Here is a 228000-nt window from a genome sequence, read left to right on the forward strand (position 1 = left end):
CGCTTTTCGATCAACGACCTCGCCAGCGTCGAGAGCGCGCCGAGAGTCTTGTCGGCAGGCGAGCGGCCGGCACGCATCGCATCGACATCTTCAGGATCGAGGCCGGCCTGCAGGCCGAGCGCGGAATGCAGTGCGACCGCCCAGGTGCAACCATTGGTCACCGCATCGGTGAGCAGCACGGTCTGGATCTGCTGCTCGGTGAAGCTGCCGCCGTGAACCTTGTCGAAGATGCCGATGAAGCTCTGGATCAGCACCGGCGACGTCGCCATCGTCGCCGCAAGGTTCGGGATCATGCCAAACCGCGCCTCGACGTCACGCAGGGCCGCCTTCGAAGGTTCGGGGGCGGAGTCGAGCGTATGGACAGGAAAACGTGCCATTGAACTGCCTTTCACTGTGGTGATTGAACCCGAGGCCGCCGGACGCAACTGAGCTGTTGCGATCGACGCGCCGGCATCGGAGTTCGATGGGAGCTATCTAGCCGCGCCCTGACGCGAATGTTCGCCAAACTCCCCACATTCCACGCCATCCGCGGGGTCTGCGTTGACGCGCGGCTACGTCGCGCGACACTGCCTCAAACGGCGGCACGGTCCTTCACCCGCCGCGTCACGATTCCGAGCAGGCGGCCGAGCGTGCCGCCGGCGGGGCCCTTCTTGCGCGCCAGCGCGAGCGGCGCGACCAGGCCCGTGGCGCGGTCGAGACGGAGATAGGACACGCCTGCGGTCTCGAGCCGCGCCATCGATTCCGGCACGATCGAAATCCCAAGCCCGGCCGCGACGAGGCTCAGCGTCGACACCATCCGCGTCGCCTCCTGCGCCACTTTCGGGCTGAAGCCCGCCGCGCGGCAGGCGGCGATGATGCTGTCGTAGAGGCCGGGCCCGGTCGGACGGCGGTAGAGGATCAGCGGCTCGTCGGCCAGCGCGGCCAATGAAATCCGCCGGCGCGGGTCCTTGCGGGCGCGCGGATGATGGTCGGGCAACGCGACCAGCATCTCCTCGTCGAGCAGATGCGTGATCGTGAGATTCTCCAGCCGCTCGCTCGGCGAGCGCACGAATGCGGCATCGAGCCGGTCGGCTTCGACGGCTTCGATCAGCTCGCCAGTCGAGGCCTCTTCCAGAGACAACGTGATCGCCGGCGCGCGCTCGCGCATTTCGCGCATCACGCCGGTGACGAAGGGATGGAAGGCGGCCGACGAGGTGAAGCCGATCGCAAGCTGGCCTTCCTGGCCGCGGCTCGCGCGGCGCGCGGCTTCCACCGCGAGCTCGGTATCGCGCAGGATCGCGCGCGCCTTGCCGACGAAGGCGCGGCCGGCGGCGGTCAGCTCCACCCCGCGCGGCTGCCGGCGAAACAGCGGCGCGCCGATCGCAGTTTCCAGCGCGCGGATCTGCTGGCTCAGCGGCGGCTGCTGGATGCCGAGCCGCGCGGCGGCTCGGGTGATGTGGCCCTCGTCGGCGACCGCAACGGCATAGCGGAGATGGCGCAGCTCGATCATCGGGCGATCCATATGCAATGGATATGCAAATTCCCGTATCCATATATTGGATATTTGGCACGCGGCCAACTAAAGTCAGTTCAACAACGAACGAACCGGAGCCGCCCCGCCGATGGACGCCATACCCGCCGCGCAAACCACCAAGCGTCACACACCTGATGTCGGCGAGTTGTTCACGGGCTTCTTCATTCTCGGACTGACCGGTTTCGGCGGCGTGCTGCCGCTGGCGCGCCACATGATGGTGGAGAAGCGCGGCTGGCTCTCCAGCGCCGAGTTCACCGACCTGCTCGGGCTCTGCCAGTTCCTGCCCGGCGGCAACATCATCAACATGTCGGTGGCGGTCGGGCTGAAGTTTCGCGGCATCCCCGGTGCGTTCGCGTCGATCCTCGGCCTGATCGCGGTGCCGACCGCGGTCGTGATCGGCCTTGGTGTGATCTATGGGCGCTTCGCCGACGACCCGGTGGTGCGTCATCTGTTCGGTGGCCTCGCCGCCGCGGCAGCCGGGCTGTTGATCTCGACCGCGATCAAGATCGCTTGGCCGTTACGCCGCGATGTGCTCGGCCTCGTGATCGGCGCGCTCTGCGTGCTCGCGATCGCGGTGTTCCGATTGCCGCTGCTGCCAACGCTATTGACGCTCGCGCCGCTCAGCATTGTCCTCAGGTCGAGGCAGGCGTCATGACCGCAACCCTGGTCACGCTCGCCCTGATCTTCGCCGAGCTGTCGCTGCTCGCGTTCGGTGGCGGCAACACCATCCTGCCGGAGATGCAGCGCCAGGTGGTCGACATCCATCACTGGATGACCGCGCAGGAATTCGGCGCGCTGTTCGCGCTGGCGCAGGCCGCGCCTGGGCCGAACATGATGGTGGTCCCGCTGGTCGGCTGGCATGTCGCCGGCTTCTCGGGGGTGCTGGTGACCTCGCTCGCCAAGTTCGGGCCGTCGTCGCTCGTCACCGGCTTCGCGCTTCGGCTCTGGGAACGCTTCAAGGACCGGCCGTGGCGCCGCACGGTGCAGGCCGGGCTGGTTCCGGTCACCGCCGGCCTCGTCACCGCCAGCGCCATCGTCATCACCCATTCGTCGACCTCGAGCTGGGGCACCATCCTGATCGCGGCCATGGTCGCGATCGCCACCACCACGACCCGGATCCATCCGCTGCTCGCGCTCGCTGCCGGCGCGGTGCTCGGCCTCACCGGCATCGGCCAGCCCTGACGCTATGACAGGGCGGTAAGATTCATCAAGTACACGCGACTGAAGAGCGCACTCGGCCTTCGGCATTGTAGCGCACTCTGCGGCCCACCGGTTTCCGTCCCATCGTTAGGCCCTTCTAATTGCTTCCTTCATTTTGAGGTTCTGGTTATTGCGGATTATTCAAGCTCGTGGTTATCTGCAACCAGAGCTTGTAGTGACCATCCAATTTGGGAGAAACGCTATTGCCCAGTATTGTTATTCCCGCCGCCCGAGTTCGGCAGGGCGGCTTAACGCTCTTTGCGACGGCCCTTAAAGTCAAAGATCTTATAGCAAAGGATTTTTACAGCGTCGAAACACTTGATCCGAATTCAGATGACACTGGCTACCAGCGTCTACTGAACGTGGCTCGCGCTAAAAAGCTCGCCGACTATATCCTGAAGGGCCAAGACAGTCAGGATGCGTTTTTGCCGACTTCGATTTTTCTCGCGACGGATAAGCTCATCGATTTCGACGAGCAGAACAACACCATTGCGATCGACACCAACACAGTCGGGCCGTTCAGCGTTGTAGACGGTCAACACCGCCTTGAAGGTCTAAAGATGGCCGCGCAAAAGGATGCGCGTGTCCTTGAGTTCGAGACACCGGTTAACATTGCCGTCAACCTGAGCAAGATTGCTCAGATGTGCCATTTTCTTATTGTCAACACCACTCAGAAGAGCGTCGACAAATCCGTTGAGCAGAGAATCATTGCGCGTCTTAGCGATGCTCTCGAACTAGAAGACATGCCTAGTCTTCCAAAGTGGATACTCAAGACCGTGGAGCGAGGCGAGGTCGAGAAGGCCATTCGTTTGGTTGATTACCTACATGAAGCAGAAGGATCGCCGTGGAGGGGTAAGATACTCATGGCAAACGCCGATGGCGAGGGTGCGACCATCAATCAAAGGTCTTTTGTAAAGGCGATAGTGAAATACGTTCTCACGGCAAACAATCCGATCGCCAGCCTTAACGATTTTGAACGAGAGAAGAAGGTCTTCCTCAATTATTGGAAAGCCATCGCCTCCCAGCTGGACGATGGAAATGCAAGCGTCCTTTACAAGTACAATGGAGTTGAGCTGTTCTGTAAGTTCTCGATCCCCTTCTTCACTAAACTTCTTGATCGCAAGAGCTTCACCGTTTCGACGATGGAGGAATTATTGTCATCCTGTTTCGAAAATGTGGAAGGAGATTACGCCGGGGTTGGCCACCCAGATTGGTGGTCAAAAGGCAATAAGGCTAGCTTTCTAAATGCAGGGGCGATCAACGTCGTCTCGCAAGAAATGGCGAAGGCACTCCACAAGGCGTCACTTACGAACGCGATTGAGCTATGAACATTTCAAGGCTTATTCCCCCTCCGAGCCATTTTCAAATGTTCAAGAGATCACGAGAGCGCTTCGTTCCGACCATGGCTGGTTGCTACGTTCTAACCACGTTCGAGAACGTAGTCCTCTATATTGGATTGACCAACAATCTCAGGCGTCGCATCGGTGAGCACCTGGACAATCCCGCGAAGGTGGACACTACGACCCTTGGAATTGCATTCTTCTTTCATTGGTTGGAGACGGAAGAACTCAACAAAGTTGAAAGAACGTGGATGAACATACATCTACTAGAGGAAGCCAGTCTGCCAGTGTTGAACGGAGCTTATTCGCCGACCTCCACCTAGCATTCCCAAGGGACACCCCTCTCAGCGGACCTATTTGTCAACACACGACCGGCAGCTTCTATTGCCATCCATCCGCTGCTCGCGCTCGCCGCCGGCGCGGTGCTCGGCCTCACCGGCATCGGCCAGCCCTGATACGGCGCATGCGCGCTTTCGCCGCAATGGATGCGACGTCGCCAGCGGCTATGTTGATGGTGCCATGATCGACACCTTGAGCATCGACACCCGCATTGCGCGCCTCGGTTTGCGCGCTGGACGTCTGCACGCAGGCACTTAGCCGGCCGGCGATCGCACGCCGTCCGGATTCTCGTCGTCGTCAATTCATAACACCATCAAATCATTCGGCCCGACGCATCGCGCGAGACATCCGCGCGCCGGCGTCGCCGCGCCCGCGATCAACTGCAGAGATCATCCGACATGACCCGAACCATTCAGAACGACTTTACCGCTCCCGCATTGCCGCCGATCGTGATCACCGCGAGCGAGGCGCATCGCCTCAGCGCGCTGGCCGATTCCAGCATGGCGGTGTTTCCGCGCGTGGCCCAGTTCCTCGCGCGCGAGACCGACCGGGCCCGGGTCGTCGCCGACGATTCCGAACTGCCCGACGTGGTCCGCATGGGCGCGCGCGTGCGCTACCGCGACGACGAGACCGGCGACGTCAGGGAAGTCGTGCTGGTGTACCCGCACGAAGCCGACATCGCGCTGCGGCGCATCTCGGTGCTGACGCCGGTCGGCGCCGCGCTGATCGGGCTTTCAGTCGGTCAGACGATCGATTTCCAGACGCCGAGCCACCAGACGCGCTCGGTGACGATTTTGGCCGTGAAGCAGCAGAGCTAGCGGCGCGACCTCGCCAAGTGTAACGCCCGTCCTAGGTGAGGGAGCCACCGGCGGAAGGGCTCCCTCCCCCCTTGCGGGGGAGGGTTGGGGAGAGGGGTGCCACACGGCGGACTCTCTCGGCAGAGTCTTGAACCAGACACGTCATAGGTGTTGCGACAGCGATGCGCATTCGATCATCTCGCCCGGGGCCACCCCTCTCCCCACCCTCTCCCGCAAGGGGAGAGGGGGCCTGACCGGCGTGCTCACCTTACGTGCCGGCGATATCAGAATGCTCAGCGCGTAGCTTAAGCCGCCAGATGACACTGCCCCATCTCGATCCCGTGCCGGCGCCCACGCGCGATGCCCTCGGCGATCGCCTTCACGACGATCTCGGCGTCGTCGGGGGAAAGATGGTCGAGCGGCTGCCAGGCGCGCATGATGTCGCGCGCACGGTCCAGATCGCCGTAGATTGCAAGAACAGGAAGCGTTTTGATCGGCATGTCCGTGGCTCCCAACCGCAACTGCGCGAGCCTACCTCACCTGGGTCGGCGGAGCCATGCGTTCGGCAGTCGCGGTTCCGCACTTTGCCGGCCGCCGATGCATGGCGAGAAGCCAGCAACTGGCTGCCATTGTGACTGGAGGCGCGGCTGGCGCAGCTACAACACCAGCAACAGCCCGGAAACCAGCAAGATGCTGAGAATAATTCGCCGGAACAGCGCGTCATCGACGCAGCGAAAAACGAAAAGCCCGAGCGCCGTTCCTGCGAGAAGTGCCGGGATGCTGACGGCGAAGTCAACCAGGACCCTTGTCGACAGATCTCCTCGGATCAGCATGAGACCAAGTGCGAATATCTGCATGGCGGCGATGAAGGGTTGAACCATTCCACGCTGCTCGGTTTTCGGCACGCCGTGGATGTCACACCATATGGTCGGTATTGCTCCCGGCATTGCCGTCAGCCCGCCGACAAAGCCTTCGCCGAAACCGATCAATGCATTGCGGCCCGCATTCATCTGCAGGCGATGAGAAAGCACCGGCCGGAATAACGTGTAGGCCGCATAGCAGGCGACGGCGAGACCAAAGCTCTCTCTGAAGATCCGCGCGTCCGCGGCTTGCAGCAACCAGACGGCGATCGGAACGCCAAGCAATCCGCCGACGACCAGTGCGGAGCTCTGTTTCCAGCGGATGCTCTTTCTCAGGGCCCAGAGACCCGTGGCCTGCACGGTGATGCTGCAGACCATCATCAGCGGGACCGCCTCCAGTGGTGGGAGAACGTGCAGCAGAATCGCGCCGGCCACCGCCGAAAAGGCAAAACCCGCGAGGCCCGAGACGAAGGCGCCGCAAAACACAGCGATACTGAGCAGGCAAAACGACGCAATGTCGCCCATGAGCTAACCCTTTTCGGTTCGCAAAATCCGGGAATAACGACGTGGCGATCAGTCCGTGGACGACAGTCCGGTTGGCTCGGGCGCTGTCCCGGCATCGCTCTGGCGGGTCGAAGTCAGCATCGTCGCTGCAAGGATGTGCACAATGACGAAGCAGATGGCGATCGTTGCCAGCAGCGCATTCTCGCTCGGTGCCGAAACCCGAAGCTTGCGTTCGGACGACTTTTCACTGACCGACATTGTCATGTCCTCCGATATCGGATCGCGAGGCAAACTGGTGCCACCTGTCGTCGATCAGGTGACGATACTGTCGACGGGTGCGCTCTGCCTGCAGCCGTCGCGAATGGTGGAGCGCCTGAAGGAGGCGCCCAAACCAGCCCTCTTTTCGGGGAAAACTCGTGGAGGCGACGGAAAACAACGGATCGCTTCGGGTTGAAGCCCTGCCGTCGAACAATGGTACGGCCGCTGCCGCGATCGACTGAAACATCTTGCGAAACAACAACCCATAGAACACGCGGGTGAGACGCCGCGCCTTTTCTTCCAAGCGCATGACACGAGCACCTTGTGTGAGTGGCTGGATACGGCTGGAAGTATCGAACGGGACGCCACGCCGCGCTTTAACGCGAGCTTAATTTGTTCTTATCGTTTCCTTGATTTTGCAGGGTGTGCTTGCTTTCGGGCCGCCGTACCGGTTGAATGTCCGCCTCGCGTGCACCCCCGAAGGCATTGTTTTGCAGTATCTATTTGACGAGTTTGTTCTCGACACCGAGCAGCGGGAATTGCGCCGTGACGGACGTCCGATCCCGTTGCAGCCTCAGGTTTTTGACCTCCTCGAATATCTTGTCCGCCACCGCGCCCGGGTGGTGACCAAGGACGATCTGATCAGTGCAATCTGGGGCGGGCGCATCGTCTCGGAGTCAGCGCTCACCACCCGGATCAACGCAGCCCGTACCGGAATAGGCGATTCCGGCGAGGCGCAACGGCTGATCAAGACCTTGCCGCGCAAAGGCGTCCGCTTTGTCGGCACGGTGCGGGAAGCCCCCCGGGAGGTCGCGAACGCGGTCGTACCTCTGAAGGTCGAGATCTCCACCCTGGTGGTCGGCCGGACAGCCTCCTTCGCGACGATCGACCAGATGACGCGGCATGTGTTGTCCGGCAAGCGGCAGATGGCTTTTGTCACCGGAGAAGCCGGGATCGGCAAGACGGCCTTCATCGCCAAGGCGATCGAGCAGCTGACGGAACAGGGCTTCGATCAGCTCTATGGGCGCTGCACTGAACGATTCGGAACGGACGAAGTCTTTCTTCCACTCATCGATGCACTGCTGAACCGTTATCGCGCAAACGGTCCGGAATTGATGTCGGCCGTTCGCGCGCACGCCCCCACCTGGATACTGCAATTGCCGGGCGCAATCGACGCATCGGAACGCGCGGCTTTCCAGGATGAAGTGTTCGGCGCGACGCGCGAGCGGATGCTGCGCGAATTTTGCGATCTTCTGGAAGCACTAAGCACCGGCCGCCCCTGGGTCCTTGTGCTCGAAGATCTGCATTGGAGCGACTTCGCGACACTCGACGTGCTGTCTCGCTTCGCGCGCGGAAACGGCAAGGCGCGCGTGCTGGTGCTCTGCTCCTATCGTCCGGCCGAGAGTTCTGCCGGCGGGCATCCCATCCGTCGCCTGCACCGGGATCTCGAGATCCATGGATACTGCAGCGAATTGCGGCTCGATCGATTGTCGCGTTCCGAGGTCGAGCGTTACCTGGCCTTGCGCTTCGACGACGAGGACCTTGCCTCCAGCCTGTCAAAGCCCGTGTTCGAGCGAACGCTAGGACATCCCTTGTTCGTTGCCTCGCTGCTCAAACATTTGATCGACCAGGAGTCGATCGTCGAAATCGACGGCAGATGGCGCCTGGCCTCGCAGGCGGCATTCACGCAAGATCGCATTCCAGACAGCCTCCTGAACATGATCGGCCACGAGCTCGATCGCCTCACCGATCACGAGCGGCGCCTGCTCGATGTCGCCAGCGTTGCCGGCGAAGAATTTTCTGCGGCCCTCGTTGCGGCTGGCTTGTCCGACGATCCGATCGACGTTGAAAGGGACATCGAAGCGTCGATCCGGAAGGATCAAATCCTCGTCCGTTCGGGGGTTTCCGAGTGGCCCGATGGCACATACTCGGGCTCCTACGCCTTTCGTCACATTCTCTATCAGAATATCATTTACCAGAATCTGCCGCCGGGGCACCGCGCGCAGACGCACAAGCGCTTGGGCAAGAGGCTGGAGGAGGCCTATGCCGGCCGCACCCCTGAAATTGCGCCCGCGCTCGCACTTCACTTTGAGCAGGGGCGCGACTTTCCGAGCGCGTTGCGCTACCTCCGGGAAGCGGCAAGGAGCTCGACGAAGCGCCTCGGCCATGCGGAAGCCGCAAGCTATCTCACCCGCGCGCTCGGCATACTTGATCGTTTCGATGCGGCCGACAAATTCTCAACCCGCGTCGCTCTCTTGCGGGAGCGGAGCTGGGCGCTTCGCTCGTGCGGCGACCTCGCCGGCTCGATCCGTGATTTGCGCGACATGATCGCCTGCGCCGAACGGGCCGGCGAGATCAAGCAGCAGCTCAACGGCCTCACGGCTGTGAGCAGTCTCTGCTTGCGTGTGGACCGCCACGCCTGCCTTGAGGCCGCTGACGATGTGCTGTCGCGAAGCCATACGCTTGCGGACGACACATTCAAGGCTCTGGTCCAGGGTAGCAGCGCGAGCGTCAACCTGTTCCTCAACGGCTGGCGCAAACAGGACGCCACGCTCTGCGACAGGGCGATCGAGCTGAGTGCGAATGCCACGAACTATGGCGTGTTGATCAGACGCAATGGAATATCCGGTATCGTTGATTGCTGGCGGTCGCGGTACCAGGAGTGCCGCCGCGCCGGCACCGAAGGAAAGCGGTTGGCGCGTCTAGCCGGCGACGTTTACACTTTTGTCCTGTTCAACGTTCTTGAATCCATCGCGCTCATTCATCTCGGCGAATGGCGCGAATTGCGGCGTGAAATCACGGCCGGCCTGGAACTTGCCGTCAGGAACGCGAACGGCCCCAGCAGCGCATTATGCAGGCTGACGCTTGCATGGTTGCATGTCGAAGCGATGGACTTTGATGGAGCCCGGGAGCTCTGCGAAAGCGTCGACGACAGCCTGCTGGTCGGCGATCAGTCGACCTACTTCCACAAGCGGGCCGTCCTTGCGAAGGCCTATGTCGGCCTGAACGATCCGTCGGGAGCGCGCAGGCAATTCGACGATATCGAGCGCCGCAGGCATGAGGAAGGCATCGACATCGAATTTACCGCCGCGACGCAGGTGTATCATTGCCTCGGCGAATATTACCTGCAGGTTGACGACCTTATGCAGGCTCAGAGCTGTGCACGCCGGCTCCACGACTATGTGGCCACGGCTCCGGATCTCAATCACCTGGCCCAGGCCCACGGACTGCTCGCGCGGACTGCGCTTGCCTTGGGCGATTCAGCGGAGGCTCGGTTGCAGCTGTCCCGCGCGCTGGAAATCGTCGACGGTGCCGACTTCCCGATTGCTTCCTGGCGGGTGTACCGCACGGCCGCCGAGATCTTCGCGAAGTACGGAGACGTCGACAGGGCGGCGAGGTATCGCATGCGATTTGCCGAGACCATCCGAACGCTCGCGCAAAATTTCGAACCCGAGGATCGGCTGCACAAGAGCTTGCTCGCGGTGCTGGCGACGCGAACAGCGCAACTCGAAGCGATGACCTCGCTGCCTTCGCGGCCCGCTTAGCCGACCGAGACCTCAGCAAGATCATCGAATCTGATCGTTATCCCGCCGCTCATGACGGTCGGGTTGCAGGTTCGAGCCCTGCCCCCGCCGCCAACGCGCGATCTGTTACTCGGCGCCCGAGCCGCCCTGCACGATCTTCTCGTTCAGCTTCTGATCGACGGTCTCGACGGTGCGGTCGATCTCGGCGCTGGGCGTGCCGAGCTGGTGCGAGATCAGCTTCACCAGCAGATCGACGCGCTCGATGAACGGTGCGCCGGCGGCGACCGCGCGGGCCGCCGAGGACGGCTTGAGCAGGCTTTCCGCCGCCTTGGCGTATTTCGCGAACGGCACCTGATCCGCAGGATCGGCACCGAGCTTCCGCGCGATGGTATCGACGTGGTCATAGATCGCCTGCGAGCGCGTCAGGTCGCCGTGGACGGCGTCGCGGATCGATTGCGGCTCAGTTGGCGTGATGCAGCGGTAGTTGCCGGTCAGCAGCATCGACCATTTCGCGAGCGGCACGAACAGCGACGAGAACACTTTCAGCTTCACCGGAACGTCCTGGCCGTCGAGCGTCACCGCGTCGATGTCGGCTTCGAGCTCGCGCAGCACCTTGTTGTGCTTGTCGTCGGCGAAGACGGAAGCCTTGAAGTTGGTCGGCAGGCCGACATGCAGCACGTTGGCCTTCTCCTCCGGCGGACGGAACGCCTGCGGATCCGGCGAGCACAGCGTGACGAGGCCCGGCTCGAAGCGCTCCCAGACCTGGGCGTTGGTGTAGGCCTCCTCGAGGTCCATGCCGGCGAGCGCGGGGATCCGCTTCAGATACGGCAGGGGCGGCATGTTCATGATCGACAGGCAGGGCAGCTTCGCCGCCGCGATCTTGATCATCAGCACGCGAACCGTGTGGTTGGTGTATTGCGGCTCCTGCATCGCCAGGCCGACCATGTCGTAGCGCGACACGTCGACGTCGGCGGGCGTGACGGCGTCGAGCTTGCCCGGCAGGTCGCGCGAGAAGATCGAGCGGTGCTGCTTCTCGTCCCGCAGCTTGATGCGCACCTCGGTGCCGTCGCGGTTGATCAGATCGGCGGTGTTCTTCCGGCACACCAGGGACACGTTGTGCCCCGCCATCAGAAGCTTGGTCCCCAGCAGGGAGCCGTAGGAAGCCCCAAGGATCAGAATGTTGCGCGCCATGCTCTCTCCAAAAGCCGCTGGTGTATGGTATACCAACGTCTATCGCAGATCGACAAGCCGCTGCCAAGGGGATTATCTCGCGTGCGGATTTTCCGCGATCAGGAAGGGCATTCGAGCTTGCAAGTCGCCGCCGACCCGACGGATCGGGCTGAAGAAATCCTCGTCTCAGCTTCCCGGCTGTTTGCCCGCCACTCCTACGCGAACGTGACGATGGAGCAGGTCGCGGCGTCCGTACGGGCGGTGCCGGGCGCGCTGTACCACTATTTCCGCGACAAGGAAGATCTGATCTTCCACTGCTATCTGCGCGGCCTTGCGATCTATCGGCATGAGATTGAAACGGCGGCCGAACCCGGTATCGACGGGCTCGAGATCATCAGGCGCTTTGTGCGCGGCAGGCTGCGGCCTGAAAGCCAGCGCATGATCCTGTTCACCGATATCGATGCGCTGGCTGCTCCCTACAGCAGCGAAGTCCATGCCAAGCGCTGGCAGAATGCCGCGCGGCTTGCGGAGATTCTGGATCGGGGCGTGGCCGACGGCTCGATCGCCTGCGACGAACCACAGCTCACGGCCGTGGCGCTCATCTCCATCCTGGACTGGGTGCCGTTCTGGCTGTCCGAACGCGACTACTACACGCGCCAGCAGGCGATCGATGCCATCGATGACATCATCACGCACGGCGTGTACCGGCGCGAGATCGCGGTTCCGGAAATGCCCGAACCGCTCAGCCTTGCCCCATTCCTGGAGTCTCGCGCGGCGTTGAACAAGCGGGCTGCGAAGTTCGACAGGATGCTTTCGATTGCCTCCGACAGCTTCAACCGCAGGGGCGCGTCAGGCACGTCGCTCGAGAGCATCGCCGTCGATGCGGGCATGACCCGCGCCGGCATCTACTATCACTTCAGCGAAAAGGAGAGCCTGCTGCTGGCTTGCCTGCGACGCGGGCTCGCCGGCGAGATCAGCATTCGCGAGCACCTGCAGGACCAGCGCCTCGGCGCATTCGATCACATCGTGCAGAGAATCCGCTTGCTGTTGATGCTGCACGACACGCCCTGCGGCCCGAAGGCGACCTATCACAACATCAACTATCTCAACGAAATCGACCGGAAGGCCTATGTCGGCGAGGTGCTGGCGACGATCCGGCGGGACCAGGACAGCTATCAGCGCTGGATCGATGAGGGCCGCTTCCGCCGCATCGACACCTACTTCGCAGAGCGTATTCTGACCGGAATGGGCCATTGGTATCCGATCTGGTTCAAGACCAGGCGCGACTGGTCTCCAGCCGAGATCGCAGATCATTTCGCGCGGTTGTTTCTCGCAGGTCTCAAGCCGCGCCGGCATCCGGCCTGAGCCGCCGCGGTAGCGATCGCTGTTTTCTCCTTCCCCCTGAAAGGGGGAAGGTCGGGATGGGGGGCGGCCACCGGCAACGCTGTATGCGGAGAGAGCCGATCCCCACCCGCTTCGCTCTCTCGAGCGAAGCGACCTCCCCTTTTCAAGGGGAGGTTAGAGTCGGGCCGCGGGCGACATCGGTTCCAAACAGTGAGCCAGCGCGCGAGCGCTGGCCTCATCCAAAAGTTTACCTGCAATTCAAAACAGCGACCGATTCCGGCGACATATAGCCTATAACATCATACTACCTTCCGCTAAAACTTGACGCTGTATTCAAAGCGAAAGTTGCGAAGGCGCGGCAATTGGGGTTATGAGACGGCCTCGATCGCTAAAGATCAAGAAACACGAGCAAGGGAGAACGCGCGATGCATAAGCTGATCGTTGCCGCCGCGGCAGCGCTGACGGTGTTGGGAGGCGCGGCGTCCGCGCAGGAAACCATCAAGATCGGCTATATCGATCCGCTCTCCGGCGGCGGCGCCAGCGTTGGCGAAGGCGGCCTGAAGACGTTTCAGTATCTCGCCGATGAACTGAACGCCAAGGGCGGCATCCTCGGCCACAAGGTCGAGATCGTCCCGCTCGACAACAAGACCAATCCGCAGGAAAGCCTGGTGCAGGCGCAGAAGGCGGTCGACGCCGGCATCCACTACATCACCCAGGGCAACGGCTCGTCGGTCGGTGCCGCGCTGGAAGATTTCGTCACCAAGAACAATTCGCGCAACCCCGGCAAGGAAGTGCTCTACTTCAACTACGCCGCGGTCGATCCGAGCATGACCAACGAGAAGTGCAGCTACTGGCATTTCCGCTGGGATGCGAACTCGGACATCAAGATGGCCGCGCTGACCAACTACATGAAGGGCCAGCCGTCGATCAAGAAAGTCTATCTGATCAACATGGACTATTCGTTCGGCCAGTCGGTGCGCTCAGAAGCGCGCAAGATGCTGGGCGAAAAGCGACCGGATATCCAGATCGTCGGCGACGAACTGCATCCGATGCTCAAGGTCACCGATTTCTCGCCCTACATCGCCAAGATCAAGGCGTCCGGCGCCGACACGGTCGTGACCGGCAATTGGGGACAGGACTTCGCGCTGCTGTTGAAGGCCGCGGCTGACGCCGGCCTCAAGGTCAACTGGTACACCTATTATGCCGGTGGCGCCGGTGGACCGACCGCAATCAAGCAGACCGGCCTCGACCACCAGGTGTTCCAGATAAGCGAGGGCATCCCGAACTCCGGCAACAAGGCGGCGATGGATTTCGAGAAGGACTTCCGCGCCAAGACCGGCATTTCCGTGTGGTATCCGCGCGCCGTCAACGAGATGCGGATGTTCAAGGCCGCTGCCGAGAAGGCCAATTCGATCGATCCGGTGAAAGTCGCGGCCGCACTCGAGGGCATGAAGTTCGAAGTGTTCGACGGCGGCGACGGCTTCATGCGCAAGGACGACCACCAGTTCTTCCAGCCGATCATCATCTCCTCGTTCGGAACGTTGGCCGACAAGGCCAAGGAGCCGTTCGACGAAGAGAATACCGGCTGGGGTTGGCACCCCGTCTCCAAGATCGACACCGATCAGACGATGCTTCCGACCACCTGCAACATGAAGCGGCCCTGAACGGCCCTTCGGTCATTCCGGGATGGTGCGCAAGCACCAGAACCCGGAATGACGGGTAGGTTCCTTTCGTTCGACAGGTTATTGATCACGTGAACCGTTCCAGTCTCAAGCGGGTGCGCCGTGGCTGAGCTCATCGTCATCTCGACACTCAACGGCGTGCTGTTCGGCATGCTGTTGTTTCTGCTGTCCAGCGGGCTCACCGTCATCTTCAGCATGATGGGCGTGCTCAATTTCGCGCATGCGAGCTTCTACATGCTGGGCGCGTTCTTCGGCTTTCAGCTCACCCGCTGGATCGGCTTCTGGCCGGCGCTGGTGATCGCACCGCTCCTGGTCGGCGTGGTCGGCATGGGCGTCGAGCGCTACGGCCTGCGCAACACCCACAAGCACGGCCATGTCGCCGAGCTGTTGCTGACCTTCGGTCTCGCCTTCGCCATCGAGGAAATCGTCTCGATGATCTGGGGCAAGAGCCCGGTCGACTATCGGGTCCCGGCGGCGCTCGACTTTCCGGCCTTCACTGTGTTCTCCACCAACTACCCCGCCTACAAGATCTTCATGCTGGTGGTCTCGGTCGTGATCTTCATCGCGCTCCTCGTCACGCTGAAGCGGACGCGGGTCGGCCTGATCGTGCAGGCCGCGCTGACCCATCCGAGCATGGTCGGCCATCTTGGCCACAATGTCGGCCGCGTGTTCATGCTGGTGTTCGGCGTCGGCAGCGCGCTGGCGGGTCTTGCCGGCGTCATCGCCGGGCCCTCGCTGGTGACGCAGTCCGACATGGCCGCGCTGCTCGGCCCGATCCTGTTCGTCGTCATCGTGTTCGGCGGTCTCGGCTCGCTGCCCGGCGCCTTCATCGCTTCGCTCCTGATCGGGCTGATCCAGACCTTTGCGGTCGCGCTCAACGGTTCGCTCGCCAGCGTGTTCGGCCCGCTCGATCCGAGCCTCGGCGCCTCGCCACTCACCGACATCTGGAACGTCACGATCGCGCAGATCGCGCCGATCCTGCCCTATCTGCTGCTGGTGCTGGTGCTGATCTTCCGCCCCATGGGCCTGTTGGGGACGCGCGAGTCATGACGAACGCTGTGACCCCCGCTCCCGCAGTGGCCAAAGAAGAGGCCGCCGGTGCCCTGAGCTTCTATGGCGTCTGGCTGCTCGCAGCCGCCGCGCTCGTCGTGCTGCCGCTGATCTTCTCCTCCGGCGGCTCGCTGACCTCGTTCAGCCTGATCGGCATCGCGATCATCTTCGCGCTGTCCTACAACATCCTGCTCGGCCAGACCGGGCTCTTGTCGTTCGGCCACGCCGTGCAGTACGGCCTCGGCGGCTTCCTCGCCGTGCACGCCATGAACGCCGTCGCGAGCCACAACTGGCCGATCCCGCTGCCGGTGATCCCGCTGGTCGGCGGCATCGGCGGCATGGCGTTCGCGCTGGTGGTCGGCTGGGTCATGACCAAGCGCGCCGGCACCGTGTTCGCGATGATCTCGCTCGGCATCGGCGAGTTAGTCGCCTCGTCGTCGCTGATCCTGCGCAGCGTGTTCGGCGGCGAATCCGGCATCACCACCGACCGCACCGCGCTGATGCCACTATTCGGCTGGACCTTCGGGCCGCAGATCCAGGTCTACTACCTGATCGCGTTCTGGGTAATGGTCTCGGCAATCGCGATGTACGCGCTGACCCGCACGCCGCTCGGGCGCATCTGCAACGCGGTGCGCGACAATCCGGAACGGGTCGAGTTCATCGGCTACGATCCGCATGTGGTGCGCTATCTCGCCTACATGTTCGCCGGCTTCTTCGCCGGCATCGCCGGCGGCCTCGCCGCGATCAATTTCGAGATCGCCAACTCGGCCTATCTCGGCGCGACGCAGTCGGGCCTGGTGCTGTTCGCAGCCTTCATCGGCGGCACCGCCTACTTCTTCGGTCCGATCCTCGGCGCCATCCTGGTGACGTACCTGCAGCTCGGGCTGACCAACGTCACCTCGGTCTGGCAGCTCTATTTCGGCATCATCTTCATCGCCATCGTGATGTTCGCACCGGGCGGCATCGCCGGCATTTTGATGAAGCACCGTCCGCTGATCCGCGCCGGTACGCTCGGCACCGTCATCCCGTCTTACCTGGTCGCGGCGATCCCGACGCTGGCGCTGGCGCTCGGCATCATCCTGACCATCGAGACGGTCGCGCGCTTCTCCGGCGGCGATGCCATCAATCTGCTCGGCATTCCCTTCGTCGCGACCGCGCCGGCGACCTGGGCGACTGCCGCGATTCTCGTCGTCGGCGGCTTCCTGGTCGCGCGCATCACCTGGCGGCGCGTTGCGGAAGCCTGGGATCGCGCCGCGACGGTGGCCCGTGATCGGGGGTATCTCGCATGACCGCAGCCATCCAAGTCAACGCCGTCGAGAAGAGCTTCGGCAATGTCGCCATCATCCGCGATCTCAATCTGAGCGTCGCCAAGGGCGAGCGTCACGCCATCATCGGCCCGAACGGCGCCGGCAAGTCGACGACGTTCAACCTGATCAGTGGCTACATCAAGCCAACCTCGGGCGAGATCCGGCTCAACGGCGAGGTCACCTCGGGGCTGCGGCCGTTCGAGATCAACCGGCGCGGGCTGTCGCGCTCGTTCCAGGTCACCAACGTGTTCGCCCGCATGACGGTGTGGGAGAACGTCCGCTGCGCCGTGCTGTGGGCGACCGGCCACCGCTACGCGTTCTGGAAGAATGTCGACAACCTGCCCGAGGTGAAGCAGCGCACCGCGCAGATCCTCGACGACATCCATCTCACCCATCGCCGCGACGTGCCGGCAGGCTTGCTCACCTATGCCGAGCAGCGCGAGCTGGAGATCGGCATCACGATCGCCGGCGGCGCCAGTGTCATCATGCTGGACGAGCCGACCGCGGGCATGAGCCATGCCGAGACCGAGCGCGCCGTCGCGCTGATCCGCCGCCTCACCGAAGGACGCACGCTCGTGATCGTCGAGCACGACATGAGCGTGGTGTTCGGCCTCGCCGACCGCATCTCGGTCTTGGTCTACGGCCACATCATCGCCTCCGGCACTCCGGAGGAAATCCGCGGCAATCCGAAGGTCAAGGAAGCCTATCTCGGCGAGGAGGTCGACTGATGCTCGAGGTCAGGAATCTCCACGCCTATTACGGCAAGAGCCACATCCTGCAGGGTGTCGATCTCGACATCGCCGCCGGCGAAGTGGTCAGCCTGCTCGGCCGCAACGGCGTCGGCCGCTCGACCACCGTCAAGGCGATCATGGGCGAAGTGCCGCCGCAAGGCACCATCCGCTTCAAGGGCCAGGACATCGCGGGTTTGCCGAGCCACAAGATCGCCCGCCTCGGCCTCGGCTATGTGCCGGAGCATCGCGACGTCTTCCCGAGCCTGACGGTTCGCCAGAACCTGATCCTCGGCATCAAGGACCCGCGTCGCCCCGGCAAGTGGCGGCTGCAGGAGATGCTCGACATGTTCCCCAACCTCGCCCGCCGCGCCGATACGCCGGCCGGCGTGCTGTCGGGCGGCGAGAAGCAGATGCTGACCACCTGCCGCACGCTGCTCGGCGACCCCGACCTGATGATGATCGACGAGCCGACCGAGGGCCTGGCGCCGCTGATCGTGCAGCAGGTCGGCGAACTGATCGCGCGGATCGCGAAAGCCGGCGTCGCCATCCTGCTGGTCGAGCAGAAGCTCTCGATCGCGATGAAGATCTCGAACCGGGTCTACATCATGGGCCACGGCCGCGTGGTGTTCGAAGGCACCCCCGACCAGCTCAAGGCGAACGCCGCCATTCGCGAGGAATGGCTCGAGGTGTGAGGGGGGTTCCCCGCTCGTGACCGACGGCGGCGGATCACGGGACAACGCCATATCCGGGCAAAGCGGCACGGATCGGGTCAGGCCGGAGCGCGCGCGGGCTTCCTGTATTCCGCGGTCTCGGCGCGAAGCAGGTCGCAGAATTCGAGCGCGAGACGGCTGCGCGGCCGTTGCGACGGAAACAGCAGCACGGTGGTGATCTCCAGCCGCGGCGTGAACGGCTTCAGCACGATCCGGGCGCTGGCAAAATCCCGCGCCACGACGGGATCGACGATCGAGAAGCCCAGCCCCTGCGCAACCAGGGCGCAGCGCTGCATGCTGTACTGAATCTCCGCCACCGTTCTGACCTCGGCCCCGGCGTCTTCGAAGGCGCGTTCGAGGCGCGTTCGATGCGGCGCGCCCGGGGCCGGCGCAATCATCGCCTCGCCGTGCAGGTCTTTTGGCATGATCAATCGCTTGGACCGCAGCCGGTGCTGACGCGGCAGCACGCAGATGGCGTCGGTCGTCATCAGCAGTTCGTCGTCGACCGCTGTAAAACCTGACTGGGGTCGCGCCAGCCCGACATCGCACTGGCCCGCAGCAACCAGGCTCCAGACCCGTTCGGGGCTATGCACGGCGACCGACAGCATGATGCCGGGGTTCTTCCTGGAGAACTTGCTGACGATCCGCGGCATCAACGAATAGGTGAATGCCGGAAGGCAGGCGATCCTCAGCGTCCCGCTGCCCCGCGCGCGAATGCCGCGCGCCGCACGCGCCAGATACTCCAGCCCGGCCTGGTTGCGCTCCACCTCATGCAGGAATATCTCGCCTTCCGGCGTCAAGGTGACGCCGCCGCGCCCGCGTTCGAACAGCGCGAAGCCGATCTCGCGCTCCAGCCGCGCGATGGCGCGACTGACGAAGGGCTGCCCGATCCGCAGGCTCAGGGCCGCCTTGGTAATTCCGTTGTGACGGACGACCTCGCGAAACAGGTCAACGTGTCTCGGATTCAGGGACATGACCAATCTGCATATGAACTGCCATTCCGGTCATTTGACGGCATGTTGGTTCGATGCGTCAATAGGGCATGCAATTCGCAGACAGACATGCCGCCTTGGCCACCGACCGCATCCTGCTGACCAGGATCCACCGTTCCGAGATCTCGCGGGTCAAGCCGCTCGGGGACGCCGGCATGCTTCGGCAGCTCGATCGCAGCGGACCCGGCCAGGCGGCGGCCGCGCGCATGGCAGCCACGCTGAGCTGCGCGAACGTCACGGCCGCGTTCGCGATCGAGGACGCCGGGTCGGGCGGCATCGTCGGCCTTACCGCTTTCGCGGCGCTCGAGCCGGAGGAGAAGCGGGCGAGGTTTGCGCCGATCTGGAGCAGCGGACGATTGGACGAGGTCCTGCTCATCAGCCATGTCGCGCATCTCATGACGCGGTATGCTTTCGAGGTGCTCGCCGTCGAGCGGGCCGAGGTGCATCTGGATTGGCGCCTGCGGCGTACGCTCGAGCTCTACACCGGCCTCGGCTTCCGCTGCGAGGGACGGCTTCGTGCCTATTTTGCCTGCGATGAAGGTCCATCCGCCGACGCTGCGGTCCTCAGCGTGGTACGCTCCGGATGGCCTGCCGTCGCCGACCGACAGCGCCGGCTCCTTGCCAACGAGGCGTGGCGCAGTCGGCTTCCGTCCGATCGTCCCCCATAGCGCCATGACGGGACAGGACCGCAGCAGATCGCCGCGGCCGAATCTACTCCGGCCGGATCAACGCCACCACATCGCCCGCGCGCAGCGTCTGGCCGGGCTTGACCGGCACCGACGCAATGCGGCCCGCGCTCGGCGAATGCACTGATATCTCCATCTTCATGGACTCGATGATGGCGAGTGTGTCGCCGGGTGCGACCACGGCGCCCTCCTCGACCAGTATCTTCCAGATGTTGCCCGGCACCTCCGAGAACGCGCCGACCTGGCCGTCGGGAATGCCGGTTGCCGCAGCCCCTGCATCGATCGATTCCACCGGCGTCTCGTCGAGCTTCATCTCGCGCCAGCGCTGGCGCTCGGCATCGAACGCCGCCTGCTGCGTTGCCTTGAACGCGGCGATCGACGGCCGCGCTTCGGCCAACGACTTCGCATAGTCGGCGTAGGAGAACTCGCCCTGCTCGATCCTGATGTCGTATTGCCCGTGCGGGAACGCGGCGCGGGCGTCGAGCAGTTCGTCGGCATCGACCGGGAAGAAGCGGATCTTGTCGAAGAACCGCAACAGCCAGGGATGACCCGGCTCGAACACCCGCGTGGTACGCCAGCTGTTCCAGACCTGGATGGTGCGGCCGAACAGCTGGTAGCCGCCCGGCCCTTCCATGCCGTAGATGCACATATAGGCGCCGCCGATGCCGACCGCGTTCTCTGGCGTCCAGGTCCGCGCCGGATTGTACTTGGTGGTCACCAGCCGGTGCCGTGGATCGAGCGGCGTCGCCACCGGCGCGCCGAGATAGACGTCGCCAAGGCCGAGCACGAAATAGTCCGCATCGAACACGATGCGGCGGACATCGTCCTCGCTGCCGAGCCCGTTGATGCGCCGGATGAACTCGACATTCGACGGACACCACGGCGCATCCGCGCGGACCAGCTCCTGATACTTGCGCATCGCAAGCTCGGCCTGCGGATCCCGCCACGACAGCGGCAGATGCACGGTGCGGCTCGGTACCCGCATCGCATCGACATCAGGCAGTTCGCGCTCGATCTTTCGCAGCAAGTCGAGCAGCTTCGTTCGCGACAGCGCGGTGCCGTCATAATGGATCTGCAGCGAGCGGATGCCGGGCGTGAGATCGATCAGGCCGCCGAGTCTTGCTTCCTCCAGCGCCTGCGCCAGCACATGGACGCGCAGCCGCAGCGCGATGTCGAGCTCCATCGGACCATATTCGACCAGCAGGTTGTCGTCGCCGGCACGGCGGTAGACCACCGGGATCGGACCGTCATCGTTGCGGCCAACGATGGCCGCGCCGAGCTCGGGCGCTTGCAGCACCGTGGGGCCGGCGACGGGATCGTCGCGTTTCACCGGAACGAAGCGGACGGTGTCGCCGGGCCTGAGCTGGCCGACCTTCCACAGCTCGTCGCGCGCGACGACCGCCGGACACACGAAACCGCCGAGACTCGGTCCATCTGGACCGAGAATGATCGGCATGTCGCCGGTGAAATCGATCGAGCCGACCGCATAGGCGTTGTCATGAATGTTCGACGGATGCAGCCCGGCCTCGCCGCCATCGGAACGCGCCCAGCGCGGCTTCGGCCCGATCAGCCGCACACCGGTGCGGGCACTGTTGAAGTGCACCTCATAGCTCGCCGCGAACAGCGTCTCGATGTCCTCGTCGAGGAAGAAGTCCGGCGCGCCATGCGGGCCATAGACCACGCCGATCTGCCACGCTGAAGTCAGCTCTGGCCGGTCGTCCTCCGTTGCGCGCCGCGGCGCCGCAAGGCTCGATGTCTCGGCACCGATATGTAGCACGTCGCCGGCCTTCAGCGAGCCCGTCGCATGGCCACCGAAGGCACCGAGCGCGAACACCGCCCGCGACCCAAGAATTTCTGGCACGTCGATGCCGCCACGCACGGCGAGATAGCTGCGCTGGCCGGGGCCCTTGATGCTGCCGATCACGAGCGTCTGACCCGCGCGCACCGCGACCGGCTCGTCATGGGCGACCTCGGCACCGTCGAGCGATGCCTTCATGCGTGCACCCGAGAGCGCGACGATCGCATCGGTGTTGAAGCGCAAGGTCGGCCCGTTGACCGTTAGTTCCAGCGCGGTTGTGGTCTCCGGATTGCCGACCACGCGGTTGGCAAGACGAAACGACCGCTCGTCCATCGGCCCGCTGGGCGGCACGCCGACATGCCAGAGATGCAGCCGGCCGGGCAATTCCTGCACGCCGCTTTGGGCACCGGGTGCGACGACATCGATGGTGCGGGGGCGATAGACGAATGCGCCGAGCACGCTGGTCGCCACCTGCCCGCTGCGGAACACATCGGACGCCGCGATGGCGCGCAGATAATCCAGATTGGTCTCGATGCCGGCGACGACCGTGTCATCCAACGCCTGCGTCAGCTTTGCGATCGCGGCCTCGCGCGTCTCGGCCGACACGATGATCTTGGCCAGCATCGGATCGTAGAACGGCGACACCTCGGTGCCGGTCTCGATCCATCCGTCGATCCGCGCATCCGGCGAAAACGCGACCTGGGTCAGGCGGCCCGCGCTGGGGCGAAAGCCTGCGCCCGGGTTCTCGGCATAGAGCCGCACCTCGATCGCCGCGCCCTTCGGTGCGAGCGCGCCGGCTTGGCCCAGCACATCCTCGCCGGCCGCCTGCCGGATCATCCATTCCACGAGGTCGACGCCAGTGACCTGCTCGGTGACGGGATGCTCGACCTGGAGACGGGTGTTCACCTCGAGGAAATAGAAGTCCTCGCGCGCGACATCGTAGATGAACTCCACCGTGCCCGCGGATTCGTAAGCCACCGCCTTGCCGAGCGACACCGCAGCCGCATGCAGCCGTTGCCTGATCTCCGTGGAGAGGCCGGGCGCGGGGGTCTCCTCAAAAACCTTCTGGTTGCGCCGCTGCAGCGAGCAATCGCGCTCGCCGAGCGCGACCACATCGCCCTTGCCGTTGCCGAAGATCTGCACCTCGATGTGGCGCGCTTGGGCGACGAACCGCTCGAGATAGACCCGGGCGTCGCCGAAGCTTGCGCGCGCCGTGCGCTGCACGGATTCAAACCGCTCGCGCAGGGTCGCCATGTCGTGGCAGAGCTGCATGCCGATGCCGCCGCCGCCCGCCGTGCTCTTCAGCATCACGGGAAAGCCGATCGCTTCCGCCTGTCGCACCGCCTCGTCGATGGTCTCGAGCAGGCCGGAGCCGGGCAGCAGCGGCACGCCGCTGCGCTCGGCGATCTCGCGCGCACGGTGCTTGAGGCCGAAGGCGTCGAGATGCTCAGGCCGCGGCCCGATGAACTTGATGCCGTGTTCGGCGAGCCGCTCGGCAAAGCGGCGGTTCTCCGACAGGAAGCCGTAACCGGGATGCACCGCCTGTGCGCCGGTCGCAAGGCACGCCGCCATGATCGCATCGACGTTGAGATAGCTCTCGGCCGCCGGTGCAGGACCAATGCGCACCGCCTCGTCGGCCTCGAGCACCGGCCGCGTGAAGCGGTCGGCGTCGGAATAGACCGCGACCGAAGAGATGCCCATGCGGTGCAATGTTCTGCCGATCCGCCCGGCGATCTCGCCGCGGTTGGCAATCAGGACCTTGCTGAACATGCCTCACGCCTCCGGCTCGAAGATCGTGACCTGTACCGCCGTCGGGAAGAAGCCGTTGCAGGGATTGTTGATCTGCGGGCAGTTCGAGATCAGGCACAGCACGTCCATCTCCGCCACCAGCTCGATGACGTCGCCGGGTTTGGAGACGCCGTCGACCACGGTGAAATTTCCGGCGGGATCGATCGGCACGTTCATGAAGAAGTTCAAATTCGGCACGATGTCGCGCTTCGACATGCCGTACTTCGCGGCTTCGATCACGAAATTCTCGCGGCAGGCGTGCTGGTAGCGGGTCTGGTGCCCGAACCGCACCGTGTTGCTTTCGCAGGAGCAGGCGCCCGCCGAAGTGTCGTGCAGGCCGCAACTGTCGGCCACCACGCGCAGCATCACGCGGCCCTCGTTGGACATGATCCGGGTGCCGAGCCCAACATAGGCCGAACCCTGCGCGCGCAGCGTATCCTGGCCGCTGTAGCGCTCCTGATAGTCGTCGGCACGATAGAACAGCGTATCGACCGCCTGCTGGCCATGGGTATCCGTGATCCGCAGCGTCTGGCCTTTGCGGATGATGGCGGACCACGGCTTGCGCGCGGGAATTTCCGCGTCGAGAACGATGCGGCCGCGGGTCTGAGCGAATTGCGTGGTCATCGCACGGCTCCTTCGCTCATCTCGCCGAGATACAGCGCATTGTTCTGATAGGCGCGGATCGCCTCGGCGGTCGCGGTACGGCACAGATCATCGGCGGCGGGCTGGGCCGAGCGGTAGCGCACGATCTCCACGCTCGCCTGCGGATAGCTTTCCGCGGGATCGAGCGGATGCGGACAGTTCGACAGCGCGATCAGCAAGTCCATCTCCGCACGCAGATCGACGAAATCGCCCTTTTGCCGGCGCGCGCCGGACCACACAAACCTGCCGTCCGCGTCGATGGCAACCGGCGCAAAGAAGCTGACGCAGGAATGGACGTCGCGGCGATCGAGCCCGAGCTTGGCCGCGGCGAGGATGAAATTGTCGCGCGTGTTGCGGAAACTGCCTTCGCCGTATTTCGCCAGGTTGGTCGCCGCCGTCGAGCCGCCGACCACCGCATCATGCGCGGCGCTGCTGTCCTCGGTGATGCCGAGCAGCGCGCGCCCCATGTCCGAGAGCAGCACGCGCCCCTTCTGCATCCGCGCCGCCCACTGCACCTTGATGGTGTCGGCGTGGTTGAGCCGCTCGGTGGTGTCAGCGCTGTTCCAGGCGAGCAGGCTGACGGTCGATGTCCCCGACGTGTTGACGATGCGCAACGTATCGCCGCGGTTCAGCCGTGTGGTCCAGTACCAGCCGGCCGGAATCACCTCGCGACGGATGATCGCGTCAGTGGCGATCGGCGCAGCGTCGCGCGCGGTCGGCGCCGGCAGCGCCCGCGGTGCGTGCTCCTGCCCTGCCGCCTTCAGCTCGTTGTAACGTCGGGTATGCGCCGCGATCTCGGCCTTCTGTTCCTCTGTGAGGATCATGGTTGCTCCTTCAAGACGAGAGCGCCGGGCCGTCCCGGCTGATGCTCCTGGTCTGACCGGGTCGTCCCGATCGGAGCTGGTTGAACGGATGACCGCGGCTCCGCGCTGCGGCGTGGGAAGACCTCGAGGTCGCGTGACACGGTGGCGCCGTAGCGCTCGCGCTCCTCCGGCCGGTTGCGCTGCCGCTCCAGCGCGATCACGCGCGTCGCGAGCCCGAACGCCTCGCTGAGGTCATGCGTCACCATCACGACCGTCAGATGGGTCTCGTTCCAGAGCCGCTTCATCAACAGGTGGATGTCGGCGCGAATCCCCGGATCGAGCGCGCCGAACGGCTCGTCAAGCAGCAGGATTTTCGGACCGCGCATGATCGCTTGCGCCAGCGCGAGGCGTTGCTGCATGCCGCCCGACAGCGCCGACGGATATTTGCTCTCCTGACCGGCGAGCCCGACCTCGGCGAGCAACGCCATGGCCTCCTCGCTGGCGGCGCGCCGTGCGGCGCCGAACAGCCACGCCGTGAATTTGGCGTCACGCAGTTCGCGGCCCAGCATGACGTTTTGCAGCACGGTCAGATGCGGAAACACCGAGTAGCGCTGGAACACCACGCCGCGGTCGGCATCCGGCTCGGCGCGCAACGGCTTGCCGTCGACCATGATCTGGCCGCGGCTCGGCTGCTCCTCGCCGAGCAGCATCCGCAGCAGCGTGGTCTTGCCGCAACCGGACGGACCGACCAGCGCAATGAAGGCGCGCGGCTCGACCTCCATCGTGATGCGCTCGAGCACGATGTGATCGCCGTATTCCTTCCAGACGTCGTCGAACCGGATCGCGCTCATTCCGCCCTCACCGACGCGAACCAGGGAAACAGCCTGCGCTGCGTGACGCGCAGGCCGACATCGATCAGGAACGCCAGCAGCGTGATCCAGGCGACGTAGGGAATGATGACGTCCATCGCGAGATAGCGCCGCACCAGGAATATCCGGTAGCCGAGCCCGGAGTCGGAGGCGATCGCCTCGGCCGCGATCAGGAACAGCCACGCCGGGCCGAGCTGCAACCGCAGCACGTCGATCAGCCGCGGCAGGGTTTGCGGCATCGCGACGCGCAGCGCGATCTGCCAGGTCGAGGCGCCGAGCGTCTGCGCCTTGACGATCTGCTCGCGCGGCAGCTCCTGCACCTTCATGGCGAGGTCGCGGATCATGCAGGGCAGCGTCCCGATCACGATCAGCGCAATCTTGGAATTCTCGCCGAGCCCCATCACGATGAACAAGATCGGCAACAATGCCAGTGGCGGCACCATCGAAGTCACCGACACGAACGGCCCGAGCAGGGCATTGGCGCCCGGCAGCAGCCCGATCACGATGCCGAGGACGAGCGCCGCCACCGTCGAGATCGCCAGCGCCGACCCCAGCCGCCCCAGGCTGGCGACGGTGTCGGAGGCCATCAGATAGCCGCCGGTGCGCGGGTCAACCTCGAACGCCATCTGCTTGACGGCCTGCACCATGCTGGGCAGCGCCGGCAGCAGCTTGTCGTTCGGGTTTTGCGTGAGCCGCGCGCTGGAGCCGGCGAAGTAGGCGATTGCGACCAATACGAACGGCAGCGCGAGCAGATAGAATCGCGTCTGCCGTCCCGGCCGTATGTTCACAAGTCGCATGTTCGCTCCTGCTTGAGGCAACGCGAGGCGCGTCAGGGCTTGGCGTCAGAGCTTGACGTCAAAGCTTGCCTTTGGCGGCTTCGTCCATGTAGGTCGGGTCGAAGCGCAGCTTGACGTTCGACTTGTCGCCCAGCACCGACTTGTCGGCGAGTTCGATCCCGACGGCGTCGGCGGATTTCGCGCCCTTGCCAAGCAGGTCCTTCTCGAACAGGAACTTGCGGACGCGGTCCATGGTGACGCCGATGGTCTGGCTGCGCGTGAACGCTTCGGCGTCCGTTGCCTTGTCGAACAGTTTTGTGGTCGAGAGCTGGCTGTCGAAACCTGCGAGGTCGGTGCCGGAGGCCTTGGCCATCGCTTCCTTGGCGGCCTTCGCGGCGGGATCGTTCGCCGTCATCTTGGACAGGGTCTCGTACCAGATGCCGACCAGCGCCTTGGCGAAATCCGGATTGTCCTTGGCGACCGCAGTGTTGACCACCATCAGGTCCATGATCTCGCCGGGGATCTGCGAGGAGTCGAACACCTTCTTGGCATCGGGCGAGCCGAGGATTTCCGTCACGATCGGATTCCAGGTCACGACCGCGTTGACGTCTGATGTCTTGTAGGCGGCGGCGATATCGGCATCGGAGGTGTTGACGACCTTGACGTCCTTCTCGCTCAGCTTGCTGGTCTCGAGCGCGCGTGCCAGCAGATAATGCGACACCGAGAACTCGACCAGATTGACCGTCTGCCCCTTGATCGCGGCCAGATCCGACTTGTTCTTGAGGATCACGGCGTCGTTGCCATTGGAGAAATCGCCCATCACGACGGCGGTGGTGTCGACACCGCCTGCTGCCGGAATCGACAGCGCGTCCATGTTGGTGATGGTGACGGCATCATAGCCGCCGGCGGTGTACTGGTTGATCGATTCGACGTAGTCGTTGAACTGCTTGACCTCGATCGTGATGCCGTATTTGTCGGCCCACTTCTTGACGATGCCGGTGTCTGCCGCATAGCCCCACGGCATCCACCCGACATAGATCGACCAGCCGACCTTGAAGCTTTTCTTCGGTGCGGCGTCAGCGACGGATGCGGCCGCGAGCACGATCGCGCAGCCGGTGACAACAGAGCGGAGGAAGAAAGAGAACTTGTTCATTGCCGATCCCTCTTGCGAAACTTCACAAAAAGGGACTGGCGAAAAGACCATCGCTCCGCCAATCCCTTGGCTAACGAGGTCTCCCGGGCTTTTATCCCGCCGTGCACCTGCGGGGATGTCTCCCCCGCAAGCGGCTGCTCTCGGACCAGCACCTTGCTTCGCAAGATCGGAACCCTAGCGGCCAACTCGATGCCCATGATGCACGAGGCGTGCCACACCGCCGGTATTTGAATCTCATCAGATTTTTTGGCGCGGCTCGCTGCGCCGCGATGGCCGTTTGCTCAAAAACTGCGCAGACCTGCCCAGAAATGGCTCTGTCATTTCGTCGGCGACGTCAGCAGGATGCCGCTATCGCTGATGTCGAGAGGGGCGTTCGATGCGCAAGCTTTTGAGTGCCCTCTGGCGCGGACTGCATGGCCGCTACGGCTTGACGCCGCGATGCGACGTCGGCGGTCCGAACAGGACCGGGACGCGGGCTCACCGATACGCAGCCATACCCTGATCGATGCGAGTTGGACGAGCGTAGGGTAGATGGCAGCAAGCCTGTCCTATCGCGTCGCGCCCCGACGACGTTGCTTGAATCTATTGACCTGGGGCTCGCAGATCGAACGACGGAGACTCTGTTCTTGCGCTCAGCCGGTCAGAGATGAGGCTCGCCGGGCATTGGGGCTACCCCTTCTGAGCCGACCAGCCTGCTGGCAGAAACGTTCTTGATTGGTTGGTTGCAAGATTCGCTTCGGGAATTGGCGGCCAGTCCGCCCTGCCGGAGGACTGCCCCGTAATCCGGGACTTGTAGGACTCTCGATCCGCTGTCATGTTGGAACATGCGGAACTCGCATGGCTGTTGCCCAAAACGGGCCGGCATCACCATAAGCAGGGGCGAACCAACGCGCCGGTTTTTGGGATCGAGACCGATATGGCCGCTGGCGGATCGTTTGACACGTTCCCCAAATTGCTGCTGCGGAATGCAGCGCAGTTAGGCACCCGTCCGGCGTTTCGGCACAAGGATCTTGGCATCTGGCAGAGCTGGACCTGGGCTCAAGTTGCCGAGATCGTGCGCGCCTACGCCGCGGGCTTGCATCGTCTCGGTTTGCAGCCGGGCGACACGATTGCCGTGGTCGGCTCCAATCGGCCGAAGCTTTACTGGACCATGATGGCAGCGCAGGTGCTGTGCGCTATTCCCGTTCCGGTATACTCCGATGCGGTGGCCGACGAGCTTGCGTTTGTGCTCGCTCACGCCGAGGCGAAGTTTGTCGCAGCGCAAGACCAGGAGCAGGTCGACAAGATCCTGTCGGTGTCCGACCGACTGCCGCAACTCAGCAAGATTGTCTATGACGAGCGGCGCGGCCTTGAGGGCTACGACCACAGTCGGATCATCGCAATCGGCGATGTCATCGAGGACGGCCGCGCAGCGCTTGCAGCCGACGCCGCGCTTGGTGCACGGATTGACGAATTCGTTAGAGCAGCTAAAGGCTCGGACATCGCGATCATTCTCTACACCTCGGGAACGACCGGCGCGCCGAAGGGAGTCATGCTGTCGGCGCGAGGCTGCATCGATGCTGCGACCGACACCACGCGGTTCGACAGACTGACTGACAGGGACGTGGTGCTCGCCTATCTGCCGCTGGCCTGGGCCGGCGATCATTACGTCAGCTATGTGCAAGGCCTTGTGGCCGGCTTCTGCATGGCGTGTCCCGAGAGCGGCGACACGATTGAGCAGGATCGGCGGGAGATCGGACCAACCTTCTACCTGGCCCCACCACGCGGTTTCGAGGCCATGCTGACACGGCTGATGGTCCGGATGGAGGACGCGGCGCCGATCAAGCGGCGATTGTTCAGCTACTTTCTGGACGTCGCGCGGCGATATGGCGAGCAAGTCTTGACGGGACGTCCGGTGCCGCTGTCAGGCCGATTGCTCTATGGGCTCGGGCGCTGGCTGGTCTACGAGCCTCTCAAGAACGTTCTTGGCCTGTCTCTGGTGCGCGTTGCATACACTGGAGGCGAAGCGATCGGTCCGGAACTGTTCGCGTTCTACCGTTCGATCGGACTGAATCTGAAACAGCTCTACGGCCAGACCGAAGCGTTCCTTTATGTAACGTGCCAGCCTGATGGCGAGATCTACTCGGATACGGTTGGTCCGCGAGCGCCCAATGTTGACATTCGCATTGCGGAATCGGGCGAAGTGCAGTTTCGATCGCCCGGCATGTTCCTCGGATATTTCAAGGATCAGGCAAAGACCGCGGAAGCCATGACGTCCGACGGATACGTCAGGACTGGTGACGCGGGCTTTTTCGACGAGAAGACCGGGCATCTGAAGATCATCGACCGCGCGAAGGACGTCGGTCGGCTGGCGGACGGCACGATGTTTGCCCCGAAATATCTCGAGAACAGACTGAAGTTCTATCCCAATATCAAGGAAGCGGTCACTTTCGGTGACTCCCGGGATTTTGTTTGCGCGATGCTCAACATCGACCCGGTCGCCGTCGCAAATTGGGCGGAACGCAACAACGTTGCCTACGGTTCGTATCAGGAACTGGCCGGGCATCCGCTGGTCTACGACATGGTCGCGAAAGACGTTGCCGAGGTGAACCGCTCGCTTGCCAAGGAAACGGTGCTGGCCGGCGCGCAGGTTCGCCGCTTCCTCATCCTGCCCAAGGAGCTCGACGCGGATGACGGCGAGTTGACCCGCACGCAGAAGGTGCGCCGCCGGTTCATTGCCGAGCGCTATGCGCCGCTGGTCACGGCGCTCTACAACGGCTCGCAGGAAGCCGACATTTCCACCGAGGTCACGTTGGAGGATGGTCGCAAAGGTACGATCGCGGCACGGGTCAAGGTTCGCGACATGCGAGTCATCGGTCCGGCAGAATCGCTGGGAAAAGCAGCATGAGAGCGCCGGACACCAACGAAATCCTGCTGCAGGTCGAGGGCGTGGCACTTGCCTTCGGCGGCGTCAAGGCGCTGCGGGACGTTTCGTTCAACGTCAGAAGAGGCGAAATTCGGGCCATCATCGGCCCCAACGGCGCCGGCAAGACCTCGATGCTGAACGTCGTCAACGGCTTCTATCATCCCAACCGTGGCGTCATCACCTTCAAGGGGCGCACCCGGGCCAAAATGCAGCCTTTCGAGGCGGCGCGCGGCGGCATCGCGCGCACCTTTCAGAATGTCGCTCTGTTCAAGGGCATGAGCGCGCTCGACAACATCATGGCGGGCCGCACCTTGAAGGTGCGCCGAGGGCTGTTATGGCAGGTGCTGCGTTATGGCCCCGCCCTCGCGGAGGAGGCCGAGCATCGGCGCAAGGTCGAGGAGATCATCGACTTTCTGGAGATCGAGACAATCCGCAAGGTACCGGTTGGGCGTTTGCCATACGGTTTGCAGAAGCGTGTCGAACTCGGTCGCGCTCTGGCGATGGAGCCCGACCTTCTCCTCCTCGACGAGCCGATGGCAGGCATGAACCTCGAGGAGAAGGAGGACATGTCGCGCTTCATCACTGATGTGAACAACCATTACGGCACGACCATCGCCCTGATCGAGCACGACATGGCCGTGGTCATGGATCTGTCGGATCGCGTAGCGGTGCTTGATCACGGTGTAAAGATCGCCGACGGCACGCCCGATGAAGTGAAGAAAAGTCAAGCCGTCATCGACGCATATCTTGGCGTCGCGCATTGAGGTGCGTCTATGATCGCACTGGGTCAGTTTCTCGAGGTCCTGATCGGCGGATTGATGTCCGGCGTGCTCTATTCGCTGGTCGCGCTCGGCTTCGTGCTGATCTTCAAGGCATCCGGCGTATTCAATTATGCTCAGGGAGCAATGGTATTGCTCGCGGGGTTGGCGCTGGTTCGCGCCCTCGACCTCCTGGTCGCCAACGGCCTTCCGCTTTGGGTCGCGGTCGTCCTCGCGATCGGCTTTGCCGCCGTGATCATGGCGGCAACGGCCTGGCTCATCGAGCGGTTCGTGATCGGACCTCTTCTCAACCAGGACGGCCTGACGCTGTTCATGTCGACGATCGGCGTGACATTCGTCATCGAGGGCGCCGCGGAGATGATCTTCGGATCGGATGTCTATCCGTTGCGGCTGTTCCCGACCGACGCCTGGTTCTTGTTTGAAAGCCTGTTCCCGGGTGGGATTCTGGTCAACAAGCTGGATGTCTGGGGCGCGTTGATCGCAGGCGTCCTGGTCGCCGGCCTCGCCGTCTTCTTTCAGCGCACCAAGACCGGTCGCGCTCTCAGAGCCGTGGCCGATGACCATTTGGCCGCGCATTCAGTCGGTATCCCGATCAGTTGGATCTGGTTTGTCGTCTGGCTTGCCGCCGGTCTCGTTGCGCTGGTCGCGGCGACCGTGTGGGGGACCAAGCTCGGCGTGCAGTTCTCCATCACTTTTCTCGCACTAAAGGCGCTGCCGGTTCTGATCATCGGGGGCCTCACCTCGATTCCGGGAGCCATAGTCGGCGGGCTCATCGTGGGGGCGGGCGAGAAGCTTGCCGAGGCGTATCTAGGGCCGTCCATCGGCGGCGGTATCGAATATTGGTTTGCGTTTGTGCTGGCGTTGGCGGTGCTCCTCGTGCGGCCGCAGGGGCTGTTCGGCGAGCGGATCATCGAACGTATCTGAAGCAAGGAGTTCGTCGTGCTTTATCGCGAGGCCGGCCAGTTCAAGACGAGCTACGCGGAGGACATGGCGATCTTTCCGATCCGTCAGGACCGTATTGCGCTTGCCGTCTTGCTCGCGATCGCTTTCGTTGGCGTGCCGCTGTTGGCCACCTTCCATATCTGGCCGTTCCGCACCGACTATCTGTTGTGGGCGATCCTGCTGCCCTTCCTTATCCTGGCGCTCGCCGCCATCGGCACGAACATACTTGTCGGCTATTGCGGCCAGATTTCGCTAGGCAGCGGCGCGTTCATGGCCATCGGCGCCTATTCCGCCTACAAGCTGGCGACTGGCGTTCATATCCCGCTTGCCTGGCTTGGCTTCGCGATCTCGATCCCGCCGTTGCCCGTGCTGACATCCATTCTGCTTGGCGGGTTTATGGCGGCGGGTGCCGGAATCCTGTTCGGTATTCCCAGTTTGCGGATCAAGGGTCTCTACCTGGCGGTCGCAACGCTCGCCGCGCAGTTCTTCTTCGATTGGGCGTTCCTGCGAATTCCGTGGTTCACCAACTACGCCCCGTCGGGATCGGTCAATGCGCCGGCGCTGGATTTCTTCGGCATGGTCGTTCGCACGCCGGTCGAGCGCTACCTGCTGTGCCTGCTCTTCGCGACCGTGATGGCGGTGTTGGCGAAGAATCTCGTTCGCGGCAATCTTGGCAGGCAGTGGATGGCGATCCGCGACATGGATATCGCCGCCGAACTGATTGGTATCCGGCCGCTCTACGCCAAGCTCACGGCGTTCGCGGTCTCTTCCTTCATCATCGGGGTGGCGGGTGCGCTCTGGGCGTTCGTCTACCTCGGTTCATGGGAGCCGCTTGCGTTCTCGATCGACCGCTCGCTCGAGCTTCTGTTCATGGTCATCATCGGCGGGCTCGGATCGATCATGGGTTCGTTCATCGGGGCGGCTTTCATCCTCATCGTGCCGATCATGCTGAATGTGATTCCAACCGAGCTCGGCCTGCCACTGTCGACGCAAACGATCACGCACCTCCAGTTCATCATCTTCGGATCCTTGATCTGTTATCTGCTGATCAAGGAACCCCATGGCTTCGCCCGGCTGATATCGATCGGCAAGGAGAAGCTCAGACTTTGGCCGTTTCCCTATTGAAGGAACGATCGCGCCTCGGTCGCAACGCGGATGGCGGCCGTTGACAGCGGAGAGGAAGCAAGCATCGCGAACGGGAATGAGGGACTTTAAGGAGGAGGATATCAATATGGCAAGCATTGCACGCAGTGTATTGATACTAGCGACCGCCTTGGCCGGCGCCGCGTTTAGCGCACCGGCCGCAGCGCAAAACGAGCAGTTCATCCCGATTCTGTCCTACCGGACCGGACCGTACGCCGTGAACGGCGCGCCGTATGCGAACGGCGTGGCCGACTACTACAACCTGATCAACGAGCGCGACGGCGGCATCAACGGCGTCAAGCTTCTGGTCGAGGAGTGCGAGACCGCCTACGCGACCGACAAAGGCGTCGAGTGCTATGAGCGTCTCAAGAGCAAGGGTCCAACCGGCGCGGCCTTCGTCAATCCGCTGTCGACCGGCATCACCTTCGCGCTCACCGAAAAGACCGCGACCGACAAGATCCCGATCATCACGATGGGGTACGGCCGCGCCGATTCCAAGAACGGCGCGGTGTTCCCGTACAACTTCCCGCTGCTCGGCACCTACTGGTCCGCGGCAGATATCGCGATCCAGCACGCCGCCAAGGAGCTCGGCGGGTTCGACAAGCTGAAGGGCAAGAAGATTTCGCTGCTGTATCACGACAGCCCGTATGGCAAGGAGCCGATCCCGATGCTGCAGGTGTTGGCGCAGAAGTACGGCTTTGAGTTCACGCCGATCCCGGTCACCCACCCCGGTGTCGAGCAGAAGTCGCAATGGCTGGCGATCCGCCAGAATCGGCCGGACTATGTGCTGGTCTGGGGCTGGGGCGTCATGAACAGCACGGCAATCAAGGAAGCGGCCGCCGTCGCCTATCCGCGCGACAAGATGATCGGTGTCTGGTGGTCGGGCGCAGAGCCGGATGTGACGCCGGCAGGTGATCAGGCCGCCGGCTACAAGTCGCTGATGCTTCAGCATGGTGCAGGAAAATATCCCGCTCACACTGACATAGAGAAGTACGTCTACGCCAAGGGCAAGGGTTCGACAGAACCTGGCAAGATCGGCGAAGTTCTCTACAACCGCGGCATGACGAACGCCATGCTCGGCGTGGAGGCGATCCGCAAGGCGCAGGAAAAGTTCGGCAAGAAACCGCTAACGGGCGAGCAGGTCCGTTGGGGGCTTGAGAACCTCATCCTCACCGCTGATCGTATCAAGGAACTCGGCTTTGAGGGGATGTTGAAGCCGGTGAGCATTTCCTGCTCCGACCACGAGGGCGCGCGCTACGGGCGCGTCCAGCAATGGGACGGCAAGGGTTGGAAAGTGATCTCCGACTGGTACACGGCCGACGAATCGCTCATCGAGCCGCTCGTGGCCGACGTGTCCGCGAAGTATGCCGCGGAGAAGAAGATCGCGCCGCGCGACTGCGCAAAAGAAACCTGAGCCGGTGCGAGTGATCCGGGAGGCAGGTTTGCCTGCTCCCGGATCCAGGACCCTGTTCCAGTTTGGAGGTCTGCGCGTGGCAATCGCCAAGGTCGTCACCGCTGCGACGGAAACGGCAGCTCTGATTCTATCGGTCAACAATATCGAGGTTGTCTACGATCACGTCATCCTCGTGTTGAAGGGAGTCTCGCTGGAGGTCCCGCGAGGCGGCATTGTCGCGCTTCTCGGCGCCAACGGCGCCGGCAAGACGACGACGCTGAAGGCGATCTCCAATCTGCTGCACGCAGAGCGCGGCGAGGTCACCAAGGGCTCGATCCTGTTCAACGGCGTCGAGGTGAAGTCCCTGTCGCCAAACGACGTGGTGCGACGCGGCTGCATTCAGGTGATGGAGGGCCGGCGCGCCTTCTCTCATCTTACGGTCGAGGAGAACATCCTGACCGGCGCCTTTACGCGGACGGATGGCAAGTTCGCGATCGCGCAGGATCTGGAACGGGTCTATGCCTATTTTCCCCGTCTCAAGGAACGGCGCGGCTCTACCGCCGGCTATACATCCGGCGGTGAGCAACAGATGTGTGTGATCGGGCGCGCGCTGATGTCGCGCCCGAAGATGATCCTGCTCGACGAACCTTCGATGGGCCTCGCGCCGCAGATCGTCGAGGAGATATTTGACATCGTGAAGGATCTCAACGTCAAAGAAGGTGTATCGTTTCTTCTCGCCGAACAGAACACCAATATGGCGCTTAGATATACGAGCCACGGCTACATCCTCGAGAACGGCCGCGTGGTGATGGATGGCGAAGCGCGCGCCCTCGCCGCCAACGAGGACGTCAAGGAGTTCTATCTTGGCATCGCCGGCGACAAGCGAAAATCATATCGCGATGTAAAGCACTACAAGCGGCGCAAGCGTTGGCTCGCTTAGCCGATGGCAACGTTTGCCTTTGAGCGGCCAGGGAGGCCCTGACACGTGTCACCGCTCAGATCTTCACTGTGTTGACCACGACACTTTCCTTGTAGGCCGGCCTTGCTGTAACCCGGTCGAGATACGGCGTCGCGACGTCGCAGACCCCGACGCCGTAATCGATCGCCCATACCAGGCAGGTCGCGAGCAGGATATCCGCGCTGGTAAACTGATCGCCCATCAGATATTGGCGGCCGTCCGACAGGGCGACTTCGACGTGCCGCAGCTGCTGGCGGAAATACTCGGCCGCTTTCACGACGACATCCGGAGCATGGCCGTAGATGTGGGCGAGGCCTTGGACGTCATGGCGGCGCATCACATAGAGGCTGGTCGAGTCGAGCTCAGCCACGATGAAGAAGCACCATTCCAGCCATCGCGCGAAGTCGCGCTCTGCGACCGGCACGAGCGAAATGTTCGGGCTCGAGTAATGGCGTGCCAGATAGGCGACGATGGCGGCACTCTCCCCGATCGTGAAGTCGCCGTCCTGCAACAGGGGAATCTTCTGCCGCGGATTGAGCAGCGTGTATTCCGGCGTCTTGGTCTCGCCCGAACGCGGCAGGATCGGCTTGCAGTGATAGTCCAGCCCCAGTTCGTGCAATGCCCAATGGGCCCGAATCGTCCGCGATGTCCCCACCCCCCACAGCGTCAGCGTCTCCGGCATGACGTCACCATTTCTCGACGGAGGGACGCAGATCGAGTTCATGGCTCCATCCGTCGCGGCTTTGCTGGTGCACGAACCAGTAAGCCTCGGCGATGGAAGATGTCCGCGTCAAGGAATCCGGCGGGATCGCCGATGCGTCGACGCCCGTGGCAGCCTTCATCCGCTGATGGATGGCCGGGCTGTCGACGCCGGCATCGATCAAGAGATGGGCAACATGAATATTCTTCGGCCCGAGCTCGCGCGCCATCGCCTGGGCGACCGCCCGTAGGCCGAACTTGGCGGATGCGAATGCCGCAAAGCCGCTGCTGCCGCGCACGCTCGCGGTCGCGCCGGTGAACAGCATGGTGCCGCGGCCATGCCGCAGCATGTGCCGGGTCGCTTCGCGTCCGACCAGGAAGCCGGCGAAGCAGGCGAGCTCCCAGGCCTTGAAGAACAGCTTTTCGCTGGTCTCGTGCAGCTCCTTCTTGACGTTCGAGCCGGCATTGAACAGGCAGACCTCGATCGGCCCGATCTCGCGTTCGACCCGCTCGCACAGCTCCTGCACCTCGGTCTCGCGCCGCGCGTCGACACTGAGCGCATGCACCCGGCTTCCGGCGCCGGTCAGTTCCTCCACCAGGGCACTCGATTTCGCCGCATCGCGCCGTGCGATGCAGACGGAGTAGCCGCCGGCGGCGAAGCGCCGCGCCACGGCGGCGCCGATCGCATCACCCGCGCCAACCAGCAAGGCGGTCTTGTTCGTCTCGGCCATAGGACATCTCCCACCGACGGCAGTTGTTCAGTTCAGCAATGGTGACGTCGCGCGGCGCGGCAGCTCAGACCGCGCGCACGGCCTTCTGCTCGATCATCGCTTCAATCGCAGCATTGCCGTAGCCGAGGTCGGACAGCACCTGCTTCGTATGCTGCCCGATGCGCGGCGCAGGACCGCCAATCGCGGCGGCATCGACGTCGAAACGCGCCGCAGGCTTCGGCTGCCGCACGGTGCCGACGCCTGGCTGCTCCAGCTCGGCGATCAGCCCGCGGGCGACCACCTGCTCGTTGGCGATGATCTCGCCGCGCCGCAGGATCGGCGCGCACGGCACGTCAGCCGCATCGAGCCGCGCCAGCCATTCGGCGGTGGTGTGCTTGCCGATATAGTCCTGCATCTTGTTGATACGCGCCGTTGCATTGACCGAGCGCGACGCCGGCGTGGCGAAGCGCGCATCGTTGGCGAGCTCCGGATCGCCAGTGGCCTTGCAGAAGCCCTGCCATTCGGAGTCGGAGATCGTCCCACAGGTGAGATAACCGTCCGAGGTCTGAAACACGAGATCGGGCCGGTCGTTCGGATCGGCCGTCGCCTGCTCGCGGCCGACCACGGTGTATTGCATCATGCCTTCCGGCCAGAGATAGGCGATCATCGCGTCGAGCATCGCCACCTGGATATGCTGGCCGCTGCCGGATTTTTCCCGCGCGTAGAGCGCCGCCGTGATCGCCTGCGCGGCATAGACCGCCGTCGTCTTGTCGGCCACGATGGTCCGGATCATCTGCGGACGGTTGGTCACCGGCTGCGCCTGTATATCGCAGAAACCCGACAGGGCCTGCACGATGGGGTCATAGACGCGCTTCTTGGCGTAAGGCCCGTCTTCGCCGACCCCGCTGATCGAGACGTAGATCAGCCGCGGGTTCTTCTTGCGCACCTCGTCCGGACCGAGCCCGAGACGTTCCATCGTGCCGGGCCGGAAATTCTGCACCAGCACGTCGGACTGCAGGACCAGCTTGCCCAGCACGTCCCGGCCGGCGTCGGTTTTCATGTCGATCGAGAGCGAGCGCTTGCCGCGGTTCGACGAAATGAACAGCGCCGAGAACTCGCCGGTCTTGTCGACATTGGCCCGGCTGCGGCGGGTGATGTCGCCGCCGATCGGTTCGACCTTCAGAACATCCGCGCCCTGATCGGCCAGAAACATCGTCGCGAACGGGCCCGAGACGACACCGGTCAGATCAAGTACGCGAACTCCCGCCAATGGCCCAGGCATGCTTTGCTTCCTTCTCCAATGCGCGGACGCGACCAAACCCCGAGCATACCCTCGGCATACGATGGACCGTGCGCCGGCGCTTGCTGGAAAGCGCCTCGACTTGCAAAAAAGCGCCGAAACTCACGCCCGGCCCTGCTGCCGGAACGCTGACGGACTGACACCCGTGGCATGCCTGAACGTCGACGAAAAATGCTGGGCGTGGCTGAACCCCGATGCCAGCGCGATGCTGGTCAGGCTCTCATCGGTGTCGCTGAGGCGACGCTTGGCCACCTCGATGCGCAGGCCTAGCACATAGCGATGCGGGCTGGTGCCCATGCTCTCCTGGAACGCGCGCAGGAAATGCCGCTTGCTCAGGCCGGCGACATCTGACAGTGCCGACAACGAGATCGTCTCGCCAAGATTGGCCCGGACGAACGCCTCGATCCTCCGCAGCTTGAGCGTCGGCAGTCCGCCACGGCTCGGCGCCTTCGCCGGTTCCGCGCCGCGCGACAGCCGCGCCATATGGGCCAGCGCCTGGCTGGCCCAGCCTTCGGCGAACAGATCGAACAGATTGTCCGGCGTGGTCGCTTCCTGGCAAAGTTCGGAGAGACCACGACAGAGCTGGTCATGGCCGAACGCAATCGCGGGCGTCTCGATCAGGCCATTGAGACGGCTCTGCACGAATTTTGGGTCGAGGAAGACGACCACATAGTCGAACGCCGGCCCGACCGACCACTCCCCCTCGATCTCGGTGCCGGCCGGAAACAGCGCGAGATTGGCCGCCCTGGAGAACTCATATTCGACCGGACGGCCGTCGATCGTGGCCTGCAACCGCGAGCAGCCGTTGCGGAACCAGAACAACGTCAGCTCGGGCTGGCGGAAATGCCAGTTCATGCGGGGCCGCGAGGTCCGGCTGAGCAGCTCGACCCTGATCGGCTCTGACCGCGCGATGACGGACGACACCAGCTCACCGCCGACCTTGCGGACAAACCGCTCCGGACGCGCTTCCTCCATGGGACATCTCCTCCGCGTATGCACGGATGGTAAGTTCCAAATCAGAATTGACGATCCGGAGCCGGAAATCCAGCCCTTTGATGGCTGATCGCCAAGATGTTAGCGGGCAGCTGCGGACGGCAGCGCACGCGAGAGACCGCGTGTCCCCTCATGTTCGGTGGCTCGCGGGAGATCGGCGCCGCGATTGCCAGGCGCTTTGCAGTGGAGAGGTGGATGCGGGGAGGCAGGGGCCCGGAGCCGCGCGCCGAGCGGCCGCACTATCCGGCGACCCGCAGCGCGGTCACCGCGACGCAGGCATTGCCGAACGGAATCAGCACCACCTGCGCGCCGTTCGGCAGCGCGATCGTCGCCAGATCACCGAGCGTGCCGTTCTGCCCGTTGAGCTTGGCGAGCTCCGCGGCAACCGTCGGGCAGCTTTCCGCGCTTGGCGTCACCCGCACCAGATTGCCTTCGCAGGACGACCCGACCGGCGCGGCAAACACGATGCCGGCGGCGCGCTGGGCAGCGCTGCCTTGGGGCGCCTGGTTTGGCGCGAGCGCAACCAGCGACTGCACCGAATGCGAATTGCCGGCCTTGGCGTCCCACTGCGACTGGGCGGTGTAGTTGGAGTTGGTCGCCAGACCGCGGCCGAGCGTTCCGAACAGATTGGCGCAGGTCACGACGTTGCCCTGCCGCGCATGCTCGTCGAACACGGTCGGCTGCTGCCCCGCCTGCTGCGGCGGAACGGATGCCGCGGCCGCCGACGGCGTCTGCGCCTCCTGCGGACGCTGTTTGTGCGGCTGCGGCTTCGCGGCGGCGGCAGGCTTCTTGGCCGGCGCGGGTACGGCCGGCTGCAAGGGTACAGGTTGCGTTTGCTGGGCGTAGACCACGACGCCGGCAGCACCGAGCGCGGCCACGACGACCGCAACAAAGATCAATCCAAGGGTGCGCCGCATCGACATTCCGTCCTTTTCACTTCGCACTTCAGTTTCGAGCCGGACGTCGGAATCCCGCATCCGCATGTCCGACCTCGCTTCATTTCAGCTTCGCCAGCACACCGGACAGTCCGTCGAGCGGCGCCTCCAGCACGACCGGCCCGCCTTGCGGCAGCGGATACGACACCAGGCACGGCGTCGCCGCGCGGATGTGCCGCCTCAGCACATTGCCGATCGCGATCGTGGCGAAGCAGAAACTGGCGTCGCAGCGATCGGTCTGCGCGACGATGCGGTCGGGACTATCGCCCATTGCGAGCTCGATCTGCGCGCCGACGCCGGCGGCCGCAGGAATCCGCATCGCCATCAGCGGCTTGCCGTCGGCGGTCGCAATCAGCGACCAGTTGAAGGCGACTGCGCCCTGCGCGCTGACGATCGATTGCGTGACGTTGCAGACGCGGCGCTTCGATTTGAGGCTCTCGTCGCAGATCAAGGTCCAGTTCTTGAACGGCTGGATCATCCGCCTGAACTCGCCGAGCGTCTCGCCTTCCGGCACCACGACGTCCGATGGCTTCACGGCATAGGCGAGTGGCGGCGCGCCCTGCGCGCTTGCGCCCGCCGCCGCGCCGAGCCAGATCGCCAAAGCCAGACACGCCAGCCGCCTCGTCGACGTCAGGGTCAATTGAGCGTCAGGCTCACGCCGGCGCTGACGCCCCACTCGCTGCCGGCGGTGGTCGCCGCCGCGTTGGTGCGCAGCCGGCCGTTCTCGCTGGTGTAGCCGATGCCGAAGGCGAGCGCGCCCTGGCTGCGCCAGACGCCGCCGCCAGCCGATGCGCTCACCTTGCCGGGCCGGTCGTCATAGCGCAGCGATGCGGCGGCCATGCCGATCGCGGCCGCACGCCAGGCGTCCTGCCGCACCTCGCCGATCTGGCCGTTCAGCTGCTGGAATGCGCTGTTGAGCTGGTTGACGTTGACCGCATCGGTGCCAGCGACGCCCGCCGCCACATTGCTGATGGTGACCGGCCCGCTGCTGCCGCTGTTCAGCGTCACCTTGTTGGTGGTGTTGCCGGAGGCATCGGTGTCGTAGCGGATCGAGCCGCTGGAAACCGCCTGGAGCTGGCTGACATTGACCGCATCGGTCGCGGCCGAGCCCGCGGCGACATTGGTAACGCGGCGCTCGGCCCCGGACGAGCCGACCGACACCTCGCCGGTCGCAACCCCCGCGACGCTCTTGCCGACGACGGGCGTATAGGCCGCATCGCTCAGATTGGCCGTGGTGGCCGAGTTCGCGCCGAGCGCCAGCGAATTGGCCGAAGTCGCCTTGGCGCCGGCGCCGATCGCGACCGAGTTGGCGCCCGACGCGGCCGAGCCGTTGCCCATCGATACTGCGTTCGCGCCGCTTGCGACCGATTGCGGTCCGATCGCGACGCTCTCCGCGCCGGTGGCAGACGAGTCCGCCGCGGTGGAGTTGGCGTGGAAATACTTGATGCCGCCGCTGCCGGTCGAGATGTTGTTGACCGTCGTATAGAGAGCGTCGAGCGAGGTGTTGGTGGCCCAGAGCTGCGAGCCGTTGATCGCGTCCGTCGAGGTCGAGCTGATCTGTCCCGCGGCGACGTTGGTGACGGTGCGTTCCGCCCCGGCGCTGCCGACGCTGACGGTCGAGGTCGGCGCCGTGCCGGCGAAGGCGTAGGTAGTGCCGCCGATCGTGGTGTTCTTGGTCGCGACCACCGTCTGTGTGGTTGAATTGGCACCGAGCGCGACGTCGCCGGCCTGCGCCGTCGCCTTGGCATTCGGGCCGAGCGCAACGCTGGTCGGGTTGGTGGTCTGGGATCCGGCGCCGATCGACACCGACTGGATGCCGCTGGCCTGCGCATTGGTTCCGAACGCGATCGAGTCGGCGAAGTTGGATACCGAATTCTGGCCGATCGCGATGCCGCCGGGTGCGGTCTGCTGCACGGTTGCGCCAAACCCCATGCCGATGCCGTTGTCGCCATTGACCACGGTCTGGGGCCCGACCGCGACGGAATTGTTGCCGACCGCGAGCGAGTCGGCGAGCGTCGAATTGGCGTGGAAGTATTTCGTGGTCGTGGTCGCGAACGACGACAGTGCACCGGTCAGCTGCCGCACGGTGACGGCGTCGCTCGACTGGGTGCCGTCGGCCACATTGGTGATCTGGCGATAGCTCGTCGCATTGCCGACCGACACCGCGCCGAGCAGCGCGAGATCGGTGGTGTTGTAGGGGATGATGGTGCCGCCGATCGTGCCGGAAGCCGGCGCGATCGCGCGGTTGGAGATCGATCCCGAACCGATCGCAACGCCATCGGCGACCGTGGCCTGGGTGTTGAAGCCGAGTGCGGTCGAATTGGCGGCGGTTGCCGACGCGGCGATGCCGGCGGCCATCGAATTCGCACCGGTCGCACCGTTGTTGGTGTAGTTCGCCAGCTGGGTGCCACCATCGTTGACGCTGTAATAATGCGTCAGGCCGTTGCTGACGATGGTCGACAGGCTGTCGATCGCTGAGGTGGCGGCAAACAGCTGCGAACCGTTGATCGCATCGGTCGAACCGTTGCTGATCCGTCCCGCGGCGACGTTGGTGATGGTGCGTTCGGCACCAACGGCGCCGACGCTGACGGTCGAGAGCGGCGTCGTGCCGGCGAAGCTGTAGGCGGTGTTGCCGATGGTGATGCCCGACGTGCCGACCGCCGTGGTGGTCTGGCTGCCGGAGCCGAGCGCGATATCGTTGGCATTCGCAGCGGTCGCGCCGTTGCCGATCGACACCGAGCCGCTGCCGGTCGCGGTCGACACCGGCCCGATCGCGACCGAATTCGTTCCGGCGGCCGACGAGTCGGCCAGCGTCGAATTGGCGTGGAAGTACTTGATGCCGCCGCCATTGTTGATGTTGTTGACGGTGGTCGCGAGACCGTCGACGGCCTGGTTGGTGGACCAGAGCTGGGAGCCGTTGACCGCATCCGTCGAGCCGTTGTTGAGCCGTCCTGCCGCCACGTTGGTGATGGTGCGCTCGGCACCGACCGCACCGACGCTCACCGTCGAGGCCGGCGTGGTGCCGGCAAAGCTGTAGGTGGTGCCGCCGATCACCGCGTTCGGCGTGCCGACCGCCGTGGCGGTCTGGCTTCCCGCGCCGAGCGCAACGTCATTGGCATTGGCGGCGTTCGCGCCGTTGCCGATCGACACCGAGCCGCTGCCGGTCGCGGTCGACACCGGGCCGATCGCGACCGAGTTCGTCCCGACCGGAGACGAATCGGCCAATGTCGAATTGGCATGGAAATACTTGATGCCGCCGCCGGTGTTGATGTTGTTGACGGTGCTGGCGAGGCCGTCGACCGCCTGGTTGGTGGCAAACAGCTGCGAGCCGTTGACCGCGTCGGTCGAGCCGTTGTTGAGCCGTCCCGCCGCGACATTGGTGATGGTGCGCTCGGCGCCGACCGCGCCGACGCTGACCGTCGAGCCCGGCGTCGTACCGGCGAAACTGTAGGTCGTGCCGTTGATCACGGTGTTCGGGGTACCGACCGCGACTGACGTGACGCTGCCGGAGCCGAGTGCGACCGCATTTGCGTTCGAGGCGTTGGCGTTGGCGCCGAGCGCAAGCGAATTGGCCTGGCTGGCCGTCGCGGAAGTACCGCCGGCAAAGGAGCTGACGCCTGATGCCGTCGCATTGGCGCCAACGGCGGTGGATGCGGAGCCTGACGCGGTGGTCTGAGTGCCGAGAGCAATCGAATCGCGACCGGATGCCTTCGGACCGCCGCCAAAGGCGTCGCCGATCGCGATGGCACCATCATTCGTGGCCTGCCCCGCACCGATGGCAACGGCTCCGGTCAGCGGCTGATTGCTGAGCGACGCGGCAAGCGCGCCCGAACCGAGCGCCGTGTCCGACGATGCCCGTGCCGCGGCGCCAGTGCCGACCGCAACACTGCTCGCACCGGCGGCACTCGCGCTGACACCGGCCGCGAGCGCGTTGGCGCCGGTGGCTCCGGCGTTGTTGTAGTTGGTGTCGGTTCCCGGCGTCGTGCTGTTGACGCTGTAGTCGTGGATCGCGCCGGCGGCGATCTGGCTCGTCAGTGTGTTGGCGACACTGTAGAGCTGCGAGCCGTTGATGGCATCGGTCGAGGTCTGCGTGACTCGGCCTGCCGCCACGTTGGTGATGGTCCGCTCCGCGCCGACCGCGCCGACACTGATCGTGGACCCCGGCGTGGTGCCGGCGAAGTTCCCGAACGTGACGCCATTGATGACAGCATTTGGCGTGCCGACTGCGGCAACAGTGACGCTGCCGGAGCCGAGTGCGACATCGCCGGATTTTGCCGCCGCCGTGGCGCCGTCGCCCAGTGCGACATTGCCCGCAAGACCGGCGGCGCCCGCGGTGGAGCCATTGCCGAGCGCCACGGAGCCCTGCCCGATCGCCTTGTTGTTGTTGCCAATCGCGACGGCACCGTTGGCCTGGTTGGCGGCGGTAGCGCTGGCCGTGCCGTCACTGTTGGCGATGTTGTTCGCGCCACCGGTGAAGGCGCCGGTGCCGCTGGCATAGCTGGGATCGCCGATCGCCACCGCGCCGTTGCCAAAGGCGGTGTTGTTCGCGCCGATCGAGACCGCCTGGCCGCCGGTCGCCACCGCGTTGGTGCCCAAGGCCACCGCGTTGGCGGAACTGGCCGCGGCATTGTTACCGACAGCGATGGCGCTTGTAGCCGACGCCTTGGCGCCGATGCCGAGCGCGGTACTGGCGGTTCCGCTGGCGCTGGCGCTGACGCCGGCCGCGAGAGAGTTGTCTCCTGTCGCGTTCGCTGCAGATCCGAACGCGGAGGCGTTTTGGCCGCTGGCAACGGCTGTGTTGCCAACAGCTGTGCTGGCGGCTGCACTCGCATTTGACGCAGTGCCGATCGCCAACGAGCTCGTGCCGGCGGCACTGGCCCCAACGCCGGTCGCGATCGAACTGATGCCGGCGGATGCCGCATTGTTGCCGAGCGCGATGCCGCCCGTCGCTGCACTGTTGACGATCGCGCCCGATCCAATTGCGACGGAGCCCCCGGTGCTCAGCGCCTGTGCCTGATTGCCCACAGCCACGGCAAAATCTGCGGCTGCGTTGCTGGAGCTGCCTCCGGCGAATGAGTTGATCCCCGACGCGGTCGCCTGCTTGCCAAGAGCAGTCGCGCTGTCCGCCGAGGCAACGGACGACCAGCCTCCGGCCCATGCAAAGTTCCCGCTCGCCAAGGAGCTGACGCCGACCGCGGTGGCATTGCCTCCGGTGGCATTGGCGAACGTGCCCAAGGCGCTCGTGCCGGCGCCGGTGGCGACGGCTTGAACGCCGAGCGCGACCGAGTTGACGCCGCTCGAGACCGTGCCCTGGCCCAGGGCCATCGCGCCGCCAGTGCCCGTCGCCTTCGCGTTCAGGCCGAGCGCCACCGAATACTGTGCCGATGCGACGGACGTACGTCCAACCGCGATGGCGTCGGCCTGGGATGCTGTCACATCCGTGCCAATGCCGATGGCGCTTGCAGCGGTCGCACCCGATCCCACAACAGTGCGCGAGCCAAGGTAGACGGAGTTCAACTGGGACGCGATCGCCTGGAAGCCGATCGCGACGGCATTCTGAGCGCCTGCGCTCGTGCTCGTGCCTTGGGCGATGGAATCGAGTCCCGAAGCCGCCGCTCCGCTTCCAAGCGCGAGGCCACGCAGCCCGCTGGCCGTCGAGCCAGGTCCGACCGCCACGGCATTGCCGCCTGTCGCGGAACCTCCGCCTGCCTGGTAGGCCTGCGCGCTCGCGGTTTGAGGGATGGCAGCAAAACTCGCTGCTACCAGCACGAACGACGCCCAACCGGCGAACCGGCCGCTGAACAACCGTGGTGCTACGGCTCCCGAGACGCCCAGCGAACCGAGCCCCAGCCTATCGCGCTTCACGCCGAGCCTGCGGTGCGCCTGCCGCAGCACCGCGATCAGCCGGCGCCGCAGCGAAGAGCTGCCCGCATCGCCCGATGCGACCCAGCTCCGAACGAAGCCGGTGCGGCCTTGACGCTTCAGCGATTCGGATGAGTTGCCTGCGACAACCATGGTGCGCCCCTTTTGTGACATCTGGTCCAGACGTCGGGGGTGCCATGCCGCGGACTGTGCCGACACGCGTGTCCCTTGGGACCACATGCGGAGATATGAAGGCCGCGCAACCTGCGCCGGCCTTCCGGTCCTGGCCAACGATGTGTCGAACTCAACGAGCGCATCTTGTCACCCAGCGCTCGCTCGACTGCCCCATCAATGTGCCCCGAGTCGTCATATCAAAAATGATAGACACATATTTGACAACGTCACTCAGCAGGCCGTCCAAATAGCGCGCAGATCGTCTCACAAGTTGAATGATTTGCTCGATGCACCGTGGGGTAATCTGCCAATCTTCAACCGGCAGTTGATCTGCGGCGCACGCGTTCACGCATTTCGCGCGGACTGACGCCGAATTCGCGGCGAAACGCGCGCGTGAAATCCGACGCCAGCTTGAAGCCGTGACGATAGGCGATCTCCTGCACCTGCCTGTCGGTGGATGCGACGAGTTCTGCATGTGCTGCGCGCAGCCGTTTGCGCAGGATATATCCGGCGACGCCGCCGACGCTCTCGAATGCACGGTAGAGGGCAGAGCGCGAGATCCGCAATTGCTGCGCAATGCGATCCGGCGTCAGATCGAAGTCGCCGAGATGCGTCTCTATATAAAGACGTGCACGCTCGAACAGCACCGATTCGATTGCGCCGCGTGCCTGCTCCAGCCGGTCCGAGGACAGCTGAATGCATGCCGCGATCATCTGCGCGGTCGCTCGCCCCGCCTGCCGCAGTTCGTCCGGCGACATCAGGACCAGACGCGTTTCGAGTCTGTCGAGATAGTCGGACAGCAGTTCGATCAGATTGCCCGAGAGGAGAATGTTGCAGGCGTCGTTGAGCTGATCGGCCACATCCGCGAATGACCGGCGCGGCAAAGCCAGCACCAGGCCTTCATAGTCGGTGATGCTGCCGCGGAAATCGTCGTCGAGCGAGATCAGGAACATCGCGCCTGGCCCGGCGTGAACGCGCCGCTCTGCGGTTTCGAAGCGGGCCTCGCCGGAGCGCACCCGGAACAGCCACCAGATATCGACCGGCGCGCCCTGCGAGGGGTCGCCGGCACGCGCGAATGTTTGAGCGGCAACGCGTCCTGATGTGAAGATGACGTCGGCCATGTTGCAGGTCAGATACTCCACCTCGAATCCCTGCGCAGGACTATGGCCTTCCGACGGCGCCACATCGACCAGCGAGGCCATGCGCGTCTTCCAGACCTCGAACTGCTCCGACGGCGGATAGAACCGTGTCGTGAAGAACCGCGGTACCGACGGGATTATGTCCCTGATGTCCCGGGGCTCGCGTGGCAGGGGAACTTGTTCGAGGAGATTGGCGGCATTCGCCGGCGCATTGTCGTCTTCTGGCATGTCATTCCGTCCCCCGTCGTCGCAAACGACGAACGTCGTCTCAACGGGGGCGCATTCCCAAGGTTGCGTCGCCGGCCGCTGACGGGCAGGCGAATTTCTGGCGGACAAGGAAGCAGCATTTTCGGATGCGGACATCACCCGCTTACGCCGGCCGCTCCTGATAGGGCCGATGGGTCCTGCGGCAGTCGGGCTCACACATGGCATTCATCATTGTCGCGTCATTTCCGGACCCGGCCCGGAAGGCCCGTCGCCGAGTCGGCCTGACTGATCTAGGGAACAATCTGAGCGAGAACCAGAGCGGCGGCAACGCGCTCGTTGAAGAAATCCAAAATTGCATTCGCGCGATGCGATCGGGCAACGCATCATCGCAGGGACTTCAGAAAATTTTCTCGATCTTCGCGCTGAGACGAAATGAATGTCGGGAGAGCGCAGCAACTTAAGCACGGTACATGACACATCGCGAATCCCGCGCACGGGATTCGCGTCGACCGCGCCCGAAGACGCTTGCCTAATCATGCGGCATTCCACCACGTGCGACGTGAATGCGATCGATGGGAACGGAACACGCGCGCCGCACGGGGCGCACATGTTGTGGCACGCTGCGGCATCTTCATATGAACGTCGAGATGACGAAAGTAACAATGGCTCATCATATTCGTCGGCGAACACGCCCGCTATGCCGGCGGGGCGAACCTGATCGCCGGCACCTGCAACACCAGCGACGGAGCAGGCGGTCCTCGATCGGGCGCCGCCCGGCTATGCCTTGGCTTGCCCGATATGGTCGAGCCATGCCGCAAAGCGCGGATGCTTCGCGAACCTGCCTTGCACGACCGCCAACTCCTGCTGGAACACCGGCAGCGAGAGCACCCGTTCGATGTCGGGCTCCCTGATCTTCCAGATTCCCGGCGGAACGAAGCCGTGCACCTTGAGCTCGTAGAGCTCAAAGATCGAGAAGATGAATTCATGCACAATTCGGCGCTCGTCCGGCGTCATCTCGATGACGTCGCCGGCGCCCTCGTCATGGAACGCCGACGTTGGCAGGCGACGCCGCAAATCGGATATGCGCTCGGAATATCTCAGGAAGATGTCGGCTCCCAGACGCCGGTTGTTGGTATGCAGCGCCGTGTAGATCGCGGTGATGCCGACGACGATGGTCCCGAGCGTCATGAACTTCAGGATATGATCGAGCACTGCGATGCCTCCTTCGACCTTCCGTGATCGCGCCAGGAGCCCTGTGCAACCTGTGTTCCGCGCCCTTTATTGCCCGGGGCGCCGTGATCGTCGAGATGTGGATCACCGATTTGCCCAACCGCACAAGTCTATCGTCCAAGCCGCCTTCGATGGCTCCCGGCAGCACAGGGGTTCTCACCGGGGAGGTCTGCCGCGCCCCGGCGCCCGTTCCGAATGGCCATGCGTCGGCACGGCGGCAATTTGGCCCTCGACGAAAGTCGCAACAAATGGGCGGCGCGCCCGTCGTAGATTTGTAACCATCTTGCAAATCGTTATCGCGCAAAAGTCGCGGGCAGCCTTCACGCTACCTTTTGCAAACTCCAAACTGCCTACCGTCGCCGGATATTATAGTGGATTGGGGATCGGCAGATGGTTGGACTGCGGCCGAATATTTCAATACGGCTCGGGGCCGCGATCAGGGAACAGCATTCGGGCGTTGAGCGCGATCTCGCCGTTCCATCGGTCGGAACAAACCCGGAGGTCGAGCGCCTGCGCGGCGTCGTTGCACGCCTGATGCACACGGCCGCGCATGACCAGCTGACCGGACTTCCGACGCGCAGCCTGCTGCTCGAGCGGCTGGATCGTGAACTGGCGCGCGAAGCCGATGACGGCGCGCGGATCGCGGTTCTGTTCGTCGATCTCGACAACTTCAAGCTCGTCAACGATTCACTCGGCCATAGCAGCGGCGACGAGGTGCTGTCCGAAATGGCCCGGCGCATCCTTGGCTGTCTCGGGCCGGAAGATACTGCGAGCCGGTTCGGCGGCGACGAGATGGTCGTTCTCCATCCGCGCGCCTCGGACTCCTCCGGAGCGGAACTCGGCAAGCGGATCCTTGCAGCGCTGGCGGAGCCGATCCTGCTCTCCGGCAAGGAAGTCGTGGTATCGGCAAGCGTGGGGCTCGCGCACTGCAAGCCCGGCACGAAGTGCGCCGAACAATTGCTGCGCGAGGCGGACACTGCCCTCTACGCGGCAAAGGTCCGCGGCCGTGCCCGATTGGCCGAGTTCAACGACGAGCTGCATGCCCGCGCCGAGAAGCGTGTTCAAATCGAATCCGATTTGCGGGCGGCGCTACGGGAATCGCAGCTGTTCGTGGAGTATCAGCCGCAAGTCCGCCTGAAAGATGGACGCGTGGTCGGCGTCGAGGCGCTGGTGCGCTGGCGACATCCCGAGCGTGGCATCATCTCGCCCGCCGACTTCATCCCTGTCGCCGAGGAATGCGGGCTCATCGTCAAGATCGGACGGCAGGTGTTGCAGGAATCCTGTCGCCAGCTCGCCGAGTGGACGAGGCTGATGCCGGGCTGCCCGCTGGCCATGACCGTGAACGTGTCGCCGCGCGAGATCGCGGAGCCGACCTTCATCCAGGAGCTCCGCCAGACTCTCGCCAGCACCAATGTCGATCCGACCGCCCTGTGTCTCGAAATCACCGAAAGCGTCATGATGAGCGCCCCGGAGGAGGTCGTCCAGGTGCTCGATCAGATCCGGCAGCTCGGCGTGTTCGTCGCGATCGACGATTTCGGCACCGAGCACTCATCGCTGTCGCGCCTGCGCGACATGCCGGCCGAGGTTCTGAAGATCGACCGCAGCTTCATCGACGGTCTCAGCAGCGAGCCCGGCGATACGGCGATCGTATCGTCGATCCTGAGCCTCGCCTACGCGATGGGCAAGCACACCATCGCCGAGGGCGTCGAACGAAGTGAGCAGGCGGCAATGCTGCTCCGCATGGGTTGCGACGTTGCCCAGGGCTATTTCTTTTCGCGGCCGGTTGCCGCCGAACAGATCGCGCCGATGCTGACCAGGGCACTCTGGCATCCGAGTTCGGGACGCGCGCTGCACGCCGCGCAGCCGGTGGAAGGACCGGTGCGGCGCGGCCATCATTATTTCATCGACGAATTCCTTGATCACATCGGGGCTCCCATGGGCACCAAGGCGACGGTCTCGCGATGATGTATCTCGTCATCGGTCTCAGCAATCTGGCGATCGGCCTGGCTTACGCCGGCCTCGGCGTATTGTCGGCCTGGGAAACGGTCAGCCTGCACCGTTACCGCGGCTGGTCCCGCTTCGGTATCGGATTTTCGATGATGGCGGCAAGCTGCGGGCCGCATCATCTGGTGCACGGCTTCCAGGTGCTGCAGGGCGAAAGCGTGTCCTGGTCGATGCTCGCCGTCACCTTGCTCGGGCTGCCGGCAGGTTTGACATTTGTGTTCCTGCGGTTCGAGACGATATTGGGTGGCCAGGGCGAGCGATTAATCGCCCTCTCGCCGCATCGCGCGATGTTGCTGGTCGGCGGCTTCGCCATCACGGCAGGCTGGCTGGCAGCCTGGGCGATGGCCCAACCCGGCGCAAACATCCCGTTCCTTTGCACGTCGGCCGAGCTTGCCGCGCGCGCGACGATGCCGAGCACCTGGATCGACGTCGCCTCCGCGACGTTCTACGCTAATGTGTTCGTCACCGTGACCTACGGCTTGGTCGGCTGGTATCTGGCTGACCATCAGGTGCGCCGCTATCTGGCGACCGGTGTGTGGTCGCTATCGGGGGCCGCATTGGCGGGCGTCTTCTTCAGCTGCGGCTTGATCCATCTCATTGACGCGACGACTCACGGCAGCGGATCGATGCTCGTGTTCGACCTGATCGGCATTCCCGCCTCGGTTTATTTCCTCTGGGTCGTCGAGCAGTTGCACTGCGACTCCGTGCTGGACTGGAATCGACGTCCGCTGGTCGGCGCCGCGGCCGCGCCGGCGCGGCCCTCACCCTGGAGCGGCAGGAACCTGCAGCACTGACCGGCCTTGTGGGTGCGATCGGCACCCGGCTTTGCCTGCGCCCTCTTCAAGAGCGAGGGCGAGACGAAAGGCAAGACTCGGACAGATCATGCCGCGAGAATGCGGAAGTTTGACTCACCGCCGCGCCAACAATCTCGATGTCGTCCCTGCGGAAGCAGGGACCCATAACCACGAATGGTTGGTGTTGGGCGATCATGGCGACGCTTGGCGCGCCGAGCGTAGCTCGCGGCCACAGTCCGTCTACGCTTTCACTTCGTTCAAGCTACGCCGGACACGCTTCGACCTGAAGGTCTCCGCGTGGCTGCGCCACGCGAAGCCCTTCAGGGCGAAGCGTGGTGGGTGCGACAGGGATCGAACCTGTGACCCCTACCATGTCAAGGTAGTGCTCTCCCGCTGAGCTACGCACCCAAAGCCGTGTTTGGATCGGGTCCCTATAACGGACGGCGGCGGGGCAGGCAAGGATACAAAGTGAAGGTTTTTTGGCGAATCAGGCCGCCAGCAACTTATTCACTTCGCTAACCAATTCCCGGAGGTGCACGGGCTTGGATAGCACCTTGGCGTTTTTCGGCGCCTCCGAATCGGAATTGAGGGCCACCGCGGCAAAGCCGGTGATGAACATGATCTTGATATCGGGATCGAGTTCCGAGGCACGGCGCGCCAGCTCGATGCCGTCCATCTCGGGCATCACGATGTCGGTGAGCAGCATTTCGAACGGCTCCTCACGCAGCCGCTGATAGGCCGACATGCCGTTGTCGTGCGGCGAGACCTTGAAACCCGCATTTTCCAGTGCCTTGACCAGAAAGCGGCGCATATCGGTGTCGTCTTCGGCGAGAAGAATTTTCGGCATGGCAGGGATCGTCGAATCCGGCTTGAGGAGCAGTCCGAACAGTAAGCCCGACAGACGGTAAATTTCGGGTGAAATTTGCGTCAAGCCATCGGCGAATGCGCGCCAGCCACTTGTGGACCGAACCACGCATCGAATCAACCTTGTGCGGCATTTCCCGCCTTTAAGACGCGTTCCAGCCCGCGCCACACTCTTTTCACTTGGCAGAATGATCGCGATTACCGACAATGCCCGCCCATAAATCTCCGCTTTTCCGGCAGAATCAGTTCTTGCGGGGCGAGGCGGACGCAAGGGACGGCGCCAAGGGAATGACCGAATTTGCTGGCGAGTTGTCGCCCCCGTTCGAGATCGTTGAGCCGCAGGCCTGGCGCGCGCCGATCATCTTCAATTCCCCGCATTCGGGCTCGATCTACCCGGCCGAGTTCCTCGAGGCGTCGCGAATCGACGTGGCGTCGCTGCGCCGCTCCGAAGACTCCTTCATGGACGAGTTGATCGCCGGATTGAGCGATCGCGGCTTTCCGATCATCCGGGTCAACTTCCCGCGTTCCTATGTCGACGTGAACCGCGAGCCCTATGAGCTCGACCCGCGCATGTTCACCGGGCGGCTGCCGAGCTTTGCCAACACGCGCTCGATGCGGGTGGCCGGCGGCCTCGGCACCATCCCGCGCGTGGTCGGCGACGGCCAGGAGATCTACCGCGAGCGGCTCGATGTCGACGAGGCGCTGCGGCGGATCGAGGTGCTCTACAAGCCCTATCACCGCGCACTGCGCCGGCTGATCAACAAGGCGCACCAAGCGTTCGGTGCCGTGATTTTGGTCGATTGCCATTCGATGCCGTCGGTCGGGGTATCGCGCGACGAGCCGCGCCGGCCCGACATCGTGATCGGCGACCGCTACGGCACGAGCTGCGCGCCGCTGCTGCCCGACCTGGTCGAGGAGATGATGAGTTCGCTCGGCTATTCGGTCGGCCGCAACAAGCCCTATGCCGGCGGCTTCATCACCGAGCATTACGGCAACCCGGCGAGCGGCCTGCACACCGTGCAGATCGAGCTCAACCGCGCGGTCTATATGGATGAGCGCCAACGCGAGCGCGGACCGCGCTTCGCCCAGGTGGCGGCCGACTTTGCGTCGCTCGCGGATGCGCTCGCGAAAATTCCGTTCGGGGATCTCGGCCCGTTCCAGGCGGCAGCGGAGTAAATCCTTCGTCGGCCACCCGTGGTGCCGATGAAGTCATGAACCAAGAATTCAAATTGGCGACGCGATAAGCGCCGAAGTGGATTCTCAGTTCACTCGCGGAAATGACGGCCCAAAGAAAAAAGGGCCGCTTGAATGAACAAGCGGCCCAAGTCTAGGGAGGAAACGCCCAAGGAGGGCAGCGATAGCGCGAGGCGCTACCGCACCGCAACAATATGCGACCGCGCTGCACAAAACGCAAGAACTTTCGAAACATTTCTTCTGTAATGTTGGTAAGTCTGGCGAAACTGCAACACGACCAGATGACTGAATTAAGATGTTGAATATCAACATCTTACACAAGAAATCGCGATCGGACAGCGTTCAGCGCATAGCTTGTATACCAGAACTCGCAACTTCGTGATCCGCCCCGAAGCCAGGGAGACTTTCGAATCGAAGCCAAATCGAAAGTCCGGAACCGAGTCATCAGGCTGGGATAACACTCCGTTAATCGTGCGCGCCGCCTGGGATTGAGCTAGGCAAGAGCACATCCTATCGCGTCGTTTGCGCACTTCAGGGACATGCCGTGACGGTCATCGACTTTACCGCCTTCATCGGCCGCCTCGCGACCGCATCCGGCGAAACCATCCTGCCCTTCTTCCGCACCTCGCTCTCGGTCGACAACAAGAGCTCGAGCGATTTCGATCCGGTCACCGAGGCGGACCGGGCCGCGGAAGCCGTGATGCGGCGGCTGATCAAGGCGAACTTCCCCCAGCACGGCATCGTCGGCGAGGAATTCGGCAATGAGCGCCAGGACGCCGACTATGTCTGGGTGCTCGATCCGATCGACGGCACGAAGTCCTTCATCGCCGGCTTTCCGATCTGGGGCACGCTGATCGCGCTGCTGCATAAAGGTACGCCGGTATTCGGCATGATGCACCAGCCCTATATCGGCGAGCGCTTCTCCGGCGACAACGGTTCGGCGAATTACGCGGGGCCGTCGGGCGCGCGACGGCTCTCGGTGCGGCGCTGCGCCTCGCTGAAGGAGGCGACCGTCTTCACCACCAGCCCGCTGCTGATGAATCCGGATGACCGCGCCCGCTTCGGCAGCGTCGAGCATGCGGCGCGCCTGTCGCGCTACGGCGGCGACTGCTACTCCTATTGCATGCTCGCGGCCGGCCATCTCGACCTCGTGGTCGAAACCGAGCTGAAACCCTACGACATTGCCGGCCTGATCCCGATCGTCACCGGCGCCGGCGGCGTCGTCACCACCTGGGACGGCAAGCCGGCGCAAGGCGGCGGCCGCATCATCGCAGCCGGTGACCCACGCGTGCACGAAGCCGCGATGAAGCTGCTCAACGCCTGATCCTTGCTCCGTCTGATTTCTTGAATTGCCGGGCGATTGATCTGCGCCCATCCTGACGGCAACGAGAAAAGTCAGGGATGGGCGCACATGACGATTTGCGGCAGGCTACTGGCAGCCATTCTCCTGCTTCTCGCGCCCGTCACCGCCAGCGCCCAGCAGTTCCCGGCCAAGGCGTTCCCGACGAAGCCGATCCGGCTGATTGTGCCGTTCCCGCCCGGCGGGCCGAACGACATCATCGCACGGGTGATCGGGCAGAAGATCTCGGAACTGGTGAAGCAGCCGATCATCGTCGACAACCGCGCCGGCCAGGGCGGCGTGCTCGGCACCGATGCGGTCGCGAAGGCCGCTCCCGACGGCTACACGGTTGCGATCGCGAGCGCCGGCGCGCTGGCGATCAGCCCGAGCATGGAGAAGGTCGCCTACGACACGCTGAAAGATCTTGCGCCGGTGACGCTGGTCGCGACCGTGCCGGAGATGCTGGTTGTCGCCACCGACGTACCGGCAAAGAACATGAGCGAGCTGGTCGCGCTCGCCAAGGCGCAGCCGGGCAAGCTCAACTTCGCCTCCTCCGGCCCCGGCAGCCTGCCGCATCTGGCCTGCGAATTGTTCAAGCTGACGGCGAAGATCGACATCGTGCATGTGCCCTATCGCGGCGCTGCGTCGGCGGTGAACGACCTGTTGGGTCAGCAGGTGCAGATGACCTTCCTTGACCTGCCGGTGATCCTGCCGCAGATCAAGGCGGGCACGCTGCGGCCGATCGCGCTCGGCGGCCGCGAGCGCGCCCCGACCGCGCCCGACGTGCCGACCACGACCGAGGCCGGCATGCCTGACCTGATCATCGAGAACTGGTACGGCATGATCGCGCCCGCCGGAACGCCGCCGGCGATCGTCACCAGGCTGAACCAGATCGCCACCGAAGCGATGGCTGATCCGGCGGTCAAGGCAAAACTCGCCGAGCAAGGCCTGACACTGGTCGGCGACACGCCGGAGCATTTCCGCGACTTCGTCGCCGCCGACATCAAGCGATGGGCGAAGGTGATCCAGGACGCCGGCGTGGTGACGGCGAAGTAGAGCAAGCCGTCAGCGCTGCGCTTCGGCCCGCAGATACTCCACCAGCTGCTTGGCCGCGCGCGGCAGCGCCTTGAAGCTGCGCGCGCAGATGGTCAGCCGGCGGTTGGCCCAGGCATCGCGGATCCGGATCGTTGTGATCGGCATCGCCGCCGCGCAGCGCCGCGCCGCGGTTTCCGGGATCACCGCGATGCCGACATCGGCAGCAACCATCTGGCAGATGGCGTCGAAGCCGCGCAGGCGGGCGCGGAAGCGCAGCCGCGCACCAAGTTTTGCCGCGTGCCGCGAAATATGGACCTGCAGCGCGGACGTCGCCGTGAGGCCGACGAAATCGCGGCCGACCACCTCCTGGAAGTCGATCTGGCGGCGGCCGCCGAGATCACTGCGGCGCGACGCCACCAGCATCAGGCGGTCCTCGCTGAACAGGAAACGCTCGACGCTGTCGGGCAGCGCGTGTTCGGCGGCAAAGCCGAGATCGGCGGCGCCGCTGGCGATCGCGGTCGCGATATCGGTGCTCTCGCGCTCCTCGACGTCGACGCTGATATCGGGATGCTCATGAAGGAACGCCGCCAGCGCCCGCGGCAGATGCTCCGACAGGCCCGAGGTGTTGGCGAGCAACAGCACGTTGGCGCGGACGCCGCTGGCATAGGCGGCGAGATCACTCTGCAGGGCCTCGACATTATGCATCACGATCCGCGCGTGACCGAGCAGGCTCTCGCCCGCCGCCGTCAATTCGACGCCGCGACGGCCGCGCTTGAGCAGCGCGACACCGAGCGCCTCCTCAAGGCCCTTGATCCGCTCGCTGGCCGAGGCTAGCGCAAGGTTTGCGCGCGCCGCGCCCTGGGTGATGCTGCGCGCATCCGAAACCGCGATGAACAATTGCAAGTCGATCAGGTCGAACCGCATGACGTTTCCCGCCCCGCCCTTCGGACTGTCCGAAGGCTAACTCCGTAACCTCCAGATTGTGCCGATCGGCGCGATCGGTCAATGTGCAGTCATGGTCGACCATCTCCTGATCTTCATCGCTTTCGCCTTCCTGCTCGCCGGCTTCGTCAAGGGTACGCTCGGCCTCGGTCTGCCGACGGTCGCGATGGGACTGCTGGCAACCACGATGGCACCGGGTCAGGCGATTGCGATCGTGATCGTGCCGGCGATCGTCACCAATATCTGGCAGACCTTCGTCGGCCTCTATCTGCGCGACATCCTCAAGCGGCTGTGGCCGCTGATGCTCGGCACCGTCGTTGGAATCTGGATCAATGCCGGACTATTGACCGGGCCTTACGCGGCTTACGGCACTGTTGTGCTCGGCGCGCTGCTGGTGATCTACGCGATCGTCGGCCTGAGCAGATTCAACTTCAAGGTCGCGCGGCGCCACGAGAAATGGGTCGGCGGCATCGTCGGCGTCGTCACCGGGCTGATCTCGGCGGCAACCGGCGTCCAGGTCATTCCCTCGATGCCGTTCATGCAGGCGATCGGCATGGACAAGGACGAACTGGTGCAGGCGCTCGGCGTCTTCTTCACCACCGCGACCATCGCACTCGCCTTCAATCTCACCGCCTCGGGCCTGCTGACCGCGGCCACCGCGCTGCCAGGAGCGGTCGCGATGGTGGCGTCGTTCACCGGCATGTTCATCGGCCAGGCGGTCCGCACACGGATGCAGCCGGACGTCTTCCGCCGCTGGTTCCTGATCTCGATGATCCTGCTCGGCATCTATCTGGCCGGCAGTGCGCTGCTCAAGATCCACGGCTAGAGATTCTTGTTTGACGCGTTTTCTTCACGCGAACCGGTAGCCACTTCGCTCGAAAACGCTCTAGCGGCTAGCGCGCCTCCAGCATCGCGACGCGGACGCCGAGATAGATGAAGAGCGCCCCGAGCGAACGGTTGATCCAGGCGATCACGCCGGTCGATTGCCGGATGCGGCCGGCTGCCCGCGCCGCAAAGGCCGCGAGGCCAAGACACCACAGCGTGCCGCCGGTGATGAAGATCAGCCCGAGCACCAGGAAGGCGAGCGTCTTGTGGGCTGAGTCCGCCGCCACGAATTGCGGCAGGAATGCCAGGAAAAACAGCGCCACCTTGGGGTTGAGGATGTTGGTCAGCGCGCCCTGCCAGAACACGCGCGAGATCGAGGTCTCGCCACCCTGCCCGGCGATGTCCGCGATCGGCTTGGCGCGCGACAGCAGCATCTGCAGCCCGGTCAGCACCAGATAGGCCGCGCCGATCAGCTTGACGGCCAGGAACGCGGTCGACGACGTCATCAGCAGCGCCGACAGCCCGATCGCCGCGCCCAGCACGTGGACCAGGCAGCCGCAGCTGATACCGATCGCCGCAGCGGCGCCGCCGCGCCATCCGTGCTGAATCGTGCGCCCTATGATATAAGCGGTATCCGGCCCCGGTGTGACGTTGAGCAGCAGCCCGGACAGGACAAACAGCCAAAGCTCGTGAATTCCCAGCATCTCGGCCACATTATCCTATGTAAGTAACGAACCCGAAAGGACGGTCAGCCAACCTGCGCCATCGCAGCGACACACGAATTCAGTAGAGAAACGGACTGTACGATCCGTTGGTCGCATGCCAATTCCTGCTACTATGCATTATAGGTGCCCGTAAACCGAGCTTCCGCCGGACCCGGCCTGTCTTGTAAGTATCGGATTCGGTCACCTCGGCTAAGTGGCCAATTCCAGGGCACAGGAGACATGGAAAGACGGCTCGCTGCCATTCTTTGCGCTGATATCGCCGGCTATTCCCGCATGATGGGTGTCGACGAGGCGGGGACGCATGCCTCGTTCAAGGCGCACCGCAGCGCGATTTACCCGATCATCCTCAACCATGGCGGCCGAATCGTCAAAAACACCGGCGACGGCTTCCTGCTGGAATTTCCGAGCATCATCGGCGCGATCGAGGCTGCCGTCGCGATGCAGACCCTGATGGCCGAGCGCAACGAACATCTGCCGGCCGACCGCGCCATGCACTTCCGGATGGGCGTCCACATGGGCGACGTCATGGCCGACGAGGACGAGGTGTTCGGCGACGACGTCAACATCGCCGTCCGTCTCGAGACCGTCGCCGTGCCCGGTGGCGTCGCGGTGTCGGACAAGGCCCGCACCGAGTCAGGGCGGCGGCTTGCCGTCACCTTGGTCGATGCCGGCCCGCACCGCTTCAAGAACATCACCGAGCCGGTCCATGTCTGGACCTGGGCGCCGGCCGGATCCGATCTGCAGGAGAAGACGCCGGATGACGGCCCGCATCTGCCGGGCCAATACCGGACCGCGATCGTCGGTGTGCTGCCGTTCGACAATCTGAGCGGCGGCGCCGACGAATATTTCTCCGACGGCCTGACCGAGGATCTGATCCACGCGCTGTCGCTGCAATCCTTCTACCGCGTGCTGAGCCGCAACTCGACCTTCGCCTACAAGGGCAAGAACGTCTCGACCCGCCTGATCGCGCGCGAAATCGACGCGAGCTATCTGATCCAGGGCTCGGTGCGCCGCGCCGGCAACAAGATCCGCGTCTCCGCCGAGTTGATCGCGCCCGAGAAGGGCGAGCAGCTGTGGACCGGCCGCTACGACCGCGACATGGGCGACCTGTTCGCGATGCAGGACGAGATCACCGCCAACCTCTCCGCTGCGGTTGCCCAGGAGATCTACCGCGCCGAGGCCTCGGCACCGGCGCGCTCGCCGAACGCCGAACTGACCGCGTGGGATCGCTTCCTGAAGGGCCTGTCGCACTACTATCACCAGACCAAGGACGATTGCGAAACCGCGATCGCGCTGTTCAAGGAGGCGATCGAGCTCGACCCCGCGCTGTCGATCGCGCGCGCCTATCTCGCGCTGATCCAGATCCAGAGTATCCAGTTCGGCTGGATTCCGAGCACGCGCGAATTGTGGGCCTCGTCGGTTAGCCTGGCCGAGAGCAGCGTCCGGCTCGACCCGCGCTCCTCGTTCGCATTTTCGCTGCTGGCCTATCTGCATGCGATGCAGGGCCACTACGAAGCCGCGATGGACGCCATCAAGCGGGCGATCGAGCTCAACCCCTACGACATGGGCGCCCGCGGCGTGCTTGGAATCTGCCATATGGTGATCGGCGATCATCGCAAGGCGGTCGATCTGTTCTCGACGGCGGTTCAGCGCGGCAACAGCGACCCACGCTACCAATGGGCCGCACTGAACGCGTTCAGTCATTATCTGCTCGGTCAATATGACGCATCGCTGTCATGGTCGCGCGAGGGGCTGTATCTCAACCCGAACCATCTGCAGTGCCTGGCGGTGCGCAGCGCCGCGCTCGCCCAGCTCGGCCGCGCCGACGAAGCCGCGCAGGCGGCCGAAGCGCTGCTCGCCAATCATCCCGGTCTCACCGTCGAACGTCATTTGCGCAATTTCCACTGGAAGAACCCGGCCGACATCGCGCTCTATCGCGATGGCCTCTTGAAAGCCGGCCTTCCCTTCGGCAAACTCGCTCTGGTTGCATCCAATTCGAAATTCGCCGCTGATTCCTGAGCGAATTCATCCACCGGTAATGGATGCTTTTTAAGCTGAAGCTTTTCAGGATGTGGTTTGATGTCCGATACGGCTGCAAGCGCGGCACCCGCCCCGCAGGTTTCCCCTGACAATCCCTGCCCGTTCCTGCGTGCGCTGGTCGCCGGCGACTATGTCGGCGGCCATATCGTGCCGCTGCCGAAGCTGACCGAAACCATCGACCGCGCCACCGGCAAGACCGGCCTTCCGGCGCTCAGCGCCGGCGCCAAGATCTTCATGGTCGCGCAGATGGCCAACGGCATCGGCCCCTTCAGCCAGGTTCGCAGCCTGTTGCAGGGCGCGATCCTCGACGAATTGCGCAATGGCCCGCTCGACAAGCACGGCGCCGGCTCGCGCATCCTCGACCAGCATGCCGTCGTGCATGAGGACGAGATCGCGCGGCTCGCCACCTTCGGCACGGACCACAAGGCCCCCGACGGCAGCGTCGAACGCGGGCTGTCGGCCTCCGAGATCAAGACCTTCATGGCGGCAAACTTCCAGCGCGCCAAGGACGAGCATCCGGCGTCCTCGTCCTACGCGATCCTGCACTGCTACTATCCGCTCCTGATGCTCGGCGAGTGGCCGGTGCTGCTCGACATCATGGGCAAGGGCGAAGGCAAGGAGCGCTATCTCAGCGTCGCCGAGGTCAGGACCTTGTTCGTGGAAAAGCGCTTTCCCGACCGGATCGTCGCGCTGCTGCAGGGCTAGATTTCTTTTTGACGCGTTTTCTTCACGCGAACCGGCATCCACTTCGCTCGAAAACGCTATGGTTCACTTGAACAGCGGCGTGCCCGGCACGAAGGCGTCGAACGCCGCCCAGAATTGCGCGCGGTAGCGATCCTGCTCCTGCAGGATCTCGTGCTTGGAGCCGGCGATCACGAGATGCGAGCCGGCGCGCAAATGGTAGGCGAACTCCTCGATCGCCGCCGTCGACACCACCTCGTCATTGCTCGCCGCCAGCATCAGGATCGGCTGGCGGATTTCGGTCGGATACGACATGCCGCGGAAGGTGCGCATCGCGGTGAACGCGGTGTCGGCCCAGGCGATCGTCGGCGCCGCGATGCCGAGCGTCGGGTCTTCTTCCAGGATCGCCGCGTTGCGGGCGTGGCGCACCGGGTCGCTGGTCACGGGATTGCCAATGAAGGGCGCGAGGCCGACCAGCTCATCGCCGCCGCCCGGAACGTAGCGGCCGCCCTGCCCGGCCAGCCGCATGATCCGCAGCAGCGCGCTCGGAAACAACGACACGCGCCGGCGCGGCAGGTCGATCATCGGCGCCGACAGCACCATGCGGTCGAACCAGCGCTTGCCGGCATGCGCGACCCGCAGCAGGACGGCGCCGCCCATCGAATGCGCCAGCGCGAAATAGGGCGGCGGGCAATCCGGCAGCACCACCTGCTGCACGAAGGTCTCGACATCGACCTCGTAGTCGGCGAAGTCGCGCACGTAACCCTTGCGCGGATCGCGCAGCCGCCGCGACGAGTGGCCCTGCCCGCGCCAGTCGATCATCGCCACCGCAAAGCCGCGGTCGCGCAGGTCGCGCACGGTCTCGAAGTATTTCTCGATCATCTCGCCGCGGCCGCCGAACACGCAGACCGTGCCCTTGCGGCCTGGCGGCGGCGCCCAGCGCGCGAAGCGCAGCTCGGCCCCGTCGGGTGTCTTGATGGTGCCACTGACAACGTCGTCCGGAACCGGGTTGGCGGGGATCGAGACGAGCGTCATGCAGGAGACCGGAGTGGAGGGACAGGGTGGAGATCAAGGACGCCGGCGCCGAGAAAAGCGACGCGGTTTCCGCCTCTTGAACGCGACGTGACCCCTCCCATATCACTTCAGTGCAGGCCGCTACCAGTGTTTCGGAACCGGAACATCAGGCTGCACACATCTAAGCCCGGCCCGATGGCGGGCGGGTAACTGAAACAGTCGCTCATTGGAGGACTACCCTATGCGTAGCTACGACCTCACTCCGTTCTATCGTTCCACCGTCGGCTTCGACCGCCTCTTCAGCCTGCTCGATCAGGTGACCTCGGACGGCAGCCCCGGCTATCCCCCCTACAACATCGAGCGCACCGGCGAGAATGCTTACCGGATCAGCGTTGCGGTCTCCGGCTTCTCGCAAGCCGAGCTTTCGATCGTCGCGAAAGAGAACACGCTGACGATCAAGGGCGAGAAGACCGCCAACGAGAACTCCGGCAACAGCGCCGCAGTGCTCTATCGCGGCATCGCCTCCCGCGCCTTCGAGCGCGTCTTCCAGCTTGCCGACTTCGTGCAGGTGAAGAACGCTTCGCTCGAGAACGGCCTGCTCCACGTCGATCTCGTCCGCGAGATTCCCGAGGCCAAGAAGCCCCGCAGCATTCCGATCGGCGGCGGCGAGAAGGCCCCGCAGGTGGTTGACGGCTCGGCCAGCAAGGTCGCGGCCTAAGCGACACATCCCGCGTCGGCAGATATTGGCTGAACGCGAAAACGGCCCGGGGAAACCGGGGCGTTTTTTGTTGCGAAGGGCCGTAGCCCGGATGGAGCGGAGCGCAATCCGGGGGGACGTTCTCCGCGACGGGACCGCCCCGGATTGCGCTACGCTCCATCCGGGCTACGCAGCGACCTCTGTCACTCCAGCCCCTGCACCTTCGGCATCGCCTGGGTCGGCAGGATTGCGGGCGCAGGCGGCGGCGGAGCGGCCTGACCGACGGTCGGAGCCTCGGCTTGCTGAACGGCCTGCGGCGCGGCCGCCTGGGCTTCGGCCGGCTTCGGCGTCGCCGTGGCCTGCTCGGCCGGCGCGGGTGCGGTGGCCTGGGCCGGCGCAGGCTGCTGCGCAGTGGTCGGGGCGACGGCGGCCTGAGCCGCCGGCGCGGGAGCCTGGGCCGCCGCCGGCGCCGGACCTGGCGCTGACTTGGCCGCAAGCGGGCTCCGCTTCGGCACCGGCACGCGGCTGGCGACATGCGGGATCGGAAGCGGTGGCCGCGGCACCCTTGCCTGGATCGCCCGCGGCATCGGGCCGACCGGGCCGTAGGTCGCGCTCATCTCCTCCTCGAAGTTGTCGCCGAGCCGGTAGGCCGGGGTGAAGCGGACGATGTGCCCGTCGCGCGCATCGATCACCAGCCGGCCGTCGTCGCCGCCCTGGTCGATCACCGAGATCGTGTAGACGAAGCCGCGCTGCTGGGGCGCGCCGAGCGGCAGATAGCCGTTCTCGCGCAGCACGGTGTAGACCTCGACCGGCGGCAGCAGGCTCGGGACGCGGCCGAAGCGCGGCGGCGGCGGAACCTCGGGCATGGCGGCGTAGGGTCCGCCCATGTCGGATACCCTGACGAAAGACGGGCTGCCAATCCGGACGGACGTCACCGGCTGCGCCTGGGCCGAGGCTGCGCTGAACGCGAGCGCGGCGGCTGCAACCGAACCTGTGAACAACTTCATCGCCGTAACTCCTGTCTGGCCCGCCTCTCGGAGCTTCCCGCTCTCTTGCCGGCTTGCCGGGCAAAATTTCGGTTTGAATTCCGGCGGTCCTTGGTCCCTCCTTGGGCCAGATCACGGCGTGTTTGCTTCGAATCAGGGGCGCGGCAGGCCCGCCGAGCTGTCCGATCCAAGCATGCGGGCGAGGACTTCCTCGCGCTTGTGTGATAGACAAAAATTTGGCAAGGTCGAGGTTAGGACAGCAGAGCTGTCTCAATTTCGAGGCCATTCCGGCATAGGGATTGCAACGAAACCTCGGCGCCCCGGGCTCCGAGAATGCTGCAGGCAGGGCCGTCCCCTAGGGGACGTTGAAACGCCCGTCGCCTGAATTTAGGAAAATGCGGCTCGCGGCGGACGAGCGGTGGCCCGGTGGGTGCCGCAACGTCCAAGGTGCGCCAAATACGGTGAGGCCCCTTACGAAAGGGAGAGGACACATGAGCGGATCGGAATTCGAGCGCGAAACCATCGTGACAGGCATGCTGTCGGCGACCGCGGACTCGAAAGCCGCCGATGTCGCGCATGATGCGTCCTATGGGCCGCACACCCCCGAGCTTCACACCTGGCGCCCGCAGGCCGAAGGCCTGTACGACCTGAGCCTGGAAAAGGATTCCTGCGGCGTCGGCTTCATCGCCAACATCAAGGGCCAGAAGTCGCATCAGATCGTCTCCGACGCGCTGAGCATCCTGTGCAACCTCGAGCATCGTGGCGCTGTCGGCGCCGATCCGCGCGCCGGTGACGGCGCCGGCATCCTGGTGCAGATCCCGCACGCCTTCTTCGCGCGCAAGGCCTCCGAGCTCGGCTTCAAGCTGCCGAAGCCCGGCGAATACGCCATCGGCGCGCTGTTCATGCCGCGCGATGCCGCGTGGCGGAACGTGATCAAGAGCATCATCGCCGACGAGATCAAGAACGAGGGCTTCAAGCTGCTCGGCTGGCGCGACGTGCCGTCGGACAACTCGTCGCTCGGCGTCACGGTGAAGCCGACCGAGCCCTATCACATGCAGGTCTTCATCGGCCGTAACAATGCGGTCAAGACCGAGGACGATTTCGAGCGCCGGCTCTATATCCTGCGCAAGTCGATCTCGCAGGCGATCTATCAGCGCCGCGACCGCGGCATGGCGGGCTACTATCCGTGCTCGCTGTCGTGCCGCACCGTGATCTACAAGGGCATGTTCCTCGCCGACCAGCTCGGCAAGTACTATCCCGACCTGCACGAAGCGGATTTCGACAGCGCGCTGGCGCTGGTGCATCAGCGCTTCTCGACCAACACCTTCCCGACCTGGTCGCTGGCGCATCCCTACCGGATGATCGCCCATAACGGCGAGATCAACACGCTGCGCGGCAACGTCAACTGGATGGCGGCGCGGCAGGCCTCCGTGCATTCGGAGCTCTACGGCAAGGACATCAGCCGTCTGTGGCCGATCTCCTATGAAGGCCAGAGCGACACCGCCTGCTTCGACAACGCGCTCGAATTCCTGGTGCAGGGTGGTTACTCGCTGCCGCATGCCGTGATGATGATGATTCCGGAAGCGTGGGCCGGCAATCCCCTGATGGATGAGCAGCGCCGCGCCTTCTACGAATATCATGCCGCGCTGATGGAGCCGTGGGACGGCCCCGCCGCGATCGCCTTCACCGACGGCCGCAAGATCGGCGCGACGCTCGACCGCAACGGCCTGCGCCCCGCGCGCTACCTCGTCACCAAGGACGACCGCATCGTGATGGCGTCCGAAATGGGCGTGCTGAAGATTCCGGAGGACCAGATCGTCACCAAGTGGCGGCTGCAGCCCGGCAAGATGCTGCTCGTCGACCTCGAGCAGGGCCGCCTGATTCCCGACGACGAGATCAAGGCCGACCTCGCCAAGAGCCATCCCTACAATGACTGGCTGCACCGCACCCAGATCCAGCTTGAGGAGCTGCCGGATGCGCCGACCAAGGGCGTGCGCTCGAACCTGCCGCTGCTCGATCGCCAGCAGGCGTTCGGCTACAGCCAGGAAGACATCACGATCCTGATGACGCCGATGGCGGCCACCGGTGAGGAGGCAGCCGGCTCGATGGGCAACGACACGCCGATCTCGGCGCTGTCGGACAAGCCGAAGCAGCTGTTCACCTACTTCAAGCAGAACTTCGCGCAGGTCACGAACCCGCCGATCGACCCGATCCGCGAAGAGATCGTGATGAGCCTCGTCTCGATCATCGGGCCGCGGCCGAACCTGTTCGACCTGCAGGGCGTCGCCTCGACCCAGCGCCTCGAAGTGCGGCAGCCGATCCTGACCGATGCCGACCTTGAGAAGATCCGCTCGATCTCCGACGTTCCCGAGACCCACTTCAAGTCGCGCACGCTCGACACCACCTTCCACGCCGGCTTCGGCGCGGCGGGCATGGAGCAGGTGCTCGACGAGCTCTGCGCCCGCGCCGAGGGCGCGGTGCGCGAGGGCATCAACATCATCATCCTGTCGGACCGCATGACCGGCACCGACCGGATTCCGATCCCGTCGCTCTTGGCCTGCGCCGCCGTGCATCATCATCTGATCCGCACCGGCCTGCGCACCTCGGTCGGCCTCGTCGTGGAATCCGGTGAGCCGCGCGAAGTGCATCACTTCGCCTGCCTCGCCGGCTACGGCGCCGAAGCGATCAACCCCTATCTCGCGTTCGAAACCATCCTCGCGATGAAGGACCGGCTGCCCGGCGCGCTCGACGACTACGAGATCGTCAAGCGCTACATCAAGTCGATCGGCAAGGGCCTGCTCAAGGTGATGTCCAAGATGGGCATCTCGACCTACCAGTCCTATTGCGGCGCGCAGATCTTCGACGCGGTCGGCCTCAAGGCTGATTTCGTCGCCAAGTATTTCGCCGGCACCCACACCAGGATCGAGGGCGTCGGCCTCGGCGAGATCGCCGAGGAGACCGTGCGGCGCCACACCGACGCGTTCGGTGACGGCCAGATCTACAAGAGCGCGCTCGATGTCGGCGGCGAATATGCCTACCGCACCCGCGGCGAGGACCATGCCTGGACCGCGGAATCGGTCTCGACGCTGCAGCATGCCGTGCGCGGCAACTCGCTGGAGCGCTACCGGGCGTTCGCCAAGATCCTCAACGAGCAGTCCGAGCGTCTGTTGACGCTGCGCGGCCTGTTCCGGATCAAGAGCGCCGAGGACGACAAGCGCAAGCCGATCAAGCTCGAGGACGTCGAGCCGGCCAAGGACATCGTCAAGCGCTTCTCGACCGGCGCGATGTCGTTCGGCTCGATCTCGCGCGAGGCGCACACCACGCTCGCGATCGCGATGAACCGGATCGGCGGCAAGTCGAACACCGGCGAAGGCGGCGAGGAATCCGACCGCTTCAAGCCGCTGCCCAATGGCGACAGCATGCGCTCGGCGATCAAGCAGGTCGCCTCGGGCCGGTTCGGCGTGACGACGGAATATCTCGTCAACTCCGACATGATGCAGATCAAGATGGCGCAGGGTGCCAAGCCCGGCGAAGGCGGCCAGTTGCCCGGCCACAAGGTCGACGCGACGATCGCCCGCGTCCGGCATTCGACGCCGGGCGTCGGCCTGATCTCGCCGCCGCCGCACCACGACATCTACTCGATCGAAGATCTCGCCCAGCTGATCTACGACCTCAAGAACGTCAATCCGGACGGCCAGGTCTCGGTCAAGCTGGTGTCCGAGGTCGGCGTCGGTACGGTTGCCGCCGGCGTCGCCAAGGCACGCGCCGACCATGTCACCATCGCGGGCTTCGAGGGCGGCACCGGTGCCTCGCCGCTCACCTCGATCAAGCATGCCGGCTCGCCGTGGGAGATCGGCCTTGCCGAAACCCATCAGACGCTGGTGCGCCAGCGGCTGCGCAGCCGCATCGCGGTTCAGGTCGACGGCGGTTTCCGCACCGGCCGTGACGTCGTGATCGGGGCGCTGCTCGGGGCCGACGAGTTCGGCTTCGCCACCGCGCCGTTGATCGCGGCGGGCTGCATCATGATGCGCAAGTGCCACCTCAACACCTGCCCGGTCGGGGTCGCGACCCAGGATCCGGTGCTGCGCAAGCGCTTCACCGGCCAGCCCGAGCACGTCATCAACTACTTCTTCTTCGTCGCCGAGGAAGTGCGCGAGATCATGGCGCAGCTCGGCTACAAGACGTTCGACGAGATGGTCGGTCAGGTCCAGATGCTGGACCAGACCGCGCTGGTCTCGCACTGGAAGGCCAAGGGTCTCGATTTCTCCAAGCTGTTCGTGCGGCAGAAGGAGGAGAAGGGCCAGACGATCTATCACTCGGAAAGCCAGAACCACCATCTGGACGCCGTGCTCGACCGCCGGCTGATCGAGCAGGCGCAGGCCGCGCTCGATCGCGGTGCGCCGGTCAAGATCGAGGAAGAGATCAACAACACCGACCGTTCCGCCGGCGCGATGCTGTCGGGCGCAGTGGCCAAGATCTACGGTCATGCCGGCCTTCCGCTCGACACCATCCATGTCGGCCTGAAGGGCACGGCGGGACAGGCGTTCGGCGCCTGGCTCGCCAAGGGCGTCACCTTCGAGCTCGAGGGTGAAGGCAACGACTATGTCGGCAAGGGCCTCTCGGGCGGCTGCATCATCGTCAAGCCGCCGAAGAACTCCGGCATCGTGCCGGAGGAGTCGATCATCGTCGGCAACACCGTGATGTACGGCGCGATCGCGGGCGAGTGCTATTTCCGCGGCATCGCCGGCGAGCGCTTCGCGGTGCGTAACTCCGGCGCGGTCGCGGTCGTCGAAGGCGCCGGCGATCATTGCTGCGAATACATGACCGGCGGCATCGTGGTGGTGCTCGGCAAGACCGGGCGCAACTTCGCGGCCGGCATGTCAGGCGGCATCGCCTATGTGCTGGACGAGAGCGGCGACTTCAACAAGCTCTGCAATCTTTCGATGGTCGAGCTGGAGCCGGTGCTGTCGGAGGAGATGATCAACGCCGACACCTACCACCACTCCGGCGATCTCGAGGCGCATGGCCGGGTCGACGTGTTCCAGAATCTGCTCGACTCCGACGTGGAGCGGCTGCATGTCCTGATCACGCGTCACGCCAAGCTGACGGGCTCAAAGAAGGCGGCCGAGATCCTCGCCGACTGGAAGAGCTGGCTGCCGAAATTCCGCAAGGTGATGCCGGTGGAGTATCGCCGCGCGCTGAAGGAAATGAAGGCCAACGCCGACGCCGAGCCGAAGATCGCGATCGGCGCGTAGTATCACCGGGCGTCATTCCGGGGCGCGCCATTGGCGCGAGCCCGGAATCTCGCCAGACCACTTCGAGACCTCCGGGTCTGCGCCTCGCGGCGCAGCCCGGAATGACGGACAACTGAGATGCAGGGGCATCGGGTTTCAATGGGTAAGATCACAGGTTTTCTCGAGATCGAGCGGCATGACCGCAAGTACGAGCCGGTCGCCGATCGGCTCAAGAACTTCAACGAGTTCGTCATTCCGCTGAGCGAGAAGGACACGCGCGACCAGGCCGCGCGCTGCATGAATTGCGGCATCCCCTATTGCCACGGCACCGGCTCGACCGCGCCGGGCACGCCGGGCTGCCCGGTCAACAACCAGATCCCCGATTTCAACGATCTCGTCTATCAGGGCAACTGGGAAGAGGCCTCGCGCAACCTGCACTCGACCAACAATTTCCCCGAGTTCACCGGCCGGATCTGCCCGGCGCCGTGCGAGGCGTCCTGCACGCTCAACATCGACGACAACCCGGTCACCATCAAGACCATCGAATGCGCGATCGTCGACCGCGCCTGGGACAATGGCTGGCTGAAGCCGGAGATCGCTGCGCAGAAGACCGGCAAGAAGGTCGCCGTGATCGGCTCGGGCCCCGCCGGCATGGCCGCCGCGCAGCAGCTCGCGCGCGCCGGCCACGAGGTGCATGTCTACGAGAAGTTCGCCAAGGCCGGCGGCCTGCTGCGCTACGGCATTCCCGACTTCAAGATGGAGAAGGACATCATCGACCGCCGCGTGGCGCAGATGGAAGCCGAGGGCGTCACCTTCCACTACGGCAAGGCGGTGGGCGGCTCGACGCTAGGTGCGATCGACCCGCAGGAGCTCGCCAAGCAGTATGACGCCGTGGCGCTGACCGGCGGCGCGGAAGCCCCGCGCGACCTGCCGATCCCGGGCCGCGACCTCGACGGCATCCACTTCGCGATGGACTTCCTGCCGCAGCAGAACCGCCGCGTTTCCGGCGAGCCGCTGAACGACGGCCCCGACATCCTGGCCGACGGCAAGCATGTCGTCGTGATCGGTGGCGGCGATACCGGATCGGACTGCATCGGCACCTCGTTCCGGCAAGGCGCGAAGTCCGTGACCCAGCTCGAGATCATGCCGGCGCCGCCCGAGCATGAGAACAAGGGCGTGACCTGGCCGAACTGGCCGCTGAAGATGCGGACGTCGTCGAGCCAGGCCGAAGGCGCGGTGCGCGAATACGCCGTGCTGACCACGAAGTTCGAGGGCAAGGACGGCAAGGTCACCAAGCTGCATTGCGTCAAGGTCGACGACAAGTTCAAGCCGCTGCCCGGCACCGAGTTCACGCTCGACGCCGAGCTGGTGCTGCTGGCGATGGGCTTCGTCCATCCGGTGCACGAGGGCCTGCTCAAGACGCTGGGCATCGAGCTCGACCAGCGCGGCAATGTCCGCGCCTCCCTGCAGGACTACCACACCTCGCGCGCGAAGATCTTCTCCGCCGGCGACATGCGCCGCGGCCAGTCGCTCGTGGTCTGGGCGATCCGCGAAGGCCGCCAGTGCGCACGCTCGATCGATAGCTTCCTGATGGGGAAGACGGACCTGCCGGGGTAAGCACTTCGGCCGTCACGCCGGACACAGCCACACACTGAACTGTCATCGCCCGCGAAAGCGGGCGATCCAGTATTCCAGAGACGTCTGCTGGATATGCCATTTGCATTCTTAATCGAGATCATTGGTTGAATTAATTTCACCATGCCCGTCCCACCTGTCAGGATCGCCATGCATGGCGAGGAATTGGGACGATGCTGGCAGGACCGCGACCGGAATGGCTGACCTTCGATTGCTACGGGACGCTGATCCAATGGGACGAAGGCCTGGCTGCTGCGGTTCGCAGCATCCTTTCCAGCAGCGGAGGATCGGTCGATCCGAATGAGCTCATCGCGATCCACGACCGCCATGAGCATCGGCTGGAGTAGCAGCGCCCGCATATGTCTTTCAAGGACGTCAGTGCCGAAGCGTTGCGCCTGACGATGGCGGAGCTGGCGCTGCCCTTCGAAGCGAGTCACGCGGAGATTTTGACATCGTCGATCAGTGCGATGCCTCCTTTCCCAGAGGTAGTCGGGACGCTGGGCCGCCTCAAGGCAGCGGGCTTGAAGCTTGCGATCATCTCCAACACCGATGATGCGATCATCGCCGGCAACGTCGCGCAACTCGGCGGCCATATCGATCGCGTCATCACCGCCGAGCAGGCCGAAGCCTACAAGCCGTCCGCGCGGATCTTCCAACACGCCTGGAACGCCATCGGTGTCGGCAAGGACAGGCTCCTGCATGTCTGCGCCAGCCCGCATCTCGACCTCGCGGCTGCTCGCGAACTCGGCTTTCGGAGCATCTGGATCGATCGTGGCACGGGGCGGCAGCCCTTGCCGGACTATGTGCCGAACGCAACGGCCAGCGCGCTCGATAAGGTGCCCGAGCTGCTGCGCGCTGCCGGCTGGATGTGACACTGCACCGGAAGCGAAATCAGCTAGTTCTGCACCCGCACGCCGAGCATCACGACCGTCGATGCCGAGCTCTGTCCGGCCAGGTTCGAATCCAGCCAGTCGCGGCGCAGCGTGCCCTTGATCCAGAGGCTGCGGGTCATCTTGTAGATCAGGTCGGCGGAGACCGAGTAGATCGTGTCGTTGCGGTTGTCGCCCTGGTAGTCGAGCGTGCCGTAGGTGAATTTGCCGATGCCGGTCAGCCAGCGGCGGAAGTCGTGGTCGACCTCGACGGTGTAGGTGCGCGACAGCACGCCGGAGGTGCCGGGCAGCGTGGTCTCGCCGAGCTGGGTGTCGGAATAGAATTTCGCCGTGGTCAGCGGCGTCGCGGTCCAGGTCAGCGACGCCGTCGTGAGCAGGCCCTCGAGCCGGTTGAGCCGTGGGTCGACGTAATCGCGCGCCGCGTAGCCGATCGAGATTTCGCCGAACAGAATCCGCGTGAATTCGAACGAGGTGCCGACCTTGGCGTAACCACCCGACGAATTGCGAGCGTAGCCGGAACGGTCGAAATAGAGATCGTGGAAGCGACTGTCGCCCTCCACTTCGATGAAGGGCTTTACCGCCGGGTTGAGCTCATAGCTGACGCGGCCGATGCCGCCATATTGCGTGAAGTTGCGGTCGTCGTTCGACGACGAGGTGCCGTCGGTCAGCTTCGACCATTGGTAGTCGGTGCGGTCGACGGTGCCGCCGAGCGAGACCTGCATGCGGTTGAAGTGCTGGTCGATGCCGAAGGTGCCGCCGACCGTGGAGTAGAGCGGATATTTGGCGAGGCCGGCCTGCACGTTCGGGCTGCCGGGATTGTCGGTCGAAACCAGCAAGCGGGCCTGCGCCGTCAGATGCGTATCCCTCGACACATCGAGACGGCCGTCGATATGGCCGGTGAAGCTCGGACGGTCGACGTCGAGCGGCGCCGACAGCGGCGTGCCGTCAATCGGCGTGAGCTGGGAGCCGTAGCCGGTGAACGAGCCGCGCAGATCGGCGACGACGGCGTGGCGCTCCCAGTCCGACATCGCGACGAATTCCGGCGCGACCATGTAGAACGCCTTGCCCTGCGGCGAATTCAGACGGCCCGGATTGGTGTCGTAGCCGGCCATCACCTCGACCGCCGTCTTGACCATGAACGAGCCGGCGTAGTCGCCGACCGCGCCGAACGGATCGTCGTCGAGCTTGAGCCGCCTGCGCGGCGGCTGGCCGACGATGGTGCCGGCCATCGCCGGCGGCAGCGGCGGCTTGCTCGCGGTCTCCGACGGCGGGATCGACAGCCGCAACTGCCCGGCCGCGGTCAACGGCTGTGGCGTGGGCACCGGCGAGCCGGGTCCCGGCGGCGGCTTCGGCTTGGCCTGGCCCGGATAATATTTCGGCTTCAGGCGCTTCCGATTGAGCGAGTCATAGCCTGATGTCGCGGCGCCATTCGCGGCGGGGAGACCGTAGGTCGGGACCTGTCCGACGCGCTCCGACGTTGATGCCGACGACGAGGCACGCCGGCCGGGATCGGCGTCGGGCAGCCTCAAGCCGTTGAGCGGATCCATGGCATCGGCCGTGGTCCGGCGCAGCGGCGAATCCTGTGTGATCACCTGGCTCTGGCGGCTCGGGCTGAACAAATCGGGCGTCACGGTCTGGGCGTTGGCGAGCCCGATCGTCGCGGTCAGCGCAAGAGCAGTCAGCAAAAGGCATGGCACAGCCACGCGAATGAAGCACTCGCGCCGATTTGGGCCGCTTGCTGGCCGCCGCAACACGATGGAAATACTCCAACGAATCCATGTACTTGACGTACGCATCCCGCCGGGCGGCGAAAAACGTCGTTAATGGAGTTAAAACAATTATGGTTAATGAGCCGTTGAGGATCCGCCGCCGCGCGTCGCATCGCGGAATCGAACGTGCTAAGGGAGACGCCCGGGTGCAAAACCCCTCCCCTGGAATCCGAAATGGCCAAATCGAAACCGCTGATGACCAAATCATCCGGCCCCGATGACGGCGCCGTTCAATCGGCGCTCCGCACCCTCGATGCCGAAGCAAGCGGCGTCGCTGCGCTCTCTGCGGCGCTCAAGTCCGACCTCGGCGCGGCGTTCACGGCGGCGGCCGGACTGATCCGCAAGGCCAAGGGGCGGCTGATCGTCACCGGGCTCGGCAAGTCTGGCCATATCGGCCGCAAGATCGCCGCGACCTTCGCCTCCACCGGCACGCCGGCGTTCTTCGTGCACGCCGCCGAAGCCAGCCACGGCGATCTCGGCATGATCACGGCCGACGACGCGATCCTGGCGCTGTCATGGTCCGGCGAGCAGCCGGAGATGCGCAATCTGATCGCCTATGCGGCGCGCTTCGGCATCCCGCTGATCGCGATGACCGCCGACAAGGACTCGACGCTGAGCAAGGCGGCCGACGTGCAGCTGACGCTGCCGAAGGCGCGCGAGGCCTGCCCGCATAATCTGGCGCCGACCACGTCCTCGCTGATGATGCTGGCGCTTGGCGATGCGTTGGCGATCGCGCTGCTCGAAGGCCGCGGCTTCACCTCGACCGATTTCAGCGTGCTGCATCCGGGCGGCAAGCTCGGCGCGCTCCTGAAATTTGCCCGCGACCTGATGCACAGCGGCGAGGCGCTGCCGCTGAAGCCGCTCGGTACCAAGATGTCTGACGCGCTGGTCGAGATGACCTCGAAGGGCTTCGGCTGCGTCGGCATCGTCGACCACCACGGCCATCTCGTCGGCATCGTCACCGACGGCGATCTGCGCCGGCAGCTGACGCGCCCCGACCTTTTGACGCTGTCGGTCGACGAGGTCATGACCAAGACGCCGAAGACGATCGGCCGCGACACGCTGGCCGGCGAAGCGCTGGAACTGCTCAACGCCTCGAAGATCACAACGCTGATCGTGACCGATGCGAAGAAGCCGGTCGGCATCGTCCATCTGCACGATCTGCTGCGCGCCGGCGTGGCGTAATTTCGCTTTGTCATTCCGGGGCGCGCCTCTTGGCGCGAGCCCGGAATCCATACTCACGATGATGGTTATGGATTCCGGGCTCGCCGCTTCGCGCCGCCCCGGAATGACGATTACCTCGGAAACCGCGCCGCGGTCGCCTCAAGCGGCAGCGCCAGCGCGTTGGCGAGGTAGGAGACGGTGCGGTAGAAGCCGCACAGCAGGATGATCTCCAGCACCTGGTCGTCATCATAATGCGCCGACAGCGCCGCGTACTCCGCGTCATCCAGCGTCGCCCGCGCATGCAGCGCGTCAACCGCCGCGATCATCGCCTGTTCGGCCGGCGACCAGCAGTCGGCATCGGCCGCACCACGCACGGTGGCGTGGACCTGCTGCTCCGACAACCCGGCGGCGGCGCCGAACGCGGTGACATGCACGCCCCATTCATATTCGCATGCATTGAGCGCGCAGGTGCGGTCGATCACGATCTCGCGCTCCCGCAAGGGCAGCGGCCCACGGTCCAGCAGGCTGCCGCCGCGGAATTTCTCCCAGGCGCGCGGATGGCCCGCCATCATGCGGAACAGCACCAGCGGCGGCTTGCCGCGCATGATGCGATCGAAATGCTGTTGAACGTCCGCGGCGTAAGGCGGATCGAGCGGTGCGATGCGTGACATGGGCAGATCTCGCTGCTACATTTACTGTAGCGTTACGCTACAATATCTGTAGCGATTGACGCAAGCGAGATTCATGGGGGATTCGCGATATGGCGAAGCAGGTTCCGACCGCAAAATCCGGCGTCCGCGGCTCACGGACCGGCCGCCCGATCATGGCGCTGCTCGATCTGCTCGGACGGCGCTGGACCTTGCGCATCGTCTGGGAGCTGCGCGAGGGCGCGCTGACCTCGCGCGCGCTACGCACCGCCTGCGACGAGGCGTCACCGACGATCCTGCAGACGCGGTTGACCGAGCTGCGCGAGGCCGGCTTCGTCGAGCTGACAGATGACGGTTACAGCCTCACCGCGCTCGGCCGGGAGCTGTTTGCGACCTTCACCCCGCTCAATCGCTTCGCCGAGCGCTGGAGCAAGCGCTAATTCTCTCCCTCTCCCCGTTCTTACGGGGAGAGGGTTGGGGTGAGGGGCTCCCTCCGCGAGCGAGCCGATAGTTGAGACCTGTACCCCCTCACCCGGATCGCATCTAACGATGCGATCCGACCTCTCCCCGCAAGCGGGGCGAGGTAAGCAAGAGCCTAGCTTAGCGAGCCTAAGCGATCGCCACCGTCAGGCTCGCGCCGTCGGCGCGGACCACTTTCACGCGGCTGCCGGCCGGCGCATCGGGGCCGGCGACGCGCCAGACCGTGTCGTCGATCCGCACCGTGCCCGAGCCATCGACGATCGGCTTCTCCAGCGTGAATTCGCGGCCGACCAGGGCTTCGTTGCGGCGGTTGAGGAACGGATTGGTCTTGCTTGCCTCGGTCGCGCCCCTGGCAAAATGCCGCCACGCCGGCACCGCGAGCGCGGCGAACACCGCGAACATCAGGAGCTGCGTCTGCCAGGACGGCGTGAAGACGAACGATAGCAGGCCGACCAGCAGCGCCGCTAGCCCGAGCCAGAACAGGAACACCCCGGGTGCCGCAAGCTCCAGCGCCATCAGGATGAAGCCGAAGATCAGCCAGTTCCAGGTACCCAATGACGAAAACATCTCGGCCATGACGTGACCTCTACAATGCCTCCACAGCGGAGGTGAGCTCCCTCTCCCCTTGTGGGAGAGGGTTGGGATGAGGGGTGACAGTCTCTCCGCGGAAAGAGACCCCTCACCCGGATTGCATCTAGCGATGCAATCCGACCTCTCCCACAAGGGGAGAGGTGAAGTAAGTACGCCGTCACGCCCTCTACCGCTGCGGCGGCACCGGCGGTGGCGGCGTTGGACCGGCCGACGGCACCGATCCGCCGCGCCGTGCGGCGGCCGCCGCGGATGCGGCACTCTCGCCGAAGGTGGCCTTGGCGATCTCGCCAATGCCGGCGAGCGAGCCGAGGATGCTGGTCGCCTCGATCGGCAGCATCAGCACTTTCTGGTTCGGCGAATCGGCCAATTGCCCGAACGCCTTGATGTATTTGTCGGCGATGAAATAGTTCAGCGCGGCGACATCGCCCTTGGCGATGGCATCGCTGACCATCTGGGTGGCTCTCGCCTCGGCTTCGGCGGAGCGCTCGCGCGCCTCGGCGTCGCGGAACGCAGCCTCCTTGCGGCCTTCAGCCTGCAGGATCTGGCCCTGCTTGGCGCCCTCGGCGCGCAGGATCTCGGACTGCCGCTGGCCCTCGGCCTGCAGGATGTCGGCGCGCTTGACGCGCTCGGCCTTCATCTGCCGGCCCATCGCCTCGACGAGGTCGGCCGGCGGCACGATGTCCTTGATCTCGATTCGGTTGACCTTGAGGCCCCAGGGCGAGACCGCTGCGTCGACCACGCGCAGCAGCCGCTCGTTGATCTCGTCGCGATGCGACAGCACCTGGTCGAGATCCATCGAGCCCATCACCGAGCGGATGTTGGTCATGGTCAGGACGATAATCGCCTGGTTGAGATTGGCGACCTCGTAGCTCGCCTTCGCCGCATCGAACACCTGGAAGAACGCAACGCCGTCCACCGTCACGGTGGCGTTGTCCTTGGTGATCACCTCCTGCTCGGGGATGTTGATCACCTGCTCCATCATGTTCATCTTGCGCCCGATGCGATCGAAGTAGGGCACGATCAGATTGAGGCCGGGCGACAGCGTGCGGGTGTATTTGCCGAACCGCTCGATGGTCCAGTCATAGCCCTGCGGCACGGTCTTGATGCCGGCGAACAGCGTGACGATGACGAGAAGAACAAGCGCGATCGCGAAAATATCGAAGCCAGTCATGAAGTCCTCCAAGGCGCCGCGAGACCCGCGACACCGTCGCCAGGCACGGTCGTGCATTGGTCGGCAGGACCGCTCCGCCGGTTCAGCCGGCTGTTGTTCTCTCTAGCACATAGGAAGGGGTTGTCGGACTGCCAGATGCACGCAAGCTGAACACGAGATGCAGCGAAGCTGAACGAAGCGCGGTGTCCGGTGTCACGGATCGTTAACAATCAGATCCAGCCCCCTTGGATCAAGCGGTGCTAGATCCAGCCCTGAAGCTCGCGCAGCACGAGCTGGCGGATCACGTCCATGCCGCCGTCGCTGTCGTTGAGGCAGGGGATGGCCGCGAACTGCTCGCCGCCATTGTGCCGAAAGATCTCGGCATTCTCCTGCGCGATCTCCTCCAGCGTCTCCAGGCAATCGGCGGAGAAGCCGGGCGTGACCACGGCAATCCGCCGCACGCCGTCCTTGGCGAGCTTCTCGACCGTCTTGTCGGTATAGGGCTGCAGCCACTCGGCATTGCCGAAGCGCGACTGGAAGGTGAGGATCAATCTATTGGCATCGAGCCCGAGCCGCTTGCGCAGCGCATCGGTCGTGGCGATGCACTGCGCCTGATAGGGATCGCCCTTGTCGACATATTCCTTCGGCATGCCGTGGAACGATGCGAGGATGATCTCGGGCTGGAACGGCAACGTCGCGAGATGGTCATTGATCGAGACCGCGAGCGCCTCGATGTAGTCAGGATCATCGTAATAGGGCGGCGTCACCCGCAGGATCGGCTGCGCGCGCATGCCGGCCAGCACGCGAAACGCCTCGTCGCAGACCGTCGCCGACGTCGCCGCCGAATATTGCGGATAGAGCGGCACCAGCAGCAGCCGGCCGCAGCCCTGCGCCGCCAGCGCCTCGATGCGCTCCTTGATCGACGGATTGCCATAGCGCATCGCCCAGTCGACTACGACGTGATCGTGATCGGCAATCGCCTCCGCCAGCTTTTCGGCCTGTGAGCGCGTGATGGTCTTCAGCGGCGACTCGTTCTTCGCGGTGTTCCAGATCTTCAGATAGTCGCGCGCCTTGCGGGCCGGGCGGACGCGCAGAATGATGCCGTTGAGGATCAGCTTCCAGAGCAGGCCCTGGTTCTCGATCACCCGCGGATCGGACAGGAATTCCCTCAGATAGACCCGCACGCCCGCGGCATCGGCCGTATCCGGCGTGCCGAGATTGACCAGCAGCACGCCGACGCGTTCCGGCTTCGGCGCCGCGGCAGGCTTCGCGCTCTCGAAGGGGATCACCGTGCTCATGATGGCGTTGCGCCTAAGGTCCTTCGCTTGGGGGCTTTGGGCTTCGCGCGTTGCTCCAACCTTGTCAAGCCGAGTGCCGGTTGGCTACGTTCCGGTCCGTGAATCGGGAGGAACCATGACGATCGCCGAATGGTGCGTCTTCGGGACGCTGCTGCTCTCGCTGCTGACGATCGTATCGGTGAAGTGGCCCGGCATCCACGGTTTTGACAATTCGAAACCACGCGATCCCGACTTCTACGACGACCCGATCCGCTCGCGCGCGCTCGGCGCCCACCAGAACGGCATCGAGGCCTTGCCGTTCTTCGCCTTCGCCGTGCTGCTCGCCGAATTCCGCGTCGGGCCGCTGCGGCTGATCGACGAGCTCGCGGTACTGTTCCTGATCGTGCGGATCGCCTACGTCCTCACCTATATCGGCAACCGCCCGACACTGCGCTCGATCCTCTGGAGCATCGGCTTTGCGATCAACATCGCGATCTTCTTCCTGCCGGCGATCAGGGGATATCTGACGAGTTGAGCGAGGCAGCCCTGTTATCCGTCATCCTGAGGTGCGAGCAGAGCGAGCCTCGAAGGATGCACGGCCCCGCTGGTGGCCGTCGATCCTTCGAGACGGCGCTGACGCGCCTCCTCAGAGTCTGACTCCAAATGAGCTGAGTATTTTCAGGGCGTAGCGAGGCGTCGGGTCAAGAGTCTGAGATGGGCTACGAGGAGCCAGGCGACCTCAGTTGAGGCGGAGCCCTCGAAATCTCTGGAGAGGCGGCGACACCTGCCGAACCACGCGAAGGTGCGCTCGACGACCCAGCGTCGTGGTAAGAGCTGGAAGCCTTTGACCCCAGGCGGCCGCTGAACGATCTCAATGGTCCATGGCCCGCAATGGGAGAGCGCGCCAACAAGCTGCTTTCCGCGATAAACCCGGTCAGCAAAGACATGACGCAGTTTCGGAAAGCGCTCTCGCACGCGCTCCAGTAAGGGGACTGCACCATGCACGTCCTGAACATTGGCTGGGTGAACGTGGACGGCCAGCAAGAGACCGTTGGTATCGGTGACGATGTGCCGCTTACGTCCGTTAACACGTTTGCCCGGATCGAAGCCGCGCGGGCCGCCGGCTTGTGTCGTCGAAGCGCTCTGACTGTCGATGACGGCCGCCGTCGGTGTCGGCTTGCGGCCGAGTTTGCGCCGTGCCTGTCGGACCAGAGCCTTCACGATCCTGTGCCATCGGCGAGTATCGCGCCAAGTATAGAAATAACCTTGCACCGTCGAGTACGGCGGGAACTCCCGCGGCAGAGCGCGCCATTGGCAGCCGGTGGACAGAATGAACAAAATGGCCTCGACTACCTTGCGCAGATCAACCTTCCGCGGGCGGCCCAATCGACGCCGACCCGGCAACTTCCTGGCTATCAGACGCCACTCCGCGTCGGTCATGTCGCTTGCATAGCGCAGTCCGTTCCGCAGATACTGAGCACGAGTGATTTTGGTCCATGGCATGGTGCACTCCCTCGAATCTTTGCAAATCCGAAGGAATCACAGCCGACTGAAATCACTCACTGCTTTTTCGGTCAGGCTCTCAGGATGACGGATTACTTGGAGTTAGGACCCTACAGGCACGTCGCTCGTTCGGCCGCAACGTAGCCGAACAACAGTCCGAGCCCGAACAGCAGCACCAGCGCAGCGGCGGCAAACTCCAGGCCGCGCATGATCACCATGCCGCCGCCGTCGCGCGCCGCGCTCAATCGCTCGGCCACGCCGCGCGCCGACACTGCGACGAGCGCGATCGCGGCCACCGTGATGGCGGTGCCGAGCCCCATCACGAAGGTCGCGGCAATGCCGGCCCAGAACAGCCCCTGCGCCAGCGCGAACACCAGCACCAGGATCGCGCCCGAGCACGGCCGGATCCCGACGGTGAAGATTGCGCCAAGGCCGCGCCGCCAGCCGCCGGGACCGGCGAGCTCGGCCGGCGTCGGCCCGTGCGAATGGCCGCAATGCTCGTCATGGACGTGCTGCGCGTCATGCCCGTGATCGTGGCCGTGATCATGGTGATGGCCATGCTTGTCATGCACGTGGTCGTGGTGATCGTGATCATGGTGGTCGTGATCATGCTGATGCGCGCCGGCCATCGCCAGCGCCGGCCGCGGCACCTGGAGCGCGCGGAGGAAGCCGCCGCCCTTGACCCAGACCAGCCGGGCGCCGAACGCCGCGATCAGCGCGTAGCTCGCGATCTCGATCGCCTTCTCCGCCCCGCACATGGTCTTCGCCGTCGCGTTGAGCAGCCAGGCACAGACCCCGACGATCAGAACGGCGACCAGCGACTGCATCAGCGCCGAGGCGAACGACAGCACGATGCCGCGCCGCGCGGTCTCGCGATTGGCGACCATGTAGGACGAGATCACCGCCTTGCCGTGGCCGGGGCCGGCGGCATGGAAGATCCCGTAGGCAAAGGAGATCGCAAGCAGCGTCCAGACCGCAGAGCCGTCGGATTTCGCGGCGCGGATGGTCGCCGACATCTCACGGTAAAACTCCGACTGCTTTGCCAAGAGCCAGCCGACGATCCCGCCTTGCGGCTCCGCAGCGCGCGGTGCGCCGAACGGATTTTGCGCCAGCAGCGCATGCACCGCACCATCCAGCACCGCGAATGCCGCCAGCACAGCAGCGGACACGGCGAGGCCGCGCATCACGCGGGAAGCGATCGGCGTCATGGGCAATCCACCGTGATCTTGTTGGCGAACATCATCGCGAAATTGCCGGCACTTCCGTCGAGGAAGTTCTGCTCGCCGAGCTTCTGCGCGGCGGCGGTGCCGTCATTCGGCCGCTCGAATGCCAACTTGCAGTCGGCCGCGGCGCCGACCAGCTTGACCGGCTCCTTCTCCGCGAACTGGAAGTCGATGAAGTAGGTCGGGTCGAACACTTCGAGCGAGAGCTGCCTAGCCTTGAACGGCGTCTTCACCGGCAAGGTGAAGTGCAGCGTCAGCGCCGAGTCCTTGTATTCGAGGAAGTAGTCGACCGGCTCGGTGAACTTCTGCTTCTTGCCGTCGCCCTTGGCGAAGGTGAAGTAGGCGTATTCCTTCAGCGACTCGACATTGGTCTGCGCCAGCGGCGCCAGCTCCTCGCGGCTGTAGGCGCCCTTCACCTTGGTCTCGATGCCCTGCAACGCATAGGTCGAGAACATGTCGTCGAAGGTCCAGGCGTGGCGGACCCCCGTGACGGTGCCGTCGGGCGCGTAGATCAGCTCGCTTTTGGCCACGATCCAGACATGCGGGTGGGCCTTGGCGGCCGCCGTGTCGAGCACGACGGACACCGCGAGCACGAGCCCGGCGATCAGGCGGTTCAGAGAGGGCACCTTCAGGCCGCCTCGGGCGTCTCGAGCAGGCCGCGACGGCGCAAGAGCGCGTCCGGCTCGGGCTCTCGGCCGCGGAAGGCGACATAGGCCTCCTCCGGATCGCGCGAGCCGCCCGACGAATAGATGTCGTCATGCAGCCGCTTGGCGGTCGCGGGATCGAAGATGTCGCCAGCCTCCTCGAAGGCGCCAAACGCGTCGGCGTCCATCACCTCCGACCACATGTAGCTGTAATAGCCGGACGCATAGTGGTCGCCGGAGAAGATGTGGCCGAACTGGGTCGGCCGGTGCCGCAGCGAGATCTCGGCGGGCATGCCGATCTTCTCCAGCTCCTTCTGCTCGAAGGCGCGGACGTCGCGACTCGCCGCCGCCGGCTGGGTGTGGAATTCGAGGTCGACCAGCGCCGAGGAGACGAACTCCACGGTGGCAAAGCCCTGGTTGAACTTGCGCGCGGCGAGGAAGCGCTTGAGCAGATCGTCCGGCAGCGCCTCCCCGGTCTGGTAGTGGCGGGCGAAGCGCTGCAGCACCTCGGGCCGCTCCTGCCAGTGCTCGTAGAGCTGCGAGGGCAGCTCGACGAAGTCGGTGAAAACCGATGTCCCCGACAGCGACGGATAGGTCACGTCCGAGAGCATGCCGTGCAGGCCATGGCCGAACTCGTGGAACAGGGTCCGCGCGTCGTCCGGCGACAGCAGCGACGGCGCGCCGTCGGCGCCCTTGGCGAAGTTGCAGACATTGATGACCAGCGGCGCGACGTCGCCGTCGAGCTTCTGCTGGTCGCGCAGCGAGGTCATCCAGGCGCCGGAGCGCTTGGAGGGCCGCGCGAAGTAGTCGCCGTAGAACAGCGCCTTGTGCTGGCCGTCGCGGCCCGTGACCTCCCACACCCGCACATCCGGGTGCCAGACCGGCACGTCCTTGCGCTCGGCGAAGGTGACGCCGAACAGGCGGGTGGCGCAGTCGAAGGCGGCCTCGATCATGTGGTCGAGCACCAGATAGGGCTTGATCGCGGAATCGTCGAAATTGGCTTTGGCCTGGCGCAGCTTCTCGGCGTAGTAACGCCAGTCCCAGGCCGCCAGGGTGAAATTGCCGCCCTCTTCAGCGATCAGCGCCTGCAGCGCATCGCGGTCGGCGAGCGCCCGCGCCCGCGCCGGCTTCCAGACCCGCTCCAAGAGGCCGCGCACCGCCTCCGGCGTCTTGGCCATGGAATCCTCGAGGCGGTAGGCGGCGTAGGTCGGGAAGCCCAGGATCTTCGCGGTCTCCTCGCGGAGCGAGAGGATCTCCACGATGGTCGCATTGTTGTCGTTGGTGTTGCCGTTGTCGCCGCGGGCCGTGAAGGCCTTGTAGACCTTCTCGCGCAGGTCGCGGCGCGACGAGCTCTGCAGGAACGGCTCGACCGAGGAGCGTGACAGCGTCACGATCGCCTTGCCACCCTTGCCGCGCTCTTCCGCCGCAGCCTTGGCGGCCGCCACATATGTGTCGGAGAGGCCGGCGCGGTCGCCCTCGCCGAGCTCCATGGACCACTCCTGCTCGTCGCCGAGCAGATGGTGGCTGAACGAGGTGCCGAGCTGGGCGAGGCGTTCGTTGATCGCGGCCATGCGGGCCTTGGCCGCGTCGTCGAGCCCGGCGCCGGAGCGGTGGAAGCGGGTGTAGGTGCGCTCCAGCAGCCGCATCTGCTCGCCGGTCAGGCCGAGCGAGGCGCGCTTCTCGTGCAGCATCGCGATGCGGCCAAACAGCACAGCGTTCATCATGATCGGATTCCAGTGCCGCGCCATCCGGGGCGACACCTCCTTGTCGATCTCGAGGATCGCAGGGCTCGAATGGGCCGAGACCAAGTCGTAGAACACCGCCGAGACCTTCGACAGCAGCTTGCCGGAGCGCTCCAGCGCCGTGATGGTGTTGTCGAAGTCGGGCAGCGCCGGATCATGGGTAATCGCAGCCACTTCAGCCGAATGGTCGGCGAAGGCCTGCTCGAAGGCAGGGAGGAAATGCTCCGGCTTGATCTCGGCGAAGGGCGGCGTCTCGAGCGGCGTCTGCCATGCCTTCAGGAGGGGGTTGGCGTGAGCGTCTGCGCTGGTTTCTGACATCGAATATCCCGTTTTTCGCCTTGAAAATGCGGCCCAATCTATATCACGCGATACGGCATTTTTGGGCCTTTTGCGCTTGATAGATGGGCTCTTTTCGGAGAGATTGCGCCCCCTGAACAGGACCTATTCCATGACCATGCAGCCCACCACCGCAGGCACCAGCCGGATCCTCTGGCCGAGCGTCATCACCGTGATTTCGGCGGCGATCCTGATCGGCGCGGAAGTGTTCGGCGCGGCCTTCGCCGGCGGCTGGGCGCTCGCGATCGTGCTCGGGCTCGGTGATTTCGGCGCACACATCCTGCAGGCCGTGCTGTTCGGCATCGGCGTCCTGATCATGATCGCCTTCATCCGCGCGGCGCAGCGCGTCGAGCCGTTCACGCGTCGCGCGTGAGCTGAAGCGATTCAAGAAAGCGCTGCGGCACAGGGCTTAAACGCACACGCTTCGTTAGTCATTCTTAACAGCCGTTCATCTTCAACACCTGCTGCGCGCGCCATCGCAAGCGCGTGTTAGGGAAATTTGTCGCTATCGCAAAAAAAATCTTGCGAAGCGAATTCAAAAGACTTATTTCCTGCCTTGCCCAATTTCGCACGTGCCTGTGGTCGTGTGTCAGTCGGTAGGTATCCGGACAAGAGGCCGGACAGCCGCCAAGGGGTGGAAGAACCGAGGGTCGCTTACGTCCGTCAGGACACGAGGCGGCCAGCCTCCCTCTCCAGGGATGCCGTTGAAGGTCTCACCACTCTTTGCAACCGTGACTGGCAGCCGGAGGCGAACCGGCGCACCCCGCTCTCAACGGGGGACGCGACTTAAAGCAACGACGGATCGGGCTTTTTTGGTCTCTACCGGCAGTCCAACGCCGGCGCGGGCTACTGAAAAGGCTTGTCCTTCATTGCCAGGTGTGCGGGCGGGAAACTCTCCCAACCAATCCACGGCAGCACAGTCTGGTTTGAGTCTTTTGGCTTCCGTTGCGCCTCCATCGCGCAATGCGGCCAGAGCACTCTTATCCGACGTCACGTTGATGCGGATCCCGTCGCTGGGGCCGTTGGAGAGTGCCATGACCGAACGTATCCAGGAATTCCTGCGTCACCGCCGCAGCGAAGGTCTCGACACCGAGCCGTGCCTCGTCGTCGACCTCGAGGTCGTGCGCGACAATTACCAGACCTTCGCGAAGGTGCTGCCGGACAGCCGCGTGTTCTACGCGGTGAAGGCCAACCCGGCGCCCGAGGTGCTGGCGCTGCTCGCCTCGCTCGGCTCCTGCTTCGACACCGCGACCGTTGCGGAAATCGAGATGGCGCTGGCCGCCGGTGCGACGCCGGACCGCATCTCCTATGGCAACACGATCAAGAAGGAGCGCGACATCGCGCGTGCCTTCGCGCTCGGCATTCGCCTGTTCGCCGTCGACTGCGCCGCCGAGGTCGAGAAGATCTCCCGCGCCGCTCCCGGCGCGAAGGTGTTTTGCCGCATCCTCTATGACTGCGCCGGCGCCGAGTGGCCGCTGTCGCGCAAGTTCGGCTGCGACCCGGAGATGGCGGTCGACGTGCTCGACCTCGCCAAGCGCCTCGGGCTGGAGCCGTGCGGCATCTCGTTCCATGTCGGCTCGCAGCAGCGCAAGGTGAAGGCGTGGGACCGCGCGCTCGCGATGGCCTCGACCGTGTTCCGTGACTGCGCCGAGCGCGGCATCAACCTCACCATGGTCAACATGGGCGGTGGCTTCCCGACCAAGTACCTCAAGGACGTTCCGCCGGTCCTGCAGTATGGCCGGTCGATCTTCCGCGCGCTGCGCAAGCATTTCGGCAACCAGATCCCGGAGACGATCATCGAGCCGGGCCGCGGCATGGTCGGCAATGCAGGCATCATCGAGACCGAAGTCGTTCTGATCTCGAAGAAGAGCGACGAGGACGAGGTGCGCTGGGTCTATCTCGACATCGGCAAGTTCGGCGGTCTCGCCGAGACGATGGACGAGTCGATCCGCTACGCCATCCGCACCCCGCATGACGGCGCGGACATGACGCCGTGCGTGCTCGCGGGCCCGACCTGCGATAGTGCCGACGTGCTGTACGAGAAGCTGCCGTATCCGCTCCCGGTGACGCTCGAGATCGGCGACAAGCTGCTGATCGAAGGCACCGGCGCCTATACGTCGACCTACTCGTCGGTGGCGTTCAACGGCATTCCGCCGCTGAAGACCTACCACATCTAAGCCGCCTCCTTTTCGAGGCCTGATAAACCGGGAGCCGGCCCCGCCGGCTCCTTCCCGATCATTTTTGATTTTTCTGAACGACGCTTGCGCGGCGTGCGACATGCCGTTGCAAGCGGGGACTGACGTGCCATGACTGCGAAACGGAACACCCCCGTTGCCCTCATCCGAAAAGCCGCCCCGTTCGCGATCCGCGCGGAGCGTGCCTCGGACGTCGTCGCGCGCGAAGCGCTGCTGGATGCCTGCTTTGGCGAGAACCGCCATGCCCGCACTTGCCAGCGCCTGCGCGACGGACGTGCGCCCGCCCAAGGCCTGAGCCTTGCGGCCGTGCGCCAGGACGGCCGGCTGGTTGGAACCGTGCGGCTGTGGCACGTCAGCGCGGGGGGCCGCAGCGCGCTGATGCTGGGGCCGCTGGCTGTCGACGACGACTGCCGCGGCCTCGGCGTCGGCGCCGCGCTGATGCAGCGCGCGCTGGCCGTGGCGAAGGCCCGTGGCCACGGCGCGGTGATCCTGCTTGGCGATGCGCCCTATTACGCCCGCTATGGCTTCACCGCCGCGAGGACCGGCGAATTGTCGCTGCCGGGCGCATTCGAGCGCGAGCGGCTGCTCGGCCTCGAGCTTGTCGAGGGCGCGCTGGACGGCGCCTGGGGCATGATCACGCCGACCGGCGCACCGCTGCCCAAGAGCAAGGCAACCCGCAACCGGAAGGCACCGCTCGCCGTGCCGCACGCGGCGTAAGGCGGGCGCCATGGCAGAGAACCTTCCCGCAATCGATGGCGCGCGCCCGCGTTGGCGCGGCCTCGTCCCCACGGTCATGCTGGTCCTGATCTCGGTCATGATCGTCCGGGACATCCTGATCCGGCGCTGGACCGGCACGCCGCCGTCGCCGCCGGACACCACGCAGCAGTCCCACTAACGCCGGGCCGCAAGGCCCGGAATCCCAGGTCAGAATCTGGGGGTTGCGCGGGCGCCGAAAATGCCCGTAAACCCCGAGCAAAGCCATTTTCAGCCGAGATCCGACATGTCCCGCCGCCTGATTTCCACCGGCTCGCCGTTCGAGAAGACCGCTGGCTACAGCCGTGCCGTGATCGACGGCGACCTCGCCTTCGTTGCCGGAACCACCGGCTACGACTACACCACCATGACCATGCCTGATGATGTCACGAGCCAGTCACGGAACTGCTTCAAGACCATCGAGGCTGCCCTGAAAGAGGGCGGCTTCGCGATGGCCGACATCGTCCGCGCGACCTACTACCTCACTGACATCAGTGACGTGGATGCCCATTTCGCGGTCTGCGGCGAGGTTCTCGGCGACATCCGCCCGGCCGCAACGATGCTGATCGTCGCGGGGCTCTACAAGCCCGAGATGAAGGTCGAGATCGAAGTTACCGCAAAGCGACGCAACCCCTGATCCACTCTACCCGCCGCTCGGCGCTCTCCTGGAGAAAATGATGAGCCCCTCCTCGCAGATCTACGCGAAAATCACCGGCCCCATTGTCATGATCGGCTTCGGCTCGATCGGCAAAGGCACGTTGCCGATGATCGAGCGGCATCTCGATTACGACAAGTCGCGCGTCACCGTGATCGATCCCAAGGACGAGGGCCGCAAGGCGCATTGCGAGAAGCAGAATGTAAAGTTCATCCAGCAGGCCGTGACCAAGGACAATTATCGCGACCTGCTGACCCCGCTGCTCACTGAAGGCGGCGGCCAGGGCTTTTGCGTCAATCTGTCGGTCGATACCGGCTCGACCGACATCATGGAGCTCTGCAACGAGCTTGGCGCGCTTTATATCGACACCGTCAACGAGCCTTGGCTCGGCTTCTACTTCGATTCGTCGAAGGGCCCGGAAGCGCGCTCCAACTACGCCCTGCGCGAAGTGACGCTGGCCGCCAAGAAGGCGCGTCCGGCGGGCTCGACCACGGCCGTCTCCTGCTGTGGCGCCAATCCCGGCATGGTCTCGTTTTTCGTCAAGCAGGCGCTGCTCAACGTCGCCGCCGATCTAAAGCTCAATGCCCCCAAGCCGAAGACCAAGGCCGAATGGGCGGACTTGATGCGGCAGGCCGGCATCAAGGGCATCCACATCGCCGAACGCGACACCCAGCGCTCCAAGTCGCCGAAGGAGCCTGACGTCTTCGTCAACACCTGGTCGGTGGAAGGTTTCCTGTCGGAAGGCGTGCAGCCGTCCGAACTCGGTTGGGGCACTCATGAAAAATGGATGCCCGAGAATGCGCACACCCATGAAGCCGGCTGCGGCGCAGCGATCTATCTGATGCAGCCCGGCGCCAACACACGCGTGCGGACCTGGTGCCCGACCCGCGGCGCGCAGTACGGCTTCCTCGTCACCCACAACGAGTCGATCTCGATCGCCGATTACTTCACGGTGCATGACGCATCGGGCAAGGCGATCTATCGGCCGACGTGCCACTATGCCTATCATCCGGCTGACGATGCCGTGTTGTCGCTGCATGAAATGTTCGGCCGCGCAGCGAAGATGCAGGAGAAGCACCACATCCTCGATGAGAACGAAATCGTCGACGGCATCGACGAACTCGGCGTGCTGCTGTTCGGCCACGACAACAACGCCTACTGGTACGGCTCGCAGCTCTCCATCGAGGAGACCCGCAAACTCGCGCCCTATCAGAACGCGACCGGCCTGCAGGTGACCTCCGCCGTGCTCGGCGGCATGGTGTGGGCGCTGGAGAATCCGAACGAAGGCATCGTCGAAGCCGACGAGATGGATTTCGACCGTCTGCTGGAAATCCAGCTGCCGTATCTCGGCCCGGTGAAAGGTTTCTACACCGACTGGACCCCGCTGACGGATCGTCCGGGACTGTTCCCGGAAGATATCGACACCAGCGATCCCTGGCAGTTCAAGAACGTCCTGGTGCGCTGACCGCACAGCGTACCTTGAGAACGAAAATGCCCGGCTTTGCGCCGGGCATTTTGCTGTCTGGCGCCGCTCACTTCGCCATGTAGTCGAACGCGACCGAGCCGAGCCCCAGCGTCAGGTCCGCCTTGTAATGCAGCGCCGAGACCACTTCGCGCACCGGCAGGCGGGCGACGTCGCACAGCGCGTGCGGAAACAGGCCGAGCGCGGAGGGCCCTGTCCAGGCCTCCTTCAAGGTAATGTCGTCGAGATGGAAGCGCACCAGCTCGCAGATCCGCGGCGTGCCGTCGACATGCGGAATGATCTTCAGGATGAAGTTCGGCGCCTTCATCGCGTTCAAGACCGTGTCGTGATCGACCTTGTGGTACTTGTAACCCATCGTGGCGGAGGCGCAGAGCACCGAGCCGTAATGCAGCGAGCCGACCAGCACGTCGCTCTCGACCGCAATCTTCGGCCGCGCCAGCTTTTTCGGAAATCCCCAGAGCTCGCGGCCGCCGGCGATCGGGGCCTCGTCGTCGAGATACATCGCGTGGGTATAGGCCCCGAGCTCGCCCTTGAAGCGGACCGGGATCACCTGCCCGGTCTCCGTGTAGTCGCCGAAGCCGGTCGAGTCCGGCATGCGGATGAATTCGTACTTCACGACAGGCTCGGCGACCTCGAGCGGCTCCGGCACCACGGCCGCCAGCGCCTCGGGGTCGGTCTTGTAGGTGATGATGAAATATTCGCGGTCGAAGAACCGGTACGGTCCCGGCGGAAACGACGGGTTGGTGAGCGGCATCGAATAGGCGGTGCGCCGGACGTCCTCGATCTTCATGAAGTGCCCCATCTGTCGTTAGTGTGCCGGTAGATTATGGCGGGCGCGGAGGGCGGAGGCGAGACCGTATAATCGGCAGCATCAGTCAAATGCGCGTCACAATGCGCCGGCCGAACGCGGCTATTTCTTCTCGATCGGCGGGGCGATCTTCTCGGCGGGCGCCGGCGGCAGCGCCGGCCTGGCGCCGGCCTTCTGCGCGTCAGCGTCGGGACGCGCCGGCTCCGGCGCCGGCGTGGTCGGCCGCTCGCCGCCGGGTTTTGACTCGGCGGGCGGCGTTGTCTGCAGCGGCTGGGTCGCCTGCGCCATCTCCTGCGGGGCAGCGTTGATCGCGTGCAGCGACAGCGCCGCGATCGCAACGCCCGCCACCACCAGCGTGGAGGCGATCAGCACGTCGTTCCGCAGCCTGGTCCGATCCGCAACCATCTCGTTCACCCGCGATTGTCAGCGAGATCAACGATCCGGCCACGGCATGGTTCCTGAGCAGAGCTTGCGGGAACCCGGCCTCAATCCGTGGTGCTGATTTCCCAGGTCACGTGCCGCACGCCGGGCTGATGCTGCAGGTCGACCACCACGGCATTCAGCTCGTTGGGGTCGACCGCGGTCGAGACCAGCTCCGCCACGATCTCCAGGAAATCGTCGCCGGCCTCGACCACGTTGACATCGGCGACCGGATAGTTCGCGGCCTCGAGCTTCTCGACCAGGCGGTCGCGCATGTCGGGCAGCGCCTCGGGAGTCACCACGAGCTTGAAGTAGTAGGTCGCCTCCGAGGCCTTTTCGTTCAGCGGGATGCGGTTGATGGCGTTGACCAGCGGACGCAGCAGCGTGTTGCCGGCGATCACGAACACGGTCAGCGCCGCCGCCTGCGCCACCAGGTCGGCGCCGGCGCAGGAGCCGACCGCGGCCGAGGCCCACAGCGTCGCCGCGGTGTTGAGGCCGCGCACGTCCATGCCCTGCTTCATGATGACGCCGGCGCCGAGGAAGCCGATCCCCGACACCACATAGGCGATCACCCGCACCGCGCCGTCGGCGCCGGCCAGATGCATCGCGAGGTCGACGAAGGCGGCCGCGCCGACCGCGACCAGCACATTGGTGCGCAACCCAGCGGTGCGCTGCCGGTACTGCCGCTCGGCTCCGATCAGGGTGCCGAGCACAAAAGCTGTCGTCAGGCTGACCAGCGTGTCGATGAAGTCGGCGAGCTGGAATGTGGTGAGAAATCGCATCACGCTGCCGATTCTTCCTCGCTCGAAACCGATGCAGCGATCTCTTACATTTCCAGGATGCCCGCGTCACCATCTTCCGTGCCGAAGGCGAGCAGCGTGCCCTTGGCATTCCACCCCAGCGCGGACACCGCGGTACCGGCATTCCGACGCACCAGGATCTCGGCGCCGTCCTCGAGCCGGACCATCAGCACAGTGCCGTCGGCATAGCCGACCGCCATGATGTCGTTCTTCGGATGGCAGGCGACCACCGCGACCCGCGCCGGCATCGGCGCCAGCATCGCCGGCTCCTTGCCCATCGGCCCATCCTTGCTGGTGAACGGCCAGACGATCACGGTATCAGCGCCCGAGGTCGCGAGCCCCTTGCCACCGGCGCTCCATGACATCGAGCGCACGCGGCCGGGATAGCCGCTCATCCGCATGTGCCGGTTATCGGCGAGCCGCCAGCCATGCATCGCGGCCTCGTGCATCGCCGTGACAAGAAACTTGTTGTCCGGGCTGAAAGAGACCGCGAGGTGCGAGCCGGCCCATTCCAGGAATTCCGGATTGGCGGCCATGTTGGGAAACCACAAGGTCACGCCGTTGTAGTGCGCGATCGCAAGCCGCAGGCCCTTCGGCGCGAACGCCAGCCCGCCGACGGTCGACGGCACCTCGAAGGTTTTCTCTTCGCCCTTGGGATTGCGCACGAACGCGGTCTTGCCCGCCGACCACGCCACGGTGCCGTCGCTGTGCAGCGCGACATTGTCGATCCAGCGCCGCTTGGCGTCGGTCGCAATCGTCGAGATCTCGCCCTTGGCGTCGATCGCGACCAGCTTGCCGTCGTCACCGCCGGTGACGAGCCGCTTGCCGTCGGAGGCCGCGCACAGGATGGCGCCGAAATGCGTCTCTGTCCGCGTGATCTCGCCGTCGGCGGTCGCGATCACGACGCTCTCCTCGGCGCCGACGAAGAACGCGCGGTCGCCGAGAAAATGTACTGAGCCGATCGCCGCGCCGAGCGGAAGCTGCTTGACGCGGTCGGTGATCGAAACGATGGAAGAAGGGGCCTCGCCCGGGTCGAACTCTTTCATCACGTGGTGATGCACTGCTCGAAGCCGTCGCGGATCGCCTGCTCCGGCAATTCGCGACCGATGAACACGACGCGGCTTTCGCGCTTCTCGCCGTCCTTCCACTTCCGCTGGTGGTCGCCCTCCAGCATCATGTGGACGCCCTGGAACACGTAGCGGTCGTCATCGCCGGTGAAGGCGAGGATACCCTTCGAACGCAGGATCTTCTGGCCCTCGGTGGCGACGAGGTTCTGCAGCCAGGGCATGAACTTGGTTGGGTCGAGCGGCTTCTCCGAACGCAGCGACAGCGATTGCATGTCCTCGTCGTGATAGTGCTTCAGCCCACCATGGCCGTGATCGTGGTGGTGGTGATCATGGTCATGACCGTGGTCGTGATGATCGTGGTCGTGACCGTCGCCGGCCTCGAGGAAATCAGGCTCGATCTCCAGGATGCGGTCGAGATCGAACGCGCCGCGTTCCAGCACGTCTGATAGCCCGACCTGGCAGCGCTCCGTGCGGTGTAGCTTGGCATAGGGGTTGATGCCGCGGATGCGGGCTTCGACCTCGGCGAGCTCAGCCTTCGAGACCAGGTCAGTCTTGTTCAGCACGATGACGTCGGCGAACGCGATCTGGTTCTTGGCTTCCGGCGCGTCCTTGAGGCGATCGCTCAGCCATTTGGCGTCGGCGACGGTTACGACGGCGTCGAGCCGGGCGTTCTTCTGCACGTCCTCGTCGACGAAGAAGGTCTGCGCGACCGGCGCCGGATCGGCAAGGCCGGTGGTCTCGACGATGATGGCGTCGAACTTGCCCTTGCGCTTCATCAACCCGTCCATGATGCGGACGAGGTCGCCGCGCACCGTGCAGCAGACGCAGCCATTGTTCATCTCGAATACTTCCTCATCGGCGCCGATGATGAGGTCGTTGTCGATGCCGATCTCGCCGAATTCGTTGACGATGACGGCGTATTTCTTGCCGTGGTTTTCCGACAGGATGCGGTTCAACAGCGTGGTCTTGCCGGCGCCGAGATAGCCCGTCAGCACGGTCACTGGAATTTTTTGCGAAGCTTCAGCCATAACAACTCCGAATTGGGGCCGCGCTCAATCCCGGCAGGGAGGCCCCTGCCCCTAGTTGGCGAGCGCGCTGGTCAGGGCCTTTATATTGTGCCTGACCATATCAATGTAAGTGGGTGCTTGGCCCTTTTCGGCCGTCAAACTGTCCGAATACAGGGTCCCGCCGACCCTGGCGCCGGTCTCGGCCGCGATCCGCTCGATCAGGCGCGGATCGCTGATATTTTCGAGAAAAACTGCCGGAATTTTCGCGAGCTTGATCTGGGCGATGATGGCGGCGATATCGCGCGCGCTGGGCTCGGAATCGGTCGAGACGCTGAGCGGCGAGAAGAACGTAATTCCATAGGAATCGGCGAAATAACCGAAGGCGCCGTGGGTCGAGATCACCTTGCGCCGCGCCTCCGGTATTTTCGCCACCGCCTCGTGCACCTCGCGGTCGAGCGCCTCGAGCTTCGCCAGATAGGCGTCGGCATTGGCCTTGAAGACGCCGGCTTGGTCAGGGGCCGCGGCGATCAGCCCGTCGCGGATATTGACGACATAGATCTTCGCATTGGCCACGGATTGCCAGGCATGCGGATCGTCATGGCCGCCCATCTTGCGTGGCATGATCCCCTTGGTTGCCACCGCGACCGGCGCCTTGCTGCCGGAGGCCTGCAGCAGCCGCGGCAACCAGCCCTCGAAGCCGAGGCCGTTGATGACCAGCAGCCTGGCGTCGGCGACCTTCTTGGCGTCTGCCGGCGTCGGCGCATAAACATGCGCGTCGCCGTCGGGCCCGACCAGCGCCACCACGTCGACGCTGTTGCCGCCGACATTGCGCACCATGTCGGCGAGGATCGAGAAGCTCGCAACGACGTTGATGCGCTCCTCGGCGCGCGCCGCGCCGCTCGCCAGCAGCAGCACCAGACCGATCAACCCGAACAATCGCCGCATCGTCCTCACGCCTCGAGATGGCGGCCGGGAAACAGCTGCCGGACCAGGCCGCTGACATTGCCGAACAGCAGCGACACAATATAGAGCCCGGCCGCGACCAGGATGATCGCGGGTCCGGAGGGAATCCGGGTCTGGTACGACAGCACCAGCCCGGCATAGCCCGACACAATCGCGCTCGCGACCGCGATGCAGATCATGGTGGTGATGTCGCGCGACCAGAACCGCGCGATGCCGGCGGGCAGGATCATCAACCCGACGCCGAGCAGCGTGCCGAGCGCGTGGAAGCCGTTGACGAGATTGACCACGACCAGCGCGAGGAAGGCGAGATGCGCCGGCGCGCCGGCCCGGCTCACGGTGCGCAGGAACACCGGATCGACGCATTCGATCACGAGCGGGCGATAGATCACTGCGAGCACCAGCAGCGTGATGGTGGCGTTGAACGCGATCACCAGCAGGGTCTGGTCGTCCATCGCGAGGATATTGCCGAACAGCACGTGCAGCAGGTCGATATTGGTACCCTTGATGGAGACAATGGTGACGCCGAGCGCGAGCGAGACCAGGTAGAAGGTCGCAAGCGAAGCGTCCTCCTTCAGCTCGGTGGTGCGGGCGACGAGGCCGGCGAGCAGCGCCACTGCAAAGCCCGCGATCAGGCCGCCGGTCGTCATCGCGAACAGGTTGAGCCCGGACAGCAGGAAGCCGATCGCAGCGCCCGGCAGGATCGCATGCGCCATGGCGTCGCCGACCAGGCTCATCCGCCGCAACATCAGGAACACGCCGATCGGCGCGCCGCCGAGCGACAGCGCGATCACGGCCGCGAGCGCGCGGCGCATGAACTCGAATTCGGTGAAGGGCGTGATCAGCGCGTCAGTCAGCATCGGCGTCAGGCGGCCCGTGAGCGCGGATCGGCTGCGCAGGCCGCGGCACTGTCGTCGAACGCCTCGCACATCCGCATCGCGACCGTCAGATTGTCCGCCGTCAGCGTCTCCGCGGTCGGGCCCCATTCCACCGGGCCGCGCGCCAGGAGCAGTGTTTCCGGGAAATTGTTGCGCACCATGTCGAGGTCGTGCAGCGCGGCCAGCACCGTGCGTCCCTCGCCGTTCCAGCGCTTCACCAGCGCCAGGAGATCGCCGGTGGTCTTGGCATCGATGGCGTTGAACGGCTCGTCGAGCACGATCAGGCGGGCATCCTGCAACAGCACGCGCGCGAACAGCATGCGCTGCATCTGGCCGCCGGACAGCGTGCCGATCGGGCGGTTCTCGAAGCCGTTGAGGCCGACGGCCGCGAGCGCCGCCCGGATCTTGTCGCGCGCGGCCCGGCCGATGCCGCCGAAGAAGCCGGTCGAGCGCCACAGCCCGGTGCCGACGAAATCGAACACCGAGATCGGAAACGTGCGGTCGATGTCGGCGGATTGCGGCAGATAGGCGATGTCGCGGTGGTCGAGCCCGTCGAGATCGATCACGCCCGACAGCGGCTTGAGCACGCCGGCGATGCCGCGCAGCAGCGTCGACTTGCCGGCGCCGTTCGGGCCGATCACGGCGAGCAGCGCGCCCGCCTCAACCGCACCGTTGAGATGGTGCACCGCCGGGTGGCGGTCATAGCCGAGCGTGACGTCGCGGAAGGTGACAAGCGCGCCCATTGGTTTACCTCATCGCCAGCCAGACGACCGCCCACAGGCAGGCAGAGACCGCGAGCGCCGCGGCCAGCCGGGCCGGCACCGGCATGCGCAGGATCGACCAGGGCGCGGCCTGGGCCGGATGCGCGTGCGGGCCGTGGCTGTGCACGTGGGGATGGCCGTGGTCGTGATGGTGGTGGTCGTGGGTGTGCGTATGCGCCATGGGGAAGCTGTTATATTATAACATAACGCGAGTCTACAAACGAGGAACTCATGGCCGCTCCGCAAAACCGGGAGAGATTCGAGTTGCGCCGGCAGAGTGACGCCCTCGCCGACAGCTTTGCCAGGGAAACCCGCCCCGATGGAACCGCCGGCTACCAGCGCCAGGATCGGGATTTCTGGTAGCCAGCCCGGCACCGGTCGCGCCTGGAACGGGCTGCCGGCCGCCCAGGGCGACCGTCCGCCAGAAGGGCGACTGCGTGAGCCGCAGGGGGTCTCTCCGTTCGTCGTCCTGGCGAAAGCCAGGACCCATAACCACCGCATTCGGTGATGAACGGGATCGCGGCCCCAACGTCGCGCAACAATTGCGATTTGGGGTAATGGGTCCTGGCTTTCGCCAGGACGACGATGAGTGTGTGGCGCATCTGCTTGCCTCAAATTCCGCCGTCGTCCCGGCGCAGGCCGGGATCCATAACCACCGCATTCGGTGATGAACGCGCTCGCGGCCCCAGCCTCGCGTAACAATTGCGATTTGGGGTAATGGGTCCTGGCCTTCGCCAGGACGACACCGAGTGCGTGGCGCAAGTTGCGAGGCACGTCTGCACGTCTCGAATTCCGCTGTCGTCCCGGCCTAGTGCGCAATTGCGCACTAGGCCGGGATGACGACGATGAGGATGGCTTCTCGATTCAAGAGAGAGACACGAGCCAGTCTACTGGCACACCGGCGTGGTCAGTTTTGGGTCAGCTGGTCTTGCTGACCAATACGCCCGCTGACTGAGCTCCGCTTCGTTTATCGCGGGAGCACATACGTAGCTCGTCTTGCCAATGCACATCGGCGAGCCAATCGAGAAGATGAGGTTTTCGTAGATGCAATAGTTGCCGATCCCGGATGGCAGATCGGTCGGCGGCGCTGTGGAGCCCCCAAAATAGGGCTGCGATGAACCGCCCGGCGCCCTGTCTTGCGCCTCGGCCGCGTGAAGGGAAATCAATAGCGTCAGACACGTGACGATGCGGAGCATGATCCCTCCGGTCAAGGAATGCCGGCGAAGCGTCGGGCGGCTTGCGGCGCGGGAAGCGCACCGGCAGCCGCGACGGAATCGCTAGCAGGCTAGTATGACACTTGCTTTGCAAGTTGGTGCGCCCCGATCGCAAACAGGTTCAGGCAGCCGGCCCTGCTGACACCATGCTGTCAGCAGGACGGGCGTAAGCAGACCTCGTGCGGGTGCAACCCCGGACGGGGATTGGGAGGCAGCGCGGCATGCACGATCGCTCATCTGACGTCGCCCAAGAGCGCTCGACCCTGATCACGTTCGTTCTTGGCCTTGGCGCATTCCTGATCCTGTTCGATGTGACCGCGGTCGTGGTCGCCATGCCGGCCATTGCCGGGGATCTCGGGTTCGCCGTCGCCGGTTCCGCCTGGGTCATCGACGCCTACAGCCTCGCCCTCACCGGCGCGCTATTGGCATCAGGCGCGCTTGCGGACCGCTTCGGCCGGCGGCGCGCGATGCTGGCCGGCAACATCGTGTTTCTGCTGGCGTCGATTGCCTGCGGCGCGGCGACCAGCGGTCCGTTGCTGCTCGCTGCACGCGTGCTGCAAGGTGTCGGTGCGGCCTTTCTGAGCACAGGCGCGATTGCGCTGATCGCGGGGGCGTTTCCGCATCAGGGTCAGCGGGCACGGGCCTTCGGCACCATCGGGGTGATCTCGGGCGTCGCCATGGCGCTGGGTCCGACGCTGGGTGGCCTGCTCGCCGCGTGGTTCGGCTGGCGCTGGATATTCTATGCCAACATCCCCTTTTGCCTGACGCTGGCCTTCGCCGTGCCGCGCGTCGTTGCCGAGGCGCATCAGCCCGGCGGGCGCCCGCTCGATCCCAAGGGTATCGTGCTGCTGACATTGTCGCTGGGTCTCGCAATCGACGCGCTGCTAAGGCACGACGCCGCGCCGATCGTGAGAGCGGCCGGCCTGATCGCAAGCGCGACGGCAGCATTCACATTCGTCCGGCAGCAGTGGCGCAGTCCGCATCCGGTGCTCGACCCGCGCGTATTCGCAACGGCGCCGATGATCGGGGTCGGCACATCGCTGACCTCCATCCAGTTTGGCTACTGGGCCGTCCTGGTCTATCTGCCGCTGTTCTTGAGCACCGGCCTGCATGTGAGCATGGAAGTGGCGGGGGTGGCGCTGCTGGCGGCGACGCTGCCGATGCTGCTGGTGCCCTTGCTGGGCGGCCGCTTCGTCACCCAATGGGGCTGGCGGCTGTTCTTCATGGTGGCGCTTGGCATCATCGCATCAGGAGATGTGTTGCTCGTGGTGGCGGCGCTGACCGCCGATGCTGCAATGCGCGGCGTCGCAACGGTCGCCGGCATGCTGACGATCGGCATTGGCGCTGCGCTGGCCAACCCGCAATTGGGCAGCGTCGCCCTGGCGTTGGCTCCGCCCGCGCAGGCCGGTATGACCTCAGCGATGACCATGATCGTCCGTCAGGCCGGCTTTGCCATCAGCATTGCCGGGCTGGGGGCGACGCTCGGGACAACGGATACGGCGCCGGCGTTCGCGGCCCCGTTCGTCCTCGCGGCGCTCGGGGCGATTGCCGGCGTGGTCGCAGCGGCGGTCCTGTTTCCTGCAGCGGAGAGCGGAGCGTCCGTAAGCCGGACGGAGCAGCGGTAGGGTACCCTCTTTCGTCATTCCGGGGCAGCCCGAAGGGCTGAGCCCGGAATTCATTTCGCCACAAATGATACGGCCCGATGGATTCCGGGCTCGTGCTTCGCACGCCCCGGAATGACGAGGAGAGAGACACTCACGCCTCCCGCGCGTAGCTCTTCAATCTCGCTTCCAGCACCGCGATCACCTGGTCGCGGACCGGATCGCGGGAGCCTTTCAGCCAGGCGGCGGCGAGCGGCAGGCGGCCGGTGCTGCTGCCGCGCTTGAGCTTGAGGGGAACGAAACGCACGCCCGGGATCGCCATCCGCGCGGTCCAGCGCGGCACGATGGCAACGCCGAGCCGTGCTGCGACCATGTTGACGATGGTCTGCTTCTCGTCGGCGATCTCCTGGATGCGCGGCGTCAGCCCGGCCTCGTCGAACAGTTTTGTCGTGAGATCGTGGCTGTGCGGCCGCGAGCGGCGCTCCGGCACGATCAAGGGCTGATCGGCGATGTCAGCCAGCACGATCTGCTTGCGCCGCGCCAGCCTATGCTTGTGCGACAGCGCCACCACAGCGGTCTCCTGCAGCAGCGGAAAAAACTCGATGCGCCGGTCGGGCCGCTCCGGTGGGCGCACGAAAGCGAGATCGAGCGCGCCCGACAACAGCTTCGGCAGCAGCCGGATGGTCTTCTCCTCGAGCAGCTGCACGGCAACCTCCGGATGGGCGGCGCGGAGGTCACGCAGCAGCGGCGGCAGCAGCCCGGCGGCCGCGCTGTCGATCGCGCCGATCCGGAAGCGCCGCGCCAGCGGCTTGCGCAGCCGGCGACGAAAGCCGTCCTCGATCGCCTCGGCGCGGCCGAGCAGCGCCCGTCCCTCGCGCAGCAGCACAGAGCCGTCCTCGGTCAACGACACCGCGCGCGTGGTGCGCGCGAACAGCCGCACCCCGAGATCCTCCTCCAGCAGCTTGATGTGGCGGCCCAGCGCCGACGGCATCATCTGCAGGCGCTGCGCGGCGCGGCCGAAATGCAGTTCCTCGGCGGCCGCCACGAAGCAGCGAAGCTGGTGCAGTTCCAAGAGGCACTCCAGTGCTAGCCGGCGTCATTGCGAGCGCAAGCGAAGCAATCCATTGGGACCGCATATGCGGAGCGATGGATTGCTTCGTCGCTTCGCTCCTCGCAATGACGGGCGACGGCGGCGATTATATCATTTTTTTGTATAAACCGGCGCGGATTGAATCGGAAGGGCGCGCGCCTCTAGGCTTCTCAATGGCGCGGCAAAATGCGCCGTCCCAACAAACAAGACGAACCCGGGGAAGCCCATGGAAAGCGAGCTTGGCACGCGCGTGTTGCGCAAGATCTCACTGCGCATCGTGCCGTTCATCATGCTGCTGTACTTCGTGGCCTTCATCGACCGCGTCAATATCGGCTTCGCCTCGCTGACCATGAACAAGGACATCGGCCTGTCGCCGGCGGTCTATGGCTTCGGCGCCGGTATCTTTTTCTGGGGCTACTTCCTGTTCGAGGTGCCCTCCAACATCATCCTGCACAAGATCGGCGCGCGGATCTGGATCGCGCGGGTGATGATCACCTGGGGCCTGGTCTCGGCGGCGATGGCGCTGGTGCAGGGCGCGACCAGCTTCTACGTGCTGCGCTTCCTGCTCGGCGCCGCGGAGGCCGGCTTCTTCCCGGGCATCATCCTCTACCTCTCCTACTGGTTCCCGGCGCGGCAGCGCGCCGCCGTCACCGCGCTGTTCATGGCCGCCGCGCCGCTCTCGACCGTGCTCGGCTCGCCGGTCTCCGGCGCGCTGCTGGAGATGGACGGCCTGTTCGGCTTCAAGGGCTGGCAATGGCTATTCGCGCTGGAGGCGGTGCCCGCCGTGCTGCTCGGCTTCGTCGTACTCGGCTTCCTGACCGACCGGCCGGAGCAGGCCCGATGGCTCGCCGACGACGAGCGCGCCTGGCTGGTCAAGACCATGAAGACGGAGACCGACGGCAAGGCTGCGACCGCGAGCCATAGCGTCTGGCGCGGCCTTGCGGATCCTCGCGTGCTGGCGCTGTCGCTGGTCTATTTCGGCACCTCGGCCGGGCTCTATACGCTCGGCGTGTGGGCGCCGCAGATCATCAAGGCGTTCGGCCTGTCGTCGCTGCAAGTCGGCTTCCTCAACGCGGTGCCGGCGACCATCGCCGTGATCGCGATGATCCTGTGGGCGCGGCATTCCGACCGCACCGGCGAACGCACCTGGCACGTCGTGATCGCCTGCCTGATCGCGGCCGCAGGACTTGCGCTTGCCGGACTGTGGACCGGCCTTGCTGCCGTGATCGCGGCGCTGACCTTGGTCAATATCGGCATCTCCTCATCGAAGCCGCCGCTGTGGAGCATGCCGACCATGTTCCTGTCAGGCTCAGCCGCAGCGGCCGGGATCGCCACCATCAACTCGATCGGCAATCTCGGCGGCTTCGTCGGCCCCGCGATGATCGGCTGGATCAAGGAACGCACCGGCAGTTTCGAGGGCGGCCTCTATTTCGTCGCTGGCCTCCTGGTGCTGTCAGCCGTGCTCACGCTGCTGCTGTCGCGCGCGCAAGGCGCGCCGGCACCAGCCGAACCGCAACCCAATCCCGTGCGAACCCGCTAACCATTGATCCGGAGACAACCCATGCGTACCCATTCCATCGCCGCCATTCCCGCCGACGGCATCGGCCCCGAAGTGATCTCCGCGGGTGTCCGCGTGCTTCAGGCGCTGGCCAAGCGCTCGGGCGACATCAGCTTCAACGTCAAGACCTTCGACTGGGGCTCGGACTATTACAAGAAGCACGGCGTGATGATGCCGGCCGACGGGCTGGCCGATCTGAAAAACTTCGACGCGATCTATTTCGGCGCGGTCGGCGCGCCCGACGTGCCCGACCACATCACGCTGTGGGGCCTTCGCTTACCGATCTGCCAGGGCTTCGACCAATACGCCAATGTGCGGCCGACAAAAATCCTGCCCGGCGTCGCCTCGCCGCTGCGCAATGTCGGCGTCGGCGATCTCGACTGGGTGATCGTGCGCGAGAATTCCGAAGGCGAGTATGCCGGGATGGGCGGCCGCGCCCACAGGGGCCTGCCGGAAGAGGTCGGCACTGAAGTGGCTGTCTTTACTCGTGTCGGCGTGACGCGGATCATGCGCTACGCGTTCCAGCTCGCGCAGTCGCGGCCGCGTAAATTCCTCACCGCGGTGACGAAGTCGAACGCGCAGCGCCACGGCATGGTGATGTGGGACGAGATCGCGGCCGAGGTGGCCAAGGAATTCCCCGACGTCACCTGGGACAAGATGCTGGTCGACGCCATGACGGTGCGGATGACGCTCCATCCGAAGAGCCTCGACACCATCGTTGCGACCAATCTGCATGCCGACATCCTGTCGGATCTCGCAGGCGCGCTGGCCGGCAGCCTCGGCGTCGCGCCGACCGGCAATATCGACCCGCAGCGCCGCTTCCCCTCGATGTTCGAGCCGATCCACGGCTCGGCCTTCGACATCACCGGCAAGGGCATCGCCAACCCGGTCGCGACCTTCTGGACCGGCGCGCAGATGCTGGAGCATCTCGGCGAAAAGGACGCCGCCGCGCGCCTGATGGCCGCGGTCGAGAAGGTGTGCGCGGCCGGCGTGCTGACGCCCGACGTCGGCGGCACGGCGACGACCAGGGAAGTGACCGACGCCGTGATCGACGCGATCCATGGATCGAATGTGTGAGGGGGCGGTAGCCAGCCGCGAACTCCGTCCGCCTCTCCCGCTTGCGGGGGAGGCCGGGTCGCATCGCAGATGCGATCCGGGTGGGGGTTCTCTCCACCATACGACTCGCGGTGAGAGCCCCCACCCCACCCTCCCCCGCAAGCGGGAGAGGGAGCCGGCCAGCGTGCTCACCTGACAAGGGCGCTGGCACGCCCCTTCCGATACCGCAACTGGGGAACAAACCGTGCTACCCGATCTGACCAGACGACACTTCATGACTGCTGGAGGACTATCGATCATGGCCGCGATGACGGGGATACAGCCGGCGGACGCCGCGACATGGCGCGACGAGATCCGCGCCATCGCGTTCGACGTCCAGGGGACGTGCGTCGATTTCTATCAGCCGATCCTGCGCGCGGGGCAGGCCGTCAACGCCGCGAAGGGGCTTGCGATCGACTGGGCCAGGCTCTCGAGCGAATGGCGCGATCTTTATCGTGCCGCGCTCGACGACGTGATCGCCGGCAAGCGCCCGTGGATTCGGGTCGACCGCATCTATCGCGAGGCGCTGGACGTTCTGCTCGATCGCCACGGCCTCTCGGAGGCCTTCTCGAGCGACGAGCGCGACGAACTGAACATGGTGTGGAGCAAGCTCGACGCATGGCCCGACAGCGTCGAAGGCCTCGCGCGCCTGCGCAGCCGGTTCGTGACCTCGACCTTGTCGAATGCCGGCATGGCCGCGGTGGTGGCGGTGGTCAAGCACGCCAAGCTGCCATTCGACGCCGTGCTGACCGCGGAGCTTGCTCACAACTACAAGCCGTCACCGGCGGTGTATCAGCTCGCCGTCGACTACCTCGGTTATCCCGCCGACAAGATCCTGATGGTCGCCTGCCACAAATACGACCTGAAGGCGGCCCGCGCCTTCGGCATGCGCACCGCATTCGTCGCCCGTCCGCTGGAATTCGGGCCGGCGGCGAAGGTCGACGTCGCGCCGGAATCCTGGATCGACCTTCACGCGGACAGTTTTACGCAACTCGCCGACTTGCTCGCCCCGGCGTGACGACGAGCGGGGCCACTTTTCCGGATTATGCTCCAGGCGCACCCGCCTCGGCGCAATTGGTCAGCCGTGCCGGCACGCCGACGGCGGTGCAGCCGGCCGGCACATCCGATGTCACCAGCGCGCCGGCGCCGACCTTGGCGAAATCGCCGATAGAAAGGTTTCCGATCAGCGTTGCGCCGGCGCTGAGCAGCACGCCGCGGCCGATCGTCGGGGCGTGGCGCGGGTCATCCTGATGCCGCGCGATGGTGACGTTCTGCAGGATCGTGACCTCGTCGCCGACGGAAGCCAACGCGCCGATGATAATGCCGGTGCCGTGATCGAGGAAAACCGCCGTTCCGATCCGGGCCGATGGGTGAATGCTGATCTGCAACTGGTCCGCCGCCGCACTGTGCATCAACAGCGCGAGGTCGGGGCGATCGTGGCGCCACAGCCAGTTCGACACCCGCCAGGCTTGCAGCGCGACGTAGCCCTTGAAGTTGAGCAGCGGCGGCAGCAAGCCCGTGATCGCCGGGTCGCGGCGCACGATGGCAACCAGATCGGTGGCCGCGGCATCGACCAACGCAGGCTCGGCCGCGAACGCTTCGCGGGCGGTCCGCATGAACTGCGCGCGATCGGCTTCGGCGCGGCAGATAGCCCGGCCGATCAGGAAGGCGAGCGCGCCGACGAGGTCGCCCTGATCGAGGATGAAAGCAGCCGAGGCCTCGAGAAAGCGATCGGCGACAACAGCAGCTTCCGCTTCGCGCCGGATCGCAAGCCAGAGATCGTCAGAACTCGCCGTCGCAGATGCCGCCATCACTTCACCTCATCGCCCGGATTCCGACGATAGAGTGGGCATGGCTGCCGCACAACGCAAACCGCCCGCTTGCTTGTCGCAAACGGGCGGCTCAGGCCATCAGGTGTTATGGGGGCACATCGCCTGAGGGCTCAGTGCTTGCCTCGCGGGATCAGCTCTGCGGCGGCTGATCGGTCGGCGGGGTCGGACGGGTCTTGTGCTGCGCCATGAAGGCGTCGAACTCTTCCTTGTCCTTGGCGTGGCGCAGGCGATCGAGGAAGTTCTTGAACTCGACCTGCTCTTCCTCGAGCCGGCGCAGCGTGTCCTGGCGGTACTCGTCGAAGGCGCGGTTGCCGCTGGTGGGCGGGCCGAAGCCGCCGAACGGGAAGCCGCGGCGCTCCATGCGGCTCTTCATCCGCTCCATCTTGTCCTGCATGCGCTCCATCTTGTTCGCCCAGCGATCCTGATCGTAGTGACTCCAACAGGCCATTTTTCTGCTCCCGAGTGTGAAAAAGAGAAGGGCGAGGCCGATCGGCCACCAGATCATGAAGCCGAGGATGATCCCGGCAATCTTCAGGGGATGCCACGGCGTCGCGTAGAAGTAGGGGCGGTAGGGCTCTTCGACGGGGCCGCGCCAGCGATTGACATCAGCGGTGTAGGCCATTTCCTTCTCCATGACGGCATCACGCCGTTGTGAATGTAAATAACATTTACATAGATAGCCGAGCCCTTGGGAAAGTCAAGCAGAGCAGATGACGCACCCCTCGGATTATTTTTAGGCCTGTCGTTGAACCTTATTTCGGCTTGCCCCACGGGCCGGATCTGTCGCCGGCCGGCTCTTCGTCGGCTGCCGCGGTTCCCGGCCTGCGATCGGTGAGGAAGCCAAGGCCGCGCAGATAGATCAGCACTTCGGCCTCGAGCAGATCCTCCGGCGACATCGGCAGCTTGCGCCGCGCGGCATCGCCGCGGCCGAACAGCGAGGCGACGCCGTGCGACATCGACCAGATATGCAGCGCCATCATCATCGCCGGCGGGCGCGGTGTGCCGGGCGGCGCCAGCGCCGCGAGCCGCTCGGCGGCGGCGCGAATGATCGCAAACGCGCGCTCGCTTGCCGCCATCAAGGTCGGATTGGAATCGACCGGCAGGCCGGATTCGAACATCGCGGAGTAGAACGCGGGCTCCTCGCGCGCGAAGGCGAGATAGGCCTTGCCGACCCGCTCGAACGCCGAGACGGTGTCGGGACGGCCGTCGTCCCAGGCCTGCGTGAGCAGGGATTCGAATTGCTCGAAGCCGCGTTGCGCGATGCTGGCGATCAGCTCGTCACGGTCGCGGAAGTGGCGGTAGGGTGCGGCGGGGCTGACGCCGGCCATTCGCGCGGCATCGGCGAAGGTGAAGCCGGCCGGCCCCTTCTTCGAGATCAGGTCGAGGGCTGCCTGCAACAACGCCTCTTTGAGATTGCCGTGATGATAGCCGCGCTCGGCGCGGCCTTGGTCCTTGCGCCAGCTCATGTGAACGGCTTTTACATGAGCCGGCGGTAAAGGTCACTAGCGGCCAGGCCGGCGGTTCATCAAGATTAACGGATCGGTGGCGCAGGCTTGCTGCTCTCGCTTGACCAGAGTCGCCCGGCTCAAGCCAATGGCTCCATCTTCCCCTTCCCCCTGCAAGGGGGAAGGTCGGGATGGGGGGACAGACGCAGGCGGCGCTGCAAGTGGAGAGAGTAGATCCCCACCCGCTTTGCTCTGGCGAGCAAAGCGACCTCCCCTTTTCAAGGGGAGGTCAATGCCCCCCGCCCTGTCGTCCCGGGGACTACCGTCCCGGGATCGGCAGCACCGGCATGATCTCCACGGCCTCGCCCGGGAAGATCGAAAAGTGTGGGTGGTTCTCGAACAGCTTTGCCGCCGCCTCATGCGAGGGCGCGCGCACCACGGTGAAGCCGGTCATCAGATTGGCGATGTCGGCGGTGCCGCCGGCTCCGACATGCTTGGTCTTGCCGAGCGGCCCGCCCATCTCGACGATCACGTCGTGGTGCTTCTCGACCCAGGCGCCCCACGCGGCCATGCCCTGCTGCTCCTTGGCACGCCGTTCGGCCTCCGGCAGCGCATTCCAGGCTGCCATGCGCGAACCGGATTTGCCGCCGCCGAGATAGACGGCAAGGAAGGTGTTGCTGCTCATCGTGCTTCTCCGTTGTGGTGGTTTGACGATCGGTTGGTGCTACGATGACGCTTTGGAGCGGCATCGCTTCTCGTTTGAGATCTAGCGCAGCGCCTTGCCCCAGCCGCCCTGTGGATGTTCGAAGGTCGCGGCCGCCTGCTGCACTTCCTCGGAGAAATCCGCCATCTCCTGCACCTGGCGAATTTCGATCATCTCGTTCGCGGAGGCCGGGCACTGCTTCGCCCATGCGATCGCTTCGGCGCGCGAGGCGACCTCGATCATCCAGAAGCCGCCGATCACTTCCTTGGCCTCGGTGAACGGACCGTCGATCACCACCGGCAGGCCGGTGTCGAACTTGACGCGCGCGCCTGAGGCCGGCGGATGCAGGCCTTCCAGCGTGATCAGCACGCCGGCGTCCTTCAGCGCCTGATTGTATCGCATCATCGCGGCGACCCGTTCCGGGTCGAGCTCGAGCTTGGCCGGCGCGGACTCGTAGCCGAGTGGGATCATCAGCATCATGAAACGCATTTGAATGACATCCTTTGGTTTGATGTCATTCCGGGCGTGCCAAGCACGAACCCGGAATGACGGTCGAATATTACTTCCTTCCAGCCTGCGCACGCAGGCGCTCTCCCTGCTCGCGCAGCTCGGGCGTTAGCGCCTCGCCGAAATCCTCCGCGGCAAACACCTGGCGGATCTCGATCTCGGAGCCGCCGCCGAACGGCGCGCGCTTCATCCAGTCGATCGCTTCATCGAGCGAGGAGGTCTCGATCAGCCAGAAGCCGCAGACCAGATCGCCGGTCGGGCTGAACGGCCCGTGGCTCACGGTGCTCTGCCCGCCGGCATATTTGACGCGCGCGCCCTTGTTGGTCGGATGCAGGCCCTCGCCGGCCTGCATCACGCCGGCCTTGACCATCTCCTCGTTGAACTTGCCCATCGCGGCAAGCAGCTCGGTGCTCGGCATCACGCCGGCCTCGGTATCCTTGTTCGCCTTCACGATCACCATGAACTTCATCGTCCTGCTCCGTTGTCTCTGAGCCGATCTCAGCACCGGCGCTCGATTGAACGACGATGCAGAGTTTGCGATTCCGACACGGGGTTTGAAATTATTCTCGAGGTCATTGACGCACGCTCCGGGCTAGTCATCGATCGCCTGATAGGCGAGCGTCCAGAAATCGGCGAACACCGCGGGCGGCTGCGGCGAATCCATCATGCGCTGGGTCAGCAGGATTCCCGTCATCGTTTCGCGCGGGTCGGAATACCAGGAGGTGCCATAACCGCCGTCCCAGCCGTAGCGACCCGGCACGTGACAGAGATCGTCGCGCACAGTGAACACCGACAGCCCGAGACCCCAGCCGCGCGAACCGAGCAAGAACTCGGAGCCAAGTTTCTGCTCCGGCGTGATCTGGTTCGACGTCATCAGCTCCACCGAGGGACGCGACAGGATGCGCTCGGTGCCGAGCCGCCCGCCATTGAGCAGCATCTGCGCGAAGGCGTTGAAATCATCCGCGGTCGACACCAGCCCGGCACCGCCGTTCTGGAACGCCGGCGGCGCCGCGTATCTGCCGGTCGCAGGTTCGTCGAACACTTTCAGCGTGCCGGTCGCAGGATCGCCGCCATAGCACGTCGCAAGCCGCGGCAGCTTGTGCTGCGGCACGTGGAACGCCGTGTCGCTCATGCCGAGAGGTCCAAAGATCCGCTCCTGCAGAAAGTCCGCGAACGAGATTCCGGCAACACGCGCGATCAGGACGCCGAGGATCAGGCTCCCGGTGTTATAGAGCCAGCGTTCGCCGGGCTGATAGGCCAGCGGCAGCGTGCCGTAGCGGCGCAGCAATTCGTCCGGCGGAAACGACGGAAACACCGGCCCGGGCGCAAAGCCGGCATCCGCGATCGCCATCTGGATCGGATAGCGCGCCGGAAACACCGGGATCATGCCAAGCCCGAGACGGAAGGTCAGAAGGTCGCGCAGCGTGATCGCGCGCCTGGCCGGCACCGTGTCGTGGATCTCGGATTCGATGGTGCGCAACACACGGCGATCGGCGAGCTCGGGCAGCCAGCGATCGATGGGATCGTCGAGCTTGAGCCGGCATTCCTCGACCAAAATCATCGCGGCGACCGCCGTCACCGGCTTGGTCATCGAGGCGATGCGGAAGATGGTGTCGCGCTGCATCGGCGGCCCGTCCACCGCCATGCGGCCAAGCACATCGGCATGGATTTCGCCGCGACGGCTGACCAGCGCCACGAGACCCGGAACGTCGCCACCATCGACATGGCGTGCCAGCACCTCGCGCATGCGTCCGAGCCGTGCCTGCGACAGGCCGCTGCTTTCACTTGCAATGGACATTTTCCAGGTTTCCTTCGCAGAATTCGTGCTCGCCTGCGACGATCGCGCGAGCGATATCACCGAGGCCGCCTCATCGATCCTGCCTGACCAGTTCGCCGTCCTGATGCGACGGACCGAAATAGACGTCAATGCGCGACACCTTGTCGCCGTCGAACACGAAGAACTCGGTGTTGCGGAAGCTCTTGCCGTCCCGAGCAACGCAGCGATAGGTGACGAAAGCCTCAACGCCGTCGACCATGATGCGCTCGATCTCGTGACGGCCGATCCAGCCAGAGTCGCGCCAGCACTCGGCGAAATAGCGCGGCTTGTCGATGTTCTCGCCATAGGGCGTCGAGAAGCGGAAATCCTCCGCGAACGCGGCCTCGACGCTCGCGCGGTCATTGGCGAGATAGGCGGCGAAGATCCCGCGGATGATCTCGGCCCTGTTGCCAGCTGCAGCCATGTCGTCTCCACACAGATGTCGCCCGGGCCCCTCGGCGCGACCGGCGCTCCAGAACCCGGGCTTCAGGGAGATGACGAACGGGGCGGCGCGAAAACGACATCGCGCCGCATTTATTTTCGGGGTCCTGATCGGACCTCAGGTTCCTTTTTCAGGTTTCCTTTTCAGTCCTCCTTGGGGAACATGCCGAAATAGGGCTCGGCTTCCTTGAGGACGCGCGCGAAGGACGGCCGCGCCTTCAGCCGCTCGAGATAGGCCGCCAGATGCGGATGGCCCTCCCCGATCGGCTCGACCTTATTGCCATAGAACAGCGCCGGCGCGGCGGCGCAGTCGGCCAGCGAGACCTGCTCACCCATCATCCAGCCGCCATGCGCGAGCTGCTGGTCGAGGATCGAATAGGAGGTGCGGAGCTGCGCCCGCGCCTCGGCGACGCCACGCGGATCCCTGCTGTCCGCTGGACGCAGCCGGTCGCCGACGATCCTCTGCAACGGCAGATGGACGTAGAGATCGAGGAAGCGGTCGCGCAGCCGGGTCTGCAACGCAAGCTCCGGGTCGTCAGGAATCAACTTGACGGTGCCGGGATAGTGCCGGTCGAGATATTCGATAACGATGCTCGATTCAGGCACCGCCTCGCCGCGCGTCTCGTCGTGAAGGACAGGAAAGCGGCCGATCGGCGACAGCGCGAGCAGCGCCGCGCGTTCGGCGGGATCGCCAAGATTGACCATGTTCGGCGTGAACGGCGCGCCGTTCTCGTAAAGCGCGACCAGCGCCTTCCAGCAGAACGAGGACAGCGGGTGGTAATGCAGGGTCAGTGACATCAGAACTCCATCATGGAACCAGTATCCGGAGGACGAACCTGAGACCGCCCTGCCGACATCTCGTGTGGCAATTATTTTGGCCGGCGCCGGGAACGGGCATCGACGCGACGCGGATTCGTCAAGCACGCGAATCGAGGTGCTAGACCAATCCGTGAAACGCTCAGCAATATCAGCCTTCGTAATAGATCTATCAGCGTTGCTGAAGGACACGCGTTGCGATCATCTGCATCAGACCAAAGTTGCCATCGATTTTCGTCCGTAAGAGTGAACATCGCATCGCGACTATGGATGTCAACTTGCCCATCAGAAAACTGCTTCGCAAACTGATCCTCGAAGGATGGACAGCCCTGGCTGGTGGCCGTGTATCCTTCGAGACGCCCGCTGTGCGGGCTCCTCAGGATGACGGGGAGAGAATCACCCGCGCGCGGCGCCGCCACGTCGGCGCGACAACTGGCTGATGGTCGTCCAGTCCGATCGCAGCAAAGCTTCCTTCTTCCCGCGGCCCCAACGTGATCAAGAGCAGAATGGAGTAGCAGTTCTCTCATGATCCACTCAAACTTGTCCCCGTCATCCTGAGGTGCGAGCTCAGCGGCGCACTTACGGCGCTGGGCGAGCCTCGAAGGATGTGCGGCCCGGCTGGTGGCCGTGCACCCTTCGAGGCTCGCTGCGCTCGCACCTCAGGGTGACGGGAAACAGGTCCGGTTGACACCGCGAGACAAAGGTCGCAGACGGTCGGGACTTGCTGCCCGAACCGATGGACCATCCGATGAATTCCACTTCCCCCAAAGTCGCACTCGTGACCGGCGCCGCGCGCGGCATCGGGCTCGCCGCAGCGAAGCGCTTTCTCGCTGACGGCTGGCGCGTCGCGCTGCTCGACATCGAGGGCGAATTGCTGCGCGCCGCGGTCGCGGCATTGAAGCAGCCTGACGCGACGCTGGCGCTGACCTGCGACGTATCGGATGCCGCCGGTGTAACCGAAGCGATCGCGGCGATCACGGACCGCTTCGGCCGGCTCGACGCGCTGGTCAACAACGCCGGCATTGCCGTGTTCACGCCGGTGCTGGAGACTTCGGACGCCGACTGGAACCGGATCATGGCGGTCAACCTCACCGGCCCGTTCCTGTGCACCAAGGCGGCCGCGCCTGTGATGCGCGAGCATGGCGGCGGCGCGATCGTCAACATCACCTCGATCTCGGCGGTGCGCGCCTCGACGCTGCGCTCGGCCTACGGCACCAGCAAGGCCGGCCTTGCGCATCTCACCAAGCAGCTCGCGGTCGAGCTCGCCTCGCTCGGCATCCGCGTCAACGGCGTCGCACCCGGGCCGGTCGAGACCGCGATGGCCAAGGCCGTGCACACGCCGGAGATCCGCGCCGACTATCACGACGCCATCCCGCTCAACCGCTACGGTCTGGAAGAGGAACTGGCGGAAGCGATCTTCTTCCTGTGCTCAGATCGCGCCAGCTACATCACCGGCCAGATCCTCGCCGTCGACGGCGGCTTCGACGCCGCCGGCATCGGCCTGCCGACCCTGCGCGGCCAGCGGCGGAATGGGTAGCGCCTTTCTGTAGCAGCACTCCTCCTCGTTGCCCGTCACCCTGAGGAGCGCGCTCTTGCGCGCGTCTCGAAGGGTCGACGGCCCGGCCGGTGGCCGATCCATCCTTCGAGGCTCGCTGCGCTCGCACCTCAGAGTCTGACTCCAAATGAGCTGAGTATTTTCAGGGCGTAGCGAGGCGTCGGGTCAAGAGTCTGAGATGGGCTACGAGGAGCCAGGCGACCTCAGTTGAGGCGGAGCCCTCGAAATCTCTGGAGAGGCGGCGACACCTGCCGAACCACGCGAAGGTGCGCTCGACGACCCAGCGTCGTGGTAAGAGCTGGAAGCCTTTGACCCCAGGCGGCCGCTGAACGATCTCAATGGTCCATGGCCCGCAATGGGAGAGCGCGCCAACAAGCTGCTTTCCGCGATAAACCCGGTCAGCAAAGACATGACGCAGCTTCGGAAAGCGCTCTCGCACGCGCTCCAGTAGGGGGACTGCACCATGCACGTCCTGAACATTGGCTGGGTGAACGTGGACGGCCAGCAAGAGACCGTTGGTATCGGTGACGATGTGCCGCTTACGTCCGTTAACACGTTTGCCCGGATCGAAGCCGCGCGGGCCGCCGGCTTGTGTCGTCGAAGCGCTCTGACTGTCGATGACGGCCGCCGTCGGTGTCGGCTTGCGGCCGAGTTTGCGCCGTGCCTGTCGGACCAGAGCCTTCACGATCCTGTGCCATCGGCGAGTATCGCGCCAAGTATAGAAATAACCTTGCACCGTCGAGTACGGCGGGAACTCCCGCGGCAGAGCGCGCCATTGGCAGCCGGTGGACAGAATGAACAAAATGGCCTCGACCACCTTGCGCAGATCAACCTTCCGCGGGCGGCCCAATCGACGCCGACCCGGCAACTTCCTGGCTATCAGACGCCACTCCGCGTCGGTCATGTCGCTTGCATAGCGCAGTCCGTTCCGCAGATACTGAGCACGAGTGATTTTGGTCCATGGCATGGTGCACTCCCTCGAATCTTCGCAAATCCGAAGGAATCACAGCCGACTGAAATCACTCACTGCTTTTTCGGTCAGGCTCTCAGGATGACGGGACAAGGAGCGGCGCAGTTGGCCTACCGCCCATTCACTGCAACAACGCGCCAGGCGCCCGGCAGCCGATCGATCCGCGTCAGCGACAGCGGATCGATAACGAAGCGCAGCGCGAGCTCCGGCGCGAGCTCGAGCGCGATTGCGAGAATCGCGCGGATGGTGCCGGAATGCACGACCAGCACGACATCACCGGCCGGCAGGCGCGCCAACCCTGCCCGAGCCCGCGCGATCTGATCGGCAAAACTTTCGCCGCCGGGCGGCCGGTTGGTCCCCGGTGAATTCCAGAACGCGCGATAGGCCGCCGCGCCGAGCTCGGCCTCGATCTCGCTGTGGCGACGGCCGGTCCAGTCGCCAAAATCCTGCTCGCGAAAGGCATCATCCGCCGTTGCCGTGAGGCCGAGCCGCACGGCGGTCTCACTTGTGCGCCGCGCCGGACTGCAGACCGCGACAGCGTCAACCGGCAGCATGGCCTGCAGCGCTGCAAAGGCCGCGGCATCGCCGAGATCCGCGGGCGCATCCGGCGCATGGATCACGCCGCGCGGACCGTCGACCGGCGCGTGGCGGATCAACCAGAGATGCGTTTCGCGGTCCATCGCTGCAGGAGCCCTTCCATTCTGACCAGGGCGTGTACTCATGGACAGTCGATACCTGATTTATCGGGCAAGGCGGAAATGCGTTAACGTGCTCGGCACGAGCTGGTCCCCCTCCACTATCACGAGACCTCAAGCCCGCTATCATCCGGCCATTTTTTGGACAAGACTGACGGGAGTGCTGGGGGCTAATCGACCCTAACGGATAACCGAGTCGGCACGCTTGGGTGACATTGGATGGAAAGGGAAGCGCCAGTGAACTCCACCCCCACCCCGAACCCAGTCGAATCGAACGATGGCCTGGCCACGCGCGCCGACGAAAGACTCGCAGAAACCCACAAGCAGATCACGCGCGCCAATGAAGACCTCGCGCGTTTGAGTGAACAGCTTGCAAGAATGGAGCGCGATGCCGCGTCCCCAGCTCCGGCGCAACCTGCCCCGCCTTCGGTCGGACCCAACCCTGCCGCTTCCGAGCCTGGCCCTACCTCTTCCGGACCTCGCTCGCGATCGCCGCGCCGAATGCCGGGATTCCGCGCTCTCGCCGGCTTGTCGCTGGCAGCATGTATCGTTGTCGCTGCGCTGGCTTTGCAGTCGTCGTATGGTCGAGGAGCCAAGCAGATTGTCGCCCGTTGGGTGCCTCAGCTCGTTTCAACTCCGTCATTGCCCTCGGATAATCCGCCGCTTGCGGCGCAGCCCGCTCCACCCACCGTTCAGGTCGCAGCGGCAAACGCAGCTCCGCCCCAAGCGACGCCCCCAATTCAGACCGCACCGCCGCAGGACGCCGCGCCGGCAGCCAATACAGCTCTTCCCGACCAGGCGCAGCTGCTGCAAACGATCGCCCGCAACCTCGAAAATGTGGAGCGAAGTATCGAGCAGCTCAAGGCGGATCAGCAACAGATGGCCCGCGCGAACTCCAAAGCCATTGAGGAACTCAAGGCGAGCCAGGAAGAAATGAAACGGACCCTAGCGAAGGTCTCCGAGCCGAAGCCGTTACCGCTTCCGACGCCGCCGACCCCAAGCGTGCGCAAGCCCGAGCGGACGTCCCAGCCCCCGTATACAAGAGCGCGGCCTCCAATCTCCAGGGAGTGGCTCTACGACGATTGGTGACGGTCGATGCAATGCTCATCGATGTCTTGTCCCGCAACAGCGCCTCGATCGGCGCGGCTTCCAGTTCTGGCCCATAGCTGAATTTCGCGCCGGCTGTTGCATGGGATCGCATCATCTTCACGCGAACCAGTATCCGCTTCGCTCGAAACGCTCTAACCGAGCCGCGCCGCGAGCAACACCAGGATCGCGGTCTCCGCAACCTGCTCGGTACCGCCAAGCACGTCGCCGGTCTGGCCGCCGATCTGCCGCTTTGCCAGCAGCGCCATGATCAATGCGCTGGAGCCTGCCGCGATCGCCGCCAGCAGCGCGCTGCCGAAGGGCAGAGCGAGGAGTGCGATCGCCAGCGCGATGCCGGCTGCGATCACCGCAATCGTGCCATCGGGCCGGCCGGCATTGGCCGCGAGCCCATCCCTGCGCGCGTAGGGCAGGCTGATCGCGATCCACGGCAGCACGCCGCGGCCGAGCGCATGCGCCGCGATCAGGCTCTGCACCACCATGCCGTCCGGAAGCGCCGCCAGCGCCGCAAGCCTGGTGGCAAAGCTCACCACCAGCGCCAGCGCGCCATAGGTGCCGAGCCGGCTGTCGCGCATGATCTCGAGCTTGGCCGCTACATCGCGGCCGCCGCCGAATCCGTCGGCGACATCGGCGAGCCCGTCCTCGTGCAGCGCGCCGGTCAACAGCGCGCCGCCGCCGAGCGCCAGCGCCGCCGCGGCGAGGTCCGGCACGCCGATCGTCCGCAGCAGCAGACAGATCAGGCCGATCGCCGCCCCGATGCCGGCGCCGACCAGGGGAAACAGCCGCTGCGCCCGGGCAAAGCCCTCCTGCCGCGTGCCGTCCGGATGCGGCATCGGCAGCCGGGTCAGGAAGGCGATGGCGGTCCTGAGATCGTCGAGCCATTGATTCATGGTGAAGGCCTGAAAATTGAACTAAAGCGCGATGAGATCGGGCTGAATCTCATCGCGCTTTAGCTTCTTGTTAGGGCATGATCTCCGCGCAAATGCTACGCATTTGTCGCGAGGGAAAACCGCTTCACACTTTTCCGGATCATGCTTTAGTTTGCGGCCCGCTCGACGAGGGAATCGCATGCAGTTCAGTACTCTAGACGACATCCGCAGCTTTTGTCGCGAGCTGCCCGACGGCGACGCGGCGAGCGCCGCGGCCGCCACGCTGCGCCAGCAGAACCTGACCAAGCCGCCGGGCAGCCTCGGCCGGCTGGAAGAGGTCGCGATCTGGCTCGCGCGCTGGCAGCGGCGCGAGATCCCCCGCCTCGACCAGGTCACGATCGCCGTGTTCGCCGGCAATCACGGCATCGCCGAGCGCGGCGTCTCCGCCTTTCCCTCCGAGGTCACCGCGCAGATGGTGGCGAATTTCGCCGCGGGGGGTGCCGCGATCAACCAGATCGCCAAGCTTGCCGGGGCCGAGCTGCGCGTCGAGCCGCTCGAGCTCGCACGTCCGACCCGCGATTTCACGATGGCGACCGCGATGGACGGCGCCGATTTCCTCGTCGCCTTCGACACCGGCTGGCGCACGGTGCCGGAGCGATGCGATTTGCTCGTGGTCGGCGAGATGGGCATCGCCAACACCACGGTCGCCGCCACGCTGTGCGCGGCGCTGATGGGCGGGCGTGGTGCGCGCTGGGCCGGCCGCGGCACCGGCGTCGACGATGCCGGCCTGCTGCGCAAGCGCACCGTGATCGATACCGCGCTGAAGCTGCATCGCAGCCTGCTTGACGATCCGCTCGCCGTCGCCGTCGCGCTCGGCGGCCGCGAGCTCGCGGCGATCGCGGGCGCCGTGCTGGCAGCGCGGGCAAGATCGATCCCGGTGCTGCTCGACGGCTTCGTCGCGACATCGGCGGTGCTGCCGCTGGCGCGGCTTGCGCCCAACGGTCTCGCACATTGCCGCGCCGGGCATGTCTCGGCCGAGCTCGGCCATCGCCAGTTGCTGCGCGAATTGCAGCTCGCGCCCCTGCTCGATCTCGAGATGCGGCTCGGCGAAGCCTCCGGCGCAGGGGTTGCGATCCTGCTGCTACGCGCAGCGCTCGCCTGTCATGGCGGCATGGCGACCTTTGCCGAGGCCGGCGTCTCCGGCGCGGGCTGAGGCCTCGGAATGGCCGAACAACGCCCAAGAAGGCGGTGCATATCGTCCATCCAGGTCGACAATCTTCGCGTGCGCAGCATGACCTCTACGCGTTGGAGGCCTAACCTTTGCCCCCGGTGAGGCGCCGTCGGCGCCTCAGCCGGCTGAACCAGAGACCGGGGAGAAATCGCGTCATGTCGGGAGTCCTCATCAATCTGATCATTCAAGTCATCAGCGGAGCCGTCGGCGGCAATGTCGCCGCCGGAGCGGCCAAGAACATCGATCTCGGCACGCTCGGAAACACCATCGCAGGCGCCATCGGCGGCGGCGCGGGCGGACAGCTTCTGGGCATGCTGATTCCGCTGCTCGCCAATTCCGCCGCGACGCCGGACATCGGCAGCATCATCGGACAGGTCGCCGGCGGCGGCGTTGCCGGTGCAGTGCTGACGGCGATCGTGGGCGCGCTCAAGAACCGGGCAGCCTGAGCCCCGCCTGTCACTGCGAAAGGGGCATCGGTCTTAACGATGCCCCATTCCGGCGCGAGCCTTGCGGCTTCGGATGCGGCGGGACCTCGACCGCATCGTCGGCAGGGATTGCGCTGATGAAAATGTTTGTCGCGGCGGCGGCCCTCTGCGCAACGATTGGCTGTGCACAAGCCGACGTCCGCATCCTCGCCAGCCCCGGCGGCCAGGTCGGTCCGTTCATCGACCTGTTCGACAAGGTGCGCGAGTCAGGCGAGCGCGTGGTGATCGACGGGCCGTGCCTGTCGGCCTGCACGCTGGTGCTCTCGATGGTGCCGGGCGATCGCATCTGCGTGACGCGGCGCGCCGTGCTCGGCTTCCACGCCGCGCGCTCGATCGACCGGCGCGGCCGAACCTATGCGGAGCCGGAAGCATCCGAGGCGGTGCTGGAGGCCTATCCGGCGCCGGTGCGCGGCTGGATCGTGCGCCGCGGCGGCCTGACCTCACGCCTGCTGCTGCTGCGCGGCCGCGAGCTCGCCGCGATTTATCCGCGGTGCAGGTAGCGGCGCGAATTGCGTCTTTCTTCGCGCGGCGAAGCTACCGGACCGTCATCCTGAGGTGCGAGCCCTTGCGAGCCTCGAAGGATGAACGGCCACGAGCCCGGCCGTCGATCCTTCGAGGGCCGCTGAAGAAGCGGCCACCTCAGGATGACGGTCCAATCGGTTGTCGCGTGTTACATCTGCTGCGGGCAGTTCACCATCCAGGGGATGCCGAACTGATCGACGCACATGCCGAAGCCGTTGGAGAAGAAGGTCTTGCCGAACGGCATGGTGACCGTGCCGCCTTCGGACAGCGCCTTGAAGCGGCTCGCGGCCTCTGTGGGATCCTCGACCTGCAGCGAGACGTGAAACCCCTGCGGCTTCTGGAAGTGGCCGGGCGGGGCGTCGGAGGCCATGATGATCTCGCCGTCGATCGAGACCCTGGCGTGCATGATCTTGTCCTTCCATCCCGGCGGCGTCTGCATCTCCGGATTGCCCTCGCCGTAGGGATAGCTTTCCTCGATCCGCGCACCGAGAACCTTCTGGTAGAAGTTCAGCGCGGCGCCGCAATTGCCGTCGTAGGAGAGATAGGGGTTGACCTGCATCACATGCTCCCTGGGCTAGATTTTCGCTTTGACGCGATTTCTTCACGCGAACCGGTAACCACTTCGCCCGAAAACGCTCGCTATTTTTCAGTCAGCTTCTTCAGATTGGCGAGACCGACCTCGAAATCCTTGCCGATCATGTGATCCAGGTTCATGAACACCTGCATCACCTTCGACATGAAGACGGCCGGACCATACATGGTCCATGTGACGCTGGTCGCATCTCCCTGCGGCAGCATTGTGAACTCGGCGGTGTTGTGGCCCTCGAACGGCTTGAGGAAGTCGAGCTTGATGACGATCTTCGACGGCGCGGACGATTGCAGGATCTCCATGCGGCCGGTGCCGACATTCTTGTTGCCGTCCCAGGCATAGACCGCCCCCTGCCCGCGCCCGGCGCCGTCATAGCTACGCTTCATAGCCGGATCCCGGTTCTCGTAGGGCGACCAGACCGTCCACTGCCGGAAATCGTCGATCAATGGAAAGATCCGTTCGGCCGGCGCATTGATGCTGGTCGCACGCGTGACGCGGAACGTGCTCGGCTTGGTCGCCGCGAGGACGAGGATGACGGCAATCGCGACCGCGAGGATGACAGCGATGATGGCAATGGTCTCGAACATGATGGTCTCCAGGTAGATGAATTGAGAGGATAGCTCAGCGGCGGAACGGAAGCAGCGCGCGCAGATTGCCGTCGCGCAGATAGAGCCCGCCCCACACCATCAGGCCGAGATAGAGCCCGAACAGCGTGTGGCTGAACAGCGGGCTGCCGATCCGCACATGGGACGCGATCGCGCCGCCGAGATAGCCGGTGAGCAGGATGGCGCCGAGGATCGAGGTCGGCGGCACCGAGTACAGCAGCGTGCAGACGATGGTGATGATGCCGAGGCTGCGCGCCAGCGTGTCGCTCGCACCAAAGCCCATCTTGTCCATGGTCTCGGTGACGACAGGCAATGGCAACAGCTTGATCGCGCCATCGAACAGCAGGAAAAGGATAACCACGCCGCTCATGACGCGGCCGGTGATGCGGGCGGGCTTTGAGACTTCGGTGTCGACGGTCGTCGGCATGGCGGGCTCCGTAAGGCTTGGTGATGCTCTGCCTCCATGACGAACGACGGGGTACAGAGCCGACAAGGACGGTGAAGATTTTTCGCAGCCGACCAGAGTTGCGAGAGCGACGCACACGTTGATCAGCTCGCCCGGGGCTTACCCCTCTCCCCTACCCTCCCCCGCAAGGTAGGGGAATCGCATATGGCTGTGGAGTGGTGTTGCCAAGCGGTTGGAACTGGATTCTTTGGGTGTCTCTCGATTCCCGAGGGAGACCGGAATGCGCAAGCTCAAGCGCCTGTTTCGTCCGCTCAAAGACCCGCGCGCCAGCAACACCCGACACGATCTGGTTGAGATTCTCGTCATCGCCTTGGCGGCGACGCTGGCTGGCGCCAAGACCTGCACCGAGTTCGAGTTCTTCGGCAAAGGCCGAGAGGAGTTGCTGCGGCAATTCCTGGAACTCAGATGCGGTATCCCCAGCCACGACACCTTCAGCAACGTCTTCCGGGTGCTGGACCCGAAGGGGCTGGAAGCGGTTTTGCGCAAGTTCAGCAAGGGCTTCGGCATCAAGGGAGTAGTCAGCATCGACGGCAAGGCTCTGCGCGGGGCCTACGCGCGTGGACGGCAGGCCACGCCGTTGCATATGGTCAACGTCTGGGCCGCAGGCACGCGCATGGCGTTGGCTCAGCGGAAGGCTCCCAACCGCAACGAGGTTGCCGGCGTTCTCGAAGTCCTTGCCCTTCTCGATCTGGACGGTGCTCTTGTCACCGCAGACGCCTTGCATTGCCGACCCGACACGGCACAACGCATCCGTGACCGGAAGGGTCACTACGTGTTGGCCATCAAGAGCAATCGCGGTCGGCTGTTCAAAGCCGTCAAGACACTGCTCGACACCGTTCAAAAGCCGATGCGGGCGAGCCAGCGACCGACATCCGCTCACGGCCGCATTGAGCGCCGGCAGGCCACCGTCGCGCCAGCGCCGAACCTGGCAAAACAATACGACTTCCCTGCTATCGCCGCCGTCGGCCGGATCGACAGTTGGCGCGCCAGCGCCGGCAAGGCCGCTAAGCACACGGCCCGATATTTCTTGGCCTCGCGCCTGCTGTCGGCCAAGAAATTGCTCGACGTCGTGCGCGCCCACTGGGGGATCGAGAACAATCTGCACTGGGTTCTCGACGTTCTGTTCGATGAGGATGCCTGCCGCAGCCGCAAGGGTCATGCCGCGGAAAATCTCGCGGTCATGCGCAAGCTGGCCATCAATGCCCTGCAGGCAACCCCAGGTCCGTCTCGCATCAGTCACAAAATGCTCCAGGCCAGATGGAACAACGAATTCTTTCTCTCCGTACTTGGCCATATGCGATAGCCCTACCCCGCAAGGGGGGAGGGAGCCTGACCATCGTGCTCGCCTCACACAATCGGCTGGCGACGTTCGTGCTCTTACGTGAGGGAAGCCACCGGCAGAGGGGTTCCCTCTCCCCTTGGGGGAGAGGGTTAGGGAGAGGGGTGCCACACGGGAAGTTTCTCAACGTGCACTCGAACGAGGCACGACCAGCGACCGCTACTTCGCCTTCACATTGCGCGGCTGGCTGTCACGCATCAGGCGGTCGATATGCATGCGGATATGGGCGGCTTCGGCAGTGGTGTTGGCGAGCGCGATGGCACGGTCGAAGGTGACGCGGGCCTCCTCGTTGCGGCCGAGCTGCATCAGGAAGGCGCCGCGCACGCCGAAATAATGGAAATAATTGGAGAGTCGCGGGGCTAAGGGCTCGATCATCTCGAGCGCGGCTTGCGGCCCCTTCACCTTGGAGACCGCAACAGCGCGGTTGAGCGTGATCACCGGCGACGGCTGCATGATCTCGAGCGCGCCATAAAGCAGGTCGATCTGGGTCCAGTCGGTATCCTCGGGCTTTTCCGCGCGGGCGTGGAGTGCGGCGATCGCGGCCTGCACCTGATAGGGCCCGCTGCGGCGATGGCGCATCGCCTTGTCGATCAGCGCGAGGCCTTCGGCGATCAGCTTCTGGTTCCACAGGCTGCGGTCCTGGTCGTCGAGCAGGATCACCGCGCCATCCGTGTCGAACCGCGCGGCGGCGCGGGCGTGCTGCAACAGCAGCAGCGCCGTCAGCCCCATGATCTCCGGCTCGCTCTGGAATAGCCGCAGCAGTAGACGGGCCAGCCGGATCGCCTCCTCGCACAGCGGCGAGCGGATCTGCGCGGTGTCGCCGCTCGCCGAATAGCCCTCGTTGAAGATCAGATAGATCATCGCTGCGACCGAGACGAGCCGCTCGCTGCGCTCGACCGCGCCCGGGGTCTCGAACGGCACATTGGCGTCGGCGACGCGCGTCTTGGCCCGCGTGATGCGCTGCTCCATCGCGGCTTCCGAGACCAGGAAGGCGCGCGCGATCTGCTTCACTGACAGCCCGGAGACGATGCGCAGCGCGAGCGCGATCTGCTGGGTCGCCGGCAGATCCTTGTGGCAGCAGATGAACAACAGCCGCAGGATGTCGTCGCGGTAGTGCGAACCGTCGAGCCGCTCGGCGAGCTCTTCCTCGGCGTCGCCGAGATCGGAGATCGCCTGGTCGTCGTCGGGCAACGCCTCCTGCTTCTTGCTGCGCCTGATGTCGTCGATCGCGACATTGCGGCCGACCATGATCAGCCACGCCGCGGGATCGCGCGGCGGGCCGTTCTGTGGCCAGCTCTTCAGCGCCCGCAGGCAGGCGTTCTGGAAAGCTTCCTCGGCGGTATCGAGATTGCGGAAGTAGCGCAGCAGGGCGCCAACCGCCTGGGGACGCGCCGACGTCAGCGCGGCATCGATCCAGGCGGTGTCGGTCATGCTCACGCCTTCGTACCCCCCTGATTGAAGTAGCCGACCGGGCGGATCTCATAGGTGCCGCCGGGATTGGCCTCGCCGAGGTCGCGCGCGATGTCGAGCACCTCGTCGAGGTTCTTGCCCTCGACCAGATAGAAGCCGAGCAGCTGCTCCTTGGTTTCGGCGAACGGGCCATCGAGCACCAGCGGCGGGTTTTCCTTGCGCAGCGTGGTCGCCGCGGTGGTCGGCAGCAGCCGCGCCACCGGGCCGAGCCGGCCCTGCTTGGCGAGCTTGTCCTGCACGACCGACAATTTCTGCATGACCGAGGTGTCGTGCTCCTTGCTCCAGGAACCGACCATGTCTTCGTCATGATAGCAGAGGATGGCGTACAGCATCGAAAAGGCACCTCCGTTCATTGCAAGAACGAACGATTATGCCCGCTGCCGACAGGTGGAGCGAAAGAAATTTAAGTTCCGGATGTCGGCGATGGATTTGGCCGACGCTTCATGGCGGGCCGCGACAGACTGAAGGCTGAGGCCACAGCGATGGCGTGTCAGGTCATCGCCGTGACGACGATGCTGCGATCACCAATAGACACCGTAACGGGCGGCGATCCGGCGCGCCTTGGCCTCGTCGCTCTCGCGTCGGCTGGTCTGGCTCCGCTTCGCCGGACGCGACGCCTGCGGTCGGGAGGCCTCGGCCGGCTGCGCCTGCGACGGCGCCGGCTGGACTTCGGCCGCAGCGGGCGCAACGGCCGGTTGCGCCTGGGCGGGCGTGTCGGCATTTGCGAGCACGAGGCCGCGGCTCTGGCCGGCGTGCGCGGTGGTGGCAGCGGCTGCGATGAAAGCCGCGGTCAAGATCAGCTTGCGCATGGAAGTTCTCCCCGGTTGATGGCAGGAGACTAGGGAGCGGGCCATACCCGCTCTGTGATGCATATCACATTGATATTGGAGGTATCCAGATGGGTAAGGGCGCACTGGCGCTGCTGATCAATGGCGGCTCGGAAAACTGGTCGTCGGCGCGCTGGAAGGCGCGGTTCGACACGGTCTGCCCGGACCGCCGCGTGGTGCTGCTGCCGGACGGCACGCTCGATCCCGCCGAGGTGCACTATGCCGCGGTGTGGAAGCCGAAGCCGGGCGAGCTCGCGGCGTTCAAGAACCTGCGCGTGATCTTCAATCTCGGCGCCGGCGTCGACGCGCTGATGGCCGACCGCTCGCTGCCCGACGTGCCGCTGGTACGGGTCGCGGTCGGCGACCTCACCGATCGCATGACCGAATATGTCGTGCTGCATGTGCTGATGCATCACCGCCAGGAACTCTATCTGCGGGAGTCGCAGCGATTGAGGCGCTGGGCGCCGGACTATCAATGGGCGGCAAGCGCGATCACCGTCGGCGTGATGGGGCTCGGCACGCTTGGCGCGGCCTCGGCGCACGCGCTGCGCGCGCTCGGCTTCCGCGTCGTCGGCTGGAGCCGCAGCGAGAAGCGGATCGACGGCATCGCCTGCCACCATGGCACTGAGGGGCTGGACGCGTTCCTGCGCGAGACCAACATCCTGGTCTGCCTGCTGCCGCTGACGCCGGATACGCGCCACGTGCTGAACCGCGACGTGTTCGCAAAGCTCAACCGCGAGAGCCCGCTCGGCGCACCCGTGATCATCAATGCCGGCCGCGGCGGCTTGCAGAACGAATCGGACATTTTGCGCGCGCTCGACGACGGCACGCTGGGCGCCGCCTCGCTCGACGTCTACGAGACCGAGCCGCTGCCGCAAGACAGCCCGTTCTGGAGCCACCCGAAGGTGGTGCTGACGCCGCACAACGCCGCCGATACCGACGCCGACGAGATCTCGAAATACGTCGCGCAGCAGATCGCGCGCTTCGAGCAAGGCGGCGCGCTGGAGAATCTCGTCGATCGCAAGCGGGGGTATTGAGGCAGTGTCGTCCCTGCGAAAGCAGGGACCCATAACCACCGATGCTTATTGATGCGCGATAGTGGAACGACGAGTCTGTTTCACTACACGGGCCGCGGGGTATGGGTCCCTGCTTTCGCAGGGACGACCACGTTGATGGAGCAGCGCTTCGCTGGCGAAGCGCAACTTGCGGCCACGGCCTCACCCCATCTCGGCCACGACGTCCGCGAGCCGGTCGTAGGCGGGCTCGACGCCCTTGTCGATGCCGGAATTGAGATGGCCGTCACGCGCCTCCTTGGTGGGATGGCGAATGGTGGTCGTCAGCGTGGTCGTTCCGCCCTCCTCGACGAAGGTCGAGGTGACCAGATATTCGTCGCTGGTGAAGCCCGGCATCGCAAAGGTCTCGCCGAATGCCAACCGCTCCGGGCGCACCACTTCGCGATAGGTGCCGGTGAGGATGTGCTCGACGCCGTCGGACGACCGGAACACGAACCGATAGGCGCCGCCGACGCGCAGGTCGATCTCGCACACCGGCATTGTGAGCTGCTCGCAGCCGAGCCAACGCACGACGTATTCGGGCTTCGTCATGGCGTCGAACACGAAGCGCCGCGGCGCGGCGAACTGGCGCGTCATGGCGAACTCGAATTCCGACGGGGTGGTGATCCTCAGCGTCTTATCCACGCGTGCGTCCACGTTGCTTCTCCTTCTTTACTCTGACTTTACGGTTGGTGCGCGGCGGGGCCTTCGCGGCCTCCTCCGCCTTCATCTCCTCGAGCAGGCCGTCGAGGCGGTTGAAGCTCTCGTCCCAGAAGCGGCGGAAATTCCCGAGCCAGCCGTCGACCTGCTTGAACGAGGCAGGCGCGATGCGGCACGGCCGCCACTGCGCCTCGCGCCCGCGCGAGATCAACCCGGCATGCTCCAGCACCTTCAGGTGCTTTGAAATCGCCGGCAGGCTCATATCGAACGGCTTTGCCAGCTCCATCACCGAGGTCTCCCCTAACGCGAGCCGCGCCAGGATCGCGCGCCGGGTCGGATCGGCCAGCGCCGCGAAGGTCGAACTGAGGGGGTCGATCGGCATGTACTTAGCTCATCGGTTAAATAACCTTTGGGTTAAGTACGCCCGAACGGCGCCCGCGTCAACGGCCAATTTTTGGCCGCTGACGCAGGCGACGCCGCTACACCCCCTCTCCCCGCTCTTGCGGGGAGAGGGTTGGGGTGAGGGGCCGTCTCCGCGTATGCGGAGATAGCTGCATTTGCGGAGACTCCCCCTCACCCGGAACGCATCTGACGATGCGTTCCGACCTCTCCCCGCACGCGGGGCGAGGTGAAGCGAGTCCATCGCTCAATTTGAACTGACGTTCTTGTCTTTAAGTCTTGCGCGCGAAGGTGACGTGCGTGGCGTTCGGGCTCGCGACATGCGAGACGACGGCATAGCCGAACGCAGGCAGATCGAGGCCCGCGAACAGATTCTCGCCCGAGCCGAGCAGCACCGGCGACAGCGCTAGTTGCACCTCGTCGAGCAGGCGCGCTTGCAGGAACTGACGCACCAGCGAAACGCCGCCGCCGACCCGGATGTCCTTGTCCCCCGCAACAGCGCGCGCGCGCTCGAGCGCGGCATGAATGCCATCGGTCACGAAATGGAAGGTCGTGCCGCCTTCCATCTCGATGTCGGGCCGCGCGTGATGGGTCAGCACGAACACCGGCGTGTGATACGGCGGATTGTCGCCCCACCAGCCTTTCCAGGCATGATCCGGCCACGGCCCGCGGATCGGGCCGAACATGTTACGGCCCAAAATCCAGGCGCCGATATTTTCCATCGATTTGCGCGCGATCTCGTCATCGAGACCCGTGCTGCCGCCATCCTGGCCGAAAGTCTGGCGAAACGTTCGCGTCTGGAGGAACCAGCCTGGCAGCGCCATGCCACCTTCGCCGAACGGATTTTCGAGGCTCTGCCGCGACGCGGCGCCAAATCCGTCGATAGAGACCGAGAATGCCGAAGTCCTGACTTTTCCCATGATATTCCACTTCCGTAGGTTGAGGGACCTTACGGAAGACGGGCGGGAAAAACAGCACCCGACATTTGCTGCAGAAGAAACTTCGCCGCTTCTATTTGGCCGCGCACAGCACGTCGAGGGCGCCCTTCACGATCGCCTCGAGTTCCCCGCGCGGCACGCGGGCGCGGGCACGGATCGCGATGGTGTGGATGGTCGCGGAGGCAAGATGCGCCAGCGACGCGGGATCGGCACCCTCAGGCAGTTCGCCACGCTCCTTGGCATGGCGAAAGCAGATGCCGAACGCCTTGTCGAGCTCGGTCAGGCCCTCCACCACCATGGTGCGGATACCTGGATCCGACACCGCCTCGGACGCGGCCGTCATCACCGTGAAACAGCCGCGCGGGCCGGACTCGCCGGAGAGATAGATGTCGAGCGCGATGCGGTAGATGCGCTCCAGCCGCTCGCGCAGCGGCGCATCGGCGCGGAAAATATCGACCATCGCCGCGCGCGCGTCGTCGCGGTAGCGCTGGTAGCTCTTGATGTAGAGCTCGCGCTTGTCGCCGAACGCGCCATAGAGGCTCGGCCGGTTCATGCCGGTCGCAGCGCTGAGATCATCGAGCGAGGTCGCGGCAAAGCCGTCGCGGCGGAACAGATCGAGCGCCTTGCCGAGCGCGACCTCGGGCTCATAGGCGCGCGGCCGCCCGCGCCGCTTCGGCGCGACCGGCGCTCCGATTTTGGCAGCAGATGGCGGCTTCTTACTTTTTTGTACCATTTCGCATATAATTCCTTGACGCCTTCAATATTATCCATGACAGTACAAAAATCAACAACGGCCGGGACATCCGCGCCAGACCGCCCCAAGGAGGCACCAATGGACCTTTATTTCTCGCCGCTCGCCTGCTCGATGGCGACCCGCGTCGCGCTCTATGAAGCGGGCCAGCCGGCCAACTATCTCGAGGTCGATCCGAAGACCAAGCAGGTCCGCAACGACGGCTCCGACTTCAACAAGGTCAACCCGCTCGGCCTGGTGCCGACGCTGCGTACCGATGATGGCGTGGTGCTGACCGAGAACGCGGCGATCCTGCAATATGTCGCCGACCAGTTCCCGCGGGCCGGCCTCGGCACCGCGTCGAACGCCGAGCGTTCAAAGTTGCATCAGTGGCTGTGCTTCATCGGCACCGAGCTGCACAAGGGCCTGTTCCTGCCGCTGCTCGACAAGAAGGCGCCGCCGGACGCCAAGTCCTACGCGCTGGAGAAATACGTGTCGCGGCTCGACTATGTCGAGGATCACCTGAAAGGCCGCGAGTATTTGCTCGATCATTTCAGCGTCGCCGATGCCTATCTCGTCACGGTGATCAACTGGACCATGGCGACGCCGCCGATCGAGCTGGCGAAATGGCCGGCGCTGAAGGCCTATTACGAACGGCTGAGGACGCGGCCGTCGGTCGCGAAAGCGGTCGCGGAGGAATTTGAGCTCTACAAGGCCGAGATCGCGCGCCACAAGGCGGCGGCGTAAGGATTCGCAGATAGCATTTGAGGCGTGACGGCCCTGCAAGCGGGGCCGTCCATCCTTCGAGGCTCGCTCCGCTCGCACCTCAGGATGACGGGGATAGGTTGCGCGCACGGCAACTCGAGCCAAGCGGAACGATCCTTCACCGTCATGCTGAGGTGCGAGCGCAGCGAGCCTCGAAGCACGACGGCCCGGCTCGCACCTCACCTTTCGTAGCCCGGATGGAGCGCAGCGCAATCCGGGAACGATCTCGCCGCATCAGAGACCGTCCCGGATTTCGCTTCGCTCCATCCGGGCTACGAAGAGCGCATCAGAACGGCTCTTGCCCCAACCCGGGCACGTCTGCCGGACGCGGGCCCGGCGCGGGCCAGTGGAAGCGGCGGTCCTTCTCCGCAATCGCGATGTCGTTGATCGAGGCCTCGCGGCGGCGCATCAGGCCGTGCTCGTCGAACTCCCACTGCTCATTGCCGTAGGAGCGAAACCAGTTGTCGCCGGCGTCGTGCCATTCGTACTGGAAGCGCACCGCGATGCGGTTGCCGTCGAACGCCCAGAGATCCTTGATCAGGCGATACTCCCGCTCCTTTTCCCATTTGCGGGTCAGGAAGGCCACGATCGCCTCGCGCCCGGCAAACACCTCGGAGCGATTGCGCCAGCGGCTGTCCTCGGTATAGGCGCCGGCGACCCGAACCGGGTCGCGCGAATTCCAGGCATCCTCCGCCATGCGCGCTTTCTGCGCGGCGGTCTCGCGGGTGAAAGGTGGCAGCGGCGGGCGTGACATCGGCGATCCCTCGCGGTTGAAGCATGATCCGGAAAAGTGTGAAGCGGTTTTCCGAAAAGATCATGCTCGAAATGGAAAACAAACGCGATCAATCTGATCGCGCTTGGTCGCACGCAAATCTATCGTCGCGCCGCGCAGAGTCGATGGGGCGTTTCCTATCGCCCGATAGCTAGGCCAGATCGGCCTTCATCAGTGCGCGGATGGACTTCGGAATCGGCTGTGCCCGGCCCTGACTGACGAAGGCGACGCGCACCTGCGCCTTCACAAGCACGTCATCGCCACGCCTGACCTCCTGCGCGAGCATGATGGAGGCGCCCTTCACCGCGATCGGCCAGGTCACGACGTCGAGCATGTCGTCCATCCGCGCGGGCTTGAGGAAGTCCAGCGTCATCGAGCGCACCACAAAGGCGAAGCCGCCGGTCTCCTCCTGCGCCTCCTCGAACAGCGCGTTCTGCTCGGCGCCCATCAACCGGAGATGGTTGGTGCGCCCGCGCTCCATGAAGCGCAGGTAATTGGCGTGGTAAACGATGCCGGAAAAATCGGTGTCTTCGTAATAGACACGGACCTGCATATGATGTCGGCCATCGCGGATCGCGCCGTCGATATGGGGTAAGGTCAATTGCGGCCCCTCGATTGCCTTCGGATAAGCAATCGTTTTGCGCAAATTGCGCGATCACGCAAGCGCGATCAGGACACCACCGGCCCCTTTGCGCCGAGCGTGACCTGCACGATCTCGGGCGGCACGCCGAGGCGGAACGGCATGATGCTGCAGCCGAGGCCGCCGGAAACGACGACGTCGCATTTCAACTTGATGTGGCCATAGGCGAGCCGCATGCCGTGCTTCACCGGCACCGCCGGCGACCAGCCGAGCAGCCGGATCTGGCCGCCATGGGTGTGGCCGGACAGCTGCAGCGCGACGCGCGAGGGCACGCGGAGCGCGACGTCGGGCTCATGCGCGAGCAGGATCACCGGTGCGTCGTCGGTGACTTTCGCAAGTGTCGCGTTGAGATCGTCGACGCCGATACGCCGGACCTCGCGATAGCGCCGCGCCGGCAGATAGGCGAGCTGGTCGCCGAGACCGGCGAGCCAGAACGGGCGGTTATCCTTGACGAGCCGCACCGCGTCGTTCTCGTAGACCGGAATGCCGACGCGCTCCAGCGCACGGCGCGCGACGGGTGTGCCCTGCCCTAGGCGCTGCACCGTCTTGTCTTCCCAGTAATCGTGATTGCCGAGCACGGCATGCACGCCGAGGGGCGCCTTCAGGTCCTTCAGCACCGCAGCCCATTCGGAGGCCGGAATGAAGCGGGTGACGTGGCGCAGCCCGGCGACATAATCGCCGAGCAGCACGATGATGTCGGGGTTCAGCGCGTTGGTGCGCTCGACGATCTCGGCGATGCGATCGAGCGACATCCAGGGATCGCAGGCGTGAATGTCGGCGAGCGCGGCGATCTTGAGCGGAAAGTCCGCAGGCCATTGCCGCGGCGACAGATCGTAGCGCGTCAGCGTGAGGCGGACGACCGGCTCGCTCAGGCCATAGGCCGCGGTCGAGGCGGTGGCGGCGGTCAATCCGCCGGCGGTGCGCAGAAAATGTCGACGTGAGATCATGGATGTTTGATCGGTGATGCCTGATCCATGATACGCCCTTGGATTGGAGCGAAATTGGGCCGCGTTTGTGCAGACGGCCTGCAGAGACGTCGCAATGGTTAGCGGGCAAGGTTACCGCGTAGCGCGATGCGCTGCGTCAACACGTCTGTTCACGTCTTCGAGAGCGAGGAGGCTCAGTCTTCATCGCCATTGCCGCCGAACAGGCCGAATTGCGAGGGATCGCGGTTCGGCTCGGCGAGACCGAGATGGCGGAAGGCATGCGAGGTCAGGAGCCGGCCGCGCGGGGTGCGCTGCAGATAGCCGCACTGGATCAGATAGGGCTCGATGATGTCCTCGATCGCATCGCGCGGCTCCGACAGCGCCGCCGCCATGGTCTCGACGCCGACCGGTCCGCCGCCGTAGTTCAAGGCGATGGTGGTGAGATAGCGGCGGTCCATCGCGTCTAACCCGGCGCTGTCGACCTCGAGCGCGCTCAGCGCACGGTCGGCGATGCCGCGATCGATGGCATCGGCATCCGCGGCGGAAGCAAAGTCGCGCACGCGGCGCAAGAGGCGGCCGGCGATGCGCGGCGTGCCGCGGGCGCGGCGCGCGATCTCGTTGGCGCCGTCGGGGCTCATGCCGATGTTGAGCACGCGGGCGCCGCGGGTGACGATCTTCTCCAACTCTTCCTCGGTATAGAAATTGAGCCGGATCGGAATGCCGAAGCGGTCGCGCAGCGGATTGGTGAGCAGGCCTGCGCGCGTCGTCGCGCCGACCAGAGTAAATTTCGACAGCTCGATCTTCACCGAGCGCGCTGCGGGGCCTTCGCCGATGATCAAATCGAGCTGGAAATCCTCCATCGCGGGATAGAGCACTTCCTCGACCGCGGGGCTCAGGCGATGGATCTCGTCGATGAACAGCACATCGCGCTCTTCCAGGTTGGTGAGCAGCGCCGCGAGGTCGCCGGCCTTCGCGATCACGGGACCGGAGGTGGCACGGAAGCCGACACCGAGCTCGCGCGCGACGATCTGCGCCAGCGTGGTCTTGCCGAGGCCGGGGGGACCGACGAACAGCACGTGATCGAGCGCCTCGCCGCGCTTCTTCGCCGCCTCGATGAAGATCGAGAGATTCTTGCGCGCCTGGGCCTGGCCGACGAACTCCGACAGCGACTGCGGACGCAGCGCGGTGTCGCCGACATCGTCGGAGCGGCGTTCGGGCGTGACGATGCGCGAGGGCGTGTTCACTTCGACAATTCCTTCAGGCCCAGCCGGATCAGCTGCGCGGTCTCGGCCTTCTCACCGGCGCTGCGCGAGGCGGCGGCGATGGCGGCGGCGGCCTGCGGCTGGCCGTAGCCGAGATTGACCAGCGCGGAGATCGCGTCCGTCACCGGGCGCGGCGCGCGGTTGTTGTCGATCGCGCCGGACAACTGCACCACCGCGGGATCGACATCGGCAAAGCCCGGCGCCTTGTCCTTCAATTCACTGACGATGCGCTCGGCCACTTTGGGTCCGACGCCCGGCGTGCGCGCCACCGCCGCCTTGTCGCGCAGCGCGATGGCATTGGCGAGATCGGTCGGCGGCAACGTGCCGAGCACCGCCAGCGCGACCTTGGCGCCGACGCCCTGCACGGTCTGCAACAGACGAAACCACTCGCGCTCGAGATCCGAGCGGAAGCCGAACAGCTTGATCTGGTCCTCGCGGACATAGGTCTCGATCGAGAGCACGGCGGCGCCGCCCGGCTGTGGCAGCGCCTGCAACGTGCGGCTGGCGCAATGTACCTGATAGCCGACGCCGCCGACATCGAGGATCACGTAATCCTCGCCGTAGGAATCGATCAGGCCCTTGAGCTTGCCGATCATCGTATGCCCCCGCACTCGGTGCTCGTGCCCCGCACAATCGCTTTGGCCTCAGTGAGGGACGCACCAGCAGAAGGGTTCCCTCCCCCCTTGCGGGGGAAGGTTAGGGAGAGGGGTGCCGCTTGCTCGATTGCCAGACGCAGAGTGTGAACAACGCTCGCACCGCGCTCAATTGTCTCGCGCGCTTTGTTGATGCCTCGTCGCGGCATCTCATGAGCCATCGCCCGGGGCTTACCCCTCTCCCCAACCCTCCCCCGCAAGGGGGGAGGGAGCCTGACGAGCGTGCCCTCCTCACTTACGTCGATCATAGGTTCGCTACCCTGAGCCGCAGCGCGATGCTCTGGCGGTGATGGGCGTGGGTGATCGCGACCGCGAGCGCGTCGGCGGCGTCGGCGGACGGCGGCTCGGCTTTCGGCAACAGGATCTTCAGCATCACCTGGATCTGGTTCTTCTCGGCATGTCCGGCGCCGACCACGGTCTTCTTGACCTGGTTCGGCGCGTATTCGGCGACCGAGATACCGAACATTGCGGGCGCCAGCATGGCGACGCCACGGGCCTGCCCGAGCTTCAGCGTGGCAACGCCGTCCTTGTTGACGAAGGTCTGCTCGACCGCGGCCTCCGCCGGCCTGTAGTCGCCGAGCACGGCAGCAAGCCCTTCATGGATTGCGAGCAGCCGACTCGCCAGCGGTAGATCGTCCGGCGGCTCGACCGAACCGCAGGCGATATAGACCAGGCGGTTGCCCTCGGTCTCGATCACGCCCCAGCCGGTGCGGCGGAGACCCGGATCGATACCGATGATGCGGACGGGAGAGCGAATCGGCTGCGATGTCATGGGGTAGTGATACCGCCTGGGCCGGGAGAACGAAACACAAACGGAGGTTCGTCCCCTGCTCCGCGTGTCATCGCACCGTGCTCGTCATTCAGCCCCGCTCGTCATGCCCGCGAAAGCGGGGATCCATTACGCTGCGGCTTCTCGGATCAAACGTAGGTCTCTGGAATACTGGATCGCCCGATCGAGCGGGCGATGACAGCGGAGTTTTGGGCGATGAACGAGGCTCTTAGCCGCCCATCTTCGCGAGCAGCGCGTCGGACACCTCGAAATTGGCGTACACGTTCTGCACGTCGTCGTGCTCGTTGAGCAGGTCCATCAGCTTCAACAGCTTTTCGCCGGTCTCGTCGTCGACCGCGACGGTGTTCTGCGGCTTCCAGGTCAGCGCCGCCTTGCGCGGCTCGCCGAACTTCGCTTCCAGCGCCTTTGCGACCTCGCGGAAGGTGTCCTGCGAGGCGTAGACCTCGTGACCGGCCTCGCTGGAAACCACATCGTCGGCGCCGGCCTCGATCGCGGCGTCCAGCATGGCGTCGTCGGAGGCGACCTTGGCGTCGTATTCGATGATGCCGGTGTGATCGAACATGAAGGCGACCGAGCCGGTTTCGCCGAGATTGCCGCCCGACTTGGTGAAGAAGGAGCGGATGTCGGAGGCGGCGCGGTTGCGGTTGTCGGTCAGCGCCTCGACGATCACGGCGACGCCGCCAGGGCCATAGCCCTCGTAGCGGATCTCGTCATAGTTCTCGCCCTCACCGCCGATCGCCTTCTTGATGGCGCGGTCGATATTGTCCTTGGGCATGTTCTCGGCGCGGGCGGCGACCACGGCGGCGCGCAGCCGCGGGTTCATCGCCGGGTCCGGGGTGCCGAGCTTGGCCGCCACGGTGATTTCGCGGGCCAGCTTGCCGAAAAGCTTCGACTTCTGGGCATCCTGCCGGCCCTTGCGGTGCATGATGTTCTTGAATTGGGAATGGCCGGCCATGCGACGTCTCTTCGAGCGTAGGGTCTGAACAGGGGTGGAAAACGCGGCCTTATAGGCCCCTGGCGGTCAAAATCAAAGGTCGGCAGGGGCCCTCCGGCGGAGGAATACTACCGCAAGCCGGAATATGAGGCACTTGTTAACCATGACTTCATGCCCGGATGCGAGGATCACCCCGTCCCGCCGCAACTTTCCAAGACAACTACCAAGGCAACTTCCAAAAGCCCCGCAGAGCGCCCATGGCATTCGGTTTGTTTCGAAAGCAAGTGCCGGAGCCGGCCGCGCCGCAGGTTCCAACAGCGGCCGCCGCGGCTGAAGCCTCGACCGAGACTGATTCGGCCAAGGATTCGTCCAGGGAGATCCTGGAATTGCTGGAACTCGAGCTCGGCGCGATGATCCGCCAGCTCGAGCGCGCCGCAGGCTCGGTGGCCGACGGCGCCGAGGCGACGGCCGCCAAGCTCGCGACCATCCGCGCCCGCACCGACGCGCTCACCGGCCGCAGCAGCGATGCGCAGACCACCGCGACGACGTTCTCGGAGGCCGCCGACCGCTTCACCCATTCCGCCGAAGGCATCGGCGCGCAGGTGCGCAGCGCGAGCCAGCTCGCCGACGATGCCGCGGCCGCAGCGCGCGAAGCCACCGCCAATGTCGATCGCCTGCGCGAATCCTCGGCGGCGATCGGCAACGTCGTCAATCTGATCGCGCAGATCGCGCGGCAGACCACGCTGCTCGCGCTCAACTCGACCATTGAAGCTGCGCGCGCCGGCGCGGCCGGCAAGGGCTTTGCGGTGGTCGCCACCGAGGTCAAGGCGCTCGCAGTACAGACCCAGAGCGCAACCGAAGAGATCACGCGCAAGATCGAGGCGTTGCAGAAGGACGCCACCGGATCGGCGGACGCCGTCCACCGCATCTCGCAGGCGATCGAAAAGATCCGGCCGGTGTTCGAGAACGTCAACGGCGCGGTCGCCGAGCAGAACCAGATCACCGGCGAGATGGGCCAGAACGCGGCCTCCGCCTCGCACTTCATCGTCTCGGTCGGCACCAGCGCCGGCGAGATCGACTCGGCAACGCGCGAAGCTGCCGCGCATGGCGACAATGTCGCCAAGGCCGGCAAGGCGGTGACCGGCTTCGCCCAGAAACTGAAGGCGCGCTGTGCGGTGCTGCTGCGCCAGGACGAGCGCGGCGATCCGCGCAAGAACGAGCGCCTGCCCTGCAGCCTCACAATCGAGATCACGACCGCACGCGGCATGATCACCGCCCCGGTCTACGAGATCGCGATGGACGGCATCCTGATCGGCGGGCCCGATGCCGAGAGGCTGCCGACCCATGAGACCCTGACCGCGACCTTGCAGGACGTCGGCGCGTGCCGAATCAGGATCGGCGAGCGCCCCAAGGCAGGCAGCCAGGCGCGCTTCGAGGCGGCGTCCGCCGCGCTGCGCGAGAAGATCGAAGACCGGATGTGGGCGATCCATGAGGAGAACGCCGAACTCGTCACCCGCGCGATGGAGGCGGGTCGCACACTGAGCAAGCTCTTCGAGGACGGACTGGCAAGCGGCGCGATCACGATCGCTGACATGTTCGACACCGACTATGTCGAGATATCAGGCACCAACCCGGTGCAGTATCGGACCAGGATGCTGGATTGGGCGGATCGCGCACTGCCCGCCCTGCTCGAGGCGTTCCTCGCCAAGGACAAGCGCCTGGCGTTCTGTGCGACGGTCGACCGGAACGGCTATCTGCCGGTCCACAACAAGGTCTACTCGCAGCCGCAGCGGCCGGGCGACGTCGCCTACAACACCGCCAATTGCCGCAATCGCCGTATCTTCAACGATCCCGCGGGCCTCGCCGCCGCTCATAACGAGCGCGCCTATCTGGTCCAGAGCTACGCGCGCGACATGGGCAACGGCACCACCGTGATGATGCGCGAGATCGACGTGCCGATCCGCGTGCGCGGCCGGCACTGGGGCGCGTTCCGGACCGCGTACAAGCTTTAATGGTGCCGTAGCCCGGATGCAGCGAAGCGTAATCCGGGACCAATGTACCCGCGGACGAGAACCCCGAATTGCGCTGCGCTCCATCCGGGCTACGCAGTGCACGCTCAGGCAAGACCGGCGGCCCGAATCACGCTTTGAATCGGAATGGGGAATGCTGCAGCGGCGAGACGGACTGCTGTAACGGAGGAAACGCGACATGTCGGCGGCGCAGCTTGCAGTGCTGGATACGTCATCGAACCGGACACTGGCCGAACGGCTGGTCGACCAGCTCGCCGACCGCATCGGCGGTCTCGGGGTCGAGCTCGCTGATATCGCCGGCAACGTCCAGGAGGTCGCGAACCGCGTCACCAACCAGTCGGACCGGTTCCATCATCTGCAGGAGACCGCCGAGATCATGGTCTCGGCCAATCATGACATCGCCAACGCATCGCAGGCGGTGCAAACGACCGCATCCGCCGCGGTCGGCCAGATCGCCGGATCGCGCAACGTCGTCGAGACGGCGGTCAGCCATATTGCAGAGCTCGTCGCAGCGGTCGGACGGATCGAGGCGCGGCTCGCCGCGGTCGGCTCCGCGCTGAGCCAGGTCGCCAAGGTCTCCGGTTCGATCGAGGCGATCGCCAAGCAGACCAATCTGCTCGCGCTCAACGCCACGATCGAGGCCGCGCGCGCCGGCGATGCCGGCCGCGGCTTTGCCGTGGTCGCGAGCGAGGTGAAGAACCTTGCCGAGGCGACCCGCCAGGCGACCCATCAGATTTCCGACACCGTGCGCGATCTCGACGGCCAGATCGGCAGCCTGATCGGCGAGAGCAGCGACGCCTCGCTGCGCGCCAAGAGCGCCGGCGAAGGCGCCCGGCAGATCTCCGGCATCATCATGCGCGTGCAGGAGGGCTTCTCATCCGTCGGCGCCGAGATCGGCAGCGTGGCGCGCGCCGCGACCTCCAATCTCGGCCATTGCGACACCGTGATCGCGGAGCTCAACGAGCTCGCCAAGGGCGTCGACCTCTCCTCGCGCGACCTCAAGCACGCCGACGGCCGCGTCGCGAAGCTGCTCGAGCTATCCGAGAGCCTGATCGTGACGATCGCCGACAGCGGCGTCGAGACCAGCGATGCGCCGCTGATCCGCGTCGTGATCGACACCGCGAAACAGATCTCGGAGCTGTTCGAGCATGCCATCGCGCGCGGCGAGATCACGCTCGCGCAATTGATGGACGAGAATTATCGCGAGATCGCCGGCACCGATCCGAAGCAATATCTGACCGACTATGTCGGCTTCACCGACCGCGTGCTGCCTGCGATCCAGGACCCGATCCAGAAGACCGACCCGCGCATCGTGTTCTGCGTCGCCTGGGCGCGGGGCGGCTATCTGCCGACCCACAATCCGAACTACCGGCTGCCGCAGGGACCGGACCCGGTGTGGAATAACGCCAATTGCCGCAACCGCCGGCTGTTCAACGACCGCGCGGTGAGCAAGGTCGCGGCCAATACCAAGCCGTTCCTGCTGCAGACCTATCGCCGCGACATGGGCGGCGGCAATTTCGTGCTGATGAAGGACGTGTCGTCGCCGATCGTCGTCAACGGCCGCCACTGGGGCGCATTCCGGATGGGTTTTCGGCAGGGCTAGGCCGGCCCCTCGCCGGGACGGCGGGGTGTACCGCCAAAATATCGAAAACAACCCCATGCACAGTAGCCGACGGCTGCCGGCGCTCGACACTGCACTTGACACGTCGGGCAACTCAAAAGTATTTTTCCATTATTCCGAAATAGTCTCGTAGCCCGGATGGAGCGAAGCGCAATCCGATACAGCCTCTCAACTTGCGAGGGACCCCGGATTTCGCTTCGCTCCATCCGGGCTACGGGCGCTACGTCCAGAACGGCGGCACCGTTGGCTCGAGCCGCCCGCCGGCGCGCACTGGCGCAACCTTCACCGCAAGCCCGGTCGCGTCGTCGGTCTCGACCGCGACGCCGCTCAGCGTCGCAACGCCTCCGGCCGGCTCGAAACGGCCGGAGGGAATGCCGGTGAGGAAACGCTGCAGCGGCTCCTCCTTCTGCATGCCGATCACCGAATCATAGTCGCCGGTCATGCCGGCATCGCTCATATAGGCGGTGCCGCCGGGCAGCACCTGATGGTCGGCGGTCGGCACATGCGTGTGCGTGCCGACCACGAGGCTGACGCGGCCGTCGCAGAAGAAACCGACGCCCTGCTTCTCGCTGGTGGCCTCGGCATGGAAATCCAGCACGATGGCGTCACAGCCCTCGCGCAACGGGCAGGCTTCGAGCTCGCGCTCGATCGCGCTGAACGGATCGTTCGAGGACGGCTCCATGAAGACGCGGCCGATCGCGTTTATGATCAGCGCGCGCTTGCCGCTCTTGGTATCGACCAGCGTGGCGCCGCGACCCGGCGAATGGCGCGGGAAATTCAGCGGCCGGATCAGGCGTGGCGCGCGCTCGATGAAGACCAGCGCCTCCTTCTGATTCCAGGCGTGGTTGCCGAGCGTGATCGCATCGGCGCCGGCATCGAGCAGCTCCTGGTAGATCGCCTCGGTGATGCCGAAGCCGCCGGCCGCGTTCTCGCCGTTGACGACGACGAGATCGAGCGACCAGTCCTTGATCATGCCGGGAAGATGGTCTGATATGGCGGTGCGGCCGGTCCTGCCGACGACGTCACCAACGAACAGAATACGCAAGGCTAGCTACTCCGGAAATCGAAAGTCTTGCGCTCCGTTAGCACATAATCGAGCGGGACGTCGTGCGACAGCGCCGGAATGGCCTTGGTTTCCTGTGCAGCAAAGGCGATCCCCACCCCGATCACATGCTTGGCCTTGCGCAGATGTGCAAAGGTATAGTCGTAATAGCCGGCGCCATAGCCGATGCGGTGGCCGAGCCGGTCGAATGCCGCAAGCGGCACCAGCATCACGTCGGGATGCACCTCGGCCGCGGCCGGCGAAGGCTCGGGAATGCCGAGCGGCCCGAGCATCAGCCGGTCCTGCGGCAACCAGCTCCGGAAGGTCAGCGACTGGCCGCGCGCATTGATGCAGGGCAGCGCAAGCCGCGCCCCCTTTTCGGCAAGCTTCTTCATCAGCGGCGCAGGATCGAGCTCGCTGCGGATCGGCGCATAGCCCGAGATGATCAGGCCTTGCGTGATCTCGAACGGCGCGCCGCGCTTGGCGAGCGCCTCGGCAGCGGTCGCGCGCTGCTCATCGCTCAGCGCGTCGCGCTTGGCGAGAGCAAGTGCCCGAAGCTCGGCCTTCGATGGAGATGCGTGCATGACCCATCTTCCGCTGTCATCGTCCGCAAAACGCGAACGAGCCGGCACTCAGAAACGCTAGCATTCGTTTGACCAGGCCGCGGCGCACTGGACACCCCGCGAGGAGCCTGCCAGCGGGCGAGCCGATGACGAGACCCATTGCGGGGAAACTGCACCACAATCAAACCGCCGCAGCGCGACGACAAGGCAACAGCAAAAATCAGTGCGAAGCCGCAGAGGCCGTTGGAGCGCTCGATCCCGGAGTTCCCTACGAAAGTAGGTGGGCACCATATGTCCGGGTCCACGGACCCGGCCAGGGACAGTTCCCTAAAGGATCGATAAGGCCCCGGGGATATATGGCTCCTGACGCACGACGCAGCTTCGCAGGGCCAATGTAGCGACGAAGTTGCGGTTCCGCCAGCGGCAAGGGGCGGACTTCCGCAAATCAGGCGCCGGGCGCCGTGCTCGGCTTCCAAAGGAGTGGAAAATGTGCGCTCCGTCGCGGCGCCGGACGAAGCGGGCGACCCTAGCCGGCCCCGCCGCCTGATCGCCGACCGAACTGGCGCTTCAATCAGCCTCCGCCACCCAGCCGCGCAACCATGTTCCTGGTGTAGTGCGCCAGCAGAACCGGCGCGTTGTTGCCAAGCACGTCGATCCTTCCCCCGTGCTTGAGCACGAGCAACCCGACCAGATGCGTGATAAGCGCGGTTGCCTCGATGCGGACCATCGGCTGAAACGGCTTCGCCGTGGCCTTGCGAACCTGCTCCGCGAGCAGAGCGAGCAGAGCGTCCAGCTGCCGCTTGAGGGCCTCATCCAATCCGGACCCGAGCTTCTTCTTGCGGTCCCCATTGAACAGCACGAGCGACAGCGTCAGCTCGGACGGATGCGCGTCGTAATATTTGTATATTGCAAGGGTCCCCCGTCGAAGCGATTTCGCGGGAACGGCGATGCCGTCCATCGCGGCCCTGACTTCTTCAGTGACTGCCAACAGCGATTCACCCAGCACCGCCGCGAATACTTCCTCCTTCGATCGAAACAGCGGGTAGATCGCGCCGGTCGTGCACCCGGCCATTTGCGCGATCGCCCTGATCGACGCGCCCTCGAGGCCGGTGGTCTCAAATACACGACGCGCGGCGTCAACGATCACGCGGCGACGATGAAGGTCGAGGGTCTGCTGATAGGTTTGCGCAGCGGCAGACATTGACTCCTTGCCAAATCTGTAACATCGTTCTTGGATGATAACACTGTTATTTCGCCTGGGCAAGCGCAGGTTGGCGCCGCGGCCCCAAGGACTTCCGACGCCAGACGCAGTTCAGAATCTCTCCCGGAGAGCAGCATGCGTGAACACGAAACGGCACGCTCCATTGAGCCTCTGCTGGATGCCGAGCAAGTGCGGCGGGCGATCATCCGAAACCTGCCGAGCATCGATCACCACGGCGAAATCGTCGAGAACGTCGGACCGAACGCGATCCGCGTCCGGCTACCGTATCAACAGGCGTTCATGGGCGCCGAGTTGTGGCAAGACGGCAGCGGCGGCGTGTTTTCGGGACCGATGGTGATGGGCCTTGCCGACACCACGATGTACGGCTGCGTCCTGGCAGCCCTCGGAGCCAACGTCATCCCGGTGATGGCAGGCTTCAACATCACCTTCGTGCGGCCAGCCAGGGCTTCGGATCTGATCGCGGAGGCGCGCATCGTGCGCCGCGGCCGCCGCCTGCATTATCTCGAATGCTGGCTGACGTCCGACGGCGAGCCAGACCCTTGCGCCCATATCACGTCGACATATCGGGTCGCGGCGCGGCCGGAGCGCTAGAGCCTATCCCGTTCCGATTGAATCGGAACGGGGCTCTGGATTCTTGTTTTGATGCGTTTTCTTCACGCGAACCGGTATCCACTTCGCTCGAAAACGCTCTAACGCGCCATGCGCCACTCATGCGGTCCGGCGGAGGATCGTTGGCAGATGCGGGCAAATAGATCGCATCCGGCGGCGTCCGATCATTGCAGTCCGGCCCGCCAGTGAAGCTGCCGCGAACTTCAGCCGATCGCGATGCCGCCGCCGATGGTGCGGTTGAGCACCTGCGTGGTGCGCTCGATCCGCTCGGCGGCGGCGTTGAGCGCATTGGAGACCGCGGTCTGGGTCGCGCGGGCGCGGTCGGTGGCGGCGACGCGGGCATTGCGTAGCTGCTCGACCTCTTCCTCGAGGCTGCGGATGCGCGCGCCCGCATCGACCAGCTCGTCGCAGGCGGTGAGCGCCGCCATCACGGTGAGCCGCGCATCGCCGATCTCGCCGAACTTGCCGCGCAGCGATTCGACGCGCTGCTGGAGATTTTCCGCGAGCTTCAACAGCCGCACCTCCTGGCCCTCCTCGCAGGCCATCCGGTATTGCCGGCCATTGATGGTGACGTTGATGTGGCTCATCTGCCTTCTCCGCCCTCGAGCACGGCGCGAATGGTGCCGATCGCCGCATCGAGCTTTTCCGCGATGTCGCGATTGACGCGCTCGAGCTTGCGCGTCTTCACCAGCGATCCGTCGAGTTCGTCGGCAAGTCTGGAGCGATCGGCGCCGAGGGCCTGGATCCGGCTCGCCAATTCGTTTTCGTCGCGGTCGGCCTCGCGGCGCCGCTCCACCGAGCTCTCCAGCGCATCGAGTGCTGCCATCAGCCGCCTTGTCGCAGCATCGATATCGGCGAGCGGTGCCTCGGTATTGCCAGAGCCGTTGGCGAGACGATCACTCATGACACGCGGTGCGGACCCTTCAAATTGGCTAGCTGGGGTAGCCTGGTGGAAACAGGCCTGCCGCACGGCAAAACTGGCGGTTCGGCAAGCGGTTAGCGGACGAAATTTACGTGGCAAGCGAGCCGAGCGCAACGGCGGCGCCAAACTATGCACCGTTCAATGAAACTGGGCCATTTTGAGCAACTTTTCCCCGTTTTGGGGCGTTTCATCGCCTTGGACTTGCGGAATTGAGGTGCTAATCCACCCTCCAACCCGTAAGGCCATCCACACGCGTATCGCGGCTGCCCGCCCCGATGCGTCCAGCAATCAGCTCCTCATTCCAGGCGGACTTTTCATCATGACGCAGGTCGATCACACCCGTATGGCCAATGCGATCCGTGGCCTTGCCATGGACGCCGTCGAGAAGGCGAATTCGGGCCATCCCGGCCTGCCGATGGGCGCCGCCGACATCGCAACCGTGCTGTTCACCAAATTCCTGAAATTCGATGCCGCCGACACCGCGTGGCCCGATCGCGACCGCTTCGTGCTGTCGGCCGGCCATGGCTCGATGCTGCTCTATGCGTTGCTGTACCTCACCGGCAACAAGGACATGACGCTCGACCAGATCAAGCATTTCCGCCAGCTCGGATCGCTGACGCCCGGACACCCGGAGAATTTCCACACCCAGGGCATCGAGACCACCACCGGCCCGCTCGGCCAGGGCATTGCGACCGCGGTCGGCATGGCGCTCGCCGAGAAGATGCTCGCTGCGGAGTTCGGCAAGAAGATCGTCAGCCACCACACCTACGTGCTCGCCTCCGACGGCGACCTGATGGAAGGCATCTCGCAGGAAGCAATCGCGCTGGCCGGTCACTGGCGCCTCAACAAGATGATCGTGCTGTACGACGACAACGGCATCTCGATCGACGGTCCGACCTCGATCTCCGATTCGGTCGACCAGGTGAAGCGCTTCAAGTCCGCCGGCTGGGCCGCCGAATTGATCGACGGCCATGATCCGCAGGCAATTGCAGCTGCGATCACCCGCGCCCAGAAATCGAGCAAGCCGTCGATGATCGCCTGCAAGACCACGATCGGCTTCGGCGCGCCGACCAGGGCCGGCACCGCGAAAGCCCATGGCGAGGCGCTCGGCGCCGCCGAGCTCAAGGGTGCCAAGGAGAAGCTCGGCATTTCGCTCGAGCCGTTCTCGGTGCCCGACGACGTGCTGAAGGCCTGGCGTGAGGCCGGCGCCCGCGGCGCCGCCGAGCACAAGGCCTGGGACGAGCAGTTCGCGCAGCTCGGCAACCGCAAGCGCGCCGAGTTCGAGCGCCGGCTGCGTCACGAGCGGCCGCAATCGCTCGCCAAGGGCCTGCGCGCGTTCAAGAAGGGCCTGCTGGAAAATCCGCTCAACGTCGCGACCCGCAAATCGTCGGAAGCCGCGATCGAAGTGATCGCCGCCGCGATGCCGATGGAATTCGTGGCCGGCTCCGCCGACCTCACCGGCTCCAACAACAATAAGGCGAAGTCGGCGACAGCGTTCGCCGCCAAGACGCCGAAGGGCCGCTTCATCCATTACGGTATCCGCGAACACGGCATGGCGGCGTGCCTCAACGGCATCTTCCTGCATGGCGGCTTCGCGCCGAACGGCGCCACCTTCCTGGTGTTCACCGACTATGCGCGCGGTGCGATGCGGCTGTCGGCGCTGATGGGCACCGGCGTGGTCTATGTCATGACCCATGACTCGATCGGCCTCGGCGAGGACGGCCCGACGCACCAGCCGGTCGAGCATCTCTCCGCGCTGCGCGCGATGCCCAACATGCGCGTGTTCCGCCCCTGCGATGCGGTCGAGACCGCCGAGTGCTGGGAACTGGCGCTCAACCGCGTGGACGGACCGACCGTGCTGGCGCTGACCCGCCAGAACCTGCCGCAGCTCCGCACCACGGCGCCGAACGACAACCCGTGCAGCCACGGCGCCTACGAATTGGTCGCGGCGCAGGGTGACGCAAAAGTGTCATTGTTCGCCTCCGGTTCCGAGGTCCAGATCGCGGTCGAGGCGCAGAAGCAGCTCGCCGGGCGCGGCATCGCGACGCGGGTCGTCTCGGTCCCGTCGCTCGAATTGTTGCTGGCGCAGCCCGCCGAGCGGCAAAATGCCGTCATCGGCAACGCTCCGGTCAAGATCGCGATCGAGGCTGCGGTGCGCTGGGGCTGGGATGCCGTGATCGGCCGCGATGGCGAATTCGTCGGCATGCACGGTTTCGGCGCCAGCGCCCCGGCGAAGGACCTTTTCCCGCATTTCGGCATTACTGCGGAGGCCGTCGTTAACGCTGCCCTGAAGCGCGTCTGACGCTGGCCTGACACCGCCGGTCAAAGGTTGAGCTTGCCGCGAAAAAGGATTACCAAAGCTCCATCTTTTCCGCTCGCGTCCGGCTGAACCGGGCGTTCCGCCGTAAAACCCTCGTGGGACACCTCCCGCGGGGCCGGCAGTAGCTTTTAGAGGAGACACAGCATGGCAATCCGCGTCGCGATCAACGGGTTTGGGCGTATCGGCCGCAATGTGTTGCGCGCCATCGCCGAGTCCGGCCGCAAGGACATCGAGGTGGTCGGCATCAACGACCTCGGCCCGGTCGAGACCAACGCGCACCTGCTGCGCTTCGATTCCGTGCACGGCCGCTTCCCGGGCACCGTGACCGTCGACGGCGACTCGATCAGCGTCGGCGACAACAAGATCAAGGTCTCGGCCGAGCGCGATCCCTCCAAGCTGCCGTGGAAGGCCCTCGGCGTCGACATCGCGCTGGAATGCACCGGCATCTTCACCGCCAAGGACAAGGCCTCTGCGCACCTCACCGCCGGCGCCAAACGCGTGCTGGTCTCGGCGCCCGCCGATGGGGCTGACGCCACCATCGTCTACGGCGTCAATCACGACACGCTGAACAAGGATCAGCTCGTCATCTCCAACGGCTCCTGCACCACCAACTGCCTCGCGCCGGTTGCCAAGGTGTTGAACGAGACGGTCGGCATCGAGACCGGCTTCATGACCACGATCCACGCCTATACCGGCGACCAGCCGACGCTCGATACCCTGCACAAGGATCTCTATCGCGGTCGCGCCGCGGCGATGTCGATGATCCCGACCTCGACCGGAGCCGCGAAAGCCATCGGCCTGGTGCTGCCGGAACTGAAGGGCAAGCTCGACGGCGTCTCGATCCGCGTGCCGACCCCGAACGTCTCGGTGATCGACCTCAAGATCGTCGCCAAGCGCGCCACCGACGCCAAGGAGATCAACGAGGCGATGAAGCGCGCCTCCGAGCAGCAGCTCAAGGGCATCCTCGGCTTCACCACCGCGCCGAACGTCTCGATCGATTTCAACCACGATCCGCACTCGGCCACCTTCCACATGGACCAGACCAAGGTGCAGAACGGCACGCTGGTGCGCGTGATGGCCTGGTACGACAATGAGTGGGGCTTCTCGAACCGCATGGCGGACACCGCCGTTGCGATCGGCAAGCTGATCTAAATTCGACTGTTCGTGATGCCCGGCCGAGCGCCGGGCATCTGCGTGTTTGCCCCCGCATTCGCGACCTCAACGGTCGCGACATCGGCAAGCGAAAGCGACGCCGCCCGCTGGACGGCTGTGTCCGGCCGCACAGGAAACGCCAATGACCAAATCGTTCCGCACCCTCGACGACGTCAACGTGAAGGGCAAGCGCGTGCTGCTGCGCGTCGACCTCAACGTCCCCATGGAAGGCGGCCGCGTCACCGACGCCACCCGGCTCGAGCGCGTTGCTCCCACCATCACCGAGATTTCCGACAAGGGCGGCAAGGTGATCCTGCTCGCCCATTTCGGCCGGCCCAAGGGCCGCGATCCCAAGGAGTCGCTGAAGCCGGTCGCCGAAGCGTTGTCGAAGGTGATCAAGCGCCCGGTCGCCTTCGCCGAGGATTGCATCGGCGAAGCGGCGGCCAACGCGGTTGCGGCCCTCAAGGACGGCGACATTCTCTGCCTGGAGAACACCCGCTTCCACAAGGAAGAGGAAAAGAACGACGCCGGCTTCGTCGCTGAACTCGCCAAGCTCGGCGACATCTGGGTCAACGACGCCTTTTCCGCCGCGCATCGCGCCCACGCCTCGACTGAAGGCCTCGGCCACAAGCTGCCGGCCTATGCCGGCCGCACCATGCAGGCCGAGCTCGACGCACTCGGCAAGGCGCTGGAAGCGCCGACCAAGCCCGTGATCGCGATCATCGGCGGCGCCAAGGTCTCGACCAAGATCGACCTTCTGGAAAACCTCGTGAGCAAGGTCGACGCGCTGGTGATCGGCGGCGGCATGGCCAACACCTTCCTGCACGCGCAGGGCATTGCCGTCGGCAAGTCGCTCGCCGAGAAGGACCTCGCCGCGACCGCGCTGCGGATCATGGAGAAGGCCAACGCCGCGAATTGCGCGATCATCCTGCCTGTCGATGCTGTCGTCGCCAACCAGTTCGCCGCCAACGCGCCGTCGCACGCCTACGGCCTCGACGCGATCCCGGCCGACGGCATGATCCTCGACGTCGGCCCGCAATCGATCGCGCGGATCCATGCCGCGATCGACGATGCCGCGACGCTGGTCTGGAACGGACCGCTGGGCGCCTTCGAATTGACGCCGTTCGACCGCGGCACGGTGGTGTCGGCCAAGCATGCCGCCGAGCGCACCAGGGCCAAAAAACTGGTCTCGGTCGCCGGCGGCGGCGATACCGTCGCGGCGCTCAACCAGGCGGGCGTCGCCGGTGATTTTTCCTACGTCTCGACCGCGGGCGGCGCGTTTCTTGAATGGATGGAAGGCAAGCCGCTGCCGGGCGTCGAAGTGTTGAAAAACCGTTGATTTAGTTCAAATCCGCGAACGCGCTTACAGGGAGAAATGGAATGGCTCGCATAACATTGCGGCAACTGCTCGATCACGCGGCCGAGCATGATTACGGCGTACCTGCCTTCAACATCAACAACATGGAGCAGGCGCTGGCGATCATGGTCGCGGCCTCCGAGGTCGACGCACCCGTCATCATCCAGGCCTCGCGCGGTGCGCGGTCCTACGCCAACGACGTCATGCTCAAGCACATGATGGACGCCGTCACCGAGATCTATCCGCAGATCCCGGTCTGCGTGCATCTCGACCATGGCAACGAGCCCGCCACCTGCATGACGGCGATCCAGGCCGGCTTCACCTCGGTCATGATGGACGGCTCGCTGAAGGCCGACGGCAAGACCCCCGGCGACTGGGACTACAATGTCGGCGTCACCAGGACCGTGACCGGCATGGCCCATCTCGGCGGCATCTCGGTGGAAGGCGAGCTCGGCGTGCTCGGCTCGCTCGAGACCGGCATGGGCGACAAGGAAGACGGCCACGGCGCCGAGGGCAAGCTGTCGCATGACCAGCTTCTGACCAATCCGGACGAGGCCGTGAAGTTCGTCACGGAAACCAAGGTCGATGCGCTGGCGATCGCGATGGGCACCTCGCACGGTGCCTACAAATTCACCCGCAAGCCCGACGGCGACATCCTCGCCATGAACGTGATCGAGGAAATCCATCGCAAGCTGCCGAACACGCATCTCGTGATGCACGGCTCCTCGTCGGTGCCGCAGGACCTGCAGGAGATCATCAACGCCAACGGCGGCAAGATGAAGCCGACCTGGGGCGTGCCGGTCGCCGAGATCCAGCGCGGCATCAAGAACGGCGTGCGCAAGATCAACATCGACACCGACAACCGGATGGCGATGACCGGCCAGATTCGCAAGGTGCTGAAGGACAATCCGGAAGAGTTCGATCCGCGCAAGTACCTGAAGCCCGCGATGGAGGCGATGACCAAGCTGTGCAAGCAGCGCCTGCAGGAGTTCAACACCGCGGGCCAGGCCAGCAAGATCAAGAAGGTGCTGACCACGGCGGAAATGGCCAAGCGCTACGCTTCGGGCGCGCTCGATCCCAAGGTCGCCTGACAAGGTCGCCTGACAACTTCTCGCCTGAATCATTAAGGCGGGACACCGGCTCTGACGCAGTTGGAAACGGTGTCCCGGGGCTTGATCGCCGGCTGCGACAAACATCGGCCGCGACGAACGTTTTCTAGGCATTTGCCCGAGAACCGCCTATTTTGGTTTGCAAAGGCAATGGCTCCGGAGGACGCCCCCGATGAACCTCGCTGACCTCAACAAAATTGCGCTCGCCATGGTCACCCCGGGCAAGGGCATTCTCGCCGCCGACGAATCTTCCGGCACCATCAAGAAGCGTTTCGACGCCATCAAGGTCGATTCGACCGAAGACAGTCGCCGCGACTATCGCGAGATGCTGTTCCGCTCGCAGGAGGCGATGAGCAAGTACATCTCCGGCGTCATCCTGTACGACGAGACGATCTGGCAGAATGCCAAGGACGGCACGCCGCTGGTCAAGCTGATCGAGCAAGCCGGCGCAATCCCCGGCATCAAGGTCGATGAAGGCACCCAGGCGCTGCCGAACTGCCCGGGTGAACTCGTCACCGTCGGCCTCGACAAGCTCGCCGAGCGCCTGAAGAAATATTACGAACGCGGTGCGCGCTTTGCGAAATGGCGCGCCGTGATCGATATCGGGCCGCGAATCCCGACCCAGACCGCGGTCCGCGTCAACGCCCATGCACTGGCGCGCTACGCCGCGCTGTGTCAGGCCGCGCAGATCGTCCCGATTGTCGAGCCCGAGGTGCTGATGGACGGCGATCACGATATCGACCGCTGCTACGAGGTGACGCAGCGCGTGCTGAATCGCACCTTCCAGGAATTGCGGGTGCAGCGTGTTGCGCTGGAAGGCATGATCCTGAAGCCCAACATGGCGATCTCGGGCAAGAAATGCCCGAAGCAGGCGTCGGTGCAGGAAGTCGCCGAGAAGACCATTCGTTTGCTCAAGAGCTGCGTGCCGGCCGCGGTGCCGGGCATCGCGTTCCTCTCCGGCGGACAGAGCGACGAGGAAGCGACCGCGCATCTCGACGCAATGAACAAGATCGGCCACCTGCCCTGGCGGCTGACCTTCTCCTATGGCCGCGCGTTGCAGGCGGCGCCGCAGAAGGCGTGGTCCGGCAAGCCCGACAACGTCCCGGCGGGCCAGCGCGCCTTCTCGCATCGCGCCCGGATGAACGGGCTCGCGAGCACCGGCAATTGGGAAGCCGGCCTCGAGAAACAGGCGGCATAGTTGGCGACCAAGCCCGTTCCGCCGCGGCCGGCGCCGCGCCTCTATCTGGCAACCCCGCCGGTCGACGAGCCCGCGCGGCTTGCGGCCGAGCTTGCCGACCTGCTTGCCGCGGCCGACGTCGCGGCCGTTCTGGTGCGGCTGCATGAGACCGATCCGCGCAGCATGATCTCCACCATCAAGGCGCTGGCGCCTGCGATCCAGAACGCGGGTGCGGCGCTGCTGATCGACGGCCATCCCGATATCGTGGCGCGCGCCGGCGCCGATGGCGCGCATCTGACCGGCCTCGCCGCGATGGAAGAGGCGATGCCCTCGCTGAAACCCGACCGCATCGCAGGCGTCGGCGGGCTCGCGACGCGCCACGATTCGATGGCCGCGGGCGAAGCCGGTGCCGATTATGTGCTGTTCGGCGAGCCCGACACCAACGGACAGCGGCCCTCGCTTGAGGCGATCGCCGAGCGGCTGGAATGGTGGGACGAATTGTTCGAGCCGCCTTGCGTCGGCTTTGCGACCTCGCGCGAGGAGGCCGAGGCATTCGCTGCGGCCGGCGCGGATTTCGTGCTGGTCGGAGATTTCATCTGGTCCGATCCGCGCGGCGCCAAGACAGCACTCGCCGAGATCGGCGCAGCGATTGCAGAGGCGCATGCCGGCACGTTGGGCCAGGCCAAGGCCGAGGGATGACGCCGGAATGAACCGCCTGCGTCCGATAGGTGTTGCGCTCGGCTGCATGATGCTGGCGAGCGGTGCGATGGCGCAGCTCTCGATCACGCCGCCGGCACAGACGCCGCCGCCCGCGAAGAAGGAGGCGCCGAAAGAGAAGCCGAAGGTGCATGCGCCCGCCGCGAAGAAGCCCGCGCCGAAGCCCGCCGCCACACCAACGGCCACCCCGACGCCCTCGCCGACCCCGACGCCTGATGATCCCAATGTCGACCTCGTCTATGGCGCCTATCAGCGCGGCATGTACAAGACCGCATTCGATCTGGCGCTGGTGCGCGCCCAGAACAGCAACGATGCCAAGGCAATGACGATGCTGGGCGAGCTCTATGCCAACGGGCTCGGCGTCAAGCGCGACTACGTCAAGGCGGACGACTGGTACAAGCGCGCATCCGATGCCGGCGACCGCGAGGCGATGTTCGCGCTCGCGATGATGCGGATCGCGGGCCGTGGCGGCGCGGTGGACAAGGATTCCGCGGTCAAGCTGCTGGCCTCGTCGGCCAAGCTTGGCGAGCCGAAGGCAGCCTATAACCTCGCGCTGCTCTATCTCGACGGCCAGACCCTGCCGCAGGACCTCAAGCGCTCCGCCGAGCTGTTGCGGATGGCCGCGGACGCCGGCAGCCCCGAGGCGCAATACGCGCTGGCGACCTTCTACAAGGAAGGCACCGGCGTGCCGAAGGACCTCGAAAAGGCGGCCCGGCTGCTGCAGGCCGCCTCGTTGGCCGACAATGTCGATGCCGAGGTCGAATATGCCATCGCGCTCTACAACGGCGCCGGTACGCCGCGGAACGTGCCGGCGGCGGTGGCGCTGCTGCGCAAGGCGGCCCGGCAGAACAGCGCGATCGCGCAAAACCGCCTCGCCCACGTGCTGGCGACCGGCGCCGGCGCCCCGGTGGACAAGGTCGAGGCGCTGAAATGGCACACCGTCGCCAAGACCGCCGGCAAGGGCGACCCCGATCTCGACGACATCCTCGCCGATATGAGCCGGGAAGACCGCGCCAAGGGCGAGGCAGCCGCGCGAAAATGGATCGGAAACAACGTCAAATGACGCCTTGACGGGGCGGCCTCCAGAGGGCACCCAGTCCGGCAATCCAAGGCCAGTTCCCTCTCACCCCGTCATCCTGAGGTGCGAGCAAAGCGAGCCTCGAAGGATGCACGGCCCCGCTGGTGGCCGTCGATCCTTCGAGACGCGCGTTCCGCGCTCCTCAGGATGACGGGACCACGTTTGGCCGGCCCTCCAGCACAATCGCAAAGAAACCGCTCATCATGCTCTACTCCGCTCTCATCAATGTCATGGTCAAGGCCGCGCGGCGCGCCGGCCGCAGCCTCAAGCGCGACCTCGGCGAGATCGAACATCTCCAGGTGTCGCTGAAGGGGCCGGCGAACTTCGTCTCGCTCGCCGACAAGCGCGCCGAGGAGATGCTCTACACCGACCTCGAAAAGGCCCGGCCCGGTTACGGGTTCCTCGGCGAAGAAGGCGGCAAGCGCGAAGGCGGCGACAAGAGCCACACCTGGATCGTCGATCCCTTGGACGGCACCACCAACTTCCTGCACGGCATCCCGCAATTCGCGATCTCGATCGGGCTTCAGCGCGAAGACACGATCATCGCGGGCGTGATCTACAATCCCGCCAATGACGAGCTCTACATCGCCGAGCGCGGCAAGGGCGCGTTCCTCAACGACCAGCGGCTGCGCGTCGCCGGCCGCCGCCAGCTCAACGAATGCGTGGTCGCCTGCGGCCTGCCGCATATCGGCCGCGGCAATCACCAGCTGGCGCTGCAGGAGATGGCCGCGCTGCAGAACAAGGTCGCGGGCTTCCGCCGCTTCGGCGCCGCCTCGCTCGACCTCGCCTTTGTCGCGGCCGGCCGTCTGGACGGCTATTGGGAGCGCAATCTGCAAGCCTGGGACGTCGCGGCGGGCCTGCTGATGGTCCGCGAAGCCGGCGGCACCGTCTCCGGCATCCAGGGCAGTGACGACCCGCTGCAGACCGGCCACGTCGTCTGCGGCAACGAGTTCGTGCACGGCGAGCTGATCAAGATCCTGAAGCCGCTCGGGCAGTAACGCGACGGCGCGATCTAATCGTCGTCGTCATCTTCGTCGTCGTCCTCGCCGTCACGAAATTCACCGCCGAGGGTCAGGCCCTCGATGGTGGTGGCGCCCTTCGCCTTGATCACCCGTCGAAGCGGGACCGAACTCTCGCTGCGCAGCGCCTCCATCAGATGTTCCGAATGGGTGACGATCCAGATGTCGGCGCGGCGCGACGCCCTGGCGATCAGCCTCGCCAACGGCGCCAGCAGCGATGGATGCAGGCTGGTCTCGGGCTCGTTCAGCGCGATGAACGGCGGCAGCCGATAGCCCATGAACACGGCGAGCAGGCAGATATATTTCAGCGTCCCGTCGGATAGTTCGTGCGCCTTGAACGGACGCGGCACGTCCGCCTGCTGCAACTCGAATTCGCACCGCCCGTTGTCCGCCCATGCCCGGAGCTCGGCGCCCGGGAACGCGTCCTCGATCGCATCCTGCAGGTCGACCGCATCTTGCCTGATCGCGCTGAGCGTTGCCAAAGCCGCAGCCAGATCGCTGCCATCGGCGCTCAGCGAGGGCGTCGTGATCGCAAGGCACGGCTTACGGATCGGCGACGCCGGATCGGTGCGAAAATCGTGATAGAAGCGCCAGCTCTGCAGCGCGTTTCGGATCAGGTCGATTTCGGGGCACGCTTTGCCGTCGAGGAAATCGGCGAGCGCGGTTTCCGACGGCAGCACCGCATTCTTGTGCTCGCTCCAGGCGCCGCTCTCGCCGCGGACACTGACGTGCGAATTGGTCCGCTCCATCATCAGGACCTTCCGCTTGCCGTGGATCGCCTCGATGCGTTCGGACTTGATCATCGGCTCGCCGGGAAACGCCGCCTCGAGCGGGCCTGAATGTCCGAGCTCGATCGCGTAGTTGACGTGATCGAATCTGACCTCCAACCGCAGCCGCCCATCTTCACCCCGCCTGCGGATGCCGGACCAGCAGACCGAGTTCAATCCACCCTCGTCGGCGATCGTGCGCGTGATCCGGCCGGTCGCCGCGTCGCGCAGCAGCGACAGGGACTTGTAGAGATTGGATTTGCCGACACCGTTCTCGCCGACGAAGACCGACAGCGGTTGAATGGGCATGTGGAGCCGCCGAATGGAGCGATAATTCGAGATCGCAATATCGGTCGGCCGCATCACATGCCCTCAATTCCCGGGTAGCCTCCACGCTCCCCGTTCAATCCAGAGATGCAATCTGGATTGGCCAGGTCGCGAAGGCAAGCCGCCGATCCGATCGGCACCGATCTCTGACATCAGTGACCGATCCTTGCCGGCGCGGGCGGGCCGTAGACTTCGGCGTTCTCCGGCGTTTTCTCGCGATCGCCGGCGAGCACGCGCTGCACGCTGACGAAGAACACCGGCACCAGGAGCAGCGCGAGGATCACGACGGCGATCATGCCGCCCATCACTGACGTGCCGAGCGCCTGCTGGCTGGCGCCGCCGGCGCCGGTGGCGATCGCCATCGGCAGCACGCCGCAGACGAAGGCGAGACCGGTCATCAGGATCGGGCGGAATCGGAGGCTGCACGCCTCGATGGTCGCCTCGACCAGCGGCTTGCCCTGCGCGCGCAGGTCCTTGGCGAACTCGATGATCAGGATCGCGTCCTTGGCGGCAAGGCCAATGATGGTGATCAGGCCGACCGTGAAATAGACGTCGTTCGACAGCCCGCGCAGCGTCGCCGCCACCACGGCGCCGAGAATGCCGAGCGGAATCGTGAGCAGCACCGCGAGCGGAATGGTCCAGCTCTCATAGAGCGCCGCGAGCAAGAGGAACACCACCAGCACCGACAGCGCGAGCAGGAACGGCGCCTGCGAGCCCGACAGCTTCTCCTGCAGCGACTGGCCGGTCCATTCATAGCCGAAGCCGCGCGGCAGCTTGTCGGCGAGCCGCTCCATCTCCGCGATCGCATCGCCCGAGGTGAAGCCGGGCTTCGCCTCGCCGGAGATGCGCACCGCCGGATAGTAGTTGAAGCCCGCAATTTGCGTGGGCCCCTTCGACCATTCGATGGTGGCGAAGGCCGAGAACGGCACCAGCTGGCCGCGGCTGTTCTTGACATTGTAATTGAGGATGTCGTCCGCGTTCATGCGGCTGGTCTTGTCGGCCTGCACGATGACGCGCTGCATGCGCCCGCGGTTCGGGAAGTCGTTGATGTAGTTCGAGCCGAGGTTGGTCGAAATGGTATTGTTGATGTCCTCGAAGGTGAGGCCGAACGCGCCCGCCTTCTCGCGGTCGATCATCAGATTGACCTGCGGCGCCGGCGGCAGGCCCTCGACATAGACCTTCTGCAGCACGGGACTGGCATTGGCCTCCGCGATCAGGCGATCGGACGCCGCGATCAGCGCCGCATAGCCCTTCTGGCCGCGGTCCTGCAGGCGGAACGAGAAGCCCGAGGAGTTGCCGAGGTTGTCGATCGGCGGCGGCTGCAGCGCCGAGATCCTGGCATCGCGGATCGTCGACGACAGGTCGCGGTTGATGTCGGCAACGATGGCTGCGGCGGAATCCTTCGCGCCGCGCTCCGACCAGTCCTTCAACGTGATGAAGGCCTGCGCAGTGTTCATGCCCTGGCCGAGGAAGCTGAAGCCGGTGAGGAACGTGACATTCTCGATGCCGGCGCGATCCTTCAGGTACTTCTCGACCTGCTCGACCGCAGCTTCGGTCCGCGCATAGGACGACTCCGACGGCGTCTGCACGTCGGTCGTGATGAAGCCCTGGTCGTCGACCGGCAGGAAGCCGCCGGGCAGCCGCACGAAGCCGTAGGCGACGCCAGCGAACAGCACGAGATAGATCAGCATCAGGCGGCCGGTGCGCTTCAGCCCGGCCTGCACCGTGCGGACATAACCGGCACGGCCATTGTCGAGCACGCGATTGAAGGCGCCGAACACGCCCTTGCGGGCATGGCCGTGGCCCTTCTCGACCGGCTTGAGCAGCGTCGCGCAAAGCGCCGGCGTCAGCGACAGCGCAAGCAGCGCCGAGAACGCGATCGCCGCCACCATGGTGACCGAGAACTGGCGATAGATGATGCCGACCGAGCCGGGGAAGAACGCCATCGGCACGAACACCGCCATCAGCACCAGCGTGATGCCGATGATGGCGCCGGTGATTTGCGACATCGCCTTCTTGGTGGCTTCCTTCGGCGGCAGGCCCTCTTCGGCCATGATGCGCTCGACGTTCTCGACCACGACGATGGCGTCGTCGACCAGGATGCCGACCGCCAGCACCATGCCGAACATGGTCAGCATGTTGATCGAGAAGCCCGCGATCATCAGCGTGGCGCAGGCGCCCAGCAGCGCCACCGGAACCACGATGGTCGGAATGATGGTGTAGCGGATGTTCTGTAGAAATAAGAACATCACGATGAACACCAGCACCACCGCCTCGACCAGCGTCATCAGGACCTTCTCGATCGAGGCCTTCACGACGGGCGTGATGTTGTAGGGGATCTCGTAGGAGATATTGGCCGGGAAGAAGCGCGACAGCTCCTTCATCTTGGCTTCGACCGCGCTCGCGGTCGCCAGCGCATTGCCCTTCGGCGACAGCAGCACCGAGAGGCCGGCGGTCGGCTTGCCGTCGAGGCGGGTGTTGAACTGATAGCTGAGGCCGCCGATCTCGATCCGCGCGACGTCGCGCAGGCGGACCGTCGAGCCGTCGGGGTTGGCGCGCAGGATGATCGCGCCGAACTCGTCGGGCGAGGAGAGCTGGCCCTTCACCAGCACCTGCGCGGAAATCTTCTGCGTGTCCGTGCTCGGCTCGGCGCCGATGCTGCCGGAGGCGACCTGGGCGTTCTGCGCCGTGATCGCCTTGTTGACGTCGTCGGCGGACAGGCCGTAGCCGACCAGCTTGGCCGGATCGATCCAGATGCGCAGCGAACGCTCGGTCGAATACAGCGTGGCGCGGCCGACGCCGGGGATGCGGCGCACCTCGCCCAGCACGTTGCGGATCATGAAGTCGCCGAGGCCCACTTCATCCAGCGAGCCGTCGGTCGAGTTCAGCGTGATGATCTGCAGCACGGCGGACGAGGCTTCCTCGACCAGGATGCCCTGCTGGATCACGGCGCGCGGCAGCCGCGCCTCGACGCGCTTGAGGCGGTTCTGCACCTCGACCGAGGCCTGGCTGGTGTCCGTGCCCGGCTTGAAGTTGGCGATGATCTCGACCTGGCCGAGCGAGTCGGAGGTCGATTCGAAGTTCAGGATGTTGGCGGCGCCGTTGAGCTCCTCCTCGATCAGCCGCGTGACGCTGTTGTAGAGGTTTTCAGGCGACGCGCCGGGATAGCTCGTCGAGATCGAGATCGAGGGCGGCGCGATGATCGGATACTGCGCGACGGCGAGCAGTGGAATCGAGATCGCACCGACCAGACAGATGAACAGCGCGACGACCCAGGCGAAGATCGGCCTGTCGATGAAGAAGTTGGGCATGTCGGATCACCGCACCGCGTGCGCGGTCTGCTGCGAATCCGATGCCGCAGCAGCGTCGATGTCACGCCAGGCCAGCGGCCGTACCTTGTCGCCGGCGGCGAACTTCTGGAAGCCCTCGACGACGACCTTGTCACCGGCCTTGAGGCCTTCGGTCACGAACCAGGAACCGCCCTGCAGCGAGCCGGTGCGCACCGGCTGCACCGCGACGTGATTGTCGTCCTTGACGACGAACACCTCGCTGCCGCCGCCGCCATTGCGCTGGATCGCCTGCTGCGGCACGGCGATCGCATCGGTGTCGATGCCCTGCTCGATCTGCACGCGGACATACATGCCCGGCAGCAGGACTCGATTCGGGTTCGGGAACTCGCCGCGCAGGGTGACCTGCCCGGTATGGGCGTCGACCTTGGCGTCGGAGAACAGCAGCTTGCCCGGCAGCGGATAGATCGATCCGTCGTCGAGCACGAGACGCACCTTCATCGCGTCGGCCTCGATGCGGTCGAGATCGCCGCTCTCGAAGGCCCGGCGGAGCTGGTTCATCTCGGTGACCGATTGCTGGAAGTCGGCATAGATCGGATCGAGCTGCTGGATGGTCGCAAGGCTCGCGGCGTCGTTCTGCACGACGAGCGCGCCTTCGCTGATGACGGCAGCACCGATGATGCCGTCGATCGGCGCGCGAATGGTGGCGTAATCCAGATTGAGCTTGGCACGCGCGACGTCGGCCTCGCGACCCTGCACGTCGGCTTCGGCCTGCTTCAGGTTGGCGATCGCCTTCTCGTTCTCGGCCTCCGAGGTCGCGCGCTGGTTGGTGAGGGTGGCGATACGGCGGGCCTGCAGCGAGGTCTGCTCCAGCACCGCCTTGGCGCGTGACAGCGCCGCCTCGGTCGACTGCACTTCGACCTCGAACGGGCGCGGATCGATCTGGTACAGCGGATCGCCGGTCTTCACCTCGCTGCCCTGATGGAACATGCGGTTGACGACGATGCCCGAGACGCGCGGGCGCACCTCGGAGACGCGGGTCGGCGCGATGCGGCCCGGCAGCTCGCGCACCATCGCGCGCGCCTGCTGCTTCACAGTGACGACGCTGACGTCCGGCTCGGGTGCTTGTACGGCGGCGGTTGCGGAATTCGGCTCGTCGCAGCCAGCAAGCAGTGGCGCCGTCACGGCCAGCATCAGAGCAATGCATGCCGATTGCGCGCGAAGTCCAGACATTGAGATGATCGCCCCTGAGAGGTTTGAACAAACGAACGGCGGTGTCACGGCGACAGCGCTCGCGTTGCTGCAGTGAAAATAAAATCTCGTTGCTGCGACGCAATGCGTTTCTTGGCGGCTCATTGTCACAGAACGCTATCGCCCTGATTTCGCGGCATGTTTTATCGGGTCACTGCATTGTGAGCGGGTTCCATCGCAGGCTGTGGGAATGCGTTAAGGACTGCGTGAGCGGGAATTCGCCTTTTATCTGTGCGGGAATGCCGCAGATTGCAAAGTCGTCATGCGCGGCGCGCGAATCGCCGATCGCGGCGCGCCTCGCCCAGCGATGCGTGCAATCCGAGTTCGTCTCGCGACCCGCGCGTGGGATTGGCACCTTCCGAACAGGCTGATGCGCCGAAGCGCCGGAATGCTGCGCAAAGCGGCAACACTCCGCCCAGTCTCAACCCAAGGTTCTGCTGACAGCCTTTGGATTCGGCTTTCCTCACTCCGCCGCTGTGCCATATTGCTGGCAGATGCGGCCTTCGCGAACGGATGACCCGGCAATGCCCCCTTCCCGCTCCGAGATGGAGATCGAACTGAGCAAGCTGTCCTCGCCCAGGATCTTCCTGGTGCGGATGCTGGTGTTCCTGGTGCTCTGCGGCCTGGTCGGGGTCGTGCTGTACAAGCAGATCGTCACCGCCTTCTTCGCCAATCCCGGGCTGAACGCCCTGATCGGCGCCGTCCTGCTGATCGGCATCATCCTGGCGTTCCGGCAGGTGATCCGGCTGTATCCCGAAGTTGCCTGGGTCAATAACTTCCGCATTGCCGATCCCGGCCTTGCGATCGAGCGCCGCCCGACCCTGCTTGCCCCAATGGCCGCGATCCTCGGCGGCGAGCGTACCGGGCGGATGTCGATCTCGCAGCAGACCATGCGGCATCTGCTCGATTCGATCGCAACCCGCCTCGATGAAGCCCGCGACATCTCGCGCTACATGACCGGCCTGCTGGTGTTCCTCGGCCTGCTCGGCACCTTCTGGGGCCTGATCGAGACGGTGGGCTCGGTCGGCAAGGTGATCGACGGGCTCAAGGTCGGCGGCGACGCCGGCGCGCTGTTCGACACGCTGAAGGAGGGCCTCGCCGCGCCGCTCGGCGGCATGGGCATTTCGTTCTCGTCTTCGCTGTTCGGCCTCGCCGGCTCGCTGATCCTCGGCTTCCTCGACCTGCAATCGAGCCAGGCCCAGAACCGCTTCTACACCGACCTCGAGGACTGGCTCGCCACCACCGTGCGCGGCATTTCCGGCGACGGTGTCGGCGCCGGCGGTGCCGACCTGCAGGGCGCGATCGACCGGCTGCGTGCGACCTTCGAAGAAGGTGGCGCCGGCGGCGGCGGCCGCAGCACCACGGCGGCGATGGCCAATCTTGCCGAGGCGATCCAGGGGCTGGTTGCGCATATGCGCACCGAGCAGCAGATGATCCGCGAATGGGCCGACGGCCAGGGCGAGCAGAACCGCGAGATCAAGCGGCTGCTCGAGCGCCTCGCCCGCCAGCCCGAGAAGAGTTGAGCGGCGCGGCAAGCCCAAGGAGAAACGCATGGCCCTCGCCCGCTCGCGCCGCAGTGAATCCGGCTTCAACTACTGGCCCGGTTTTGTCGACGCGCTGTCGACGCTGGTGCTGTCGATCGTGTTCCTGCTGTCGGTTTTCCTGGTCGTGCAGTTCTTCCTGTCGCAGGAAGTGACCGGCAAGGACAAGGCGCTGGAGCAGCTCAACGCCAAGATCGCCCAGCTCAACGACCTGTTGTCGCTGGAGAAGCTCTCCAAGCTGACGCTCGACGACCAGGTGTCGCAGCTCCGCGCCGGGCTCGCTTCCGCCGAGGGCGAGCGCGACCGCATGAAGGGGCTCTATGAGGGGCTCGCCAATTCCGGCAATGACGCGCAGGGCCGCGCCAACGAACTCAACAAGGCGCTGGAGTCCGAGAAGAGCGTGTCGTCGCGCGCGCTGGCGCAGATCGAGGTGCTGAACCAGCAGATCAGCGCGCTGCGCCGCCAGCTCGCGGCGCTCGAGGAGGCGCTCGACGCCTCCGAGAAGCGCGACAAGGAATCGCAGAGCCGGATCGCCGATCTCGGCTCGCGCCTTAACGTCGCGCTGGCGCAGCGGGTGCAGGAATTGTCGAAATACCGCTCGGAATTCTTCGGCCGGCTGCGCGCGATCCTCGGCAACCGTCCGGATATCCGCATCGTCGGCGACCGCTTCGTGTTCCAGTCCGAAGTGTTCTTCGATACCGGCCAGGCGACGCTGCTGCCGGAGGGCAAGACCGAGCTCGACACCGTGGCGAACGCGCTGATCGATCTCGACAAGCAGATCCCGGCCGAGATCGCCTGGGTGCTGCGGGTCGACGGCCACACCGACGTGCGGCCGATCAACAGCCCGCTGTTCAAGTCGAACTGGGAGTTGTCCTCTGCGCGCGCGATCTCGGTGGTGCAATATCTGGTCTCGCTCGGCGTGCCCGCGCAGCGCCTGGTCGCCGCCGGCTTCGCCGAATTCCAGCCGCTCGACACTGCGCAGACCGAAGACGCCTACAAGCGCAACCGCCGCATCGAGCTGAAGCTGACGGAACGCTAGCTGGCACACGCCTTCGCGCTCCGCTTTCGCGAGGACGACATTGAATGTGTGGCACGGCCTACTTCCACAATCGTCGTCCCTGCGAAAGCAGGGACCCATAACCACAGGGTTGTGTTGTTGCAGAGGGCTGTGGCGCCAGCGTCGCGCAACAATTGCCGTTGGTGGTTATGGGTCCCGGGTCAAGCCCGGGACGACACCGAATGTATGGCATGGCCTGCATCCACAATCGTCGTCCCTGCGAAAGCAGGGACCCATAACCGCAGGGTTGTGTTGTTGCAGAGGGCTGTGGCCCCCGCGTCGCGCAACAATTGCCATTTGTGGTTATGGGTCCCGGGTCAAGCCCGGGACGACACTGAATGTGTGGCACGGCCTGCATCCACAATCGTCGTCCCTGCGAAAGCAGGGACCCATAACCACAGGGTCGCGTTGTTGAAGCGAGCTGTGGCACCAGCGTCGTGCGGCAACGCGCATTTGGGGTAATGGATCCTGGCTTTCGCCAGGACGACATCGAATGAGTGGCACGGACTACATCACAATCGTCGTCCCTGCGAAAGCAGGGACCCATAACCACAGGGTTGTGTTGTTGCAGACGGCTGTCGACCCAGCGTCGCGCAGCAATTGCCGTTCGTGGTTATGGGTCCCGGGTCAAGCTCAGGACGACACTGAGTTTGTGGCTCGACTCAGCGGCCAACCATCCCGAGCAATTGCTCCGGATAGCGCGCGCCCTGCACCTCGACGGCGGCGACGGCCTTGCCGATGTCTGACAGATCGGCGGAGCTCAGCTCGATCCGCGCCGCACCGATGTTCTCCTCGAGCCGGTTGAGCTTCGTGGTGCCCGGGATCGGCACGATCCACGGCTTTTGCGCCAGCAGCCAGGCCAGCGCGATCTGGGCCGGCGTTGCGCCCTTGCCGACCGCGATACGGCCGAGTTGATCGACCAGCGCCTGATTGGTGCGGCGGGCTTCCGGCGAAAAACGCGGCACGAGGTTGCGGAAGTCGTCGCTGGCGAACGTCGTCGACGCGCTGATCGCACCGGTGAGAAAACCGCGGCCGAGCGGGCTGTACGGCACGAAGCCGATACCGAGCTCTTGCAGCACCGGCAGGATCTCCGCCTCCGGACCGCGCTCCCACAGCGAATATTCGCTCTGCAATGCCGTGACCTGCTGCACCGCGTGCGCCCGGCGGATGGTCTGCACGCCGGCCTCCGAGAGGCCGAAATGGCGGACCTTGCCGGCGGCGATCAGGTCCTTCACGGCGCCGGCGACATCCTCGATCGGCACGTTGGGGTCGACCCGATGCTGATAGAACAGATCGATCACATCGATGTTGAGCCGCTTCAGCGAGGCGTCCGCGACCGCCTTGATGTGCTCGGGCCGGCTGTTCAACGACCGGTGCCGCTCGGCCATGGTGCCGATATCGAAGCCGAACTTGGTGGCGATCACGACGTCGTTGCGAACCGGCGTCAGCGCCTCGCCGACCAGCTCCTCGTTGACGAAGGGACCGTAGACCTCCGCGGTATCGAAGAAGGTGACGCCGCGCTCGATGGCGCCGCGCAGCAGCGCGATGCCTGCGGCTTTCTCGACCGCTGGGCCATAGGCGAAGCTGAGGCCCATGCAGCCCAGGCCGATCGCCGATACCTCCAGATTGCTGTTACCGAGTTTACGCTTCTGCATGATGTCTCTCCGCATCAAAGGGCTGGAACCTGCCGCTGCGGGATTTAGGTCGTGCACGCGCACCCTATTAGACGTAGAAATCGGGATGGACTTATGAGCAGGATTCATCAATGCCGCGGCACGACGTCAATGACCTGATCGCCTTCCTCGCGGTGGCGCGCGAGCGCAGCTTCACCCGCGCGGCGGCGCGGCTCGGTGTGTCGCAATCGGCGCTCAGCCACACCATGCGCGCGCTGGAGGAACGGCTGGGCGTGCGGCTCCTGACCCGCACCACACGCAGCGTCGCGCCGACCGAGGCCGGCGAGCGGCTGCTCCAGGGCGTCGGGCCGCGCTTCGAGGAGATCGAGGCCGAACTCACAGCCCTCAACGCGCTGCGCGACAAGCCGGCCGGCACCATCCGCATCAACGCCGGCGAGCACGCAGCCGAGACCATCCTGTGGCCGGCGCTGGAAAAGTTCCTGCCGCGCTATCCCGACATCAAGGTGGACCTGACCGTCGACAACGGGCTCGCGAACATCGTCGCGGAGCGTTTTGACGCCGGCGTCCGCCTCGGCGAGCAGCTGGCAAAGGACATGATCGCGGTGCGGATCGCGCCGGATTTCCGCATGGTCGTGGTCGGCGCGCCGTCCTACTTCAAACGGCGAGACCGTCCGAAGCGGCCGCAGGACCTGACCCAGCACGCCTGCATCAACATTCGCCTGCCGACCCATGGCGGCATTTATGCCTGGGAATTCGAGAAGCGCGGACGCCCGATCAAGGTCCGCGTCGACGGACAACTGGTCTTCAACAGCACCGCGCTGCGGATCAAGGCGGCGTTGGCCGGGCTCGGGCTTGCCTATGTCGCCGAGGATCAGGTGCAGGCACAATTGGCCAAGGGCCAGCTGGTCCAGGTGCTCGACGACTGGTGCGCGCCGTTTCCCGGCTATCACCTCTATTACCCGAGCCGCCGGCAATCCTCGCCGGCGTTCGCGCTGCTGGTCGACGCACTGCGCTATCGGGGATGACAGAGCGAACGCGGCCCGCCGGGGTCCACCACACGGATATTTGCTTTGCGGTTTGGCCATAGCCTCTGGGAACGAGACCAGCACCGCTTACGTTATTGCAGACGAAATCGTGCGGGCCTGGCGGATCTCGCCACCGCTCGAACCTCACCGCACCATCCGGACCAGCCCATGTTCAGAAACACATTCGCCATCATCGTCGCCGCCGGCCTGACGCTCGCCCCGGCTCAGCTTCTCGCGCAAAGCACGGGAGGCTCCCCACTGCCACCGAGGCCGGGCGACCGCGCTGCTTCGTCGGACGGCGTTGGCGGTACTGCGCTTCCAGCCCAGAGCGGCCAGCGCTATGCACCGTCTTCCGGCGGCAACTTCAGCGCGGCGCCGGCCGCTCCCGGCGGTTCGGTGAGCACGACCGGCAACGTCAATAGCGCGCAGGGACGCTGAGGCGCGGTGCTAGATGGCGGCGGCGGGCTCCGCGGCCGGTTCGTCCGGCTCGGCGTCGGCGGTCACGAATTTGAGCCCGTAGGTCTTGCCGCGACGCCAGACCACTTCGCAAGGGTAGCGCTTGGCGTGATCGGCGAGCAGCGTCAGCGCAAGGCGATCCTTCACGTCGAACTCGACCTCGGTCGTGATCTTGGCGCCGCCGGGCGAGATGTCGACCACGGCGCAGGCATTCTCGGTCACGCCGTCATCCACCGTGATCCACGCCGCACGGTTGTTGAGCTGGCGCCGCGGCTCGCGACTGACCTTGATCCGTGCTCCATTGCTCGCCATCGTCGTCGTCCTTGAAGACATTGGTCCTTGAAAAAACATTGGAGGCCGCGCAGGTCGATCGACGTGCCCGGCACACAACCGCACGGGCCACAATGCCGTCCGCCCGTAAAGTCCGGCTTAGCGCGATCGCTTGAACTTTACCGGAATCTTGCCCCGGCTTTTAGCAAATGAGGATTCCGCAATTCCATCAGCGGGATACCGGCCGCACGAGCAGCCGTCGGCTTGACACGGGGACCGCATAGTTGGTGAAGTGGCGGCCGTGGCGCTGGCCACATCCCTGCAACAAGAGCGCTCCAAGCTGCCTCTGTCTTCCGGAAACGCCCCATGCTGATCCCCCTCGCCGACGTGCCGCGCTGGTATGCCGAACGCAAGCCCGCAGACGCGATCGCCGTCAGTCACGGCGCGGATACGCTGACCTGGCTTGAGCTCGAGCGCCGCGCCAATGCACGGGCGCGCGCGTTTGCCGCCAAGGGCGTCAAGCCCGGCGACTTCGTCGCGATCGGGCTGCCCAACAGCAACGCATTCTTCGAGACCACTTTCGCGGTGTGGAAATGCGGCGCGACGCCGACCTCGCTGTCATGGCGGCTGCCGCGCGGCGAGGCCGCCGCGGTGCTCGAGATCCTGAAACCGTCGCTGGTGGTCGGCGGCGAGGCCGACTGGAATGCGCCGAATTCGCTGCCGGTGGATTTCGTGCCGGAAGGATTTTCCGGAGAGCCGCTCGATGCACCGGTCGCACGCTACTGGAAGGCGATGACGAGCGGCGGCTCGACCGGGCGGCCGAAGGTGATCCTCGATCACAACCCCGCCGTGATCGAAACCACGACACCGCTGCTGCTCGGCATGCCACATGAGGCGTCGGTGCTCAACCCGGGCCCGCTCTATCACAACGCGCCGTTCATCCTGTCGCACGCCGCGCTGTTCGGCGGCGGGCGGCTGACCGGCATGGTGAAGTTCGACGCCGAGGAGACGCTGCGGCTGATCGCGCGCGAGCGCGTGCAATGGGTCAACTTCGTGCCGACCATGATGCACCGAATCTGGGCGCTGCCCGAAGAGGTGCGCAACCGCTACGACGTCTCCAGCCTGCAAATCGTGTTTCACATGGCGGCACCGATGCCGCCCTGGCTGAAGGAGAAGTGGATCGAATGGCTCGGGCCGGAGCGGATCTGGGAGCTCTATGGCGGCACCGAGCGGCAGGGCGCCTGCGTGATCTCGGGCGTCGAGTGGATGGCGCACAAGGGGTCGGTCGGCAGGATCGGCGAGACCGCGCGCTTGCGCATCATCGGCGAAGACGGCAACGACGTCGCGCCCGGCGAGACCGGTGAGATCTACTTCCTGCCCAATGACGGCGCCGGCTCCACCTATCACTATCTCGGCGCATCACCGAAGCGGCGGCCGGACGGTTGGGAATCGCTCGGCGATATCGGCCGGCTCGACGAGGAAGGCTATCTCTATCTCGGCGACCGGCTCGCCGACATGGTGCTGCGCGGCGGCGCCAACATCTATCCGGCCGAGGTCGAGGCCGCGGTCAGCGAACATCCCGAGGTGCGCTCCTGCGTCGTGGTCGGATTGCCCGATCCGGAATTCGGCCAGCGCGTGCATGCGATCCTCGAACTCGCCGACAGCGCCGATGCGCAGAAGATCGCCGACGGCATGGGCGACTTCCTGAAGGACCGGCTCAGCCGCTACAAGCATCCGGAAAGTTTCGAGCGCGTCGGCACCGCGCCGCGCGATGATTCCGGAAAGGTTCGCCGCACCATGCTGCGCGACGAGCGCGCCGCCTGGATCAAGGAGGACCGCGCCTTCCGCATCGTGCCGGCGCGTGCGGCAGCAAAAAGCGATTAGGTTCAGTTCATCTTGCGAGGGGCAGCTCTGCACGCCAGATGAGCTGTGCAGGCCGCCGCGCAAGGTATATCATTCCATCTTCCCTGCCGGCAGAACCTCGGACTACCATGAGGTTCCAGCGCCCTGCACGCCAGGAGATCCTTGATGCCCTCCACCACCGAATGGAAAGTGCCGGCGGCCTTTCAGCCCCGTCCCGAAGATTACCGCTACGACCTCGATCGTGCGCTGACGAGCGTGATCGGGCTGCATTCGATCATTCCGCCTGACGCGTTCAGCGCCGAGACGCTCGGCACCGAGCGCGCCGGCAACGGCGTCTTGATCGACGACGGGCTTGTGCTGACGATCGGCTATCTGATCACCGAAGCCGCCACGGTGTGGCTGCATCTCGGCGACGGCCGCGCGGTTGAGGGCCACGCACTCGGCTTCGATTTCGAATCCGGCTTCGGCCTGGTGCAGGCGCTGGGACGGCTCGACATCAAGCCGCTGCCGATCGGCTCGTCGGCGGCGACGCAGGTCGGCGACAATGTCGTGCTCGGCGGCGCCGGCGGCCGCACGCGCTCGGTCGCGAGCCAGATCGCGGCGAAGCAGGAGTTCGCGGGCTACTGGGAATATCTGCTCGACGAAGCGATCTTCACCTATCCGTCGCATCCGAACTGGGGCGGCACCGGACTGATCAACAATGCCGGCGAGCTGATCGGCATCGGCTCGCTGCAGCTCGAACGCGAACGCTCGGGCCGCGCCGAGCATGTCAACATGATCGTGCCGATCGATCTGCTCAATCCGGTGCTCGGCGACCTGCGCAAATTCGGCCGCGTCGACAGGCCGGCGCGGCCGTGGCTCGGCATGTACACGACCGAGATCGACAACCGCCTCGTGGTGGTCGGCGTCGCCAGCAAGGGACCGGCGGCGCGCGCCGAGCTGAAGACCGGCGACGTGATCCTCGCGGTCGACGGCGACAAGGTGACGAGCCAGACCGGCTTCTACCGCAAGCTCTGGTCGCTCGGCGCAGCCGGCGTCGACGTGCCGCTAACCATCTACCACGAGGGCGTCACCTTCGACGTGACGCTGACCTCGATCGACCGCATGAAGCTGTTGAAGGCGCCGCGGCTGCATTAAGGTGCGATGCTCTTCCGGCGCGATCGCTTCACCTCTCCCGCTTGCGGGGGAGGTCGTATCGCATCGAAGATGCGATACGGGTGGGGGCTCTCTCCAATCAGAGGCTCTCACTTGCGGCGACACCCCCACCCCAACCCTCCCCCGCAAGCGGGAGAGGGGGCGCAGCTTCCGCGCGGCTACATATTCGAACCAGCAATCGAGAGGTAATAGCGATGAGCGAGGCGGTGGTTGACGACATCGTGGCCGTGCTGCCACCGCTGTTGCAGACACTGGAATCGCTGTCCTTTGTCGCGCGCAATCTCAATCCGCCGGACTTCGATCGCGTGATGCAGATCGCAGGCGAACCCGAGGAGGCCCTGCAGGCGGTGCGGCCGCGGCTTGCCGATTGGCCGGAGAAATTCGCGCATATCCAGACCGCACTGGAAGCTGCGATCGAACCGGCACTGGCCGGCTATGCGGGCCTGCGCGCGGTGCAGAATGGCGAAGGAGATCTGGTCAGCGTATTCCGCGCGCTGCGCTATCTGCCGCGCGCACAGGAGGCGCTCTATCCGCTGACCGAGCTGCCGCCGGTCAGCGGCTTCTTCATCGCGCCCGACTTGCGCGAGGACGCCGACCTGCAAGCGAAGCTCGCGGCCACGCCGAACGCCGACACCGGCATCTTCCACGAGCGCAACGAGCCCGGCAGCCGCGGCGGCTTCTCGATGTACGTGCCTGAGTATTACACGCCTGATCGCACCTGGCCGCTGGTGATGGCGCTGCACGGCGGCAGCGGCAACGGCCGCGGCTTCCTGTGGAGCTGGCTGCGCGATGCGCGCAGCCGCGGCGCGATCCTGGTGGCGCCGACCGCAACCGGCCAGACCTGGGCGCTGATGGGCGACGACACCGACACGCCGAACCTCAACCGCATCCTCGACCAGGTGCGGGCGCGCTGGCGGATCGACGAGACGCGGATGCTGCTGACCGGCATGAGCGACGGCGGCACGTTCAGCTATGTGAGCGGGCTCGACGGCGCCTCGCGCTTCACGCATCTTGCTCCGGTTGCCGCAACCTTCCATCCGCTGATGGCCGAGATGGCCGATGCCGAGCGGCTGCGCGGTTTGCCGATCTTCATCACCCATGGCCAGCTCGACTGGATGTTCCCGGTGCAGACCGCGCGGCAGACCCAGGGCCTGCTGTCGGCCGCGGGAGCGAAGGTGGTCTATCGCGAGATCGACGATCTCAGCCACACCTATCCGCGCGAGATCAATGCGGAGATTTTTCGGTGGCTGAACGGGGAGCGCGTCGACGGTGCGTGAGGGACTTTCTCCCCGTCACCCTGAGGAGCGCGAAGCGCGTCTCGAAGGGTCGACGGCCCGGCTGCGGCTACATCGGGGCCGTGCACCCTTCGAGGCTCGCTTCGCTCGCACCTCAGGATGACGGTGATGGATAGTGCGCGTGGCACTATCCTCGTCGTTGATGCGGGCAGAGCGCGCCGAGCTACTCATTCACCCGCGGCTCGAGCAGGTCGGAGAAGCCGACCCGGTGCAGCATTTCGTTGCGGACGCGGTCGATCACGCCGAAGGCAACCTCGGCACCGTCCTGGGTCGGATCGATGTGGACGCGGAACGGCCGCTTGCCGAACGGCGTGTCCACCACCTTGACGATCGCATCGGCAACGGAGCCGGCGTCGGCATCCTCGGGCACGATCGCCGAAAACGCCTTCATGATCTCGTCGCCGAAGCCGGCATAGGGACCGGCCTCATATTCCGCGACGCGCGCCTGGTCGGCGGGACGGCCGGAATGTGCGAAGTGGTTGGTGCCGCCGGTGAAGGCGCCGGGCACGATGATCGAGGTCTCGATGCCCCAGCGCGTGAGCTCACGGGCGTAGATCACCGCCATCGCATCCATGCCGGCCTTCGCCGCGAAGTATGGCGCGAGATAGGGCGGCGTGCCGCCGGCCGAGCTAGAGCTCGATACCCAGACCACGAGTCCTCTGCCCTGCTTGCGCAGCTGCGGCAGCGCCGCGCGATTGACGCGCTGGGTCGAGAGCACGTTGATGTCGTAGAGCTCGGCGAGCTGTTCGGGCGTGAAGGCCTCCGCCGGTCCGAACACCATGTGGCCGGCGTTGTGCATGACGACGTCGAGGCGGCCCTCTTCAGTGACGATCCGCGCGATCGCCGCATCGACCAACGCCTGCGAGCCGACATCGAGCTCGAGCGAGCGCAGATCGACCTTGTTGTCCCGGGCGAACTCCTCGATATTGGCGACCGCGGCGGCGTTGCGGCCCGTGGTGTGGCGCATCGAGGCGTAGACAGTGTGGCCGGCGTTGGCGAGCGCGTTGGCGGTGAGGCGGCCAAAGCCGCTCGAAGCGCCGGTGATGACGATGACCTGTTTCATGACACGTATCCTTGTGGGTTGAACGAGAGTTGGGTTGAAGTGTGGGGACGTCAGACCAGGCCGCCATTGGCGCGCAGAGTCTGGCCGTTGATCCAGGAGCCGTCGGGACCGACGAGGAACGACACGGCATTCGCGATGTCGTCGGGCGTGCCTAGCCGCTCCAGCGGGACCATCCTGGCGAAGCGGTCGATCAGCTCATCCGACTTGCCGTTGAGGAACAGATCGGTCGCGGTCGGGCCGGGGGCGACCGCATTCACCGTGATGCTGCGGCCGCGCAATTCCTTGGACAGGATCGCGGTCAGTGACTCGATCGCGGCCTTGGTCGCGACATAGATGCCGTAGGTCTCGAGCTTGGTGCCGACGACGCTGGTCGAGAAGTTGACGATGCGTCCCCCATTGCGCAGCCGGCGCGCCGCCTCGCGCATGGTGTTGAAGCTGCCTTTCAGGTTGACCGCGACCTGCTGGTCGAAGGCCGCATCGTCGCTGTCGGCGATCTTGCCGAGCTTCATGATGCCGGCATTATTGACCAGCACGTCGACGCCGCCGAACGCCGCTTCCGCCGCGTCAAACATGCCGCGCACCGCATTGGCGTCGCTGACATCGGCCTTCGCCGTCAGCGCCCGGCCGCCGGCGGCCTCGATCCGGTCGGCCACCGCCTGCGCGGCCTTGGCGTCACCGGAGTAGTTGATGACGACAGTGAAGCCGTCCTTGGCGAGGCGCTCAGCCACCGCCGCGCCGATCCCGCGCGAGGCACCCGTCACCAGAGCTACCTTGTTGGCTTGGTTGGTCATTTTCAGTCTCCCATCAGGTTGGCGGCCGAGGCCGCGTTCGATGGAAGGACAATAGATCTTGGCATCATCCGGATAATCATGCATATTCCGGCATCAATATTCGCAATTTTCGGATAATAAATGGACCGCTTCGACGCGATGCGCGTGTTCACCCGCGTGGTCGAGCGGCGCAGCTTCTCGCTCGCCGCCGACGATCTCGCTTTGCCCCGGTCGACGGTGACGGACGCGGTGAAGGGGCTGGAGGCGCGGCTCGGGGTGCGGCTGCTCGAGCGCACCACGCGCACGGTGCGCCCGACGCTCGACGGCGAGGCGCATTACCGCCGCTGCCTGTCGCTGATCTCAGACCTCGAAGACGCCGAGGGCGCGTTCGGCGGTGCCCAGCCCAAGGGGCTGCTGCGGCTCGAAGTGCAGGGCACCTTGGCGCGGCACTTCCTGCTGCCGAACCTGCCGGGCTTCCTCGTCCAATATCCCGACATCGAGATCAACATGAGCGAGAGCGACCGCTGGGTCGACCTGATCCGCGAAGGCGTCGACTGCGTGCTGCGCTTCGGCCGATTGCCCGACAGCGACATGATCGCGCGGCAGGTCACGATGCTGGAGCGATTGACCTGCGCCACGCCGGACTACCTTGCGCACTTCGGCATGCCGACCGATCCGTTCGCGCTCGACGGTCATCGCATGATCGGCATCCGCTCGCTGACGACAGGGCGCTTGCGCCCGATGGAATTCGTGATCGACGGCACGCTGAAACAGTTTCCGCTGCCGGCGCCGATGTCGGTGACCGGCCCCGAGAGTTATCTCGCAAGTGCCAGGCTCGGCCTCGGCCTTGTGCAGGTGCCGCGCTTCCATGCCGAAACCGATCTCGCGAGCGGCATGCTGATCCCGGTGCTGCAGCAATGCCCGCCGCCGTCGGTGCCGGTATCCATGCTCTATCCGCGCAACCGCCAGCTGTCGCCGCGCGTGCGCGTGTTCATCGATTATGTGATGCAGGTGTTCGCGCGCAGTTGATCGCTCGCCGGATACCGGTCAGCAAAGCCCGTCCTTCAGATCGAGCTCGGGCAACTCGCCTACGCGATCTCGCGCGTTCGACAAGATAGTCCGGTCAGCCGCGGTTACTGAGTTCAGATCTCCGTCGCCAAAGAATCCGATTGCCCGCAACACCTGCGCGGGCTCGCCGTGAAACATCGTCCGGAAAGCACTCAAGGCTGTCGGCAACGAAGCGCCCGCGGACAACATTGCAGCAATATCCCGATAATCCTTGGCCTCGGCGCGGTCCAGCGTCGCCTTGAGCTTGGTCGCCATCAGATCGTCGAGCGACGCGACGAGTAGCACGCCATCGGAGGTCTGAAGCGGGTCGTTGATACGGCCGAGCTTGAGGCCGCCAAAGAACGAAACCTTGACCGGGCCCGACGGCATCTCGGCCAGCACGACCAACGTGTCCGGCGCGTCCTGCAGGATCGCCGCGCCGGCGACGAACGCGAATTCGGTGCGAAGTCGCCCTTTGTCCAAGTGCTCGGTGCAGAAGAAGTCAAAATCGAGCGATTGGCGATGACCAAGCTGGAGCGCAACCGCCGTCCCCCCGTACAGAACGAACTTCATTTGTTGCGCCGAAATGAGGCTGGGCCACATCTCGCGTTGCGCCGCAGGAAGGATATCAAGGCGCGGCTCAAACTGCGGCATGGAAGCCCCTGCGGGGGGCCCTGTCCGGAATTGCCAGGCCCGTGGCAAATGTCAGCCGGCCCCGCCAGAATTCCCACGAGCGATCGTTGATCCAGCCCGGCTCCGCGCTGCGCATAATCTCGACCAGGCGACCATGGCCGACCGCATCTTCGAGCAAAAGAATGTCGTCATACGTTCCGAGATTCATCGTTTGCGCGACGATACGCTCTTCGGGAAACGGCCGTCCGTCCACCGGACTCCACCACAAATATTTGCGGCGAAATTGCTCCAACAGATCGCTCGGTAAGCCTGTTGCCGTCATGGCTCATTGTACCTGATTCAAGCGGCGTTTTCCACGCAGAACGTCCCTTGTGGCGTACCGCAACGAGATACGAGGTTGATGATCCGTCGCCGTCCGGAACCACAGCGAACCCCACGACGTTATCCCGCCGACACCGGAGGGATTGAGCGATGCGGACGTTTTTCGGCATGATTTTGGGCGCGCTGCTGCTGGTTTGCGGCGTCTATGTCTACGACTAGATGCAGACGTCGAGCGTGGCAAATGGGCAGGTTGCACAGGACACCCGCACGATCGTAAATTGGGACGTCGCCGCCCGCGACTGGAATCGACTGAAGGCACGGGCGCACGAGGAATGGACAAGGGTCGCCGCGAAGTAACTGCCGTCGTCACGGCGCGATCGCGGATGTCGCGATCGCCGCACCAAACCCCGCGCTCAGCGCGGCCCACTCCCTGGCCGTGACAGCCATCGTCACGAGCGCGACCATCGTCCCGACGAGACCCGCCAGCCCGCCGGACAGGCAGCCGCCAACAATGAATGCGATGAACAGATTGCCGGGCGCGAGCCGGAGAAGCCGGGCGGCGATGCCGTCGTCGCGCATCGACGCGGCGAGGACGTATCCACCGGCGCGCATGGCATAGCATGTCAGCCCGAGGATGAAGATCACGCCGAGAATGTCCAGGTCACGCATCGGTCCGCTCCATCATGCTGACGAGCGTGCCGCATCCGCCCCCGATCAGCATGGACCAGCTCGGATCGACGAATCGGCTGACCAGGAGCGCGACGACCGCCGAGGTCAGCCACGGCCACGGCGACGTCGCGTTCTTCCACTGGCTGGGAAGCAGGGTCGCAATGAACATCGTCGGCAGCAGTGCGGCGGCGAGCCGCAGCGGTCCGTTCGTTGCGAGCGGGGCGGCATAGGCAAGCGCGGTGCCGCCGACCCAGCCGATCGCCATGGGGATGCTCGATCCGAGCAGATAGCCGGCGTCGGGTCCGTTGCGGTCCGCATCCGAACTCGTCATCAGCCACGACGCATCGGCGAGCAGAAACAGGCTGAGCAAGATCTTCCGGGGGGCGAATGCGCCAAACAGCTGGCGCAGGTGGGCGCCCATCAGTAAGTATCGCGAATTGGTGGCGATGCAGGCAACGACCATGGCGGCAACCGGCAGTGGGCTTGCCCACATGCTCAGCGTGATCGCCTGGGCGGTGGCGGAGTAGACGAGCAGGCTGAACAGAATCGCGTGCGGCGCCCCCAGCCCAAGCCCCTTGTAGGTCAGCCCCATCACGAGGCCAGCGGCGCCATTGCTGAACAGGAAGGGCAAGGCCGCGACCAGGCCCCGCCTGAATCCGGCGGCCGTCATCGTTGGGACGCGTCGAGATGGTTGGGCGCTTGTAATGGTCATGACCGTTAGATTAAACTTGGTGAGAGGCCGTGATGTCAAGGGATCCCGCGCGAGCAGCGACACAGTTCTTCGGTGGACGGGTCTGCCTCGACTTCGCGAACACACTCGACTGGCGGACGTCGCACGATCCGCAGGAGCTGATCCCGGACTACGCTGCGCTATTGTCCTGGAGCGAACGCCGCGGGACCTTGCCGCTCGCGGCGATCAGGAAGCTGAAAGCGCATTCGGCGAGCAGCGCTGCCATGGCCGCGATGCAGAAGGCGCATGATCTGCGTCGCGACATCTGGAGCATCTCCGATGCGCTCCGCGATGGCCGAAGCGCGGACCTGCGCCTCGTCAATCAGATGCTGGCGGCGGCTCCCCGACAGCCCGACCTTGTGCGGCAGGATCGAGGCTATCGCCATGCGCTGGCCGGGACCGACGTGACGGAGCCATTGTGGCCAGTGCTGTGGTCGCTGACGGCCCTGCTGGCGTCCGATGACGCAAGCCGCATCGGATGCTGCGAGGCTGACGGCTGCGGCTGGTTCTTCGTCGACGAGAGCCCGAACCGGAGCCGCAGATGGTGCTCCAGCGAAGTGTGCGGCAATCGCGAGCGCGCGCGGCGCGCCTATGCCAAGCGGAAAGGCTCTGGGTAAACGCGCGCTCCCCGTCCGTCGCCAGGGAAGCCACGTCAAGCTGGTGGGTCCGCTTGTCTTCCAACAGCGGCACAAAAGCGGACGTTGCCGGACTTCGCCCGTGGGCCCGACAAACCCGGCGGTCTCGGTTCGGAAATCCGTTTACGGCGCCGTTCTCCGGCCGAAGCCCGCGTCGCGCGCAATCGCAACAGCTTGGGCGCGGCTAACTGCCCCGAGCTTGCCCAAGATGATTGAAACGTGATTGCGGACAGTCTTCTCGGAAATCTTCAACCGCGTCGAGAGCTCGACATTGGTTAAGCCGCGGGCAACCAGCTCCAGAACCTCACGTTCGCGCGAGGTCAATTCATCGGCGATCAAAGCCGTGCTGCGGCTGGAGGAGATGGCCAAGAAACCACTGATCGCCTCGGCCACCTGTTTCCAGGCCGATTCTGTCTCGAAGATCAGATGATTTCGACTTTCAAGCGGCACAAATCGTGCTGTCGGAATTAGGCCGGCAAGTTCGCGGCCCTGCTCGAAGGGAATTCTTCCGTCCTGGCGGGAGTGAAGAACAAGCGTCGGGCAGCGCAGGTTGCTCGCCTCTGTTCTGATATCTGCATTCCAGAAAGCCTCGATGATTCTCTTCCCGTTGGCTGGAGGGGTCGTCACGCGGATTTGTTCATTGAATAATCGGAACTGTTCGGCCGTACCGTCCGGGATAAGCATTGACGTAAAGAGCTGACGAAATGCCGGATTCTCGTTGGGCCAGCCCAGTTCAATCGCTTCGAGCTGAGTTGCCGCCGTCTGCCGAAATCTGTCACTCGCGGGCGCCGAAAGCGGACCATAGGCAGTACTGCTATGGATGATGAAACGATCGACTCGATGGGGAAAGCGCGCAGCGTATGTGATCCCAGTCATTGCGCCGCCCGAAAAACCAAAGAGGTCGAATCGATCGAGACCGGCCGCCTCAATGACAGCCGCAAAGTCCTCGACAAACCGTTCAAAGGAGAATTCGACCCCGTCGCGATCCGACAAACCGCACCCGCGCTGGTCAAATCGGATCACCGTGCGATGCCGTTCCAGCAGCGCATTCCAGTGACTCCAGACCTGACTATCCGACTCCAGATTGATGCTGGACATCCAGTGCGGTGCTCGCACCAGCGCCGGACCAGCGCCGCTGATCGCATAGGCGATGCGCGTACCGTCACGACTGGTACAAAAGCGAACCTGCTGTGTTGAAGGCAACATGGACCACGGCCGCTCACCACGATAGGTGGCATCATAGCGGGTCGAGCGGTACGAAGTGAAGGTGTGAAAAGCTACGCCTCCGAGGGCCAATCCGCGATATTTCCTTGACCATATTCGCGCAGCAACCTCTCCGTTGGGGGGCGGGCAAGCGCGTGCCCCGCACATTCCGACCGCCTTGGCTCCAAATGCGCTCCCAACCGACGCCCGCGCGCCACCAACTGGCTACCGGCCTGCATTCGGCTGCATTCGTAACCAGCAAGCGCAGCGAAGAGATTTCCGTCGAAGCCGGCGAGCGCGTCGACAAGCCTTTGGGCATCGAGCGCCGCTTTAGTGACGCCGGTACCGACATGCGGGCGAGCCACGAAAGCCGCGTCGCCGACCAGCACGATGCGACCAAATGTCATGCGCGGCGTTTCGAAATCGAAGATGGCCGACAGGATCGGTTGATGTGCGCGCGCGACCAGCTCGGACAACTGGGGGGCGAGTAGTTGACGCGCCGCCTGCCTGATCTCGGCGATCGCCTCTTGCCGAATGAGAGGAGGCGGTATTGAGTCGCCGTGGCATGCACCGGTCGCGTCGGTACACCAGCGTCGCAAGGTGGAATTGTATTCGGCCGGACGGAACCACACAAACGCGCAGCGCCGAACGTCTCCTATATCGTCCTGAGCTGCCATCGGGATCGAGAATGCGAGTTCACCGTCGGGAAGGCAGAATACCATTTCGCGGAGTGCCTTGCTCCGCCAATCCGACGGGATTTGGCCTTCTGCCACCACCCCGCGCCAAGCCGCATAACCGGCATAGCGCGGCGCGATGTCAGGCATCAGTTCGCGGCGCACAGTGGAGCGCATACCATCGGCACCGATCAGTAAATCAGCTTTAGCGCATATCCCGTTCGCAAACGTCGCGAGCACCCCATTTTCATTCTGACTACAGCTCAACAGCGTCATACCCCCATGGTAGCGCTCTGTCGGAAAGGCTCGTTTCAGGGCGCGGTACACGCGGTCCCAGGCGGTGGTAGCCTCGCGAACCGGCACTTCGCAGGTCACTTTGCCGCTCTGGTCGAGGCAGATGTGCGAGTGCACCTGCGTCCAAATCGATTTGTCGGTCGGAATGCCAATTCGGCGCAGGACGGCAAAGAGATCGGCCTGAGCGCCGAGCACGGCGCCTCGCCCGGTCAGGTCGCCGCGTGTGCGTTCAAACACATCGACGTCCCACCCGATGATGCGCAGAAGGTTTGCGACGAAGAGTCCGCTTAACGACCCACCGATCACTATGGCACGGAGTGCGCTCATTGGGAAAAATCCGACTGGCCGCGATGTGTCTCCCGTCAGTTGATCTTGAGGCCGTTTGCGTTGATCAAGTCGCGCCAGCGAGCGCTTTCGAGCTGAATGAACGCTGCGGCGGCGTCCGGATTGGAGCCCACCGGGATGGCCGCGAAGTCGGCGAGGCGCGCGGCAACATCCGGGAGCGCCAGCGCCTCGGCAATCGCTGTTGACAGCATCAGCACGATAGGGGTGGGCGTTCTCGGGGGCGCAACGATCGCAAACCACTCCACGTGATCGAACTCCGGCAAGGCTTCGGAAATCGCTGGCACGTCCGGCTCTTGCGGCAGCCGCCCCGGTGTCGCGACACCGAGAAGCTTGAGCTTGCGCGCCTGGATGCCAGGTGAGGCGTTGCCGTAGAGATCGAGCATCAAGTCAATGTGCCCACCGAGCAGATCATTCATGGCAGGCGCCATGCCCTGATAGGGCACATGGACAAGGCGGATACCTGCCGCTTTCATCAAGCGCTCCATGCCAAGGTGCGGCGTACTGCCTACGCCCGGCGATCCAAAGGTGAGCTTGTCCGGATTCGCTTTAGCATAGGCAAGGAGTTCCTGAAGATTCGATGCAGGCACTTTCGGGTTGGCGACCAGCACCGTCGGAAGCTTGACCATCACGCTCACCGGAACGAGTGCGCGGGGAGCGAAGTTCAGGCTGCTGTGAAGATGCTCGCTCACAACGAGAGGCGCCGGCGGCGAGGCCAATAAGGTGTAACCGTCCGGGTCTGCCTTGGCCACGACCTCCGCTCCAAGGTCTCCGGCTGCGCCAGCCCGATTCTCGATGATTACGGCTACGCCCCATTTTGCCGACAGCTTTTGCGCAATCAAACGGGGTATAACGTCCAGGAGCGGGCCAGGGGGGACCGGTACGACGATCTTTATCGTGTGTTTGGGAAACTCATCGGCCGCTAATCCTCTTGGCAGGCTTGTGCCGACCAGGATGGACACAACAAGGCAACGCGCAATTGCAGAACGACTAATCATGGGTCGTCTCCTCCGGTCAGCCCAAGACCGCGATACGCCGTTGGAGGATTGTGGCGAGCGTTCCGGTTCCTGTCATGAGGCCAATGTCCCAGGGCAGCCAGACAAAGCGGACCCTGCTGTCCCGAATTCCGGGACCGAGAAGAGCAATCAGCTTCAGGCAAAAGAGAACATTTTGCCCCGGGAGCCGATGCAGCCGAGCGCACGCGCGATTGGCTTGCTGGAACGCTCTTGTCTCGGCTGAAGGCGGGATCGATGCTTCTGGCCGATCGCAGCTACGATGCCGACTGAATCAGAGAACCTGCAACCACGAAAGGCGCCTGGGCGAGTATCACGCCGAACAGCAACCGCACACTGCACGCCATTGCATTGGTCCAGCTTGCGTCGATCAGGCTGTGGGCTCCGCACTAATGAGTCCGCGTCCTAATTCTGCTCGGTCTTGCGGCCCATATTGGCCTTGCGGGCGTCCGCGATCACCTGCTCGAATTGATCGATGCTGAGCACGCCCGGCACGCGATACTTGCCGACAATGAATGACGGCGTGCCGTTGAAGCCGAATGCCTGCGCCTGCTCGTTGTTGCGCGCCAAAACTGCGTCGATCGCCTTGGCGTTGGCGTCGAGATCCTTTTTGAGGCGGTCCATGTCGAGGCCGGCGCCCGACAGCAGCTCGGCAATGCGCGGCTCGGTGATGCGCGAATTGACCGAGATCATCGCCTCATGCGCGGCTTCGAACTTGTCCTGGTACTTCGCCGCCAACGCCATCCGCGCCGCGACCTTCGACACCGGCCCGAGGATCGGCCAATCCTTCAGCACCAGGCGAACCTTGCCGTCGTCCTGCACCACCTGGCGGAGCTCCGGCGCGAGCTTGCGGCAGTACGGGCAGTTGTAGTCGAACCATTCGACGATCGTGATGTCGCCCTTGGGATTGCCGATCACCGGAATATCCGGATCGCGCAGCACCTGTTCCTCGGTCAGGACATTGTCGTCCCCGGCGCGCGCGCCTCCCGCGGCCAGCAGCGCAATGCCGGCACCGATGAGGCCGAGCGCGCCGCGGCGGGTGGCGCAGGCGTTGTCGAGGGGGGATTTTGTCAGATGGTTCATAGCTCGCTTCCGGAAGGGCTCCTCGCCCTTCTACGTTCAGGACACATTGATGTTACGCAGCAGCATATAGATCGCCACGACGATAATCACAGTCGCAAACACGATATTGAGCGCGCCGCGCCGTTCCGACAGGTGCCGGGCGCTCCGTGTGCCCAGCAGGCCGCCGGCGATGCCACCGGCGACGAATAGCCCCGCCAGATCCCACGACACCAGCCCGGACCACGCATAGCTCAAGGCCGTGGTCACGCCGAAAGCGGTAACCGCCACCAGCGACGAACTGACCGCGTTCATGATCGGCATCCCGGTCGCCAGCATCAAGGCCGGCACGATCAGGAAGCCGCCGCCGATGCCGAAGAAGCCGGACATGGTTCCCGTCACAAGCCCGAGACCTACGATCGCGGGTGTGTTGGCCATCGAGATCTTGACGTCGGTCAGCCCGACCCGCGCGCGGGTCTTCAGCATCAGGCCCGCGATCACCAGCATCACGATCGAGAACAGCGCCAGCAGCTTCTGCCCGTCCAGCATCTTGCCGAGGATCGAGCCGCCGAAAGCGCCGAACATGCCTGACAGCGCGAACACCAGTGCGCAGGACCAGATCACGGTGCCGCCGCGGGCGTGGTTGGAGAGGTTGATCGCGGCGTTGGCGGCGACCGCGATCGCCGAGGTGCCGATCGCGACATGCGGCTGGGGCACCCCGACCACATAGACCATCAGCGGCACGGCAAGGATCGACCCGCCGCCGCCGACCAGGCCCAGCGAAAAGCCGACCAGCATGCCCGATGCCAGCCCAAGCACGCTCTGAGTTGCGGAGAAGACCAAGGGGAACAGACTCGCGTTTGAGGCCACAATCCTAGAAGGATTTGCTGCACAACGCCATAGCAATAGCACAAAACTGCCCAGCAACCAGTGTCAGCGCAGCAGATATGTCACGGCCAGCGGCACCAGCAGCGAGGTGACCAGCGCGTTCAGGCTCATCGCGATCCCGGCAAAGACGCCGGCGACCTCGTCGACCTGGAAGGCACGCGCGGTGCCGATGCCATGGGCGGCGATGCCGGCGGCAAAGCCGCGGCCACGGAAGTCGGTGACGCCGGTGAAGTTCATCAAGGGCGTGACGATGATCGCCCCCATGATGCCGGTGAGGATCACGGAGACCGCCGTCAGCGAGGGATCGGCATGCAGGGATTCGCTGATGCCCATGGCAACGCCGGCCGTCACCGATTTCGGCGCCAGCGACAGGATGATGTCACGCGGCAGGCCGAAAGCCTGCGCCAATAGCACCACCGAGACAATCGCGGTGAGCGAGCCGACCGCGAGTGCGACCAGCATCGGCAGGACCGCGGCCGCGACCCGCCTGCGGTTCTCGTAGAGCGGCACTGCGAGGGCGACCGTCGCCGGCCCGAGCAGGAAGTGCACGAACTGCGCGCCGGCAAAATAGGTGGTGTAGGAGGTCCCGGTCAGCAGCAGGAACGCGCCGATGATCCACAGCGAATGCAGCACGGGATTGGCGAGCGGATGCCGGCGGGTCTTCAACGACACCGCATCGGTCGCGGCATAGGTCAGCAGCGTCACCGTCAGCCAGAGCAGCGGCGACTGCGAGAGATAGACCCAGAGCGAGAACGGATTGTCGCTCACGGGTTGTCCTCCTCGCGCGAAAGCAGGCTGCTCGCCGCGACGAAGGTCGCAACCGTCGCCAGCAGCGTTACGACGACCGAAACCGCGAGGATCACCAGGATCGCGATGCCGTGCTCGGCGAGCAGATCGAGCTTCTGCACCACGCCGACGCCGGCCGGAATGAACAGCAGCGAGAGATTGGCAAGCATGCCGCGGCTCGCGCTCTCGACCCCGTCATTGCCGAGCGGCCCGCGCGCGAGCATCGGAAAACGGTCGCGCGCCAACAGCAGCAACAGCAGCAGCACCAGCCCGACGACAGGCCCCGGCACCGGCACGGCCAGCGCCCGCACGGCAACCTCGCCGACCAGCTGACAGAGCAGGATCAGGCTGAGGCTGGCGATCATGACAAGGCGCTCACGCGAAGCATTCGCGTATCAGGTCGGTGTGGGGAAAGGTTGTCAATGCGCTCGCCCCGCTCAGATGCGCAAATGCTGGGCACGCCGATCTCTCAGGTCCGTCATCCTGAGGTGCGCGCTCTTGCGGGCCTCGAAGGATGCACGGCCCCGATGTTTCCGCGCGCTGCTTCTCCACTGCCGAGAGAGTGGGGCCGTCGCCCCTTCGAGACGCCGCTTCGCGGCTCCTCAGGGTGACGGGGATAGTTCGTCGCGGTTACTACTCCCGCCGCTGCAACGCCATCAGCGTCCCGCTCATGGTCGCGACCAGCGTCTCGATGCCGTCCTGCACGGCATAGGCGCGGCCGTCGCAGACCGTCAGCGTGCGGCCTGGCTTGACCACGACGCCGCGGAACACGAACCGCTCGCCGCGGGCCGGCGCCAGCAGATTGGTCTTGAACTCCACCGTGAGGATGTCGGAGCCTTCGGGCATCAGCGTGAAGGCGGCGATCCCGCAGGCATTGTCGAGACCCGCGGTGATGATTCCGGCATGCACGAAGCCGTTCTGCTGGCAGAATTCCGGCGCATAGGGCATCGCGAGATCGACTTCCCCCGGCTCCACGCGCGCGATCGAGACACCAAGCGTCTGCATTGCGCGCTGGCGCGCGAATGTGGCGGTGGCAACCGCGCGGAAGTCGGGATTCTTCGGCTCAAAGCGGGGCATGGCGGTCACGCAGTCACAGGTTCTGACGGCACGAGGTGCGGCATCGCGGCGTAGCGGATCGCCGGCGCGAACGGCGCCGATTTGCGCGCGGCGCGATCGATGTGCACGGCCGCGATCTCGCAGGTCGCGGCGATGTCGCCGGTCTCCGCGTTGCGCATCTCATGCAGGATGCGGACCGACTTGTCGCGGAACTCGACCAGTCGGCTCTTCACCTCGACGAGGTCGCCGGCAAGCAGTTCGCGCTGGTAGGAGATGTTCTGCTGCACGGCGGCCATGCCGCGGCCGGACTCGCGCAGATAGCTCGGCGTCAGCCCGAGCCGCGCGAACATGTTCCAGCTCGCCTCGTCGAACTTGCCGACATACCACATGACGTTCATGTGGCCGATGTGGTCGCAATGCCAGGGATAGACCGTGCCGCGATAGGTCGCCTCGCCCTCCATGCTTCCCTCCTTTGCGCTCTGATACGGTAGCGTATCAGGGACCAAGCAGGCTAGCAATACGGCACCGTATCGGGACCGCTCCGCGGAGATCACATGACTGAAAGCAAGGGCGACGTCTGGGTCGCGGCCGGCTTTGCCGAACTCGCGCATACCGGCGTCGACGGCGTGCGGGTCGAGGTGCTGGCGAAGAATCTCGGCGTCACCAAGGGCGGCTTCTACCGCCGCTTCAGGGATCGTGCCGCGCTGCTCGAGGCCATGCTGACGCGCTGGCGCGACGGCCGCATCGCCGCGATCGAGAAGCAGACCGCGCTCGACGGCGCCAGCGCGCGCGAGCGGCTGAAGGCGATCATCACGCTCTATTCGGAGCGCATGAACACCGAGGCGATGGCGGTCGAGCTCGCGATCCGGCAATGGGCGCGCACCGACGAGGCCGCGGCCACCGCCGCCGCGAGCGTCGATGCCGCGCGGCTGAAGAATGTCGGCCAGCTCTATCGTGCCACCGGGCTCTCAGCTGAGGAGGCCGACGCGCAGGCGTTCCTGTTCTACTGCTTCATCTTCGGCCAGAGCCTGTTGTTTCTCGAACGCGGCCCGCGCAAGCGCGCGCAATTGCTGGCGCAGTCGGCGGACAAGCTGCTGGCGGAAAGCCCGTAGCGCTTCGACCAAAGGAAAAGCGGCCGGCGTGCGCCGACCGCTCCTCAAACCGGTGGCCGAATCAGGCGCCCTTCAGCTTCTTGTTGCATTCGCTGTAGTAGCCGCCGCCCTTCTGGATCCACTTCAGGCCGCCATTGCCGCCCGTGGTCTTGTTGGCATTGTACTGGTCAACGCAAGTATGCATACGCTGCTTGCCTTCGGACTCCTTGGCGTATTTGGGATCGACCGCGTTCGGAAACACGGCGGGCCCTGCTGGTGCGGCCGGTGCCGCGGCGGGAGCGGCTTCGCGCTTGGCTTCCTTCGGCGCGGCCGGAGCAGGCGCAGCGGCAGCGGGCGGCGGAGCAGCGGCGGGCGCGGCGGCCGGGGTCGCGTCGGCACCGCATTGCGCCTTGCGGAAATCATTCCACTTCTGGCCGCCGAGGGTGCCGGCCGACTTGGCCGCCTGGTACTTGGCACTGCATTCCTGCGCGGTCAGGGCCTGCGCCGGCGCGCTCGCCGCAAAGGCTGCAAAGCCCGACACTGCAATCACGCACAACAATCTGGTCTGAATGGTCATCCCTGGTCTCCCGTCATCCCTGGTTTCCCTTTGGTTTCCCTCGGGGGGCATTGGCGTAAGACCATTATCCTAGCGCAACCCCGACTTGCGACAACGTGCGGGCGCCCTTGGCCGTTAAAATATTGTGGCGGCGGGACCACCGCATATTCATCCACGGTTCATCATCGCCGCGCAACGTTTCGGCTCCTTCCCTCACGAGGTGCCCCATGAAGAAGATTTCCGCGCTCGCGACCGCAACCGCCCTTGCCTCCCTGCTGCTGATGGGCGGAGCTTTCGCGCAAACCGCCGCCCCCGCAGCCAAGGAGGCCGCTCCGAAGGCCGACGGCAAGATGGCCAAGGAAGCCAAGCCGCGCACCGCCGAGTCGCTGGAATGCTCGAAGGAGGCCGACGCCAAGGGCCTGCACGGCAAGGAGCGCAAGAAATTCCGCTCCGAGTGCAAGAAGGCGGGCGGAGCTGCCGCTGCGCCGGCCGCGAAGTAAAGTAGTACGTGTGATCGGCCCACCCTCCCCTGGAGGGGGAGGGTCGACGCGAATGAAATGAGCGGCGGGGTGGGGTGACGGTCTCTCGCGGCGGGCGCTGCCCGTGTTGAGAGACCACCCCACCCCGCTTCGCATTGCGCTTCGCTTCATGCGAAGCGACCCTCCCCCTCCAGGGGAGGGTAAGGGAAGACGCGGCCGCTTTTTCATTCGCAATGCTGCAATCGCGAGATGCAATTGTCGCGTGATTGCGAATTTGCCATAAGGCAGCGTGACCCTGATCCGCGCTTCGATGGCGACCGCCATTCCCGACCGCAGCAAAGTTCTGAACGGGCTCGAGACACTCGTCATCGGCGCCGCCGGCGGCTTGCTGTTTTTATGGGCGGGATTGCCGGGCGGGCTGATCTCGGGTGCGATGTGCGCGGTCGCGATCGCCGCACTGGCCGGACGGCCGCTCGCGGTGCCGCCGGTGCTGACGCAATCGGTACTGCTGCTGCTCGGCATCTCGCTGGGCTCGCTGATGTCGCAGCAATTGCTGCAGCACATGAGTTCCTATCCGCTCACCATCGCCCTGCTGGCGCTGGCGACGTTCTGCTCGACCTTCGGCTCGAGCGTCTATCTGCAACGCGTGCATGGCTGGGACCAGACCTCGGCCTTCCTCGCCGGCAGCCCCGGCGCGCTCTCGCAGATCACGATCCTCGCCGCGGAAAAGGGCGCCGACGTCGCGGCGATCGCCGTGGTGCAGACCATGCGCGTCATCATCCTGACCGCGGCCCTGCCGCTGGTGCTGGCACTGACCGGGGTGACGCACGCGGCGCCGCCGCCATTGCCGACGACGGTGGCCTCGCCGTTCGGCCTTGTCGCCCTGGTCGCCGGGTCGATCGGCGTCTCGCTGCTGCTGCGCTGGATCAAGTTTCCCGCCAGCTGGATGTTCGGCGCGATGCTCGCCTCCAGCCTGCTGCACGGCTCGGACCTGCTCGATGGCGGCCTGCCGCCCTGGCTGCGCAACATCGCGCTGGTCGGCATCGGCGCGCTGATCGGGACCCGCTTTGCGCGGATGAAGACCTCGACCCTGCTGAGCCACGTCAATGCCGGGCTCGGCTCATTCGCGATCGCGATCGCAATCTCCGCCGTGTTCGTCGCGGTGATCGGCTTCACCACCCATGTGCGGCTTGCCGACGTCGTGGTCGCCTTCGCGCCCGGCGCAATGGACGCGATGCTGGCGCTGGCGCTGACGCTGCACATCGACCCGATCTTCGTCGGCGCGCATCATCTGTCGCGCTTCCTGTTCGTCACCATCTCGACGCCGGGCATCATCCATCTGTTCGGACGGCCGCAGGACGACGTCGACGATTAGGCCAAGGCTCACCTGTTAATTCCGTCATCCCCGCGCAAAGGCTTCGCCTTTGTCGCTGGAGGTGCGAGCGGAGCGAGCCTCGAAGGATGAACGGCCCGGTTGGTGGCCGTGCATGCTTCGAGACGGCCGCAAGTGCGGCCTCCTCAGCATGACGGATTGAGAGGCGGACGGGCTTTAACCGTGGAAGCGTGGTGGGTTTCGCGGTGCCTGTCATCGGGCCGCGCTTTGCGCGGACCCGTTGGCTCTACCTACCCTGCCTCGGCCGTCGACTGGTCCGGCTGATCGCGAAACGATCGCGCCAACGCTGTCAGTTCGCCGGGATCGAACCATAGCTCCTCGTCCCGGTCCATTTGCAGCTTCGCGACGGCGGCAGCGTGCCACAACGGCCCGGTGATCTGGGCATAGACCGAATCGGGCTGCGCTTCGCTCCATTCCTCGAGCCGCTCTCTGGCCACTGCGCGCCATAGCGCGGTCAGCCGGCTGCTCGCACCATGGATTTCGGAGATGGTATATCTCGGGCGCTGCTCGCTCATCAGCGTGGCGACGAGGTTGCGGCGGCTCTTGAGGCGCAACAACGTCTCATTGGCCAACAGCAACAATTCGACGGGGACGCGGTGCACGATGATCAGCATGGGCTCGTCTGTCGCGCACGATCGGAACGGTGAAGGCGGGATAGCCTCCACCTTGCAACACCTGACACGCGCGTCAGGGCCTTCGCACAGGGAATCCTCTACCTTGGCTTCCGGAAATCGATGCTGCGCAGGATGATCCGGGGTGGCGCTCCCTCGAACTCCTTCGCCTGATACTTGTCATCGGCGCACGCCTCGATGCGCTCGCGCAGCCGCATGAACTGGGTCTCGCGGTGGCCGGCGCGCCCGAGCGCCCCGCCTTCCAATTCATCCATGGCGGAAGTCGAGATCGCGCAATGGATCTCCTTCTCGTCGTCATGCATCGAAAACAGCACGACCATCCGGTCGTATTCGTAGCTGATGAAGCGACCCTGGGTAAGCGTCATGTGACCAGCTCCTTCAAAGCCGCGAAGCGGTTCTGGTTCATCGCGGCTCGGTGAGCCGGACAAAGTCCTCGAGAATTGCCGTGACCAGATCGCGATGCCTTGTATCCTCCGGCGGCAGGCTCGCTGCGTACAGATTCAAAACGTAGCGCGCCTTGGCGGCGACCTCCGGCCACGACGTCGCAGGTACCGCCAGCAGTCCGGTCTCGAGTGAGGCCTGCCGTTCGCGCAGATCCCTCGCATGGGTCTCGATTTCCGCCAGCGCACGGCGAATATCGGTGGCTTTCTGGGCTGCCATACCGCGGCGGCGATCGAGGTCGAGCGGTTCGTCAGTCATTGGATGCGCTCGCGTCGATACGCTGGGCGTCCGCCAGATCGACCGAGCCGATCGACACCATCTCCGTCGTCAATCCGCGCGAGCCTTGTGCCGGGACGATGATCATCGTGGCAACACGGCGGAACACCGCGAATGAGAGCCCTTCGATCGCCTCTTCATCGGTAATGACGTCATAGGCGCCTGCGGGCAATTCACGATCGATGCCTCTGATCCGGAATGGATGCTGGAAGGTGACGACTTCACGTCGGGAGCGCATGGTCATGGGCCAGCCTTTTGCGAAATGCCTTGCGCCGGTGCGCGGCCCCATTGGCAGCATGCGCCGCTTCGGCGGCAATAGCCAATGCTTTCTTATTGGTTTTCCTGGTGTTCCTGGCTTTCTCGCTGAACGAGGGGCAAAGACCGCTCCGCACAGCATCCTGCGCGTTGTTGCCGCAGCGCGCCGCAGACCGCTTTGGCGCTCGCTATTCGGGTGCGATCGGCCTACGGTCGATCACCATCACTTCCGGCAAAGCAAATCCACGTCGACGTTTGGGACTGCTCCGGAGGCAGGCTCTGACCGAGTCGATGATCTCGATAAACAGAGGGAGACCGACATGTCCAAAGGCGAGCGACACGGCAACCGCGAGGTCAAGAAGCCCAAGAAGGAGAAGATCAAGGTGATCGCCGCGGCTCCCAGCCTGAAGAGCGGACAGCCGAGCTTCACGCCGGGGAAGAAGAAATAGATCGATTGAGACAAGGCCTGTAAATCAGGCCACTCAGTCAGACCTTGGCTGCCTTCGCCACGCCCCAGCCGGCGATCGCGGCCATCAAGAGCGAGATCAGCACGTTGTAGCCGGCAAGCGAGATGCCGAGGAAGCGCCACTGCACTTCGTCGCAGCGGACCACCTTGACCTTGTCGAGCTGATCCAGCAGCGAGCCGGCCTTGCCGAAATCCACCATCGGGCCGGTGCAGTCGGTCGGCCCCTGCCAAAACCCCCATTCGACCCCGGCGTGATAGGCGCCGAGCCCGGCATTGGCCAGCGCGGCGAGGCCGAGGATCACAAGGCCCGCGAGCAGCACCGGGCGCGCCGCGCCACGGGCGGCCGCGAGCGCCACCACGGCGCCGAGCGGGACCGCGAGGTAATAGGCATAGCGCTGCTCGAGGCAGAGCGGACAGGGCATGATCTCCAGCACGAGCTGGAAGAACCAGGCGCCGGCCAGCGTCGCCGCCGCGATCACGGCAATCGCCAGGGCCGAGGTCAGCGCCGGATTGCCGGTGGCGGAAGCATCCGACGGATGGGCGGTGGCGAGCGTCACGGCAGTCCTCCTGCGAGCATCGTTCGGCAGGGTCATGGCCCCTGCTCCATGCTCAGCCCGGGTCGTATCGCGCCAAAATACCGCTGTCGAGGCGCGGGACAATCACATCCGCGCGGGTTGACCGTGACGGGCCGCCCGCTATAGTCCGCCGCGCTTCGCGACCCCGGGCCCGTCTCGGCCAGGATCACCGCGAATGCCCCTGTGGCGGAACTGGTAGACGCGCTCGACTCAAAATCGAGTTCCGCAAGGAGTGCTGGTTCGATTCCGGCCAGGGGCACCAACCAGGCTGTTCGCGCCGGTTCGCCAGCATCCGCAGCCGTCCGCGCGGCGCTTCAAACCCTTGAAAAATAGGCACTTCTGCATAGCTCGGTGTTCGCCACCGTTTGTTCTCATCCGATCCCATCCGCTCGATTTGTTGGTATTTCTGTTGGTATCGGGAGAACAGACGTTCACGGTAACTTCCGTTATTCCTAACTAAGGAATTGTGCAGATGGCCTGCAAGAACGACGGCGCGCATGCAAATCCAAAGCAGATCAGGACTGACGTCGACTGCCGCGTTGCCCGACCGAAATTCAACAATGGCGCGTGGAGCGCCGCCAAGATTTCCGACGTGACCGGGGGCGGTCTCTATCTCTTCATCACGGCGGACAGGAGTAGGCTAGGTAACGCTGCCTCCAAGCTCTGGCGGATGAGCTACCGCTTCCACAGCCGTCAGAAGACCTACTCCATCGGCCCTTACGGGAGCGGCAAGGACGGCACGTTCTCGCTCGCCGACGCGCGGCTTGAGCGCGACAAGGCCAAAGCCCTGCTCAAGGAAGGCAAAGACCCGAGCACCGAGAAGCAACTCGACAAGCACAGGCAGGCGGCCGCCCGGCCCTTCGGGCAATGGGCCGACGAGTGGCTCGCGAAGAAGAGGGTGGAGAAAGTCAAACGCGGCAGGATTGTAGCGGTGCGCGACCCCAAGACCATCGAGGTGCTCGAGCTCCGCGTTGGCTACGTCAAAAATCGCTTCGGCAAGCTGTGCAGGCAGGACATCAAGCGTCCGGACGTGCTCGCGTTCATGCGTTCATACGAAGCCGAAGGAAAGTTGGAGACCCGCGACCGCGTGCGCAGCATTGGTGAGCAGATCTGTAATTATGCCGATGTCGAAGGCGACGGCTACAACCCATTCCGCAACCTGAATGGGCAGATGATTGCCAACATTTCAACGCCGCGTCCCGGCGTCACCGAGCCCCGTGACGTGACGCGCGTCTTCAAGCTCATCAGCGCACCGTGGACAAAGGCGAGATTTGGTGACGTTGTTGGCTTTGCTCTGCGCTTCGATGCACTGACCATTCCCCGCCCCGGCATGGTCAATGAAATGGAGTGGAGCGAGGTCGATTGGGATGCTAAACGCTGGACTGTTCCAGCCGCCAAGATGAAGACCGGCTGGGACCATGTCGTGCCGCTATCACGGCAGGCGCTCGCAATCCTGCGGAGCGTTCAGAAGCTAACCAGCCATCGCCGATACGCATTTTCCTGCTCGAAGGATGCGCCGCTATCAAACAACACGCTCAACAAGCGCTTGCGGCTGCTCGGCATTGACACCAAGACTGATCATTGCGCCCACGGATTCCGGACCACCTTCTCGACCCTGTCTCACCACGAAGAGATCAAGGATGCTAAAGCCTGGGATGGCGATGTCGTCGAGCTGCAGCTCGCGCATCTCGATAACTCTACTGTGGAAGGTCTCTACAAGAAGCACGGACCGCTCGCGCTCATCGGCTCGCGCACGAAGTTGATGCAGCATTGGGCTGATCGGATCGACCACTGGCTCGACCCCAAGAGGGTGATGCCGATCAAGGCCGGCGCGCAGCGCTGAGCACCTATCAGGCTGATCAGGGTTTTGTCACGCCGAAATAGTTACGTCCACAAGTTCGAGAAGCGATCGCACTATCACCAGGCGCCGACGCCCGATTGTTGTCGTGATAAGCTGGCCAGATCCTATCAACTCATAAAGTTTTGTGCGTCCCAAGCCTGTTACCACGCACGCTTCGTCCACCGTGCAGCTGAGTCGCTCGCGAAACGGGACCACACTCCCGTCACGATCATTCGTAGTCAAAAACGGGCTTCTAGGCAGTCTCCGGCCATTCTCCTCCAGAGCGTCATCCGTCATGGTCTCTCCTTTTCACGAAAGCCGTCGCCTAGTTAAAGCGCGCTGGAGACAGATCGAATGATACAAAACGCAAAATGAAGACACTTCAACAGCTCTGAAAATTCGCGAACTGAGCTGCGGCAATTTCGATCGAGTTGCGCCATAAGGATATCAAGCTCCGGCAAGCTTCAGCGCATGTGGTGAAACAGTTCAATAAGACGTGAGCAGTTCACGCGCCCCCCCAAGGCAGCCCTTTCCATTCCGAGTTCGGCAACGCAGGAAAGCGAGGCAAGACGGATGCGCGACGATACTCCCAAGTCGCGCCAGCTCGATCGCTCATAACGGTCTGGTTGCAGGTTCGAGTCCTGCCGGGCCCACCAATGAGATCAATATCTTACTGGGTCCTCGTTGCCCGCGGAATGACGACCGCACCAGAAACCGCACCAGATACGTCCACTTTTCGTTCGTGGGTCGCGCGCACTCCGCCCGCCATTGGCCAAACCGAGCGAGGGCGAAGGAGTTGTTGCTGGCGATCGCTCGCCGCTTCATCGCGGCGAAGAAACTCAAACCGGGAAGATTGGGGTTTCCAACACCGCGCTGTTGGCTTGCGGCAAGTGCACGTAGACCCGGCAGTCTCGACACACGATCGCCAAGACCCCGCACCTTCCGAACCTAGGATCGACTCTTTGGACGTGGCCACAGGCCTCCTTCAGACCATGATTCAGATTCTTCTGGGGACATCGGATCGGCTCCGCCGCCGGTCCGGGCAGGATCGGAATTGAGCCAGCGGTGCAACTCGAGCTTGCCTATCTGGTTGCGGTGGACCTCATCGGGTCCGTCGGCTAGCCGCAGCAAGCGGGTCGTAGCGAGCGCCGCAGAAAGGAAATGGTCGTTGTTGGTTCCACCCCCACCGAAAACCTGTATGGCCCAGTCAACAATCGTCTGCGCCATGTTTGGCGCGACGACCTTGATCATCGCGATTTCCTGCCGCGCGGCCTTGTTGCCGACCGTATCCATCATATAGGCCGCTCTGAGAGTCAGCAGGCGGGCCTGCTCGATCTTCATGCGCGCTTCGGCCAAGCGTTCAAGCGTAACCGTTTGCTCGGCGAGAGGCTTGCCGAAAGCAACACGTTTCAGCGCTCGCCGGCACATGCGCTCGAGCACGCGCTCGGAAAGGCCGACCAACCGCATGCAATGATGAATGCGTCCAGGCCCAAGCCGTCCCTGCGCGATCTCAAATCCACGCCCCTCGCCAAGCAGCATGTTGGTGGCGGGCACGCGCACATTGGTGAACATCACCTCGGATGCACGATCCGGCACGCCGTAAAATCCGAGCACCGGCAGCGAACGGACAACGTGCACGCCCGGTGTATCCTTCGGCACAAGAATCATCGATTGGCGCTTGTGACGGTCAGGGTGTGCCGGATCGGTCTGCCCCATGAAGATGATGATCTTGCACCGCGGATCGGTGGCACCGGTCGTGTACCACTTGCGGCCGTTGATCACGTAATCGTCGCCGTCACGCACGATCAGGCTGGCGACATTGGTCGCGTCCGACGAGGCAACGTCAGGCTCGGTCATCGCGAACGAAGAACGAATCTCGCCCGCGAGCAACGGCTTCAGCCAGCGCTCTTTCTGCGCCTCCGTACCATAGCGCAGGATCGTCTCCATGTTGCCGGTGTCCGGCGCACTACAATTGAAGACCTCGGGAGCAAGATGCGAGCGCCCCATGATTTCACACAGCGGCGCATATTCGAGATTCGTCAGCCCGTCCTCGTGAGCCGGCAGAAACAGGTTCCACAAGCCGGCACGTTGGGCGAGCGGCTTCAGTTCCTCGACAACCGGATGCACGGCCCAGGGCCCGAGCCGCTCCGCCTCCTGATAGTATCGGTGCTCATTCGGATAGATGTGCTCCATCATAAAGCGCTGGATGCGCTCGGCCAGTTCAAGGCTGCGTTCGCTTTGGGTGATATCCACGTAAATTCTCCTTAACCGGTGCGCAGGCCGTCCCTGAGCGTGTTTCGGGTGATCTTTCCGGATTCCGTCTTCGGCAGATCGTCCAACACGCGAATGTCGACGGGGCATTTGTAGGCTGCCAGTCGCTCGCGACAGAAGCGGGAGAGCGCGGCGACATCGATTGTCGTACCGGCTTGGGCGGACACGAACGCCACCACCGTCTCTCCCCGATAGGAATCGGCGGCGCCGACGACGGCTGCCTCGCGCACACCCGGAAAGCCGTAGATCACGTCCTCAACTTCGCGTGGCCAGACCTTGAAGCCGGAGGCGGAGATCATGTCTTTCTTGCGGTCCACCAGATAGAACCAGCCGTTCTCGTCAAAGAAGCCGACGTCGCCGCTGTGCAGCCAACCATTGCTCAGCACCTCGTCGGTTTCCGTCGGCTTTTTCCAGTAGCCCGCCATCACGCCCGAACCGCGCACAACTACTTCGCCATGCTCGCCGGGCCCGAGCGGGCGACGCTCGTCGTCAACGACGATCGCATCGACGGCGGCCGTCGGCCTGCCGATAGAAAGCGCACCGGACCCTGGATCGACGGGAATCGGACCTTCGTTGGGTGCAAGGTGACTTGCAGAGGTCAGTTCAGTCATTCCGTAGGAACTGCGGATCGCCCTCCCAAACCGTTTCGCGAACGCGTCGATGACCGAGGGAGCAATCGGCGCGCCGCCGGAATAGAGATGTACAAAGCTCTCGAAATGGCGGCTGGTCGCGTCGGCCTGGTTCATGAGCGCGATGAACGCGGTAATGGCGCCCACGATGAATGTCGGCCGCCATTCAAGAAAGGCATCGAGCGCGACCTGCGGCTGGAAGCGATAGGTCAGCACCATCGCCGCGTGCGCGGCGAAAGCCGCGACCATCTGGATCTCGAAGCCGGTGATGTGGAACAGCGGCGCGACACCAAAGATCCGCGACATGCCGTTCAGCTCAAAATGATCGCGGCAGATCACCGCCGTCGCCACCAGATTACGATGCGCCAGCATCGCACCCTTGGGAACGCCCGTGGTCCCGGACGTGTAGAGCAGCAGCCCGATGTCGTCGGAGGTCAGAACCGGAACCGGCGGGACCGGTTGGTCTTCGGCGAGGATCATGTCCAGCGCATGAGCCTGCGGCGCTCGGCCCGGCTCCGGCAGCACGCGGACATCGTTTCTCATCTGGAATTCGCGAGCGGCAGTCCAGAGCACCAGTTCGGGATCGACCGTAGTGGCCGCCGTGAAAACATTGTCCCATTGGTCATCGTGGCAAATCACCGCCTTGGGCTCGCAGTCCTTGAACAGCTTCCGAAGCTCCGGCGTGCGGTACATCGGGTTGAGGCTGACGACAATGGCCCCGACCTTCCAGGCCGCCACGCTGACGATGACGAATTGCGGCACATTCTGAAGAATGACGGCGACCCGGTCCCCCCGCCCAACCCCTTTGCGTGCGAACACAGCGGCGAGCCGGTCGCTGTATCGGTCAACATCGCCATAGGTCTGCATCGCATCGAAATAGAACAGTGCCGGTGCCTCGCGCGGCGCGGAGCGAAACAGATCGAGCGCCGTCAGCGTACTGCAATCGGGAACAACGACAGGCGAATCCACGAGACGCGCCCGCAGCCGGCCTGCGGCCTCCTCATAAGCGCGCAGCCGTGATGCGGAATCGGATTCGGCCATCATCCTCATTGCCCGTTGCCGCCGCGGTCGCAACGATTCCCGCCGCGCCCGACCCTGCCGCTCTGATGGCCGGCCGCCATCATCAACGTGTCGCGGACGACGCCGGCGCTCCGGAAACTAGTCATTGGACCTTTTCCCTCGATAGACCGAGCCGAGACGGGCGTGCGGCGACGCGGCGCGGCTCGCAAGGGGCGGTCGGACCATCCCGCTCTCCTTAGCCTGAATGACAACGCGCGTGCGCCGGATGTGGAGGCGTACCAGCACCTGCGCGGCGTCGACATCGCGCGCCCGGATCGCATCCATGATCAGGACGTGCTGGGGATCGGAGAAAGGGAAGCCGTCCTTGGCATACGTTTCGCTGACGAATTGCCGCCGGAAATGCTGCGTGCTGTTCCAGAAGCGCTCGACCATCGCCAGCAATTGCGGCATCTGCGCGCGCGAATATGTGCGTAGATGAAACTCCCGATCAAGCTGGATGTATTCCTCGAGCGTCGTGACCTGCTCGAGTTCGCGTACGATGCGGTCAAGCGCCTCGATGTCCTCGTCGGTCAGGTTCGGTACGCTTTCGCCGATGGCAAGGGGCTCGACCGCTTCACGTATCTTGTAAATCTCGATCGATTCTTCCGAGTTGACGTCCGCAATCCAGGCACCGCGGTTCGGCGCCATCACGACCAGCCCCTCGTTCTCGAGCTGCTTCAGGGCTTCGCGCACGGGAATGCGACTCGCTCCGAAATGCGCCGCGAGAAGCTCCTGCCGGATCCGCGTACCCGGCCGCATCTCCCCGCTCAACACCGCGCTGCGGATTTCACTTGCGATCCGCTCGCTCATCAGCCGACCGCCCTCCGGATCGTCTTCGTTAGCGTCGCGCGCCGTGTCGTTCCAATGGGGAGGCCGCTGATAGGCACTCATAAAAGGCCCTCCTTGTCAGTGAATGGCCGCGTACATGATCTTGTCCTCGGTCGCATCGGCCCGCGTCATTTCCTCGACGATACGCCCGCCGCGCGCGACCAGTATCCGATCCGAGATCGCCAGGATCTCCGGCAAATAGGAAGAGATCACGACGACCGCCTTGTTCTCGCCCGCCAGCCCGCGAATTGCCTGGTGGATCTGCGGAATGGCGCTGACATCGACCCCTCGCGTCGGCTCGTCGAAGATGACCACTGTCGGTTCCTGCGCCAGAGACTTCCCCACCACGACCTTCTGCTGATTGCCGCCGGAATATTCTACAATCTTCAATGTTCGCTTCAGCGCCGAGATGGAGAGTGCCGAGATCCATCGATCGGCAATCCGCTTCATCTCGCGCGCGGAGTAGAAGAACCGCCTGATGCGCGGCGACGACAGATAGCCAAGATAGATATTCTGATCCACCGTCATTGTCTCGAAGAAGCCGTCGACTTTCCGATCCTCGGTGATATATGCGATTCCATCGCGCACCGCCTGCCGCGGCACCCGGTAGCGGACGGGCTTGTCCCGGAGATAGATCATCCCGCCGCGCAGGAAGTTGCGCTTGCGCGCGCCGCTGACGATCTGCGCAATCTCGGAACGTCCTGCGCCCACCAGTCCGAAAATACCGACGACTTCCCCGTTGAAGACCGAGAAGGACATATTCTTGACGATGCTGCCCATCGTCACATTCTCGACCGAAAGCACCTTCTCTCCGCGCGCCGACTGCGCCTTCGGTGCATCCGGATCAGCCCCGTGGGTCGCGTACTGAGCTGCCGTTTCCTCGCGGCCAACCATCATGCGGACGAGCGAGTCGCGGGTGACGTCCTTTGCGGGCACCGTGGCGACGAGCTTGCCGTCCCGGAGTACGGTGATGCGATCGGCGATATTGAGCGCTTCTTCCAGCGCATGCGAGATGAAGATGATCCCGGCGCCCTTCTCTTTCAGGGTGTTGAGAAGATGGAACAAATGCTGCGTTTCTTCGGGCGTCAACGACGCAGTCGGTTCATCGAAGATGAAGACCTGTGCATTGTGGCGTACGGCACGCACGATCTCGACCATCTGCCGCTTGGCAGTTCCGAGATTCTCGACCAGCACCAGCGGATCGACATTGAAGTTCATCGATTGCAACGACTGCGTCGCCGCAATATTGATCTTGCTATAGACAGTAACCCACTTCTCCATGCCGAGTTCGAGATTCTGCGCGACCGTCATCGACGGCACCAGACTGGACTCCTGGTAGACCATCGCGACGCCGCCCTCGAGCGCCTCCTTTGGCGAGGAAAACGAGACCTTGCGTCCACGGATCATATAGTCCCCGGAGGTCAGGACGATTGCGCCGGCGATCGCCTTGCACAGCGTCGACTTTCCCGCACCGTTCTCACCCAGCAGCGCGTGGATTTCGCCCGGCCGCAGATCGAAATTGACGCCGTCGATCGCATGCAGGCCGCCATAGACCTTGCTACCATTGACGACCTGCAGCAGCGGGGTGCCTGCCTGTTGTTCCGCGGGCATGGCGCTCATCCTTTCTGGGCGCCGCGACCACGCGGCAGTTCAACCAGGCAATCGCGTCCCTTGGACACCGCGAGCACGCGAGAGCCAATCGGGCGGACGGCGGTTACTCCATGGACCCGACCATCTACTCGGCTGTGCAACGTCTCCACCGCTATGCCCTTGGCATCCAGCCGCGCAACGAGACCATACGAACGCGGCGGCGCCCACGGCTTCTGAATGCCGAGCTTCTTGATGCGGCCGATCTGGGTCGGCTCGCGCGGATTGAGGCGACCATCCAGCACCGGCCCGATCCAAAGCTCCGATGGTACCGTCCGCATCATTTCTTCGCAGAATGCCCGTTCGCGCAGGACGAATTCGGTCAGCTGCGTGCGAAGCGCCAGGAAGGCCATCCAGACCTCTCCGTCCGCGCCGCGGCCAAGACGCGCCGGATAGCCGGTATAGTTCTTGACGATCACGCGTCTCTCACCGCCGTCGCGTGGAAAAGCGGTCAGGCGATGAGCCCAGGATTCGGCGACCCACACCTCATTGCCGTCGCTGGAAGCGACCACGCCAAGCGGCCAAGCAAGCTTGTCCGCACGCACGCTCGCGCCACCGAGCGAGGCATCGCAAGCGATGAGCCGGCCCGATGGGGCGCGATTCTGCATCAGGTCGGTAAGCCAGAGGTCAGCCTGGTTGGTACGCGAACCGTCGGTCAGATAGATCGCCCCATCGGGGGCTACCGTCACCGACAACGCACAGGCAATCTTCTCACCACCGACGCTTTCGAGCTTTGCGACGATCTTCCCGACTGGCGAAAGCGCCACCAATCCAACGCCAGAAATGCAAGCCAGCAGCCTGCCGTCCGGCACGGAGGCAAGCCCGCCGACAGGACCGTCAAGTGTTGCGAACACCTCCCGCGCGTCGAAATCATCCCCAGTACAACGCAGGATGCTGTTGCCGGTCGAGACATAAAGCGCACCGTCCTGCCCGAATGCGATGTCATCCGGCCGTTCGATCTCTGCGCCGAGCTGGCGGGCACCGTCGAGCCGCTGGTTCGGGGAGAACGCGCCGTCGAGCACCGGAATGCCATGAAGCTCCCGGTTCGGGAACAACACGCGATCGACGATGTCGCCAAGCAGAGACATGGCTCAGGCCTCTCCCCAATAAGATTTGTGCGCTTCCCAGGTCGGATCAGCGTCCTGCAGGCGGATACGGCCGATGCGGTTATTCTCGAGACCCCCGATATAGAGGTAGCCCTTGTGTTCGCGGACCGAGGTGATCGTTGGATGCGAAAGCCCGCCCGGATCCCAAAGCGATTCGGTCACGACGCCATTGTCGTCGAACTTGGCCACGCAGCCGTAGTTGATCCCCGGGCACAGCCACTCGTCCGGTGGGATCTGCTTGACCATCCGGGTGCGGAAAACGGGATTGCGCATTGCAAGGTCATAGACCGGCGTGCGCAGGCCGACGAAGGCAAGCCAATATTTGCCATCCGAGGCGCGGTTGATGTTGTCGCAATAGCCTGGAAGGTTGTCGATCAGGATCTCGCTGGTGCCTGCCTTCGGGCCGGCGATCCAGTAGCGGTTGACCTGGCACAGCCAGGTGCTCGCCCACAGCACCGACCGGCCGTCATGCGAGATGCAGATGCCGTTGGGGAATGTCAGGTTTTTGAGGACGGTCTTGGTGGTGCCGGTTTTCGGATCGTGGCAGATCAGCCGGCCGTTGCCGCGGCCCTCAAAGCCGTCGAGCGCCCAGTCGGTCAGCTCGTAGCGCGTCGAGGCTTCGCTGAAGTAGATCTTGCCGTCGGGCGCGACGTCGAGATCGTCGGCGAGATAGAGCCGCGAGTCGTCCTTGAGGCGTGTACGCGTACGTGTGGTGCGGTCGGTGACCTTGAAGACCGATCGATCGGGCTTGACGCCATACACTCCCATCCCGGCGATGCAGACAAGGAGGTTCTGGTCCCGATCAAATGCCAACCCAAGCGGCCGGCCGCCGATGCGCGCGAACTCCTCACGCGCGGTATAGTCAGGCGCGAGAAAGCGAATGATCGAGCCATTGCGGTTGACGGTATAGAGGTTGTCCTTGCGGTCGAGGATGACGTCCTCCGGGCCCTCGATCATGTTGAGCGCGATCGCCTCCGCATTCTTCAGGCGGTCGTTCTCCGCGAACGGCGTGCCGCTGCCGCGCTCGACCGACGGCGGGGGCTCGAAATCGACCCAGCTTGGGGTGACATAGACCTTTTGCAGCACCTTGCCCTTGTTCTTGACCCACTTCACATTGAAGCCGACCGCGAGCAGCAGGATGACGCCGATGATGGCTGTCGTCAGGTTGCCGGAAATCCCGAGCCGCACCATGCCGCTGGTGAGCATGAAGATGATCGCTGCGCCCATGACGGCGCGCGCGATGGTGCCGCGGCCGCCGGCAAGACTGATGCCGCCAAGGACCACCGCGGCCAGCGCGTTGATCTCCCAGCCGACGCCGGTGTCGGTGCCCGAACTGCTTTGCCGAGCTGCATAAAGGATCCCCGCCAGTGCCGCGATCGACCCTGACATCACATACGCCGAGAACAGCACGCGCTTGACGTTGACACCGGCGTGGCGGGCCGCCTTGCGGCTCGATCCAACCGCCATGATGTGGACGCCTGGCTTGATACGGGTGAGAAAGAAGTGTGTTCCGACGGCAAGCACGATCAACACCAGCATATTGACGGGAATGCCGAGAGCTCTGCCCGACCCCATGAAATCCCATGCACTGGACCCGCTATCGATGCTTGCGAGCTCATCCGTGAACGCAACCGTCACCTTGTTGTAGGCCGCGCGGACGATGATGAGGACGACCAGGGTCGTCAGGAACGGCCGGGTTTTGCCGTAGGCAATCAGGCCACCGTTGATCGCCCCCATTGCGGCGCCGAACAGGATGACAAGAACGATCATCAACGGCAGCGGCAGCCCGACAATGAGATACAGATAGAGTGCGAGGAAGTTCGACATCGCGAACACCGCGCCGACCGACAGATCGATGCCACCTGACAGCACCGAGAAGGCCATCGCGACCGCGACCATCCCCTGCTCCGCGAAATTCCGCATCAGTTCCTGAAGGCTGCCCGCTGTCAGGTAGCGCGGGATCATCACCGCGAATGCCAGGAACACCGCGATCGTGAGCGTGAATGGAATGATCGGCTCCATCCACCGCTTTTCAAGCAGCTCACCCAGGAGCAGCTGGGGCGAATGGCGATGCCAGGCTCGTTGCAGGCTTTTCATCAACAGACTCCGGCGGGCTCGGCACAGGCGCGGCCGAACGGCGGGACGACGCAGGGAATGGGAATCGGCAACTCCGGGATGCCCGCGCCGCAGGGGGCGCGGGCGCCGGAACGTTTACTTCGCGCCCTTCGGGATGCTGAAGCAGTACATCCGATCGTCCTTCGACTTCACCCAGGCGGGGGTCGTGTAATAGGCGACGTTCTTCGAGCCCGGCTTGTCGCCGCTCTGCAAGAGCGCGATCACCGCGTCGGCAATGGTCTGTCCCTGCACGTCGGCGCGATACGACAGGTTCGCGGAGAACGCGCCCTGTTCCAGCAGATCGCAATCCGCGGGCTGCCCGTCGCTGGCAACGAACACCTTCACCTTGTCGCCCATGTTGGCCGCCTTGATCGCCTGCGCTGCGCCGGCAGTTTGCGGTCCCCAGACGCTGAGGATCCCGCACAGCTTGGGATGCTGCTGCAACACGGTCGTCGTGATATCGCCGGCCTTGTTGGCGTCCCAGCTTGTCGGCTGCGACGACACGACCTTGATCGACGGGTCGGTCTTGAACACTTCCATGGCGCCGTTCTTCATGTCCAGCGAATAGGCTGCGGTCGCCTCGCCTTCGAGGATCGCGATCTCCCCCGAACCCTTGCCGCCGCCGCACTGGTTGATCACCTCGCGGGCGATTTTGGTGCCGAGATCCTTGGCATCGACGCCGACATAGGCGTCGCTCAGGGTGTTCGACGCCATGTTGACCTGCACGACATAGATGCCCGCATCCATCGCACGCTTGAGCTCCTTGGCGAGCAGCGTGACGTTCGGATTTTGAACAACGAGCACATCAGGCTTTTCGTTGATGTAGTCGCTGACGGTCTGAAGCTGGATGTCGGACTTCATGTTGGCGTCACGCGTGACGAGCTTGATGCCGTAATCATCGAAACGGTCTTTCATCACGCGCGTCCACTCGGATTCCAGTACACCCATCCAGACCGGCGACCAGGCCACCGTCTTACCCTTGAGCGCCTTGTCGAATTTCTCGCGCAGCTGGTCGCGAGGTCCTGCCGCCTGCGATGGCACCGTCACCAGCACGGCGGTTGCCACAATCGCCGCCAGCCCGAAGCCGGCAAGCGCCTTCCTGTGCACTGCTTTCGTCATGTTCCTTCCTCCCCTTCTATGCCGGCCGACTGTTGCGGCCCGTTGATGGAAACAGGGCTTCAATCGCCCTGCTTCGACGTCTCTTCGTCGCGCGGGTGCAGCCGGGAATCGAGCAGGATTGCGATCAGCAACACGATTCCCTTGACGATATTCTGGGTCTGCACGTCCATGTCCATGATGGTCATGCCATTCAGCAGCACGCCGATCAGTAGCGTTCCGGCGATGACGCTCATCACATTGCCGCGGCCGCCGACGAGGCTGACGCCACCGAGCACCACGACCATGATGACATCGAAAATGATCGTCGATTCCGCAACCTGGAGATGCATCAGCGCCGTCTGCGCGACCATCACGACGCCGCCGACGTAGCCGATCGCCGCACACAGCGCGTATTCGATCATGGTCAGCGGACGGGTCGGCAGACCGGTCTGGCGCGCGGCATCGGGGTTGTCGCCGTGGGCATAGACGAAGCGCCCGATGACCGTGCGCGACAGGAAGAGATGCACGACGAGCGCAGTGGCCGCGAAGATCAGGATCGAGATCGGGACGCCCCCCCAGATGTTTCCGCCCAGCCGCAGGAACTCGTCGTGCCCCTTCGAAAGGTACACGACATAGTGCTGCACAGCCGTGGTGCGCACGATTCCCAACACTGCAAGGCTGGATGCAAGCGTCGTCAGCAGCGGCGGCATCTCGATCACCGAGATGAGAAACCCGTTCAGGATGCCGATGGCAATTGCCATCACGAAGCCGATCAGCAGAGCCACCGGCGTCGCGTAGCCTGAGTTCATCAGAATGATCGCGATCGCGGTGGAGGCAGCGAAGGAAGCGACTTGCGACAGATCGAGTCCACGGCCGATCACGACGACCGCCATGCCGAGCGCGAGAATGCCAAGTATCGAAATGTTGCGCGCCAGCGCGAACAGATTGCCGAGCGTCAGAAAGCCCTTCAGGAAGATCGAGAAAACGACGATCAACACCGCGCACATCGCCAGCACGGCGGTCGTCTGCGTCAATTTCGGCCCGCGCGCGCCCGAAATGCCGGTCACCGGGTCCTCCCAAGGTTGATTTTTATTCTAGACGGAAACTGGACAAAATGTATCCAGAAGTCAACTTCTGTATCCAGATCGCCAAGTGACGGGATATCTCGCGTAAGAAAACGCAGCCGCCAAAATCGACAATATAGTAATTCTTATCAGTTGGTTATACATGATAACCCGCCATATTCGGCATTAGCCAAGGCGACAGCAGATCGAAAGCACGGAGCTGAAAAATATAAATTGGATACATTCAACACTACGAGCCGCGGGGGTCTGTCCACGCGGCAAGTGAGATTGATGCCGAGCCGTATATTCGACGGGGGCTGCAAAACTCGGCGTGGGTTTATGGTGCGCTCGGAGGGAGGTCGCATTTCCTGTAGCTTCAATGAGTTACAGGGGCGGAAAACGAGTTAAAGTGCATTTCGCGCTCTAAAGTGCCTTTCGGCCCTGTCATACTTCGGGCAGGGCGCAGCGGCAGGATTTGAACCTGCATTCTCTTCGACCGCGCCAAACCTAAGTAGAAATCGAAGGCTCTATGGGTATCTTCCGGCCGCTTTTCCTGAGCGCCTAACGGCAATAGCCCGTGATAGCGCCAGCCACTATCAGGCGCCCGACAACACCCAGACCCAGCCGCGAGCGGCGCGGTCGTGCTGTTGCCAGGCAACGATGTCGTCCCGCTGCCGCAGCGTCAGCTCGATCTCGTCGATCCCTTCGATCAATGTCTTCCGCCGGGCGGCATCGATCTCGAAGCCGATCTGCTCGCCATCGGGCAATGCGATGGACTGACTGACTAGGTCGACAGTGAGCGCCTCGCCCTGCGCGGTCTGCGCCGAGATCGTCCTGACGGCTAATTCCGGGAGAGCGACCGGAAGCATGCCGTTCTGGAAGCAGTTGTTGTAGAAGATGTCGCCAAAGCTCTCGGCGATGACACAGCGCAGCCCTGCTGCCATCAGCGCCCATACAGCGCCTTCGCGCGATGAGCCGCAGCCGAAGTTCGCGCCCGCGATCAGGATCGGCGCAGCGCGGAACGCCGGCCGGTTCAGCACGAAATCCGGATTCTCGCTACCGTCCTTGTGATAGCGCAGCGCCTCAAGCGCATAACGTCCGAGTTGGTCGCGCGGCACCGACGTCAGCCGCTCGATCCGAATGATGAGATCGGTATCGATATTGGCGCGCGGCAGCGCGGCAGCGGGGCCGGTGACCTGAGTGAATGGTTGCATCCTCAGAGTTTCCTTACATCGGTGATCATTCCGGTGACCGCGGCCGCGACCGCCATGGCGGGGCTTGCGAGATGGGTGCGCGCACCCGGCCCCTGCCGGCCGACGAAGTTGCGGTTCGATGTCGAGACGCAGCGGGCGCCCGTCGGCACCTGCTCCCCGTTCGCCGCAACACACATGCTGCAACCGGGCTCCCGCCATTGAAAGCCGGCGGCCTTGAACACGGCGTCGAGGCCTTCGGCCTCCGCCTTGCGCTTCACCTTCTCCGAGCCCGGAACTATCCAGGCATTGAGCCCGGGCGCGACCTGCCGGCCGCGCGAAAGACCGGCGGCCTCGCGCAGGTCGGACAGCCGCGAATTGGTGCAGGAGCCGATGAACACCCAATCGACCTTGGTGCCAGCGATTGGCCGCCCCGGCGTCAGCGCCATATAGTCCAGCGCCTCCTGCCACGCCTTGCGACTGACAGGATCGGGCGCAGTGGCCGGATCGGGGATGGCCTGATCGATCGCGATCGCATGCTCCGGGCTCGTGCCCCAGGTGACGGTCGGCGCGACATCGTCGGCACGGACGATCTCGTCACGATCATAGCGTGCGTCGGCGTCGGCATGGAGCGAACGCCAATGCGCGAGCGCATCGTCGAACGCCTTGCCCCTGGGCGCGAAGCGGCGTCCTTCGACGTAGCGGAACGTGGTCTCGTCGGGAGCGACGAAGCCGATCTTGGCACCGAGCTCGATCGACAGATTGCACATGGTCATCCGGGCTTCGACGTCCATGGCCCTGACCGCTTCACCGCCATATTCGACGGCGTATCCCGTGCCGGCCGATGCACCGACCTTGCCGATCAGATGCAGGATGAGATCCTTTGATGTCACGCCCTTGCCGGGCTTGCCTTCGAACCGAACCCGCATCGCCTTGGGTCTGCGCTGACGCAGCGTCTGCGTGGCCAGTGCATGCGTCAGCTCGGACGAGCCTACCCCGAAGGCCAGCGCACCCAGCCCGCCATTGGTGCAGGTGTGGCTGTCGCCGCAGATCAGCGAGACGCCGGGCAGCGTGATGCCGAGCTCGGGCGCCATCACATGCACGATGCCCTGCCCCATGTCGCCGAGCTCGAAATAGCGGATACCGGCCTTGTGCGAGAGATCGCGCAATCCCGCCCAGAGTCTTGCGCCCGGCTCAAATGTCTCGCCGGTGCGCCCCGGCCGTGTCGAGACCACGTGATCGGGAGTTGCGAAGGCAAGCTCGGGATTTGCCACAGCATGGCCCTTCTGCGCCAGCGCCGCGAGGCCCGCAGTGCCCGAGAGGTCATGCAGCAGATGGCGGTCGATGTGCAGTAGCGACCAGCCACCGCCGAGATCGGCCACGACATGCAGGTCCCACAATTTGTCGAGCAGTGTCTTCGCCATGGTCATTCCGCCGCCCGTGGCGCAGCCGCATCGCGGAACCTGGTCGAAAGCGCGATCCATTCGTCGGAGCCGAGCCGGCGGAACCGCTCGCTGACCGGCATGGCGCCTGCCGAGCTCGGCGGCGCATTGGTCTCCTTGACGCCGCGCAGCGCGGAAATACAGGCTTCCGTTGCCGCGAGCAGCAGCAGGCTCGGCAGGATCGCAAGCCTGTAGCCGATCGATTGCGCCGTCGCGAAATCGATATCCGGTGTCTTGCCGCCGCGCACCACATTGAGCAGGCACGGCCCTTGCACCAGCTTCGGCACTGCCTGCAGCTCCTCCATGGTCTGCACCGCCTCGACGAAGGCCATGTCGGCACCGGCCGCGACCGCCGCGTTGGCGCGCGCAATCGCCTCGTCAAAGCCCGTGACAGCGCGGGCGTCGGTCCGCGCGATGATGACGAAATCCTGATCGCGCCGCGCCGCGACGGCCGCACGGATCTTGGCGACGAATTCGTCGGCGGGGATGATCTCCTTGCCGTCGAGATGGCCGCACCGTTTCGGCGCGACCTGGTCCTCGATATGAATGCCGGCGACGCCACGGGCCTCATGTTCGCGCACCGTGCGCGTGACATTCAGCTCGTTGCCGTATCCGGTATCGGCATCGGCGATCACGGGTATATTGACCGAGCGCGCCAGGGTCGTCGCATTCGCCACCATTTCGGTCATCGTCACCAGACCGAAATCGGGATAACCGAGCGTCGCCGCGGTGCCGGCGCCGGTCATGTAGACCGCCGGAAACCCGGCGCCCTCGACCAGCTTCGCTGTCATGCCGTCATAAGCGCCGGGTGCAAGAATGATTTGGCCGGAACGCATCAGGTTCCGATATGCCGTGGTCTGTTTCATATGGTTCTCCCAATTCAAGCTTTGCCGGCGCTGACGGCGGCGACGTCGGTGAAAGTCGAAGTCGGCACGTAGACCGTGCCTTCCATGATGTGGCGCGCAGTGCGGCCGAAGCCGAGCTCATCGAATGCGACACCGCCGACCGTATTCGCATCGCGTGCCTTGACGCGGACCCGCATGATGCCGAGAGGATGGCCGATCCGTAGCGTATCGCGACCGTCCGGCGGCGCGCCGAGCGCCTGATTGACCAGCGAACCGGGAATTCGCGACGCCGCTGCCGTGCACATCGATCCGGTCCCCGCCATGCTCTCGTGGCACTTGTTGAAGAACACCAGCCGCGCCCGCAGATCCATGTCGGAGGCAAGCACCTGCTCGCGTCGCATATTGCCGTATTCCGCTGGCGGCGCGACCAGCACCAGCAACGGTCCTCCCGTCGCTTCAGCTGACCGATCGCTGCAGCCCCGCGAAAACCCCATCCGCTCCGCCGATTTGCGGCGGATGTCCTCCAGCCGGGTGAGCAGCGGGCGGTTGCCATTGATCGCATCGGGAAGCTCGCTGCCCGTGAGGCCGACATCGCTGGCGCGAAAGAACGCGCAGGGATTGCCGACGTCACACAGCGTCACCTCGATGCGATCGCCGCCTTCGAGCTCCAGCGTGTCGACGGCATTCTCGGTCGGCAACATCCGCCCGGTGCGGGCGCCGAGCGTGAGATGATAGTCCATGAAGATCTCGGCGCCGGTCCCGGGCACACCGTCGATGGTGAAATCGCCGGTCACCTTTGCCCGTCCGCCCCGGACCGGGACATGCGCGATCAGAACCTTGTCGGTGTTGGTGTTGTAGATGCGAACGACGGTGACGGGCGAGACGACCTCGACAAGACCTGCGTTGATCGCGAATGGCCCGACGCCGGCGGAGATGTTGCCGCAATTGCCGCTCCAATGGATCGCATCTTGCTCGACCTCGAGCTGGCCGAAGGTGAAATCGACGTCGGCATCGCCTCGCGACGAGCGCTTGATGATCGCGATCTTTGACGTGATCAGCCGCGAGCCGCCGAGACCGTCGATCTGGACCACGTCGGGTGTCCCCATGATCCGCTTCAGCACCCGGTCGCGCAGCGCACCACGCGGCGGCAGATCGGCCTCGTGGAAATAGACGCCCTTGCTGGTCCCGCCGCGCAGGATGGTGCAGGGAATGCCGGTCTGCTCGGGCAACACGCGTTGTTTCATGCGTTCCTCCTCAGGATTTGTTCGGCACGACCGACAGCGCTCGCTCGGGCACGAGTTCCGGAGTCTGCGAGGCTGCCTGTTCGAGCGACACCTGTTTGGTTTCCGGCCCGAACAGCTGCACCGCGATCGCCTCGATCACCAGCAGCCCCGCGAGCATCGACACGATCGCGGCAAGCCCGCCATTGGCGTAGAGGTAGACCACCAGGAACTGCACGGCTGACGTCGCCAGCCGTCCGGCGGCGCCGCAGAGCCCAGTGCCGCGCAGCCGGTAGCGCGTCTCGAACAGCTCCGGCACATAGACCGTGTACGCGATCGTGTTGGTCACTCCGAGCGCTACCGCGAGCACGAAGCTGGTTGCGATGAATGCGTCGCCCTGGGTAAAGATCAGGGCGATCCCGAGTAGGGACGAGAGCAGCGCGAACAGCGTGATGCTCGGCTTGCGACCGACCCAATCCGTGAGCACGACGCCGGCGCCCGCTCCGACGACCTTGCCGACCGTCATCACCATGACGATCTGCAGCGACGATCCGAGGGTCATGCCCTGCTGCACGAAGATGGTCGGCAGCCACTGCAGGAAGCCGTACAGCGTGAAGCCGACCGTGATGTTGATCAGGATGCCGATCAGCGTTCGGCGCAGCACGGGGCGCGAAAACAGGACGGCCGACGAAATCGGTTCCTGCGACCGCACCGGCGCGGGCGGTGCGGCTTCCGGCAGCGGACCGCTTGCCGCAACGCGCGCCTCGATCTCGGACAGGACCTGGTCCGCCTCTTCGATGCGGCCGACGCTTTCCAGCCAGCGCGGTGATTCCGGCATCGACCGCCGCGCCTGCCAGATCAGCAGCGCCGCGATGCCTGGAATCGCGAACATGTAGCGCCAGCCCACGGCCGGGATCACGTAATAGGCAATGACAAGCGACACGAAGGAGGCGAAGTTGGCGATCATCGCCATCAGGGCCACCCAGCGGCCGCGGTTCTTCGCAGGCAGGAATTCCGCCAGCGTCGCATAGCCGACGACAACCTCGGCGCCGAGGCCGAGCCCCATCACGAAGCGCAGACCGATCAGCACGGTCATGTGGGGTGCGAAGGCCGCGGCGAGCGATGCAACGCCGAAGATTGCGAAGTTGAGCTGGTAGCAGAAGCGACGGCCATAACGGTCGCCGAGTACGCCCGCGAACCATGAGCCAATCAACAATCCAAGGAAGGTCACCGACAGGAAGGTCGCGTTGACCGACATCGTCGACCATCCCTCCTGCACCAGTGCCGCCAGGATGCTGCCGCCGGAATAGAGCTCGAACAGATCGACGAACATACCGGCGGTCACCAGCGCCACCAGCCGATAATGCCAGCCACTCATCGGCAACCGATCCAGCCGATTTCCGGCATTGGCGCTCATTGCGCCCGACGCAGGCGGCATGCTCCCTCCTCCAATGTGTTGTGTGGCGGTCGGCGCGATCTAGCTCAGCGGCGTCGCGGCGGCCCTGCGCAGACCCTTGACGAGCCCGGACATCGCGGTCGCAGGGCCCATCGTCCTGACGGCCTGCTCGATGGCCGCAGCCTTCGCGCTGCCGTAGGTCGGCTCAGCCAGCGAGAGGAATTTTGCAGTGAGGCCGTTCCAGTCCAGCGGACACTCGGGTTCGCCGAGCGGAGTGTCGATGGTCCGCGACAGCGTGATCCCGTCGATCTCGACGGTGAATGACGATCCGATCTTCTGCATCGCAGGATCGACATGGGTCGTGATGCGCTGCGCCAGCGCGACGATGTCAGGCGCACCCAGCCGTTGATAGCTCGACCATTCGAGCTTGCCGTCGAGCCAGGCGGCAGCGGCCTGGAAATAGACGCTGAACTGCGCGTCGACATTGTTGCGCGGATCGAGCTTGGCGGGTGAGCGCTCGCCGACGATCTTCATTGCCACCGGCGACAGACCGATATGGATCGCGGCGCGCGACAGGTCCGCCGCCGAGATCTGCTGCCGTAGCGCGATCGCGGCATCGATGGCCGAATGGGTGAAGCGACAGGATGGATACGGCTTGATCGCAGTGCGCAGCAGCGTCCACTGGGTGCCCAGACCATTCGTCAGGATGCCCGGCTGCGGCGCGCCGGTGAAGCTTGTCAGCACGCCATAACGCCCCTCGATCGCCGCGGCGGCGCCGATCACACCGGCCTCCGCCATCGTGACACAGAGAAACGCATCATGTGCGGCGAAGCCTGGGTGAAGCCGCTTGTTCCACGAGCCGTTCTCGAGATACTGCATCGAACCCGAGGCCTTGCTCAGCGCCAGCCCGAACGCGTTGCCGATGGCGGGGGGATCGAGCCCGCGCAGTTTCGACACGGCTGCGACGGATCCGAAGATTCCGGCGATCGCCGTGATGTGGAAGCCGCGGTCATAGCCGGCGATGGTAATCGCGCCGCCGACCCGGCAATAGACCTCGTAGCCGACCGCCAGGGCTTCGAGAAACGCGGTACCGCCGGCGTCAACGCGCTCGGCCTCGACCAGCGCCGCCGAGATCACTGGCGCGCCGGGATGGCCCTGGTTGGTGTCGTCGAAATCCAGCGTATGCGCGTAGGCGCCGTTGAGCAGCGCCGCGTATTGCCAGGAATAGCCGCGCCCCTCGCCGATCACGGTGCCAGGTCCGTCGGCTGCATCGAGCCGCGCGATCGCGGCACGGATCGCCGGGCTGCTTTCGCCATGCAGGGAGGCAAACGCCGAGTTGCCGACGTAATCGAGGAAGCAGCAGCGAAGCACGCGCACCGCCGGCTCCGGGAGGTCGGCAAACGATGTCTGCGCGACGAAGCGCGCCAGCGCATCGGTGGCGCCGATGGCATCGATCGCGGCGGCGTCGTGCGCGCATTGCGGTGCGGGTCGGATAAGGCCTTGCATGCTTCGCTCCCGGAAGAAATCGTTTGACTCACACAACACCCAGGGCTTTCTTTCAACAATCCGGAAAGATCGGATCGATTGATAGATGAAACTGATCAATATCGAAGCCGCCGATTTGCAAAGCGTGCTGGCGATCGCCGAACTCGGCAGCTTTCGCGCCGCAGCTCTGGCGCTGGGCTGTTCGCAGCCAGCGATCACGGCGCGAATCCAGCGCGTCGAGGCGATCCTCGGGCTGAAGCTGTTTTACCGCACCACAAGGCGGGTGACGATCACCGAAGCCGGACAACGGCTGAAACTGCGGGCGGAACGCACGGTCGCAGACCTCGCCTCCATCGTGCAGGAGTTCAATGACGAGGCGCAGCTCAAGCGCGGCCGGGTGGTGCTCGGTGCCACCTCGACGGTCGCTGCCGGCCTGGTTCCTACGGCGGTCAAGCAGTTCAAGGAAGAATGGCCCGGCGTCGAGGTCGTCGTGATCGACGATTTCTTCGGCCGTGAGCTCGGCCGCCTCGCCAGCGGCGAGATCGATTTCGCGGTGATTCCGTTCGATCCGGAGGAGCGGCAGTACAATTTCCAGAAACTTCTCGACGACGCCTTCATGGTGATGGTGCCGAGCGGCCATCCGCTGAGCGCGCAGCGCTCGGTCGAGCTGCGGGATGTAGCGAAATACCCGATCATCAGCTTTCCACCGAACTCGACCGCCTGGGGCAATCTCGCGCGGGTCTTTGCCGAGGCCGGATTGCCCTATGAGCCGATCCTGCTGACGCGCAACATATTGACCAAAACGGCGATGGTGCGCGCCGGACTTGGAATCTCGTTCATTGCCGGCCTGGTCACGCCGCAACTCAATCTCGACGGGCTCAAGCTGCTGCCGCTCAGGGGGCGCAAGGCGACCCGGGAGATCGGGATTGCGACGCTGCGCGGCAAGCCGCTGCAGCCCGCGGCGCAGGCGTTCGTCAAGTTGTTGCGTTCGCGCGTCGCCCAGGCAAGGCGCGCCTCACGATAGACGCGCGTCGCCGGCGCCGGCAGACTGATTGTTCCGGCGGCATGAATAATCGATCAGCCGATTGCTATTGTTCGCGGGCCGACGGCCCCGCATGTTGCTTTCAGACGCGCGGCTGCCGCGTGGAGCAGGATGAACCCGCATGACAGAGCCCGACCAGGTCGCGATACGCTGCACCATCCTGCGCGGCGGCACCAGCAAGGGCGTCTATCTGCTCGAGCACGACATTCCGCCGCCCGGCGCAGCGCGCGATCGCCTACTCAAGCGGATCATGGGAACGCCCGATATTCTCCAGATCGACGGGCTCGGCGGCTCGCGCTTGATCACCTCGAAGATGGCGATCATCAAGCAGTCGGCGCGGCCTGATGCCGACATCGACTACACCTACGCCCAGGTGGTGCTCGACCGCGACCTCGTGATGTACAGCTCCAACTGCGGCAACATCTCCGCCGGTGTCGGGCCGTTCGCAATCGATTCCGGCCTCGTAGAAATCTCCGAGCCGGTGACGCGGGTGCGTATCCACAACACCAACACCGGAAAGACCCTCGTCGCGCATGTCCCGGTCGCCGGCGGTCGCGCCAGGGTCACCGGCGACTTCGCGATCGATGGCGTCCCGGGGACCGGCGCCGAGATCCGGATGGACTACAGCGGCACAATCGGCGCCAAGACCGGCAGGATGCTGCCGACCGGCCGGGCGGTCGACGAGATCGAGCTGGAGACCGGTGCCCGGCTGGAGGTGACGATCTGCGACGTCGCCAATCCGGCCGTGTTCGTGGAAGCGTCAGCGATCGACCTCGATGGCAGCGAACTGCCGGAGCGCTTCGCGTCCGACGCCGACCTGATCGACCGGCTCAAGGAAATTCGCGGCAAGGCGGCCGAGAAGATCGGCTTCTGCAATGACTGGCGCGAGGTCGACCAGCAGTCGCCGGCGCTGCCATTGATGATGATCGTTGCCCCACCCGCGCACTACACCAACCTGCGGGGGCAAGCCGTCGAGGTGGCAACGACCGACCTTCGTGCACGTATGGTCTGGTACAATCGTTGCCACGAGAGCATGGCCGGCACGGGATCGATGTGCACCGCCGCGGCATCACGGATTCCGGGCTCCATCGTCAATCGCACAGTTGGAGAAATGGCCGCGCTGTCCGATCGGCTGCGCATTGGACATCCGCTCGGGGTGATGACGGTCAATGTGTCGGCAAAGCCAGCCAACGTCCCCGGGGGCGTCGCCTTCGAGGCGCTCGGTTTCAGCCGCACGGCACGCCGCATCATGGACGGCCTGGTCTATGTGCCGCGAGACGTTGTCGCGGACAGCCCATGACAAAGCTGCGCGCATTTCGCAAAGACGCAGCAGTAGAATGGCCGGGCCTCCGATCGGCATATCGAAGGCCATATGAGCTCGCAGTGACTTGCTACGAGTGAAGCTAAGACATTACACGCTAGACGCCGTGCTCCTGCATGTGGCTTCCGAACGTTACTGCCGAAGTCGAGCCACTGGGTATTCTGTCGATGAAACCCGTGACCACCGACGAGCCCTCGTTGCTGCGGTGAGCAACGCCAAGGTCGGCACAGAGACGAGGTGAACTCAAGTGCACATAGCTTACGGCGTCGGACCGGCTCGTCATCATGCACTCGGGCACGATGGTGATGCCGAGCGACGCGGCAACGAAATTGATCGTCGAGGATATCTGAGGCGCACGCTGGGCAATCAGCGGACTAAAACCGGCTCTCTCGCAGGCCGTCAGGATCATGTCTGAAAGACCGAGGCGCGTCGCGCGTGGATAGAGGATGAACTCTTCGCCCTTCAGCTCGATCAGCCGGAGCGATCTTCGTCCCGCAAGGCGATGACGCTTGGGAACGGCAACTACCATTCGCTCGCTGTGGAGCGGCCGGAAGGTGAGATCGTTCCCTCGTGTCACCGGCGGCCGGACAAAGGCCACATCGATGCGTCCCTGCCGCAGCAGCTCCGCCAATTGCGCGGTACGGGCCTCCTCGAATGACAATTCCACGTTCGGAAAGTCATGCCGATAGCGCCGGAGGGACGACGTTACCAGCGTGCTGAACGAAGCGGACTCCGTGAATCCGATCCCGAGCCGTCCGACCATGCCCTTGGCGCTTGACTGGCTTCGCGCCACGGCGCGGCCGACTCCGTCAAGGATACGCTGCGCATCCTCGAAGAATACGCGGCCCGCATCCGTCAATTCGACGCGGCCGGGCAGGCGATGAAACAGCTTCAGTCCCAACTCGGCTTCCAGCGCCTTGATCTGCTGGGTCAGCGGCGGTTGCGCGATGCCAAGGCGTTGCGCCGCGCGCGTGAAGTGCAACTCCTCCGCGGTGGCGACGAAATAACGAAGATGGCGCAGCTCCATCGGCGATATCCAAAACGTATCGGACCCTGCCCCTGAATATATTGGACATAGGAGGGGCCGCAAGCTTTAACCGGACCAACCACAAGAATCCGGGAGGACCCATGAAGATCGCGCTGCGTGCACTGGCCGCCTCGCTCGCTCTGAGCATCACCATGGCGTCAACGACAATAGGCCACGCGGCGGAGGCGGGTGAAATCCGCGTGTCGCGAGGCTACAGCGTCCTCTATCTGCCGCAGATGGTGATGCAGAGGAATGCGCTGATCGAAAAGCACGCCCGCGCGCTCGGACTCGGCGACGTCAAAGTCACCTGGCGGGTCCTCGACGGCGGGAACGTGATCAATGATGCCTTACTGTCGGGCACGTTGGATGTGGCGGCCGTCGGCACGCCCGGCTTTCTGATCCTTTGGTCCAAGGCGCTCGGCAATCCCTCGGCCGAGATTGCCGGCCTCAGCGGCATCAGTTCGACGCCGATGTATCTGAACACGATCAATCCGAAGATCAAAACGCTGGCCGACTTCGGCTCTGGAGACAGGATCGCGGTCGCCGGCGTGAGGAGTTCGCTACCGGCCGGGATCCTGCAGATGATGGTCGCTCACGAATTGGGTCCCGCCAATTATGCACAGCTGGATAAATTCACCGTCGCAATCCCCTACCCCGATGCGACGGCAGCGATGCTGAGCGGCAAGACGGAAATCAATGCCCATGTCGCCTCACCCCCGTTCTCGTTGATGGAACTCGACAATCCCAATATCCGGCGCGTCGCAAACTCGGCCGACATCCTGGGCGACATGACGCTGGTGATGTCGGCTTCGCCGAAACGCTTCCATGACTCCAATCCGACGCTGTGCAAGGCCTATGTCGAAGCGCTGGATGAAGCCAATCACCTGATCGCCACTGATCCGCAGTCGGCCGCCGACCTCTACAATGAGGCCTCCGCAACCAGGGTGCCGAAGGAAATGATGCTTCGTATCCTCTCGGACAAGGACACCCATTTTTCGATCGCTCCTTCTGGCATCGCCCGCTGGGCCTCCTTCATGAAGAGCATCGGCCTGATCCGCCAGGACGTCACCGATTGGAAGCAATTCTTCTATCCGGAAAGCCATGGTTTGGCCGGAAGCTGAACCGGTCCGGAACGCATCCTCAAGGAAAGATCCTCATGAGCAGCTCACAGCCCTCCCTTCCGCCTCACGCCACGCGCGCACTCGCGAGCTTCGCCGCCACAACCGGATTCACCGACATCCCAACCGAGGTGATCGAACGCATCAAGCTTAGCCTGATCGACGGGCTCGGCGTGTGCCTGCATGGCGCGACCCTGCCCTGGACGCAAAAGGTCTGCGAATTGGCGCGCGAGGAAGGAGGCAATCCGCTCGCCTCGATCTGGGGAAGCGGGCATCGTACCTCGACGACGAATGCGGTGCTGGTCAACAGCACCGCCGGCCACGCCTTCGAGATGGATGACATCCACAAGGAATCCATCCTTCATCCCAATTCGCTGGCCGTGCCGATCGCGCTGGCGTTGGCCGAAGCCGATCCCACTGTCACCGGACGGGATATCGCCACGGCTCTGGTGGTCGGCTACGAGGTCGGCCTGCGCGTCGGCAATGCCGCGACGATGTCGCTGTTTCTGAACGGTTTCCATCCGCAGGGCACGTCAGGGACTTTCGTCGCGGCGGCGACCGCCGGAAAAATGCTGCGCCTCGATCCCGAGCAGATGCAGAACGCGCTCGGCATTGCCGGATCGATGGCTGCCGGCCTGATGGCGGCGCAGGAAGGCGCCATGGTGAAGCGCCTCCATACCGGCCGCGCGGCGCAAGGCGGTCTTCTCGCTGCGCTCCTCGCCAAACGGAGTTTTACAGGGATATCCGACGTCGTCGAAGCCGGCTATGGCGGATTCCTCAGCTCGTTCTCACGCACACCAAACCCTTCGCGCTTGCTGGAGGGAATTGGAGAGGACTGGGAAGCCGGCAAGGTCGGCTTCAAGATGTATCCCAACGTGACCAGCATTCACGCTGCGCTCGACGCGATGCGGTCGATCCTGACCGAGGAGAAGCTGGAGGCGGCGGATATTGCGGAGGTTCATGTCGGATGCGGCCACATGACCTTCGTGCACACGGCCTGGCCGTACCGGCCCGCCGGCGTCACGGCCGCCCAGATGAACATGTATTACGGCCTCAGCGTCATGGCGCACAAGAAAGACGTGACCGCGGCAGATTACGGCGAGGCGGATATCGCGAGCCAGCAGCTCCTGGACTTCATGTCGAAGATCAAGATCGAGGAGGATGCAGAGCTCGAGGCGAGCGGCCCGGCCCTCCGCCATGCCGCGCGCGTCCGCGTGCGGACCACCGACGGGCGTTCATTCGCACGCGAAATCCTGCACCGGCGCGGCAGTCCGGAGAATCCGGTCAAGTGGGGAGATATTGAACGCAAGTTCAACGCCAACATCGCCGGGCTTCTGGCGCCGAACGTTGGAAGGAACCTGCTCGATTCCTGCGCGATCCTCGAGAAGCTTGCGAATGTCACAGCCATCAACGACATCCTCGCAGCCGCCTTTCCGACGACGATGGTGCCAGTGTCGAAGCAACCGGCTGAAGCACGTCGATGACACCAGCGCTCACCGGCCAGTCAGCCCTCCTCGAGGTCAAAGGGCTGACGCTTCAGTACAAGACCGAGCGGAGCCAGGTGACCGCAACATTCCGCGTGAGTTTCGAGGTTTTTGCCGGAGACCGCTACGTGCTGCTTGGCCCCTCCGGCTGCGGCAAGTCGACCCTTTTGAAGGCCATCGGCGGATATCTGCATCCCACCGAAGGCAGCATCCGATTGGCCGGACGGGAGATCGTCAAGCCCGGCCCGGACAGGATGATAGTTTTCCAGGAATTCGACCAGCTATTTCCCTGGTTGACGGTAGCGCAGAATGTCGCCTTTGCGCTGACAAACGGCGTCGGCATGTCGCGGAAGCTTGCGATCAAGAAGGCGCGCGATTTTGTCGGCCGGGTTGGCTTGTCAAAATTTGCCGATGCCTTCCCTCACGCGCTGTCCGGCGGCATGAAGGCGCGTGTCGCCATCGCCCGCGGCATGGCAGTCGAACCGGAGATTCTGCTGATGGATGAGCCGTTCGCCGCGCTCGACGCGCTGACGCGCGCGCAGATGCAGGACGATCTCTTGCTGCTATGCCGGCAAACCAAAACGACGATCATCTTCGTCACGCATTCGATCAGCGAAGCCATCAAGCTTGGCAACCGAATCCTGTTGCTCTCGCCGCATCCGGGCCGCGTCAAGGCCGAGCTTGGCGGTGACGGCAAGGATGATGTCGATCCGTCAAACGGATTGAAGAAGTCGGAGAAAATCCACCGTCTGCTGTTCTCCGAAGACCGAAAAGCGGAGGTCGACTAGCATGAAGAGGAACGCGTCGACGATGCCGGAGCGGCGTGACGTCATACGTGAAGTTCCCGACGTCACCGTCGTTTCTGAACGAAGCCTTTCCGTCTGGGAGCGACTCTACAATATCGACGGAACGCGGCGTGGCGCGGTCATCCTGATGTTGGCGCTGGCGTGGGAATTGTACGGACGCTGGCTCAACAATCCCCTGCTCTTTCCGACCCTCGGCGAGACGCTAGAAGCACTCTGGTCCGGTCTTTCGACCGGCGAGTTGACCCGTCATGTCCTTGCTTCGCTGCAGACATTGCTGATCGGTTACATCGCGGGAGTAGCACTTGCGGCCATGCTTGCCGTCGCAGCGATCACCTCGCGCTTCGGCAATGACCTGCTGACCACGCTGACGTCCATGTTCAACCCACTGCCGGCAATCGCCCTATTTCCGCTTGCGCTGATTTGGTTCGGTCTTGGCGTATCGAGCATTGTGTTCGTGCTGATTCACTCGGTGTTGTGGGCCGTTGCGCTCAATACCAACGCCGGCTTTCGCGGCGTATCCAGGACGCTGCGCATGGTGGGACGGAATTGCGGGCTTTCCGGGCTCTCCCTTATCGGCAAGGTCATCCTGCCGGCGGCTTTGCCGAGCGTGCTGTCCGGATTGAAGATCGGCTGGGCGTTTGCCTGGCGCACCCTGATCGCGGCGGAGATGGTGTTCGGCGTTGCCTCCGGCGATGGTGGGCTTGGCTGGTATATCTTGCAGAGCAAGAACTCGCTGGAGACGCCGAGCGTCTTCGCGGGTCTGCTTGCGGTTATCATCGTCGGCCTGCTCGTCGAACTGATCCTCTTTCGCGCGATCGAGCGGAGCACCATTGACCGCTGGGGAATGCAGCATTGAAGACGGAGCATTAAGGATGCGTAACACGATACGACTGAAGCAGATGATGGCTAAGCGGGAGGGGCTTACGGTCCCCGGCGTCGCCAATGCGCTGTTTGCGAGGGTCGCCGAAGACCTCGGATTTCCTGCGATCTATGCGACCGGCGCCGGGATTGCCAACATGCATTTGGGCGCGCCGGACATCGGACTAACGACCTTGACGGAAGTCGCGACCGCAGTTGCGGCGATGGCAGATACGGTCTCGGTCCCAGTGATCGTCGATGCCGACACCGGTTTCGGCAACCCGGTCAACATGGTTCGCACCGTCCGTGTGCTCGAACGCGCCGGAGCCGCGGGGATTCAGATCGAAGACCAGGTCTTTCCGAAGCGATGCGGGCATTTTACCGGAAAGGATGTCATTCCTCTGGACCAGATGGTCCAGAAGATAAAGGCCGCGGTGGACAGCCGCGGCGATCAGGACTTGCAGATCATCGCCAGAACAGACGCCCGCGCGGGCGAGGGTCTCGATCGCGCGATCGAAAGAGCGCAGCGCTTTGCGGAAGCGGGCGCCGATGTGACGTTCGTGGAGGCGCCACTATCCCTCGCCGAACTCGAGCGGATCGCCCGCGAAGTGCCCGTTCCGCAGGTTGCGAATATCGTCCACGGTGGACGAACACCGGATCCCGGACGCGCCGCATTTGCGCAAATGGGTTTTGGCATCGTCCTATATGCAAATGCCGTCTTACAGGCGGCATTGCGCGCTTCAAGCCAGATCCTCTCGATCTTGAAGCAAGACGGCAGCCTGGAAAACGGGTCTGGCCTGTTGGCAACGTTCGAGGAGCGCCAACGATCGGTCGCCAAGGATGCGTGGGACAAGCTCGAGCAAAGATATCGCGATTGATCCGTTAACTCGACCGGCAGAACGCTTCGGTCTAGCGTGTGCCCAGAAATGGCTTGGGCACAACAAGCACACACATCGCGCCTGCCGCGGTGATTGCCAAAAATGCGCAACGAAGAAAACTCGACGGCACATGCGGGTTTGTGGTGCGCTCGGAGGGCGTTCGCATCTGCTGCGGGTTCAACGGCTTGTGCCGATGACGAGCATCGAAACGGTCCTTTCAGCCCTCAGGAGGGCCTTTCAGCTCTGTTGCGCTGGTCGCAGCATCAGCCAGATCCTTGAGTCGACCAACGAGGTTTCATCCTACGGCCAATCCTACTTAGTCGACCGGCCAAGCTTCAGGTCGACCGCACAGGGTCCACTCCGGTTGAACCTGATCCTGAAGTTCACGTCCGACCCAACCGACAACTCCGACAGCACGTCAGGCTCCACAAGCGAGTTGTGCGCGAAGATGCTGCTTGGATAGCTTCCCGACCGGATGAAGAAGAATTGCGGCTTCATCCCCTCAACCGTTCCCGAATAGCGGCCGAGCAAAGCGGTCACGGCAGATTCCTTGCGGGGTGCGACTCTTCTGAAGCTCGGCGGCGCCTTCGAGTTGATGTAATCGAACAGCTCCGACGCCCGCAGCGGCTGCCCGCGATAAAACAAGAACTCGCCCAGGACGTAACGCTCTTCGTAGTTCGCATCACCGGCCGAAAAGCTGTTCCTCAAATGTTGCTCGACGAGATCAGCGTCGAAGTTTGGCTGACGCAGGTAATGCAGGGCGAGCATCTGGTGTGCTTGCTTGTCGTCTGAATTCCGGGTCAACGCTTCCTTTAGTATTTTTTCGGCGTCGACGTCCCGCTTTCTAGCCTGATAGATTCGAGCCACACGGATGGCCAGGCCGGAACCACGGGGACCGGCTGCCCACGCCCTTTCGAGCGCCCACAATGCCTTGTCCTTCTGGTCCAGCTCACTCCTGAGACGGGCCTCGACTTGGATGATGTCAGAGTCGTCAGGAAACTCTTGCTGGGCTTTGATAAGTGCGGTCTCCGCGTCCTTCACCTTCTCCGCGAAGAAGATGGCGTCGTGGGGTTTGGCGTCCTCCGCCAGGGCCCGCCCAATGTCCTCGACCTCGTCCACCAGCAGCTTGCACCGGCTCGACACAGTGAACCTGTCGTTCTGCGGCAGTTCAGCTAGCCGCGCCCTCACCCGCCTGCGGAGGGATTCCTTTAAAATGACCGAGGGTTCGTCGTTCGCTCTTCGGCGATCGATTTCGGCCTGGGTGTGAACGATACTCTTGTTCTTGGGGTCGAGGTCGTGGGCGTCCGCGGCGTGCAGCTCTGCGTCGGCAATCGATCCGTGCGGATGGTTCAGCTCGAACACCGCCCACTGCTGATGCAGGAAGGCCTGAGTGGGGGCTGCTTTGATTGCGGCTTCGTAGATTCCTCGAACTTCATCTGGCTTGTTGAAGTTTTCGGCCAGACCACGTCCCTTCGTCATCTCCTCCAAGGCACGGCGGTCGGAGGAATATCCGACATCGATGCCGTCCAGAATCCTGATGAACTGGCGCGATTTCGCTTCGTCAGTAGGACACACCTGCCTAAACACGAGCTGGGCAACGCGAGAATGGCGGGTCCGGTATACATAGTCGCCCGAATAGCTATCGGTTGTGACCCGTACGATGTTTTCGAGGGGGTGGAAGAAGTTGTTCTTGTAGTCCTCGAAATCGATGCCCGAGATACGTGAAATTGTACCGGCCCTGATGTTCACCCCGAATTGGTGCATGGTCGCGATATCGAGGTAAAGCTGGCGAGCTTGTTCCGGGTTCACGTTCTGGTGCTCGGAGAAGACAATCTCCTCGAAGGGTTTGCCTTGCGTCAGTTCATGCAAAGCCACTAAGAGCTGCCTATCGGCGCGGCCCATGAACGCTTCGATACGCTCCTCGTAGTTCTTCTCCTTCAGCAGTCCCAAGCAGGAGTGCTTTTCGAGCAAATCGAGCAGCGAGACTGTTTCGTCGGCGGACAGGTTGCCGACCCGCTTTTCAACCGGCTCCAGATCCTCAAGAGCACCACAGTACGTGTTCCAATCGGAATCTCTCTCGGCGCCGACGATGACCAACGGGATTTGCTTTTGCTGGGCGTGTTTGTGGAGCGCCAGAACCTTGTCGACGTGAAGCGCGAGCTGGTCGACGAACAGGTACATCGTCGCGTTGGTCAGCTCGTAGATTTCTGCGAACACCTCCGGCCGGAGGGCGCCATCCTCCTTCAGCCACAGTACGAGCGCGTTTGAAGCAGTGGCGGCCTCGAATGCGGTTCGCTTGAGAACAATCGATTTACCCGCACCGCCAGGCCCGCGCGCGACGACCAGAAAAGGTCCCTTCAGGTTCTCATTTTCGAGCAGGATCGTGAAAAGGAGGTCGTCTTCGATCTTTCTGCGAGCGTCGAATCTCTGGACAATGCTGCCCCAGCCGGTGTCATACCCCGAGTAAAATCGTTCCGCGGTCTGCGGTGCAGATGACATGCCGGCATGGACGTGGGTAAGGTCGTTCTGCAGCGCCAGCTTGACCTTGTGGGATTCCTCGGTTCGCTGGACGTAGAACTTGCGAAGCGGCAACTCAGATACCGCATCACTGACGGCCAGGGATCGCCAGAGCGGCGGGATGGCCGCATCGAGCGATTGCATGAACTCCCCGAACCGCGCCTTGATAACCTCGATGTTCTTCGAGGCCCAGTAATTGATATCGTAGTCCTCAGCATCGGGCGTGACGATGTACCAGCGCGGTCGTCGGTTGGTCTCCAGCTTGTAAATCAGTTCCCGGATGTGGGGATCATCAAGCCGATAGCCGATAAAGAGCAACGTCGACTCTCGGGCGAGCTGCCTCAGCCTTTCGAACAGGTGGGTACGGTTGGCCGAATACGTTGCGTACTGCTCCTTGGCCAGGACGAGAGGCACGTCGCGGTCGTAGACATGATCGAGACAGCCATGCAGTTTCAAATATGCCACGGGATTAGGGACCGCCTGCATCCGCTCCTCGACAGGCTCATCGTCCTTTATGAACCGCACGAGGGACTGCATGCGCTTTGACGAGCTGCTGTAGGCTTGCTCGACAAGGGTGTCGTAGTTGGTGGTCGCGATCATGCGCCAGTTGAAGGCGCTGAGAGCCATGTGCGCCTGAGACGGCGGGTAGCCGTCGAAGGCTTGCCGCACCGCATCGTAGACTAGACCAGTCCCCCCCGCCGACGAGATCGCCATGTCGGACACGGCCATTACGTCCCTGTTTGGGATAAGCTTGCCGAAGAACTTCTGAGCCAGGACGTCCCTGAGCTGGTCGGCATCAGGTGGCATCTTGCCGGTAGAATTACGGGATTCCTTCGAGGCACCTGCTCCTAGGAAGGGAATAACCCGCTTGCTTTTGACAGCCTCAACAAGCACGTCCGGAATCTTGACGAGCGGCGCGGCCGGTTTTTTCCCCATGGAAGCCCCCAACAATAAAAGGCTCCATTGATTTGAGCCCTTATTCCCTTCGTAGTTGTGCAAGGGGCCATTGCAAGCCCTAAATTGGGCTAACACCCGGCTTTCCAGTGGGTGCCTAGAAGCTGTCAGCGAACCTCGCGACCCAGGCCACCATCGGTACGACAAAGGCCAAGATCATGACGGCGCCAAACGCGACTACGTTCTTCATCGCTATTCCTCTGTATGTGCTTCTCGCGCTGGGTCATCTTGTGCCGCTGCTCAAATAGGCGCTACGCTAACGAGGTTCTGCGCATCCTCCCCCACCCCCAGGCGCCCAAAATGCCCCGTAACCAACCGGGGCTTTTTGCTAGGAGACTTATGGCCACAAAGCGCTGCCTATACATATCTACTTTTGGTCCAGGAAATGCTCCGACGCACAGTGCCGCTGAAGCCGCCTATAACGCACTTGTCGCGCCGGTTTTTCGCATAGATTTTCCTGAATTTGAGGTCATTCGATTTCACTCTGAATCCGTGCACGGTTCAATTAGTGAAGAGCTCTTGAACGATGTTCTAACTGCCGATTTGGTCATAGCTGACCTCACTGAGCTCACTTCGAACGGATTTTATGAACTTGGAGTGCGGCATTCGACCGGGCTTCCCACTGTATTGCTGGCGCAGGTTGGTCATCCACTGGCCTTCGACCATAAGGATTTTCGGTTCGTCACCTATCTCAATAAGGGAACTGACGACGAGGTTGAGCAGAGGACACGGGAAGCACTCATCGAAGCCATCAACAGCGCTCTTCAAGCAACCCAGCTTACTCCTGCCTCTGGTCTTCCCGCGAATAGAATATCCACGCGCGAAACGCGCCACGAGTTGGCTACACGGATACAGGAATCCGCCGATGCGCTCCAATCGCTGCGCATCAATTCGGCTGCAGAGATCGTTGCTTCACTACACAAGATTGCGGCGGACCTCGAAACCATCGAAGACGAAAAGACTCCTTCAGCGATTCAAGAGGCGGGAGAAAAGGTTCTTAAGGTCCTCTCGCGGATAGCTGACCAGCTTTCAACCGTTAAAGGCTCTCGCATCGTCATTGCGGGCGTTATCTCGCTCGTTTTGGGTGGTGCCGGCTATTCCGCTTTCACGATTTACGGGCTCACGTTGGCCTTCTGGCAAGGACCCGAAATGTTCAGCAAGGCGATCGACGCGCTCGCGAAACGAAAGAGGTAGCCGCATGGTGTCATTCGGCCTGCAATATTGACCCCCTAAGCCGGGGGATCGGCGTCCAAAATTGACCCCCTGTAGGTTGGTCTGTTGCGCTGCCTGCTTTGGAATGAAGCAGGTGGTCGGGGATGCTGGTCGTGGAGACGATTGCGCGGATTCGGCGCGAGCACTTCATCAAGGGCAAGACGATCAAGGAGATCGCCCGCGACCTGAAGGTGTCGCGGAACACGGTCCGGAAGGTGCTGAGGTCCGGAGAGACCTCCTTCGAGTACGAGCGGCAGGTGCAGCCGCGGCCAAAGCTGGGGCGGTGGGCATCGGAGCTCGATAGGCTGCTGGCGGCGAACGCGACCAAACCGGCTCGTGAACAGCTGACGCTGATCCGGATCTTCGAAGAGCTGCGCGGGGGCGGCTACGACGGCGGTTACGATGCCGTGCGGCGTTACGCCAGGCGGTGGAGCAAAGAACGCGGGCAATCGACCGCGGCCGCTTATGTCCCGCTGTGCTTTGCCCCCGGCGAAGCCTACCAGTTCGACTGGAGCCACGAGGTGGTCTTGCTGAGCGGCACCACGGTGATGGTGAAGGCCGCCCATGTCCGGCTCTGTCACAGCCGCATGCTGTTCGTGCGGGCCTATCCGCGGGAGACGCAGGAGATGGTGTTCGACGCCCACGACCGGGCGTTCGCCCTGTTCAAAGGCACCTGCACCCGCGGCATCTACGACAACATGAAGACCGCCGTAGAGACGATCTTCGTCGGTAAAGGGCGTCTCTACAATCGCCGCTTCCTGCAGATGTGCAGCCACTATCTGGTCGATCCGGTCGCCTGCACGCCAGCGTCGGGCTGGGAGAAGGGCCAGGTCGAGAACCAGGTCGGGCTAGTCAGGGAACGCTTCTTCACGCCGCGGCTGCGGTTCAAAAACCTCGACGAGTTAAACGCCTGGCTGCTCGACAAATGCATCGCCTACGCCAAGGCTCATCGCCATCCGGAACTGGTCGATCAGACGATCTGGGAAGTGTTCGAAGCCGAACGCCCCAAACTCGTTCCTTATGCCGGCCGCTTCGACGGCTTCCATGCGGTGACGGCATCGGTCTCCAAGACCTGCCTGGTGCGCTTCGACAATAACAAATACTCGGTCGCAGCCAGCGCAGTCGGACGACCGGTCGAGGTTCAAGCCTATGCCGATCGCATTGTGATCCGTCAGGATGGACGCATCGTTGCCGAGCACCCGCGATCCTTTGGCCGCGGCGATACCGTCTACGACCCCTGGCATTATGTGCCGGTGCTCGCCCGCAAACCCGGCGCCTTGCGCAACGGTGCTCCCTTCAAAGACTGGGTGCTGCCGGCCGCGATCGAGCGGATCCGGCGCAAGCTTGCCAGCACCGACGATGGCAATCGGCAGATGGTCGACATCCTCAACGCGGTGCTGACTGACGGTCTGCCCGCGGTGGAAGCAGCCTGTGCCGAAGCGCTCAGTCACAGCGTCCATTCCGCCGATGTCGTGCTCAATATCCTGGCCCGTCAACGTGAACCCGCCCCACCGGCCAACATCATGACGCCGGCCGCACTGACGCTCCGTCATGCGCCGATCGCCGATTGTGCCCGCTACGACAACCTCCGGAGGACCATCTAATGGAACGAACCCAAATCTTCGACCTCATGGGCGAACTCAAGCTCTACGGCATGAAGGCTGCCTTCGACGAGATCATGGCAACTGCCGTCAAACGCCAGCACGAACCTCAGCGCATTGTCGGCGACCTGCTCAACGCCGAGATCAACGAGAAGCAAGCCAGGTCGATCAAATACCAGCTCACCATTGCCAAGCTGCCGCTTGCCAAGGACATTGCCGACTTCCAGTTCGACGGCACGCCGATCAATCAGACTCTCGTCAATGATCTCGCTGGCGGCGGCTTCATCGCCCAACAACGCAACGTCGTGCTGGTTGGCGGCACCGGCACAGGCAAGACCCACCTGGCCATTGCCATCGCCAGAAGCTGCATCCGATCCGGAGCTCGCGGCCGCTTCTTCAACGTAGTCGACCTCGTCAATCGCCTCGAGACCGAGACCCGCAACGGACGGCAAGGACGGCTCGCCGAGCATCTGACCCGGATGGACTTCATCGTGCTGGATGAACTCGGCTATTTGCCCTTCGCCCAGTCCGGTGGCCAGCTTCTCTTCCACCTCGTCAGCCGGCTCTATGAGCGCGCCTCTGTCATCGTGACCACCAATCTCGCCTTCGGCGAATGGCCGAGCGTGTTCGGCGACGCCAAAATGACCACCGCGCTGCTCGACCGGTTGACCCATCACTGCGACATTGTCGAGACCGGCAACGACAGCTGGCGGTTCAAGAGCCGAGACGACGATCACGCCACCCGCGCTCGTCTCGCCTCCGCTATCCCGGCCAGCTCCGACGAGACGAGCGCTACCAGCAAAGCCCGCCGCGCAAAGGGGTCAAAATTGGACGCCGATGAGGGGTCAAATTTGAACGCCGATTGACATTCCGGCCTGCGTGTCCTCGATCCCGTCCGCGTGCGCGGCGAGATCGATCTTCACCGGCTGGATGCCGACCACATGCGCGGCCGCCCCGACATAGAAGATTTGGGCGGCGAGCGCGTGGGTCACCGCTACGATGGCAACGTCAGGCTGCTCACTCAGATTGAGCCGCAGCCCCAAGGTTCGGTGCGCAGTGAGGTCGCGGACGAGCGCGTCGGACAGCTTCTGGTCCTCGTCCTCCTCGTCGCTAGCGCCCTCGTCGTCCTCACCGTCCGGCGCGGCTTCCTCGCCTCCCCGGTCCTCGCCATCCCGCCCCTCGGCATCGCTGTCCGGCCCGGTTCCAGCCTCGGGCTTCTCGTCTCCGGGGCGGATAAAGCCCCGTTCGATCCGCACGCTGCCGTCGTGATTGAGGCTCAGGAACGCGCCGCCGCAGGCAACATCTTCAGCGTCGTAGGCCTGCCGTTTCGCTTCCAGCCGCTCGATTTTGGCCTCCAGCTGGCCGAACCGCGCGTCCACCTCATCAGGCAGTTCCTCGGCCGTCTGGTGCTGCTCAGTCAACCGGTCGAACTCGGTCTGAACGGACTGACGCGCGGCTTGATCCTCCGCCGACAGCTCGACTGGATGCGGGTAGACGCGCCGCATGCCGTGGGCATGCGGGAAGTCGAGATGGGCTTCCGTCCACCTCCATCCTTCGGCCGCCCGCAAGGCGTCCGCCTCGCGATTGAGCCTTGCCGTCACCAAGAGATCGAGCAGCGCCACATCTTCCAGATAGCCGCCGCGATCATCTGTGAAGAGGTCGCGCAACACCGTGCCGCCCGCCTCCGTGTAGGCCTCGAGGCCGACAAAGCGCGCCCGGCGATCCGTGGCGGCGACATGGGTTTCGGTGAGCAGACGGCGGATGGTCGAGGCATCCGGGTCAAAGGGCAGGCGCTCATACAGGGCTTCCTGCCGGGCATGATCATCCGTGATGGCAAAGGCCATCAGCTGCTCAAGCGTCAGATCGCCATCACGATAGAGCTGCACCAATTTTGGCGAAACCGCACCCAATCGGAGCCGTTGCCGCACCACATGCGCTGTCACGCCGAAGCGTGCCGCGATCTCCTCCGCGCCGAGCCCGCGCTCGTCCGCCTGCTTCCTGAACGCCTCGAACTGGTCGGCCGGATGCATGTTCTCCCGGGTGACATTCTCGTCCAGGCTGATTTCGTGGGGGTCGTTCGCGGTGTCGACGATGCAGCGGATCGGCTCGCTTTTCCTGATCTCCTTGCGCTCTACCCGCAGCAGCTGGGCCAGCCGCCTGCCCTCGCCGATGGTCACGCAGAAGAACCCCGTCGCCGCCCCTTCACCATCGACCTCCGGCTCGACGACCAGATTCTGCAGGATGCCTTTGACGGCGATACTCGCCGCCAGGGCCTCGATCGCCGCATCGCTGTGCGGCGTCTTGCGGGCATTCTTCGGTGACTTCTTGAGCTTGCCGAGCGGAATGCGAACCTCCGTTCCGTCAGGTATTCCAATCGATTTGGCCGACATGATCATTCTTCCTTTTGCTTCCATGGGTGCAAGGCGCACTCCGCGCCTGCGCCCCTGCCCGTCGGCGAGACCGGGGGTAGCAAGTGCCAGGGCGACCTGAGCGGAGGGGACTCCCCACCTTTTGCAAGAGCATTTCTCGCAAGCTCGACCGACCATTCGCAGCTTCCCGTTCTCGCCTTTTGGGCAGGGTGAAGAGCGCAACATCGCGCTCGAAGCCCTGCCTCGCGGCGAGCAGCGGGTGTGCAAGCGGAGCGAGTGCCTTCGCGGGGAACCGGCTGCAGGGAGCGGGATAATTGTCGCCTTTAGCGTTAGTGAGCAGCGACCGAAGCTGGGCGGAAGGCACTCCGAAGCGCGCTGAGGGCGGAGCCCTAAGTCTTCGCCGCGGGAGCACAGCGACACGCACAACAACGCCGGCACGGCGACAACACTCACAAGTGTCATCGTCGCTGATATGAAGAACGACTGGTTACATCCGGGCCTGTCGTCGTCGCGACGCTTCGCAATTTGGAAGCTTCGCGTCGCGCCGACGCCAGGATCAGGCCGCTGCGGACTGCGGAATTCGGTTGTTGTCGAAGAGTTCACCGGTTCTGAGCATGGCACAAGCAACGCCAATCAACCTGCTGCCGATAGACCGGAGCGCGCGAGCATGGGAATGCCCACGCTTGCGCAAGGCGGCATATCGATTGCGCGTTTGGAAGTCATGCAGCACCGCAACGCGCGCCCAATGATAGACAGCGGTCCTCAGACGGTGCGGGCAAGACTGCCTCATGACCACGACCATTTGCTTACCGCTGCGTCGTGTGACGGGCGCGACGCCCGATAATCCCCGAAGCGCCTGAGCGTCTCGGTGAACGATCGCATCACGCCCCTCGGACAGAAGTGCAGCGAGGACAATCGTTCCGATTCCAGGCATCGAGCGCAAGATCTGGGGATCGGCCTGGGGCGCGATACCTGTCGCTGACGGAAGCTCGGCCACCGCCGAACACAGGCGTTCGAGCTCCTTCATGGCTTGCTTCATCTGGTGCATCACCAACCGCAGACGGCCCAAAATAAGCTGACAATGGGCCACGCAGGCCTCCGTAACGCCGGCGGCCACCGATATCGGTGTGCTGCGAAGATGGGTGAGCAGAGTGTCCGCAGTCCACCTCTTCACCCTGCTCTCCTTGAGGTGCCTTTCGATCGTCGACGCCCTCACCGTTCGTGCCCTTGCCGGTGTCGGGATCAGATCCCAGAGATCCAAAATCCACTGCTTCGACCAATCTTCTGCCAACTCAAGCATCTGTGGAAAATACCGCCACAGTTGATGACGAAAGCGGTTGGCCAGGCGATTGCGTTCGGCGGACAAATCTTCCGTCATGCGTGACCACTCGCGCAACTGAATGATCGTCGGATGTACCGGCTCCAGGAAACGATAGAAACGCCGATCCGTCCGCAGAGCATCAGCGAGCACAAACGCATCGAGCCGATCATCTTTTGCGCCCGCTATCGTGAATCGATCTCGAAAGCGATCGAGCTGCTTTGGATTCAACGCATAAACGAGAAAGCCAGAATCCATTAGGCTTTCGACGACGGGTCCGTGCGGGACCTCAATGCCAATCGCGATACGACCTGGTTCGGCACCCGTCGTTTGCTGAACCCAGCCTGCCAGTTCAGCCAAACCTTCCCCGCTATGTCTAAATGAGCGATGGCCGAGCTTCGCTCCATGGGCATCCAAAGCGTAAGCGTAGTGCGTCGCCGATGCCCAATCGATGCCGACGTATGCAGCTATGTCTTCCATCATTCCCCTTCCTTTCTGCGTGGTCGGGCAGCTGCGATCCTCGCCGGCCCTGTTCTGGCGCTCAAAGGCGCAACTCCCCACGGGGCGTCGACCGCAGCTAATCCGCCGGGGCACTCGTCCCCTCTAGGCGCTCACGGCGCAGGATCACCAGGTGGCTCCCGACGAATCAGCCCGTAGGCCGACGATAGCCCCGTGAGGAGCATCCTGATTGGAACAGGGATCGCCCGCCCGATCAGGGCCGCTCAAAGAGCGGGTCTGCACAAGCGCGTGCTACGTCGTCCAAAATCGGCAGGTGAGAAAGCGCGGAAGACCGGGGAGACCGCTCGGGTCGGCGCCGGCCCAAGCCGGCGCTTCACCCTGGCGCGCGCGAGGGACGGAGTCCCTTAGCTCTCGACGATGAGGCAGCCGCCGACAGAGCAGTGATAGCGACGCGGTTATGCAATGACCGCGGGCACCGAGGCGACTGCAGTCGCGAGACCGGTTAACAAGGCCCCCGAGCGCGGGACAGCGATAGCGACGCCGGCATGCAATGACGGCGGGGCCCGCGGGCGAGTGCCTCCGGCGAGCGACACATTATCTCTCTGTACTTGCGCGAGGGACCGTAGCCGTATGGCCGAGACGCTCCGCGGCGCGGTTCACGAGAGCCCGGTCCGCGACCAGCGGATGCGCCCAACCCCAACGAGCCCACTTCCCGTCTGTCGCAGCGAACGATGCGCCGTTGTCTTAAGCCGAATTCTGTTTCACCATCGGCTTCTTCGCCGCTGAAATATCCGGCAATCCTTCC

209 protein-coding genes, 2 tRNA genes, 1 other RNA gene, 5 pseudogenes and 1 riboswitch (1 of these 218 cut by a window edge) are annotated in these 228000 nt (G+C 64.4%); of the genes and pseudogenes, 91 read left to right on the forward strand and 126 right to left on the reverse strand.

The window, feature by feature from the left end:
- Both AAFG07_RS36385 and AAFG07_RS36390 read right to left on the reverse strand, forming a co-directional pair.
- Nucleotides 1-377 carry the 5' portion of a carboxymuconolactone decarboxylase family protein gene (locus AAFG07_RS36385; RefSeq protein ID WP_342724456.1) on the reverse strand. It extends 172 nt beyond the left edge of the window, so only the first 377 of its 549 coding nucleotides appear in the window; the start codon lies at nt 375-377; its stop codon lies beyond the left edge, outside the window.
- Nucleotides 378-571: 194 nt separating this feature from the next.
- Entirely contained in the window at nt 572-1486 is a 915-nt protein-coding gene (locus tag AAFG07_RS36390; RefSeq protein ID WP_342729346.1) for a LysR family transcriptional regulator, read from the reverse strand.
- 115 nt (nt 1487-1601) lie between these two features.
- On the opposite strand from AAFG07_RS36390, the gene AAFG07_RS36395 reads away from it, so the two are divergent.
- The 4 genes from AAFG07_RS36395 to rnk all read left to right on the forward strand — a co-directional run bounded on the left by AAFG07_RS36395 (nt 1602) and on the right by rnk (nt 5210).
- Complete coding sequence (locus AAFG07_RS36395) at nt 1602-2168, forward strand: chromate transporter (protein ID WP_342724457.1); 567 nt, start codon at nt 1602-1604, stop codon at nt 2166-2168.
- Complete coding sequence (locus tag AAFG07_RS36400) at nt 2165-2695, forward strand: chromate transporter (RefSeq protein ID WP_223966942.1); 531 nt, start codon at nt 2165-2167, stop codon at nt 2693-2695. Before AAFG07_RS36395 ends, AAFG07_RS36400 begins: the two co-directional genes overlap by 4 nt.
- A 221-nt stretch (nt 2696-2916) precedes the next feature.
- Nucleotides 2917-4041 carry a DGQHR domain-containing protein gene (locus AAFG07_RS36405; RefSeq protein WP_342724458.1) on the forward strand — a complete coding sequence of 375 codons (1125 nt, stop codon included), beginning with the start codon at nt 2917-2919 and terminating at the stop codon, nt 4039-4041.
- Between the two features lie 788 nt (nt 4042-4829).
- A complete protein-coding gene (rnk, locus tag AAFG07_RS36410; protein WP_342729347.1) occupies nt 4830-5210 on the forward strand; it encodes a nucleoside diphosphate kinase regulator in 381 nt (126 codons plus the stop codon).
- 284 nt (nt 5211-5494) lie between these two features.
- Here the strand turns inward: rnk and AAFG07_RS36415 are convergent, their stop codons facing one another.
- Together AAFG07_RS36415 and AAFG07_RS36420 are read right to left on the reverse strand one after the other, a co-directional pair.
- Nucleotides 5495-5689, reverse strand: a complete 195-nt coding sequence (locus tag AAFG07_RS36415) for a hypothetical protein (RefSeq protein WP_342724459.1) — start codon at nt 5687-5689, stop codon at nt 5495-5497.
- A 156-nt stretch (nt 5690-5845) separates the two neighbouring features.
- Nucleotides 5846-6574 (reverse strand): sulfite exporter TauE/SafE family protein, encoded by a 729-nt coding sequence (locus AAFG07_RS36420; RefSeq protein ID WP_342724460.1) that lies wholly within the window; start codon nt 6572-6574, stop codon nt 5846-5848.
- A 142-nt stretch (nt 6575-6716) separates the two neighbouring features.
- Between AAFG07_RS36420 and AAFG07_RS36425 the strand changes: the two genes are divergently transcribed.
- Together AAFG07_RS36425 and AAFG07_RS36430 are read left to right on the forward strand one after the other, a co-directional pair.
- Nucleotides 6717-7007 (forward strand): hypothetical protein, encoded by a 291-nt coding sequence (locus AAFG07_RS36425; protein WP_342724461.1) that lies wholly within the window; start codon nt 6717-6719, stop codon nt 7005-7007.
- A 295-nt stretch (nt 7008-7302) separates the two neighbouring features.
- Nucleotides 7303-10356 (forward strand): AAA family ATPase, encoded by a 3054-nt coding sequence (locus tag AAFG07_RS36430; protein WP_342724462.1) that lies wholly within the window; start codon nt 7303-7305, stop codon nt 10354-10356.
- A 105-nt stretch (nt 10357-10461) separates the two neighbouring features.
- Here the strand turns inward: AAFG07_RS36430 and AAFG07_RS36435 are convergent, their stop codons facing one another.
- Nucleotides 10462-11526 carry a hypothetical protein gene (locus tag AAFG07_RS36435; RefSeq protein ID WP_342724463.1) on the reverse strand — a complete coding sequence of 355 codons (1065 nt, stop codon included), beginning with the start codon at nt 11524-11526 and terminating at the stop codon, nt 10462-10464.
- 81 nt (nt 11527-11607) lie between these two features.
- Between AAFG07_RS36435 and AAFG07_RS36440 the strand changes: the two genes are divergently transcribed.
- The 6 genes from AAFG07_RS36440 to AAFG07_RS36465 all read left to right on the forward strand — a co-directional run bounded on the left by AAFG07_RS36440 (nt 11608) and on the right by AAFG07_RS36465 (nt 18311).
- Entirely contained in the window at nt 11608-12870 is a 1263-nt protein-coding gene (locus AAFG07_RS36440) for a TetR family transcriptional regulator (RefSeq protein ID WP_342724464.1), read from the forward strand.
- A 404-nt stretch (nt 12871-13274) separates the two neighbouring features.
- Nucleotides 13275-14513: a branched-chain amino acid ABC transporter substrate-binding protein gene (locus AAFG07_RS36445; RefSeq protein ID WP_092123853.1), complete on the forward strand. Its 1239-nt coding sequence runs from the start codon at nt 13275-13277 to the stop codon at nt 14511-14513.
- Nucleotides 14514-14633: 120 nt separating this feature from the next.
- Complete coding sequence (locus tag AAFG07_RS36450) at nt 14634-15581, forward strand: branched-chain amino acid ABC transporter permease (protein ID WP_173638683.1); 948 nt, start codon at nt 14634-14636, stop codon at nt 15579-15581.
- Nucleotides 15578-16870, forward strand: coding sequence for a branched-chain amino acid ABC transporter permease (locus tag AAFG07_RS36455; RefSeq protein ID WP_342724465.1), 1293 nt, complete (start codon nt 15578-15580; stop codon nt 16868-16870). The genes AAFG07_RS36450 and AAFG07_RS36455 overlap by 4 nt, the downstream gene beginning before the upstream one ends.
- Nucleotides 16867-17616: an ABC transporter ATP-binding protein gene (locus AAFG07_RS36460; protein ID WP_342724466.1), complete on the forward strand. Its 750-nt coding sequence runs from the start codon at nt 16867-16869 to the stop codon at nt 17614-17616. Before AAFG07_RS36455 ends, AAFG07_RS36460 begins: the two co-directional genes overlap by 4 nt.
- Nucleotides 17616-18311: an ABC transporter ATP-binding protein gene (locus tag AAFG07_RS36465; RefSeq protein ID WP_342724467.1), complete on the forward strand. Its 696-nt coding sequence runs from the start codon at nt 17616-17618 to the stop codon at nt 18309-18311. The genes AAFG07_RS36460 and AAFG07_RS36465 overlap by 1 nt, the downstream gene beginning before the upstream one ends.
- 77 nt (nt 18312-18388) lie before the next feature.
- Here AAFG07_RS36465 and AAFG07_RS36470 read toward each other — a convergent pair whose 3' ends face one another.
- Nucleotides 18389-19303, reverse strand: a complete 915-nt coding sequence (locus AAFG07_RS36470; protein WP_342724468.1) for a LysR family transcriptional regulator — start codon at nt 19301-19303, stop codon at nt 18389-18391.
- A gap of 68 nt (nt 19304-19371) precedes the next feature.
- Between AAFG07_RS36470 and AAFG07_RS36475 the strand changes: the two genes are divergently transcribed.
- On the forward strand, nt 19372-19989 hold the full coding sequence (locus AAFG07_RS36475; RefSeq protein WP_342724469.1) for an N-acetyltransferase: 618 nt from the start codon (nt 19372-19374) through the stop codon (nt 19987-19989).
- Between the two features lie 43 nt (nt 19990-20032).
- Here the strand turns inward: AAFG07_RS36475 and uca are convergent, their stop codons facing one another.
- The 6 genes from uca to AAFG07_RS36505 are packed head-to-tail and all read right to left on the reverse strand — an operon-like array spanning nt 20033 to nt 27836.
- Nucleotides 20033-23575: an urea carboxylase gene (gene uca, locus AAFG07_RS36480; protein WP_342724470.1), complete on the reverse strand. Its 3543-nt coding sequence runs from the start codon at nt 23573-23575 to the stop codon at nt 20033-20035.
- Nucleotides 23576-23578: 3 nt separating this feature from the next.
- A complete protein-coding gene (locus AAFG07_RS36485; protein ID WP_342724471.1) occupies nt 23579-24217 on the reverse strand; it encodes an urea amidolyase associated protein UAAP2 in 639 nt (212 codons plus the stop codon).
- A complete protein-coding gene (locus tag AAFG07_RS36490) occupies nt 24214-25059 on the reverse strand; it encodes an urea amidolyase associated protein UAAP1 (RefSeq protein WP_342724472.1) in 846 nt (281 codons plus the stop codon). Before AAFG07_RS36490 ends, AAFG07_RS36485 begins: the two co-directional genes overlap by 4 nt.
- Nucleotides 25056-25889, reverse strand: coding sequence for an ABC transporter ATP-binding protein (locus AAFG07_RS36495; RefSeq protein WP_342724473.1), 834 nt, complete (start codon nt 25887-25889; stop codon nt 25056-25058). Before AAFG07_RS36495 ends, AAFG07_RS36490 begins: the two co-directional genes overlap by 4 nt.
- Entirely contained in the window at nt 25886-26704 is an 819-nt protein-coding gene (locus tag AAFG07_RS36500; RefSeq protein ID WP_176529135.1) for an ABC transporter permease, read from the reverse strand. Before AAFG07_RS36500 ends, AAFG07_RS36495 begins: the two co-directional genes overlap by 4 nt.
- A 58-nt stretch (nt 26705-26762) precedes the next feature.
- The gene (locus tag AAFG07_RS36505; protein ID WP_342724474.1) at nt 26763-27836 is read right to left on the reverse strand and encodes a putative urea ABC transporter substrate-binding protein; all 1074 of its coding nucleotides are present in this window, start codon (nt 27834-27836) and stop codon (nt 26763-26765) included.
- Nucleotides 27837-27914: 78 nt separating this feature from the next.
- Nucleotides 27915-28025, reverse strand: a riboswitch (guanidine-I (ykkC/yxkD leader).
- A gap of 727 nt (nt 28026-28752) precedes the next feature.
- On the opposite strand from AAFG07_RS36505, the gene AAFG07_RS36510 reads away from it, so the two are divergent.
- From AAFG07_RS36510 to AAFG07_RS36535, 6 genes are all read left to right on the forward strand, one after another.
- On the forward strand, nt 28753-30723 hold the full coding sequence (locus AAFG07_RS36510; protein WP_342724475.1) for an AMP-binding protein: 1971 nt from the start codon (nt 28753-28755) through the stop codon (nt 30721-30723).
- Entirely contained in the window at nt 30720-31505 is a 786-nt protein-coding gene (locus AAFG07_RS36515) for an ABC transporter ATP-binding protein (protein ID WP_342724476.1), read from the forward strand. Before AAFG07_RS36510 ends, AAFG07_RS36515 begins: the two co-directional genes overlap by 4 nt.
- A 9-nt stretch (nt 31506-31514) precedes the next feature.
- Complete coding sequence (locus AAFG07_RS36520; RefSeq protein ID WP_342724477.1) at nt 31515-32444, forward strand: branched-chain amino acid ABC transporter permease; 930 nt, start codon at nt 31515-31517, stop codon at nt 32442-32444.
- Between the two features lie 15 nt (nt 32445-32459).
- Complete coding sequence (locus tag AAFG07_RS36525) at nt 32460-33587, forward strand: branched-chain amino acid ABC transporter permease (protein WP_342724478.1); 1128 nt, start codon at nt 32460-32462, stop codon at nt 33585-33587.
- A gap of 106 nt (nt 33588-33693) precedes the next feature.
- Nucleotides 33694-35019 carry an ABC transporter substrate-binding protein gene (locus tag AAFG07_RS36530; RefSeq protein WP_342724479.1) on the forward strand — a complete coding sequence of 442 codons (1326 nt, stop codon included), beginning with the start codon at nt 33694-33696 and terminating at the stop codon, nt 35017-35019.
- 76 nt (nt 35020-35095) lie between these two features.
- Entirely contained in the window at nt 35096-35938 is an 843-nt protein-coding gene (locus AAFG07_RS36535; protein WP_342724480.1) for an ABC transporter ATP-binding protein, read from the forward strand.
- A gap of 55 nt (nt 35939-35993) precedes the next feature.
- On the opposite strand, the gene AAFG07_RS36540 is transcribed toward AAFG07_RS36535, so the two are convergent.
- The 8 genes from AAFG07_RS36540 to AAFG07_RS36575 form a co-directional block, all read right to left on the reverse strand.
- On the reverse strand, nt 35994-36638 hold the full coding sequence (locus tag AAFG07_RS36540) for a glutathione S-transferase family protein (protein ID WP_342724481.1): 645 nt from the start codon (nt 36636-36638) through the stop codon (nt 35994-35996).
- Between the two features lie 4 nt (nt 36639-36642).
- On the reverse strand, nt 36643-37386 hold the full coding sequence (locus tag AAFG07_RS36545; protein WP_342724482.1) for an SDR family NAD(P)-dependent oxidoreductase: 744 nt from the start codon (nt 37384-37386) through the stop codon (nt 36643-36645).
- Between the two features lie 64 nt (nt 37387-37450).
- Nucleotides 37451-38647, reverse strand: coding sequence for a CaiB/BaiF CoA-transferase family protein (locus AAFG07_RS36550; protein WP_342724483.1), 1197 nt, complete (start codon nt 38645-38647; stop codon nt 37451-37453).
- Nucleotides 38648-38767: 120 nt separating this feature from the next.
- Nucleotides 38768-39640 carry an AraC family transcriptional regulator gene (locus AAFG07_RS36555; protein WP_342724484.1) on the reverse strand — a complete coding sequence of 291 codons (873 nt, stop codon included), beginning with the start codon at nt 39638-39640 and terminating at the stop codon, nt 38768-38770.
- Between the two features lie 257 nt (nt 39641-39897).
- Complete coding sequence (locus AAFG07_RS36560) at nt 39898-40575, reverse strand: hypothetical protein (RefSeq protein ID WP_342724485.1); 678 nt, start codon at nt 40573-40575, stop codon at nt 39898-39900.
- 79 nt (nt 40576-40654) lie between these two features.
- Entirely contained in the window at nt 40655-41233 is a 579-nt protein-coding gene (locus AAFG07_RS36565) for an invasion associated locus B family protein (RefSeq protein ID WP_342724486.1), read from the reverse strand.
- Nucleotides 41230-46608: a calcium-binding protein gene (locus AAFG07_RS36570; protein ID WP_342724487.1), complete on the reverse strand. Its 5379-nt coding sequence runs from the start codon at nt 46606-46608 to the stop codon at nt 41230-41232. The genes AAFG07_RS36565 and AAFG07_RS36570 overlap by 4 nt, the downstream gene beginning before the upstream one ends.
- Nucleotides 46609-46943: 335 nt before the next feature.
- Nucleotides 46944-47996: a helix-turn-helix domain-containing protein gene (locus tag AAFG07_RS36575; protein WP_342724488.1), complete on the reverse strand. Its 1053-nt coding sequence runs from the start codon at nt 47994-47996 to the stop codon at nt 46944-46946.
- 197 nt (nt 47997-48193) lie between these two features.
- Between AAFG07_RS36575 and AAFG07_RS36580 the strand changes: the two genes are divergently transcribed.
- Nucleotides 48194-48436 (forward strand): hypothetical protein, encoded by a 243-nt coding sequence (locus tag AAFG07_RS36580; RefSeq protein WP_342724489.1) that lies wholly within the window; start codon nt 48194-48196, stop codon nt 48434-48436.
- Between the two features lie 316 nt (nt 48437-48752).
- Here AAFG07_RS36580 and AAFG07_RS36585 read toward each other — a convergent pair whose 3' ends face one another.
- Entirely contained in the window at nt 48753-49187 is a 435-nt protein-coding gene (locus AAFG07_RS36585; RefSeq protein ID WP_342724490.1) for a hypothetical protein, read from the reverse strand.
- 408 nt (nt 49188-49595) lie between these two features.
- On the opposite strand from AAFG07_RS36585, the gene AAFG07_RS36590 reads away from it, so the two are divergent.
- Nucleotides 49596-51170 carry a bifunctional diguanylate cyclase/phosphodiesterase gene (locus tag AAFG07_RS36590; protein WP_342724491.1) on the forward strand — a complete coding sequence of 525 codons (1575 nt, stop codon included), beginning with the start codon at nt 49596-49598 and terminating at the stop codon, nt 51168-51170.
- The gene (locus tag AAFG07_RS36595) at nt 51170-52003 is read left to right on the forward strand and encodes a hypothetical protein (protein WP_342724492.1); all 834 of its coding nucleotides are present in this window, start codon (nt 51170-51172) and stop codon (nt 52001-52003) included. The genes AAFG07_RS36590 and AAFG07_RS36595 overlap by 1 nt, the downstream gene beginning before the upstream one ends.
- 333 nt (nt 52004-52336) lie before the next feature.
- On the opposite strand, the gene AAFG07_RS36600 is transcribed toward AAFG07_RS36595, so the two are convergent.
- Both AAFG07_RS36600 and AAFG07_RS36605 read right to left on the reverse strand, forming a co-directional pair.
- A tRNA-Val gene (locus AAFG07_RS36600) sits at nt 52337-52411 on the reverse strand.
- A 79-nt stretch (nt 52412-52490) separates the two neighbouring features.
- Nucleotides 52491-52850 (reverse strand): response regulator, encoded by a 360-nt coding sequence (locus AAFG07_RS36605; RefSeq protein ID WP_092123795.1) that lies wholly within the window; start codon nt 52848-52850, stop codon nt 52491-52493.
- A gap of 305 nt (nt 52851-53155) precedes the next feature.
- Here AAFG07_RS36605 and AAFG07_RS36610 point away from each other — a divergent pair, with 305 nt between their 5' ends.
- The 3 genes from AAFG07_RS36610 (at nt 53156) to AAFG07_RS36620 (ending at nt 56456) form a co-directional block, all read left to right on the forward strand.
- Complete coding sequence (locus tag AAFG07_RS36610; RefSeq protein WP_342724493.1) at nt 53156-54043, forward strand: N-formylglutamate amidohydrolase; 888 nt, start codon at nt 53156-53158, stop codon at nt 54041-54043.
- A gap of 562 nt (nt 54044-54605) precedes the next feature.
- Nucleotides 54606-55385 (forward strand): histidinol-phosphatase, encoded by a 780-nt coding sequence (gene hisN, locus AAFG07_RS36615; RefSeq protein ID WP_342724494.1) that lies wholly within the window; start codon nt 54606-54608, stop codon nt 55383-55385.
- Nucleotides 55386-55472: 87 nt separating this feature from the next.
- A complete protein-coding gene (locus AAFG07_RS36620) occupies nt 55473-56456 on the forward strand; it encodes a tripartite tricarboxylate transporter substrate binding protein (protein ID WP_342724495.1) in 984 nt (327 codons plus the stop codon).
- Nucleotides 56457-56465: 9 nt separating this feature from the next.
- Here the strand turns inward: AAFG07_RS36620 and AAFG07_RS36625 are convergent, their stop codons facing one another.
- Nucleotides 56466-57359 (reverse strand): LysR family transcriptional regulator, encoded by an 894-nt coding sequence (locus AAFG07_RS36625; RefSeq protein ID WP_176529113.1) that lies wholly within the window; start codon nt 57357-57359, stop codon nt 56466-56468.
- Nucleotides 57360-57450: 91 nt separating this feature from the next.
- On the opposite strand from AAFG07_RS36625, the gene AAFG07_RS36630 reads away from it, so the two are divergent.
- Complete coding sequence (locus AAFG07_RS36630; protein ID WP_342724496.1) at nt 57451-58203, forward strand: sulfite exporter TauE/SafE family protein; 753 nt, start codon at nt 57451-57453, stop codon at nt 58201-58203.
- A gap of 67 nt (nt 58204-58270) precedes the next feature.
- Here the strand turns inward: AAFG07_RS36630 and AAFG07_RS36635 are convergent, their stop codons facing one another.
- Nucleotides 58271-58906, reverse strand: coding sequence for a LysE family translocator (locus tag AAFG07_RS36635; RefSeq protein ID WP_342724497.1), 636 nt, complete (start codon nt 58904-58906; stop codon nt 58271-58273).
- Nucleotides 58907-59146: 240 nt separating this feature from the next.
- On the opposite strand from AAFG07_RS36635, the gene AAFG07_RS36640 reads away from it, so the two are divergent.
- Entirely contained in the window at nt 59147-60946 is a 1800-nt protein-coding gene (locus tag AAFG07_RS36640; protein ID WP_342724498.1) for a tetratricopeptide repeat protein, read from the forward strand.
- 60 nt (nt 60947-61006) lie between these two features.
- Nucleotides 61007-61672, forward strand: coding sequence for a hypothetical protein (locus AAFG07_RS36645; protein ID WP_342724499.1), 666 nt, complete (start codon nt 61007-61009; stop codon nt 61670-61672).
- A 63-nt stretch (nt 61673-61735) separates the two neighbouring features.
- Here AAFG07_RS36645 and AAFG07_RS36650 read toward each other — a convergent pair whose 3' ends face one another.
- Nucleotides 61736-62683 carry an alpha/beta hydrolase gene (locus tag AAFG07_RS36650; RefSeq protein ID WP_342724500.1) on the reverse strand — a complete coding sequence of 316 codons (948 nt, stop codon included), beginning with the start codon at nt 62681-62683 and terminating at the stop codon, nt 61736-61738.
- A gap of 220 nt (nt 62684-62903) precedes the next feature.
- Here AAFG07_RS36650 and AAFG07_RS36655 point away from each other — a divergent pair, with 220 nt between their 5' ends.
- Nucleotides 62904-63380, forward strand: a complete 477-nt coding sequence (locus tag AAFG07_RS36655) for an Hsp20 family protein (protein ID WP_342724501.1) — start codon at nt 62904-62906, stop codon at nt 63378-63380.
- A gap of 182 nt (nt 63381-63562) precedes the next feature.
- Here AAFG07_RS36655 and AAFG07_RS36660 read toward each other — a convergent pair whose 3' ends face one another.
- Nucleotides 63563-64366: a hypothetical protein gene (locus AAFG07_RS36660; RefSeq protein ID WP_342724502.1), complete on the reverse strand. Its 804-nt coding sequence runs from the start codon at nt 64364-64366 to the stop codon at nt 63563-63565.
- Between the two features lie 470 nt (nt 64367-64836).
- Here AAFG07_RS36660 and gltB point away from each other — a divergent pair, with 470 nt between their 5' ends.
- From gltB to AAFG07_RS36675, 3 genes and pseudogenes are all read left to right on the forward strand, one after another.
- On the forward strand, nt 64837-69600 hold the full coding sequence (gltB, locus tag AAFG07_RS36665) for a glutamate synthase large subunit (RefSeq protein ID WP_342724503.1): 4764 nt from the start codon (nt 64837-64839) through the stop codon (nt 69598-69600).
- Between the two features lie 138 nt (nt 69601-69738).
- Entirely contained in the window at nt 69739-71196 is a 1458-nt protein-coding gene (locus AAFG07_RS36670) for a glutamate synthase subunit beta (protein WP_342724504.1), read from the forward strand.
- Between the two features lie 191 nt (nt 71197-71387).
- A pseudogene (locus AAFG07_RS36675) lies at nt 71388-72086 on the forward strand (haloacid dehalogenase type II).
- A gap of 23 nt (nt 72087-72109) precedes the next feature.
- Here AAFG07_RS36675 and AAFG07_RS36680 read toward each other — a convergent pair.
- Nucleotides 72110-73786: an outer membrane beta-barrel protein gene (locus AAFG07_RS36680; protein WP_342729348.1), complete on the reverse strand. Its 1677-nt coding sequence runs from the start codon at nt 73784-73786 to the stop codon at nt 72110-72112.
- Between the two features lie 261 nt (nt 73787-74047).
- On the opposite strand from AAFG07_RS36680, the gene AAFG07_RS36685 reads away from it, so the two are divergent.
- Nucleotides 74048-75058 (forward strand): KpsF/GutQ family sugar-phosphate isomerase, encoded by a 1011-nt coding sequence (locus tag AAFG07_RS36685; protein WP_342724505.1) that lies wholly within the window; start codon nt 74048-74050, stop codon nt 75056-75058.
- Between the two features lie 110 nt (nt 75059-75168).
- On the opposite strand, the gene AAFG07_RS36690 is transcribed toward AAFG07_RS36685, so the two are convergent.
- Entirely contained in the window at nt 75169-75708 is a 540-nt protein-coding gene (locus tag AAFG07_RS36690) for a carboxymuconolactone decarboxylase family protein (protein ID WP_342724506.1), read from the reverse strand.
- Nucleotides 75709-75797: 89 nt separating this feature from the next.
- Here AAFG07_RS36690 and AAFG07_RS36695 point away from each other — a divergent pair, with 89 nt between their 5' ends.
- The gene (locus AAFG07_RS36695) at nt 75798-76124 is read left to right on the forward strand and encodes a helix-turn-helix domain-containing protein (protein ID WP_342724507.1); all 327 of its coding nucleotides are present in this window, start codon (nt 75798-75800) and stop codon (nt 76122-76124) included.
- Between the two features lie 169 nt (nt 76125-76293).
- Here AAFG07_RS36695 and AAFG07_RS36700 read toward each other — a convergent pair whose 3' ends face one another.
- The 3 genes from AAFG07_RS36700 to hemH form a co-directional block, all read right to left on the reverse strand.
- A complete protein-coding gene (locus AAFG07_RS36700; RefSeq protein WP_342724508.1) occupies nt 76294-76740 on the reverse strand; it encodes an NfeD family protein in 447 nt (148 codons plus the stop codon).
- A gap of 181 nt (nt 76741-76921) precedes the next feature.
- Nucleotides 76922-77926: an SPFH domain-containing protein gene (locus AAFG07_RS36705; protein ID WP_342724509.1), complete on the reverse strand. Its 1005-nt coding sequence runs from the start codon at nt 77924-77926 to the stop codon at nt 76922-76924.
- Nucleotides 77927-78165: 239 nt separating this feature from the next.
- Nucleotides 78166-79203: a ferrochelatase gene (gene hemH / locus AAFG07_RS36710; RefSeq protein ID WP_342724510.1), complete on the reverse strand. Its 1038-nt coding sequence runs from the start codon at nt 79201-79203 to the stop codon at nt 78166-78168.
- Between the two features lie 115 nt (nt 79204-79318).
- Between hemH and AAFG07_RS36715 the strand changes: the two genes are divergently transcribed.
- Nucleotides 79319-79717, forward strand: a complete 399-nt coding sequence (locus tag AAFG07_RS36715) for an MAPEG family protein (protein ID WP_342724511.1) — start codon at nt 79319-79321, stop codon at nt 79715-79717.
- A gap of 143 nt (nt 79718-79860) precedes the next feature.
- On the opposite strand, the gene AAFG07_RS36720 is transcribed toward AAFG07_RS36715, so the two are convergent.
- The 4 genes from AAFG07_RS36720 to AAFG07_RS36735 all read right to left on the reverse strand — a co-directional run bounded on the left by AAFG07_RS36720 (nt 79861) and on the right by AAFG07_RS36735 (nt 84612).
- Nucleotides 79861-80685 carry an IS5 family transposase gene (locus AAFG07_RS36720; protein ID WP_342722065.1) on the reverse strand — a complete coding sequence of 275 codons (825 nt, stop codon included), beginning with the start codon at nt 80683-80685 and terminating at the stop codon, nt 79861-79863.
- Between the two features lie 110 nt (nt 80686-80795).
- The gene (locus AAFG07_RS36725) at nt 80796-81893 is read right to left on the reverse strand and encodes a nickel/cobalt transporter (RefSeq protein WP_342724512.1); all 1098 of its coding nucleotides are present in this window, start codon (nt 81891-81893) and stop codon (nt 80796-80798) included.
- A complete protein-coding gene (locus tag AAFG07_RS36730; RefSeq protein WP_342729349.1) occupies nt 81890-82525 on the reverse strand; it encodes a DUF1007 family protein in 636 nt (211 codons plus the stop codon). Before AAFG07_RS36730 ends, AAFG07_RS36725 begins: the two co-directional genes overlap by 4 nt.
- Nucleotides 82526-82536: 11 nt before the next feature.
- Nucleotides 82537-84612, reverse strand: a complete 2076-nt coding sequence (locus tag AAFG07_RS36735) for a M3 family metallopeptidase (protein ID WP_342724513.1) — start codon at nt 84610-84612, stop codon at nt 82537-82539.
- 136 nt (nt 84613-84748) lie between these two features.
- Here AAFG07_RS36735 and AAFG07_RS36740 point away from each other — a divergent pair, with 136 nt between their 5' ends.
- The 6 genes from AAFG07_RS36740 (at nt 84749) to AAFG07_RS36765 (ending at nt 89698) form a co-directional block, all read left to right on the forward strand.
- Complete coding sequence (locus AAFG07_RS36740) at nt 84749-85003, forward strand: hypothetical protein (protein ID WP_342729350.1); 255 nt, start codon at nt 84749-84751, stop codon at nt 85001-85003.
- Nucleotides 85004-85664: 661 nt separating this feature from the next.
- Entirely contained in the window at nt 85665-86807 is a 1143-nt protein-coding gene (locus AAFG07_RS36745) for a type III PLP-dependent enzyme (protein ID WP_097676670.1), read from the forward strand.
- Nucleotides 86808-86936: 129 nt separating this feature from the next.
- On the forward strand, nt 86937-87542 hold the full coding sequence (locus tag AAFG07_RS36750) for an N-acetyltransferase (RefSeq protein WP_342724514.1): 606 nt from the start codon (nt 86937-86939) through the stop codon (nt 87540-87542).
- A gap of 10 nt (nt 87543-87552) precedes the next feature.
- Nucleotides 87553-87720: a hypothetical protein gene (locus tag AAFG07_RS36755; RefSeq protein ID WP_342724515.1), complete on the forward strand. Its 168-nt coding sequence runs from the start codon at nt 87553-87555 to the stop codon at nt 87718-87720.
- A gap of 105 nt (nt 87721-87825) precedes the next feature.
- Nucleotides 87826-88215, forward strand: a complete 390-nt coding sequence (locus tag AAFG07_RS36760) for a RidA family protein (protein WP_342724516.1) — start codon at nt 87826-87828, stop codon at nt 88213-88215.
- A gap of 40 nt (nt 88216-88255) precedes the next feature.
- Nucleotides 88256-89698 (forward strand): homospermidine synthase, encoded by a 1443-nt coding sequence (locus AAFG07_RS36765; protein ID WP_342724517.1) that lies wholly within the window; start codon nt 88256-88258, stop codon nt 89696-89698.
- A gap of 67 nt (nt 89699-89765) precedes the next feature.
- Here the strand turns inward: AAFG07_RS36765 and AAFG07_RS36770 are convergent, their stop codons facing one another.
- The 10 genes from AAFG07_RS36770 to AAFG07_RS36815 all read right to left on the reverse strand — a co-directional run bounded on the left by AAFG07_RS36770 (nt 89766) and on the right by AAFG07_RS36815 (nt 97613).
- Entirely contained in the window at nt 89766-90506 is a 741-nt protein-coding gene (locus AAFG07_RS36770; RefSeq protein WP_171948001.1) for an acetoacetate decarboxylase, read from the reverse strand.
- A 120-nt stretch (nt 90507-90626) separates the two neighbouring features.
- A complete protein-coding gene (locus tag AAFG07_RS36775) occupies nt 90627-90929 on the reverse strand; it encodes a hypothetical protein (RefSeq protein ID WP_342724518.1) in 303 nt (100 codons plus the stop codon).
- An 80-nt stretch (nt 90930-91009) separates the two neighbouring features.
- Nucleotides 91010-91726, reverse strand: coding sequence for an MgtC/SapB family protein (locus tag AAFG07_RS36780; RefSeq protein WP_342729351.1), 717 nt, complete (start codon nt 91724-91726; stop codon nt 91010-91012).
- Nucleotides 91727-91770: 44 nt separating this feature from the next.
- Nucleotides 91771-92790: a WD40 repeat domain-containing protein gene (locus AAFG07_RS36785; RefSeq protein WP_342724519.1), complete on the reverse strand. Its 1020-nt coding sequence runs from the start codon at nt 92788-92790 to the stop codon at nt 91771-91773.
- Nucleotides 92790-93839 carry a GTP-binding protein gene (locus AAFG07_RS36790; protein ID WP_173638736.1) on the reverse strand — a complete coding sequence of 350 codons (1050 nt, stop codon included), beginning with the start codon at nt 93837-93839 and terminating at the stop codon, nt 92790-92792. The genes AAFG07_RS36785 and AAFG07_RS36790 overlap by 1 nt, the downstream gene beginning before the upstream one ends.
- A 51-nt stretch (nt 93840-93890) precedes the next feature.
- Entirely contained in the window at nt 93891-94763 is an 873-nt protein-coding gene (locus tag AAFG07_RS36795; protein WP_342724520.1) for a metal ABC transporter substrate-binding protein, read from the reverse strand.
- Between the two features lie 5 nt (nt 94764-94768).
- Complete coding sequence (locus AAFG07_RS36800; RefSeq protein WP_092123731.1) at nt 94769-95638, reverse strand: metal ABC transporter permease; 870 nt, start codon at nt 95636-95638, stop codon at nt 94769-94771.
- A 5-nt stretch (nt 95639-95643) separates the two neighbouring features.
- Entirely contained in the window at nt 95644-96399 is a 756-nt protein-coding gene (locus AAFG07_RS36805) for an ABC transporter ATP-binding protein (protein WP_342724521.1), read from the reverse strand.
- A 4-nt stretch (nt 96400-96403) separates the two neighbouring features.
- Complete coding sequence (locus AAFG07_RS36810) at nt 96404-96598, reverse strand: hypothetical protein (protein WP_342724522.1); 195 nt, start codon at nt 96596-96598, stop codon at nt 96404-96406.
- Nucleotides 96599-97304: 706 nt separating this feature from the next.
- Nucleotides 97305-97613 (reverse strand): hypothetical protein, encoded by a 309-nt coding sequence (locus AAFG07_RS36815; protein WP_342724523.1) that lies wholly within the window; start codon nt 97611-97613, stop codon nt 97305-97307.
- Between the two features lie 239 nt (nt 97614-97852).
- Here AAFG07_RS36815 and AAFG07_RS36820 point away from each other — a divergent pair, with 239 nt between their 5' ends.
- Entirely contained in the window at nt 97853-99256 is a 1404-nt protein-coding gene (locus AAFG07_RS36820; protein WP_342724524.1) for an MFS transporter, read from the forward strand.
- 130 nt (nt 99257-99386) lie between these two features.
- On the opposite strand, the gene AAFG07_RS36825 is transcribed toward AAFG07_RS36820, so the two are convergent.
- Nucleotides 99387-100304, reverse strand: a complete 918-nt coding sequence (locus AAFG07_RS36825; protein ID WP_342724525.1) for a LysR family transcriptional regulator — start codon at nt 100302-100304, stop codon at nt 99387-99389.
- 244 nt (nt 100305-100548) lie between these two features.
- Between AAFG07_RS36825 and AAFG07_RS36830 the strand changes: the two genes are divergently transcribed.
- From AAFG07_RS36830 to AAFG07_RS36840, 3 genes are all read left to right on the forward strand, one after another.
- Nucleotides 100549-101862, forward strand: a complete 1314-nt coding sequence (locus AAFG07_RS36830; RefSeq protein ID WP_342724526.1) for an MFS transporter — start codon at nt 100549-100551, stop codon at nt 101860-101862.
- A gap of 21 nt (nt 101863-101883) precedes the next feature.
- Nucleotides 101884-102957, forward strand: a complete 1074-nt coding sequence (locus AAFG07_RS36835; RefSeq protein ID WP_342724527.1) for a tartrate dehydrogenase — start codon at nt 101884-101886, stop codon at nt 102955-102957.
- A gap of 277 nt (nt 102958-103234) precedes the next feature.
- Nucleotides 103235-103993 (forward strand): haloacid dehalogenase type II, encoded by a 759-nt coding sequence (locus tag AAFG07_RS36840; protein ID WP_342724528.1) that lies wholly within the window; start codon nt 103235-103237, stop codon nt 103991-103993.
- 25 nt (nt 103994-104018) lie between these two features.
- Here the strand turns inward: AAFG07_RS36840 and AAFG07_RS36845 are convergent, their stop codons facing one another.
- The 9 genes from AAFG07_RS36845 to AAFG07_RS36885 form a co-directional block, all read right to left on the reverse strand.
- The gene (locus AAFG07_RS36845; protein WP_342724529.1) at nt 104019-104786 is read right to left on the reverse strand and encodes a serine acetyltransferase; all 768 of its coding nucleotides are present in this window, start codon (nt 104784-104786) and stop codon (nt 104019-104021) included.
- 151 nt (nt 104787-104937) lie between these two features.
- Nucleotides 104938-105429, reverse strand: a complete 492-nt coding sequence (locus AAFG07_RS36850; protein WP_342724530.1) for a DUF2852 domain-containing protein — start codon at nt 105427-105429, stop codon at nt 104938-104940.
- A gap of 130 nt (nt 105430-105559) precedes the next feature.
- The gene (locus AAFG07_RS36855) at nt 105560-106273 is read right to left on the reverse strand and encodes a TetR/AcrR family transcriptional regulator (protein ID WP_229170721.1); all 714 of its coding nucleotides are present in this window, start codon (nt 106271-106273) and stop codon (nt 105560-105562) included.
- 298 nt (nt 106274-106571) lie between these two features.
- Nucleotides 106572-106937 carry a YciI family protein gene (locus AAFG07_RS36860; protein ID WP_092123713.1) on the reverse strand — a complete coding sequence of 122 codons (366 nt, stop codon included), beginning with the start codon at nt 106935-106937 and terminating at the stop codon, nt 106572-106574.
- 81 nt (nt 106938-107018) lie between these two features.
- A complete protein-coding gene (locus AAFG07_RS36865) occupies nt 107019-107444 on the reverse strand; it encodes a YciI family protein (protein WP_207833036.1) in 426 nt (141 codons plus the stop codon).
- Between the two features lie 70 nt (nt 107445-107514).
- On the reverse strand, nt 107515-107931 hold the full coding sequence (locus AAFG07_RS36870) for a YciI family protein (RefSeq protein WP_342724531.1): 417 nt from the start codon (nt 107929-107931) through the stop codon (nt 107515-107517).
- A 123-nt stretch (nt 107932-108054) separates the two neighbouring features.
- A complete protein-coding gene (locus AAFG07_RS36875; RefSeq protein ID WP_342724532.1) occupies nt 108055-109260 on the reverse strand; it encodes a serine hydrolase domain-containing protein in 1206 nt (401 codons plus the stop codon).
- Nucleotides 109261-109330: 70 nt separating this feature from the next.
- Nucleotides 109331-109702 carry a nuclear transport factor 2 family protein gene (locus AAFG07_RS36880; RefSeq protein WP_342724533.1) on the reverse strand — a complete coding sequence of 124 codons (372 nt, stop codon included), beginning with the start codon at nt 109700-109702 and terminating at the stop codon, nt 109331-109333.
- A 161-nt stretch (nt 109703-109863) separates the two neighbouring features.
- Nucleotides 109864-110517 (reverse strand): glutathione S-transferase family protein, encoded by a 654-nt coding sequence (locus tag AAFG07_RS36885; protein WP_342724534.1) that lies wholly within the window; start codon nt 110515-110517, stop codon nt 109864-109866.
- Between the two features lie 766 nt (nt 110518-111283).
- Here AAFG07_RS36885 and AAFG07_RS36890 point away from each other — a divergent pair.
- Nucleotides 111284-112072, forward strand: coding sequence for an SDR family oxidoreductase (locus AAFG07_RS36890; RefSeq protein WP_342724535.1), 789 nt, complete (start codon nt 111284-111286; stop codon nt 112070-112072).
- Between the two features lie 160 nt (nt 112073-112232).
- On the opposite strand, the gene AAFG07_RS36895 is transcribed toward AAFG07_RS36890, so the two are convergent.
- Nucleotides 112233-113057, reverse strand: a complete 825-nt coding sequence (locus AAFG07_RS36895; protein ID WP_342722065.1) for an IS5 family transposase — start codon at nt 113055-113057, stop codon at nt 112233-112235.
- A gap of 113 nt (nt 113058-113170) precedes the next feature.
- The gene (locus AAFG07_RS36900; protein ID WP_342724536.1) at nt 113171-113740 is read right to left on the reverse strand and encodes a histidine phosphatase family protein; all 570 of its coding nucleotides are present in this window, start codon (nt 113738-113740) and stop codon (nt 113171-113173) included.
- 252 nt (nt 113741-113992) lie between these two features.
- Between AAFG07_RS36900 and AAFG07_RS36905 the strand changes: the two genes are divergently transcribed.
- On the forward strand, nt 113993-114844 hold the full coding sequence (locus AAFG07_RS36905; protein WP_342724537.1) for a hypothetical protein: 852 nt from the start codon (nt 113993-113995) through the stop codon (nt 114842-114844).
- A 152-nt stretch (nt 114845-114996) separates the two neighbouring features.
- Here AAFG07_RS36905 and cobS read toward each other — a convergent pair whose 3' ends face one another.
- Nucleotides 114997-115749: an adenosylcobinamide-GDP ribazoletransferase gene (gene cobS / locus AAFG07_RS36910; RefSeq protein WP_342724538.1), complete on the reverse strand. Its 753-nt coding sequence runs from the start codon at nt 115747-115749 to the stop codon at nt 114997-114999.
- Nucleotides 115750-115927: 178 nt separating this feature from the next.
- On the opposite strand from cobS, the gene cobT reads away from it, so the two are divergent.
- From cobT to AAFG07_RS36925, 3 genes are all read left to right on the forward strand, one after another.
- Nucleotides 115928-116941: a nicotinate-nucleotide--dimethylbenzimidazole phosphoribosyltransferase gene (gene cobT / locus AAFG07_RS36915; RefSeq protein ID WP_342724539.1), complete on the forward strand. Its 1014-nt coding sequence runs from the start codon at nt 115928-115930 to the stop codon at nt 116939-116941.
- 173 nt (nt 116942-117114) lie between these two features.
- Complete coding sequence (locus tag AAFG07_RS36920; RefSeq protein ID WP_342724540.1) at nt 117115-117405, forward strand: hypothetical protein; 291 nt, start codon at nt 117115-117117, stop codon at nt 117403-117405.
- 116 nt (nt 117406-117521) lie between these two features.
- Entirely contained in the window at nt 117522-117944 is a 423-nt protein-coding gene (locus AAFG07_RS36925) for a hypothetical protein (RefSeq protein ID WP_342724541.1), read from the forward strand.
- A gap of 170 nt (nt 117945-118114) precedes the next feature.
- Here AAFG07_RS36925 and AAFG07_RS36930 read toward each other — a convergent pair whose 3' ends face one another.
- From AAFG07_RS36930 to AAFG07_RS36940, 3 genes are all read right to left on the reverse strand, one after another.
- A complete protein-coding gene (locus tag AAFG07_RS36930; RefSeq protein WP_342724542.1) occupies nt 118115-118525 on the reverse strand; it encodes a VOC family protein in 411 nt (136 codons plus the stop codon).
- Nucleotides 118526-118605: 80 nt separating this feature from the next.
- Nucleotides 118606-119142 (reverse strand): SRPBCC family protein, encoded by a 537-nt coding sequence (locus AAFG07_RS36935; protein ID WP_342724543.1) that lies wholly within the window; start codon nt 119140-119142, stop codon nt 118606-118608.
- 34 nt (nt 119143-119176) lie between these two features.
- Nucleotides 119177-119587 carry a DoxX family protein gene (locus AAFG07_RS36940; RefSeq protein WP_342724544.1) on the reverse strand — a complete coding sequence of 137 codons (411 nt, stop codon included), beginning with the start codon at nt 119585-119587 and terminating at the stop codon, nt 119177-119179.
- A gap of 259 nt (nt 119588-119846) precedes the next feature.
- Between AAFG07_RS36940 and AAFG07_RS36945 the strand changes: the two genes are divergently transcribed.
- Nucleotides 119847-120929 (forward strand): ISAs1 family transposase, encoded by a 1083-nt coding sequence (locus tag AAFG07_RS36945; protein WP_342724545.1) that lies wholly within the window; start codon nt 119847-119849, stop codon nt 120927-120929.
- 195 nt (nt 120930-121124) lie between these two features.
- On the opposite strand, the gene AAFG07_RS36950 is transcribed toward AAFG07_RS36945, so the two are convergent.
- The 3 genes from AAFG07_RS36950 to AAFG07_RS36960 all read right to left on the reverse strand — a co-directional run bounded on the left by AAFG07_RS36950 (nt 121125) and on the right by AAFG07_RS36960 (nt 123244).
- Complete coding sequence (locus AAFG07_RS36950; RefSeq protein WP_342724546.1) at nt 121125-122402, reverse strand: RNA polymerase sigma factor; 1278 nt, start codon at nt 122400-122402, stop codon at nt 121125-121127.
- Nucleotides 122399-122767 carry a YciI family protein gene (locus AAFG07_RS36955; RefSeq protein ID WP_342724547.1) on the reverse strand — a complete coding sequence of 123 codons (369 nt, stop codon included), beginning with the start codon at nt 122765-122767 and terminating at the stop codon, nt 122399-122401. Before AAFG07_RS36955 ends, AAFG07_RS36950 begins: the two co-directional genes overlap by 4 nt.
- A gap of 189 nt (nt 122768-122956) precedes the next feature.
- Nucleotides 122957-123244 (reverse strand): hypothetical protein, encoded by a 288-nt coding sequence (locus AAFG07_RS36960; protein WP_342724548.1) that lies wholly within the window; start codon nt 123242-123244, stop codon nt 122957-122959.
- An 89-nt stretch (nt 123245-123333) separates the two neighbouring features.
- Between AAFG07_RS36960 and AAFG07_RS36965 the strand changes: the two genes are divergently transcribed.
- Nucleotides 123334-124299 (forward strand): glyoxylate/hydroxypyruvate reductase A, encoded by a 966-nt coding sequence (locus tag AAFG07_RS36965; protein ID WP_342724549.1) that lies wholly within the window; start codon nt 123334-123336, stop codon nt 124297-124299.
- 180 nt (nt 124300-124479) lie between these two features.
- Here the strand turns inward: AAFG07_RS36965 and AAFG07_RS36970 are convergent, their stop codons facing one another.
- The 4 genes from AAFG07_RS36970 to AAFG07_RS36985 all read right to left on the reverse strand — a co-directional run bounded on the left by AAFG07_RS36970 (nt 124480) and on the right by AAFG07_RS36985 (nt 127044).
- Nucleotides 124480-124959: an SRPBCC domain-containing protein gene (locus AAFG07_RS36970; RefSeq protein ID WP_342724550.1), complete on the reverse strand. Its 480-nt coding sequence runs from the start codon at nt 124957-124959 to the stop codon at nt 124480-124482.
- Nucleotides 124952-125350, reverse strand: a complete 399-nt coding sequence (locus AAFG07_RS36975; RefSeq protein WP_342729352.1) for a metalloregulator ArsR/SmtB family transcription factor — start codon at nt 125348-125350, stop codon at nt 124952-124954. Before AAFG07_RS36975 ends, AAFG07_RS36970 begins: the two co-directional genes overlap by 8 nt.
- A gap of 295 nt (nt 125351-125645) precedes the next feature.
- Entirely contained in the window at nt 125646-126293 is a 648-nt protein-coding gene (locus AAFG07_RS36980) for a dihydrofolate reductase family protein (RefSeq protein ID WP_342724551.1), read from the reverse strand.
- Nucleotides 126294-126384: 91 nt separating this feature from the next.
- Nucleotides 126385-127044 (reverse strand): TetR/AcrR family transcriptional regulator, encoded by a 660-nt coding sequence (locus AAFG07_RS36985; protein WP_342724552.1) that lies wholly within the window; start codon nt 127042-127044, stop codon nt 126385-126387.
- A gap of 99 nt (nt 127045-127143) precedes the next feature.
- On the opposite strand from AAFG07_RS36985, the gene AAFG07_RS36990 reads away from it, so the two are divergent.
- Nucleotides 127144-127788, forward strand: a complete 645-nt coding sequence (locus AAFG07_RS36990) for a glutathione binding-like protein (RefSeq protein ID WP_342724553.1) — start codon at nt 127144-127146, stop codon at nt 127786-127788.
- 304 nt (nt 127789-128092) lie between these two features.
- On the opposite strand, the gene AAFG07_RS36995 is transcribed toward AAFG07_RS36990, so the two are convergent.
- The 7 genes from AAFG07_RS36995 to AAFG07_RS37025 all read right to left on the reverse strand — a co-directional run bounded on the left by AAFG07_RS36995 (nt 128093) and on the right by AAFG07_RS37025 (nt 133804).
- The gene (locus AAFG07_RS36995) at nt 128093-128560 is read right to left on the reverse strand and encodes a nuclear transport factor 2 family protein (protein ID WP_342724554.1); all 468 of its coding nucleotides are present in this window, start codon (nt 128558-128560) and stop codon (nt 128093-128095) included.
- Nucleotides 128561-128729: 169 nt separating this feature from the next.
- Nucleotides 128730-129179, reverse strand: a complete 450-nt coding sequence (gene ybgC / locus AAFG07_RS37000; protein ID WP_021076499.1) for a tol-pal system-associated acyl-CoA thioesterase — start codon at nt 129177-129179, stop codon at nt 128730-128732.
- Nucleotides 129180-129247: 68 nt separating this feature from the next.
- Nucleotides 129248-130165 (reverse strand): metallophosphoesterase, encoded by a 918-nt coding sequence (locus AAFG07_RS37005; protein ID WP_342724555.1) that lies wholly within the window; start codon nt 130163-130165, stop codon nt 129248-129250.
- 173 nt (nt 130166-130338) lie between these two features.
- Nucleotides 130339-131388: a Holliday junction branch migration DNA helicase RuvB gene (ruvB, locus tag AAFG07_RS37010; RefSeq protein WP_342724556.1), complete on the reverse strand. Its 1050-nt coding sequence runs from the start codon at nt 131386-131388 to the stop codon at nt 130339-130341.
- Nucleotides 131385-132002 (reverse strand): Holliday junction branch migration protein RuvA, encoded by a 618-nt coding sequence (gene ruvA / locus AAFG07_RS37015; protein WP_342724557.1) that lies wholly within the window; start codon nt 132000-132002, stop codon nt 131385-131387. The genes ruvB and ruvA overlap by 4 nt, the downstream gene beginning before the upstream one ends.
- Before the next feature lie 301 nt (nt 132003-132303).
- A complete protein-coding gene (gene ruvC, locus AAFG07_RS37020) occupies nt 132304-132831 on the reverse strand; it encodes a crossover junction endodeoxyribonuclease RuvC (RefSeq protein ID WP_342724558.1) in 528 nt (175 codons plus the stop codon).
- Between the two features lie 226 nt (nt 132832-133057).
- Nucleotides 133058-133804 (reverse strand): YebC/PmpR family DNA-binding transcriptional regulator, encoded by a 747-nt coding sequence (locus AAFG07_RS37025; RefSeq protein ID WP_342724559.1) that lies wholly within the window; start codon nt 133802-133804, stop codon nt 133058-133060.
- Nucleotides 133805-134040: 236 nt separating this feature from the next.
- Here AAFG07_RS37025 and AAFG07_RS37030 point away from each other — a divergent pair, with 236 nt between their 5' ends.
- Together AAFG07_RS37030 and AAFG07_RS37035 are read left to right on the forward strand one after the other, a co-directional pair.
- Nucleotides 134041-135795: a methyl-accepting chemotaxis protein gene (locus tag AAFG07_RS37030; protein ID WP_342724560.1), complete on the forward strand. Its 1755-nt coding sequence runs from the start codon at nt 134041-134043 to the stop codon at nt 135793-135795.
- A 196-nt stretch (nt 135796-135991) separates the two neighbouring features.
- Entirely contained in the window at nt 135992-137416 is a 1425-nt protein-coding gene (locus AAFG07_RS37035) for a methyl-accepting chemotaxis protein (RefSeq protein WP_342724561.1), read from the forward strand.
- Nucleotides 137417-137654: 238 nt separating this feature from the next.
- Here AAFG07_RS37035 and AAFG07_RS37040 read toward each other — a convergent pair whose 3' ends face one another.
- From AAFG07_RS37040 to AAFG07_RS37055, 4 genes are all read right to left on the reverse strand, one after another.
- Nucleotides 137655-138479, reverse strand: a complete 825-nt coding sequence (locus AAFG07_RS37040) for a TIGR00282 family metallophosphoesterase (protein ID WP_342724562.1) — start codon at nt 138477-138479, stop codon at nt 137655-137657.
- A gap of 2 nt (nt 138480-138481) precedes the next feature.
- A complete protein-coding gene (locus AAFG07_RS37045; RefSeq protein ID WP_342724563.1) occupies nt 138482-139060 on the reverse strand; it encodes a 5-formyltetrahydrofolate cyclo-ligase in 579 nt (192 codons plus the stop codon).
- Between the two features lie 203 nt (nt 139061-139263).
- Nucleotides 139264-139424: non-coding RNA, 6S RNA (ssrS, locus tag AAFG07_RS37050), on the reverse strand.
- Between the two features lie 186 nt (nt 139425-139610).
- Complete coding sequence (locus tag AAFG07_RS37055; protein ID WP_342724564.1) at nt 139611-140240, reverse strand: TetR/AcrR family transcriptional regulator; 630 nt, start codon at nt 140238-140240, stop codon at nt 139611-139613.
- 135 nt (nt 140241-140375) lie between these two features.
- Here AAFG07_RS37055 and AAFG07_RS37060 point away from each other — a divergent pair, with 135 nt between their 5' ends.
- On the forward strand, nt 140376-140852 hold the full coding sequence (locus AAFG07_RS37060; RefSeq protein ID WP_342724565.1) for a PaaI family thioesterase: 477 nt from the start codon (nt 140376-140378) through the stop codon (nt 140850-140852).
- Between the two features lie 221 nt (nt 140853-141073).
- Here AAFG07_RS37060 and zapA read toward each other — a convergent pair whose 3' ends face one another.
- Both zapA and AAFG07_RS37070 read right to left on the reverse strand, forming a co-directional pair.
- Complete coding sequence (zapA, locus tag AAFG07_RS37065; RefSeq protein ID WP_342724566.1) at nt 141074-141457, reverse strand: cell division protein ZapA; 384 nt, start codon at nt 141455-141457, stop codon at nt 141074-141076.
- Nucleotides 141454-141774, reverse strand: a complete 321-nt coding sequence (locus AAFG07_RS37070; protein WP_092123643.1) for a DUF4164 domain-containing protein — start codon at nt 141772-141774, stop codon at nt 141454-141456. Before AAFG07_RS37070 ends, zapA begins: the two co-directional genes overlap by 4 nt.
- Nucleotides 141775-142111: 337 nt before the next feature.
- On the opposite strand from AAFG07_RS37070, the gene tkt reads away from it, so the two are divergent.
- From tkt to AAFG07_RS37110, 8 genes are all read left to right on the forward strand, one after another.
- Nucleotides 142112-144094, forward strand: a complete 1983-nt coding sequence (gene tkt / locus AAFG07_RS37075; protein ID WP_342724567.1) for a transketolase — start codon at nt 142112-142114, stop codon at nt 144092-144094.
- A 162-nt stretch (nt 144095-144256) separates the two neighbouring features.
- A complete protein-coding gene (gap, locus tag AAFG07_RS37080; RefSeq protein ID WP_092123638.1) occupies nt 144257-145264 on the forward strand; it encodes a type I glyceraldehyde-3-phosphate dehydrogenase in 1008 nt (335 codons plus the stop codon).
- Between the two features lie 142 nt (nt 145265-145406).
- On the forward strand, nt 145407-146603 hold the full coding sequence (locus tag AAFG07_RS37085) for a phosphoglycerate kinase (RefSeq protein ID WP_342724568.1): 1197 nt from the start codon (nt 145407-145409) through the stop codon (nt 146601-146603).
- Nucleotides 146604-146644: 41 nt separating this feature from the next.
- Nucleotides 146645-147712 carry a class II fructose-bisphosphate aldolase gene (gene fba / locus AAFG07_RS37090; RefSeq protein WP_342724569.1) on the forward strand — a complete coding sequence of 356 codons (1068 nt, stop codon included), beginning with the start codon at nt 146645-146647 and terminating at the stop codon, nt 147710-147712.
- Between the two features lie 190 nt (nt 147713-147902).
- Nucleotides 147903-148928 carry a class I fructose-bisphosphate aldolase gene (locus tag AAFG07_RS37095; protein WP_342724570.1) on the forward strand — a complete coding sequence of 342 codons (1026 nt, stop codon included), beginning with the start codon at nt 147903-147905 and terminating at the stop codon, nt 148926-148928.
- A complete protein-coding gene (locus tag AAFG07_RS37100; protein ID WP_342724571.1) occupies nt 148929-149606 on the forward strand; it encodes a thiamine phosphate synthase in 678 nt (225 codons plus the stop codon).
- Between the two features lie 7 nt (nt 149607-149613).
- On the forward strand, nt 149614-150687 hold the full coding sequence (locus AAFG07_RS37105; RefSeq protein WP_342724572.1) for a tetratricopeptide repeat protein: 1074 nt from the start codon (nt 149614-149616) through the stop codon (nt 150685-150687).
- Between the two features lie 218 nt (nt 150688-150905).
- Entirely contained in the window at nt 150906-151700 is a 795-nt protein-coding gene (locus AAFG07_RS37110) for an inositol monophosphatase family protein (RefSeq protein WP_342724573.1), read from the forward strand.
- Between the two features lie 14 nt (nt 151701-151714).
- On the opposite strand, the gene AAFG07_RS37115 is transcribed toward AAFG07_RS37110, so the two are convergent.
- The 3 genes from AAFG07_RS37115 to AAFG07_RS37125 all read right to left on the reverse strand — a co-directional run bounded on the left by AAFG07_RS37115 (nt 151715) and on the right by AAFG07_RS37125 (nt 157335).
- Entirely contained in the window at nt 151715-152851 is a 1137-nt protein-coding gene (locus AAFG07_RS37115) for an AAA family ATPase (RefSeq protein WP_342724574.1), read from the reverse strand.
- A 116-nt stretch (nt 152852-152967) separates the two neighbouring features.
- Nucleotides 152968-156126: a multidrug efflux RND transporter permease subunit gene (locus AAFG07_RS37120; protein WP_342724575.1), complete on the reverse strand. Its 3159-nt coding sequence runs from the start codon at nt 156124-156126 to the stop codon at nt 152968-152970.
- Between the two features lie 6 nt (nt 156127-156132).
- Nucleotides 156133-157335 (reverse strand): efflux RND transporter periplasmic adaptor subunit, encoded by a 1203-nt coding sequence (locus AAFG07_RS37125; RefSeq protein WP_342724576.1) that lies wholly within the window; start codon nt 157333-157335, stop codon nt 156133-156135.
- 542 nt (nt 157336-157877) lie between these two features.
- Here AAFG07_RS37125 and AAFG07_RS37130 point away from each other — a divergent pair.
- Both AAFG07_RS37130 and AAFG07_RS37135 read left to right on the forward strand, forming a co-directional pair.
- Nucleotides 157878-158876, forward strand: coding sequence for a flagellar motor protein MotA (locus tag AAFG07_RS37130; protein ID WP_342724577.1), 999 nt, complete (start codon nt 157878-157880; stop codon nt 158874-158876).
- A gap of 28 nt (nt 158877-158904) precedes the next feature.
- Nucleotides 158905-159933: a peptidoglycan -binding protein gene (locus AAFG07_RS37135; RefSeq protein ID WP_298378679.1), complete on the forward strand. Its 1029-nt coding sequence runs from the start codon at nt 158905-158907 to the stop codon at nt 159931-159933.
- Between the two features lie 680 nt (nt 159934-160613).
- On the opposite strand, the gene AAFG07_RS37140 is transcribed toward AAFG07_RS37135, so the two are convergent.
- Nucleotides 160614-161606, reverse strand: coding sequence for an aldo/keto reductase (locus AAFG07_RS37140; protein ID WP_342724578.1), 993 nt, complete (start codon nt 161604-161606; stop codon nt 160614-160616).
- A gap of 110 nt (nt 161607-161716) precedes the next feature.
- Here AAFG07_RS37140 and AAFG07_RS37145 point away from each other — a divergent pair, with 110 nt between their 5' ends.
- Nucleotides 161717-162610 (forward strand): LysR family transcriptional regulator, encoded by an 894-nt coding sequence (locus tag AAFG07_RS37145; RefSeq protein ID WP_342724579.1) that lies wholly within the window; start codon nt 161717-161719, stop codon nt 162608-162610.
- 168 nt (nt 162611-162778) lie between these two features.
- Complete coding sequence (locus AAFG07_RS37150; protein ID WP_342724580.1) at nt 162779-163048, forward strand: hypothetical protein; 270 nt, start codon at nt 162779-162781, stop codon at nt 163046-163048.
- A 9-nt stretch (nt 163049-163057) separates the two neighbouring features.
- On the opposite strand, the gene AAFG07_RS37155 is transcribed toward AAFG07_RS37150, so the two are convergent.
- Complete coding sequence (locus tag AAFG07_RS37155) at nt 163058-163378, reverse strand: PilZ domain-containing protein (RefSeq protein ID WP_342724581.1); 321 nt, start codon at nt 163376-163378, stop codon at nt 163058-163060.
- Nucleotides 163379-163702: 324 nt separating this feature from the next.
- Between AAFG07_RS37155 and AAFG07_RS37160 the strand changes: the two genes are divergently transcribed.
- The 3 genes from AAFG07_RS37160 to AAFG07_RS37170 all read left to right on the forward strand — a co-directional run bounded on the left by AAFG07_RS37160 (nt 163703) and on the right by AAFG07_RS37170 (nt 167631).
- Nucleotides 163703-165220: an AMP-binding protein gene (locus AAFG07_RS37160; RefSeq protein WP_342724582.1), complete on the forward strand. Its 1518-nt coding sequence runs from the start codon at nt 163703-163705 to the stop codon at nt 165218-165220.
- A 144-nt stretch (nt 165221-165364) separates the two neighbouring features.
- Nucleotides 165365-166336: a S1C family serine protease gene (locus tag AAFG07_RS37165; protein WP_342724583.1), complete on the forward strand. Its 972-nt coding sequence runs from the start codon at nt 165365-165367 to the stop codon at nt 166334-166336.
- A gap of 212 nt (nt 166337-166548) precedes the next feature.
- Entirely contained in the window at nt 166549-167631 is a 1083-nt protein-coding gene (locus AAFG07_RS37170) for a phospholipase (protein ID WP_342724584.1), read from the forward strand.
- A gap of 181 nt (nt 167632-167812) precedes the next feature.
- Here the strand turns inward: AAFG07_RS37170 and AAFG07_RS37175 are convergent, their stop codons facing one another.
- Both AAFG07_RS37175 and AAFG07_RS37180 read right to left on the reverse strand, forming a co-directional pair.
- On the reverse strand, nt 167813-168712 hold the full coding sequence (locus AAFG07_RS37175) for an SDR family oxidoreductase (protein ID WP_342724585.1): 900 nt from the start codon (nt 168710-168712) through the stop codon (nt 167813-167815).
- 50 nt (nt 168713-168762) lie between these two features.
- The gene (locus AAFG07_RS37180; protein ID WP_342724586.1) at nt 168763-169503 is read right to left on the reverse strand and encodes an SDR family oxidoreductase; all 741 of its coding nucleotides are present in this window, start codon (nt 169501-169503) and stop codon (nt 168763-168765) included.
- A 120-nt stretch (nt 169504-169623) separates the two neighbouring features.
- Here AAFG07_RS37180 and AAFG07_RS37185 point away from each other — a divergent pair, with 120 nt between their 5' ends.
- Nucleotides 169624-170511 carry a LysR family transcriptional regulator gene (locus AAFG07_RS37185; protein WP_342724587.1) on the forward strand — a complete coding sequence of 296 codons (888 nt, stop codon included), beginning with the start codon at nt 169624-169626 and terminating at the stop codon, nt 170509-170511.
- Between the two features lie 18 nt (nt 170512-170529).
- Here AAFG07_RS37185 and AAFG07_RS37190 read toward each other — a convergent pair whose 3' ends face one another.
- Together AAFG07_RS37190 and AAFG07_RS37195 are read right to left on the reverse strand one after the other, a co-directional pair.
- Entirely contained in the window at nt 170530-171183 is a 654-nt protein-coding gene (locus AAFG07_RS37190) for a nucleotidyl transferase AbiEii/AbiGii toxin family protein (RefSeq protein ID WP_342724588.1), read from the reverse strand.
- Complete coding sequence (locus tag AAFG07_RS37195; protein ID WP_342724589.1) at nt 171170-171484, reverse strand: hypothetical protein; 315 nt, start codon at nt 171482-171484, stop codon at nt 171170-171172. Before AAFG07_RS37195 ends, AAFG07_RS37190 begins: the two co-directional genes overlap by 14 nt.
- Before the next feature lie 149 nt (nt 171485-171633).
- On the opposite strand from AAFG07_RS37195, the pseudogene AAFG07_RS37200 reads away from it, so the two are divergent.
- Nucleotides 171634-171840 (forward strand): annotated as a pseudogene (locus tag AAFG07_RS37200) (hypothetical protein).
- Between the two features lie 9 nt (nt 171841-171849).
- On the opposite strand, the gene AAFG07_RS37205 reads toward AAFG07_RS37200, so the two are convergent.
- Together AAFG07_RS37205 and AAFG07_RS37210 are read right to left on the reverse strand one after the other, a co-directional pair.
- Complete coding sequence (locus AAFG07_RS37205) at nt 171850-172152, reverse strand: AzlD domain-containing protein (protein WP_342724590.1); 303 nt, start codon at nt 172150-172152, stop codon at nt 171850-171852.
- Nucleotides 172145-172822 (reverse strand): AzlC family ABC transporter permease, encoded by a 678-nt coding sequence (locus AAFG07_RS37210; RefSeq protein WP_342724591.1) that lies wholly within the window; start codon nt 172820-172822, stop codon nt 172145-172147. Before AAFG07_RS37210 ends, AAFG07_RS37205 begins: the two co-directional genes overlap by 8 nt.
- Nucleotides 172823-172896: 74 nt before the next feature.
- Between AAFG07_RS37210 and AAFG07_RS37215 the strand changes: the two genes are divergently transcribed.
- Complete coding sequence (locus AAFG07_RS37215) at nt 172897-173499, forward strand: ABATE domain-containing protein (protein WP_342724592.1); 603 nt, start codon at nt 172897-172899, stop codon at nt 173497-173499.
- Nucleotides 173500-173640: 141 nt separating this feature from the next.
- On the opposite strand, the gene AAFG07_RS37220 is transcribed toward AAFG07_RS37215, so the two are convergent.
- The 3 genes from AAFG07_RS37220 to AAFG07_RS37230 are packed head-to-tail and all read right to left on the reverse strand — an operon-like array spanning nt 173641 to nt 177028.
- Nucleotides 173641-174813, reverse strand: coding sequence for an alpha/beta fold hydrolase (locus tag AAFG07_RS37220; RefSeq protein WP_342724593.1), 1173 nt, complete (start codon nt 174811-174813; stop codon nt 173641-173643).
- Complete coding sequence (locus AAFG07_RS37225; RefSeq protein WP_342724594.1) at nt 174795-176015, reverse strand: FAD-dependent monooxygenase; 1221 nt, start codon at nt 176013-176015, stop codon at nt 174795-174797. Before AAFG07_RS37225 ends, AAFG07_RS37220 begins: the two co-directional genes overlap by 19 nt.
- A gap of 35 nt (nt 176016-176050) precedes the next feature.
- Complete coding sequence (locus AAFG07_RS37230) at nt 176051-177028, reverse strand: tripartite tricarboxylate transporter substrate binding protein (RefSeq protein WP_342724595.1); 978 nt, start codon at nt 177026-177028, stop codon at nt 176051-176053.
- A 213-nt stretch (nt 177029-177241) separates the two neighbouring features.
- Between AAFG07_RS37230 and AAFG07_RS37235 the strand changes: the two are divergent.
- Nucleotides 177242-177436 (forward strand): annotated as a pseudogene (locus AAFG07_RS37235) (hypothetical protein); the annotation flags it as partial.
- A 12-nt stretch (nt 177437-177448) separates the two neighbouring features.
- Here the strand turns inward: AAFG07_RS37235 and AAFG07_RS37240 are convergent.
- The 6 genes from AAFG07_RS37240 to AAFG07_RS37265 all read right to left on the reverse strand — a co-directional run bounded on the left by AAFG07_RS37240 (nt 177449) and on the right by AAFG07_RS37265 (nt 181293).
- Entirely contained in the window at nt 177449-178126 is a 678-nt protein-coding gene (locus AAFG07_RS37240; RefSeq protein WP_342724596.1) for a DsbA family protein, read from the reverse strand.
- A gap of 36 nt (nt 178127-178162) precedes the next feature.
- A complete protein-coding gene (locus AAFG07_RS37245) occupies nt 178163-178900 on the reverse strand; it encodes a sulfite exporter TauE/SafE family protein (protein ID WP_342729353.1) in 738 nt (245 codons plus the stop codon).
- Nucleotides 178901-179035: 135 nt separating this feature from the next.
- The gene (locus AAFG07_RS37250; RefSeq protein WP_342724597.1) at nt 179036-179758 is read right to left on the reverse strand and encodes an LrgB family protein; all 723 of its coding nucleotides are present in this window, start codon (nt 179756-179758) and stop codon (nt 179036-179038) included.
- Nucleotides 179755-180141 carry a CidA/LrgA family protein gene (locus AAFG07_RS37255; protein ID WP_342724598.1) on the reverse strand — a complete coding sequence of 129 codons (387 nt, stop codon included), beginning with the start codon at nt 180139-180141 and terminating at the stop codon, nt 179755-179757. Before AAFG07_RS37255 ends, AAFG07_RS37250 begins: the two co-directional genes overlap by 4 nt.
- 268 nt (nt 180142-180409) lie before the next feature.
- Nucleotides 180410-180853, reverse strand: coding sequence for a PaaI family thioesterase (locus AAFG07_RS37260; RefSeq protein WP_342724599.1), 444 nt, complete (start codon nt 180851-180853; stop codon nt 180410-180412).
- Between the two features lie 5 nt (nt 180854-180858).
- On the reverse strand, nt 180859-181293 hold the full coding sequence (locus AAFG07_RS37265; protein ID WP_176533636.1) for an acyl-CoA thioesterase: 435 nt from the start codon (nt 181291-181293) through the stop codon (nt 180859-180861).
- Between the two features lie 93 nt (nt 181294-181386).
- Between AAFG07_RS37265 and AAFG07_RS37270 the strand changes: the two genes are divergently transcribed.
- Entirely contained in the window at nt 181387-181944 is a 558-nt protein-coding gene (locus AAFG07_RS37270; protein WP_342724600.1) for a TetR/AcrR family transcriptional regulator, read from the forward strand.
- 61 nt (nt 181945-182005) lie between these two features.
- Here AAFG07_RS37270 and AAFG07_RS37275 read toward each other — a convergent pair whose 3' ends face one another.
- Nucleotides 182006-182500, reverse strand: coding sequence for a hypothetical protein (locus tag AAFG07_RS37275; RefSeq protein ID WP_342724601.1), 495 nt, complete (start codon nt 182498-182500; stop codon nt 182006-182008).
- Between the two features lie 206 nt (nt 182501-182706).
- Between AAFG07_RS37275 and AAFG07_RS37280 the strand changes: the two genes are divergently transcribed.
- Both AAFG07_RS37280 and AAFG07_RS37285 read left to right on the forward strand, forming a co-directional pair.
- The gene (locus AAFG07_RS37280) at nt 182707-182979 is read left to right on the forward strand and encodes a PsiF family protein (RefSeq protein ID WP_212314068.1); all 273 of its coding nucleotides are present in this window, start codon (nt 182707-182709) and stop codon (nt 182977-182979) included.
- Nucleotides 182980-183268: 289 nt separating this feature from the next.
- On the forward strand, nt 183269-184333 hold the full coding sequence (locus AAFG07_RS37285) for an AbrB family transcriptional regulator (protein ID WP_342729354.1): 1065 nt from the start codon (nt 183269-183271) through the stop codon (nt 184331-184333).
- Between the two features lie 248 nt (nt 184334-184581).
- Here AAFG07_RS37285 and AAFG07_RS37290 read toward each other — a convergent pair whose 3' ends face one another.
- The 4 genes from AAFG07_RS37290 to AAFG07_RS37305 all read right to left on the reverse strand — a co-directional run bounded on the left by AAFG07_RS37290 (nt 184582) and on the right by AAFG07_RS37305 (nt 185944).
- Entirely contained in the window at nt 184582-184965 is a 384-nt protein-coding gene (locus tag AAFG07_RS37290; protein ID WP_342724602.1) for a hypothetical protein, read from the reverse strand.
- Nucleotides 184966-185063: 98 nt separating this feature from the next.
- Nucleotides 185064-185348: a DUF1488 family protein gene (locus tag AAFG07_RS37295; RefSeq protein ID WP_342724603.1), complete on the reverse strand. Its 285-nt coding sequence runs from the start codon at nt 185346-185348 to the stop codon at nt 185064-185066.
- A gap of 37 nt (nt 185349-185385) precedes the next feature.
- A complete protein-coding gene (locus AAFG07_RS37300) occupies nt 185386-185682 on the reverse strand; it encodes a hypothetical protein (RefSeq protein ID WP_342724604.1) in 297 nt (98 codons plus the stop codon).
- Nucleotides 185675-185944 (reverse strand): hypothetical protein, encoded by a 270-nt coding sequence (locus AAFG07_RS37305; RefSeq protein WP_298366526.1) that lies wholly within the window; start codon nt 185942-185944, stop codon nt 185675-185677. Before AAFG07_RS37305 ends, AAFG07_RS37300 begins: the two co-directional genes overlap by 8 nt.
- Between AAFG07_RS37305 and AAFG07_RS37310 the strand changes: the two genes are divergently transcribed.
- Complete coding sequence (locus tag AAFG07_RS37310; protein ID WP_342724605.1) at nt 185943-186404, forward strand: hypothetical protein; 462 nt, start codon at nt 185943-185945, stop codon at nt 186402-186404. The genes AAFG07_RS37305 and AAFG07_RS37310 overlap by 2 nt on opposite strands.
- A 37-nt stretch (nt 186405-186441) precedes the next feature.
- Here the strand turns inward: AAFG07_RS37310 and AAFG07_RS37315 are convergent, their stop codons facing one another.
- Nucleotides 186442-187014 (reverse strand): disulfide bond formation protein B, encoded by a 573-nt coding sequence (locus AAFG07_RS37315; protein ID WP_342724606.1) that lies wholly within the window; start codon nt 187012-187014, stop codon nt 186442-186444.
- 159 nt (nt 187015-187173) lie between these two features.
- Between AAFG07_RS37315 and AAFG07_RS37320 the strand changes: the two genes are divergently transcribed.
- Both AAFG07_RS37320 and AAFG07_RS37325 read left to right on the forward strand, forming a co-directional pair.
- Nucleotides 187174-187258 (forward strand) — tRNA-Leu (locus AAFG07_RS37320).
- Nucleotides 187259-187468: 210 nt separating this feature from the next.
- On the forward strand, nt 187469-188839 hold the full coding sequence (locus AAFG07_RS37325) for an integrase arm-type DNA-binding domain-containing protein (RefSeq protein ID WP_342724607.1): 1371 nt from the start codon (nt 187469-187471) through the stop codon (nt 188837-188839).
- Nucleotides 188840-189784: 945 nt separating this feature from the next.
- Here the strand turns inward: AAFG07_RS37325 and AAFG07_RS37330 are convergent.
- The 14 genes from AAFG07_RS37330 to AAFG07_RS37395 form a co-directional block, all read right to left on the reverse strand.
- Nucleotides 189785-191032, reverse strand: coding sequence for an acyl-CoA dehydrogenase family protein (locus AAFG07_RS37330; RefSeq protein ID WP_342729355.1), 1248 nt, complete (start codon nt 191030-191032; stop codon nt 189785-189787).
- A 68-nt stretch (nt 191033-191100) separates the two neighbouring features.
- Nucleotides 191101-192780 carry an AMP-binding protein gene (locus tag AAFG07_RS37335; protein WP_342724608.1) on the reverse strand — a complete coding sequence of 560 codons (1680 nt, stop codon included), beginning with the start codon at nt 192778-192780 and terminating at the stop codon, nt 191101-191103.
- A 114-nt stretch (nt 192781-192894) separates the two neighbouring features.
- On the reverse strand, nt 192895-193686 hold the full coding sequence (locus AAFG07_RS37340) for a GntR family transcriptional regulator (protein WP_342724609.1): 792 nt from the start codon (nt 193684-193686) through the stop codon (nt 192895-192897).
- A gap of 15 nt (nt 193687-193701) precedes the next feature.
- On the reverse strand, nt 193702-195243 hold the full coding sequence (locus AAFG07_RS37345; protein WP_342724610.1) for a sugar ABC transporter ATP-binding protein: 1542 nt from the start codon (nt 195241-195243) through the stop codon (nt 193702-193704).
- The gene (locus AAFG07_RS37350) at nt 195240-196358 is read right to left on the reverse strand and encodes an SMP-30/gluconolactonase/LRE family protein (RefSeq protein WP_342724611.1); all 1119 of its coding nucleotides are present in this window, start codon (nt 196356-196358) and stop codon (nt 195240-195242) included. Before AAFG07_RS37350 ends, AAFG07_RS37345 begins: the two co-directional genes overlap by 4 nt.
- Nucleotides 196359-196361: 3 nt before the next feature.
- Nucleotides 196362-198473 (reverse strand): SMP-30/gluconolactonase/LRE family protein, encoded by a 2112-nt coding sequence (locus AAFG07_RS37355; protein WP_342724612.1) that lies wholly within the window; start codon nt 198471-198473, stop codon nt 196362-196364.
- Between the two features lie 114 nt (nt 198474-198587).
- Complete coding sequence (locus tag AAFG07_RS37360; protein ID WP_342724613.1) at nt 198588-199610, reverse strand: sugar ABC transporter substrate-binding protein; 1023 nt, start codon at nt 199608-199610, stop codon at nt 198588-198590.
- Between the two features lie 59 nt (nt 199611-199669).
- Nucleotides 199670-200656 carry an ABC transporter permease gene (locus AAFG07_RS37365; protein ID WP_342724614.1) on the reverse strand — a complete coding sequence of 329 codons (987 nt, stop codon included), beginning with the start codon at nt 200654-200656 and terminating at the stop codon, nt 199670-199672.
- 593 nt (nt 200657-201249) lie between these two features.
- Nucleotides 201250-201867: a 3-isopropylmalate dehydratase small subunit gene (gene leuD / locus AAFG07_RS37370; protein ID WP_342724615.1), complete on the reverse strand. Its 618-nt coding sequence runs from the start codon at nt 201865-201867 to the stop codon at nt 201250-201252.
- A 2-nt stretch (nt 201868-201869) separates the two neighbouring features.
- The gene (gene leuC, locus AAFG07_RS37375; protein ID WP_342724616.1) at nt 201870-203273 is read right to left on the reverse strand and encodes a 3-isopropylmalate dehydratase large subunit; all 1404 of its coding nucleotides are present in this window, start codon (nt 203271-203273) and stop codon (nt 201870-201872) included.
- Complete coding sequence (locus tag AAFG07_RS37380; protein ID WP_342724617.1) at nt 203270-204151, reverse strand: isocitrate lyase/PEP mutase family protein; 882 nt, start codon at nt 204149-204151, stop codon at nt 203270-203272. Before AAFG07_RS37380 ends, leuC begins: the two co-directional genes overlap by 4 nt.
- Before the next feature lie 14 nt (nt 204152-204165).
- Complete coding sequence (locus AAFG07_RS37385; RefSeq protein WP_342724618.1) at nt 204166-205374, reverse strand: PrpF domain-containing protein; 1209 nt, start codon at nt 205372-205374, stop codon at nt 204166-204168.
- A gap of 10 nt (nt 205375-205384) precedes the next feature.
- Nucleotides 205385-206788, reverse strand: coding sequence for an MFS transporter (locus AAFG07_RS37390; RefSeq protein ID WP_342724619.1), 1404 nt, complete (start codon nt 206786-206788; stop codon nt 205385-205387).
- Nucleotides 206789-206827: 39 nt separating this feature from the next.
- Nucleotides 206828-208252 (reverse strand): MmgE/PrpD family protein, encoded by a 1425-nt coding sequence (locus tag AAFG07_RS37395; protein WP_342724620.1) that lies wholly within the window; start codon nt 208250-208252, stop codon nt 206828-206830.
- Nucleotides 208253-208337: 85 nt separating this feature from the next.
- Here AAFG07_RS37395 and AAFG07_RS37400 point away from each other — a divergent pair, with 85 nt between their 5' ends.
- The gene (locus AAFG07_RS37400) at nt 208338-209255 is read left to right on the forward strand and encodes a LysR family transcriptional regulator (RefSeq protein ID WP_342724621.1); all 918 of its coding nucleotides are present in this window, start codon (nt 208338-208340) and stop codon (nt 209253-209255) included.
- A gap of 139 nt (nt 209256-209394) precedes the next feature.
- Nucleotides 209395-210573 carry a PrpF domain-containing protein gene (locus AAFG07_RS37405; protein WP_342724622.1) on the forward strand — a complete coding sequence of 393 codons (1179 nt, stop codon included), beginning with the start codon at nt 209395-209397 and terminating at the stop codon, nt 210571-210573.
- A 118-nt stretch (nt 210574-210691) separates the two neighbouring features.
- Here the strand turns inward: AAFG07_RS37405 and AAFG07_RS37410 are convergent, their stop codons facing one another.
- On the reverse strand, nt 210692-211621 hold the full coding sequence (locus tag AAFG07_RS37410) for a LysR family transcriptional regulator (protein WP_342724623.1): 930 nt from the start codon (nt 211619-211621) through the stop codon (nt 210692-210694).
- A gap of 101 nt (nt 211622-211722) precedes the next feature.
- On the opposite strand from AAFG07_RS37410, the gene AAFG07_RS37415 reads away from it, so the two are divergent.
- The 5 genes from AAFG07_RS37415 to AAFG07_RS37435 are packed head-to-tail and all read left to right on the forward strand — an operon-like array spanning nt 211723 to nt 216765.
- On the forward strand, nt 211723-212742 hold the full coding sequence (locus AAFG07_RS37415; RefSeq protein WP_342724624.1) for an ABC transporter substrate-binding protein: 1020 nt from the start codon (nt 211723-211725) through the stop codon (nt 212740-212742).
- 35 nt (nt 212743-212777) lie between these two features.
- Complete coding sequence (locus AAFG07_RS37420) at nt 212778-214223, forward strand: MmgE/PrpD family protein (protein ID WP_342724625.1); 1446 nt, start codon at nt 212778-212780, stop codon at nt 214221-214223.
- Nucleotides 214220-215011, forward strand: a complete 792-nt coding sequence (locus tag AAFG07_RS37425) for an ABC transporter ATP-binding protein (protein WP_342724626.1) — start codon at nt 214220-214222, stop codon at nt 215009-215011. The genes AAFG07_RS37420 and AAFG07_RS37425 overlap by 4 nt, the downstream gene beginning before the upstream one ends.
- Before the next feature lie 22 nt (nt 215012-215033).
- Nucleotides 215034-215885, forward strand: coding sequence for an ABC transporter permease (locus AAFG07_RS37430; RefSeq protein ID WP_342729356.1), 852 nt, complete (start codon nt 215034-215036; stop codon nt 215883-215885).
- A gap of 16 nt (nt 215886-215901) precedes the next feature.
- The gene (locus AAFG07_RS37435; RefSeq protein ID WP_342724627.1) at nt 215902-216765 is read left to right on the forward strand and encodes an oxaloacetate decarboxylase; all 864 of its coding nucleotides are present in this window, start codon (nt 215902-215904) and stop codon (nt 216763-216765) included.
- Nucleotides 216766-217077: 312 nt separating this feature from the next.
- Here the strand turns inward: AAFG07_RS37435 and AAFG07_RS37440 are convergent, their stop codons facing one another.
- On the reverse strand, nt 217078-220218 hold the full coding sequence (locus AAFG07_RS37440; RefSeq protein ID WP_342724628.1) for an SIR2 family protein: 3141 nt from the start codon (nt 220216-220218) through the stop codon (nt 217078-217080).
- Nucleotides 220219-220575: 357 nt separating this feature from the next.
- On the opposite strand from AAFG07_RS37440, the gene AAFG07_RS37445 reads away from it, so the two are divergent.
- The 3 genes and pseudogenes from AAFG07_RS37445 to istB all read left to right on the forward strand — a co-directional run bounded on the left by AAFG07_RS37445 (nt 220576) and on the right by istB (nt 223915).
- Nucleotides 220576-221430 carry a hypothetical protein gene (locus AAFG07_RS37445; protein ID WP_342724629.1) on the forward strand — a complete coding sequence of 285 codons (855 nt, stop codon included), beginning with the start codon at nt 220576-220578 and terminating at the stop codon, nt 221428-221430.
- 122 nt (nt 221431-221552) lie between these two features.
- Nucleotides 221553-223043, forward strand: a pseudogene (gene istA, locus AAFG07_RS37450) (IS21 family transposase); the annotation flags it as partial.
- Nucleotides 223044-223051: 8 nt separating this feature from the next.
- Nucleotides 223052-223915 (forward strand): IS21-like element helper ATPase IstB, encoded by an 864-nt coding sequence (gene istB, locus AAFG07_RS37455; protein ID WP_176539598.1) that lies wholly within the window; start codon nt 223052-223054, stop codon nt 223913-223915.
- 3 nt (nt 223916-223918) lie between these two features.
- On the opposite strand, the pseudogene AAFG07_RS37460 reads toward istB, so the two are convergent.
- Together AAFG07_RS37460 and AAFG07_RS37465 are read right to left on the reverse strand one after the other, a co-directional pair.
- Nucleotides 223919-225445 (reverse strand): annotated as a pseudogene (locus tag AAFG07_RS37460) (ParB N-terminal domain-containing protein); the annotation flags it as partial.
- A gap of 529 nt (nt 225446-225974) precedes the next feature.
- Nucleotides 225975-227219 carry an IS110 family transposase gene (locus AAFG07_RS37465; protein WP_342724630.1) on the reverse strand — a complete coding sequence of 415 codons (1245 nt, stop codon included), beginning with the start codon at nt 227217-227219 and terminating at the stop codon, nt 225975-225977.
- Between the last annotated feature and the right edge of the window lie 781 nt (nt 227220-228000).

This window comes from Bradyrhizobium sp. B097, assembly GCF_038957035.1.
GTDB lineage: Bacteria > Pseudomonadota > Alphaproteobacteria > Rhizobiales > Xanthobacteraceae > Bradyrhizobium.

Bases quoted from the DNA above. Each gene is read 5' to 3' on its own strand.
- fba (WP_342724569.1), top strand. From the start codon at position 146,645: ATGGCTCGCATAACATTGCGGCAACTGCTCGATCACGCGGCCGAGCAT.
- AAFG07_RS37445 (WP_342724629.1), top strand. From the start codon at position 220,576: ATGGCCACAAAGCGCTGCCTATACATATCTACTTTTGGTCCAGGAAAT.
- AAFG07_RS37240 (WP_342724596.1), bottom strand. From the start codon at position 178,126: ATGAACCATCTGACAAAATCCCCCCTCGACAACGCCTGCGCCACCCGC.
- AAFG07_RS37315 (WP_342724606.1), bottom strand. From the start codon at position 187,014: ATGACCCTGCCGAACGATGCTCGCAGGAGGACTGCCGTGACGCTCGCC.
- AAFG07_RS37400 (WP_342724621.1), top strand. From the start codon at position 208,338: ATGAAACTGATCAATATCGAAGCCGCCGATTTGCAAAGCGTGCTGGCG.
- AAFG07_RS36890 (WP_342724535.1), top strand. From the start codon at position 111,284: ATGAATTCCACTTCCCCCAAAGTCGCACTCGTGACCGGCGCCGCGCGC.
- AAFG07_RS36610 (WP_342724493.1), top strand. From the start codon at position 53,156: ATGACCGAATTTGCTGGCGAGTTGTCGCCCCCGTTCGAGATCGTTGAG.
- AAFG07_RS37345 (WP_342724610.1), bottom strand. From the start codon at position 195,243: ATGAGCGCCATGCCCGCGGAACAACAGGCAGGCACCCCGCTGCTGCAG.
- AAFG07_RS36540 (WP_342724481.1), bottom strand. From the start codon at position 36,638: ATGCCGGAGACGCTGACGCTGTGGGGGGTGGGGACATCGCGGACGATT.
- AAFG07_RS36990 (WP_342724553.1), top strand. From the start codon at position 127,144: ATGGACCTTTATTTCTCGCCGCTCGCCTGCTCGATGGCGACCCGCGTC.
- istB (WP_176539598.1), top strand. From the start codon at position 223,052: ATGGAACGAACCCAAATCTTCGACCTCATGGGCGAACTCAAGCTCTAC.
- AAFG07_RS36920 (WP_342724540.1), top strand. From the start codon at position 117,115: ATGTCGGGAGTCCTCATCAATCTGATCATTCAAGTCATCAGCGGAGCC.
- AAFG07_RS36840 (WP_342724528.1), top strand. From the start codon at position 103,235: ATGGCCGCGATGACGGGGATACAGCCGGCGGACGCCGCGACATGGCGC.
- AAFG07_RS37125 (WP_342724576.1), bottom strand. From the start codon at position 157,335: ATGTCTGGACTTCGCGCGCAATCGGCATGCATTGCTCTGATGCTGGCC.
- AAFG07_RS37310 (WP_342724605.1), top strand. From the start codon at position 185,943: ATGGGCCAGCCTTTTGCGAAATGCCTTGCGCCGGTGCGCGGCCCCATT.
- AAFG07_RS37085 (WP_342724568.1), top strand. From the start codon at position 145,407: ATGACCAAATCGTTCCGCACCCTCGACGACGTCAACGTGAAGGGCAAG.
- AAFG07_RS36760 (WP_342724516.1), top strand. From the start codon at position 87,826: ATGTCCCGCCGCCTGATTTCCACCGGCTCGCCGTTCGAGAAGACCGCT.
- AAFG07_RS37165 (WP_342724583.1), top strand. From the start codon at position 165,365: ATGCCCTCCACCACCGAATGGAAAGTGCCGGCGGCCTTTCAGCCCCGT.
- cobS (WP_342724538.1), bottom strand. From the start codon at position 115,749: ATGAATCAATGGCTCGACGATCTCAGGACCGCCATCGCCTTCCTGACC.
- AAFG07_RS37390 (WP_342724619.1), bottom strand. From the start codon at position 206,788: ATGCCGCCTGCGTCGGGCGCAATGAGCGCCAATGCCGGAAATCGGCTG.
- AAFG07_RS37355 (WP_342724612.1), bottom strand. From the start codon at position 198,473: ATGAAAAGCCTGCAACGAGCCTGGCATCGCCATTCGCCCCAGCTGCTC.
- AAFG07_RS37285 (WP_342729354.1), top strand. From the start codon at position 183,269: ATGGCGACCGCCATTCCCGACCGCAGCAAAGTTCTGAACGGGCTCGAG.
- gap (WP_092123638.1), top strand. From the start codon at position 144,257: ATGGCAATCCGCGTCGCGATCAACGGGTTTGGGCGTATCGGCCGCAAT.
- AAFG07_RS37205 (WP_342724590.1), bottom strand. From the start codon at position 172,152: ATGCGTGACCTGGACATTCTCGGCGTGATCTTCATCCTCGGGCTGACA.
- AAFG07_RS36545 (WP_342724482.1), bottom strand. From the start codon at position 37,386: ATGGCCGAGACGAACAAGACCGCCTTGCTGGTTGGCGCGGGTGATGCG.
- AAFG07_RS36790 (WP_173638736.1), bottom strand. From the start codon at position 93,839: ATGGCTGAAGCTTCGCAAAAAATTCCAGTGACCGTGCTGACGGGCTAT.
- tkt (WP_342724567.1), top strand. From the start codon at position 142,112: ATGACGCAGGTCGATCACACCCGTATGGCCAATGCGATCCGTGGCCTT.
- AAFG07_RS36745 (WP_097676670.1), top strand. From the start codon at position 85,665: ATGACCGAACGTATCCAGGAATTCCTGCGTCACCGCCGCAGCGAAGGT.
- AAFG07_RS37005 (WP_342724555.1), bottom strand. From the start codon at position 130,165: ATGATCTCACGTCGACATTTTCTGCGCACCGCCGGCGGATTGACCGCC.
- AAFG07_RS37130 (WP_342724577.1), top strand. From the start codon at position 157,878: ATGCCCCCTTCCCGCTCCGAGATGGAGATCGAACTGAGCAAGCTGTCC.
- AAFG07_RS36860 (WP_092123713.1), bottom strand. From the start codon at position 106,937: ATGAGCAGCAACACCTTCCTTGCCGTCTATCTCGGCGGCGGCAAATCC.
- AAFG07_RS36925 (WP_342724541.1), top strand. From the start codon at position 117,522: ATGAAAATGTTTGTCGCGGCGGCGGCCCTCTGCGCAACGATTGGCTGT.
- AAFG07_RS36650 (WP_342724500.1), bottom strand. From the start codon at position 62,683: ATGACGCTCGTCTCGATCCCCGCCAACCCGGTTCCGGACGACGTTGTC.
- AAFG07_RS37295 (WP_342724603.1), bottom strand. From the start codon at position 185,348: ATGACGCTTACCCAGGGTCGCTTCATCAGCTACGAATACGACCGGATG.
- AAFG07_RS37230 (WP_342724595.1), bottom strand. From the start codon at position 177,028: ATGATTAGTCGTTCTGCAATTGCGCGTTGCCTTGTTGTGTCCATCCTG.
- AAFG07_RS36435 (WP_342724463.1), bottom strand. From the start codon at position 11,526: ATGGCGCGCAACATTCTGATCCTTGGGGCTTCCTACGGCTCCCTGCTG.
- AAFG07_RS37175 (WP_342724585.1), bottom strand. From the start codon at position 168,712: ATGAAACAGGTCATCGTCATCACCGGCGCTTCGAGCGGCTTTGGCCGC.
- AAFG07_RS36705 (WP_342724509.1), bottom strand. From the start codon at position 77,926: ATGACTGGCTTCGATATTTTCGCGATCGCGCTTGTTCTTCTCGTCATC.
- AAFG07_RS37060 (WP_342724565.1), top strand. From the start codon at position 140,376: ATGCGTGAACACGAAACGGCACGCTCCATTGAGCCTCTGCTGGATGCC.
- AAFG07_RS36830 (WP_342724526.1), top strand. From the start codon at position 100,549: ATGGAAAGCGAGCTTGGCACGCGCGTGTTGCGCAAGATCTCACTGCGC.
- AAFG07_RS36835 (WP_342724527.1), top strand. From the start codon at position 101,884: ATGCGTACCCATTCCATCGCCGCCATTCCCGCCGACGGCATCGGCCCC.
- AAFG07_RS36875 (WP_342724532.1), bottom strand. From the start codon at position 109,260: ATGTCCATTGCAAGTGAAAGCAGCGGCCTGTCGCAGGCACGGCTCGGA.
- AAFG07_RS37415 (WP_342724624.1), top strand. From the start codon at position 211,723: ATGAAGATCGCGCTGCGTGCACTGGCCGCCTCGCTCGCTCTGAGCATC.
- AAFG07_RS37350 (WP_342724611.1), bottom strand. From the start codon at position 196,358: ATGTCTCTGCTTGGCGACATCGTCGATCGCGTGTTGTTCCCGAACCGG.
- cobT (WP_342724539.1), top strand. From the start codon at position 115,928: ATGCAGTTCAGTACTCTAGACGACATCCGCAGCTTTTGTCGCGAGCTG.
- AAFG07_RS37160 (WP_342724582.1), top strand. From the start codon at position 163,703: ATGCTGATCCCCCTCGCCGACGTGCCGCGCTGGTATGCCGAACGCAAG.
- AAFG07_RS36845 (WP_342724529.1), bottom strand. From the start codon at position 104,786: ATGGCGGCATCTGCGACGGCGAGTTCTGACGATCTCTGGCTTGCGATC.
- AAFG07_RS37440 (WP_342724628.1), bottom strand. From the start codon at position 220,218: ATGGGGAAAAAACCGGCCGCGCCGCTCGTCAAGATTCCGGACGTGCTT.
- AAFG07_RS36550 (WP_342724483.1), bottom strand. From the start codon at position 38,647: ATGCCTGGGCCATTGGCGGGAGTTCGCGTACTTGATCTGACCGGTGTC.
- AAFG07_RS37145 (WP_342724579.1), top strand. From the start codon at position 161,717: ATGCCGCGGCACGACGTCAATGACCTGATCGCCTTCCTCGCGGTGGCG.
- AAFG07_RS36530 (WP_342724479.1), top strand. From the start codon at position 33,694: ATGGCAAGCATTGCACGCAGTGTATTGATACTAGCGACCGCCTTGGCC.
- AAFG07_RS36895 (WP_342722065.1), bottom strand. From the start codon at position 113,057: ATGCCATGGACCAAAATCACTCGTGCTCAGTATCTGCGGAACGGACTG.
- AAFG07_RS37225 (WP_342724594.1), bottom strand. From the start codon at position 176,015: ATGAGCGCACTCCGTGCCATAGTGATCGGTGGGTCGTTAAGCGGACTC.
- AAFG07_RS36640 (WP_342724498.1), top strand. From the start codon at position 59,147: ATGGAAAGACGGCTCGCTGCCATTCTTTGCGCTGATATCGCCGGCTAT.
- AAFG07_RS36855 (WP_229170721.1), bottom strand. From the start codon at position 106,273: ATGAGCTGGCGCAAGGACCAAGGCCGCGCCGAGCGCGGCTATCATCAC.
- AAFG07_RS36580 (WP_342724489.1), top strand. From the start codon at position 48,194: ATGGCATTCATCATTGTCGCGTCATTTCCGGACCCGGCCCGGAAGGCC.
- AAFG07_RS37420 (WP_342724625.1), top strand. From the start codon at position 212,778: ATGAGCAGCTCACAGCCCTCCCTTCCGCCTCACGCCACGCGCGCACTC.
- AAFG07_RS37095 (WP_342724570.1), top strand. From the start codon at position 147,903: ATGAACCTCGCTGACCTCAACAAAATTGCGCTCGCCATGGTCACCCCG.
- AAFG07_RS37385 (WP_342724618.1), bottom strand. From the start codon at position 205,374: ATGAAACAACGCGTGTTGCCCGAGCAGACCGGCATTCCCTGCACCATC.
- AAFG07_RS36695 (WP_342724507.1), top strand. From the start codon at position 75,798: ATGGCGAAGCAGGTTCCGACCGCAAAATCCGGCGTCCGCGGCTCACGG.
- AAFG07_RS36595 (WP_342724492.1), top strand. From the start codon at position 51,170: ATGTATCTCGTCATCGGTCTCAGCAATCTGGCGATCGGCCTGGCTTAC.
- AAFG07_RS36865 (WP_207833036.1), bottom strand. From the start codon at position 107,444: ATGCGTTTCATGATGCTGATGATCCCACTCGGCTACGAGTCCGCGCCG.
- AAFG07_RS37245 (WP_342729353.1), bottom strand. From the start codon at position 178,900: ATGCTGGTCGGCTTTTCGCTGGGCCTGGTCGGCGGCGGCGGGTCGATC.
- AAFG07_RS36715 (WP_342724511.1), top strand. From the start codon at position 79,319: ATGACGATCGCCGAATGGTGCGTCTTCGGGACGCTGCTGCTCTCGCTG.
- AAFG07_RS37360 (WP_342724613.1), bottom strand. From the start codon at position 199,610: ATGACGAAAGCAGTGCACAGGAAGGCGCTTGCCGGCTTCGGGCTGGCG.
- AAFG07_RS37055 (WP_342724564.1), bottom strand. From the start codon at position 140,240: ATGTCTGCCGCTGCGCAAACCTATCAGCAGACCCTCGACCTTCATCGT.
- AAFG07_RS37290 (WP_342724602.1), bottom strand. From the start codon at position 184,965: ATGCTGATCATCGTGCACCGCGTCCCCGTCGAATTGTTGCTGTTGGCC.
- AAFG07_RS36655 (WP_342724501.1), top strand. From the start codon at position 62,904: ATGCGTAGCTACGACCTCACTCCGTTCTATCGTTCCACCGTCGGCTTC.
- ruvC (WP_342724558.1), bottom strand. From the start codon at position 132,831: ATGACATCGCAGCCGATTCGCTCTCCCGTCCGCATCATCGGTATCGAT.
- AAFG07_RS37305 (WP_298366526.1), bottom strand. From the start codon at position 185,944: ATGACCATGCGCTCCCGACGTGAAGTCGTCACCTTCCAGCATCCATTC.
- AAFG07_RS36635 (WP_342724497.1), bottom strand. From the start codon at position 58,906: ATGCTGGGAATTCACGAGCTTTGGCTGTTTGTCCTGTCCGGGCTGCTG.
- AAFG07_RS36775 (WP_342724518.1), bottom strand. From the start codon at position 90,929: ATGGTTGCGGATCGGACCAGGCTGCGGAACGACGTGCTGATCGCCTCC.
- AAFG07_RS36475 (WP_342724469.1), top strand. From the start codon at position 19,372: ATGCAATTCGCAGACAGACATGCCGCCTTGGCCACCGACCGCATCCTG.
- AAFG07_RS37195 (WP_342724589.1), bottom strand. From the start codon at position 171,484: ATGACGGCAACAGGCTTACCGAGCGATCTGTTGGAGCAATTTCGCCGC.
- AAFG07_RS36955 (WP_342724547.1), bottom strand. From the start codon at position 122,767: ATGCTGTACGCCATCCTCTGCTATCATGACGAAGACATGGTCGGTTCC.
- AAFG07_RS36485 (WP_342724471.1), bottom strand. From the start codon at position 24,217: ATGACCACGCAATTCGCTCAGACCCGCGGCCGCATCGTTCTCGACGCG.
- AAFG07_RS37275 (WP_342724601.1), bottom strand. From the start codon at position 182,500: ATGACCATTCAGACCAGATTGTTGTGCGTGATTGCAGTGTCGGGCTTT.
- AAFG07_RS36400 (WP_223966942.1), top strand. From the start codon at position 2,165: ATGACCGCAACCCTGGTCACGCTCGCCCTGATCTTCGCCGAGCTGTCG.
- hemH (WP_342724510.1), bottom strand. From the start codon at position 79,203: ATGAGCACGGTGATCCCCTTCGAGAGCGCGAAGCCTGCCGCGGCGCCG.
- AAFG07_RS36645 (WP_342724499.1), top strand. From the start codon at position 61,007: ATGTCCGATACGGCTGCAAGCGCGGCACCCGCCCCGCAGGTTTCCCCT.
- AAFG07_RS37280 (WP_212314068.1), top strand. From the start codon at position 182,707: ATGAAGAAGATTTCCGCGCTCGCGACCGCAACCGCCCTTGCCTCCCTG.
- AAFG07_RS36395 (WP_342724457.1), top strand. From the start codon at position 1,602: ATGGACGCCATACCCGCCGCGCAAACCACCAAGCGTCACACACCTGAT.
- AAFG07_RS36590 (WP_342724491.1), top strand. From the start codon at position 49,596: ATGGTTGGACTGCGGCCGAATATTTCAATACGGCTCGGGGCCGCGATC.
- AAFG07_RS37380 (WP_342724617.1), bottom strand. From the start codon at position 204,151: ATGAAACAGACCACGGCATATCGGAACCTGATGCGTTCCGGCCAAATC.
- AAFG07_RS36690 (WP_342724506.1), bottom strand. From the start codon at position 75,708: ATGTCACGCATCGCACCGCTCGATCCGCCTTACGCCGCGGACGTTCAA.
- AAFG07_RS36885 (WP_342724534.1), bottom strand. From the start codon at position 110,517: ATGTCACTGACCCTGCATTACCACCCGCTGTCCTCGTTCTGCTGGAAG.
- AAFG07_RS37105 (WP_342724572.1), top strand. From the start codon at position 149,614: ATGAACCGCCTGCGTCCGATAGGTGTTGCGCTCGGCTGCATGATGCTG.
- AAFG07_RS36770 (WP_171948001.1), bottom strand. From the start codon at position 90,506: ATGAAGATCGAGGACGTCCGGCGCACCGCCTATTCGATGCCGCTCACC.
- leuD (WP_342724615.1), bottom strand. From the start codon at position 201,867: ATGCAACCATTCACTCAGGTCACCGGCCCCGCTGCCGCGCTGCCGCGC.
- AAFG07_RS36930 (WP_342724542.1), bottom strand. From the start codon at position 118,525: ATGCAGGTCAACCCCTATCTCTCCTACGACGGCAATTGCGGCGCCGCG.
- AAFG07_RS36470 (WP_342724468.1), bottom strand. From the start codon at position 19,303: ATGTCCCTGAATCCGAGACACGTTGACCTGTTTCGCGAGGTCGTCCGT.
- AAFG07_RS36800 (WP_092123731.1), bottom strand. From the start codon at position 95,638: ATGCTGACTGACGCGCTGATCACGCCCTTCACCGAATTCGAGTTCATG.
- AAFG07_RS37215 (WP_342724592.1), top strand. From the start codon at position 172,897: ATGTCAAGGGATCCCGCGCGAGCAGCGACACAGTTCTTCGGTGGACGG.
- AAFG07_RS37190 (WP_342724588.1), bottom strand. From the start codon at position 171,183: ATGCCGCAGTTTGAGCCGCGCCTTGATATCCTTCCTGCGGCGCAACGC.
- AAFG07_RS37170 (WP_342724584.1), top strand. From the start codon at position 166,549: ATGAGCGAGGCGGTGGTTGACGACATCGTGGCCGTGCTGCCACCGCTG.
- AAFG07_RS37395 (WP_342724620.1), bottom strand. From the start codon at position 208,252: ATGCAAGGCCTTATCCGACCCGCACCGCAATGCGCGCACGACGCCGCC.
- AAFG07_RS36660 (WP_342724502.1), bottom strand. From the start codon at position 64,366: ATGAAGTTGTTCACAGGTTCGGTTGCAGCCGCCGCGCTCGCGTTCAGC.
- AAFG07_RS37210 (WP_342724591.1), bottom strand. From the start codon at position 172,822: ATGACGGCCGCCGGATTCAGGCGGGGCCTGGTCGCGGCCTTGCCCTTC.
- AAFG07_RS36780 (WP_342729351.1), bottom strand. From the start codon at position 91,726: ATGCGATTTCTCACCACATTCCAGCTCGCCGACTTCATCGACACGCTG.
- AAFG07_RS37030 (WP_342724560.1), top strand. From the start codon at position 134,041: ATGGCATTCGGTTTGTTTCGAAAGCAAGTGCCGGAGCCGGCCGCGCCG.
- AAFG07_RS36725 (WP_342724512.1), bottom strand. From the start codon at position 81,893: ATGACGCCGATCGCTTCCCGCGTGATGCGCGGCCTCGCCGTGTCCGCT.
- AAFG07_RS36820 (WP_342724524.1), top strand. From the start codon at position 97,853: ATGCACGATCGCTCATCTGACGTCGCCCAAGAGCGCTCGACCCTGATC.
- AAFG07_RS37330 (WP_342729355.1), bottom strand. From the start codon at position 191,032: ATGATGGAGCACATCTATCCGAATGAGCACCGATACTATCAGGAGGCG.
- AAFG07_RS36455 (WP_342724465.1), top strand. From the start codon at position 15,578: ATGACGAACGCTGTGACCCCCGCTCCCGCAGTGGCCAAAGAAGAGGCC.
- AAFG07_RS37435 (WP_342724627.1), top strand. From the start codon at position 215,902: ATGCGTAACACGATACGACTGAAGCAGATGATGGCTAAGCGGGAGGGG.
- AAFG07_RS36935 (WP_342724543.1), bottom strand. From the start codon at position 119,142: ATGTTCGAGACCATTGCCATCATCGCTGTCATCCTCGCGGTCGCGATT.
- AAFG07_RS36700 (WP_342724508.1), bottom strand. From the start codon at position 76,740: ATGGCCGAGATGTTTTCGTCATTGGGTACCTGGAACTGGCTGATCTTC.
- AAFG07_RS36575 (WP_342724488.1), bottom strand. From the start codon at position 47,996: ATGCCAGAAGACGACAATGCGCCGGCGAATGCCGCCAATCTCCTCGAA.
- AAFG07_RS37255 (WP_342724598.1), bottom strand. From the start codon at position 180,141: ATGATCGCCAGCCTCAGCCTGATCCTGCTCTGTCAGCTGGTCGGCGAG.
- AAFG07_RS37340 (WP_342724609.1), bottom strand. From the start codon at position 193,686: ATGAGTGCCTATCAGCGGCCTCCCCATTGGAACGACACGGCGCGCGAC.
- AAFG07_RS36625 (WP_176529113.1), bottom strand. From the start codon at position 57,359: ATGCGGTTCGACCTGATCGACTTGCAATTGTTCATCGCGGTTTCGGAT.
- AAFG07_RS37335 (WP_342724608.1), bottom strand. From the start codon at position 192,780: ATGATGGCCGAATCCGATTCCGCATCACGGCTGCGCGCTTATGAGGAG.
- AAFG07_RS36605 (WP_092123795.1), bottom strand. From the start codon at position 52,850: ATGCCGAAAATTCTTCTCGCCGAAGACGACACCGATATGCGCCGCTTT.
- AAFG07_RS36500 (WP_176529135.1), bottom strand. From the start codon at position 26,704: ATGCGACTTGTGAACATACGGCCGGGACGGCAGACGCGATTCTATCTG.
- AAFG07_RS36515 (WP_342724476.1), top strand. From the start codon at position 30,720: ATGAGAGCGCCGGACACCAACGAAATCCTGCTGCAGGTCGAGGGCGTG.
- AAFG07_RS36940 (WP_342724544.1), bottom strand. From the start codon at position 119,587: ATGCCGACGACCGTCGACACCGAAGTCTCAAAGCCCGCCCGCATCACC.
- AAFG07_RS36445 (WP_092123853.1), top strand. From the start codon at position 13,275: ATGCATAAGCTGATCGTTGCCGCCGCGGCAGCGCTGACGGTGTTGGGA.
- AAFG07_RS37035 (WP_342724561.1), top strand. From the start codon at position 135,992: ATGTCGGCGGCGCAGCTTGCAGTGCTGGATACGTCATCGAACCGGACA.
- AAFG07_RS36810 (WP_342724522.1), bottom strand. From the start codon at position 96,598: ATGGCGCATACGCACACCCACGACCACCACCATCACGACCACGGCCAT.
- AAFG07_RS36945 (WP_342724545.1), top strand. From the start codon at position 119,847: ATGCGCAAGCTCAAGCGCCTGTTTCGTCCGCTCAAAGACCCGCGCGCC.
- AAFG07_RS37110 (WP_342724573.1), top strand. From the start codon at position 150,906: ATGCTCTACTCCGCTCTCATCAATGTCATGGTCAAGGCCGCGCGGCGC.
- AAFG07_RS36750 (WP_342724514.1), top strand. From the start codon at position 86,937: ATGACTGCGAAACGGAACACCCCCGTTGCCCTCATCCGAAAAGCCGCC.
- AAFG07_RS37270 (WP_342724600.1), top strand. From the start codon at position 181,387: ATGACTGAAAGCAAGGGCGACGTCTGGGTCGCGGCCGGCTTTGCCGAA.
- AAFG07_RS36555 (WP_342724484.1), bottom strand. From the start codon at position 39,640: ATGGAGGAAGCGCGTCCGGAGCGGTTTGTCCGCAAGGTCGGCGGTGAG.
- AAFG07_RS36870 (WP_342724531.1), bottom strand. From the start codon at position 107,931: ATGAAGTTCATGGTGATCGTGAAGGCGAACAAGGATACCGAGGCCGGC.
- AAFG07_RS36465 (WP_342724467.1), top strand. From the start codon at position 17,616: ATGCTCGAGGTCAGGAATCTCCACGCCTATTACGGCAAGAGCCACATC.
- AAFG07_RS37070 (WP_092123643.1), bottom strand. From the start codon at position 141,774: ATGAGTGATCGTCTCGCCAACGGCTCTGGCAATACCGAGGCACCGCTC.
- AAFG07_RS36755 (WP_342724515.1), top strand. From the start codon at position 87,553: ATGGCAGAGAACCTTCCCGCAATCGATGGCGCGCGCCCGCGTTGGCGC.
- AAFG07_RS36415 (WP_342724459.1), bottom strand. From the start codon at position 5,689: ATGCCGATCAAAACGCTTCCTGTTCTTGCAATCTACGGCGATCTGGAC.
- AAFG07_RS37325 (WP_342724607.1), top strand. From the start codon at position 187,469: ATGGCCTGCAAGAACGACGGCGCGCATGCAAATCCAAAGCAGATCAGG.
- AAFG07_RS36880 (WP_342724533.1), bottom strand. From the start codon at position 109,702: ATGGCTGCAGCTGGCAACAGGGCCGAGATCATCCGCGGGATCTTCGCC.
- AAFG07_RS37260 (WP_342724599.1), bottom strand. From the start codon at position 180,853: ATGCCCCGCTTTGAGCCGAAGAATCCCGACTTCCGCGCGGTTGCCACC.
- AAFG07_RS37140 (WP_342724578.1), bottom strand. From the start codon at position 161,606: ATGCAGAAGCGTAAACTCGGTAACAGCAATCTGGAGGTATCGGCGATC.
- AAFG07_RS36785 (WP_342724519.1), bottom strand. From the start codon at position 92,790: ATGAAAGAGTTCGACCCGGGCGAGGCCCCTTCTTCCATCGTTTCGATC.
- AAFG07_RS37155 (WP_342724581.1), bottom strand. From the start codon at position 163,378: ATGGCGAGCAATGGAGCACGGATCAAGGTCAGTCGCGAGCCGCGGCGC.
- AAFG07_RS36670 (WP_342724504.1), top strand. From the start codon at position 69,739: ATGGGTAAGATCACAGGTTTTCTCGAGATCGAGCGGCATGACCGCAAG.
- AAFG07_RS36420 (WP_342724460.1), bottom strand. From the start codon at position 6,574: ATGGGCGACATTGCGTCGTTTTGCCTGCTCAGTATCGCTGTGTTTTGC.
- AAFG07_RS37425 (WP_342724626.1), top strand. From the start codon at position 214,220: ATGACACCAGCGCTCACCGGCCAGTCAGCCCTCCTCGAGGTCAAAGGG.
- AAFG07_RS37120 (WP_342724575.1), bottom strand. From the start codon at position 156,126: ATGCCCAACTTCTTCATCGACAGGCCGATCTTCGCCTGGGTCGTCGCG.
- AAFG07_RS36765 (WP_342724517.1), top strand. From the start codon at position 88,256: ATGAGCCCCTCCTCGCAGATCTACGCGAAAATCACCGGCCCCATTGTC.
- AAFG07_RS36570 (WP_342724487.1), bottom strand. From the start codon at position 46,608: ATGGTTGTCGCAGGCAACTCATCCGAATCGCTGAAGCGTCAAGGCCGC.
- AAFG07_RS37135 (WP_298378679.1), top strand. From the start codon at position 158,905: ATGGCCCTCGCCCGCTCGCGCCGCAGTGAATCCGGCTTCAACTACTGG.
- AAFG07_RS37150 (WP_342724580.1), top strand. From the start codon at position 162,779: ATGTTCAGAAACACATTCGCCATCATCGTCGCCGCCGGCCTGACGCTC.
- AAFG07_RS36960 (WP_342724548.1), bottom strand. From the start codon at position 123,244: ATGCGCAAGCTGATCTTGACCGCGGCTTTCATCGCAGCCGCTGCCACC.
- zapA (WP_342724566.1), bottom strand. From the start codon at position 141,457: ATGAGCCACATCAACGTCACCATCAATGGCCGGCAATACCGGATGGCC.
- AAFG07_RS36815 (WP_342724523.1), bottom strand. From the start codon at position 97,613: ATGCTCCGCATCGTCACGTGTCTGACGCTATTGATTTCCCTTCACGCG.
- AAFG07_RS36505 (WP_342724474.1), bottom strand. From the start codon at position 27,836: ATGAACAAGTTCTCTTTCTTCCTCCGCTCTGTTGTCACCGGCTGCGCG.
- AAFG07_RS37115 (WP_342724574.1), bottom strand. From the start codon at position 152,851: ATGCGGCCGACCGATATTGCGATCTCGAATTATCGCTCCATTCGGCGG.
- AAFG07_RS36630 (WP_342724496.1), top strand. From the start codon at position 57,451: ATGGTCGACCATCTCCTGATCTTCATCGCTTTCGCCTTCCTGCTCGCC.
- AAFG07_RS36520 (WP_342724477.1), top strand. From the start codon at position 31,515: ATGATCGCACTGGGTCAGTTTCTCGAGGTCCTGATCGGCGGATTGATG.
- gltB (WP_342724503.1), top strand. From the start codon at position 64,837: ATGAGCGGATCGGAATTCGAGCGCGAAACCATCGTGACAGGCATGCTG.
- AAFG07_RS37180 (WP_342724586.1), bottom strand. From the start codon at position 169,503: ATGACCAACCAAGCCAACAAGGTAGCTCTGGTGACGGGTGCCTCGCGC.
- uca (WP_342724470.1), bottom strand. From the start codon at position 23,575: ATGTTCAGCAAGGTCCTGATTGCCAACCGCGGCGAGATCGCCGGGCGG.
- AAFG07_RS37045 (WP_342724563.1), bottom strand. From the start codon at position 139,060: ATGCACGCATCTCCATCGAAGGCCGAGCTTCGGGCACTTGCTCTCGCC.
- AAFG07_RS36850 (WP_342724530.1), bottom strand. From the start codon at position 105,429: ATGGCCTACACCGCTGATGTCAATCGCTGGCGCGGCCCCGTCGAAGAG.
- AAFG07_RS36495 (WP_342724473.1), bottom strand. From the start codon at position 25,889: ATGAGCGCGATCCGGTTCGACGACGTCTGGAAGGAATACGGCGATCAC.
- AAFG07_RS36985 (WP_342724552.1), bottom strand. From the start codon at position 127,044: ATGGTACAAAAAAGTAAGAAGCCGCCATCTGCTGCCAAAATCGGAGCG.
- AAFG07_RS36965 (WP_342724549.1), top strand. From the start codon at position 123,334: ATGGGTAAGGGCGCACTGGCGCTGCTGATCAATGGCGGCTCGGAAAAC.
- AAFG07_RS36740 (WP_342729350.1), top strand. From the start codon at position 84,749: ATGCAGCCCACCACCGCAGGCACCAGCCGGATCCTCTGGCCGAGCGTC.
- leuC (WP_342724616.1), bottom strand. From the start codon at position 203,273: ATGACCATGGCGAAGACACTGCTCGACAAATTGTGGGACCTGCATGTC.
- AAFG07_RS36510 (WP_342724475.1), top strand. From the start codon at position 28,753: ATGGCCGCTGGCGGATCGTTTGACACGTTCCCCAAATTGCTGCTGCGG.
- AAFG07_RS36685 (WP_342724505.1), top strand. From the start codon at position 74,048: ATGGCCAAATCGAAACCGCTGATGACCAAATCATCCGGCCCCGATGAC.
- AAFG07_RS36425 (WP_342724461.1), top strand. From the start codon at position 6,717: ATGACGAAGCAGATGGCGATCGTTGCCAGCAGCGCATTCTCGCTCGGT.
- AAFG07_RS37430 (WP_342729356.1), top strand. From the start codon at position 215,034: ATGCCGGAGCGGCGTGACGTCATACGTGAAGTTCCCGACGTCACCGTC.
- AAFG07_RS36620 (WP_342724495.1), top strand. From the start codon at position 55,473: ATGACGATTTGCGGCAGGCTACTGGCAGCCATTCTCCTGCTTCTCGCG.
- AAFG07_RS36805 (WP_342724521.1), bottom strand. From the start codon at position 96,399: ATGGGCGCGCTTGTCACCTTCCGCGACGTCACGCTCGGCTATGACCGC.
- AAFG07_RS37185 (WP_342724587.1), top strand. From the start codon at position 169,624: ATGGACCGCTTCGACGCGATGCGCGTGTTCACCCGCGTGGTCGAGCGG.
- AAFG07_RS37465 (WP_342724630.1), bottom strand. From the start codon at position 227,219: ATGATGGAAGACATAGCTGCATACGTCGGCATCGATTGGGCATCGGCG.
- AAFG07_RS36900 (WP_342724536.1), bottom strand. From the start codon at position 113,740: ATGGACCGCGAAACGCATCTCTGGTTGATCCGCCACGCGCCGGTCGAC.
- AAFG07_RS37405 (WP_342724622.1), top strand. From the start codon at position 209,395: ATGACAGAGCCCGACCAGGTCGCGATACGCTGCACCATCCTGCGCGGC.
- AAFG07_RS36720 (WP_342722065.1), bottom strand. From the start codon at position 80,685: ATGCCATGGACCAAAATCACTCGTGCTCAGTATCTGCGGAACGGACTG.
- AAFG07_RS36490 (WP_342724472.1), bottom strand. From the start codon at position 25,059: ATGATCCTCACAGAGGAACAGAAGGCCGAGATCGCGGCGCATACCCGA.
- AAFG07_RS36795 (WP_342724520.1), bottom strand. From the start codon at position 94,763: ATGCGGCGATTGTTCGGGTTGATCGGTCTGGTGCTGCTGCTGGCGAGC.
- AAFG07_RS36980 (WP_342724551.1), bottom strand. From the start codon at position 126,293: ATGGGAAAAGTCAGGACTTCGGCATTCTCGGTCTCTATCGACGGATTT.
- AAFG07_RS36735 (WP_342724513.1), bottom strand. From the start codon at position 84,612: ATGTCAGAAACCAGCGCAGACGCTCACGCCAACCCCCTCCTGAAGGCA.
- AAFG07_RS37265 (WP_176533636.1), bottom strand. From the start codon at position 181,293: ATGGAGGGCGAGGCGACCTATCGCGGCACGGTCTATCCCTGGCATTGC.
- AAFG07_RS36460 (WP_342724466.1), top strand. From the start codon at position 16,867: ATGACCGCAGCCATCCAAGTCAACGCCGTCGAGAAGAGCTTCGGCAAT.
- ruvA (WP_342724557.1), bottom strand. From the start codon at position 132,002: ATGATCGGCAAGCTCAAGGGCCTGATCGATTCCTACGGCGAGGATTAC.
- AAFG07_RS36560 (WP_342724485.1), bottom strand. From the start codon at position 40,575: ATGCGGCGCACCCTTGGATTGATCTTTGTTGCGGTCGTCGTGGCCGCG.
- AAFG07_RS37410 (WP_342724623.1), bottom strand. From the start codon at position 211,621: ATGGAGCTGCGCCATCTTCGTTATTTCGTCGCCACCGCGGAGGAGTTG.
- AAFG07_RS36995 (WP_342724554.1), bottom strand. From the start codon at position 128,560: ATGTCACGCCCGCCGCTGCCACCTTTCACCCGCGAGACCGCCGCGCAG.
- AAFG07_RS37300 (WP_342724604.1), bottom strand. From the start codon at position 185,682: ATGACTGACGAACCGCTCGACCTCGATCGCCGCCGCGGTATGGCAGCC.
- AAFG07_RS37025 (WP_342724559.1), bottom strand. From the start codon at position 133,804: ATGGCCGGCCATTCCCAATTCAAGAACATCATGCACCGCAAGGGCCGG.